General features: G+C 41.9%; 192 protein-coding genes, 1 tRNA gene, 1 pseudogene, 1 riboswitch and 4 other annotated features. Of the genes and pseudogenes, 43 read left to right on the top strand and 151 right to left on the bottom strand.

What is annotated here, in order from left to right; all coding sequences use genetic code 11:
* Positions 1-105: 105 nt before the first annotated feature.
* From hemL to hemA, 6 genes are read right to left on the bottom strand one after another with little or no spacing between them, the layout of a single operon-like run.
* Entirely contained in the window at positions 106-1398 is a 1293-nt protein-coding gene (hemL, locus tag AMR95_RS11570) for a glutamate-1-semialdehyde 2,1-aminomutase (RefSeq protein ID WP_058838326.1), read from the bottom strand.
* Positions 1399-1425: 27 nt separating this feature from the next.
* Entirely contained in the window at positions 1426-2394 is a 969-nt protein-coding gene (gene hemB / locus AMR95_RS11565) for a porphobilinogen synthase (RefSeq protein WP_029706177.1), read from the bottom strand.
* Positions 2394-3185, bottom strand: a complete 792-nt coding sequence (locus AMR95_RS11560; protein WP_039180408.1) for a uroporphyrinogen-III synthase — start codon at positions 3183-3185, stop codon at positions 2394-2396. Before AMR95_RS11560 ends, hemB begins: the two co-directional genes overlap by 1 nt.
* Positions 3182-4114, bottom strand: a complete 933-nt coding sequence (hemC, locus tag AMR95_RS11555; RefSeq protein WP_034279812.1) for a hydroxymethylbilane synthase — start codon at positions 4112-4114, stop codon at positions 3182-3184. The genes AMR95_RS11560 and hemC overlap by 4 nt, the downstream gene beginning before the upstream one ends.
* Before the next feature lie 37 nt (positions 4115-4151).
* Positions 4152-4982, bottom strand: a complete 831-nt coding sequence (locus AMR95_RS11550) for a cytochrome c biogenesis protein (RefSeq protein ID WP_039180413.1) — start codon at positions 4980-4982, stop codon at positions 4152-4154.
* 7 nt (positions 4983-4989) lie between these two features.
* Positions 4990-6357: a glutamyl-tRNA reductase gene (gene hemA / locus AMR95_RS11545; protein ID WP_039180415.1), complete on the bottom strand. Its 1368-nt coding sequence runs from the start codon at positions 6355-6357 to the stop codon at positions 4990-4992.
* Positions 6358-6599: 242 nt separating this feature from the next.
* On the opposite strand from hemA, the gene AMR95_RS11540 reads away from it, so the two are divergent.
* Positions 6600-7085: a hypothetical protein gene (locus tag AMR95_RS11540; RefSeq protein WP_034279808.1), complete on the top strand. Its 486-nt coding sequence runs from the start codon at positions 6600-6602 to the stop codon at positions 7083-7085.
* Positions 7086-7294: 209 nt separating this feature from the next.
* On the opposite strand, the gene yihA is transcribed toward AMR95_RS11540, so the two are convergent.
* From yihA to ilvE, 14 genes are all read right to left on the bottom strand, one after another.
* Positions 7295-7882, bottom strand: a complete 588-nt coding sequence (gene yihA, locus AMR95_RS11535) for a ribosome biogenesis GTP-binding protein YihA/YsxC (RefSeq protein WP_024423177.1) — start codon at positions 7880-7882, stop codon at positions 7295-7297.
* Positions 7879-10203: an endopeptidase La gene (gene lon, locus AMR95_RS11530; RefSeq protein WP_058838325.1), complete on the bottom strand. Its 2325-nt coding sequence runs from the start codon at positions 10201-10203 to the stop codon at positions 7879-7881. The genes yihA and lon overlap by 4 nt, the downstream gene beginning before the upstream one ends.
* A 171-nt stretch (positions 10204-10374) precedes the next feature.
* Complete coding sequence (gene lonB, locus AMR95_RS11525; RefSeq protein WP_041086484.1) at positions 10375-12036, bottom strand: ATP-dependent protease LonB; 1662 nt, start codon at positions 12034-12036, stop codon at positions 10375-10377.
* A gap of 137 nt (positions 12037-12173) precedes the next feature.
* Positions 12174-13439, bottom strand: coding sequence for an ATP-dependent protease ATP-binding subunit ClpX (gene clpX, locus AMR95_RS11520; RefSeq protein ID WP_024423180.1), 1266 nt, complete (start codon positions 13437-13439; stop codon positions 12174-12176).
* A gap of 251 nt (positions 13440-13690) precedes the next feature.
* Positions 13691-14965, bottom strand: coding sequence for a trigger factor (tig, locus tag AMR95_RS11515; RefSeq protein WP_058838324.1), 1275 nt, complete (start codon positions 14963-14965; stop codon positions 13691-13693).
* Positions 14966-15205: 240 nt separating this feature from the next.
* Positions 15206-16213 (bottom strand): DNA damage checkpoint antagonist DdcA, encoded by a 1008-nt coding sequence (gene ddcA, locus AMR95_RS11510; protein ID WP_058838323.1) that lies wholly within the window; start codon positions 16211-16213, stop codon positions 15206-15208.
* 125 nt (positions 16214-16338) lie between these two features.
* Positions 16339-16938 carry a 3-isopropylmalate dehydratase small subunit gene (leuD, locus tag AMR95_RS11505; RefSeq protein ID WP_047202464.1) on the bottom strand — a complete coding sequence of 200 codons (600 nt, stop codon included), beginning with the start codon at positions 16936-16938 and terminating at the stop codon, positions 16339-16341.
* Between the two features lie 13 nt (positions 16939-16951).
* Positions 16952-18367 carry a 3-isopropylmalate dehydratase large subunit gene (leuC, locus tag AMR95_RS11500; RefSeq protein WP_039180431.1) on the bottom strand — a complete coding sequence of 472 codons (1416 nt, stop codon included), beginning with the start codon at positions 18365-18367 and terminating at the stop codon, positions 16952-16954.
* 40 nt (positions 18368-18407) lie between these two features.
* Entirely contained in the window at positions 18408-19505 is a 1098-nt protein-coding gene (gene leuB, locus AMR95_RS11495; protein ID WP_058838322.1) for a 3-isopropylmalate dehydrogenase, read from the bottom strand.
* A gap of 18 nt (positions 19506-19523) precedes the next feature.
* A complete protein-coding gene (locus tag AMR95_RS11490) occupies positions 19524-21077 on the bottom strand; it encodes a 2-isopropylmalate synthase (protein WP_039180437.1) in 1554 nt (517 codons plus the stop codon).
* Complete coding sequence (gene ilvC / locus AMR95_RS11485) at positions 21064-22092, bottom strand: ketol-acid reductoisomerase (protein ID WP_024423187.1); 1029 nt, start codon at positions 22090-22092, stop codon at positions 21064-21066. The genes AMR95_RS11490 and ilvC overlap by 14 nt, the downstream gene beginning before the upstream one ends.
* Before the next feature lie 18 nt (positions 22093-22110).
* Complete coding sequence (ilvN, locus tag AMR95_RS11480) at positions 22111-22629, bottom strand: acetolactate synthase small subunit (RefSeq protein WP_007501584.1); 519 nt, start codon at positions 22627-22629, stop codon at positions 22111-22113.
* Positions 22626-24350: an acetolactate synthase large subunit gene (gene ilvB / locus AMR95_RS11475; RefSeq protein WP_025092480.1), complete on the bottom strand. Its 1725-nt coding sequence runs from the start codon at positions 24348-24350 to the stop codon at positions 22626-22628. Before ilvB ends, ilvN begins: the two co-directional genes overlap by 4 nt.
* A gap of 122 nt (positions 24351-24472) precedes the next feature.
* Positions 24473-24719, bottom strand: a binding site (T-box leader).
* 8 nt (positions 24720-24727) lie between these two features.
* Complete coding sequence (ilvE, locus tag AMR95_RS11470; RefSeq protein ID WP_039180440.1) at positions 24728-25642, bottom strand: branched-chain-amino-acid transaminase; 915 nt, start codon at positions 25640-25642, stop codon at positions 24728-24730.
* 433 nt (positions 25643-26075) lie between these two features.
* Between ilvE and AMR95_RS11465 the strand changes: the two genes are divergently transcribed.
* A complete protein-coding gene (locus AMR95_RS11465; protein WP_058838321.1) occupies positions 26076-27119 on the top strand; it encodes a lactonase family protein in 1044 nt (347 codons plus the stop codon).
* A 231-nt stretch (positions 27120-27350) separates the two neighbouring features.
* Here the strand turns inward: AMR95_RS11465 and AMR95_RS11460 are convergent, their stop codons facing one another.
* The 7 genes from AMR95_RS11460 to AMR95_RS11435 form a co-directional block, all read right to left on the bottom strand.
* Entirely contained in the window at positions 27351-27770 is a 420-nt protein-coding gene (locus tag AMR95_RS11460) for a YkvA family protein (RefSeq protein ID WP_058838320.1), read from the bottom strand.
* A 95-nt stretch (positions 27771-27865) separates the two neighbouring features.
* A complete protein-coding gene (gene dltD / locus AMR95_RS11455; protein WP_039180447.1) occupies positions 27866-29032 on the bottom strand; it encodes a D-alanyl-lipoteichoic acid biosynthesis protein DltD in 1167 nt (388 codons plus the stop codon).
* Positions 29032-29268, bottom strand: coding sequence for a D-alanine--poly(phosphoribitol) ligase subunit 2 (gene dltC, locus AMR95_RS11450; RefSeq protein ID WP_024423191.1), 237 nt, complete (start codon positions 29266-29268; stop codon positions 29032-29034). Before dltC ends, dltD begins: the two co-directional genes overlap by 1 nt.
* A 21-nt stretch (positions 29269-29289) precedes the next feature.
* Positions 29290-30474 carry a D-alanyl-lipoteichoic acid biosynthesis protein DltB gene (gene dltB, locus AMR95_RS11445; RefSeq protein WP_058838319.1) on the bottom strand — a complete coding sequence of 395 codons (1185 nt, stop codon included), beginning with the start codon at positions 30472-30474 and terminating at the stop codon, positions 29290-29292.
* Entirely contained in the window at positions 30471-31976 is a 1506-nt protein-coding gene (gene dltA, locus AMR95_RS11440; RefSeq protein ID WP_047203967.1) for a D-alanine--poly(phosphoribitol) ligase subunit DltA, read from the bottom strand. The genes dltB and dltA overlap by 4 nt, the downstream gene beginning before the upstream one ends.
* Before the next feature lie 14 nt (positions 31977-31990).
* Positions 31991-32140: a teichoic acid D-Ala incorporation-associated protein DltX gene (locus AMR95_RS18885; protein ID WP_024427820.1), complete on the bottom strand. Its 150-nt coding sequence runs from the start codon at positions 32138-32140 to the stop codon at positions 31991-31993.
* Between the two features lie 252 nt (positions 32141-32392).
* Positions 32393-33628, bottom strand: coding sequence for a Kelch repeat-containing protein (locus AMR95_RS11435; protein ID WP_231746883.1), 1236 nt, complete (start codon positions 33626-33628; stop codon positions 32393-32395).
* A 201-nt stretch (positions 33629-33829) separates the two neighbouring features.
* Between AMR95_RS11435 and AMR95_RS11430 the strand changes: the two genes are divergently transcribed.
* On the top strand, positions 33830-34342 hold the full coding sequence (locus tag AMR95_RS11430; RefSeq protein WP_058838317.1) for a hypothetical protein: 513 nt from the start codon (positions 33830-33832) through the stop codon (positions 34340-34342).
* Positions 34343-34506: 164 nt separating this feature from the next.
* Here AMR95_RS11430 and AMR95_RS11425 read toward each other — a convergent pair whose 3' ends face one another.
* Together AMR95_RS11425 and AMR95_RS11420 are read right to left on the bottom strand one after the other, a co-directional pair.
* Positions 34507-34776: a DUF4241 domain-containing protein gene (locus tag AMR95_RS11425; RefSeq protein WP_058838316.1), complete on the bottom strand. Its 270-nt coding sequence runs from the start codon at positions 34774-34776 to the stop codon at positions 34507-34509.
* Positions 34777-34860: 84 nt separating this feature from the next.
* Positions 34861-35076, bottom strand: coding sequence for a hypothetical protein (locus tag AMR95_RS11420; RefSeq protein ID WP_058838315.1), 216 nt, complete (start codon positions 35074-35076; stop codon positions 34861-34863).
* Between the two features lie 214 nt (positions 35077-35290).
* Between AMR95_RS11420 and AMR95_RS11415 the strand changes: the two genes are divergently transcribed.
* Complete coding sequence (locus AMR95_RS11415; RefSeq protein ID WP_058838314.1) at positions 35291-36271, top strand: SDR family oxidoreductase; 981 nt, start codon at positions 35291-35293, stop codon at positions 36269-36271.
* Between the two features lie 18 nt (positions 36272-36289).
* Complete coding sequence (locus AMR95_RS19245) at positions 36290-36454, top strand: hypothetical protein (protein WP_181950619.1); 165 nt, start codon at positions 36290-36292, stop codon at positions 36452-36454.
* A 257-nt stretch (positions 36455-36711) separates the two neighbouring features.
* Here the strand turns inward: AMR95_RS19245 and AMR95_RS11410 are convergent.
* From AMR95_RS11410 to AMR95_RS11365, 10 genes are all read right to left on the bottom strand, one after another.
* A tRNA-Arg gene (locus AMR95_RS11410) sits at positions 36712-36785 on the bottom strand.
* A gap of 120 nt (positions 36786-36905) precedes the next feature.
* Positions 36906-37430 (bottom strand): YfcE family phosphodiesterase, encoded by a 525-nt coding sequence (locus AMR95_RS11405; protein WP_058838313.1) that lies wholly within the window; start codon positions 37428-37430, stop codon positions 36906-36908.
* Positions 37431-37444: 14 nt separating this feature from the next.
* Positions 37445-38047, bottom strand: a complete 603-nt coding sequence (locus AMR95_RS11400; protein ID WP_095409231.1) for an XTP/dITP diphosphatase — start codon at positions 38045-38047, stop codon at positions 37445-37447.
* Positions 38048-38057: 10 nt separating this feature from the next.
* Positions 38058-38786: a ribonuclease PH gene (rph, locus tag AMR95_RS11395; RefSeq protein WP_024427165.1), complete on the bottom strand. Its 729-nt coding sequence runs from the start codon at positions 38784-38786 to the stop codon at positions 38058-38060.
* A gap of 151 nt (positions 38787-38937) precedes the next feature.
* Positions 38938-39999 carry a GerMN domain-containing protein gene (locus tag AMR95_RS11390; protein ID WP_058838312.1) on the bottom strand — a complete coding sequence of 354 codons (1062 nt, stop codon included), beginning with the start codon at positions 39997-39999 and terminating at the stop codon, positions 38938-38940.
* A gap of 100 nt (positions 40000-40099) precedes the next feature.
* Entirely contained in the window at positions 40100-40918 is an 819-nt protein-coding gene (gene racE, locus AMR95_RS11385; RefSeq protein ID WP_126681500.1) for a glutamate racemase, read from the bottom strand.
* A gap of 7 nt (positions 40919-40925) precedes the next feature.
* A complete protein-coding gene (locus tag AMR95_RS11380; RefSeq protein ID WP_024423206.1) occupies positions 40926-41366 on the bottom strand; it encodes a MarR family winged helix-turn-helix transcriptional regulator in 441 nt (146 codons plus the stop codon).
* A 149-nt stretch (positions 41367-41515) separates the two neighbouring features.
* Positions 41516-41740: a spore germination transcription factor GerE gene (gene gerE / locus AMR95_RS11375; protein WP_003184172.1), complete on the bottom strand. Its 225-nt coding sequence runs from the start codon at positions 41738-41740 to the stop codon at positions 41516-41518.
* A 206-nt stretch (positions 41741-41946) separates the two neighbouring features.
* Positions 41947-43263 carry a CitMHS family transporter gene (locus tag AMR95_RS11370; protein WP_039183245.1) on the bottom strand — a complete coding sequence of 439 codons (1317 nt, stop codon included), beginning with the start codon at positions 43261-43263 and terminating at the stop codon, positions 41947-41949.
* A 153-nt stretch (positions 43264-43416) separates the two neighbouring features.
* Entirely contained in the window at positions 43417-44277 is an 861-nt protein-coding gene (locus AMR95_RS11365) for a LysR family transcriptional regulator (protein ID WP_024423208.1), read from the bottom strand.
* A 135-nt stretch (positions 44278-44412) separates the two neighbouring features.
* On the opposite strand from AMR95_RS11365, the gene AMR95_RS11360 reads away from it, so the two are divergent.
* Positions 44413-45543, top strand: coding sequence for a 2-methylaconitate cis-trans isomerase PrpF family protein (locus tag AMR95_RS11360; protein ID WP_058838310.1), 1131 nt, complete (start codon positions 44413-44415; stop codon positions 45541-45543).
* A gap of 225 nt (positions 45544-45768) precedes the next feature.
* Here AMR95_RS11360 and AMR95_RS11355 read toward each other — a convergent pair whose 3' ends face one another.
* From AMR95_RS11355 to AMR95_RS11335, 5 genes are all read right to left on the bottom strand, one after another.
* On the bottom strand, positions 45769-46488 hold the full coding sequence (locus AMR95_RS11355) for a biotin--[acetyl-CoA-carboxylase] ligase (protein WP_058838309.1): 720 nt from the start codon (positions 46486-46488) through the stop codon (positions 45769-45771).
* Between the two features lie 78 nt (positions 46489-46566).
* Positions 46567-47028 (bottom strand): acyl-CoA thioesterase, encoded by a 462-nt coding sequence (locus AMR95_RS11350; protein ID WP_039180479.1) that lies wholly within the window; start codon positions 47026-47028, stop codon positions 46567-46569.
* A gap of 121 nt (positions 47029-47149) precedes the next feature.
* Complete coding sequence (gene sdhB, locus AMR95_RS11345; protein ID WP_034279749.1) at positions 47150-47914, bottom strand: succinate dehydrogenase iron-sulfur subunit; 765 nt, start codon at positions 47912-47914, stop codon at positions 47150-47152.
* 1 nt (position 47915) lies between these two features.
* Positions 47916-49676 (bottom strand): succinate dehydrogenase flavoprotein subunit, encoded by a 1761-nt coding sequence (gene sdhA, locus AMR95_RS11340; RefSeq protein ID WP_039180483.1) that lies wholly within the window; start codon positions 49674-49676, stop codon positions 47916-47918.
* Between the two features lie 37 nt (positions 49677-49713).
* A complete protein-coding gene (locus AMR95_RS11335) occupies positions 49714-50322 on the bottom strand; it encodes a succinate dehydrogenase cytochrome b558 subunit (RefSeq protein ID WP_058838308.1) in 609 nt (202 codons plus the stop codon).
* A 283-nt stretch (positions 50323-50605) separates the two neighbouring features.
* Here AMR95_RS11335 and AMR95_RS11330 point away from each other — a divergent pair, with 283 nt between their 5' ends.
* Positions 50606-51049 (top strand): YslB family protein, encoded by a 444-nt coding sequence (locus AMR95_RS11330; protein WP_024423214.1) that lies wholly within the window; start codon positions 50606-50608, stop codon positions 51047-51049.
* Between the two features lie 154 nt (positions 51050-51203).
* Here AMR95_RS11330 and AMR95_RS11325 read toward each other — a convergent pair whose 3' ends face one another.
* The 15 genes from AMR95_RS11325 to zapA form a co-directional block, all read right to left on the bottom strand.
* The gene (locus tag AMR95_RS11325) at positions 51204-52439 is read right to left on the bottom strand and encodes an aspartate kinase (RefSeq protein WP_058838307.1); all 1236 of its coding nucleotides are present in this window, start codon (positions 52437-52439) and stop codon (positions 51204-51206) included.
* Between the two features lie 133 nt (positions 52440-52572).
* A riboswitch (Lysine riboswitch) is annotated at positions 52573-52750 on the bottom strand.
* Between the two features lie 61 nt (positions 52751-52811).
* Positions 52812-54584 carry an excinuclease ABC subunit UvrC gene (gene uvrC / locus AMR95_RS11320; RefSeq protein WP_024423216.1) on the bottom strand — a complete coding sequence of 591 codons (1773 nt, stop codon included), beginning with the start codon at positions 54582-54584 and terminating at the stop codon, positions 52812-52814.
* A 139-nt stretch (positions 54585-54723) separates the two neighbouring features.
* Positions 54724-55038 (bottom strand): thioredoxin, encoded by a 315-nt coding sequence (trxA, locus tag AMR95_RS11315; RefSeq protein WP_007501629.1) that lies wholly within the window; start codon positions 55036-55038, stop codon positions 54724-54726.
* 246 nt (positions 55039-55284) lie between these two features.
* On the bottom strand, positions 55285-56763 hold the full coding sequence (locus tag AMR95_RS11310; protein WP_058838306.1) for an alpha-N-arabinofuranosidase: 1479 nt from the start codon (positions 56761-56763) through the stop codon (positions 55285-55287).
* Between the two features lie 75 nt (positions 56764-56838).
* Positions 56839-57816 carry an electron transfer flavoprotein subunit alpha/FixB family protein gene (locus tag AMR95_RS11305; protein WP_058838305.1) on the bottom strand — a complete coding sequence of 326 codons (978 nt, stop codon included), beginning with the start codon at positions 57814-57816 and terminating at the stop codon, positions 56839-56841.
* A gap of 43 nt (positions 57817-57859) precedes the next feature.
* The gene (locus AMR95_RS11300; protein WP_058838304.1) at positions 57860-58633 is read right to left on the bottom strand and encodes an electron transfer flavoprotein subunit beta/FixA family protein; all 774 of its coding nucleotides are present in this window, start codon (positions 58631-58633) and stop codon (positions 57860-57862) included.
* Positions 58634-58664: 31 nt separating this feature from the next.
* Positions 58665-59444: an enoyl-CoA hydratase gene (locus tag AMR95_RS11295; RefSeq protein ID WP_024423220.1), complete on the bottom strand. Its 780-nt coding sequence runs from the start codon at positions 59442-59444 to the stop codon at positions 58665-58667.
* Between the two features lie 26 nt (positions 59445-59470).
* Positions 59471-60055, bottom strand: a complete 585-nt coding sequence (locus tag AMR95_RS11290; RefSeq protein ID WP_024423221.1) for a TetR/AcrR family transcriptional regulator — start codon at positions 60053-60055, stop codon at positions 59471-59473.
* A gap of 168 nt (positions 60056-60223) precedes the next feature.
* Positions 60224-61939 carry an AMP-binding protein gene (locus tag AMR95_RS11285; protein WP_058838303.1) on the bottom strand — a complete coding sequence of 572 codons (1716 nt, stop codon included), beginning with the start codon at positions 61937-61939 and terminating at the stop codon, positions 60224-60226.
* Positions 61940-62038: 99 nt separating this feature from the next.
* Positions 62039-62494, bottom strand: a complete 456-nt coding sequence (locus tag AMR95_RS11280) for an immunity 63 family protein (protein ID WP_058838302.1) — start codon at positions 62492-62494, stop codon at positions 62039-62041.
* Positions 62495-62656: 162 nt separating this feature from the next.
* Complete coding sequence (locus tag AMR95_RS11275; RefSeq protein ID WP_008345990.1) at positions 62657-63061, bottom strand: DUF350 domain-containing protein; 405 nt, start codon at positions 63059-63061, stop codon at positions 62657-62659.
* Between the two features lie 14 nt (positions 63062-63075).
* A complete protein-coding gene (locus tag AMR95_RS11270) occupies positions 63076-65433 on the bottom strand; it encodes an endonuclease MutS2 (protein ID WP_058838331.1) in 2358 nt (785 codons plus the stop codon).
* Between the two features lie 21 nt (positions 65434-65454).
* Entirely contained in the window at positions 65455-67167 is a 1713-nt protein-coding gene (gene polX / locus AMR95_RS11265; RefSeq protein WP_058838301.1) for a DNA polymerase/3'-5' exonuclease PolX, read from the bottom strand.
* 114 nt (positions 67168-67281) lie between these two features.
* Positions 67282-67815, bottom strand: coding sequence for a CvpA family protein (locus tag AMR95_RS11260; RefSeq protein WP_024423226.1), 534 nt, complete (start codon positions 67813-67815; stop codon positions 67282-67284).
* Positions 67816-67822: 7 nt separating this feature from the next.
* Complete coding sequence (zapA, locus tag AMR95_RS11255; RefSeq protein WP_012010831.1) at positions 67823-68080, bottom strand: cell division protein ZapA; 258 nt, start codon at positions 68078-68080, stop codon at positions 67823-67825.
* Positions 68081-68214: 134 nt separating this feature from the next.
* On the opposite strand from zapA, the gene rnhC reads away from it, so the two are divergent.
* Entirely contained in the window at positions 68215-69138 is a 924-nt protein-coding gene (rnhC, locus tag AMR95_RS11250) for a ribonuclease HIII (protein ID WP_082672228.1), read from the top strand.
* Positions 69139-69174: 36 nt separating this feature from the next.
* Here rnhC and pheT read toward each other — a convergent pair whose 3' ends face one another.
* The 3 genes from pheT to AMR95_RS11235 form a co-directional block, all read right to left on the bottom strand.
* Complete coding sequence (pheT, locus tag AMR95_RS11245) at positions 69175-71589, bottom strand: phenylalanine--tRNA ligase subunit beta (RefSeq protein WP_058838300.1); 2415 nt, start codon at positions 71587-71589, stop codon at positions 69175-69177.
* A gap of 15 nt (positions 71590-71604) precedes the next feature.
* Positions 71605-72639 carry a phenylalanine--tRNA ligase subunit alpha gene (pheS, locus tag AMR95_RS11240; RefSeq protein ID WP_047202641.1) on the bottom strand — a complete coding sequence of 345 codons (1035 nt, stop codon included), beginning with the start codon at positions 72637-72639 and terminating at the stop codon, positions 71605-71607.
* Positions 72640-73020: 381 nt separating this feature from the next.
* Positions 73021-73764: a TrmH family RNA methyltransferase gene (locus AMR95_RS11235; protein ID WP_058838299.1), complete on the bottom strand. Its 744-nt coding sequence runs from the start codon at positions 73762-73764 to the stop codon at positions 73021-73023.
* 113 nt (positions 73765-73877) lie between these two features.
* On the opposite strand from AMR95_RS11235, the gene sspI reads away from it, so the two are divergent.
* The gene (gene sspI, locus AMR95_RS11230; RefSeq protein WP_024425725.1) at positions 73878-74099 is read left to right on the top strand and encodes a small acid-soluble spore protein SspI; all 222 of its coding nucleotides are present in this window, start codon (positions 73878-73880) and stop codon (positions 74097-74099) included.
* A gap of 42 nt (positions 74100-74141) precedes the next feature.
* Here sspI and cstA read toward each other — a convergent pair whose 3' ends face one another.
* Positions 74142-75938 (bottom strand): carbon starvation protein CstA, encoded by a 1797-nt coding sequence (gene cstA, locus AMR95_RS11225; RefSeq protein ID WP_039180524.1) that lies wholly within the window; start codon positions 75936-75938, stop codon positions 74142-74144.
* Positions 75939-76283: 345 nt separating this feature from the next.
* Positions 76284-77372, bottom strand: coding sequence for a M42 family metallopeptidase (locus tag AMR95_RS11220; RefSeq protein ID WP_039180527.1), 1089 nt, complete (start codon positions 77370-77372; stop codon positions 76284-76286).
* A 179-nt stretch (positions 77373-77551) separates the two neighbouring features.
* On the opposite strand from AMR95_RS11220, the gene AMR95_RS11215 reads away from it, so the two are divergent.
* On the top strand, positions 77552-77956 hold the full coding sequence (locus AMR95_RS11215; RefSeq protein ID WP_024426127.1) for a hypothetical protein: 405 nt from the start codon (positions 77552-77554) through the stop codon (positions 77954-77956).
* 17 nt (positions 77957-77973) lie between these two features.
* Here the strand turns inward: AMR95_RS11215 and AMR95_RS11210 are convergent, their stop codons facing one another.
* The 8 genes from AMR95_RS11210 to AMR95_RS11175 form a co-directional block, all read right to left on the bottom strand.
* Entirely contained in the window at positions 77974-78240 is a 267-nt protein-coding gene (locus tag AMR95_RS11210; RefSeq protein ID WP_039180532.1) for a DUF1294 domain-containing protein, read from the bottom strand.
* A 63-nt stretch (positions 78241-78303) separates the two neighbouring features.
* Positions 78304-78663 carry a 50S ribosomal protein L20 gene (gene rplT, locus AMR95_RS11205; RefSeq protein ID WP_007501659.1) on the bottom strand — a complete coding sequence of 120 codons (360 nt, stop codon included), beginning with the start codon at positions 78661-78663 and terminating at the stop codon, positions 78304-78306.
* Positions 78664-78694: 31 nt separating this feature from the next.
* Complete coding sequence (rpmI, locus tag AMR95_RS11200) at positions 78695-78895, bottom strand: 50S ribosomal protein L35 (protein WP_003216324.1); 201 nt, start codon at positions 78893-78895, stop codon at positions 78695-78697.
* Between the two features lie 24 nt (positions 78896-78919).
* Positions 78920-79435 carry a translation initiation factor IF-3 gene (gene infC / locus AMR95_RS11195; RefSeq protein WP_024425720.1) on the bottom strand — a complete coding sequence of 172 codons (516 nt, stop codon included), beginning with the start codon at positions 79433-79435 and terminating at the stop codon, positions 78920-78922.
* Positions 79436-79506: 71 nt separating this feature from the next.
* Positions 79507-79638, bottom strand: a sequence feature (ribosomal protein L20 leader region).
* 128 nt (positions 79639-79766) lie between these two features.
* Positions 79767-80462, bottom strand: coding sequence for an antiholin-like protein LrgB (lrgB, locus tag AMR95_RS11190; RefSeq protein WP_197412153.1), 696 nt, complete (start codon positions 80460-80462; stop codon positions 79767-79769).
* Between the two features lie 14 nt (positions 80463-80476).
* Positions 80477-80920 (bottom strand): antiholin-like murein hydrolase modulator LrgA, encoded by a 444-nt coding sequence (gene lrgA / locus AMR95_RS11185; RefSeq protein WP_058838298.1) that lies wholly within the window; start codon positions 80918-80920, stop codon positions 80477-80479.
* Positions 80921-81057: 137 nt separating this feature from the next.
* Positions 81058-81795 carry a LytR/AlgR family response regulator transcription factor gene (locus AMR95_RS11180; RefSeq protein WP_058838297.1) on the bottom strand — a complete coding sequence of 246 codons (738 nt, stop codon included), beginning with the start codon at positions 81793-81795 and terminating at the stop codon, positions 81058-81060.
* On the bottom strand, positions 81792-83549 hold the full coding sequence (locus AMR95_RS11175; protein ID WP_058838296.1) for a sensor histidine kinase: 1758 nt from the start codon (positions 83547-83549) through the stop codon (positions 81792-81794). Before AMR95_RS11175 ends, AMR95_RS11180 begins: the two co-directional genes overlap by 4 nt.
* Before the next feature lie 176 nt (positions 83550-83725).
* Here AMR95_RS11175 and AMR95_RS11170 point away from each other — a divergent pair, with 176 nt between their 5' ends.
* Positions 83726-84505, top strand: a complete 780-nt coding sequence (locus AMR95_RS11170) for an HAD family hydrolase (RefSeq protein ID WP_041086561.1) — start codon at positions 83726-83728, stop codon at positions 84503-84505.
* Between the two features lie 52 nt (positions 84506-84557).
* Here AMR95_RS11170 and AMR95_RS11165 read toward each other — a convergent pair whose 3' ends face one another.
* From AMR95_RS11165 to AMR95_RS11070, 20 genes are all read right to left on the bottom strand, one after another.
* Positions 84558-85478 (bottom strand): methyl-accepting chemotaxis protein, encoded by a 921-nt coding sequence (locus AMR95_RS11165; protein ID WP_058838295.1) that lies wholly within the window; start codon positions 85476-85478, stop codon positions 84558-84560.
* A 157-nt stretch (positions 85479-85635) separates the two neighbouring features.
* Positions 85636-87576 (bottom strand): threonine--tRNA ligase, encoded by a 1941-nt coding sequence (thrS, locus tag AMR95_RS11160; RefSeq protein WP_058838294.1) that lies wholly within the window; start codon positions 87574-87576, stop codon positions 85636-85638.
* Between the two features lie 45 nt (positions 87577-87621).
* Positions 87622-87868 (bottom strand) — a binding site (T-box leader).
* A gap of 43 nt (positions 87869-87911) precedes the next feature.
* Positions 87912-88781 carry a putative sporulation protein YtxC gene (gene ytxC, locus AMR95_RS11155; protein ID WP_058838293.1) on the bottom strand — a complete coding sequence of 290 codons (870 nt, stop codon included), beginning with the start codon at positions 88779-88781 and terminating at the stop codon, positions 87912-87914.
* A gap of 60 nt (positions 88782-88841) precedes the next feature.
* On the bottom strand, positions 88842-89480 hold the full coding sequence (locus AMR95_RS11150; RefSeq protein ID WP_039183253.1) for a TVP38/TMEM64 family protein: 639 nt from the start codon (positions 89478-89480) through the stop codon (positions 88842-88844).
* A 33-nt stretch (positions 89481-89513) separates the two neighbouring features.
* Positions 89514-90443, bottom strand: coding sequence for a primosomal protein DnaI (gene dnaI, locus AMR95_RS11145; protein WP_024425710.1), 930 nt, complete (start codon positions 90441-90443; stop codon positions 89514-89516).
* A gap of 16 nt (positions 90444-90459) precedes the next feature.
* The gene (locus tag AMR95_RS11140; protein WP_058838328.1) at positions 90460-91884 is read right to left on the bottom strand and encodes a replication initiation and membrane attachment family protein; all 1425 of its coding nucleotides are present in this window, start codon (positions 91882-91884) and stop codon (positions 90460-90462) included.
* Positions 91885-91985: 101 nt separating this feature from the next.
* Positions 91986-92444 (bottom strand): transcriptional regulator NrdR, encoded by a 459-nt coding sequence (gene nrdR / locus AMR95_RS11135; RefSeq protein WP_003216720.1) that lies wholly within the window; start codon positions 92442-92444, stop codon positions 91986-91988.
* Positions 92445-92448: 4 nt separating this feature from the next.
* Entirely contained in the window at positions 92449-92835 is a 387-nt protein-coding gene (locus AMR95_RS11130) for a hypothetical protein (protein ID WP_047202651.1), read from the bottom strand.
* A 183-nt stretch (positions 92836-93018) separates the two neighbouring features.
* The gene (speD, locus tag AMR95_RS11125; RefSeq protein WP_003216492.1) at positions 93019-93399 is read right to left on the bottom strand and encodes an adenosylmethionine decarboxylase; all 381 of its coding nucleotides are present in this window, start codon (positions 93397-93399) and stop codon (positions 93019-93021) included.
* A 235-nt stretch (positions 93400-93634) separates the two neighbouring features.
* Positions 93635-94657 carry a glyceraldehyde-3-phosphate dehydrogenase gene (locus AMR95_RS11120; protein WP_024425707.1) on the bottom strand — a complete coding sequence of 341 codons (1023 nt, stop codon included), beginning with the start codon at positions 94655-94657 and terminating at the stop codon, positions 93635-93637.
* Between the two features lie 172 nt (positions 94658-94829).
* Positions 94830-95435 (bottom strand): dephospho-CoA kinase, encoded by a 606-nt coding sequence (gene coaE, locus AMR95_RS11115; protein WP_047202652.1) that lies wholly within the window; start codon positions 95433-95435, stop codon positions 94830-94832.
* A gap of 13 nt (positions 95436-95448) precedes the next feature.
* Entirely contained in the window at positions 95449-96081 is a 633-nt protein-coding gene (gene ytaF, locus AMR95_RS11110; protein WP_058838292.1) for a sporulation membrane protein YtaF, read from the bottom strand.
* Positions 96082-96255: 174 nt separating this feature from the next.
* Positions 96256-97089 carry a DNA-formamidopyrimidine glycosylase gene (gene mutM, locus AMR95_RS11105; protein ID WP_024426140.1) on the bottom strand — a complete coding sequence of 278 codons (834 nt, stop codon included), beginning with the start codon at positions 97087-97089 and terminating at the stop codon, positions 96256-96258.
* A gap of 26 nt (positions 97090-97115) precedes the next feature.
* Positions 97116-99755, bottom strand: coding sequence for a DNA polymerase I (polA, locus tag AMR95_RS11100; RefSeq protein WP_041086577.1), 2640 nt, complete (start codon positions 99753-99755; stop codon positions 97116-97118).
* Between the two features lie 255 nt (positions 99756-100010).
* Entirely contained in the window at positions 100011-101753 is a 1743-nt protein-coding gene (pnpS, locus tag AMR95_RS11095; RefSeq protein ID WP_058838291.1) for a two-component system histidine kinase PnpS, read from the bottom strand.
* A complete protein-coding gene (locus AMR95_RS11090; RefSeq protein WP_058838290.1) occupies positions 101746-102474 on the bottom strand; it encodes a response regulator transcription factor in 729 nt (242 codons plus the stop codon). The genes pnpS and AMR95_RS11090 overlap by 8 nt, the downstream gene beginning before the upstream one ends.
* 185 nt (positions 102475-102659) lie before the next feature.
* Positions 102660-103598, bottom strand: coding sequence for a malate dehydrogenase (gene mdh / locus AMR95_RS11085; protein WP_008356047.1), 939 nt, complete (start codon positions 103596-103598; stop codon positions 102660-102662).
* Between the two features lie 34 nt (positions 103599-103632).
* Positions 103633-104904, bottom strand: a complete 1272-nt coding sequence (icd, locus tag AMR95_RS11080) for an NADP-dependent isocitrate dehydrogenase (protein ID WP_024424789.1) — start codon at positions 104902-104904, stop codon at positions 103633-103635.
* 153 nt (positions 104905-105057) lie between these two features.
* On the bottom strand, positions 105058-106176 hold the full coding sequence (citZ, locus tag AMR95_RS11075) for a citrate synthase (RefSeq protein WP_058838289.1): 1119 nt from the start codon (positions 106174-106176) through the stop codon (positions 105058-105060).
* Positions 106177-106552: 376 nt separating this feature from the next.
* Positions 106553-107017 carry a DUF441 domain-containing protein gene (locus tag AMR95_RS11070; RefSeq protein ID WP_007501699.1) on the bottom strand — a complete coding sequence of 155 codons (465 nt, stop codon included), beginning with the start codon at positions 107015-107017 and terminating at the stop codon, positions 106553-106555.
* Positions 107018-107117: 100 nt separating this feature from the next.
* On the opposite strand from AMR95_RS11070, the gene ytvI reads away from it, so the two are divergent.
* The gene (gene ytvI / locus AMR95_RS11065) at positions 107118-108236 is read left to right on the top strand and encodes a sporulation integral membrane protein YtvI (RefSeq protein WP_058838288.1); all 1119 of its coding nucleotides are present in this window, start codon (positions 107118-107120) and stop codon (positions 108234-108236) included.
* 24 nt (positions 108237-108260) lie between these two features.
* Here the strand turns inward: ytvI and AMR95_RS11060 are convergent, their stop codons facing one another.
* The 7 genes from AMR95_RS11060 to dnaE form a co-directional block, all read right to left on the bottom strand.
* Positions 108261-108650, bottom strand: coding sequence for an FxsA family protein (locus AMR95_RS11060; protein ID WP_039180564.1), 390 nt, complete (start codon positions 108648-108650; stop codon positions 108261-108263).
* Between the two features lie 99 nt (positions 108651-108749).
* Complete coding sequence (gene pyk, locus AMR95_RS11055) at positions 108750-110510, bottom strand: pyruvate kinase (protein WP_047202657.1); 1761 nt, start codon at positions 110508-110510, stop codon at positions 108750-108752.
* 27 nt (positions 110511-110537) lie between these two features.
* Complete coding sequence (gene pfkA / locus AMR95_RS11050; protein ID WP_024424794.1) at positions 110538-111497, bottom strand: 6-phosphofructokinase; 960 nt, start codon at positions 111495-111497, stop codon at positions 110538-110540.
* Positions 111498-111839: 342 nt separating this feature from the next.
* Positions 111840-112817 (bottom strand): acetyl-CoA carboxylase carboxyl transferase subunit alpha, encoded by a 978-nt coding sequence (accA, locus tag AMR95_RS11045; protein ID WP_039180569.1) that lies wholly within the window; start codon positions 112815-112817, stop codon positions 111840-111842.
* Positions 112802-113677 (bottom strand): acetyl-CoA carboxylase, carboxyltransferase subunit beta, encoded by an 876-nt coding sequence (gene accD / locus AMR95_RS11040; RefSeq protein WP_034279640.1) that lies wholly within the window; start codon positions 113675-113677, stop codon positions 112802-112804. The genes accA and accD overlap by 16 nt, the downstream gene beginning before the upstream one ends.
* 304 nt (positions 113678-113981) lie before the next feature.
* A complete protein-coding gene (locus AMR95_RS11035) occupies positions 113982-115214 on the bottom strand; it encodes an NAD(P)-dependent malic enzyme (protein WP_025092260.1) in 1233 nt (410 codons plus the stop codon).
* 141 nt (positions 115215-115355) lie between these two features.
* Entirely contained in the window at positions 115356-118691 is a 3336-nt protein-coding gene (dnaE, locus tag AMR95_RS11030) for a DNA polymerase III subunit alpha (protein ID WP_058838287.1), read from the bottom strand.
* A gap of 137 nt (positions 118692-118828) precedes the next feature.
* On the opposite strand from dnaE, the gene AMR95_RS11025 reads away from it, so the two are divergent.
* The 3 genes from AMR95_RS11025 (at position 118829) to AMR95_RS11015 (ending at position 119964) form a co-directional block, all read left to right on the top strand.
* Entirely contained in the window at positions 118829-119170 is a 342-nt protein-coding gene (locus tag AMR95_RS11025) for a YtrH family sporulation protein (RefSeq protein WP_024424798.1), read from the top strand.
* Complete coding sequence (ytrI, locus tag AMR95_RS11020; protein WP_003216226.1) at positions 119167-119670, top strand: sporulation membrane protein YtrI; 504 nt, start codon at positions 119167-119169, stop codon at positions 119668-119670. Before AMR95_RS11025 ends, ytrI begins: the two co-directional genes overlap by 4 nt.
* 108 nt (positions 119671-119778) lie before the next feature.
* Positions 119779-119964, top strand: coding sequence for a hypothetical protein (locus AMR95_RS11015; protein ID WP_003216400.1), 186 nt, complete (start codon positions 119779-119781; stop codon positions 119962-119964).
* A gap of 52 nt (positions 119965-120016) precedes the next feature.
* Here the strand turns inward: AMR95_RS11015 and AMR95_RS11010 are convergent, their stop codons facing one another.
* Positions 120017-120958 carry a DHH family phosphoesterase gene (locus tag AMR95_RS11010; RefSeq protein ID WP_024424800.1) on the bottom strand — a complete coding sequence of 314 codons (942 nt, stop codon included), beginning with the start codon at positions 120956-120958 and terminating at the stop codon, positions 120017-120019.
* Between the two features lie 147 nt (positions 120959-121105).
* Between AMR95_RS11010 and AMR95_RS11005 the strand changes: the two genes are divergently transcribed.
* Positions 121106-121408, top strand: coding sequence for a YtpI family protein (locus AMR95_RS11005; RefSeq protein WP_003216665.1), 303 nt, complete (start codon positions 121106-121108; stop codon positions 121406-121408).
* Between the two features lie 37 nt (positions 121409-121445).
* On the opposite strand, the gene AMR95_RS11000 is transcribed toward AMR95_RS11005, so the two are convergent.
* From AMR95_RS11000 to sppA, 14 genes are all read right to left on the bottom strand, one after another.
* Positions 121446-122768 (bottom strand): CBS domain-containing protein, encoded by a 1323-nt coding sequence (locus AMR95_RS11000; protein ID WP_039180580.1) that lies wholly within the window; start codon positions 122766-122768, stop codon positions 121446-121448.
* 147 nt (positions 122769-122915) lie between these two features.
* Positions 122916-123599 (bottom strand): metal-dependent hydrolase, encoded by a 684-nt coding sequence (locus tag AMR95_RS10995; protein ID WP_039180583.1) that lies wholly within the window; start codon positions 123597-123599, stop codon positions 122916-122918.
* A 65-nt stretch (positions 123600-123664) separates the two neighbouring features.
* Positions 123665-124420 (bottom strand): SDR family oxidoreductase, encoded by a 756-nt coding sequence (locus AMR95_RS10990; protein WP_047202659.1) that lies wholly within the window; start codon positions 124418-124420, stop codon positions 123665-123667.
* A gap of 99 nt (positions 124421-124519) precedes the next feature.
* Positions 124520-125422, bottom strand: a complete 903-nt coding sequence (locus AMR95_RS10985) for a phosphotransferase (protein ID WP_058838286.1) — start codon at positions 125420-125422, stop codon at positions 124520-124522.
* Between the two features lie 122 nt (positions 125423-125544).
* Positions 125545-126918 (bottom strand): argininosuccinate lyase, encoded by a 1374-nt coding sequence (gene argH, locus AMR95_RS10980; RefSeq protein ID WP_058838285.1) that lies wholly within the window; start codon positions 126916-126918, stop codon positions 125545-125547.
* On the bottom strand, positions 126915-128126 hold the full coding sequence (locus tag AMR95_RS10975; protein ID WP_048239076.1) for an argininosuccinate synthase: 1212 nt from the start codon (positions 128124-128126) through the stop codon (positions 126915-126917). The genes argH and AMR95_RS10975 overlap by 4 nt, the downstream gene beginning before the upstream one ends.
* Positions 128127-128300: 174 nt before the next feature.
* Entirely contained in the window at positions 128301-128816 is a 516-nt protein-coding gene (locus AMR95_RS10970) for a MogA/MoaB family molybdenum cofactor biosynthesis protein (protein WP_058838284.1), read from the bottom strand.
* Positions 128817-129100: 284 nt separating this feature from the next.
* On the bottom strand, positions 129101-130285 hold the full coding sequence (locus AMR95_RS10965; protein ID WP_039180594.1) for an acetate kinase: 1185 nt from the start codon (positions 130283-130285) through the stop codon (positions 129101-129103).
* A gap of 229 nt (positions 130286-130514) precedes the next feature.
* A complete protein-coding gene (locus AMR95_RS10960) occupies positions 130515-131489 on the bottom strand; it encodes a class I SAM-dependent methyltransferase (RefSeq protein WP_058838283.1) in 975 nt (324 codons plus the stop codon).
* A gap of 88 nt (positions 131490-131577) precedes the next feature.
* Positions 131578-132078, bottom strand: coding sequence for a thiol peroxidase (tpx, locus tag AMR95_RS10955; protein WP_024424810.1), 501 nt, complete (start codon positions 132076-132078; stop codon positions 131578-131580).
* A 111-nt stretch (positions 132079-132189) separates the two neighbouring features.
* The gene (ytfJ, locus tag AMR95_RS10950) at positions 132190-132642 is read right to left on the bottom strand and encodes a GerW family sporulation protein (RefSeq protein ID WP_024424811.1); all 453 of its coding nucleotides are present in this window, start codon (positions 132640-132642) and stop codon (positions 132190-132192) included.
* Between the two features lie 14 nt (positions 132643-132656).
* Positions 132657-133364 carry a DUF2953 domain-containing protein gene (locus tag AMR95_RS10945; protein ID WP_058838282.1) on the bottom strand — a complete coding sequence of 236 codons (708 nt, stop codon included), beginning with the start codon at positions 133362-133364 and terminating at the stop codon, positions 132657-132659.
* 99 nt (positions 133365-133463) lie between these two features.
* Positions 133464-133988, bottom strand: a complete 525-nt coding sequence (locus AMR95_RS10940) for an RDD family protein (protein ID WP_041086612.1) — start codon at positions 133986-133988, stop codon at positions 133464-133466.
* 14 nt (positions 133989-134002) lie between these two features.
* Positions 134003-135004: a signal peptide peptidase SppA gene (gene sppA, locus AMR95_RS10935; protein ID WP_047203771.1), complete on the bottom strand. Its 1002-nt coding sequence runs from the start codon at positions 135002-135004 to the stop codon at positions 134003-134005.
* 445 nt (positions 135005-135449) lie between these two features.
* Here sppA and AMR95_RS10930 point away from each other — a divergent pair, with 445 nt between their 5' ends.
* From AMR95_RS10930 to AMR95_RS10895, 8 genes are all read left to right on the top strand, one after another.
* Positions 135450-136253: an NAD kinase gene (locus AMR95_RS10930; RefSeq protein WP_058838281.1), complete on the top strand. Its 804-nt coding sequence runs from the start codon at positions 135450-135452 to the stop codon at positions 136251-136253.
* Positions 136254-136371: 118 nt separating this feature from the next.
* On the top strand, positions 136372-137814 hold the full coding sequence (locus AMR95_RS10925) for a DEAD/DEAH box helicase (protein ID WP_058838280.1): 1443 nt from the start codon (positions 136372-136374) through the stop codon (positions 137812-137814).
* A 189-nt stretch (positions 137815-138003) separates the two neighbouring features.
* Positions 138004-139059 carry a fatty acid desaturase gene (locus AMR95_RS10920; RefSeq protein WP_058838279.1) on the top strand — a complete coding sequence of 352 codons (1056 nt, stop codon included), beginning with the start codon at positions 138004-138006 and terminating at the stop codon, positions 139057-139059.
* Positions 139060-139177: 118 nt separating this feature from the next.
* Positions 139178-140314, top strand: coding sequence for a sensor histidine kinase (locus AMR95_RS10915; RefSeq protein ID WP_058838278.1), 1137 nt, complete (start codon positions 139178-139180; stop codon positions 140312-140314).
* A complete protein-coding gene (locus tag AMR95_RS10910) occupies positions 140311-140910 on the top strand; it encodes a response regulator transcription factor (protein WP_058838277.1) in 600 nt (199 codons plus the stop codon). Before AMR95_RS10915 ends, AMR95_RS10910 begins: the two co-directional genes overlap by 4 nt.
* Positions 140911-141109: 199 nt before the next feature.
* Positions 141110-142030: an iron-hydroxamate ABC transporter substrate-binding protein gene (locus tag AMR95_RS10905; protein WP_039180614.1), complete on the top strand. Its 921-nt coding sequence runs from the start codon at positions 141110-141112 to the stop codon at positions 142028-142030.
* 109 nt (positions 142031-142139) lie between these two features.
* A complete protein-coding gene (locus AMR95_RS10900; protein ID WP_047203767.1) occupies positions 142140-142829 on the top strand; it encodes a response regulator transcription factor in 690 nt (229 codons plus the stop codon).
* The gene (locus AMR95_RS10895; RefSeq protein ID WP_058838276.1) at positions 142829-143833 is read left to right on the top strand and encodes a sensor histidine kinase; all 1005 of its coding nucleotides are present in this window, start codon (positions 142829-142831) and stop codon (positions 143831-143833) included. Before AMR95_RS10900 ends, AMR95_RS10895 begins: the two co-directional genes overlap by 1 nt.
* Before the next feature lie 61 nt (positions 143834-143894).
* Here the strand turns inward: AMR95_RS10895 and AMR95_RS10890 are convergent, their stop codons facing one another.
* Positions 143895-145148, bottom strand: a complete 1254-nt coding sequence (locus AMR95_RS10890) for an FtsW/RodA/SpoVE family cell cycle protein (protein WP_058838275.1) — start codon at positions 145146-145148, stop codon at positions 143895-143897.
* Positions 145139-145483 (bottom strand): PadR family transcriptional regulator, encoded by a 345-nt coding sequence (locus tag AMR95_RS10885; RefSeq protein ID WP_047203764.1) that lies wholly within the window; start codon positions 145481-145483, stop codon positions 145139-145141. The genes AMR95_RS10890 and AMR95_RS10885 overlap by 10 nt, the downstream gene beginning before the upstream one ends.
* 327 nt (positions 145484-145810) lie before the next feature.
* Here AMR95_RS10885 and AMR95_RS10880 point away from each other — a divergent pair, with 327 nt between their 5' ends.
* Both AMR95_RS10880 and AMR95_RS10875 read left to right on the top strand, forming a co-directional pair.
* Positions 145811-146572, top strand: coding sequence for an ABC transporter ATP-binding protein (locus AMR95_RS10880; RefSeq protein WP_024426158.1), 762 nt, complete (start codon positions 145811-145813; stop codon positions 146570-146572).
* Entirely contained in the window at positions 146562-148499 is a 1938-nt protein-coding gene (locus AMR95_RS10875; RefSeq protein WP_058838274.1) for an ABC transporter permease, read from the top strand. The genes AMR95_RS10880 and AMR95_RS10875 overlap by 11 nt, the downstream gene beginning before the upstream one ends.
* A gap of 38 nt (positions 148500-148537) precedes the next feature.
* Here the strand turns inward: AMR95_RS10875 and AMR95_RS10870 are convergent, their stop codons facing one another.
* Together AMR95_RS10870 and AMR95_RS10865 are read right to left on the bottom strand one after the other, a co-directional pair.
* On the bottom strand, positions 148538-149890 hold the full coding sequence (locus tag AMR95_RS10870; protein ID WP_058838273.1) for an amidohydrolase family protein: 1353 nt from the start codon (positions 149888-149890) through the stop codon (positions 148538-148540).
* Between the two features lie 103 nt (positions 149891-149993).
* Complete coding sequence (locus tag AMR95_RS10865; RefSeq protein ID WP_058838272.1) at positions 149994-150581, bottom strand: NAD(P)H-dependent oxidoreductase; 588 nt, start codon at positions 150579-150581, stop codon at positions 149994-149996.
* Positions 150582-150697: 116 nt separating this feature from the next.
* Between AMR95_RS10865 and AMR95_RS10860 the strand changes: the two genes are divergently transcribed.
* Positions 150698-151129 carry a MarR family winged helix-turn-helix transcriptional regulator gene (locus AMR95_RS10860; RefSeq protein ID WP_058838271.1) on the top strand — a complete coding sequence of 144 codons (432 nt, stop codon included), beginning with the start codon at positions 150698-150700 and terminating at the stop codon, positions 151127-151129.
* Positions 151130-151230: 101 nt separating this feature from the next.
* On the opposite strand, the gene AMR95_RS10855 is transcribed toward AMR95_RS10860, so the two are convergent.
* The 5 genes from AMR95_RS10855 to AMR95_RS10835 all read right to left on the bottom strand — a co-directional run bounded on the left by AMR95_RS10855 (position 151231) and on the right by AMR95_RS10835 (position 156439).
* Positions 151231-151845, bottom strand: coding sequence for a LysE/ArgO family amino acid transporter (locus AMR95_RS10855; protein ID WP_058838270.1), 615 nt, complete (start codon positions 151843-151845; stop codon positions 151231-151233).
* A gap of 132 nt (positions 151846-151977) precedes the next feature.
* On the bottom strand, positions 151978-153558 hold the full coding sequence (mbcS, locus tag AMR95_RS10850; protein WP_058838269.1) for an acyl-CoA synthetase MbcS: 1581 nt from the start codon (positions 153556-153558) through the stop codon (positions 151978-151980).
* Positions 153559-153784: 226 nt separating this feature from the next.
* Complete coding sequence (locus AMR95_RS10845; RefSeq protein ID WP_024424829.1) at positions 153785-153997, bottom strand: alpha/beta-type small acid-soluble spore protein; 213 nt, start codon at positions 153995-153997, stop codon at positions 153785-153787.
* Between the two features lie 89 nt (positions 153998-154086).
* Entirely contained in the window at positions 154087-155292 is a 1206-nt protein-coding gene (thiI, locus tag AMR95_RS10840) for a tRNA uracil 4-sulfurtransferase ThiI (protein ID WP_039180639.1), read from the bottom strand.
* A 4-nt stretch (positions 155293-155296) separates the two neighbouring features.
* Positions 155297-156439: a cysteine desulfurase family protein gene (locus AMR95_RS10835; protein WP_039180642.1), complete on the bottom strand. Its 1143-nt coding sequence runs from the start codon at positions 156437-156439 to the stop codon at positions 155297-155299.
* Between the two features lie 186 nt (positions 156440-156625).
* Between AMR95_RS10835 and brnQ (AMR95_RS10830) the strand changes: the two genes are divergently transcribed.
* Entirely contained in the window at positions 156626-157966 is a 1341-nt protein-coding gene (brnQ, locus tag AMR95_RS10830) for a branched-chain amino acid transport system II carrier protein (protein ID WP_039180644.1), read from the top strand.
* Positions 157967-158181: 215 nt separating this feature from the next.
* Positions 158182-159525: a branched-chain amino acid transport system II carrier protein gene (gene brnQ, locus AMR95_RS10825; protein ID WP_039180646.1), complete on the top strand. Its 1344-nt coding sequence runs from the start codon at positions 158182-158184 to the stop codon at positions 159523-159525.
* Positions 159526-159566: 41 nt separating this feature from the next.
* On the opposite strand, the gene ezrA is transcribed toward brnQ (AMR95_RS10825), so the two are convergent.
* The gene (gene ezrA / locus AMR95_RS10820) at positions 159567-161270 is read right to left on the bottom strand and encodes a septation ring formation regulator EzrA (RefSeq protein WP_058838268.1); all 1704 of its coding nucleotides are present in this window, start codon (positions 161268-161270) and stop codon (positions 159567-159569) included.
* A 340-nt stretch (positions 161271-161610) separates the two neighbouring features.
* Between ezrA and hisJ the strand changes: the two genes are divergently transcribed.
* Positions 161611-162426 (top strand): histidinol-phosphatase HisJ, encoded by an 816-nt coding sequence (hisJ, locus tag AMR95_RS10815; RefSeq protein ID WP_039180650.1) that lies wholly within the window; start codon positions 161611-161613, stop codon positions 162424-162426.
* Here the strand turns inward: hisJ and refZ are convergent.
* Positions 162396-163061, bottom strand: coding sequence for a forespore capture DNA-binding protein RefZ (gene refZ, locus AMR95_RS10810; protein WP_039180652.1), 666 nt, complete (start codon positions 163059-163061; stop codon positions 162396-162398). The genes hisJ and refZ overlap by 31 nt on opposite strands.
* 126 nt (positions 163062-163187) lie before the next feature.
* Between refZ and AMR95_RS10805 the strand changes: the two genes are divergently transcribed.
* The 3 genes from AMR95_RS10805 (at position 163188) to AMR95_RS10795 (ending at position 165439) form a co-directional block, all read left to right on the top strand.
* Positions 163188-163685, top strand: a complete 498-nt coding sequence (locus AMR95_RS10805) for a GAF domain-containing protein (protein WP_025092283.1) — start codon at positions 163188-163190, stop codon at positions 163683-163685.
* Between the two features lie 300 nt (positions 163686-163985).
* On the top strand, positions 163986-164588 hold the full coding sequence (gene rpsD, locus AMR95_RS10800) for a 30S ribosomal protein S4 (protein ID WP_039180654.1): 603 nt from the start codon (positions 163986-163988) through the stop codon (positions 164586-164588).
* Between the two features lie 296 nt (positions 164589-164884).
* Complete coding sequence (locus AMR95_RS10795) at positions 164885-165439, top strand: hypothetical protein (protein WP_058838267.1); 555 nt, start codon at positions 164885-164887, stop codon at positions 165437-165439.
* A 44-nt stretch (positions 165440-165483) separates the two neighbouring features.
* Here the strand turns inward: AMR95_RS10795 and AMR95_RS10790 are convergent, their stop codons facing one another.
* A complete protein-coding gene (locus tag AMR95_RS10790; RefSeq protein ID WP_058838266.1) occupies positions 165484-166050 on the bottom strand; it encodes a cysteine hydrolase family protein in 567 nt (188 codons plus the stop codon).
* A 209-nt stretch (positions 166051-166259) separates the two neighbouring features.
* On the bottom strand, positions 166260-166838 hold the full coding sequence (locus tag AMR95_RS10785; RefSeq protein WP_371412188.1) for an esterase/lipase family protein: 579 nt from the start codon (positions 166836-166838) through the stop codon (positions 166260-166262).
* Between the two features lie 270 nt (positions 166839-167108).
* Here AMR95_RS10785 and AMR95_RS10780 point away from each other — a divergent pair, with 270 nt between their 5' ends.
* The gene (locus tag AMR95_RS10780) at positions 167109-167450 is read left to right on the top strand and encodes an antibiotic biosynthesis monooxygenase family protein (RefSeq protein ID WP_058838265.1); all 342 of its coding nucleotides are present in this window, start codon (positions 167109-167111) and stop codon (positions 167448-167450) included.
* An 82-nt stretch (positions 167451-167532) separates the two neighbouring features.
* Here AMR95_RS10780 and tyrS read toward each other — a convergent pair whose 3' ends face one another.
* A complete protein-coding gene (gene tyrS / locus AMR95_RS10775) occupies positions 167533-168801 on the bottom strand; it encodes a tyrosine--tRNA ligase (protein ID WP_039180668.1) in 1269 nt (422 codons plus the stop codon).
* Between the two features lie 53 nt (positions 168802-168854).
* Positions 168855-169086, bottom strand: a binding site (T-box leader).
* A gap of 58 nt (positions 169087-169144) precedes the next feature.
* A complete protein-coding gene (gene acsA, locus AMR95_RS10770) occupies positions 169145-170869 on the bottom strand; it encodes an acetate--CoA ligase (protein ID WP_058838264.1) in 1725 nt (574 codons plus the stop codon).
* A gap of 155 nt (positions 170870-171024) precedes the next feature.
* Here acsA and AMR95_RS10765 point away from each other — a divergent pair, with 155 nt between their 5' ends.
* From AMR95_RS10765 to AMR95_RS10755, 3 genes are read left to right on the top strand one after another with little or no spacing between them, the layout of a single operon-like run.
* Positions 171025-171657 (top strand): GNAT family N-acetyltransferase, encoded by a 633-nt coding sequence (locus AMR95_RS10765; RefSeq protein WP_039180674.1) that lies wholly within the window; start codon positions 171025-171027, stop codon positions 171655-171657.
* A gap of 39 nt (positions 171658-171696) precedes the next feature.
* Entirely contained in the window at positions 171697-172338 is a 642-nt protein-coding gene (locus AMR95_RS10760) for a CBS and ACT domain-containing protein (protein ID WP_039180676.1), read from the top strand.
* Complete coding sequence (locus tag AMR95_RS10755) at positions 172335-173495, top strand: acetoin utilization protein AcuC (RefSeq protein ID WP_039180680.1); 1161 nt, start codon at positions 172335-172337, stop codon at positions 173493-173495. Before AMR95_RS10760 ends, AMR95_RS10755 begins: the two co-directional genes overlap by 4 nt.
* A 44-nt stretch (positions 173496-173539) precedes the next feature.
* Here the strand turns inward: AMR95_RS10755 and ccpA are convergent, their stop codons facing one another.
* From ccpA to AMR95_RS10700, 11 genes are all read right to left on the bottom strand, one after another.
* Positions 173540-174541, bottom strand: a complete 1002-nt coding sequence (ccpA, locus tag AMR95_RS10750) for a catabolite control protein A (RefSeq protein WP_024424851.1) — start codon at positions 174539-174541, stop codon at positions 173540-173542.
* A gap of 451 nt (positions 174542-174992) precedes the next feature.
* Positions 174993-176069: a bifunctional 3-deoxy-7-phosphoheptulonate synthase/chorismate mutase gene (locus AMR95_RS10745; RefSeq protein ID WP_034279528.1), complete on the bottom strand. Its 1077-nt coding sequence runs from the start codon at positions 176067-176069 to the stop codon at positions 174993-174995.
* 222 nt (positions 176070-176291) lie between these two features.
* Positions 176292-176615, bottom strand: a complete 324-nt coding sequence (ytxJ, locus tag AMR95_RS10740; protein WP_039180682.1) for a bacillithiol system redox-active protein YtxJ — start codon at positions 176613-176615, stop codon at positions 176292-176294.
* Positions 176616-176648: 33 nt separating this feature from the next.
* Positions 176649-177119: a YtxH domain-containing protein gene (locus AMR95_RS10735; protein ID WP_039180684.1), complete on the bottom strand. Its 471-nt coding sequence runs from the start codon at positions 177117-177119 to the stop codon at positions 176649-176651.
* Positions 177120-177145: 26 nt separating this feature from the next.
* The gene (locus tag AMR95_RS10730) at positions 177146-177565 is read right to left on the bottom strand and encodes a DUF948 domain-containing protein (RefSeq protein ID WP_039180688.1); all 420 of its coding nucleotides are present in this window, start codon (positions 177563-177565) and stop codon (positions 177146-177148) included.
* Positions 177566-177787: 222 nt separating this feature from the next.
* Positions 177788-179086, bottom strand: a complete 1299-nt coding sequence (gene murC, locus AMR95_RS10725) for a UDP-N-acetylmuramate--L-alanine ligase (RefSeq protein ID WP_039180691.1) — start codon at positions 179084-179086, stop codon at positions 177788-177790.
* 303 nt (positions 179087-179389) lie between these two features.
* Positions 179390-182113, bottom strand: coding sequence for a DNA translocase FtsK (locus AMR95_RS10720; RefSeq protein ID WP_058838263.1), 2724 nt, complete (start codon positions 182111-182113; stop codon positions 179390-179392).
* A 196-nt stretch (positions 182114-182309) separates the two neighbouring features.
* Positions 182310-182915 carry a YtpR family tRNA-binding protein gene (gene ytpR, locus AMR95_RS10715; protein ID WP_024424858.1) on the bottom strand — a complete coding sequence of 202 codons (606 nt, stop codon included), beginning with the start codon at positions 182913-182915 and terminating at the stop codon, positions 182310-182312.
* A gap of 16 nt (positions 182916-182931) precedes the next feature.
* On the bottom strand, positions 182932-183744 hold the full coding sequence (locus AMR95_RS10710; RefSeq protein WP_058838262.1) for a DUF1444 domain-containing protein: 813 nt from the start codon (positions 183742-183744) through the stop codon (positions 182932-182934).
* Between the two features lie 20 nt (positions 183745-183764).
* Positions 183765-184085, bottom strand: a complete 321-nt coding sequence (locus AMR95_RS10705; protein WP_024424860.1) for a thioredoxin family protein — start codon at positions 184083-184085, stop codon at positions 183765-183767.
* Complete coding sequence (locus tag AMR95_RS10700; RefSeq protein WP_058838261.1) at positions 184072-185100, bottom strand: PTS transporter subunit IIC; 1029 nt, start codon at positions 185098-185100, stop codon at positions 184072-184074. Before AMR95_RS10700 ends, AMR95_RS10705 begins: the two co-directional genes overlap by 14 nt.
* A 200-nt stretch (positions 185101-185300) precedes the next feature.
* Between AMR95_RS10700 and AMR95_RS10695 the strand changes: the two genes are divergently transcribed.
* Positions 185301-185747, top strand: a complete 447-nt coding sequence (locus AMR95_RS10695; protein ID WP_058838260.1) for a YtoQ family protein — start codon at positions 185301-185303, stop codon at positions 185745-185747.
* Positions 185748-185996: 249 nt separating this feature from the next.
* Here AMR95_RS10695 and AMR95_RS10690 read toward each other — a convergent pair whose 3' ends face one another.
* A complete protein-coding gene (locus tag AMR95_RS10690; RefSeq protein ID WP_058838259.1) occupies positions 185997-187070 on the bottom strand; it encodes a M42 family metallopeptidase in 1074 nt (357 codons plus the stop codon).
* Positions 187071-187269: 199 nt separating this feature from the next.
* On the opposite strand from AMR95_RS10690, the gene AMR95_RS10685 reads away from it, so the two are divergent.
* Positions 187270-187584, top strand: a complete 315-nt coding sequence (locus AMR95_RS10685) for a PepSY domain-containing protein (protein WP_058838258.1) — start codon at positions 187270-187272, stop codon at positions 187582-187584.
* A gap of 41 nt (positions 187585-187625) precedes the next feature.
* Here the strand turns inward: AMR95_RS10685 and AMR95_RS10680 are convergent, their stop codons facing one another.
* From AMR95_RS10680 to trmB, 3 genes are all read right to left on the bottom strand, one after another.
* Positions 187626-189323: an NAD-dependent malic enzyme gene (locus AMR95_RS10680; RefSeq protein ID WP_081258405.1), complete on the bottom strand. Its 1698-nt coding sequence runs from the start codon at positions 189321-189323 to the stop codon at positions 187626-187628.
* A 74-nt stretch (positions 189324-189397) separates the two neighbouring features.
* Complete coding sequence (locus AMR95_RS10675) at positions 189398-190246, bottom strand: YtnP family quorum-quenching lactonase (RefSeq protein WP_058838257.1); 849 nt, start codon at positions 190244-190246, stop codon at positions 189398-189400.
* A 114-nt stretch (positions 190247-190360) separates the two neighbouring features.
* A complete protein-coding gene (trmB, locus tag AMR95_RS10670; RefSeq protein WP_024424866.1) occupies positions 190361-191002 on the bottom strand; it encodes a tRNA (guanosine(46)-N7)-methyltransferase TrmB in 642 nt (213 codons plus the stop codon).
* A gap of 188 nt (positions 191003-191190) precedes the next feature.
* Here trmB and AMR95_RS10665 point away from each other — a divergent pair, with 188 nt between their 5' ends.
* Positions 191191-191466 (top strand): YtzH-like family protein, encoded by a 276-nt coding sequence (locus tag AMR95_RS10665; RefSeq protein WP_025092409.1) that lies wholly within the window; start codon positions 191191-191193, stop codon positions 191464-191466.
* Here the strand turns inward: AMR95_RS10665 and AMR95_RS10660 are convergent.
* The 4 genes from AMR95_RS10660 to thpR form a co-directional block, all read right to left on the bottom strand.
* A complete protein-coding gene (locus AMR95_RS10660) occupies positions 191463-192263 on the bottom strand; it encodes a phosphotransferase family protein (protein ID WP_039183266.1) in 801 nt (266 codons plus the stop codon). The genes AMR95_RS10665 and AMR95_RS10660 overlap by 4 nt on opposite strands.
* A gap of 285 nt (positions 192264-192548) precedes the next feature.
* Complete coding sequence (locus AMR95_RS10655) at positions 192549-193478, bottom strand: YegS/Rv2252/BmrU family lipid kinase (protein ID WP_058838256.1); 930 nt, start codon at positions 193476-193478, stop codon at positions 192549-192551.
* Between the two features lie 48 nt (positions 193479-193526).
* Positions 193527-194462: a hypothetical protein gene (locus AMR95_RS10650; RefSeq protein WP_058838255.1), complete on the bottom strand. Its 936-nt coding sequence runs from the start codon at positions 194460-194462 to the stop codon at positions 193527-193529.
* A 25-nt stretch (positions 194463-194487) separates the two neighbouring features.
* Positions 194488-195039 carry an RNA 2',3'-cyclic phosphodiesterase gene (gene thpR, locus AMR95_RS10645; protein WP_058838254.1) on the bottom strand — a complete coding sequence of 184 codons (552 nt, stop codon included), beginning with the start codon at positions 195037-195039 and terminating at the stop codon, positions 194488-194490.
* Positions 195040-195133: 94 nt separating this feature from the next.
* Here thpR and cysK point away from each other — a divergent pair, with 94 nt between their 5' ends.
* Positions 195134-196063, top strand: a complete 930-nt coding sequence (gene cysK / locus AMR95_RS10640; protein WP_058838253.1) for a cysteine synthase A — start codon at positions 195134-195136, stop codon at positions 196061-196063.
* A 56-nt stretch (positions 196064-196119) separates the two neighbouring features.
* Here cysK and AMR95_RS10635 read toward each other — a convergent pair whose 3' ends face one another.
* Positions 196120-196737 (bottom strand): Type 1 glutamine amidotransferase-like domain-containing protein, encoded by a 618-nt coding sequence (locus AMR95_RS10635; protein ID WP_058838252.1) that lies wholly within the window; start codon positions 196735-196737, stop codon positions 196120-196122.
* Between the two features lie 29 nt (positions 196738-196766).
* A complete protein-coding gene (pepV, locus tag AMR95_RS10630) occupies positions 196767-198167 on the bottom strand; it encodes a dipeptidase PepV (protein WP_058838251.1) in 1401 nt (466 codons plus the stop codon).
* A 95-nt stretch (positions 198168-198262) separates the two neighbouring features.
* Between pepV and AMR95_RS10625 the strand changes: the two genes are divergently transcribed.
* Positions 198263-199561, top strand: a complete 1299-nt coding sequence (locus tag AMR95_RS10625) for an NCS2 family permease (RefSeq protein ID WP_039180738.1) — start codon at positions 198263-198265, stop codon at positions 199559-199561.
* 373 nt (positions 199562-199934) lie between these two features.
* Positions 199935-200156, top strand: a complete 222-nt coding sequence (locus AMR95_RS10620; RefSeq protein ID WP_008356419.1) for a DeoR family transcriptional regulator — start codon at positions 199935-199937, stop codon at positions 200154-200156.
* Here the strand turns inward: AMR95_RS10620 and AMR95_RS19390 are convergent.
* A pseudogene (locus tag AMR95_RS19390) lies at positions 200153-200341 on the bottom strand (hypothetical protein); the annotation flags it as partial. The gene AMR95_RS10620 and the pseudogene AMR95_RS19390 overlap by 4 nt on opposite strands.

Below are 200341 nucleotides of genomic sequence, written 5' to 3'. Positions count from 1 at the left end.
CAAAGGTTTTCTATCACGCTGAAAAAAGACAAAGGGCTAAAATCAAGATCATTTTAGCCTTTGTCAACAATCTAAAGCCGATATGTCTCCATATCGGCTTTTGTTTTATCGACGTAGTTTTTGAAAAACCTTTTCCACTGTCTCAATTGTATATTCGATGTCTTCATCTGTATGAGCTGTTGACAGGAATAGTCCTTCAAATTGAGAAGGCGGGAGGAAGATACCGTGATCGGCCATTTCCTTGTAAAATTCAGCGAATAAAGCAAGATCAGCTGTTTTCGCTTTGTCATAATTGATCACTTCTTCATTTGTAAAGAAGAATCCGATCATGGAACCTGCACGGTTAAACGTTAATGGAATTCCGTATGCTTTTGCTGCTTTCGAAATACCTTCTTCTAAACGGTCACCTTTTCGTTTAAACTCTTCATAAGACTCAGGTGTCAGCTGTTTTAGAGTTTCTAAGCCTGCTGTCATCGCAAGAGGGTTACCAGATAACGTTCCTGCTTGATAAATTGGACCACTTGGCGCAATTTGTCTCATAATATCCGCTCTTCCGCCATAAGCACCGACTGGAAGACCGCCTCCAATGACTTTACCAAGACACGTCAGATCAGGTGTGATGCCAAAATAGCCTTGCGCGCAGTGATAATCCACACGGAAGCCAGTCATGACCTCATCAAAAATGAGTAATGATCCGTATTGCTCCGTAATGTCTCTCAGTCCTTGCAAGAAACCTTCTTGCGGAGGGACAACCCCCATATTTCCTGCGACCGGCTCTACAATGACACCAGCGATATCGTCGCCAAATTCTTGAAAAGCAACTTGAATGCTTTCTAAATCATTGTACGGCACTGTGATCGTGTTGCTTGCAGTCCCTTCAGGAACACCAGGACTATCAGGCAGTCCAAGCGTTGCCACTCCAGAACCTGCTTTAATGAGCAAAGAATCACCGTGGCCATGATAGCAGCCTTCAAATTTCACAATTTTATTTCTGCCTGTAAAACCGCGAGCTAGACGAAGTGCACTCATCGTCGCCTCTGTACCAGAGCTGACCATGCGAATGACTTCGATGGAAGGAACACGCTCTGATACAAGTTTAGCTAATTCATTTTCAACTAACGTAGAAGCACCGAAGCTTGTCCCGTGTTCCGCTACTCGCTGAATGCTTTCAACGACACGATCATTCGTATGCCCTAAAATCAGCGGTCCCCATGATAAGACATAATCAATGTATTCATTTCCATCAATATCATAGATCTTGGCACCTTTGCCTCGTTCCATAAAAATCGGGTCTGTGTTGACTGATTTAAATGCACGCACAGGGCTGTTGACACCACCAGGCATTAAATGCTGTGCTTCTTCAAATGCTTGTTTTGATTTTTCATAGCTACGTCCCATTTCAATGTCCTCCTGTCTATCCGTTCTTTATTCTGAGAGCCATTTTGCTGCATCTTTTGCATGATACGTAATGATGAGTTCTGCTCCTGCACGTTTCATACTTGTCAGCATTTCCAGAACAAGCTCTTTTTCAGAAATCCACCCATTTTGAGCAGCGGCTTTCACCATTGCATACTCTCCGCTCACATTGTAAGCAACAACAGGGAGTGTAAATTCATTTTTCACATCACGCATAATGTCTAAGTAAGAAAGAGATGGTTTGACAATCAAGAAGTCAGCTCCCTCTTCTACATCAGATTGCGCTTCTCTTAGAGCCTCTAAACGGTTTGCAGGGTCCATTTGATATGTTTTACGATCTCCAAACTGCGGTGTACTATGTGCTGCATCACGGAACGGACCGTAAAAAGCACTTGCATATTTCACGGCATAAGACATGACTGGTACATGAATAAAGCCTGCTTCATCCAGTGCCTCACGAATGGCAACAACAAATCCGTCCATCATATTTGAAGGCGCGATGATATCTGCACCTGCACGCGCTTGGCTGACAGCCGTTTTCGCTAATAGCTGAAGAGATTCATCATTTAAAATTTCTCCATCTTCAACGATTCCGCAATGTCCGTGATCTGTATATTGGCATAAGCAAGTGTCTGCAATGACCACGAGCTCTGGGAAATGCTTTTTGATCTCAAGCGTTGCTCTTTGAACAATGCCGTGATCGTGATACGCCTCACTGCCTACATGATCTTTATGATCTGGCACACCAAATACAATGATCGATTTGATGCCAAGATCAACAAGCTCTTGGACTTCTTCTTTCACAAGATCTACAGAAATGTGATACACACCTGGCATTGAAGAGACTTCTTTTCGGACATTTTCTCCCTCTACAAAAAAGATCGGATAAATGAAATCAGATGGTCTTAAAAAGGTTTCTCTGACTAATTCTCTCATTCCTGCGCTTGTCCGCAATCTGCGGTGTCTGTTAAATTTCATCAATGGTTCAACTTCCTTTCAGATAAACGGCACATCAAATCAAGCATTCCGTCTATCGTATAAGTATCTGGGGTTTCAGAAGAAATCCCGTATTGAAGCAGTGCCTCTTTTGTCAGAGGACCGATCGTCACAAAACAGGTGTCAGATGCAGCAAGCATCGCTGCATCTGCTTCCATCACATGCATAAAAGAATGAACAGTAGATGAGCTCGTAAATGTAATAAAATCAAATGATTGCTTCGTCATTGCCGATTTAAGAGCAGCAATTCCATCCTCATCCTTGACTGTTTCATATAAAATCCATTCTTTTACCTCTATGCCGAGCGGAACGAGGGTCTCTTTCACCACATCTCGTGATAGATGCCCTTTTGCTACAAACACACGATCTCCTGGGCGTACATGGTCAAGTAATGCATCTGCCAGTTCTTCCGCTATAAATCGTTCTGGCACAACATCCACCTTCAAGCCGTGCTGCTCAAGATAGGCAGAGGTTTTCTCTCCTACAGCAGCCACTTTTAAATGGGATAAGCTCTTTTGGAAATGATGGTCTTTTATGTAGTTCAGAAAAAAAGACGCACCATTCACACTCGTGAAAACAAGCCATTGGCTATTTTCTAAGTCCTTTAAAAAGTCCTGCGCTTTTTCTTTTGTGAGCGTAGGCTCAAACCGAATAAGAGAGGTTAAAACCGCATGGCCGTTCAGCGCTTCAATCTTTTGCTGAAACACGCCCGCTTGACGTTCATTTCGAGTGACAAGCACCGTCTGTCCGTGAAGCGATTTGCCTATGCTCATTGAGACAGATCCTTTTTCACCTTGTCGATCAAATCCTTTGCTCCCTTATCGGCCATCTGCTTCGCACACGCTGTCCCAATTGCTTCAGGGTCAGTGCCTGTGACGGTTTCTCGAATAATTGTGTGCCCATCAGCAGATGCAACAAGACCTGTTAGTTCAATTTCATTATGCTCATTCATCGTTGCATAGCCAGCGATCGGCACCTGACAGCTTCCATCCATTTGTTTGAGGAAGGCTCTTTCTGCGAGGACCGTTTTCTTCGTATATTCATTCGTGAATTGGGCGAGAAGCTGCAACAGCTCTTCATCATCCCCGCGGCACTCAATCGACAGCGCGCCTTGTCCAACGGCTGGAAGGCACGTCTCAGGAGATAAAAATTCCGACACAACCTCTTTGCTCCATCCCATTCTGGACAGACCGGCAGCCGCTAGAATAATGGCATCATACTCTTCATTTTTCAGCTTTTCCAATCTCGTATCAATGTTTCCTCGAATCCATTTAATCTCAAGATCTGGTCTTTCCTGAAGAAGCTGTGCGCTGCGCCGTAAGCTACTCGTTCCCACAATTGCACCCTTAGGCAGTTCGCTGAGACTTAGATGATCCTTCGAAATAAGTGCATCCCGCACATCTTCACGCTCAGGAATACAGCCAATCACTAAACCTTCCGGAAGAGCTGCCGGCATATCCTTCATGCTGTGCACCGCCATATCAATATCATGATTCAACATCGCCTGCTCAATCTCTTTAACAAACAGTCCTTTTCCGCCAACCTTAGATAAAGTCACATCTAAAATCTGATCACCCTTTGTTACAATTTCTTTTATTTCAAAAGAATAAGAAGGGTTTAGTTCAGACAGCTTTTGAATGACCCATTTTGTTTGTGTAATTGCCAGCTTACTTCGTCTAGAACCTACTTTAATTGTACGCAATACGTCTTCCTCCCGACAATGCCTTTAAGACTCATCATTATTGAAACCAATGAAAGGTTGATAAGCTACCAAGCAGAAAATAATTGATCATCAGCACAAGGAATGAAGCGACATTCCAAAATGCCACGATTTTGCCCTGCATATTTCTCACCAATCTGATATATAAGTAAAAGCCATATAAAAACAGCATAATAAACGAACCAAGCACCTTTGCATCTGTCCAGTACAACGTATCATACGAGATATATGCCCAAATGATGCCAAGAATTAAACTAAGCAAAAGCATTGGCACACCAATAATGTTTAATACGTACGCCATATGATCCAGCTTTGATAAGTCTTCAATTCTCAAAAGCCATTTTCCCCATTTTTTCTTTTTCAGCAAACGATATTGAAAGAGATAAAGCAGTGAAAATGCAAAAGAAAGTGAAAAGGCACCGTAGGATAAAATCGCCATCGTAATATGAATCACGAGCAGTTCACTCGTCAGCTTCCCCGTTAGTTCTGCTGAATGGAGGTCAGATGGTGTAAAGGTGTGAATCGCCATCATGGAAAAACCGATCACATTTGTAAAAAAGACAATAAATTCAACGCGCAATATCTTTGTGAGCACAAGTGAAAGTGTCACAAGCACCCACGTATAAAAATATAACCCCTCTGCTACATTCAACACAGGGAATCGGTCTGTTTCCATCATAATATAGAACATGTAGACTGTTTGCAGCAGCCAGACAATAGAAAGCAACCAGAAAGCCATTTTTCCAGCCTTCCGGTTGTGTTGAAGAAAATCTATGAAATAGAACAAGACACTTAGTGCATAGATTAAGATCGTTGCTTCATTGAGTCTCGCTACAATGGATTCCATCATCGCTTAATCACTCACTGGCAACTGTAGCAAAGCCTTGTGCCATATTTGGTTTGAACAGCTGAAATGCCCCTTGCTCCACCTGTACAGGTTCGACCTTTTGCTCTTCATCTTCAACCTGTAAATCAAAGATTTCTTTAAAGAGTAAAAGTTTTTCCTCTGCATTTGGCTCCGCGGCAATTTCTTTTGCCTTTAAGATAGGATCTTTCAGCATTTGGTTGATGATGCTTTTCGTATGTTTATTTAACAGCTTCATTTCACGGTTTGTGAGGTTTGGAAGCTTTCGCTCAATACTCTGCATCGTATCGGCTTGAATTGTGAGTGCCTTTTCTCTAAGTGCAGAAATGACTGGAACAACACCTAACGTATTCAGCCATTGCTTAAATTCTACAATTTCTGCTTCAATCAGGAGCTCAACCTGCTCAGCCACTGCACGGCGCTCTTTTAAGTTAGCAGCCACGATGCCTTCAAGGTCATCAATGTCATACAAAAAAGCACCTTCTACTTCAGAAATGGCTGGATCTAAATCACGGGGCACAGCAATATCTACCATAAATAGAGGTCTGCCCTTCCGCTTTTTATTCGCACTTTCGACCATTTCTTTTGTAATGACAAATTGTTTCGCACCCGTTGAGCTGATTAAAATGTCCGCTTCGGATAATGTTTTTTCTAATTGGTTTAAGCTCTTAGGCTCTCCTGAAAAACGACCGGCCAATTCCTTTGCCTTCTCAAACGTTCGGTTGATGACCGTTACTTGGCCAATTCCTTGCCCTTGAAGGTTTTGAGCCGCCAGTTCGCCCATTTTGCCCGCGCCAAGAATCAGGACATGCTTATCAGAAAGACGTCCAAAGATTTTTTTGGCAAGCTCAACCGCTGCATAGCTGACAGATACGGCATTAGACGCAATATCCGTTTCCGCATGAGAGCGTTTTGCAACAGTGACCGCCTGTTTAAATAAATAATTGAAAACGGTACCAATGGTCTTCTCCTCTTGAGCTACTTTAAAGCTTGAGCGTACTTGACCGAGTATTTGCGTTTCACCAATCACCATGGAATCAAGTCCACAGGCCACACGGAATAAATGCTCAACCGCTCCATCGTTTTCATAGAACTTCAAATACGGAGAGACATCTTCTTTTTCTAAACCGAACCAATCGGCTAAAAATCTTTTTATATAAAACCGTCCAGTATGAAGCTGATCTACTACTGCGTAGATCTCTGTTCGATTACATGTTGAGATGACGATATTCTCTAGAATGCTTTTTTCTTCTTTAAGCTTGGACATCGCTGTTCCGAGCTCACTCGGTTCAAAGCTCAGCTGTTCCCGTATCTCAACAGGGGCTGTTTTATAATCTAAACCCACAACAAGAATATGCATAACTTCAGCTTGCACCCCCAACGCCCTGTCTAATTTATAATAATTACAATATAGAATTTATTATTTATAATGATTATAACATATATTCATTTTTAACTGGATAAAAATTGTGAACAGATTTCAAAAATGTTGTGATATAGTAGAAAAATGTTCGACACCGTTTATGCCATATCATCACTTCAAGCAATTTACCAGATTTGGCGCGTGCGGACAAATGATCTGCTTAAAAGAAGGTGACATCTTTGAAGAAGAAATCCATTTTGCTGCCGCTTACTTTACTGGCTGTAGCGCTATATGCCATTCTCTCAGGAGGTCAATTTGACATTTGGAAGGATCAAGAGAAATGGTATACACTTGTACTGCTTTTTGGACTCGCTTTTTTATATCAAGGAAAGAAGGAGCAAGAAAGCGCTCATGTGTTTATCGGTATGCTTATGACAGGCCTTTCGCTACACTTTATTCTTCAGCCTAAATTGGACCACTGGCCAGACACATTTACAATGATTGTATTCATCGTAGGACTTGCACTCTTTGTGAAATCATCTCAGAAAAAAGAATATCGTATTGAAAGTGTTGTGCTGATCGCACTCGGTCTGTTCCTTTATTTCTTTCAGCAAATTACAAAACAGCTAAGTTCCCTTTCGATTCCTACTTCTGGCTTTGAATTGTACTGGCCTTATGTACTGATTGCTGTCAGTCTCCTCTTATTATTTTTAAAAAGGAAATAACTTATACAATAAAAAAGCATCTGCTCATCGCAGATGCCTTCAGCGAGAAGACAAACCCTCGCATTCGGTGTCAGTCCTGCGTGCTGGTGCTCACGAATATCAAATTCGCTCCGCGCCAGTACTCGTCCTTTCTAGACTTCAAGGGTTTTCATCTCACGCTGAAAAGAAAACTAATGTAAAAAAGCATCTGCTCATCGCAGATGCTTTTTTTAGCCGTTTACTTTCGCAAGGATCGCATTCCAGGCTTCATCTTTCCCCTTTTTTGTTTCAGAAGAGAATAAGATGAGTTCATCTGATGGGTCAATGTCGAGCGTCTGTTTGACGACTTTCGCATGTTTTTCCCATTTGCCTTTTGGAATTTTATCCGCTTTTGTAGCGATGACGATCACGGGAACTCCGTAATATTTAAGGAATTCATACATGTTCACATCATCTACTGATGGCTTATGACGCAGGTCCACAATTTGGACAACTGCTTTTAATTCTTCACGCATTGTAATATACGTTTCGATCATTCTACCCCAGGCTTCGCGCTCTGTTTTTGATACTTTGGCAAAGCCGTAGCCCGGAACGTCCACAAAATGGAGCATATCATTAATAATGTAGAAATTAAGCGTCTGTGTCTTACCTGGTTTAGAAGACGTACGCGCTAAATTTTTACGATTAATCAATGAGTTGATGAACGAGGACTTTCCAACATTTGATCGTCCAGCAAGCGCGATTTCAGGCAGTCCGCCGCTCGGGTACTGCTCTGGTTTCACCGCACTAATGACGATATCTGATTTTGTTACTTTCATCTTCCCTCTCCTACCAACGCTTTCTCAAGCACCTCATCTAAATGTGAGACCGGAATAAAGGTTAGTCCTTCTCTCACACTTTCAGGAATATCATCAATATCCTTCTCATTGTCCTTTGGAAGAATAATGGTTTTCAATCCTGCACGATGTGCGCCTAATGCTTTTTCTTTTAGTCCGCCAATTGGAAGCACTCTTCCTCTTAACGTTATCTCTCCTGTCATACCAACCTCTTTTGATACAGGACGTCCTGTTAGTGCTGATACAAGAGCCGTCGCAATGGTGATACCAGCTGATGGCCCGTCCTTTGGAACCGCACCCTCTGGAACATGGATATGAATATCGTGCTTTTCATTAAAATTAGGATCAATGTTCAGTTCATCTGCTTTGGAACGAATATAACTGAATGCCGCCTGTGCAGATTCTCTCATGACATCACCAAGCTTACCTGTTAACAAGAGCTTGCCTTTACCAGGCGAGAGTGATACCTCAATTGATAGGGTGTCTCCGCCAACTGTCGTATACGCAAGTCCTGTAACAACCCCCACTTGGTCTGTTGTTTCAGCCTGACCATAACGGTAAAGTCTTTTTCCAAGGAATTCAGATAAGTTCTTTTCCGTCACTGTGATGCGTTTTCGGTCTTCAGCCACAATCGCTCTTGCCGCTTTTCGGCAAATGGCCGCAAGCTGACGCTCTAACCCGCGGACTCCTGCTTCTCTTGTGTAATAGCGGATCATATCATAAATCGCTGCTTCACGAAGCTGCAAGTTCCCTTTCTTTAATCCGTGCTCCTTTAGCTGCTTCGGCAGAAGGTGATCTTTCACAATCTCTGCTTTTTCAACCTCTGTATACCCTGCAATCGTGATAATCTCCATTCTATCACGAAGTGGGCCCGGAATGGTTGCTAAATTGTTGGCAGTGGCAATAAATAACACTTGTGATAAATCAAATGTCTCTTCAATATAGTGATCGCTAAAGTTGTGATTTTGCTCTGGATCCAGCACTTCAAGCATCGCAGAAGACGGATCACCTCTAAAATCAGAGGACATCTTATCAATTTCATCTAAAAGAAACACCGGATTCATTGTGCCTGCCTTGCTCATCCCGCGAATGATGCGGCCTGGCATCGCGCCTACATACGTTCTTCTATGTCCACGAATCTCAGATTCATCACGCACACCGCCAAGAGAGATACGGATAAACTTTCGGTCAAGTGATTTAGCAATCGATTTGGCAAGTGACGTTTTCCCTACCCCAGGAGGTCCTGCTAAGCAAAGAATCGGTCCTTTTAATGAATTGGTCAGCTTTTGTACAGCAAGGTATTCAAGCACACGTTCTTTGACCTTTTCCAGCCCATGATGCTCATCATCTAAAATCTCACTTGCCAGCTTTAAATCTAGACGATCTTCTGTATAGATGCCCCATGGAAGATTGATCAGCCAATCAATATAATTTCGAATGACAGAGCTCTCCGCAGAGCTTGAAGGAATTTTTTCATAACGGTTCAATTCTTTTAGTGCCGTTTCACGAACAGAATCCGGCATGCTGGACTCTTCGATTTTAGACATTAATGAACTGACTTCGCCCGTTTTTCCTTCTTTGTCACCTAGCTCCTTTTGAATGGCTTTCATTTGTTCACGCAAATAATATTCTTTTTGCGTTCGTTCCATTGAACGTTTGACGCGCTGACCAATTTTCTTTTCAATCTCCAGCACTTCTTTTTCATTGTGGATTAAGCTGATGACACGGTTCAGACGTTTTTTAACATCCACTGTTTCCAGTACTTCTTGTTTGTCCTTTAATTTAAGCGGCAGGTGAGAAGCGACGATATCTGCCATTCTCCCCGGTTCCTCAATATCCGTCACCGTTGCATATGTTTCAGCTGAGATTTTTTTTGAAATTTTTATGTACTGATCAAAGTGATCTAACAAAGTGCGCATGAGTGCTTCTGCTTCTGCGTCCTTTAAATCTTCTTCTGCCAATTCTTTAATATCGACGGACGTATAGTCCTCAAGCTCCACATATGATTCGATATGCGCTCGATTTAAGCCCTCTACGAGTACACGAATCGTTCCATTCGGCAGCTTCAGCATTTGTTTGATTTTTGTGTAGGTGCCGACTTTGAAAATTTCCTCTTCACCTGGTTCATCTATTGAAATTTCCCGCTGTGTTGCTAGAAAAATCATATGATCGTTCATCATCGCCTGTTCTAATGCTTGAACAGACTTCTCGCGTCCAACGTCCAAATGCAAGACCATTGTTGGATAAACAAGCAAGCCTCGCAATGGGAGGAGCGGAACATTCTTTTTGATTTCATCTGCCATGTTGATTGACACCTCCGTCACTAGTATGAATCATTATAATATACCTGTTTCAGTCTTGTACAATGTAAAAGACTTGAGAAATGATGATCTTACCGTAGTATACCCTTTCTTTTTATCTTGAAAAAGAAAAAAAGATCTATTTCACTAAAAAATCCCCATATGTGATGGGGATTAAACAGATTTTCTTTTCATTTCCTCTTCTAGTCCATCTTTCTTCTCGTCTGGCGGGTTGACCAAACACTGATCCAGCACCTCTTGGAAGTGCTTCACAGGCACAATGGTGACGCCTTCAATCTCTTTTAAGATCGACTGCTGGTTGTCATAAGGAATAATCACGGTTGTGGCACCAGCTTGTTTCGCCGCTTTAATCTTCGGTATCACACCGCCGATCGGCTTCACCTGACCCTGCAATCCGATTTCACCTGTCATTGCTGTCAGATGATCAATCGGGATTTGATGAATGGCAGAGAAAATCGCCGCCGCCATGGCAATCCCAGCAGACGGTCCATCAATCGGGGCACCGCCTGGGAAATTAATATGGATGTCATATTCATTTGTCCGTATGCCTAAGTTTCTCAGCACTGTTAATACGTTTTCAACAGATCCTTTGGCCATACTTTTTCGTCTAATGGATTTAGACTGACTGCCAATGCTTTCTTCTTCTGCAATGCCTGTAATGTTGATACTGCCTTTTTCAAGCGCCTTACATATATTCACTTCAATCTCAAGCAGGGCACCGCTGTTTGGTCCGTAGACAGCCAGACCATTCACTACCCCGACTTTTGGCTTTTCCGGTACTTTTTGTTCATATCTTGGTGTCAGCTGACTTGAATGAATGACCCACTCGACATCTTCGATCGTGATGTCTTTTCGGTTTTCTGTGACGGCCATTCCAGCGGCGATCTGCACCATATTGACTGCTTCACGACCATTTTTCACATAAGAGGTTAACAGGTTCAACCCTTCATCACTTAATTCCTTTTGGATTTTTTGGACAGCCTTAGCAGCAACAATTTTCAGTTCATGCTGGTCAAGATCCTTAAAGAAAATTTCCAAACACCTTGAGCGAATGGCTGGTGGAATTTCTTCAGGTGTTCTTGTCGTAGCACCAATCAACCGGAAATCAGCCGGAAGCCCATTCTGAAAAATATCGTGGATGTGATTCGGAATTTGGGTGTTTTCCTCACTGTAGTAGGCACTGTCTAAAAATACTTTCCGATCTTCAAGGACTTTCAGCATTTTGTTCATTTGGATCGGATGCAGTTCACCAATTTCATCAATAAACAGAACCCCGCCATGAGCATGCGTAACGGCTCCTTGTTTTGGCTGCGGAATGCCTGCCTGTCCCATCGCTCCCGCCCCTTGGTAAATCGGGTCATGCACGGAACCAATGAGTGGATCTGCGATGCCCCGTTCATCGAATCTTGCGGTTGTGGCATCGAGCTCCACAAATACCGCATCTTTCTTAAACGGTGAATCAGCATGACGTTTCGCTTCTTCCATGACAAGACGGGCAGCGGCTGTTTTTCCAACTCCCGGTGGGCCGTAGACAATAACATGCTGAGGATTCGGTCCGCAAAGCGCTGCTTTTAGAGCACGAATGCCGTCTTCCTGCCCTACAATATCTTGAAATCCCTTTGGCCGGACTCTCTCTGATAAAGGCTCACTCAGCTTGATTGAGCGCATCTTTCTGAGTGCTTCCATTTCTTTCTTTGATTCTTTGTCTATCGTCACCTTTTGTGTGCGCTGATTTCGCAGTAAGTTCCAAAAGTACAGCCCGATGACGATACCAAAGAACAGCTGTATAAATAATACGATTCCTGTCCAGCTCAATCGGTGCTCCCTCCTTCATCTATCGTATGTATTGGTTTCTGTCTGCTAGTATTTCCTAGAGCTGGACGGAATAAACACGTCTTCCACGATAAATAAAAAACTCCTGAATCAAAATGATTCAGGAGTGAGACTTCTCTTTATGCAGATGTTTTTGTATCTTTGTTGACGACTGTGCCATCTTTTAACACAAGACGCGGCGGCTCACCATCAGCAACCGTTGCACCAGTGATGACACATTTTTCAATATCATCACGAGATGGAAGGTCAAACATCACATCAAGCATGATGCCTTCAATGATCGAGCGAAGACCACGAGCTCCTGTTTTACGCTCAATTGCTTTTTTCGCAATTTCGCTAAGAGCATCTTCTTCAAATTCAAGCTCTACATCGTCAAGCTCAAGCATTTTTGTATATTGCTTAACGAGCGCATTTTTAGGCTTCGTCAAGATCTCTACAAGTGCTTTTTCATCTAACGGCTCTAGGCTTGCAATAACCGGTAGACGACCGATGAATTCTGGAATTAAACCGAAGCGAAGCAAGTCTTCTGGCAGTACTTTTGATAGAAGGACTTCTTTTTCAAGATCTTCGACTTTATTTTCCGCACCGAATCCAATTACTTTTTGACCTAAGCGGCGTTTGATGATTTGCTCAATGCCGTCAAAGGCTCCACCACAAATAAAGAGGATATTTGTTGTATCGATTTGAATGAATTCTTGATGAGGATGCTTACGTCCACCTTGAGGCGGTACACTAGCAACTGTTCCTTCAAGAATTTTCAAAAGGGCTTGCTGGACACCTTCCCCAGATACATCACGAGTGATAGAAGGGTTTTCTGATTTTCTTGCTACTTTATCGATCTCATCGATGTAGATAATGCCTTTTTCCGCTTTTTCTACATCATAATCCGCTGCCTGGATCAGCTTTAGTAAAATATTCTCTACGTCTTCACCAACATAACCTGCTTCAGTTAATGATGTTGCATCTGCGATCGCAAATGGAACATTTAAAATACGAGCAAGTGTTTGAGCAAGTAATGTTTTACCGCTTCCTGTTGGTCCAATCATAGAAATATTACTTTTCGAAAGCTCAACATCATCAATCTTGCTGTTGGAATTGATCCGTTTGTAATGGTTATAAACCGCTACAGCTAAGGATTTTTTCGCATTGTCTTGTCCGATGACATATTCATCAAGAATCTCCCGAATTTCATGAGGCTTCGGAACATCCTTGAATTCAACTTCTTCCTCTGTGCCGAGCTCTTCTTCAACTATTTCCGTGCAAAGCTCGATACATTCATCACATATATATACGCCAGGTCCTGCGACCAGTTTACGCACTTGATCTTGCGTTTTTCCGCAAAACGAGCATTTTAATTGACCTTTTTCCTCGTTGAATTTAAACATTCTTTCACCCCTTATTCTTCTTCACTTGCCTGTAGCTAACAGTCAGCTACCTTTCTGGGTCCAGTATGTATGCATTTTACCATACTTTCCTAAAAGACGGTAACGATGTGTTTCTAACACCGCACATTGAGATATGTATGACAGAAAGATGCGACTTACACTATCGTTTCCAAAAGAAGCGATGATAAGTCAAAAATTGTACAAAACAAGGCACGAGTCACTCGCGCCCTGTTTTATTATTATGCACCATATTAACGGTTTTCTACAAGAAAATCAATTGCTTTACGAACTTTTAGATCTTCTTTCATTGCTTCAGTAGATCCGATCGCTTGTTTAATATTTTCAATTGGCATGTTGTATGCTTCAGCCATTTTTGAAAGTTCTTCTTCCACTTCTTCGTCAGACACTTGTAAGTTTTCTGCAGCAGCAATTGCTTCAAGTGTTAGGTTAGATTTTACGCGTTTAGCAGCATCTTCTTTCATTTGCTCTTTAAGCGCATTTTCATCTTGTCCAGAGAATTGGAAGTAAAGCTCAAGGTTCATTCCTTGCATTTGAAGACGTTGTTCGAATTCTTTCATCATGCGGTCTAGCTCTGTGTCAACCATCGCTTGTGGGATGTCAACTTCCGCATTTTCAGAAGCTTTCGCAACTAGCTCTTCACGAAGTTTTCCTTCTGCTTCGTTTTCTTTTGCTTCTTCAAGACGTTTCTTCGTTTTTTCAGTTAACTCAGCAAGTGTTTCTACTTCTTCATCAACATCTTTAGCGAACTCATCGTCAAGTGCTGGAAGTTCTTTTGCTTTGATTTCATGAATTTTCACTTTGAATACAGCTGGTTTACCTGCAAGGTCTTCAGCATGGTATTCTTCTGGGAATGTAACTTCTACGTCTTTTTCAGCGCCAGCTTCAAGACCAACTAATTGCTCTTCGAAACCAGGGATGAATGAACCAGAACCTACTTCAAGAGAGTAGTTCTCAGCTTTTCCGCCTTCGAATGCTTCTCCATCAACGAATCCTTCGAAATCAAGAACAACTGTATCGCCGTTTTCGATTGCGCCTTCTTCTTTGACAACAAGCTCAGCTTGACGGTTTTGCATGCCTTTAAGCTCTTCTTGTACATCTTCATCAGTAACAGCTGTGTCGTCTTTTTCTACGTTAAGACCTTTGTAGTCACCAAGTTTCACTTCAGGTTTCACTGTTACTTTTGCAGTGAAGATTAAGCTTTCGCCTTTTTCGATTTTCTCAACATCGATTTCAGGGCGGTCAACTGGCTCGATACCAGCTTCGTCGATTGCTTTTGGATATTCAACTGGAAGAAGAATATCTAATGCATCTTGATAAAGAGATTCTACACCAAAACGCTGCTCGAAAAGACCACGTGGTACTTTCCCTTTACGGAATCCAGGGATTGATACTTGCTTAACCACTTTCTTAAATGCATCATCAAGTGCTTTGTTAAATGTTTCAGCGTCAACTTCTACAGTTAGAACGCCTTCGTTACCTTCTTGTTTTTCCCATTTTACTGACATGTGTGTTTCCCTCCAAAAATCTATTCAGATTGTGCGTTGCTCCATTCTAAAGCATCATAAAGACTTCGTCCAATCAAAAACCACGCACTCCGCTAAGAAGCTTGCATTATGTATACAACATTTGACTTGATTATACATATCGTCTTTCAACCGTTGGAATCTGACAACTGCACTATATATGCACAAATACAACCATTATATTATAACATAACAAGTCCGTCTTTCAACTAAATCGACAAATTACAAATAAGAAATTTCTTCAATATCTTTCAGCATTGTGCAAGCTTCTCTCAGCTCTCGTTCGTTAAATTCATACAATAGATGCAATTCTTCGAGTTCAATCTCGATCCCATGCATTTCATAGCCGACTTTATGAAGTGCCGCTGCCCAAAGACTCGGATCTGTGTACTTAGGAAGAAATGGATACAGCACAAATAAGTGCCGGCGCCATAGCTCTTCCACGCCTTGGTAAAGGGTTGGGTTCTCATTGCCGAGCGTGTCATCGAGCATACGAAGGACTTGCTGAAGAAGCGGCATCTGCTCTGGCTTTACAGCCTCAGAAGGAATAAGTGTTAAAGAATCACCGAATTTTGTCACATGAACCGGCTTTGCCACATCATGATCTGCCAGAAGCTGCAGGATCATTGATTTGACCAAAGGGTTCCCATCGGGATTTTGTAAGATTGTATTTAATAGACCCATGTGCGGTGTGATATTCCGGTCTTTCAATGAATGGATGAACTGGACCTGTTCTTCCGGCCGCTTCAGCATGTCATCTAGGTTGACCTCACTTCCGGCGTCCTCATCTTCATCTAAAATCTCTTCAGGTGATTCAATCATTTTTCTGCTAAATTCGAGCAGCTTGTAAAAATGCTCCGCGCTTTCTGCTGGAAGGTGGTTTTCCTCGAGCACAGCCTCAATCGTCTGTTTAACTTCTTCATATTCTTTCAGCTGAATTAAGATCGTCATATACACTTGGAGCACAGTGAAATAGTGGCCATATCCTTCATGCAGCATTTTTTCACAAACACGCTTTGCATCCTGCAGCTCCCCCAGCTCCAGAAAACAAATTGCCATTCCGAGGTGAATATCGGATTCTTCATCGTCATCATACGATTTTGCTTCTGAAAACAAGTGAAGCGCCTCTTGATACTGTTTATCTTTTAATGCTGCCATTCCTTTTTCAATCAGTCTTTCTTTCAGACCAGGAAACAAAATGACATTATCTTTCTTCTTGTCATGCTTCATGCTTACGTTCCTTTCGGGCGCATATTTTTTATCAGTTTACCAACGAAGATTAGTAAACACAAGTAACGAGAGGTTTTCATGCAAAAAAGAAGCCGTCACACCTCGGGCGGACAGCTTCTCGTTGCTTAAGCGCGCAGCCAGTTGCTGCGCTTTTCTTCAAATGCTTGAATGTCATCTTCTAGTAGTAATGTTAATGAAATCTCATCATAACCATTTAGGAGCATTTCTCTCCAGTGAGGGTCGACTTGAAAAGGGGTGATATTCCCTTCGTGATCTTCTATTTGCTGTTTTTCAAGATCAACCGTCATCTCATACCCTTTGTTCTCATATGACGCTGCGAAGGTTTTCCACACATCATAATCAAGGCGAATCGGAAGCATCCCATTTTTAAAGCAGTTTTGATGAAATATATCTGCGAATGATGGTGCGATGACAATTTTAAAGCCATAATCATCAAGCGCCCAAGGAGCATGTTCCCTAGATGATCCGCAGCCAAAGTTTTCTCCTGCGATCAAAATCGATGCTCCTTCATAGATCGGCTGATTCAGTTCGAAATCTGGATTTGGGCTGCCATCGGCTAAATAACGCCAGTCGAAAAAGGCAAAGCGGCCATATCCTGTTCGTTCGATTCTTTTTAAAAATTGCTTCGGAATAATTTGATCTGTATCTACATTGATACGGTTAAGCACAGCGGCTTTCCCTTTATGAGTGACTAAAGGCTCCATCTATGACAACTCCTTACACGACTGTTTTCTCTTGATTAAACTTCCTGACATCGACAAATCGGCCATGTATCGCAGCCATTGCAGCCATTGCCGGGCTGACAAGATGCGTTCTCGCACCCTTCCCTTGACGCCCTTCAAAGTTACGGTTTGATGTGGACGCACAGCGTTCGCCCTCCGGTACCACATCGTTATTCATACTAAGGCACATACTGCAGCCTGATTCTCTCCATTCAAATCCTGCTTCAAGGAAGATTTCATGAAGACCTTCTTTTTCTGCTTGCAATTTGACACTTTGAGAGCCAGGCACCACAATCGCTCTGACATGATCTGCTACTTTTTGTCCTTCAATCATAGAAGCGGCTTGGCGTAAATCAGTCATTCTTGAGTTCGTACATGAGCCGATAAAGACATGCTCAATCGTAATATCTTCTATACGCTGATGCGGATGGACTCCCATGTATTCGTAAGCACGAATCGCTTCTTTTTGATCATCTTCTTGTGCAAAGTCCTCAGGTCCTGGAATTGATGCATCCACAGGCAGTACCATTCCTGGGTTAATTCCCCACGTAACCATTGGTGAAATCTTATTTCCATCTAACACAATGGTTTTATCGTAGGTTGCACCTGGATCTGTTCTAAGTTCTTCCCATTCTTTAATAGCTGCTTCGAAATCTTCGCCCTGCGGTGCATATTTGCGGCCGCGGCAATATTCGAAGGTGACTTCATCAGGTGCAATCAATCCTGCTCTCGCGCCTGCTTCAATCGACATATTACAAACAGTCATCCGCTCATCCATCGTCATGTTTCTGAATACTTCCCCAGTGTATTCAATGACATAACCTGAACCGAACTTCACGCCGTGTGCACCAATGACGGCTAAAATGACATCTTTGGCGGTTACCCCTTTTTGAAGCTTTCCGTCTACTCTAATTTCTAGCGTTTTCGGACGCTGCTGCCAAAGTGTTTGTGTAGAAAGTACATGTTCAACCTCACTTGTACCGATCCCAAAGGCAAGTGCGCCAAACGCGCCGTGAGTTGATGTATGACTATCTCCACAAACGATTGTTTTCCCCGGAAGTGTCAATCCAAGCTCCGGTCCAACGACATGGACGATTCCCTGGTCAACACTGTGGAGATCAGCAAGACGAACGCCAAATTCCGCACAGTTGCGCTCTAAGGCACTCACTTGCTTTTTAGCAATCTCATCTTTAATCACAAATCGATTCACAGTTGGGATGTTGTGATCCATCGTCGCAAACGTATTTTGAGGTCTTCTCACCTTGCGCCCTTTTTGTCTTAATCCTTCAAATGCTTGAGGTGATGTCACTTCATGCACCAAGTGCAGATCAATATATAAAAGGTCTGGTTTCCCCTCGCCGCTTTTGACTATATGCTGATCCCATATTTTTTCGATGATTGTTCGAGGCATAACCCTTTTCCTCCCTCTATCTAATTCCACAAGATTCTATTTATACAATGGTTTGCACGCGCTGCTTGAGTGCGTCTACAACCGCATTAGTGATTTCTTCAGTCGTTTGATATGTTCCCTCTTTTGCTGCTAAATCTTTTGTTCGTTTGCCAGAGGCAAGAACAGCTTCCACAGCGTCTTCTATTGCAGCCGCTTCTTCTTCTAATGCAAAGGATGTTCTAAGCAAGCTTGCTGCTGATAAAATGGTTGCCAGAGGGTTTGCAACGTTTTGCCCCGCAATATCGGGTGCTGAACCATGAATTGGCTCATATAAATGAAGGCCTGTGCTTGATAAACTAGCAGATGGCAGCATGCCGAGTGATCCAGTAATCATCGAAGCTTCATCACTTAAAATGTCGCCGAACATATTCTCTGTCACAATGACATCAAATTGAGCGGGCTTGTAAATCAGCTGCATGGCGGCATTGTCAACGAGCATATGCTCAAATTCAACTTCTGGATATCGAGAAGCAACTTCCTCTACTGCTTCACGCCATAGTTTACTAGAAGCAAGAACATTCGCTTTATCCACAGACGTCACTTTTTTCCGTCTCGTTAAGGCCATATCGAACGCTTCTTTTAATACGCGGACAATTTCTTCCTTTGTATAAAGGAGCGTATCAACAGCAACTTCTTTTCCTTCATCATCTGTATAGCGTTCGCTTGGTTCACCAAAATAGAGGCCGCCTGTTAATTCACGAACGATGACGAAATCGACTCCGTTAATGTGATCCTGTTTTAATGGAGATGCCTCGCTTAAGCTATCGAACACCTTTACAGGGCGGATGTTAGCAAATAAGTCCAGCTGCTTACGAATGGCGAGCAAGCCTTTTTCTGGACGAAGCTCTGGCGGGTTTTGATCCCACTTTGGTCCGCCGACTGCTCCTAATAAAATCGCATCAGCGCTTTTGCATACATCTACTGTTTCCTTTGGAAGCGGGTTGTTTTTTTCATCTATTGCGATACCGCCAATGAGCGCAGTTTCAAATTCGAATTCGTGCTGAAATTGAGCCGCTGTCTCTTGAAGGACAGCGACTGCAGATGTCACGACTTCCGGTCCGATTCCATCGCCGGGCAAAAGTGCAATTTTCTTTTTCATGAGAACCTTCCTCCTTTCCTATGAGATCGCGTGATGTTTCTCAATTTCAATTAGATTTGATTTGAAGATTAAATGTCTGTTCACTGCATTGACGTAAGCTTTCGCCGATGCTTCAAGCACATCTTGCGCTACACCACGTCCTGCTGTTTCTTTTCCTTCTATTGAAACAGTGACATATACTTCTGCTAGTGCATCTCTGCCTTTTCCATTTGATTGAATGCGGTAGTCCAGCAAATGAATTCTTTCTTCCATACAGCGCTCAAGCGTGTTGTACACAGCTTCTACACTGCCTGCACCTGTAGCTGCTTCTTGAATGACTGCCTGTGTTTCTTGGTTTTTTAGAGAAACTGTTGCTGTTGGCATTTGTTCTGTTCCATAATGCACTTGCAGACTTTCAAATTCGTAGCCAATTTTTCGATCTGCTACTTTTTCTTCTAATATAATAGAGATCAAATCATCATCTGTAATTTCTTTCTTCTTCTCTGTCAAGTTCTTGAAAGTCTCAAAGAATTTATTGATTTCGTCTTCCGTTAGTTTAAAGCCTAGTGTTTTCATGCGGTCTTTAAACGCGTGTCTTCCGGAGTGTTTTCCAAGGACAAGCACATCTGTTGTCACACCGACAAGCTCTGGAGAAATAATTTCATAGGTTGTTTTTTCTTTGAGGAAACCATCTTGGTGAATACCTGATTCATGTGCAAAAGCGTTGTTTCCAACGACTGCTTTATTACGCGGCACAATCATTCCTGAGTATTTGCTCACTACATCACTTGTACGCTTAATTTCATTCAATTGAATCGTTGATTCGACCTGGTAAAAGTCTTTTCGAATATGAAGAGCTACTGCAATTTCTTCTAACGCGGCATTTCCAGCGCGCTCGCCAATTCCGTTGACAGCCGTTTCAATTTGATCTGCTCCATTTTCAATGGCAGCAAGTGAGTTTGCCACAGCCATTCCTAGATCATCGTGACAGTGCGCGGACAAGTTAACGCGGTCGATATTCGGAACGTGTTCCTTCATATATTTAAAGATATTCCCGTACTCTTTTGGCGCTAGGTATCCAACTGTATCTGGCAAGTTAATGACACTCGCCCCAGCGTCAATGACCTTTTCTACAATTTCTGCCAAGAAAGCAAGATCTGTACGGCACGCATCTTCTGCTGACCATTGGACAACTGGAAAACGTTCTTTCGCATATTTCACCATTGCGACAGCCTGTTCTACGACTTCTTCACGTGTTTTCTTTAGTTTATGCTTCAGGTGAATGTCAGAAGTAGCAATAAAGACATGAAGCCTTGGCTCCACTCCATCTTTTAATGCTTCCCATGCAGCATCAATGTCACCTTTCACACATCGTGCAAGACCAGCAACAGAACAGTTTTTAATCGTTCTTGCTATTTCTTGTACGCCTAAGAAATCCCCTCGGGATGAAGCGGGAAAACCCGCTTCAATGATATTAACCCCAAGGCGCTCAAGCTGCTTTGCAATAATTAGCTTTTCTTGTGCATTTAAGTTCACTCCTGGTGATTGCTCTCCATCTCGAAGTGTTGTGTCAAAAAAATTAATTTTCCGCACCGACGCTCACCGCTTCCTTTTTCTTTCCTTGTTTAACGAAAGGCATCATTTCACGAAGCTTTCTACCAACGATTTCAATTTGGTGCTCATTTTCATTTGCATTGATTGCATTGAAACGTGGACGATTCACTTGGTTTTCAACGATCCATTCTTTTGCAAAAGTTCCGTTTTGGATATCAGTCAAAACAGCTTTCATCGATTCTTTTACTTTTGCATCTACAACGCGTGGTCCTGATACGAAGTCACCCCATTGTGCTGTATCAGAGATTGAATATCTCATGCCTTCTAATCCTTCTTCATACATAAGGTCAACGATTAATTTAAGTTCATGCAGACACTCGAAGTATGCAAGCTCTGGCTGATAACCAGCTTCTGTTAACGTTTCGAAACCTGCTTTCACTAGTGAAGTAAGACCTCCACAAAGAACTGCCTGCTCACCGAAAAGATCCGTTTCTGTTTCTTCTTTAAATGTTGTTTCAAGAACGCCCGCTCTTGCTCCGCCGATCGCTTTCGCATAAGCAAGTGCTTTGTCTTTCGCTTGACCAGATACATCTTGATAGATAGCAAATAGGGCAGGTACACCAGCGCCTTGCTCATATGTTCTTCTCACAAGGTGTCCTGGACCTTTTGGAGCTACTAGATACACGTCTACGTCACTTGGAGGAACAATTTGATGGAAGTGAACGTTAAATCCGTGTGCGAATACAAGTGAGTTTCCAGCTTCTAATTGATCTTTGATTTCTTCATCATATACTTTCTTTTGCTGCTCATCTGGAAGTAGTACCATGACGACGTCTGCTTGTGCTGCTGCTTCTTTTACTGTGAATACTTGATGACCGTCTTCTTGTGCTTTTGTATAAGATCCGCCTTTTCTCACGCCAACGATGACATCTACGCCGCTTTCTTTTAAGTTCAATGCATGTGCATGACCTTGTGATCCGTAACCAATGATAGCTACCTTTTGACCATTTAATACGTTTTCTTGAATATCACCGTTATAATATACTTTTACCATTTGACTCTCTCCTTTTGTTTAGACAATTGAAATTGTTTTATTTGTTTGCGGCTTTTGCTGATTATCTCTCGCAAAGGCCGTGGTGCCAGTTCTGGCGACTTCTTTAATGCCGTATGGCTTAAGTAATTCAATGAGTGCTTCAATTTTTGAAGACTCACCTGTCACCTGAATGACGACACTCTCTCTGCTCACATCTACAATAGAAGCTCTAAAAGGTTCAATGACCCCCGTGATCTCCATTCTAGATGCTGGTGCAGATACGACTTTTATCAAAGCCAGCTCTCGCTGAACGATTGATTGGTTTGTAATGTCTGTTACTTTCAGAACATCGATTTGTTTGTTCAGCTGTTTTGTCAGCTGTTCGATGTCTTTCTCTTGGTCTACATGGACGACGAACGTGATGCGTGATACATCTTGAATCTCAGAATGGCCGACCGTAATGCTTTCAATGTTGTAGTGTCTTTTGGTAAAGAGGCCTGTGATTCTGTTCAGTACGCCTGATCGATTTAATACAGTCAACACAATAATTCTTTTCAAGGTTTCACCCCCACCATCTCATGAAGTCCTTTCCCTGGTGCTACCATCGGGAATACTTTTTCATCTCTCGCTACATTGACATCGATGAAAACAGGCTCTCTAGAGGTTAAGGCTTCTTCGAGCTTTTCTTTTGCCTCTTCGTCTGATGAGATTCTGATTCCTTTAATGCCATAAGCTTCAGATAATTTCACGAAGTCTGGCTGCTCTGAAAATTTAGAATGCGAGTAGCGTTCTTCGTAGAAAATTTCTTGCCATTGTCTTACCATTCCAAGGCTGTGATTATTGAGTACAATCACTTTGACTGGAAGGTTCAGCTCACGGATAACGGCAAGTTCTTGCAGGGTCATTTGGAAACCTCCGTCTCCTAAAATCGCTACAACGGTTGCCTCTTGATCAGCAAGCTGGGCGCCGATGGCTGCTGGTAATCCGAAGCCCATTGTGCCAAGTCCTCCAGATGTGACCCACTTATCTGCATTTTCAAAAGGATAGAACTGTGCCGCCCACATTTGATGCTGTCCGACATCAGTTGCGACAATGGCTTCACCTTTTGTGAATTGATGAATGTATTCAATCAGCTTTTGAGGTTTAAAACCTTCAGCTTCGTTTTCAACGTACCAGAGTGGATATTCTTCCTTCCACTGATCTAATTGATTTTTCCATTCGTCTGATTCCCCTTGCTTCCCGTCTTGCTTGATCAGCTCTTCAAGAACGAGCTTACTGTCTCCAACAACTGGGATATGGGTATGAATGTTCTTGCCAATTTCCGCTGGGTCGATGTCAATATGAGCGACCTTCGCATGTTTCGCAAAATGATTGAGGTTGCCTGTTACCCTGTCATCAAATCTTGCTCCGATTGAAATGAGCAGGTCACATTGATGAAGAGCCATGTTTGCTGCATATGTGCCATGCATACCAGCCATCCCTAGGAAAAGAGGATGCTTTGCCGGGAATCCGCCAAGTCCAAGCAATGTATGAGCGACTGGGATTTGCTGCTGCTCTACATACTGTCTTAATTCTTCAGATGCTTTGCCATGAAGAACGCCGGCTCCTGCTAGAATGACTGGTTTTTTCGCTCTGCTGACAGCTTCTACTAATTTGCGAATTTGCAAATAGTTCGGCTCTACTTTTGGCTGATAACCAGGTAAATCAATTGGCTGGTCATATTCAAACGTTCCTTCAATGCCTGCGACATCTTTTGGAATATCGATCAATACTGGACCAGGTCTGCCTGTTGTTGCAATATGGAATGCCTCTTTGATGACACCCGGTAATTCCTCTGGATTTCTCACCTGGTAGCTGTGCTTTGTAATTGGCATTGTGATGCCGAGTACATCTGCTTCTTGGAAAGCATCCGATCCAATGACTGACGTTGCCACCTGCCCTGTGAATACAACTAGGGGAAGTGAATCAATCATCGCATCTGCAATTCCTGTCACAAGGTTTGTCGCTCCAGGCCCTGATGTTGCAATGACAACACCTGGTTTACCAGATACTCTTGCGTATCCTTCTGCTGCGTGAATCGCTCCCTGCTCATGTCTTGGCAGAACATGAAATAAACCAGAATCGTAAATTTTATCGTAGATTGGTAAAACTGCTCCGCCTGGATAGCCGAAAATGACTTCTACTTTTTCTCTTTTGAGTGCTTCAATTAACATGAGTGCACCGTTCATCGTTTGTGGTGCTTTTGATTTTTCCGTCTCCATTTGTACATTTGTCCCCATTTGATTTCCTCCTCTTTGTCTTGCTTCAGTCAAGTCCTTTCACCCTTTTCCATTCAAGATAGAGATATGAGACCATATAAAAAAGCCTTCTCACCCCACAATGACACTACTTTTCACTAGGTCAAAGGGGCGAAAAAGCTTTGTTTTTCGCGGTACCACCCTTGTTCACGGCAAACCCTGTTGCCGTCTCATGGACATCTTTCGTCCATTTTGGTAACGAGTGAGCAATGTCACTCGGCCTGCCCTACTATCATTTCAAGCAGACACTCAGAGGTGAGTTCACTTTAGAAAGTAACACCGGTTTCCAGCTAGCACCGGCTCTCTGTAGATACTGACTCTAAAGCTACTAGTCCTCTTCAACGTTTATCGATATCTATTTAACTTGCATGAATGTTTTCATCTGTAAAAACAACTTTTTCTCCTTCTTCAACTACCCGCTTACGGAATTGTTCAAGAAGTTTGTTTGTGTGGAACCCAGGTTTCCCTTCACCGATTGTACGGCCGTCAACTTTTACAACGGCGATGACTTCGGCTGCGGTTCCTGTTAGAAATACTTCTTCTGCTGTATACACATCATGTCTTGTGAAAGGTTCTTCTTTCACTTCGTAGCCTAAGTCTTCTGCAATTTCCATGATGGCATTTCTTGTGATGCCTTCAAGTGCGCCGATATAACCTGGCGGTGTATAAAGCTTGCCTTTTTTATAAATAAACACGTTGTCTGCAGAACCTTCCGCCACGTACCCTTGATCGTTCAGCATCAGCGCTTCACTCACACCGGCCATATGGGCTTCGATTCGGACAAGAATGTTATTCAAATAGTTTAATGATTTCACTTTTGGGCTAAGAACATCTGGACGATTTCGTCTTGTTGGAACCGTCACAATGTCAATACCCGTTTCATATAGGTGCTTTGGAAAAATGGCCAGCGGCTCTACAATGATCACTGTGTTGGCTCTCCCGCAGTTGTTAGGATCTAATCCAAGATCACCCGCTCCTCTTGAGACAACAAGGCGGATATAGGCATCCTTTAGGCCGTTCCTTTCAACTGTATGAATCATTTTTTCCGTGAGTTCCTCAAGTGAATATGGAATGTTCAGCATAATGGATCTGGCGGAATCATACAGACGGTCTAAATGTTCTTTCATTCGAAAGATATTTCCGTTATACACGCGAATCCCTTCGAAAACACCGTCGCCATATAAAAAGCCATGATCGTAAACTGAAATTTTCGCATCCTCTTTTTTCACGAGTTCATCGTTTAAAAAGATCCACTGTTCCTTTTGGTCTTCCATTTTCAGTGAGCACCCTCTCTTTCAAACAAAAAGTAGTTGAATTTTCAGACACTTTATTTTGAAGTGTCAATCGCTTGCACTGCGTGTTTGTTTAGCTTTTGTTGAACCCATCTTACGCCGCTTTCCATACAGTGTCAACAGCATTTTTAAAATTATTAGACAATTTAGACTAATCAAAATTAAATGTATACGCTTACACCTTTGCTAGACAAGGAATGAAAAAACTTAAAATTTTTTGTATTTTTTCTTCAATTTATTTACTTTACATGAACGCTTTTCTTTTGAGAAAACTTTTGTGATATTTTTTCACATAATTTTTGATGAATATTGTGAGATTTCAATGACTTTGTCTTTTCTTTTGGCATGCCTTTCTAAAGCGTTTTCCTATGAATTTATGATAGAATGAGAGCATCTAATAGAAGGAGGGCAATACATGGCTAACATCAGAGGTTATATCGGTACGTATACAAAGGGAGACAGTAAAGGCGTTTATACGTTTACATTAAATACGGACAAGCAGCAGATTGAGCAAGTAGAAGTCGCTGCTGAGCTTGAAAATCCTACATATTTAACCGTGTCAGAGGATCAAAATTTTGTTTATGCTGTTGTGAAAAAAGGATCACAGGGCGGCCTTGCTGCGTATCAAATTGATTCAACAACAGGCAGACTTCACTTCATCAACCAAGAGCTTGCCGATGGAGCTTCTCCTTGTCACGTCAGCGTGGACAGTCAAACGAAAACAGCGTATACAGCAAACTATCATAAAGGGACAGCAGAGATGTATGAGATCGATGCTGAAAATGGCTCAGTGATCCGCACGCTCTCACAGGCGCAGCATGAAGGAACTGGCCCTAACGAAGATCGTCAGGAAAAGCCACACACCCACTTTATGGGTCTCACGCCAGATGAACAATTTGCTGTGGCTGTTGACCTTGGAACAGATGGAATTTATACGTATAAGAAAGAAGACGGCAAACTTCAGCTTGCTCATACATTTGAAACAAAGCCAGGCAGCGGACCTCGTCATATCACATTCCACCCAACGAAACCTGTGGCATATGTCATGACAGAGCTAAGCTCAGAGGTCATTGTGCTTCGTTACTTTGAAGATGGTCATTTTGAAGAGATTCAAACAATCGCGACCATTCCAAGCGATTTTACAGAGAACAATCAAGGAAGTGCCATTCATGTCTCTTCAGACGGCCAATTTGTTTATGCAGGAAATCGCGGTCATGACAGCATTGCGATTTTTAAAACAGACGCTGACGGCCGATTAAGCCTAGTCGAGATTGCTTCTTCTGAAGGAAACTGGCCTAGAGATTTTGTGCTTGATCCAACAGAAGAATTCCTCGTCGGTTCAAACCAAGAATCTAGCAATCTCGTGTTATACAAACGCGACAAAGAAACAGGACGACTCACTGTATTACAATCAGACATTACCGTCCCTCATCCAGTTTGCGTGAAATTTTTAGGATAAAAGAAAAAAGCCTCCAATAACGGAGGCTTCAGATTGTTGACAAAGGGCTAAAATGAAAATCATTTTAGCCCTTTGTCTTCTTTTCAGCGTGATAGAAAACCTTTGCAGTCTAGGAAGGACGAGCACCGGAGCGGAGCGAATTGAAACATTCGTGAGCACTGGAGCGCAGACCTGACAACGAATGCGAGGGTTTGTCTACACGCTAAAGCCTCCAATAACGGAGGCTTTTCTTTATGCAGACGGCATACCGCCATCCTCAAGCTTTTGATCAATCAAAGACGTATCGGTTTTTTCGCCGAACCATTTTGACAGCCTGTCTTTTGCTTTTCCTTTCACATCATCATCAATGTACATTGCTACTTGAAATAGAGCAAATGTAATGGCGCCTAAATCATCTGTATAGCCGACACCAATCAATGTATCAGGAATGAGGTCAAGCGGAAGGATAAAGTAGCCGAGTGCTCCAATAATCAAGGTCTTTGCTTTGACAGGCACTTCGGGTTTTTGCAATGTATAGTAAAGTAATAGCACAGCATAGACTAGAGAGACACCAGCTTTTTGTGCCGTCTTTTTTAGCTTTTCCCAAAAGGCATGATCATTAAAATGCTTCTTCGAACGCTTTAATAGTTCTTTTTTCTCAGAACGATTCATCATATCGCCTCCATCTACAGCATAGCCCTTTTCCCTCAGTTATACAAGATATCCGCTGATTCGACAAACAAACAGCAGCAGAAAGCTGCTGCATTCTACTGCTCTTTGTAAAACTTTTCAATTGCTTTATCGATGTACACCCATCCTTTATAAGACACATGAATCGTATCTTTAAAGAAATATGGATCGTACTCATGCTTAGTCAAATCCGCGACTTCATACCCATTATCTCGAATTTGACGATTGATTTTTTCATAATAACCTGTACGGCCTTCTTTCGGAAAACCAGTGTAATCATACCACTTTCCGTTGACAGGAATCGTTACAAACAAAGGCTTTGCCCCTGCCTGTTTTAAAATATCCAGCATGATTTGAAAATCTTTATATTCTGGTGATTCGGCATAAGAATGACCTTCACGGGAATCCTTCATCTTCTTCATGATCGGTTTCAGTTTGCGGTCAAACAATTTTTGATTAATATAAAACGGATTGTCCCCTGCTCTTTCCGCACCAAAAATGCTCGCTTCTTTTTCAAGCTCAGCCCATGTTTTTCCTTTGACTGAAGGAGACGGTTGAAGCTTGCGCTCATGCCCCGATCCAATCGTATAGTACATGTCTTTCTTTTGAAGCATGCCATAATACATTTTCGCAATAGGAGAAATCGCGCCATAAGCGAACTTGTTTCCAGATAGCTCTGCTTTAAAAAGCTCTGTAATCACCATGTCGTTTTTGACTGCTTTAAACTTCATGATTCTTTTAATCAGCTCTTTTTTCACAGTTGGATCAATTTCTTTATTATAGGCGAGATTCAGCGCTTGAAGCGCTGAATAGTTAGGGGCAAAGTGATTCTCGTCAGATCCCCATTTCACAAACCACTGCGGGGACACGATAAATACAAGCTTCTTCCCTTTTAATTCATCCATATGCGCTGCAAAGTTCATCGCATGAATTAATGATTGCGATCCACCTTTTCCAATAAGATAAGGTGTAAACCCTTGAGGATTCTCATGAAAGAAATTCGAAGGGTGATATGGATCAAAACGTGATAGTTCAGAAGATCCATAGATCGGCAAATAAGTTGGATCTTTTAGCATTTCATCTTGTAAATAAAGCCCTTGAAACATCCCTGGATCTAATTCTGTGGCTGACTTTTGTAATTTGTCTTTTGGGATCAGGTGTGAGAGCCATGCATTTGGTACAAGAAGAACACCAATGAATAGAACAGCCGCTAAAATAAGCGGCCCAAAAAAACGCTTTTTCATTACTTCATCTCTGCCAGCTGCTCAGCAATATGATTCGGCGTATCCCACACATCACGATCGAATTCTGTAATCGGAACAGTGATTCCGAGTTGACTTTCAATTGCCATAAGCAGTTCTACTGTACCAAATGAATCAAGAAGACCTTCTTCAAAAATCGCAATCTCTGGATTTTCTTTCACAACGTCGTCCTGACAAACCTCTGCAATAATACCGTATACTTGATTTTTAAATTCCATAATTTTCTACTCCCTTAATCATTAATGATGAAATGGTTTTCCTGAAAAAATATAAAATCCGAAACAAATCACATGGAATGTAATAATGATAGACACAACCATTGTGACCTTATTATCCGGCCACCACTTGTGCTTTTTATTCCATTTCTCAAATAAATTGTAACCGGACATGACAACTGCATGATATAGTCCGTAAATAATATATTGAAGGGCAAGACCATGCCAAGCACCCATCAATAGAAAGAGAACAAAATACCCGATATTTGATACAGCCATACGGTTCTTGATCCACTTCTTTTTGGTCATAAAGAACACAAATCTCATAAACACGTAGTCTCTGAACCAGAAGGACAGGGACATGTGCCAGCGATTCCAGAAGTCTTTAATATTGCGGCTGATAAACGGTTTATTAAAGTTCTCTGGCGACTTAATGCCCATAATATAACTCACACCTACAGCAAATGCTGTATATCCAGCAAAGTCAAAGAACAAATACATGCTGTAAGCATACATATACGTTAACTGCTGAACAAAGTGACTGCTGCTAATGTGATGAATATTCATCAGAATATATGTGTGAATCAGATAACCAATAATGAACTTATATAAGAAGCCAATGAAAATTTTATGAATGCCGGAATACAGAAGATCACTGTATGCTTCCTTTTCAGGCGGTGTATCCATATCTTTTTCAAATCGGCGGTAACGGTCAATCGGACCTGATGAAATCGTCGGGAAAAAGACAATGAAATAGACCAAACGATGAATCGGAATTTTCTTCTTAATCAAGCCGTCTCTTGTCTCGATAATTAACTGAACACCTTTAAATGTTAAGTACGAGATCCCCAAAAAGCTCAGCCAGTTTATTGGCGGCGGCTGGTGCGGCTGATGAGTTAAAAAGAACGGTAATACCTTTGACAGCACAAGCGGCAAAATTGATGCCACCACTGCTGCATAGAAAACGGATGCCTGATTCGCCTTTAGCCGGTATGCAAGGTACAGGCGAATGATTAAGACTTGCCACACCGTGAACAAGAAGAGCAGCAGTGCGCCATGTGCATCCTTTGAGAAAATAAGCGCGAGTGCCACAACCGTTGCAAACATGTTGTAGCCCTGCATTCTTTTGCCGCGAAGACCAAGAATGATTGTCGGCAAAAGAAGAATACCAATTAGAATGAAGAAAAAGAATGAACTAAACGGAATCATAGAAGAACCTCTTTCGCAATTCTCTTACGGTCAACCTTCCCGTTTGGTGTCATGTACAGCTGCTCCAGATAGACAAACTTTCTTGGAATCATGTACGCTGGCAGTGAATCCGCCATTTCTTTCTTAATCGCACTTGTCAGCTGATACTCTTTTTCAAATGAATGAGCTGCTGGAACAATCGCTGCAATCAAGTACTCGACATGACCGTTTGGCTGGAATGGCACAATCACACAAGCATTGACATAGGTTGTCTCGCTTACATGATATTCAATTTCTTCAAGCTCCATCCGGTATCCATGAAGCTTAATTTGATAGTCGAGACGACCGTGGCACGTAATTAATCCATCCTGCGCCACACCTGCGTCACCTGTGCGGTAAGCAGGGCGTCCTTCGTATTCAAAGAACACTTTATCCGTTAAGGCTTGTTCACCTAAGTAGCCTCTCGTGACGCTTGGCCCCACGATGACAATTTCGCCTTTCTCACCATCAGAAAGTGTCTTGCCTTCTTCATCTAAAATGACGATATCTGTATCAGGTTTGGCATAGCCGACTGGTAAAGAATCGTGCTGATCAAGAATCTCCTGCGTGACTTCAATCGATGTGATCGCAACAGTTGCTTCAGTTGGACCATACGTATTAAAGACCTGCGCCTTTGGAAAACGCTCCAGAAGTGCACTTGCTACAGCTACAGGAAGCGCCTCACCGCAGAACAAGAAAACTTTCAGCTCTGGTAAAAGCTCTCCTGTAAAGGAAGGGTCCATTAAGCACATTTGCACAAAGGATGGTGTTGATGTCCACACTTCAACGTCAGATTGACCAAGTGCTGCAAACATATCCTTTGGCTTATTGACAAGATCTTTTACTAAACAGTAAAGCGTGCCGCCTGATTGAAGCGCTGGATAGAGATCCATCACTGATAAGTCAAAAGAAAATGGTGCTTGATTTAAGAATGTGCGTCCCTCACCAATTGGGAAGTCGCGGCACATCCACTCTGTAAAGCTTTCTAAATTATTGGCTGTTACCTGAACGCCTTTCGGTTTTCCGGTACTGCCAGACGTATAAATAATGTAGAAAACATCATCTTGTTGAACCCACTGCGTGGATGGCGGTGCTTCTTTTTCAAGTGCTAAAAGCGATGCCGCACTTTTCACTTCAATGTGCTCTTCTACATCTAATACATTCTGCTCATTTGCACATATCAATAGACTGGCTTTTGAGCTTTCAATGATTGAGACGATGCGCTCGACAGGTATCGAGATGTCGACCGGAATATAAGGTCTGCCTGATTTCACACTGCCTAAGAAAGAAATCAGCATCTCTGGCTCCATATGACCGTAGACAATGACAGGTTCACTGCCAGCTGCGACTGAATCGATCGCACCAGCCATTTGGTCTGATAAATGCCAAAGCTCATCATATGTGATCGACGCCTGTTGAGAAACAAATGCTGGCTGTGTTGGTTTCGTTTGCTGGTATTCATGAATCGTGTGTAATAGTTTCATAGTTTAATCTCCAATTAAAAATCGTTGTAAATGAATGATCCCGTATTTGCTGTGTGGAATCCGTAAATAAAGAACAATAATAGCAAAATAAGTAAGTAAAAGCTTGTATATCCTATCCATTTTACAGACTTATTTTCTGATAGCTTTTTGAATAGCATATTGATAACCTCTTTTCTTTTGACACTTATAGAGACGCATGGATCATCAAAAGAGTTTCATATCAAACCATAAAATTTTTAAGAATTGCTAAAAAAATGTCGAACCTTGGAATGTCTCTTTTGAGCAAAGCTGTCTTATTGTAACAAAGATTTAATACATTTGAAATGAAATCCGAGCTTAAATTTGCCTTAAAATTGCTGAAAGCTGTCGAACTAACGCAAAAGCCACCTAGTCGGACTAGATGGCTTCGATTTCAATTACTTCTTATATTTATTGACTTCGAACATGAGAATGTTTTTAAACACTACATAATCCTTTTTACTTTCAAATGGACCTTTGTTATTGTCATGCTCGTCAATTTCATAAAATCCCGGGCCTTCTCCTGCATCACGCTTTTTGTACCATGATAGGAAAGCGTTGACTTCTTTCATTGAAAGGTCATACTCTTTCTGTAAGCCATTGACCATTGTGATGATGAGTAGTGCATCGCCGTCTTCATTTGTTGTATCGTCTTTAGGCGGTGTGGTTGGTTCTGGGTCTTTGTCACCAGGTGTTTCTGTGTTGTTTGGAAATTGCAGGTCTTTTAAAGATAAAGAGATGACTGATTTGTAGTTTTGATCTGCAATCTCTGTATAATTCTCATTATAATCTCTACCACCTATAAGGTATAATGTATCATCAATAACTACTGATGAAGCTCCTATTCGCATATTGTGGTAAGGCACATCTATTCTAACTAATTCTTCTTGTTCAGTATCATATGCAATTAAACTTCTTGTTGAACCACCGGGAAATATCATGTTATTTTTATAAGTTACACCATTCAAGTAACCACTGACAAACCCTTTTTTCTTTGCAGTCCAAACTTCTTTTTTAGCGTCAAATTCAAAAACTTCACGTTTATCGTTTTTGCCAAAGATGTAAAACTTCTCATCTAATACTAGACCGATTGCTCCTTCTATTTTTACATTTAGAGGAGCTTCTTCTTTCCATGTTTGCTCAGAAAGATCATAGCTAAAAAACTCTTTTCCACCAAATACATAAATTTTATTTCCAATAACACCCGCTTGAACGTTATATGAGCCTTTTGATTTGCTAACAAAGGGAATATCAGGTAACGTTTCCCATTCGTCATTTTTTGTATCATACACCTCGAACTTATTATAAGTAAAACCCGTATGTTTTCCAGCAAGGACATATATTTTTGAACCTACTACTACTGATGCTGCTCCTCCTCTTCCAGTAGGTATATCTGTCTTTTTAGTCCATTTGTTTACAGATGGATCATATTCTAACGTTTCTTTATCGGCATTAAACCCACCAATTACATAAATCTTCCCATCTACAGCATTAGCTACAGCTCCCACTCTTGCTGTTGGCAAATCAGCTAATTGATTCCATTCATCCTTAGCTGCATGTACCATTTGAACTGACTGCGTGAATGAAAGGATTACTAGTAACATCATGACGATCCATTTTTTCAAAAATAACACTCCCTTTTCATTATCTTACTTCTTCATTATCGGAGTGTTTTTTTATTTTTATAGAACAAAAGGAATTTATTCTATATCTCTTTTATCATGATTAGTAGAGATAATGTTACCATAAGAAGGTTTTAAATGATTTATATTCCATTTAAGGATAATAGAGTATATAATATATATGTGTTAAAAAAAATACTAGGAGGATTTAATATGTTTAAGAAATTAGCAGTTACTACATTACTGGCTTCAGCAGTCCTAAGCACAGGATCAATTGCAAGTGCAGCAGGTTCAAGTATTTCTAATAATTTTTCTCCAATAACACATACTCTTTCAACACTTTCAGCAAAGTCCAATGGTCAAATTTCAACGAAAGCATCTTCCGTGTACTACTTACAAGAAAGAACATTACAAGGAAATGGTTCAAACTTAGATTATTATAAAGGCACTAAATTCACTATTAGAAATAGTACTGGAACTATCTATAAAGGATGGCAGGAGTCTCAAAGAAATGATGCAAAAGCTCATGTTGAATATAAATTAGTAGATGCACAAACAGGTAAAAAAGTCTCTGCATTATCTTATTATGGTGATGTGAAGAAAGCTGATGGTCGTTTATGGTTAGAAATCAACTTTAATAATGTTTCGACTACCAAAGACTATTATTTGGAAGTAACAAACCTTGGTAAATATCCTGTTACTCTTGCAGGTAATGTATATAATTAATTTTAAAAGTAGTCTCTTTGGGACTACTTTTTTCTCTTGATCTATACTCCAGATGCATGTTTACTTAATTGTCCTCCGTTCCGTTTCTCTCCGTTACTACATCTTTAATATGCTAAACCTATATTAAAGAACAATAAAAAACCCATGATTTCATGAGTTTCTCATCAGTCCATTATTAGAAAATCCGTCACAAGACAAGTAGGTTCTCCGTTTTCATCTAGCCCCCAAAAGCTTGGATACATTCCGTTACCGAAGCTTGTTGTAAACATGGCAATGTCCACCTTGTCATGAAAACTGGTGACGAGCCAGTCCCATGTGTGCTTGTAGTTTTGCGCAAGAGCTTCTTCAAATTCCTCGTAAAGATAAAAATCATTGTCCTCTTTATACCGCTTATCCTCATACGCTTGAAGATATATAGCTGACTCCCCATCCATAAAGCAGCCCATAATTTAAAAAAGATTAGTGAAGAAGATGATCTTTTACAAAGTGATTCGATAAAATCAAAAATCACTGATTTCTTATAGTGCCAATAACCAAATGTCTTTCTCAAAGTAAAGGTCGGAAACTTCAAAAGTTTCTTTACCAATAAGAGAAAGGGAAACCAATTCTGCGGCAATTAGCTTTACATATTTAAAGAGTGGAGTCTGACTACCTACTTTGAAAATCTCATGAACAAAATTGAGATACCTAATAGGACCTGTAAAATACTCTTCTTCTCCTTCGCCTTTATACATTTCTCAACTTCCGATAAATTGGTCTGCAACTTTTATTACTTCCCAGCCTTGATTGCTGCCACGTGTTAAAACACCTGAATATTCCAACCTACTCATGAAAGTTTACTCAAACTCTTCAAATAACTCCTTCACAAGTTTATTCATTATTAATACTTGGATTAGCAGTCAACAACATAAACATTTAAAGGGAATAAGTACATTTGGAGGGAATTCAATGACACAAGAATCTGATGAGCGTAAGTTGCAACAAATCAAACAAATGCAACAGATGTTTCTAGAGAAAATGAAAACTCAACCTTATCCCATGTACCCTAATTACGGAAAAATCACACGCTATGAAGAAATCCCAATTAATTTACCTGAACAACGTCAACTTCGTCATCCTGGTGTAGAAGGTTTAATGGTACCACTTCCAATTATTGAAAATACAAATTACAAAGGGAGTGGTAAGTTAGCGGGAAAAGTTGCTCTTATTACAGGAGGGGATAGTGGTATTGGTGCAGCCGTAGCCATTGCCTTCGCAAAGGAAAGTGCTGACGTTGCAATTGCATACTTAGATGAACACGAAGATGCTAATAGAACAAAAGCAAGAATCGAAGAACTCGGGCAACGTTGTTTATTGATGCCAGGAGACTTGCGAGATAAAAGGCAATGTATCACCATTGTAGAGAAAACAGTAAAAACCTTCGGACGTCTAGATGTTCTATGTAACCACGTTGGTATCCAATTTCAACAACCAAGCCTTCTTGACATTACAGACGAACAATTCGATGACACCTTTAAAGTCAACATATACTCACATTTTTACACAACCAGGGCAGCGCTTCCTTACTTAAAACCAGGCAGTTCTATTATCGGTACTTCTTCAGTCGTAACGTATGTAGGTGAACAACAAATGATTGATTATACAGCCACAAAAGGTGCAATTGTTGGTTGGACACGTGCTTTGGCTAAAAATGTTGTAAAACAAGGAATTCGTGTAAACGCTGTTGCTCCAGGTCGAATCTGGACGCCGCTCATTGCAGCAAGCTTCTCGTCAGACCAAGTGGCTGTATATGGAGCATTTAACCCAATGGAACGAGTTGCCCATCCATTTGAACTCGCACCAACATTTGTTTATCTAGCTTCTGATGATTCACGTTTTGTTACAGGTCAAGTGCTGCATGTTGACGGTGGGGAATCCACACATTCCTAATATAAGGAGGTCATTGGATTGAGATATGAATTTAATCCAGAAGTAGAGTTATTACTTGTGAACCATTCAATGGAAAAAGTCACCATGGTTTATATGGAGCATTCATGGCTAATGTCTGAAATTGGACGTAGACCGCCTTATTATTGCTATCCAAATTATGAACTGAATTATCCAATCATTTAAATAAATCGCAGTTATTCAGGAACGTTTAGGGCATACAAAAATGGATACAACTATGTCAATTTACGCTCATGTCATTGAAGAAGCTGATCAGAAATCAGCCACTCATTTTGATAGCTTCTTTGATACAAAAACAGAGAACGGAAATCCTTAAAAATAAATCCGCTCCCTGTTTTGAAGCGAGTTACGAATTTATGTTTCAAAGAACAAAAAAGCCTGAAACCCTTGATAATAAAGGGTTTCAGGCTTTTAATTTAGTACGTCCCAGGAGAGATTCGAACTCCCGACCGACGGCTTAGAAGGCCGTTGCTCTATCCTGCTGAGCTACTGGGACATGTTGTTATGTAGTGTGCTGTGGTGTATTACCTCAGCGACAAGATTTATTATATTACTATTGTTCTTTAAAGTCAACGGTTTTTCGAAAGTTTTTTCATAAGGGGCAAATGCTGCACCCTTATGAAATACCTTCCAATGTGACAGTGTTTTCGAGGCCTTGTATGACCTGACCTTCGTCCGTGAAAAACTGTACGTTTGCTTCGCTTCCATCTAGTGTCAGTATAGCATAGCTGCGCTCTTTTCGCACTCTTGGCAGGTGTACGCTGCCTGGGTTAATGAGCAGTTTTCCTCTTAGCAGCTCACTGCCCGGAATGTGCGAGTGACCAAAGCAGATAATGTCTGCGCCTAGCTCTTCTGCACGGTAGTAGACTTGAAGTAAGGATTGTTTGATGCCATGCAGATGTCCGTGAGTGAGAAATAGTTTTCCGCCTCCATCGAGTGGGAGCAGGAGCTCTTCTTCAAAATCGCCCATAAAGTCACAATTTCCTTTGACGACTTTGTATCCTTCGAGTGCTGGGTGGTTCGTTTCGAGTTCTGAATCTCCGCAGTGGATCATCATGTCGACTTCAGCCTCATGCCGTTTGGCAATGGTTTGAAGTTCGTCTGTGAGTCCATGACTGTCACTAATAATGAGTATCTTCATGGCTTCATTCCCCCTTATTCATTTGCGTCTAGCAGTGATGAAAGCTTTTGAAGCGCGACCGCTCGATGGCTGATCTTGTTTTTCTCCTCTGGTGATAACTCGGCCATCGTCTGGTCTTTGTCTTTGACGATGAAAATTGGGTCGTATCCGAAGCCATTTTCGCCGATTGGTTCTTCTGCGATGAAGCCTTCTACTGATCCTTCTACCGTTTTTGTTTCTTTGCCCGGTATACTGACAGCAAGGGCACATCTGAATCTGGCTGTGCGGTCTTCTTTTTCAATGCCTTGAAGTTCGCTCAGCACTTTTTCCACATTCTCCGCATCATCTTTATGCTCACCTGCGTATCTCGCTGAATACACGCCAGGTTTCCCGCCTAGATAATCAATCGACAGACCGGAATCGTCTGCAATGACCATTTCACCTGCTTTGGCTTGAATCGCCTCGGCTTTGATGATGGCATTTTCTTCGAAGGTTTGTCCTGTTTCTTCAATCTCTTCAGTAAAGCCAATGTCTGCTAGTGTTTTGACCGTGAATCCTTTTGGCTCAAGAATGGCTTTGAATTCTTTCGCTTTGCCCGCATTGTGCGTTGCAATGATGGCTGTTTTCATCCTGATCAAACCCTTCTCTTTATTCGATGACTTCTCCTGTTACTGCTTTTTGCTTTTCGATTAATTCTTTGATGCCCTTTTCGGCTAAATCAAGCAGTCCGTTTAGCTGTTCTCTTGAGAATGTCGCTTCTTCACCTGTGCCTTGAAGTTCAACAAAGCGTCCAGCGCCTGTCATGATGACATTCATATCTACTTCAGCAGAAGAATCTTCTTCATAGTTTAAATCTAACAGAAGACCTTGCTGAGAATCAATTCCGACGGATATCGCCGCTAAATAATCAGTAATCGGGTTTTCTTTGATGACTCCTTCAGCTCGTAGCTTTTGAATCGCGAGTGTCATGGCAACAAAAGCACCTGTGATGGACGCTGTGCGTGTGCCGCCGTCTGCTTGAATGACATCACAATCAATCCAAATCGTGCGTTCGCCAAGCTTTTCTAAGTCAACGACTGCGCGGAGTGCTCGTCCAATTAAACGCTGGATCTCCATCGTACGTCCTGTGACTTTTCCTTTAGATGATTCTCTTATCGTTCTTTGTGCAGTTGCTCTTGGAAGCATGCTATATTCTGCTGTAATCCAGCCTTTTCCTTCTCCTCTTAAAAAAGGAGGTACGCGGTCTTCGATCGATGCGTTACAAATCACCTTCGTATTTCCCGCTGAGATTAAGACAGAGCCTTCTGGGTGCGTGATGTAGCCTGCCTCTATTTCAATTTTTCTCAATTCGTCATATTGTCTTTCATCTAATCTCATGTTTTACCTCCGTTACGATATACATTCCGCGCGTATGCCAGCGGGGTTCTCCTACTAACTTTGACAACCTCGGCTTGTTCTAACCGCTCGGAATAAAAAAGAGGCAGCGAATATGCATGCCTCTTTTTCTCCATTATATCAATGTGTGACGTTAAAAACTACCTGTATTCACTTGTTCTGGTCGTGAAACCGGCTTTGTGAGCTCTGCGCCTTTTTCGTTCACAAGCTCAGCCTTGCCGTTGACCTTAACAGATACGCTTTTGACGTCCGGCAGCTCTGTTAATGTGAGCACAATGCTATTAAGAACTTTTTGTGAAATGACCTTTTTCTTTTCATCCGCACTGCCAAAAATAGATTCGTTGAAATCAAGTGTCACATGTCCATCTTTTACTTTTGGTACATCATTCAGCTTCACATCTTGGTCAAAGTCTGTAAGCAGATGGCTTTTTTTGCTTGGTCCGGAAACGAGCTCATCAATTGCTGCTATAATCGGATCATCCTCGTCTTTTGGTGCTCTTGTGGTGACCGGAACGTAGTATGTCTGTTCATCAGATTCAGCTAAATAGTAGACAGTTACAGGCTTTGTTGAAGTCATATCAGCAGCAGCCTCGTGCTGGATATTAATCCCGTCTTCTCTGCTTAAATCATCTGAGATAGGTGTACCGTTCACAGGCATTTCTTTTAGTTCATGTCCATTCATCTTTAATTTGACTTTGGCTATGGAATCAAACTGTGTTAACGTCCAAGTAACAGATTGCAGGATTCGCTGTTCGTCTTCTTTTTTATAGTTTTTAAATTCATTTGAAAAATCCACAATTGCCGTTCCATCTTTAATATCGACAGATACGCTCGTGTCCGCAGGTAACACTGCTCTGAATCCATTCGGCATTAAGTTAGAAATAGGTCCCCCGTCCACGAGATATTCAAGGGTTTGTTTTGCACTTCCTTCATTTTTCGGCAGCGGAATGGATTGAGATACGACATACCCGTTTTTATCAATTAAATATAATTCTCTCATGACTGTATCTGCCTGCTTCTCTTCTTTTCCTTCTTTGGCTGTTTGTTTATCTTCTTTATTTTCTTTCACATATGTGACGTTTTGTGGTGGATCAATCTCTGTTTTCGCTTGGTCTGTTTGAAACAATCCGCATCCTGACAAAAGCATGGCTGACGCGATACACGTAACAGCTGCTGTAGATCCTTTTTTCAGCATACTTCACCCTCCTCTAGTAGTTTGTACTACTATGTATACGAGCTCCCTCGGAGGATTAGACCCTTTTCATAAAAAAATAACCCGCTTCAAGTAGAAGGGGTTATTGCTGGTAGATGTGTTCAAGTGACACGGTTTCGACCTTCCCTGGCAGATAGCCAAACCAGTCACGAGCGATGTTTTGGAAATTTTGCTGCTGTCCTGTTGTGTAAAATGTATGGACAGGTGCTTCTTTAGAGGTATTTAACAGCCCTTTATATGAAAGAATCGTACTCGCTTCTCTCGCTGTCTCATCCCCTGATGAAATGATGCTGACATCACTGCCCATAAAGCGCTGAATCGGCTCTTTTAAAATCGGATAGTGTGTGCAGCCAAGAATAAGTGTATCAATCCCTGTTTCTTTCATTGGTTCAAGGGAGTCTTTCACCACTGCCTCTGCTGTCTGATCTAAAAACGTTCCGCTTTCCACAAATGGGACAAGGAGCGGACACGCCAGGCTTTGAACCGTTAGACCTGCTTTTAGTGACAGCAGCGCTTCTTTGTATGCCTCGCTTTTGATCGTATTGACTGTGCCAATAACGCCAATGTGCTGATTGTTTGTCACCTTGATCGCTGTACGGGCGCCGGGCTGAATCACGCCAATGACCGGAATATCAAGCGTTGCTTTGATTTCGTCCAGTGCGATCGCCGTTGCTGTGTTGCACGCAATGACGAGCATTTTAATATGGTGGTGTTTTAATAAGTAGTGCGCCATTTCCCAAGTATATTGAAGAACTTCTTCTTCTTTACGAGGGCCATATGGACATCGTTTTGTATCGCCTACATAAATGATGTTTTCTTTTGGCAGTTGTCTCATGATTTCCTTTGCAACGGTTAAACCGCCGACGCCGGAATCAATGACGCCGATTGGTTGATCCAACAAAATCGCCTCATTTTCTTTTCATTTGCTGCTGTAGTTTCGTTAAGGATTGGTTGAAAACGATGGCTTCTTCTTCTGAGAAAGCCCCTAGAAGTTCACTGACGTATTCTTGGCGTTTAGCAATCACTTCTTGAATGATCCTCTCGCCTTCAGGCAATAAATGAATGCGAACCACGCGGCGATCAGATGGATCTTTCACCCGTTCGACAAGTTCACTTTTTTCCATTCTATCAATTAAATCAGTGGTTGTGCTGCAAGCCAAATACATCTTTTGTGACAGCTCACCTATTGTCATATCTCCAAATTCATAAAGCCACTGAAGCCCGATGAATTGTGGAGGTGTAATCGTATATTGATTCAGGATTTCTCTGCCTTTTTGCTTAATAATTGCAGCAATGTGGCGCAATGATTTTTCAATCTCTGCAACATGGCCAGACTCATTCGTTTCCATTTTATTGATACCTCACTATAGCATCTCACTTTGATTAAAACGTACATGTCTATTTTCCTCGTTTTTCAAAGAAAATGCAAGAAGAGACTCATGGAAACCATATAGAAATAACCGGTTCCTTCCCGATATGGAAGGAAAACCGGCTGACTTTAGAGCTCTAGCTCACCCATACGCAGAAGCTCGACTACGGCCTGTGAGCGGCCTTTAACTCCTAGCTTTTGCATGGCATTCGAAATATGATTTCGAACAGTCTTTTCGCTAATAAAAAGCTCGCTTGCAATTTCTTTTGTTGTTTTATCTTGGACGAGCAATTCGAATACTTCTCTTTCTCTTTTGGTTAATAGCGGCTTGGATTGAAACTCTTTCTCCTTCAAGTATTGTAACCCTCCTTGCTAAGGTGAGAGCTCTAGTCTCTATAGAATGGGATTCTGTATAGTCGAGATATCATATGCCGGGTGCCTGAGGTAGGTGACGTTAAAATCAAGAAATCCCGCATATCAGCGTCCAATTTACTGCGCTTTCAGCCACGCAAAAAAGGACGAGTCTCCTCACCGAGACATCGTCCTTTTTTACGTGGTATTTAAAAGATTGTAATGGCGCCTGTTAACAATGCAATAAGTGTTGTAAAAAGGGCAGTTAACACGGTCCATAGGAGTGCGTATTTTTGCAAATCACCAATATCTTTGTTCAGCATTCCAACAAGCAGCAGCGTTGAAGCCACAAGCGGGCTCAGTAAGTGGACAGGCTGTCCTATGATAGAAGCACGTGCAATCTCCACCGGATCAATCCCGTAAGCTGCGCCGGCTTCAGCCAAGATCGGCAGCACCCCGAAATAGTAAGCATCATTTGAAAGAATAAATGTAAATGGCATACTCGTCAGAGCAACAATCAGCGGGAAAAATGAGCTGTAGGAATCAGGAATCATGTAAATGACCAAATTGGCAATGGCCTCAACCATCTTTGTTCCTGAAAAGATCCCTGTGAAAATTCCTGCTGCAAATACAAGTGTGATAACCGTTAATGCATTTCCTGCATGCGATAAAATTCGCTCGCGCTGATCTTCAACCTTTGGATAGTTAATCATGAGAGCGATGACAAATCCAATTAAGAAGAGTACAGGAATTGGGATGATATCCAGGACTAGTGTGACCATGACAGCAATTGTAAGGAAGAAGTTAATCCAAATCAGATTCGGCCTTTTGATATCGGCTACTCCATCCTCAATTGACGCAGCCAATTCAGGAGAAATGGACGGCTCTTCTTTGTACTGAATCTCTGCAATCCCAATCCGTTTTCTTTCTTTTTTTCCAAGTACGTAAGCAGTAAAAAGTATAAAAAGACCGCCTCCAACCATCGTTGGGAGTAATGGAATGAAAAATTCGCCTGCATCTAATCCAAGCGCCGCGATAGCACGAGTAGCCGGACCGCCCCATGGCGTCATTCCGCTCATAATTCCTAATGATAATAATGAAATTGTTCCTAAAATTAATGGGTTCATCCCAATTCTTAAGAAAAGTGGCAGCATAGCTGATACGGTAATCATATACGTTGTTGTTCCGTCACCATCTAATGCAACTAGCATAGACAAAATCGCTACCCCAAAAGCAATTTTGACAGGATCACCTTTTACAATACGTAGAATGAGTTTAATCAGAGGATCAAACAATCCAGCATCCAGCATGACACCGAAGAATAAAATCGCAAATAACAATAAAGCAGCTGATGGTGCAACAGTTTTCAGTCCATCAAGCATCATGTCCCCTAATCCTTTGTTAAAGCCACCGATCAATGCAAATATGATAGGTACAACGGTTAGAGCCACCACCGGATGCATACGTTTTGTCATAATGAGAAATGTAAATGTCAAGACCATCAAGATCCCTAAAATAGCTAGCACTTTATATCCCTCCATCCTCTTCTTTACATGATCTGCAAGCGCCCCCTTGCACTTGCGATCTATATGTTAGCGCTTTCTATTTCAAGGATATAATAGCTTTTTTTATAATGAAAATATCGATTTTTTCGTCTATTCAATAAATTTCTTTTATAATCAACCTTGCTGATTTCTTAAAAACTCAATGAACGCTTTCACAACAGACAAATGAAGTGAGTCTGGCTGGTACATGAGCCATGTATCTCTTAAAACAGGCTGTCCATCTTTATACGAAAGACCTTTTACAAATAACTCATCACTAGGTCTGAGACAAATTTCTGGGACAATGGCATAGCCTAAACCATGCTTCACCATCTCTTTTGATGTATCCTGACGGTCTGTCTCCATCGTGACAAGCGGAGGCATTGTGAATGTTTCCTGCCACCATCTGTTAATCAGCCGTTTCAATGAACTGTCTGTATGATAGTCAATGAGCGGCAAATTCGGGAGATCCTTTAGCTGGATTTCTGATTTTGAAATGATACAAAGACGCTCTTTATCGAGCAAAAAACGCTCTCCATTCCAGTCATAATCGCCTCTTAAAATCCCTAAATGCACACTTGATGTTCCTAATAAATCCATTACCTTTGTACTCCAGCCTGTGTTGACCATAAATTGAACATGTGGATACTGCTTAGAAAATTCTTTTAATATTTCTGGCAGTTTATACTGGGCAAAGTTACTTGAGACCCCTAACCGGATCGTTCCTTTGACCTTTTTTTGCATATTGAGCATGCCATCTTTTGTTTGCTGCAGCTGTTTGAGCATGTCATTTGCATATTTAGCCAAGTATTCGCCCTCTGATGTAAATTCAATTCCTCGTTTTCTTTTAAAGAAAAGCTTCATATCAAACTCCTCTTCAAGCTGTTTCAAACGATAGCTTAAGGCAGGCTGAGAGACAAATAATTTTTCTGCCGCTTTTGTGATGTTCTTTTCTTCATAAAGTACCTTTAAAAACCGCCAATCTTTTTCATCCATTGTATGCCCTCCTTTTTTACTAATTATAAAATAATTTTATCGATTTCTCTTAAAATAATGTATTTAACTTATCTCTTATTATACTTTACCATTTTGGTTAGATAAACAGTTAATTAAAAATTGAGGGTGAGAGTAATGAGAAAAGTTCCAATCACAATCATGCGAGGCGGTACAAGCAAAGGAGTATTCATTCACGCAAACAATGCACCATATGAACACGATGAGCTCGAAGCATTTCTATTAGACATTATGGGCAGCCCTGACCGGCTGCAGGTCGATGGAATTGGCGGCGGTAATTCTTTAACAAGCAAAGTGGCCATTATCGATAAAGCCACACGCCCGGATGTGGATGTGAACTATACATTTGCACAAGTCAGCATTAATGAGAGATATGTAGACTTTAAAGGAAACTGCGGGAACATCTCATCAGCCGTTGGGCCGTATGCGATCATTAAAGGACTTGTTCAAGCGGTTGAGCCCATTACAACTGTACGTATCCTCAATACCAATACAAATAAAGTCATTACGGCAGAGGTCGAAGTTGAAAATGGAGAAGTAAAATTTGAAGGACAGGCAGAAATTCCAGGCGTAAAAGGAACTGGTTCTCCCATTTATTTATCCTTTGAGAAACCGGAAGGCGCTGTCACAGGTAAAACCTTTCCGACTGGAAACAAAATTGATACGATTCAAACGAAGTTTGGGGAAATTCCAATCTCGATCGTTGACATTGCAAATCCAATTGCCTTTATTCGTGCCAAAGATATTCAATTAAAAGGAACTGAATTGCCTGAAGAGTTTACAGACGAATTACTGGATGATTTAGAAGATATTCGTTCTCTCGCTGCTGAAATGTGTCATTTTGCACCAAAAGAAATGGCCACATTACAGTCTCCAGCTGTTCCAAAGCTTGCGCTCATTAGCGAGCCTGCTGATTATGTAGATACAAATGGAATCTTGAGACGAGCAGAAGATATGGACATCATCGTTCGTATGCTATCGATGCAAAGACCGCACCAAGCACTTGCCATTACCGGCTCTGTCTGCGTGACAGCCAGCTGTTTCTTAGATGAAACACTTCCTTCTCAGCTGTTTCAAGGAAAAGATGACACCCTTCGAATTGGGCATCCTGCTGGTATTATGCAAACTGAAATTGACATCTCTGAAAACAGAGTCAAAGTTATTCGAACCGCAAGAGAAATTCTAGACGGAGTTGTCTTCACAAAACAAGACTATGTGATTCAGCCTCAGATTAAAAGAGAAGCTTAAAGCAGACGAGAACATCGTCTGCTCAGATTGTTGACAAAGGGCTAAAATGATCTTGATTTTAGCCCTTTGTCTTCTTTTCAGCGTGATAGAAAACCTTTGCAGTCTAGGAAGGACGAGCACCGGAGCGGAGCGAATGTGACATTCGTGAGCACCGGAGCGCAGACCTGACACCGAATGCGAGGGTTTGTCTACACGCTGAGCAGACGAGAATATCGTCTGCTTTTTTTAATGCTGTAGTGGTGCATCTATATCTCCGGCAGAATGAGCTTTTATCTGCCCTTTCTCATCTTTTAGCTGGAGATGACCGTTGTGGTTGACCCCGCAGCAAATACCCTCTTCCCATGTTTGTTTTTCACGGTCTAACGAAATCCGCAGCGGTTTATGAAGACGATATAACCGTTTGTTGTAGAGGGCAGTGAGTGCTTCAAACCCTTCATTCTTCCAGCGTGTATGATATTTTTCAAAAGCGGCTGCAAGTTCCTTCACAAGCTGATCCGATTTCACCTCTGTAAGCTCTGATAGGCAAATGGTTTTGTACGGAACATGCTCTGGCTTTGTCTTCACATTAATGCCAACCCCGATATAAATACCGGTACGGTCCGCTTCAATCAATGTGCCTGATACCTTTGCTTCATTGATAAGAATATCATTTGGCCATTTAATCGCCAGCTGATCCTCAGCCCTTATGAGAGGTTTAAGTACATCGTAGATCGCTAGTGCCGTCAGCGGAGCAATCGTTGACTGGGTGGAGAGTTCTTCTGGCGGTAAAACTGTCATGGTCACAGCGACATTTCCTGCAGGCGTTTCCCACGGCCTGCCTAGCCTGCCTCTTCCTGCTGTCTGCTGATGTGCATAGACAGCAAATGAAGGTTTTTCTCCTTGCTGAATGAGCCTTTTCGCTTCATTATTTGTACTATCGATGGTGTCATATTGAAAAATCTTCATGTGTTCTCCTTTTGTTTCTTCTTGATATGGTCTTTTTATTATAACAAAATGAAGCTTACACGTTGACGAGGCTGCATACTACCCATTTCGCTGAGCTTGAAATGTCTCTTTTTCTTCCTCTGTAAATGGGACAGGAGCGCCTGTTTCTTTATTAATTTGGACCATGGTGACTGAGCCTGTAAAGCATGGTTCCTGCTGCTCGTTTTCTCCTAAGTAATGAAGGATAAGTGAGCTTGACCCGACTTTTTCCGGCTTTACATACACACGAAGCCGCTCCCCTATTTCAACCTGTTTGATGTAATCACATTGCAGGTTTGCCACGACTGTAATCGTCTCTTTCACACGTTTCATTCGTTTATCCACAATTCCTGTTTTTTGAAAAAAGGCAATCCGTGCTTCTTCAAAATACACAAATGGGGTGACATTGTTCATATGGCCAAACATATCCGTTTCTGAAAAACGGACAGTCGTTTCGACATAAAATCGAAAGGATGCCCTCCACTCTTCAAACGGTTCCTCAATATATGACGGAAGTCTCACTTTATCATCTCCTTATTCATCAATAAACGCCTCTCCCATATTGGAAGAGGCGTTTATTCTGTGTTCCACCCAGCCTCTTGTAAACACTCATCATGATTGGCAAAGAGGACTGAATGTGATGTTATTCTGCGTGATCGCTTCCGAAGAAGTTACGGAAAGCTTGTAATGTTGTATCTCGGTTAAGTGCTGCAATTGACGTTGTCAGCGGGATTCCTTTCGGACAAGCCTGCACACAGTTTTGAGAGTTCCCGCAGTTCGCAAGACCGCCGTCACCCATAATTTCTTCTAGACGGTCAGACTTATTCATCGCACCTGTCGGGTGTGCGTTAAATAGACGTACTTGTGAAAGCGGTGCAGGGCCCATAAAGGAAGACTTATCATTCACGTTTGGACAAGCTTCAAGGCAGACACCACATGTCATGCATTTTGAAAGCTCATACGCCCATTGACGTTTTTTCTCAGGCATTCTTGGTCCAGGTCCAAGATCATATGTGCCATCGATCGGCACCCATGCTTTTACTTTTTTCAAGGAGTTGAACATGCGGCTTCTATCAACCTGCAAGTCTCTCACGACAGGGAATGTCTTCATCGGTTGAAGACGGATCGGCTGATCTAACTTATCAATCAGGGCTGTACATGACTGGCGTGGTTTTCCATTAATGACCATAGAGCAAGCTCCGCACACCTCTTCAAGACAGTTCATATCCCAGTTGATCGCCGTTGTTTTTTCACCTTGTTTATTAACCGGGTTACGTCTAATTTCCATGAGTGCAGAAATGACGTTCATATTTGGGCGGTAAGGGATTTCGAATTCTTCATCATAAGGCTTTCCATCTGCTGTATCTTGACGCGTGATAATGAATTGAATTGTGTTTTTTTCACTCATCTTATTTCTCCACCTTTTTCTTCGAGTAATCTCGTTTACGAGGTGCAATTAACGATACATCGACGTCCTCATAGTGGAATGCAGGCTTTTGATTTTTCCCTTTGAACGTAGCCATCGTTGTTTTAAGGAATTCTTCATCGTTTCTTTCTGGGAATTCCGGTTTATAGTGTGCGCCTCGGCTTTCATTCCGGTTATATGCCCCGATCGTAATGACTCTTGCCAGCTGAAGCATGTTGTCAAGCTGACGTGTGAAGGCAGCGCCTTGGTTGCTCCATGATGCGGTATCGTTGATGTTGATCTTCTTGTAGCGCTCCATTAGTTCTTCGATCTTCTGATCTGTTTTTAAGAGTTTGTCATTGTAACGAACCACTGTAACGTTATCCGTCATCCATTCTCCAAGCTCTTTATGAAGCACGTACGCATTTTCTGTACCATCCATGCTGAGGATGTTGTCCCATTTCTCCTGCTCTTTCTTCACGGCGCTGTCAAATGTTGCAGAAGATAGGTCTTCCGCAGATTTCTCAAGACCGCTAATGTACTTCACTGCATTTGGTCCAGCGACCATTCCGCCGTAAATCGCAGAAAGAAGTGAGTTTGCACCAAGTCTGTTTCCGCCGTGCATCGAGTAATCACATTCTCCGGCAGCGAACAGACCTTTGATATTCGTCATTTGATCATAATCGACCCATAATCCGCCCATTGAGTAATGAACAGCAGGGAAGATTTTCATCGGAAGCTTACGCGGGTCATCACCCATGAATTTTTCATAAATTTCAATGATTCCACCAAGCTTAATATCAAGCTCTTTTGGATCTTTATGAGAAAGATCGAGATATACCATGTTCTCTCCGTTGATGCCAAGCTTTTGCTCGACACATACGTCAAAGATTTCACGCGTTGCGATGTCACGCGGTACAAGGTTCCCGTATGCTGGGTATTTTTCTTCAAGGAAGTACCAAGGCTTCCCGTCTTTATATGTCCAAACTCGTCCGCCCTCACCACGAGCTGATTCACTCATGAGACGAAGCTTGTCATCTCCTGGAATCGCTGTTGGGTGAATTTGAATGAATTCTCCATTTGCATAATGCGCACCTTGCTGATAAACGATAGATGCAGCAGACCCAGTGTTAATCATGGAGTTCGTTGATTTACCGAACACGATTCCAGGACCGCCTGTTGCCATGATGACTGCATCTGAACGGAAGGATTGAATTTCCATTGTCGTTAAGTTCTGCGCGACAATCCCGCGGCATACTTCCTCGTCATCTAAAACAGCGCCAAGGAATTCCCAGCCTTCATATTTTGTGACAAGCCCTGCTACTTCATAGCGGCGAACCTGCTCATCCAGTGCGTATAATAGCTGCTGGCCTGTTGTAGCTCCAGCAAACGCTGTACGGTGGTGCTGTGTTCCCCCGAAGCGGCGGAAGTCCAATAATCCCTCTGGTGTTCTATTAAACATAACACCCATACGATCAAGTAAGTGGATAATGGACGGCGCTGCTTCACACATTGCCTTTACTGGCGGCTGGTTGGCTAAGAAATCTCCGCCGTATACCGTGTCATCAAAATGCTCATAAGGTGAATCCCCTTCACCTTTTGTATTGACCGCTCCGTTGATTCCGCCCTGTGCACATACAGAATGCGAACGTTTCACAGGTACGATTGAAAATAGTTGAACAGCTGTTCCCGCTTCTGCTGCTTTAATAGTTGCCATGAGACCAGCTAAGCCGCCTCCGACAACGATGATGCTAGAATTACTCATTGTAGCCCCTCTCCCTCTTCTACTAATCTATTTCCTCTTAAACAAAAGCGAAAATTGCTCTTAGCCCTACATATGAAAGCGCTATAAATATACCTAATGTCACATATGTGGAGATTCGTTGTGAGCGTGGTGAAACGGTAATTCCCCAGCTGACAGCAAATGACCACAAGCCATTAGCAAAGTGGAAAATAGTAGATAAAACGCCGACAATATAGAAGCCTAGCATAAATGGAGAGCTTAAAATATTCGCCATCATGTCATAGTTAACTTCAGCTCCAAGCTGAGCTTGAATGCGCGTTTCCCATACGTGCCAAGTGACAAAAATCAATGTGATAATACCTGAAATCCTTTGCAGTCTGAACAGCCAGTTTCTTAAGTAACTGAAGCGAGACGTGTTGTTTTGTGCCGTAAAGGCTATGTACACCCCATAAACAGCATGATAGATCAGTGGTAAGAAAATCACGAACAGCTCAAGTGCATATCTGAAAGGAAGCTGTTCCATAAAGTGTGCAGCTTTGTTAAACGCCTCTGGTCCATCCGTCGCAAAGTGGTTAATCACTAAGTGCTGTACTAAAAATAGACCGACCGGAATGACGCCAAGCAAAGAATGCAATCTCCGATAAAAAAATTCTTTGTTCCCCGACATTACTTTACCCCCTAGTAAAAAAAGTGCAATTGCTTGAAAATTGTCTTACCCCCGCTTCTTTCAATTGTAAGCACTTTATTCAAATTTATTGACAATTTCATTTTACTCCTATGTCAAAAAAGCGTCAAGAAACCGCGTACATAAATTAAAATTTTCCGAAATTTAAAAGTTTTAAATCAAAATTCGTTTTACTACAATAAGAATTTCTTAGACTTCAGGGAAAACTCTGTCATCATATGCCCACATAAGCTATAATAAATTGTTGAAAGAGGGGAGCCGTACAATGAATAAATTCGAATCTAACTTAGAACAGCTAAAAGAAATTGAAGTCAATGGATTTGCCTACGAGCTGATACGCGAAGTTCTGCTGCCTGATATTCTTGGTCAGGACCATTCATCTATGATGTATTTTGCGGGTAAACTGCTTGCTCGTAAATTTCCTCAAGAGTCATGGGAAAAGATCCCCGAATTTTTCCATGATGCCGGATGGGGGACTCTCACAATGGTCCATTCGAAAAAACAGGAAATTGAGTTTGAGCTCGAAGGTCCACTAGTATCCAATCGACTCACCTATCAAAAGGAGCCATGCTTTCAGATGGAAGCGGGTTTTATTGCTGAACAAATTCAGCTTCTAAATGAGCACGTGGCTGAATCCTATGAACAAGTGAAAAAGCGTGCTGAGAAAGTCATTTTAACCGTTAAATGGGATTTAAGAGACCCTAGTTAATCCTCTTGATAAAAGGCGCGGACTTCAGGTCACGCCTTTTTTATATGTCTACATCTATCATAGCATACTTAATGAATGGGTTTACGTCCGTTTCAGCCGATTCCATATAGAAAAAAGAGGCGATCCTCTTTCATGAGGTCACCTCTTTACCTTTTTAAGAATGAGCAGCTGCGCTCACCTTTGATAAATCAAACGCATCATGCAGCGCTTCTACCGCTTTGACCATATCATCACGGCCGACCACCGTTGAGACTTTAATTTCAGACGTACTGACCATTTTCACTTGAATGTCTTTTTGCGCTAACACAGCGAACATTTCAGCGGCTACGCCTGGATTTGAGACCATTCCAGATCCCACAATGGATACTTTCGCTAATTTGCTTTCTGTCTCAATCTGCTCGTAGCCAAGCGCCCCTTTATATTCTTCTAATACTTCAACTGTTTTGGACAAATCATCCGTTTTCACAGAGAAAGAGATCGACGTCTGATTGGTGCTTGTGACAGACTGAATGATGATATCAACATTGATATTCTGTTTCGCAAGCGTCGTAAAAATGGTCGATAATGTTGTGAGACCGCTTGAAAGCCCGCACACTGTCACACGTGTAATCTGATCTTCAAACGCAATGCCTCTGACGACTAAATTTTGTTCCATGGATGATTCCTCCTCAATTAACGTACCCGATTCATTTTCAATACTAGAACGGACTTCTAGCGGGACTTGATAATTTTTCGCAAATTCAACAGCTCTTGGATGCAGGACCCCAGCTCCTAAATTAGCCAGCTCAAGCATCTCATCGTATGAAATACCTGCAAGTTTCCGCGCAGATGATACATAACGCGGATCTGTCGTAAACACTCCTGGTACATCTGTGTAAATATCACATTTATCAGCTTTTAGTGCGGCAGCCAGTGCCACAGCAGTCGTATCTGATCCTCCGCGTCCAAGTGTTGTGATATGTAAGTCATCTGCAATTCCTTGGAAGCCTGCCACAACAACGACTTTCCCCGCACTTAATTCCTCTTTTATTCTTGATTCATCAATGTCTACAATTCTTGCGTTTCCGTGTACATGCTCTGTTTTCATACCAGCCTGCCAGCCTGTAAAGGAAATGGCATCATAGCCTCTTGCTTGGAGCGCCATCGTTAATAATGAAATAGTCACCTGTTCACCAGTTGCGAGCAGCATATCCATTTCTCTTTTGCTTGGATCGTCTGTAAGTTCTTTCGCTAGGTCTACTAGAACATCTGTTGATTTACCCATCGCTGATACAACCACAACCACATCATGTCCTGCTTCGCGTTCAGCGATCACTCTCTCTGCGGCATTGCGAATTTTTTCTGTTGACCCAACGGAAGTTCCGCCAAATTTTTGTACAATTAGTCCCATGTCTACCACCCTTTTTCAAAAGTTCACGTGTGAGAGAAGAGGCTGCTTTGGAGACTGTCCGCTCACTGCAAATAAAAAAGCAATGAGAGAACAAATCCCCCATTGCTTTAAAATCATCATTAAACGATGCAAACAATGAGATAGCCCTCCAAGAAATGAATTCTTGACAGCCCTACATTTCTTCAATGTACAGCCAGCGAATAAAATGAGTGGATTTTATTCACTTCGGCGACGCTCCCCTTTCAGCCCTCTTCTTAGATCCCATCGATCTCCGAAGGCTTACTCTTGAAGTTCGCACCTCTATCTTCAACAAACAACACGTTCATTTATTAAATTAGTCACATCTTAACAGACTTTTGGAAAAAGTACAATCTATTTTTTTAATGCTTCCATTAAAAGTTCAGCCGTCTGTTTCGGAATGCCAGCCTCCTGAAAATCTTGGATAGAGGCCTCTTTCATCTTTTTCACAGAGCCAAAATGTTTGAGGAGCTGCTTTTTACGCTTCTCTCCGATACCTGGTACATCGTCTAAAATAGACTGGAATGCATTTTTTCCGCGCAGCTGCCGGTGAAAGCTAATGGCGAACCGGTGCACTTCATCTTGAATGCGCTGCAACAAGTAAAAAGCCTGGCTATTTCGCTCCAGCGCAACAATTTCAAGTGTATCTCCCATCATGAGATTTGAAGTCCGGTGTTTTTCATCTTTTACAAGACCTGCGACTGGGACAGACAGATTCAATTCATTTTCAAGCACATCGATGGCTGCGTTGATCTGTCCTTTTCCTCCGTCAATTAAAATTAAATCTGGCAGCGGCAGTTCATCCTTTAACACGCGGGTATATCGTCTTCTAATGACTTCACGCATGGATGCATAATCATCTGGTCCTGAGACGGTTTTAATTTTGTATTTTCGGTATTCCTTTTTATATGGCTTCCCGTCCTGAAAGACAACCATGGCAGAAACCGGGTCTGCTCCTTGAATATTGGAGTTATCAAACGCCTCAATTCTGTACGGCATATAAATATTAAGCGCATCCCCAAGCTGCTTCACCGCACCAATTGTCCGCTCTTCATCACGCTCAATGAGCGAAAACTTTTCTTTTAAGGCGATTTTGGCATTTTGATGCGCAAGTAAAAGCAGATCCTTTTTCTTTCCTTTTTTCGGCTGGTGAACGTTTGTCTCAAGTAATTGCTCAATCATCTCTTGATCGACACTGTCCGGTACCAAAATTTCCTTCGGCAGAAAATGGTTGTTCTTTTCATAAAATTGCCCCATAAACGTAAGGAACTCTTCCTCAGGGTCCTGATACATAGGAAACAGGCTGACATCACGTTCAATCAATTTCCCCTGTCTGATGAAGAAAACTTGGACACACATCCAACCTTTATCATAGGCATAGGCGAAGACATCTCGATCTGATAAATCACTCATCGTCATTTTCTGTTTTTCCATCGTTGAGTCGATATAAGCGATTTGGTCTCTCAGTTCTTTTGCCCGTTCAAACTCTAAATTTTCAGCAGCTTCCTGCATCTTTTCGGTCAGTTCTTTTTTGATTTGCTGATGTCCTCCGTTTAGAAACCTTGTGATTTCGTCCACGAGCTGCTTATTCGTTTCCTCGGAAATGTCATACACACATGGTGCAAGACATTGCCCAAGATGATAATAAAGGCAGACACGGTCAGGAAGAGTGGCGCATTTTCTCAGTGGATATAAGCGGTCGAGCAGCTTTTTCGTTTCTCGTGCTGCTTGTACGTTTGGGTATGGACCGAAATATTTCCCTTTGTCCTTTTTTACATTGCGGGTGACGATCAGCTTAGGGTGTCGTTCATTCGTAATTTTTATAAATGGATACGTCTTGTCATCCTTGAGCATGACATTGTATTTTGGGTCATATTTTTTGATTAAATTCAGCTCTAAAATGAGCGCCTCGATATTAGAAGAGGTGACAATATATTCAAAGTCTTCAATTTCACTGACAAGCCGCTGCGTTTTGGCGTCATGTGATCCAGTGAAATAAGAGCGCACCCTGTTTTTTAAAACCTTTGCCTTTCCCACGTAAATGATCGTATTTTGTCTATCTTTCATTAAGTAACAGCCTGGTTGATCCGGCAGGACTGACAGCTTTTCTTTGATTAGTTTGTTCATATTTTCATCCGTCCTTGTTTTCCTCTTTCACTCCTTCTAGTGTATCACGAACATTTGTTTTATACCATGTTGAAAGAAAAGCGGCTCTCGTCTTTACGAGAACCGCTTTAATGATTATGCCGCTTGGACATAGATCGGTTTATAGATGTTTGTTGACAAGTTCAGCAAGTGCTTCTTTTGGTTTGAAACCAACAGAAGTTTCTACAACTTCACCGTCTTTTAAAACAAGAAGTGTTGGGATACTCATAACGCCGTATTTACCAGCAGTTTCTTGGTTATCGTCTACATCAATTTTTACAATTTTCATTTTGTCGCCCATTTCTTGATCAAGTTCTTCAAGAACTGGAGCAATCATTTTACAAGGTCCACACCATGGTGCCCAAAAGTCTGCAAGAACAACACCTTCTGCAGTTTCTTGTGAAAATGTTGCGTCAGTAGCTTTTACGATTGCCATTATTCATTCCTCCAATGTAAATTATGCTTTTTAGTATAGCATCTACCAATGTGACTTGCGAATGAAATGCTTACGAATCATTTTTTAGGAAATGAATTAAAAAACAAACCGTATAATCGCACCAATAACAACAATCGCACCGATGATCATTAGAATGGTTCTAAGCATATGACATGACACCCTTTCCGCTTCATTTACAATGTATGATGCCCCAACATTCTTCTCATCAAACATTGAAATATGCAATCAAGCGAGGTCGACAGTTATCATGACTACTGACATTGGCGGCAGCTCTACCGTTAATTCCCCGGGATTTACAGTCATTTGCTGAAAGTCTTTCGGCTGAACAGAATGAGGATCATCAAATGTATTATGCGCATTCATGCGATCAGCCGTCAGCACACGTCCAGTGACTTTCGTTTGTGCATCAACCCCTTCAATGGCAAGGGATACCTCTTTTTGTTCATGCGGATTCAGGTGACAGTAGCTAATATGCATCTTACCTGATGAACGCGAGGCTGACACACTAACCTGAGGAATTTTTTCACCTCTTCGTTCATACGGCGGTGAAACGAACTCCACTTCAAGCGCTTCTTCCTCTTGATGCACTTGAAACATGTGAAACACATGATACGTAGGCGTCAGAAGCATCTTTTCGTCCTTTGTTAATACCATCGCTTGCAACACATTAACCGTCTGAGCGATATTTGCCATATGAATCCGCTCGCAATGGCGATGAAAAATATGAAAATGGAGGGCGGACACAAGGGCATCTCTTAGTGTGTTTTGCTGATATAAAAACCCAGGATTTGTCCCTGGCTCTGGGTCATACCATGTCCCCCATTCATCAATAATCATCCCAATTCGCTTGTCTGGGTCATAACGATCCATGATTTCTCCATGGTCCTCGACAAGCCGTTCCATCTCATAGGCTTTTTTCAGCGTGATAAACCATTCATCCTCATCAAATTCAGTCGCTGACCCTTTCTTCTCCCATGTACCAGGTACAGTGTAATAATGTAAACTGAGCCCATCCATCCACGGTGCAGCCCGCTCCATCAATACTTTCGTCCAATTCACGTCATTAGAGTTCGCGCCGCAGGCGATTTTATAAATACGCTGCCCGGCAAATTCTCTTACGTACGTTTGATAGCGTTTATATAAATCTGCATAGTATTCAGGCGTCATATTCCCGCCGCAGCCCCAGCTTTCATTGCCTACACCAACATAGGTCAGCTGCCAAGGGTCTTGTTTTCCATTTTGAATGCGCCAGTCGGACATAGGTGTCCCTTTTGGAAATGTCATGTATTCGACCCAATCGGCTAATTCTTGAACAGACCCGCTTCCCACATTGCCGCAAATGTATGGCTCACATTCAAGCAGCTCACACAATGCCATAAATTCATGTGTACCAAATGCATTGGATTCAACCGTACCACCCCAATGGGTATTTACCATTGGCTTTCGTTCACTGAGATCACCTACACCATTTGCCCAGTGATACTCGTCTGCGAAACAGCCTCCCGGCCACCTCAGCACCGGAATATGTAATGCTTGAAGCGCCTTCAGCACATCAGTACGAATCCCGTCAATATGGTCAATCTCTGAGTCTTTTCCTACCCAAATCCCGTCATAAATCCCTCTTCCTAAATGCTCCTGAAAGTGCCCATAAATGTGTTTAGAAATGCGTCCGATCACGTCATTGACTTTTACTGTCCCCTTCACTTGTCAACCGCTCCTTTTCTTCTTGATTACATACAAAAAAACCCAGAATACCTAGGCATTCTGAGTGTATGAGCGTTACGAGTGGATATTCATCTTTTTTAACTCTTCATTCAAAAGCGGTACCACTTCAAACAAGTCACCGACGATTCCGTAATCGGCGATTTTGAAGATTTCTGCTTCTGGGTCTTTGTTGATCGCCACAATGACTTTACTGTTAGACATTCCCGCTAAATGCTGAATCGCTCCTGATATCCCGCATGCAATATAAAGATCAGGTGTGACGACTTTTCCCGTTTGACCAATTTGCAGGGCATAATCACAGTAATCGGCGTCACAGGCGCCACGCGAGGCTCCGACTGCTGCCCCGAGCGTCTCAGCGAGTTCATTCAGCGGTTCAAAGCCTTCCTTGCTCTTAACCCCGCGTCCTCCAGCAACAATGACCTTTGCTTCCGATAAATCTACACCTTCTGACGTTTTTTTAATGACTTCCTTCACGATCGTCCGAAGGTTCTGAATATCGACAGAAACTGGTGTGACTTCTCCGCCTCGTGACGTATCCCGCTCAAATGGCGTCACGTTGTTTGGCCGGATGGTCGCTAGAAGCAGGCGGTCTGTTGAAATGACTTTTTCGAAGGCTTTTCCAGAGTAAATCGGTCTAGTGAAAACAAGATGTTCGCCGGTAACGCTTACATCGATCGCATCTGAAATCAAGCCAGTCTGGAGACGTGCGGCTATTTTCGGCGACAAGTCTTTTCCGATAGACGTATGGCCAAAAAGCACAGCATCTGGATCGACCTGATCTAATATGGCTTGAAGCGCCTGCGCAAAACCATCTGACGTATAATATGAAAGGTGCGGATGCTCCACAATCATGACATGATCCGCTCCATAGTAAAGCAGTTCATCCGCTAGGCCTTTGACGTCATCCCCTATTAACACGCCAATGACCTCACCGCCATCTGCCACTTTGTGAGCGACAGCAATGGCTTCAAATGTCACATTTCTTAATTTACCGTCACGACTTTCTCCAAGTACAACAACTTTTTTACTCATCTTCAAGCTCCCCCTTGTTCTCGTGATATCGTAAAGTGGATGTTTAGATGACTTTTGCTTCATTTCTGAGTAGATCTGTCAGTTCTTTGACTTGATCCTGAAGCTCGCCGCTCAGCACCTTGCCACCCTCTTTTTTCTCCGGTAAGTAACGTTCAATTGTTTTAATTTTATATGGTACATCATCTTCGTCCAGATCTAAATCATCAAGTTCCAATTCTTCTAAAGGCTTTTTCTTTGCCTTCATAATGCCTGGTAATGATGGATAGCGAGGCTCATTGAGTCCTTGCTGAGCTGTGACGACAAGCGGGAGTTCGGCAGAAATGACTTCCACATCACCCTCTGCATCTCGTTCAATCGACGCAGAGCCGCCGTCAATTTGAATACTTGTTATCGTTGTCACATATGAAAAGCCGAGTAATTCAGCAAGACGCGGAGCTACCTGTCCAGAGCCGCCGTCAATTGCTACATTCCCTGCTAAGATCAAGGAAGCTTCTTTGTCTTTTAAATAGTGATAAAGAATGGTAGAAGCTGAATATTGGTCCCACTCTTCTAGGTCATCTTCGACGTTTAATAAGACGGCCCTGTCACAGCCCATTGCAAGCGCTGTTCTCAGCTGTTTCTCCGCATCTTCACCGCCAACTGTCACAACGGTCACTTCTCCCCCGTGCTCATCACGAAGCTGAATGGCTTCTTCAATGGCATACTCGTCATAAGGATTAATAATGAACTCTGCTCCATCTTCTTGAATTGCACCAGACTGAATAGAAATTTTCTCTTCCGTGTCAAACGTACGCTTCATCAAAACAAATATATTCATTTATTTCTCCCCCTTGTGTCGTACTTATCCCTTATTCCCCTTTAAAGTTCGGTTTGCGCTTTTCGATAAAGGCCTGGATGCCTTCTTTGGCGTCATTTGATTGGAAAACCTCACCAAACTTTTTGGCTTCCAGCTTCATTCCGCCGTCATATGAATACAATTTTGTTGCGTTCAATAAATCAAGCACATATTCAAGTGATTTTGGGCTTTTCGCTGCAAATTTCCCCGCAAGTGTTTTAGCCGCTGTGAGCGCTTCTTCCTCTGTTTCTGCCAGCTTTGTAACAAGTCCGCAGGCAAATGCTTCTTCACCTGTAATCGGTTCAGCTGTTCCCATCATTTCAAGCGCTTTAGCAGAGCCAACGTAGCGCGGGAGGCGCTGCGTGCCGCCGAATCCTGGAATAATGCCGAGGTTTAGTTCTGGAAGTCCAAGCTTCGCATCTTTTGTTGCGATTCGGATATCACAAGACATGGCAAGCTCAAGGCCTCCGCCTAATGCTGCCCCGTGAATCGAGGCAATGACTGGTTTTGGACATTGTTCAATCCGTTCAAAAACTTGCTGTCCTCTATCTGCGAGGCTTGCATAATCAGACTCTTCCTGTAAAGTGGTAAATTCTTTAATATCAGCACCTGCTGAGAAGAATCTGCCTTCTCCGTGAATCACAATCGCTCTTACTTCTTCATTCTGTTCTAGCTCATCGAACATGTCATTAAGCTCTGTGAGCAACTGAGAGGATAAGGCATTTGCAGGTGGGTTCTGAATCGTGATGAGCGCTGTCTGTCCTTCATGATGTAAGCTGAGTATCTTTTCCATGTCAATCATCCTTTTTCACATTGTCTTTAGGATTGATGTATTCCGTTTAACAGCAGATCATGTACATTTTCTGCGAGTGCAGGCAGATCATACTTTTGATCATTCATGACCCATGTTGTTGCGGTTTCATCAATCGTCCCAAATACCATTTGTCTCGCTAAGCGGACATCTAAATTTTGTCTGAATTCTCCTGTTTTCTTTCCTTCTGTTAAAATTGACTCGAGCATATTTAAATACCCTTTTAGCACTTCATTGATTTTTTGCCGCAGCTCAAGGTTTGACTGCCTGAGTTCAAGCTGTGTCACAAGAGCCAAATGATGATTTTGCGCCAGCATGCGAAAATGCTCCTCAATCAACAGTAGAAGCTTTTCTTTGGCAGACGGCTTCTTTTGAATATCCGTTTCCATCCGTTCGATGAATTGTCCCATTTTTTCTTTGAACAATGAGATGAGAATATCCTCTTTGTTTTTGAAATAAAGATAAATGGTTCCGTCTGCGACCCCTGCTTGTTTCGCAATCTTTGAAACTTGTGATTGATGATAGCCATTCTCTGCAATCACCACAACTGCTGCATCAATAATTTGCATGTACTTCGGTCTTTTCTGCTTCAATGTGCTTCGTCCCTTTCTAAATTGAATGAGCATTCATTCATAACTTTATGTTAAAAAGAAACGGGTGATTTGTCAAGAGATCTTCTTCTTTCTTTTCAACCTTTATCATACCAGAGCAGACTGTCATCATTCAAATCATCCGGCCGCTCGACCGGATGATAAAGGTCGTTATTTCTTTAATTGATCAATAGGTGTTTCAGATGAAACATGCTTTCTTTTTTCTTCTTCAATTAAAACCCTGCGCAAAATTTTTCCGACAGCCGTTTTAGGCAGTGACTCTTTAAATTCATACACGCGCGGTACTTTAAATGAAGCAATTCTCGTTCTCACAAAGCGATCGAGTTCATCCTCTGTTAAATAAGCATCCTTTTTCGGCACAACAAATGCTTTTACTGTTTCTCCTCTATAAGGGTCTGGTATACCTGCGACAACAACTTCTTGGACAAGCTCATGCTCATAAAGGGCTTCTTCGACCTCTCTTGGGTAAATATTATAACCGCTCGCAATAATGACATCCTTTTTCCGGTCAACGATATAGAAAAAACCGTCTTCATCCATATACCCAATATCTCCGGTGAAAAGCCATCCATCTCTTAATACAGCTGCTGTCTCCTCTGGCTGATTCCAATATCCTTTCATAATCTGCGGTCCTTTGACGATAATTTCTCCGTGCTCATATGGCTCTTTGAGGCCACCCGTTTCCTCGCAATAAATACCTGCGTCTGTACCAGGCCACGGACAGCCAATACTGCCTGTTTTGTTCGCTCCCCATAAAAAGTTAGAATGGGTCACTGGTGAGGTTTCGGAAAGACCATACCCCTCCACTAAACGCCCTCCTGTTAATTTCTCAAAGTTCTGTTTGACTTCAACAGGAAGAGCCGCCGAGCCGCTTAAACATGCAGTGATGGACGACAGGTCATACTTTTCAATGTTCGGATGATGCAGCAAGGCGATATACATGGTTGGTGCACCTGGAAAGAGTGTCGGTTTCTGTTTTTCAATCGTTTTGAGGGTATCAGCTGCGTCAAATCGAGGAAGGAGAATCATTGAATGTCCTTCTTTGACAGCAAGATTTAATACGGTCGTCATTCCGTATACATGAAAAAACGGAATAATGCCGAGGATTCGTTCTTTTCCTCTTGTCGTTTTATACATCCAAGAAGCGCACATTTCAGTATTCGCTAAAATGTTTTCATGCGTCAGCATGACCCCTTTTGGTAAACCGGTCGTTCCACCTGTATATTGCAAAACAGCGACATCCTCTTTCGGTTCAAAGGCAAGCTGCGGGATTTGTTCTCCTGATGATTCTTTCATGATTTGTGAGAAGTGATGAATGGTATCACTTTTCTCGACTTGGATGACCATTTTATTTTTTCTTTTTTGAACGATAGGAAACAGAATGTTTTTTGGAAATGGTAAATAATCCTGTAGTTTGGTGATGATCAAGTGTTCCTTGCTTGTCAGCGCTTTCATTTTATAGGCCTTTGGATACAATAAATCCAATGTAATCAGCACTTTGGAGCCGCTGTCCTCCATTTGATATGCCAATTCTTTCTCCGTATAAAGCGGGTTCGTTTGAACGACGATGCCGCCTGCAATTAAAACAGCATAATAAGAAATGACCGATTGAGGACAGTTTGGCAGCATGATCGCTACTCTGTCGCCTTTTTTCACGCCAATCTCCATCAGGTGACCAGCTAGTTTCAATGCGTCTTCTTGGAGCTGCTCATAGGTGATGTTTTTTCCTAGAAAATGAATGGCTGTATGCTCAGGTGCAGCCTCTGCGGAGCTGAATAAGTAAGATTGTAACGTCTCATTTGGGATGGTGAGTTCGTGGGGAATTTCATTCGGGTAATGCAGAAGCCAACGTTTATCTGACTGCATAAAAACCCTCCTTCCTGAACTTTCGTACTATTTTATTATAGCAAACTTTTCCTTAAGGCAGTTTGCTTTTTTCAAATAGAGCTTGGTTCCATGACCTCTTTATTTCTTCGCTGGTGTTTCGATCGATGCTCTTTTTCCTTCATGATGCCACTGTTCATATAATCCACCGATTGCACGGAATGACTCATTTACTCTCTCCACGATCTGTTGATGGATACTCGGATCATTAGGTAAATGTGTCTGGATGTTGTCGACTTGATACTGCCTCATCATGTCGATGTAGACTGTGAGAAAAATCGTGTCTTCTAAAATCCAGTAAATGACTTCATCCGCCTCTTTTGTTCTTTTGTGCAGCATTTGGATTCCTCGTTCATATTGAATGAGAATATAGCCGCTCGGATCAATTTGAACATAAGGGCTCAAATCATCAAAAAATCCAGTCGTTTGAAATGGACGTGCAATATACGGTTCATATATGTCTCTTGGCAGGGATGTTCTTTGGAGACATGTATCAATGCGCTTTATGATTTCGTCTTTTTGCAGAATTTGCTTCATATGATTCGCCGCCTTCGGGTGAGATAAAAGCTGCCAAGGGACCCCTGACAGCTTTCTCACTTTGTCTTTTTCATTTCACAGGAACATGTAAACGGCACCAATGACCGCAAAAGTGCAGGCAACTACGATTAAAACTTTTGCTAGCTTTTCCATGTCGTCTCCTTAAATGCCGGCTGCTACTACGTAAGACAGCCCAACTGAAATAATGAGTGAAATAAACCCGACCGCTCTATTATCATTCTCAATCTCTTTGTCTACTTTAAATCGTGGTGTTAAAAATTCAAAAATGAAATAGCTGACAAGCAGCATCACAAAGCCGTATACGCCCCATCCAATCATTTGCAGAAGGGAATTGTGCTGTGCAATAGAATGCTGAAACACATTCGCAATCCCAAAGATCTTTCCACCTGTTGCCATGGCAACAGCTAAGTTCCCACGCTGAATCTCTTCCCAGTTTTTATAGGAGGTGACGAGTTCAAAAATGGTTAGAAATAAGACAAGACATAGAACGGCCACGCTGTAATAGGCGGCAATTTCCACAAGTTCATTTTCCCAAAAGGCTTTCATGCGTTTTCTCCTTTTTACTTTAATTCGACGATGGTAACGCCTGATCCTCCCTCGCCTTGTTCCCCAAAACGAGCATTTTTCACACTTCGGTGCTGTTTCAGTAATTCCTGAACCCCTTTTCTAAGGGCGCCAGTTCCTTTTCCGTGAATGATCGACACACGAGGATAACCAGCTAAGACAGCATCATCTAAATATTTCTCGACTCTGCTTAAGGCATTTTCATAACGCTCTCCCCTTAAGTCGAGCTCAAGCGATACATGATAATCTTTTCCTTTGACTGCCGTAATGGCCTTCTCCTGCTTAAATTCAGGTGCCGATTTGATAAATTCCATGTCTTTTTCTTTTACTTTCATTTTCAGAATGCCCATTTGGACACTCCATTCTTTGTCACCTGTTTGTTCAAGCAGCGTTCCTTTTTGCCCGAAGGTGAGCACCTTCACTTCGTCGCCTGATTTTAGCTGTCTTGCTGCTTTTTTCACCGGCGCTGGCTTTTTCTTTCGGTCAAACTCAGGCACTGCATCTTCAAGACGCTTTCTCGCATCGATGAGTTCATGCTCTTTGAATGAGCGATGCTCATTTTTTATCGACCGAAGCTCTTGAATGATGTCTTCTGCTTCTTTTGAGGCTTGTTCAATTTTTTTTGCCGCTTTTTGTTCAGCTTCTTCAAGCAGTTTGTCCTTTTGCTCATTCCATTCAAGAATTTGTCTCTGTAATTCTTTATGAAGCTTTTCAGCTTCTTTTCTATAGACTTCTGTCTCATGCAGCTCTTCTTCTGCTTGTTTCTTGCTGTCTTCTAATGAAGCAATCATTTGGTCTACTTCATTATGCTCGGCATGCATATCCGCTTTTGCCCGGTCAATGAGGTGATCTGGCAAACCAAGACGTTTAGAAATTTCAAATGCATTACTTCGTCCTGGCACACCGATGAGCAAGCGGTACGTTGGTGATAAGGTTTCAATGTCAAACTCCACGCTCGCATTTGTGACACCTTCTCGGTTATATCCGTATGCCTTCAGCTCAGGATAGTGAGTCGTTGCGATGACGCGTGCATTTGTTTGATGCACCTCATCTAAGATACTCATGGCTAGTGCAGCACCTTCAGCAGGGTCTGTTCCTGCCCCTAATTCATCGAATAACACGAGTGAGTTAGATGTCAAATTCTTTAAGATATCCACAATATTGACCATATGAGATGAGAACGTACTCAAGCTTTGCTCAATCGACTGTTCATCTCCAATATCAGCAAAGACTTGGTCGAATACAGCCACTTCCGAGCCTTCTTCAACTGGAATATGAAGCCCTGCCTGCGTCATAAGCGTCAGAAGACCAAGCGTTTTCAAGGTAACGGTCTTACCCCCTGTATTTGGTCCAGTAATGACGATGGTTGAAAAAACTTTGCCGAGTTCAATGTCATTTGCCACAACCTGATCCCTAGGCAATAGAGGATGTCTTGCCCGCTTTAAATAAATCTCCCCTTGATTGTTCACAGCAGGCTTTGTCGCTTTTTCTGCCTTTGCATATTTAGCTTTCGCAAAAATAAAATCTAACGTCTGGAGCTCCTTTACGTTGTGAAGCAGTTCCTCAATATGTTCTGACACCCTCGCTGTCAGCATTTGAAGGATCTTTTCGACCTCTTGTTTTTCTTTTAAACGGGTTTGCTGCAAGGTGTTATTTAAATCCACGACCACTTGCGGCTCGATAAAAAGAGTTGCCCCAGATGATGACTGATCGTGAACAATTCCGCCGTAATTCGAGCGGTACTCCTGCTTTACTGGAATCACGAACCGATCATTACGAATAGTGACAATCGTGTCTGACAGCATTTTTGAAGCAGATTGTGAGCGAATCATGGATTCTAATTTATCTCGAACTTTTGATTCAAGTGAGCGTAATTGAATCCGCAATGAACGAAGTGCCGAAGTGGCATGATCGAGAACTTCTCCATTATCTCCGATACAGCTTTCGATTTCTTTTCTGACTTCTGGCAGTAAAATCAGTGTCTCTGCATATGTATGAAGGCGCGGTATGTCTACACCATCTTCATACATAGACATGAGAAAATGTTTCATATTCTTCACAGCATATAATAGTCCTGCAATTTCCATGAGCTCAGATGGGCTTAATGTACTTCCGATTTCTGCCCGTTTGACCCCGCGTCTAATATCCGTTAGCCCGCCAAATGGCGCAGATCCCTTTAAACGGATGACATCCTGTGCTTCTGCTACCTCTTCCAGCAAATGCTGAATGGTTTCTATATCCGTCAGCGGCGTTAAATCCTGCGCTCTTTCTTTTCCTAATGAGGATGCGGTATAGGACATGACTTTTTCTTTTACTTTATGAAATTCTAATGATGCTAACACTTTTTGTTGCAGCATGGTCCAGCCTCCTAACGACTACCTGTCACGCGTTAAAAACTTTTTGATCTCGTTTAGAGAAAAAGTATTCACGACATTTGCTTTTGGTGTCCAGCCTTTTCTTGCAGCTGTTACACCAACTTCCATATGATCCAGCATGGCGATATTGTGTGCATCTGTATTGATCATGATGTTCACACCTGCTTCGTTTGCTTTCATTAAATGCTCTGTTTTCAAATCAAGTCTTGACGGGTTGCTGTTGAGCTCTAGTGCAGTTCCCGTTTTCTTCGCAAGCTCTATGAGCTGATCTATATTTAAGGCATAGCCGTCTCGTCTGCCGATCAAACGGCCTGTTGGATGTGCAATTAAATCTACATGCTGATTCCGCAGGGCATTTTCAAGGCGCTCCATGATGACTTCCTCCGGCTGAGAAAAGCTAGAATGGATAGACGCAATCACAAAATCCATGTCTGCTAAAAAGTCATCATCATAATCTAATGATCCATCCGGGAGAATATCCATTTCGACCCCTTTGAAAATGTGAAAATGCTCGAATTCTTGATTGAGCTTGTCAATTTCTTTTGCTTGCAGACGTAAACGTTCTTTTGTTAAACCGTTTGCTACTTTTAAATATTGCGAGTGATCTGTAATCGCCATGTATTCATAGCCTTTTGCGATACATGCCTCTGCCATTTCACGAATAGAAAATGCGCCATCACTCCAAGTCGAGTGCATATGAAGGTCGCCTTTAATATCTTTTAGCTCGACAAATTGCATACTTTCTTTATACGTATCAATCTCCGCTCCGGTTTCACGAATTTCTGGCGGAATGAGCGGAAGTTGAAAATGCGCATAAAAAGCGGCCTCGTCTTCGAACGTTTTTACTTCTCCAGTTTCAATTGTTTCCACACCATATTCACTAATACGCTCTCCGCGTTCCTTCGCCAGCTGACGCATTCGAATATTGTGGTCTTTTGAGCCAGTGAAATGATGCAGCGTTGTTGCAAATTGGTCTGTTGTCACAAGCCGGAAATCTACACTGATCTCAAAATCAAGGGCAAGAATGACAGATACCTTCGTATCACCGCTTGCGATGACGTCTTTGACATCTTGAAGTGCAACGAGCTGCTCTCTGACTTGTTCAGGATTGTCAGTCGCGATGATATAATCTAAATCTTTGACTGTTTCCCGTGCACGTCTTAAACTGCCAGCTCTTGAAAAACGAAGAATCCCCTTCAACTGTTCAAGCGCATGATCAATCCGCTCTGCCACATCTAATGCAAAGCCAATTGGCAGTCGTTCTGGCTGTTTTCCAGCCTCCTCAAGAGCGGCGAGTATCTTTTCTTCGGTTTTTTTACCGAAGCCTGCAAGCGCTTGTACTTTTTCCGCTTCGCATGCTTCTTTTAATGATTGTGCATCATGGACACCAAGCTCTTGGTAAAGCTTAGCAATCTTCTTCCCGCCAAGTCCTTGCAATTTTAAGAGCGGGACAAGTCCTTCAGGCACTTCCTTTTTTAATTGTTCAAGTGTTTCTGATTGTCCTTTTTCGATATACTCTGTGATCACAGCAAAGGTTCCTTTTCCAATGCCGGGTAATGCTAATAGATCATCTATTTGCGAAAGGCTGCGGTCGTCTTGTTCCAGTGCCGCCGCTGCTTTACGAAAGGCAGAAATTTTAAAAGGATTATCTCCTTTTAGCTCCATATATACTGCAATTGTTTCAAGAAGTTTGATAATATCTTTTTTATTCATCTCTCATCCTCCAGCCGCTTTGGCATCTTCCTATATAAATATACAAACTTTCCCTTCATCCTACAACTTTCTGTCATGGAATGAGAAAAAACTTCTCCAGGAAAGGAGAAGTTTTTAAACTCCATACGTCGACCATAGGTCTTTGACAAGACCGGACAGGTAAGGGGTGTTGTTTACGATCACATCTGCTAACATTGATTTGCTCATCATTGTCTGCAGTGCATCTACTGGTAGTAATGCAGCGACAAACAATAGAATAAAAACAAATAGATAGGTTTCAAGAAATCCTAATACACCGCCAAGCAGTTTGTTCACCTGCTTAATCACAGGTATACTTGCAATGGTTGTGAGCAATCCGCCAATGATGGCGAGCAGGATTTTGGTCAAGATAAACAGAATGATAAACGCAATGGTATTATAATAAGCTGTTTCTAGATTTCCACTAAAGAAAGCGAGCTGCGGTTGACCGCCGCTAAAATTAGGTGCTGGAATCCACGTAAGCTGTGGTGCAAGTGACTGATAAAACATGGAAGCCACTAAGATAGAAACAACAAAGCTGATCAATTTAATAAATTGAAGAATAAACCCGCGTTTTAGACCGACAAGCGTTCCCATAAGAAGCAAAAACAAAATGATGATATCGATCACGGTAATTTCATTCCTTTTCTTTTAGCTGAATCTCTAATTTTTCGTATTGCTCTTTTAATTTCAAGTAGTCGTGGACGACATTGACTGCTGTCAGTACAGCTAATTTGTTTATATCAAGGTATGGATTTTTTTCATTTATTTCTCTCATTTTATCATCAACAATTGACGCAACATGTCGCATATGCATCTTCGTTTCTTGTCCGATGATCGTATAGGACTGTCCGTAAATCTCAACTGTTGTTTTCGTTTTACCGCCGTCAGACAACGTTTCTCCTCCATTCCACGAGAATCCTAGTCTCTATCATAACATGTTTAGACATTGAATGGAAAGACGAGCCCTTCCCTGTTATGGTACACTTTAGAAATCAATGATATCAAGGTAAAAAGGAGTTATCCACTGTGCCCCAATCCGTTTTAAAAGCAACATCAGAAGACCTCAAAAAGATGAAGAGCGCGTATGCGCACCATTTAACAGACACTTTGCCGCCAGGTGCCCTCTTTCAAGCAAAAGTCCCTGGCTGTACGATTACAGCCTATCGATCTGGGAAAGTGCTCTTTCAAGGACAAAGGGCAGAAGCTGAAGCCAGTCAATTCAGCCATTTACAAGCAGCTGATACGAAAAGTCAAAAAGCACCTGCTGTCACAAAATACAGTCCGCCGCCCGACATTGCTTCCATGTCGGTCATCGGTTCAGATGAAGTAGGTACAGGAGATTATTTCGGACCGATCACAGTCTGTGCGGCCTATGTTGATGCCAGCCAGCTTGCTTTAATGAAAGAGCTTGGCGTAAAAGACTCAAAAGGATTAAAGGACCCGCAAATTATCAACATTGCCAAGGATCTCATCAAAACCATTCCGTTCAGCCTTCTCGTCCTCCGAAATGAAAAGTACAATACGATGCAGGAAAAGGGCATGAGTCAAGGAAAAATGAAGGCACTGCTTCATAATCAAGTCATCACCTCTGTGCTAGAAAAACTGGGCGGACAGCAGCCTGAGGCTATTTTGATTGACCAGTTTGCAGAACCAGGCATTTATTTCAGGCATCTGGCTGGGAAAAAAATCATTCGGGAGCGGACGTATTTTAGTACAAAAGCAGAAGGCATCCATTTGTCAGTCGCTGCGGCTTCCATTATCGCAAGGTACGCCTTTTTAATTGAAATGGACAAATTATCAAAGGCTGCAGGCTTTGACATCCCAAAAGGAGCCGGCCCTCATGTAGACAAGGCCGCCGCCAAGCTCATCAAGCTGCATGGTGAAGATGCTTTACGTCAATTTACAAAGCTGCATTTTGCCAACACACAAAAAGCGAAAAAAATGCTATAAAAAAAGCTAGGGCCATGAGGCCTTAGCTTTTTTTCTTTAACCGCGTAAGACGGCTTGATACGTATCTTCTAGTGCTTTCAAAACTTTTGTATGAACAGCTGTGACTTCTTCCTCGGTCAACGTTTGTTCAGGGTTTAAATATTGAAGAGAGAATGCAACAGATTTTTTGCCTTCTTCCATATGTTCCCCTTCGTACACATCAAATACAGAGAGGTCTGTGAGTAGATGACCACCTGCTTCATAGATAACTCGCTCCAGCTGTCCGCTTGAGATATGCTGATCGACAACAAGTGCGATATCTCTTGTTACAGCAGGGAATCTCGGAATCGCTGTATATTTCATATCCTTCGTTTCAGATGTCATCACATCTGTTAAATCAAACTCGAACACATACGTTTCTTTTAAATCCAATTCTTTTTCAACAACTGGATGCAGTGCGGCAACAAAGCCAATGACTTTACCATTTAAGTGAACATCTGCTGTTCGACCTGGGTGAAGACCCTCACGCTCTGCTTGAACATATGTGATTTGGTCTGACACACCAAGCTTTTCGAACAATCCTTCAGCAATTCCTTTCGCTACATAAAAATCGACGGCTTTTTTCTCACCCTGCCAAAGATTTTTATGCCATAAGCCTGTCAGCGCACCAGCGACATGTTCTTTTTCCACTGGTTTTGCTCCTTCAGCTTCTGCTAAGAAAACAGATCCCGTTTCATAAAATCCAAATGAATCGGCTTGTCTTGCCAAGTTATATGCAACAGAATCAAGTAAGTTTGGCAAAAGACTTTGTCTCAGCACACTGCGTTCCTCACTCATTGGCAGAGAAAGCCTCGTTTCATAAGCTGGATGCAGGGCAAAAGCTGTGGACTTATGCTGATTCGTCAATGAATACGTAATCGCTTGAGAAAGTCCTGCGCCCTCTAAGAAACGTCTTACCTTTCTGCGCTTCACTTGGTATGACGTGAGACCGCCAACCGTGCCAGCTGTCGCAGGCAGTGTAGATGGAATATTATCGTAGCCGTATAATCTTGCGACTTCTTCAATGAGGTCTTCTTCAATCGTAATATCCATTCTGCGGGAAGGAACTGTTACGACAAGAACATCATTTGATTCGCCCACCGTGAAGCCTAGTTTGTTGAAAATCTGAACCATATCTTCTTTTGAAATGCTCATTCCAAGCACCTTGTTCACACGCTCAGTTGATACGTGGATGACATTCATACTTGCTTCAAGGTGATTTTCCTCAACTGTACCGCTTAGCACTTCGCCGCCTGCATACATGCTGATCAATTGAGCTGCTCTTTCTGCTGCCGACTTCGTACGCTGCGGATCGAGTCCTTTTTCAAATCGTGTGCTTGATTCACTGCGAAGTCCTAAGTCTCTAGATGCTTGACGGACTGTTTGACCGTTGAAATATGCCGCTTCTAAAAGAATCGTCGTCGTCTCATCACGCACCTCTGATTCAAAGCCGCCCATGACGCCTGCTACCGCGTGCGCTTTCGTTCCATTCGTAATGACAAGATGCTTTGATGACAATGTACGCTCTTGTTCATCGAGTGTTTGAATGATTTCGCTATCAGTTGCTTTACGAACGACCACCTGTTTTGAACCAAAGCGGTCATAATCAAAGGCATGAAGCGGCTGGCCGTATTCAAGCAGTACAAAATTTGTAATATCCACGACGTTGTTAATTGGACGAATGCCTGCATTCATCAATCTTGTTTGCATCCAAAGCGGTGCTGATCCAACCTTTACATTTTTAATGATCTTTGCTGCATAAAGTGGATTCGCTTCTTGATCCTCAATTTTTACAGAAATATAGTCTGCTGCTTTTTCAGAAGAAGTGTCATGTGCTGTTTCAGGAAGCTTGATGTCTCTTCCTAAAATGGCCGCAACCTCATAAGCGACACCTAGCATATTCAGGGCATCGGCACGGTTTGGTGTTAAGCCAAGCTCAAGTACCGCATCATCTAATTGAAGTGCTTGAAGGGCATCATCCCCTGGTTTCACGTCATTCGGGAAAACAAAGATGCCTTCTGCATATTCTTTTGGTACGAGCTTGCTCTCTACGCCTAATTCTTGCAGAGAACAAATCATGCCATGAGACTCTTCACCGCGCAGTTTTGCTTTTTTAATTTTAAAGTTGCCAGGAAGGACTGCACCTACTGTTGCGACGGCCACATGCTGTCCTTTCTCCACATTCGGAGCCCCGCAAATAATTTGCACCGGTGCGTCTTCGCCGATATCAACAAGACATTTGTTTAATTTATCTGCATTCGGATGCTGTTCACGTTCAATGACGTGTCCAACGACAACCCCTTTGATGCCTTCACCTTTATATTCAACGGCTTCCACTTCAATTCCGCTTCTTGTGATTTTTTCTGCTAGTTCATCTGGCTTGATGCCTTCTAAATCGACATAGTCTTCTAACCATTTATATGAAACAAACATGTTGATTTCCTCCTCTTAGTCCTGCTTGAATTGCTTTGTGAATCTAATGTCATTTGTGTAGAAATGGCGAATATCATCAATGCCGTATTTCAGCATCGCAATCCGTTCCACACCCATTCCAAAAGCAAAGCCTTGGTAAGTTTCTGGATCAAATCCGCTCATTTTCAGGACATTCGGATGAACCATTCCTGCACCTAAAATCTCGATCCAGCCTGTTCCCTTACATACAGAGCAGCCCTTCCCGCCGCATTTAAAGCAAGACACATCGACTTCAACAGACGGTTCTGTGAATGGGAAAAAGCTTGGACGCAGTCTAATTTCACGATCTTCTCCAAACATTTTTCTTGCGACTGTCTCCAGCGTTCCTTTTAGATCACTCATGCTAATATTGTGATCGACGACAAGCCCTTCAATTTGCATAAATTGATGTGAATGAGTCGCGTCATCACTGTCACGTCTATATACTTTCCCAGGACAGATGATCTTCACAGGACCTTGTCCTTTATATTTCTCAAGTGTACGTGCTTGCACTGGTGATGTTTGTGTTCTCATCAGTGTATCTTCCGTAATATAGAAGCTGTCCTGCATATCACGTGCTGGATGCTCCTTTGGAAGATTCAATGCTTCAAAGTTATAGTAATCCGTTTCCACTTCAGGACCTTCTTCAACGGTATAGCCCATTCCGATAAATAAATCTTCAATGTCTTCGACAACTATCGTTAATGGATGTCTTGCCCCTATTTTGATTGGACTTGCCGGCAAAGTAACATCGATCGTTTGAGAAGCAAGTTTTTTCTTTACTTCTTCTGCTTCCAGCTGTTCATTTTTTTCAGCAATGGCACCAGCAATCTGCTCTCTTACTTCGTTTGCGAGTGCACCCATTTTTGGTCTTTCTTCCGCGGAGAGCTTGCCCATTCCGCGAAGTACTTCTGTAATCGGTCCTTTTTTCCCTAAATATTGAACCCGAATGTCATTGACCTCTTTGAGCGAGCTAGCTGCTTCAACCTTCGCTATCGCCTCTGTTTCAAGCTGTTTTAACGTTTCTTGCATGAGTGTAATCCTCCTTTTGATATACAAAACCGCTCGGATAAACGGCTGTTTGATCGTTTGAAGACAATAAAAAAACCCGTCCCTCCATAAAAGAAGGGACGAGTTGTGGTCGCGGTACCACCCTTGTTAAGCACAAATGCATGTGCGAATAAGCTTCATTGACATAACGGAATCAAACGAATCCGGTTCACCTTTACGCAAAGCAACGCCTGCGGTCCCGGTGACAACTCCAGAGGTGAATTCCTGTTTCAGCATTCCTTAAATGCACTTTCAGTCTACGATGCATTCTCCCTATAAGGCCGCTTCTTGAAACAATCTTCCTCTATCATGGTTTTTAAAATATTAGTTTTATTATAGTGAAAATGAACGCATGTTGCAACATTATCCACGCAAATGATAGACAAGAACAGCTGCTGCAACAGCTACATTTAATGATTCTGCCTGCCCATACATTGGTACATATAAATTTTGGTCTGTCATTTGCAGAATCTCTGGATCAATACCAGCTCCTTCATTTCCAACAATTAATGCAAATGGGCCTTCTGCCGTTACGCTTTTATACTCTTTCGCATCTTTTAAGGCACTGCCGTATACAGGTAAGCCTCGTTCTTTCAGTTTCATGATTGCCTGTTGAAGGGATTGCTTTAAGATAGGCAGGTGGAAATGAGACCCTTGTGCGGAACGGAGCGTTTTTCCGTTAAACGCATCAACTGTTCCTTCTCCTAAGATCACAGCATCAAGACCAGCGGCATCTGCTGTTCGAATGAGTGTGCCTAAATTCCCCGGATCCTGCACTGCGTCTAATAAAAGAAGCCGTTCAACCTTCTTTTCTTCAAAAACAGGAACTGTACAGACAGCGGCAATGTGCTGAGGCGTTTCTGTTTCTGTCATGGCAGAAAAGGCCTCTTCGCTCAGTTCATAAAGCTCAATGTCAGGCTGGATATGAGGAGGAAGCCTATCGGGCGAAGTGACCATTAATTCCTTCACGATCCCGCTCTTTAATGCTTCTTCGACTAAGTGTATTCCCTCAACGAGAAACAGCCCCGTTTTCGTTCTTTCTTTTTTCGTATGGAGCTTTTTCCACTGTTTAATGTTTGTGTTTTTAGCTGATTCTATATATTTCAAGCGACGTTAACTCCTTTAATTATCATGAATTTATTATATCTCATGCACACTACATAATAAACCTGTCTTTGAGACAGAATAGGGCTATTACCATCAAAAAAGGAGTGTGGGCAATGGATTTTAATTTAAGAGGCGCAGTCATTCAAAACATTACTGGCCATAATCAAGAACAGCTTGAACATACGATTTTAGATGCTATTCAAAGCGGCGAGGAAAAAATGCTGCCAGGTCTTGGCGTGTTGTTTGAGGTGCTATGGCAAGAAGCATCAGAAAACGAAAAAAATGAGATCCTTGAAACACTAGAGCAAGGCTTAAAGCCTCAGCAGCAGCAATAAAAGAAGCCGGTTTGCTTATAAAAGCAAGCCGGCCTTTTTCATTTAGCCAGTGATAGGCGTTTCCATTCGAAGCGCTGGATCACGCCAGATTTCAACCCATTTTTTAATCGCAAACACAATAATCACAAACCCTAAGATCAGCATGATGATCGAAAGCACCGCATTCAGCACACTATAGCCGGATGCTTCAGGATTGAGATATACATTCGCTACCATCCAATAGCCTGCATAATTTACCGTCACATATAAGTAAGCAAGCGGAATTAAACAAGTCAGCATATAACGTCTTTTATCTGCAATTTTTAATACAACCGTTGCCCCGATGATCAACCCAACCGAAGCCATTAACTGGTTTGAAACCCCAAACAGCGCCCAAATAGACCCGATGTCACCTGAGTAAAGTAAGTATCCCCACATAAAACAAGCAAGAGCACTTGCAAACACCGAACCTGGTACCCAGTCAGTTCGTTTAAGCGGTTTATATGCTTCACCTAAGAAGTCTTGAATCAAATAGCGTGCCACACGTGTCCCCGCATCAATAGCCGTTAAAATAAAAACAGCCTCAAACATAATGACAAACTGGAAGAAGTAAGAAGCCAAATGACTAAAGAACGGAATTCCCGTAAAGATATACGCCATCCCTACCGCTAATGTTACGGCACCACCCGTTCTTCCTTCTAAATCAAGGCCGATTTCCTTACTCAGCTGCGGAAGGTTTTCAACGCTCATACCGAGTGTCCGGAACACTTCTGGCGTACTGTTTATCGCAAAATAATCTCCTGGATGCAGGGCCGTAGCCGCAATTAAAGCCATAATCCCAACTAAGCATTCGACCAGCATTGCACCAAACGCAACAGGCTTCATATCACTCCAGCGGTCCAGCATCTTAGGTGTTGTCCCTGAACCAACAAATGCGTGGAAACCAGAAATGGCACCGCAAGCAATGGTAATCGAAATAAATGGCCAGACAGGACCAGCTAATACAGGTCCTCCTCCGTTCACAAACTCTGTAAACGCCGGGAATTGAATGGACGGATTCACCACAAAAATGCCGGCAATCAGCGCAATGAATACACCAATTTTCATAAAACTACTTAAATAGTCCCTCGGTGCAAGCAGCAGCCAAACTGGCAGAGCCGCAGCAAAAAAGGCATAGATCGGCAGGGCAAGAGCAAGCGTTTTTGTATCAAGTGTTAAAAAATCACCTAGTGCCGTTCCTTGAATATTTGGACCAAGGAATACACCAAACATCAGCAAAATAAATCCCGCAGATGTCGCCAGCTTTAAATTGCCTGTTTTTTTATAATACAGTCCAACCCCCATCGCAATCGGAATCGTGATTCCAACTGCAAATGTCCCCCAAGGGTTTCGTTCTAAAGCATGAAGCACAACCATAGACAAACCTGCCATTGTGATTGTAATAATAAACAGCATCGCAAGCCCTGTACAAAACCCTGCAACAGGCCCCAGCTCTTCCTTCGCTACCTCTGATAATGATTTCCCCTTTTTACGCATCGACGCAAATAAGACGACTAGATCATGTACAGCTCCGCCTATGACTGCACCAATTAAAAGCCAAAGGAGACCAGGTAAATACCCAAATTGAGCGGCTAAAATCGGACCCACTAACGGACCAGCAGCTGCAATCGCAGCAAAGTGATGCCCAAATGTGACCCATTTATTTGTCGGCACATAATCTTTCCCGTCCTCTAGTAGGTGAGCCGGTGTAGGATGATCATCTGTCACCTTTAATACCTTGACCATCATAAATGTGCCATAAAGACGATAGGCAATCGCTAAAATACACATAGATCCTATTACAATTGTAACCGCATTCATTTAACCATCCCCTTTGTATAAACAATTTGTTACAAATATAACATAAATTGATTGATTTTTCTTTCTTTTAAAACCAAGTTGACAAATAAGAATAATATGTTTATTCTTAAGGTAGCTTCACCTACTTCCATAAACTCTCTTTTGGCAGGGCATTCTATGGCTCTGTCCTTTTTATTGCTTTCATCTTACAAAAATAAACGCTTGATCACATGTGCCTTATTCACTAGGAAATATTCTCTTCTTTTGCCAAAAACAGTTCTTTTGGCGCATCTTAAAAAACACCGTTCATTTCCTGGGAAATTCAATAAAAAAAGCCTTTCCCCTGCTGAGGAAAGGCTTCCTTACTTATGAACCGTACGTAATTTGTTCGACAGTTTTTTGATCAAGTCTTTTGATCACTTCTGTTAAAAGCTTCACTGCATTTTCATAATCATCTCGGTGAATCATTGCAGCATGGGTATGAATATATCTGCTCGGAATCCCGATAGATAGTGATGGAACACCATGACCCGTTAAATGAATACCGCCAGCATCTGTCCCGCCGCCAGGCATTGAGTCATATTGATAAGGAATGTTCAGCTCATCCGCTGTTTGGACAACAAAATCACGAAGTCCTTTATGAGAGACCATTGAAGCATCAAATACAACAATCGTTGGGCCTTTGCCAAGTTTGCTTGTTGCTTCTTTCTCAGTGATGCCTGGTGTATCTCCTGCCACACCTACATCAATGGCAAATCCAATATCAGGCTGAATTGTAGCCGCTGCTGTTTTAGCTCCGCGCAGGCCTACTTCCTCTTGGACAGTTGCGACGCTGTAAGCAATATTCTCATGCTGAGCGTTGTGTAAGTTTTTCATGACATCAATTGCCGCGGCACATCCAATGCGGTTGTCCCACGCTTTTGCAAGGAGCATTTTTTCATCATTCATGACTGTAAACTCAAAGTAAGGAACGATTTGATCTCCAGGCAGCACACCCCACTCCATTGCCTGTTCTTTGCTTGAGGCCCCAATATCAATAAACATATCCGTAATCTCAATTGACTTTTTGCGAGCTTCAGGTGACAAGACGTGTGGTGGTTTAGAACCAATGACCCCTGTAATCTCTCCCTTTTTCGTTACAATGGTGACACGCTGAGCGAGCATGACCTGTGACCACCAGCCGCCGACTGTTTGAAAACGAATGTAGCCTTTGTCATCAATTTTTGTCACCATGAATCCTACTTCATCTAAGTGACCTGCGAGCATAATTTTAGGCCCGTTTGCGTTTCCTTCCTTTTTAGCGATCAAGCTGCCAAGGCGGTCTGTAGAGACTTCATCTGCATATGATTCTATGTATGTCTGCATGACTTTTTTGACATCACGTTCGTTTCCTGGGATCCCTTTTGCATCCGTTAGGTCTTTCAGCATAGTTAATGTTTGATCCAGCTTTGTCATTCCATTTATCCTCCTTTATCTTCATGGTGCATTCTTATTATACAAAACCTCTTTCGTTCAATACGATCTTTTTATGAATATTTTTTCGTTTTACGAAATATTTTTTTAAAAAAAGTTGAAACCTTTTGGCGTTTTCATTCGTAGTACATCAGATAACGGTATTGGAGGTGCATCCTGTCATGTTTGTAATCCTCATGAGACTAGCTCTTGTTGCACTGCTTGTCTACATCTTCTACATGGCGGTAAAATTCTTCTCAAATCCGAGAAGAAAGCTGAAACAAGCACAATTAAAAGAAGGCTTTTATTTTATGGACGAACAGCAAAATGCGCGCAAAAACTTTAATTTCGTCTATAAAGGTGTCTTGTTTGAAGGGGAGAAGCATGTTCCTTCTAAGGATCATCCTCTGTTTGTCCACTCCATTTACGTTTGGACGGAGTCACCTGAGAAGCTGAGTGAATTTACATTAGAAGACTTTGAAAAACTAGAGGAAAACATTATCGAGCGTTATCCTCAAACCAAAATTGATTGGGATCAGCCCATTAAAAAAATCAAACAAAAAAAAGGAGCAGACACGCCGTCCTGATGGCGTCTGCTCCTTTTTCAAGTAACTTGGATATATCCCAATAGAATCAACTGCAAAATCATTAATACAGGCATGCCGATTTGAAAGGCAGGATGCTTTGTTTTATGCCGGAAATACTGCATCCCCAGATACGATCCAGCGGCGCCAAAAAGCACCGCAGCACTCCATAAATGCGCCTCTGAAATTCTCCATTTATGTGCTTTGGCTCGGCGTTTGTCCTCACCCATGAGAAAAAAGCCGTAGCCATTCACTAAAATAAGCAGCAGGATCAAAGCCATATTCATTCATTTCACCTCACATGATGAGAAAAAAAGATCACCCCTCGAAGGAATGATCTTTTATAAAACTTACTTGTCTAGTTGTGCTTTTGCAGCATCAGCAAGCTGATTGAATGCATTTAGGTCATTCACAGCAAGGTCAGCAAGCATTTTGCGGTTTACTTCGATACCAGAAAGCTTTAAGCCATGCATTAAACGGCTGTAAGAAAGACCGTTCATACGAGCTGCAGCGTTGATACGAGTGATCCATAGTTTACGGAAGTCACGTTTTTTCTGACGACGGTCACGGAAAGCGTAGTTTCCAGATTTCATCACCTGTTGGTTTGCTACTTTGTATAATCTATGTTTTGAACCGAAATAACCTTTTGCTAATTTAAGAACCTTTTTACGACGCTGACGCGACACAGTTCCGCCTTTTACTCTTGGCATTGTAATTCCCTCCTATGATTCCTATTCCAAATTACTTGATGTTTGCAAGTTGTTGTTTGATACGTTTGAAATCTCCAGCACTTACGATTGCGCTCTTACGCAATTTACGTTTTTGCTTTGTAGATTTGTTAGCGAACAAGTGACTTGTATACGCATGAGAACGTTTAAGTTTACCAGAACCTGTTTTTTTGAAACGTTTAGCAGATCCGCGGTGAGTTTTCATTTTTGGCATTGGATGTTTCCTCCCTCTGTTACTTTACTTTTCGACTTTTGGTGCAAGCATGAGGAACATGCTGCGTCCGTCCATCTTAGGTTTTGTTTCTACTGTTGCTACTTCAGCGCAAGCTTCAGAGAAACGGTCTAACACGCGCTGTCCGATTTCTTTATGCGTAATCGCACGGCCTTTAAAGCGGATAGAAGCTTTCACTTTATCTCCCTTTTCAAGGAATTTGATTGCATTACGGAGCTTCGTGTTAAAATCATGTTCATCGATTGTCGGGCTCAACCGAACTTCTTTTAAGCTAATGATTTTTTGATTCTTACGTGCCTCTTTTTCCTTCTTCTGCTGTTCGAATCGGAACTTACCATAGTCCATGATTCGGCAAACAGGTGGTTTTGCATTTGCAGCAACTAACACAAGGTCAAGATTAGCTTTAGCAGCAATTTCCAGAGCTTCCTGGCGGGTTTTAATCCCAAGCTGATCGCCATTTTGTCCGATCAAACGAACTTCACGCGCACGAATACCTTCATTAACTAATTGATCTTTGCTAATAGTGAGCCACCTCCATGAGATTTTGAATTGAGTTCACAATTCATTTTGACCATTTCGTTGTATGTTTTACAGGCAAACAAAAAGTGTGGGCATATAAAACACCCACACTGCGAACATTTGCATGAAAAAATAAATGTACGGTCAACCTGTCAACTACAAACATGTGTCAATCAGGTGAGAAGCGGGTGCTTCTGCTTGTGATATCTATTCAATTCGTTAACTATTCTACACAATTTTCATTTGTCCGTCAAGTAACCGAACTCTTGAAACAACTTTTTCAGTGTAACATGATGAGACGAATTGGGCAAGACTTTTTCACACAATGACGCCATCAAAGAATCAAATGCATAAAGATTGGGATGACGATAACGGTCACAACTCCTACGACCACAACGGCGATACTTGCCATAGCTGCTTCTACTTCTCCCATCTCAATTCCAACAGAAACCCCAAGCGCATGGCCTGATGTACCAAGTGCAAGACCTTTTGCCACTGGGTTTTTAATGCGGAACAATTTTAAGAAGAAGGCACCTAGTGCATAGACAATGACGGCATTAAATATGACCGCAAAGGCTGTGATATCTGCAATTCCGCCAATATCCTTTGCAATCGGGAGAGCAATCGCTGTTGTCGCTGCTTGTGGAAGCATGCTTTTCATCACAGCCGCATCTAAATGAATTCCTTTTGCGACGAGATATACGATCGTAATGGAACAAAGTGAACCTACAAAAATAGCGGATAAAATTTGCCACCAATATTTTTTAAGCAAGGCTCTTTGCTTATAAAGCGGGATAGCGAAAGCAATCGTGGCAGGCTCTAAGAAAAATTTGATAATCTTGCCGCCCTCATTATAATCTGCGTAGGAAAAACCGCCAACTTTCAAAAATAAAATGCCCAGTACCATCGCCACAAGCAGCGGGGTGAACAAGAAGAAACCTTTTGATTTTTTAAATAAGAATGTCCCTATTCCAAAAGCGACTAATGAGACGACAATGCCAAAATAAGGACTCATTGTACTTGTACCCATTTTGCATCTCTCCTTTAATGCGTACTTGAAGCTGGTTTATTTGAATGAGAAGGAGCAGATTTACTCTCCTTTGTCTCTTTACGTTTCTGTGGTCTTTCTGATAATTTCATGAGAAGCTGCGAAAACAGCCCTGTCGCTGCAAGTAGCATAATGGTTGCAATGATAATGACACCGACTACTTGCACACCTACTTCTTGCATGACACCTAGTGATTGAATAACTGAGATCCCAGAGGGAACAAATAGAAAGCTAATGAGTCCTGTCAATGATGTACCTAATTGCTCCACCTGCTCCAGTTTGACAATTTTCGTTGTTAACAAAACAAATAATAGAACCAAACCAATCACCGATGCGGGCATCGGAATCGGTAAATACATTGAAATGAGATTAGAAACGAACATTACGGTTGCAAAAATAAATGCTTGAGATAGAAATCCATATACTTTCGTGGCACTCATGCCCCTTCACCTCTTTCTTCGACTGCCCTCAGTATACGGCATGAAATAAACGAATAAAGCGTTTACAATAAAACTCACCAGATTCAATGACTGAAATGCAAAAAACGAGTATTGAAATACAAACAAAAAAAGCCCTCCTACTCTAGCAGGAGTGACTTCTTTAATTCTTTGGCATATGTGCGGCTGACAGGAATGATGGACCCGTCTGTCATATGCAGATTGTACGTCGAATTAAACCACGGCTGTACTTCTTTCATATGAGAGGTATTCACGATATAGCTGCGATGGACCCTCATAAAATAAGCCTCAGGAAGTTTCTTTTCAATGACCACCAGCGGTTCTGTGACCTCATACATGTGATCCTTTGTTTTCACAACCTTTTTCCCCTCGCTTAGTCCTACATACATGATCTCTTCAACTTGCAGGATCACAATTGAGTCATCAACTGAGATCGCTAATTTTTGCTGATGGGGTATTTTCTCATCTAACAGCTGGTGCTCTTGCGTTTCAACAGATTTCCATTTTTTAAACTTTTGAATGGTCTGGAGCAAACGCTCTTCATCGAATGGTTTTGTTAAGTAATCAAGCGCACTTACCTCAAACGCCTTCAGCGCATATTGATCAAAGGCTGTCGCAAATACAACCGCTGGCGGATCAGACATCCGGTTGAGCCTTTTGGCAATATCAAATCCATTCTCACCAGATAAATCAATGTCTAAAAAGAGCAGATCCGGCTTCTGATCGACCATCCGATCAAAAGCAGATTCTATATTTTCTGCTTCCTCTATTTGAACTTCCTCTTTCGTTCTTCGTAATAAGTATTTTAATTCATCTCTTGCTAACACTTCATCATCTACAATTAATACCTTTATCAACGAGAATCATCCTTTTTTACATAATCCATTGGAATGCGAAATGAGATGTCAGTGCCTTGGTCACTATGAATCGATAAAGCAGCTTGTCTACCAAAAATCCCTTTTAACCGCTGATCTAAATTAAAAAGGGCTGTCCCTGTTCCTTCTAGTGATTCGACAGGCGCTTTTAATAGTTGAGCCATCTTATCATCTTCAATTCCCTGCCCATTATCTGTTACTTTCATATAAACATGCCCATCTTTCATCAAAGCGGATACGATGACTTCACAATTTGTTTGATGTTTAGGAAAAGCATGTCTCACAGCGTTTTCAACAAGCACCTGAATCACAAAGGGCGGAATCATCACCTGCTCCAGCTCCTTTTCAATTTGAAAGGTCACATGGTACTTATTTGGAAATCTTGCTTGTTCAAGTGACAAATATGCCTCCACATGCTGAATCTCTTTATGCATCGGAATCAGCAGCTGGCGGGCACCTTGCATATTTGAGCGAAAATAAATACTTAGCTGCAACAGCAGCTTCCTTGCCATCTCCACATTGGTTCTGCACAAAACAGAGATGGTATTAATGGCGTTAAATAAAAAGTGCGGGTTCACTTGTGCTTGAAGGGCTTTGATCTCTGCATCTTTTAGCAGGCGGCTTTGAGTTTCCGCCTCTCCAAGCTCAAGCTGTGTGGAAAACAGCATCGCCAAACCTTCTGCAAGCTCCTCTTCCACCCTGCTTAATCCGACCGGAGAATTGAAATACATTTTTAACGTCCCGATCGTTTGACCGTTAGAAGTGAGCGGCAGCACGATTGCGGCTTCAAGAGGGCAATGAGCGACGGAACAATTGATTTCGCCCTTCGAATGTGCCTTCATAATCTTGCCGCTCATCAAGACTTGTTTCGACAGCCCCGTAATCAGGCTTTTAGATGGAATATGATGATCTGTTCCATCTCCGACATGCGCTAAAATCTTTTCTGTATCTGTTAAAGAGACCGCATCTGTTTCAGTCAACCGATGAATGATCTCCGCCACACTTTTACACGACTGTTCATTTAACCCTTGGCGGAAAAAAGGCAGTGTTTGATCGGCGATCAAAAATACACGATGCGTCTGCATCGCCTTTGCCTGCTCTTCTTGCCGAATGACTGACTGTAAAATAGATAAAAAGATAAAGCTACCGATTCCATTCACAAAAATCATCGGCAGGGCAATGATACTGACTAGCCCCCATGCATCGGCGAATGGCCTTGCAAACAGAAGGATAATGATCATCTGTAATGATTCCATCGCCACACCAAAAAAAGCTGCTTGGCGAGGTGTCACCATTCGATTCCTCCGCTTAAACCTGCTGCCGACATAACCTGCAATGACACCGGCTAAAATGGAAGAAATCGCACAGCTGAGCGCGGTGCTTCCTCCAAGGGAATAGCGATGAATTCCAGCTAAAAGCCCTGCACCAATCCCTACAAACGGCCCCCCGATCAAACCGCCCATTTCGATCCCCATAATTCTCGTATTGGCGATAGAGCTTGACGAGCCGAGATGATAAGAAAACTCATGATTCATGACAATTTGCTGCTGGATTTCAATTCCTGTGTAATTGCTGATAATGCTAAAAGAAGCAAAAATGAAGACAAGGATTGCCTTTTTCCGAAATCCTTGATTATGTAGCAATAGATTGCGAAAGCCCTTCACATGAGCAAGCACAAATCCTAGAATAACGATGATCCCTACACGCTCGATCATCATGATAATTAAATGAAGCAAACCGGCCACCTCAATTGATGTATGTCTTCTCTACTGTCTTTCTATTCTATCATGTGCGGTCAATGATCAAAGATCTCTCAAATCTTTTCTTTATTGGCCTCTTCTTCTATTGTAAAATGAACATGAGCCTGTCACTTGCAATTGAAGGTAACACATACATAACAAGGGAGAAGATCATGAAAGCCGTATTTTTCGATTTAGATGATACTTTGCTTTGGGACGAAAAAAGCATTCACACAACTTTTCAGGAAACTTGCCGGGAAGCGGAAAAAAAATATGGACTCGATCCAGAATCGTTTGAACAGATTGTACGTGAAGAAGCAAGAAAGCTGTACTCTTCCTATGAAACATATGATTATACTGTCATGATCGGCATTAATCCTTTCGAAGGACTGTGGTCCAATTTTAGTGAACCGATTAGCGAAGGCTTTCAAAAGCTGAACGCCATTGCACCAGAATATCGCAAAAACGCTTGGACCAATGGCTTAAGGGCAGCGGGAATTGACGATGAGGCATTTGGACAATATTTGGCTGATTTCTTTGCAGCAGAGCGTAGGAAACGCCCATATGTCTATGAAGAAACATACCCTGTTTTAAACCGCCTGAAAGGCAGCTACGAATTGCTCCTTTTAACAAACGGAGATCCTAGCCTTCAAAAGGAAAAACTTGCGGGTGTTCCTGAGCTTGCTCCTTATTTTAACGAGATTGTGATTTCAGGGGATTATGGGAAAGGCAAGCCTGATCCAGGTATCTTTGAGCACTGCCTTCAGCTGTTAAACTTAACAAAAGACGAAGTGATTATGGTTGGGGATAATCCAAAAACAGATATTCTCGGCGCATCTCGCGTTGGCATCCAAACCGTTTGGATCAATCGCCATGGCAAGAAAAATGAAACAGATGTGACACCTGATTACGAAATCAAAGACTTACATGAATTGTTTGATATATTAAAATAAAACAAAAAAACACCCTTCTCCTGACGAGATTGGGTGTTTTTTATTCACAGAGCTAAATGATTGATGCTAGACTTTGCGCTTGCCGGTCTAAGCCGCGTGCTGCTTCTCCTACAATGATGAATTCTTCGCTTGCCAGCTTTACAAGATCCCGGTTTGTAAACACGGTTGTCTTTGCCCTGCTTGTTCCGCTGCTGACCTTCTCTACTTCTGCATGGATCGCCTTCACATATTGATCTACCTTGACGATCGCTTCTTTTGAATTTGTCGCAAGCTTTCGAATTTCTGCTGCCACTACACTAAAGCCATTTCCATAGGAACCCGCATGTGCCGCTTCTATTGCCGCATTTAAGGCGAGTAGCTGGGTTTGCGAGGATATGCTGTTAATGGTTGACGCAATGGAGCTGATGGACTCTACCTGCTCTGTTAATCCTTTTAGCAAGCTCATATTTTGATCGGTTTCGTTTGCTATATGATTAAAGGAGGCATTGACACTTTGACTATGCTGAATGCCAACTTCTGCTCGTTCCATTAATTTCGCAGACATCTCCTTTAAGTCTTCTACAACCTGTTTCATCGAGAGTTCTCTCTCCGTAATATCTGTCGCCACTTTCACAACACCCACTACAGTTCCTTCTTCATCTCGAACAGGTGAATATGTCGCTTCAAGCCATAAGCTGCTGCCGTCTTTTGTGACCCGCTGCACTTTTTCCTGAAAGACTTGACCTTCTCTCAAACGCTTCCAAAACATGTGATAGCTTGTGTGTTCTGTAATATGTGGAGGACAAAACTGTCTATGTTTAAGACCGATCATCTCTTCTTTAGAATATCCCATGGCTTTTGCAAAAATATCGTTCACCCATAGAACTTCACCTGCCACATTAAATTCAATCATTGCCAGCGAGTGCTCTAAAGCACGAAGAACAGCTGATTGCTCCAATACTTGTGACAATAAAGTGTTTGTTGTTTGCTTCATCGATTTCATTCCCCCAATTTGTCTCAAACCAATAGTACATACTTACCCTTACTTTTGTACTATCTAAACGTCTCTTTTTAGGAATTGGATCACTATTGGAGAAAGTTTTCCAAAAAGAAAAAAGCCAGTGATCTAAAAAGAATCACTGGCTGCTTCATTATTTTTTCGCTTCTGCTACTGCATGTTTCACAAAGGCTTCAAGATCCATTGTTTCTGAATCTTGTTCCCCATATTTTCTAACATTGACAGCGCCATTTTCTGCTTCTTGATCTCCGACAACAAGCATGTACGGAATCTTTTGCATTTGCGCTTCTCTAATTTTGTATCCGATCTTTTCATCACGGCTGTCAAGCTCTACACGAAGACCTTCAAGCTGTAAACGTTCTTGCACTTTTTTCGCATAGTCTAAATGAACAGACGGTGAAACCGGGATGACTTGGAATTGTACAGGTGCCAGCCATGTTGGCAGCGCTCCTTTGTATTCTTCAATTAAGAAGGCAACGAAGCGTTCCATTGTAGAAACAACGCCTCTATGAATGACGACTGGACGATGGTGCTTTCCATCTTCTCCGATATATGTGAGATCGAAGCGTTCTGGAAGTAAGAAATCAAGCTGTACAGTGGATAATGTCTCTTCTTTTCCAAGAGCTGTCTTCACTTGTACATCAAGCTTCGGACCATAAAATGCTGCTTCGCCTTCTGCTTCATAATAATCGTGGCCAAGCTCGTCCATTGCATCCTTCAGCATCGATTGTGCTTTATTCCACATCGCATCGTCATCGAAATACTTCTCAGTATCTTCTGGATCACGGTAAGATAAGCGGAATGTGTAGTCATTCAAGCCAAAGTCTTGATACACTTCTTCAATTAAGCGAACTGTACGGATGAACTCGTCTTTGATTTGATCTGGACGAACAAAGATGTGTGCATCGTTTAATGTCATACCGCGGACACGCTGAAGGCCGGATAAGGCACCTGACATTTCATAGCGGTGCATTGTACCAAGCTCTGCAATACGAATTGGCAATTCGCGATAGCTGTGCGGCTCGTTTTTGTAAATCATCATATGGTGCGGACAGTTCATCGGACGAAGAACAAGATCTTCGTTGTCCATTTCCATCACGGGGAACATGTCTTCTTGATAATGCGCCCAGTGTCCTGATGTTTTATACAACTCAACATTCGCAAGAACTGGTGTGTACACATGCTCATAGCCAAGACGCACTTCTTTATCGACAATGTAACGCTCGATGACGCGGCGGATCGTTGCGCCTTTTGGCAGCCAAAGCGGAAGTCCTTGACCAACTTTTTGGGAATTTGCAAACAGCTTCAGCTCTTTTCCAAGCTTACGGTGATCGCGTTCTTTCGCTTCTTCAAGCAGACGTAAATGCTCATTTAAATCTTCTTTGCTGAAGAAAGCTGTTCCGTAAATACGCTGAAGCATTTGGTTGTTACTGTCACCTCTCCAGTATGCACCTGCAAGGCTTAACAGTTTAAACTCTTTGATTTTCCCTGTAGACGGCAAGTGAATCCCGCGGCAGAGGTCAAAGAATTCACCCTGCTCATAAATCGTCACAGCTTCACCTTCTGGAATCGCCTCTAACAGCTCAAGCTTCAACTCATCACCAATCGCTTCAAAGCGCTTTTTCGCTTCTTCTCTTGATACTTCAATTCGCTCAATTGGCAGATTGCTGTTAATGATTTTCTTCATTTCTTTTTCAATCTTTGGTAAGTCTTCAGGTGTGATGGCTACATCGATGTCCACATCATAGTAGAAGCCATTTTCGATGACAGGACCTACGCCAAACTGAACGTGATGTCCTTTTCCATACAGGCGTTTGATCGCCTGCGCTAGCAAATGGGCTGTGCTGTGGCGCATAATGTCGAGTGCTTCTTCACTTTTATCTGTGATGATCTCGATTGTTCCACTTTCTAATAGCGGCGTACGCAGATCTATTTCTTTACCGTTCAATTTACCGGCAAGTGCTTTTTTCTTTAGGCCCGGGCTAATTGATGCCGCGATGTCTTCTGTTGTCGCTGTTTTGTCAAACTCCTTGACTGCTCCATCTGGAAATGTAAGTTGAATTTGTTCTGACATCTCTGGTCACTCCTTTTTTTGGCAATATAAAAACCCCGCCCCCTGGAAAGGGACGAGGTTGAATAAACGGAATCGTGGTTCCACCCTTTTTCCCGTACTTGCAGCTTGCTTTTCATAAGCAAATACGGCTTGCGGTTCGATAACGGGAATTCCCGTCAGCCATTACTAAAAAGTTCACAGCTGATGTTCAAAGGTGGTAAAGCAAATGGTCCTCTGCTAGGAAGCTTTCAGCCGCGGCTTCCCTCTCTTTAAGCGGGTGTTCATTTGTTCATGTCCTTATCAATACGGTCTCTGTATGAAGTTACACCGTATTATAAAACGTTTTTTCGTGAAAATCAAGAAAGCTTTTCACTTTTCTTGTCAAAATGGTCATGTACAAATTGAACATTGTGCTCTTGGAATGAATGAGATGGGAACACCTCGACCCTTTCTTGAAAAATATTTTGAATCGTTTGCACCATCGAGTGACCTGTATCATTTGTAAATAGGTCAATTTTTTGCGGTGCAATGGAGACAAGCGGTGCAATCAGCTGCGAATCAATATACATTGGATGCTCTCTTACAAACTGTCTGTCTATGTATTGTTTTTGATCACGCTCAGAAGCGTAGCGAAATTCCCAAATCACCAGGCGGTCCTGATGCACAACATGTACTTTTTCGAGCCTAGGCTCTCTTGCCATCACATAGTCTCGAAGCGATTGAATGAAGTTTTGATACTCTTGCTCCATTTTGTATTCTTCAATGGACACTTCAACATAGTTCTTCAGCCTTCGATCATACTCTGACAGCCTAAATGTCATAAATGAACCAATTGAAAAAACACCTTGCTGTAAAGAAATTGCCTCAAGCTCCTTTTTTAAAAGGGCTTCTCTTGACGGCTCTTGCTGAATGCCGGGAATATCATCTAAGTCCCCGTTCATGATACTGTGAGCGATGGAAAGAATTTGGTGCTGCTCTTCGGGATCTTTAAATAAATAGGTGTTTTCAAGGATGCTGCGCATGCGCTCATTTTCTTTGCATTCCAAAAAAAAGTGAACCAATAATGGCCGCACAATGTGCTCAAGTGCTTCTTCTGATTCCTTCGCCTCTATGAGAAGCCGCTCTTTCCCTTGTTGAATTGACATGTGATGCCGACTGTCCAAGTGTTCAGCAAGATGTAAAAAAGCGGCGGTATCATATTCATCTTCAAAGATTATTTCAAGCATGTTTGTCCCCCCTAACGACATCTGTTACATATATATGGGGGAAACATAAAAAATAGACGCCTAAAATAAATCAGGCATCTTTCTTTTTAAAATGAGTGGAACGGAGATAAAGATCAAATAAATCAAACAAACAACCACTAAGGCGGCATAATTGCCGCTGACAAAGCTTGAGCCGAGAACATTTAACGCAATTGTACCCGGTATTAAGCCTAAAAAGGTGGCTGCCACAAATGCACGATAATTTGCACGTGAAGCAGCTGCCGCATAGCTGACGAAATCAAAATGAATCGGTGCAATACGCAATAACAAAATATAAAGAAATCCATGCTCCTGAATGCGGGACGTCACCGCTTTCAGCTTTCGGCTGTTTGATTCCGTTTCCTTCTTTTTTGCACGAAAGGTTGAAGCAATCATGAAGGAGCCTGTTGCCCCGGCTGTAGCCCCAATGAGGGCATAAATCGTCCCAAGGACACTGCCGAATGCCAAACCTGCCGCCAAAGAAAAGACTGTAATCGGGACGAGAACAAACGGGCGGAAAAGAGATAAGAAAAGAAAAACAAAGGGAGCCAGTATCCCAAATTGAAGCACCCAATTCTTCACATCTTTCGGCGCGAGCTGAAGATGCTGTTTATTCAGCCACCACAACGCAGCAGCAAGAATGCCAATCACAAGAAAAAGCAGCCATTTTCTTTTGTTCATTTCATTTGCTCCTCCTTCAGGTGACATACGTTTTTATAAATGACGGCGATTTTCTCCTTCGAGCAAGACCGGCTCTGCTAAATAGAGAATCCGTTCCATTAAACGAGCGGCTTTGACCTCTTCTTTTTCCCCGCGCTGTGAGTACGTAAAGTGATGCTTCAGCTCATTTGGTGAGAAATTAGAAGAGAAAAACGTCGGCAGCTGCTCTGCCATACGGTATTGTAAGATCGTACCGAGCAGCTCATCCCGCACCCAGCTTGTCATCGATTCTGCTCCAATATCATCAAGCATTAAAATCGGGGTGGATTTAACCATATTCAGCTTTTCTTCTAGCGTATGATCAGCTAACGAATTTTTTAACTCTCTCACAAATTCAGGCACGTAAACAAGGAGAGATGGGTATTCTTTCTCCGCTAGCTGCTGCGCAATGGCTGCCAGAATATACGTTTTTCCTACTCCAAATTTTCCGTGTAAATACAAGCCTTTTCCTTTTCCAGTCTCATCATAGCTTTGGAGGAATTGACCTACTTTTTGGATGACCTCTTGTCTTCCCACAACGTTCAGATCAGCGAACGTCGCTTGAAGGACATTTTGCGGAATATACATGCTTTTCATCAGCTCTTGCTGTTTTTTCTGTCTATCGAGCCGCAGCTTGACTGGACAAGGGGAATATTCAATATCAATACTCTGACCTTTGATTACAAGCTTCGGGTGATACCCATCTAAAATGGCATTGACGTTTTCGTCATCTAAGCAGTAAGAGCAACCCTTCGACTGCTGCACATATTCAAAGAGCCGGTTCAAGCTGCGATTGATCATATCTTCATGTATTTCTTCTTGATGCTTCTGTAAAAAGGCCTTCACATCTTCATCAGATAACACACTTTCTTTAATCTGATTGTATCTCACGCGAAAATCTACTCGTCCTTTTAGCTGTTCAAATGAACGACCGATCGGTTTCATCCCATCTCACCTCACCTTAATGTGCATTGTACTTTTTCATATTTTTAAACTGATCTAACAGTTTTTCTTTTTCTCGTTCGAGGTCTTCTGTAGACAGATTGTCCGTTTGCTCTTTTGCCGGCTGTTCTTTCGTTTCGGTTTCTTTCATCCAGTCAGGCAGTTTCTCTTCCCTGACGACTTTTCCTGAACCATATGTGCTGCGCTGCTTTTTCTGCTGCGCCCACTCTGTCATTTGTCTGTTCTCTTCTTTGGCAATTTTCATCGCCGCAGCAACGGTTTTGATTTTCTTTCTTACCCAATGAGCGGCGATTTTTTGCATGTATGTTTTCGACAGCTTCATATCTGTTTTGAGTAAGGTATAGTAGATGAGAACATTCATGACACCTGGCTCTAGCTGCTGCTCGAGCATGATATCTTCGACAATTCTTAGGTCGGCATACGTCGGCTCAATGCCATCTGCCATGTCTTTTAGCAGCTCTCTAGGCGAAATATGATCCAGCTTTTCAATCAATTTTGCATCTGGAGTATCCGCTGCCGGCGTCTTTGAAGCATCTTGCCGCAAGTGTCTTGGCTGTTTTTGATCAATCAGCTTTGGCTGTTCGCCTCTGTATTCAATTTGGTACCAGTCTCTTGCTGCTTTTCTCAGCTCTTCTGTTGAGATCATTTGATCCGAACCGCATGCACCTGCTACAATATTTTGCATTTGAAGCGGGGTGATGCCGTATACAACAGCTAACTTCTTAATTGTTTCTTTTACCTGCTTTGTCAAAGCCTTTCTTGGAATCATCATGTCAGACATACCCGCTAACAATAGATCGAAATCGAAGGATTCGTCTGAGAGCGGTGCCGGCTGACTCGATCCAACAGTCACATATTCATAGCCTTGATCAAGCGATGTCGCCTGATGAATCTCTTCTGTCATCTTGCGTTCGCCTGGCTGCAATACGTGAAAGACTTCTTCAAACGACCGTGAAATGTTCTTTGCTTCTGCAGGAACACCTGGGTAAGAGAAATAATCACGAAGCTGCATATATTTTGCTTTCTCTACACGATGGTACAGCAGGACATTCAGCATACCATCTTGGAAAAATTCATCCGGTCTTAGCGGCGGTACAAGCTCATATGTAAACAGTCTGCCTTCTTCCGTTTCCTGTTCATATGTGCGGAGTAAGCCGATTGCTTCAAGCTTTAAACGTTCCTCAAAAATATCATTTAAATTCGTCTGCAGCATGACCATGAGCTGCCGGTGAGGTGCAGGTTTTCCCCACATACGATTTTGTTCCAGCTCTCCCCACAGCGTCATGTATAAGCTGAAAGCGGACATGCCAATAAGCGGCTGATATAAAAGAGTGATGAGCTGTCTATCGATGTCACCGAGCAATGAAGCGCTTTTGACGACATACGGATCGACGGCTAGCACTTCCTTCCAATGCTCTGTCATTTGCTGATCCTCCCCATGAATTGCGATTGTTTCCATTGTACACTCTTTTTGCGTTTTACGCTTTACGCAGGAAAAAGAGCATGAAGAATCTCCAGCTCTTTTTAGCGTTCTTTCTTTAATAGATCTTTTAATTCATCAATAAAGACATTGATGTCTTTAAACTGCCGGTAAACCGAGGCAAACCTGACGTAAGACACTTCATCAATTTTCGCCAGCTCGTCCATCACCATTTCACCTACAAGCTCGCTTTTCACTTCTGACATGCCTTGATTGCGCAGTTCTTTTTCGATATTAAAGCAGACATCCTCCAGCTGCTTTAAAGCGACAGGACGCTTTTCACACGCTTTGATGAGTCCTCTTAGCATTTTTTCCCGGCTGAATTCTTCTCGAATCCCTTCTTTTTTCACCACAATCAGCGGTAATTCTTCTAATTTCTCAAACGTCGTAAAGCGATATTGACAGCTTTCACACTCTCTTCTACGACGGATGGATTTCCCTTCATCTACTGGTCTTGAATCAAGCACCCTTGTGCCAAGGTGCTGACATGTGGGACATTTCATATCATCAGCTCCGATCTATTCTTGGAAGTTGTTTGTCTAGTTCATCATAAAGGGACAGAACGGTCTTCTGACTATAGCCGAAATCTGTTGGCAGGGCCGTTTCTGTTGTTACATTAAAATCGACAGCTGTTTCAAAAGGACGAATTGAAATGACAGTCGCTACGAGAAAGGCTTTTTTCGGCAATCGTATGTTTGCGCTGATTTCACCTCGTTCTGCTGAAACAGATGTCACTTGATAGGAATCGTTTCGGGAAAGAATGGCTTCCACCGCTTGAAAAACTTGTGCATTCGTCGATTTGTAGTAATGGCTTTTCAGTTCTGACACTGGATGCTCGTCAGATGTTTCTGTATGGTTTGACATGAACCGTTTAAAATTTTGTCTTAAAATCATACACGTATCCCCTTTGCCATAATGCCTCTTTCTTTATTTTATAAAAAAAACCTTTGTTTTCCTAGAACAAAAGTATAGACAAGCTGGGGAATGTTGGATTTTTTATTAAATAAATATAAAAAGGAGCATAACACAAAGGCATTTAATGCTTTTGGCCAGCTCCCATTGCAATCTTTTTTATGTTTACAGTGCTTTGGCTTGTGCCTGTTTTACTTGTACAGGTCCCATGCCTCGAGGAATTTCGATGTTTTCTCTTGTTTCAGCACCTAATTCATCTCCGATATGATCTGCTGCAATATTCGGATCTAGGTCGCCGCAAGTATAAACATCTATGCTCGCATAACCATGTTCAGGAAAGCTGTGAATTGTCAGATGAGATTCAGAAATAATGACAACTCCACTTACTCCTTGAGGTGCAAATTTGTGAAAAGCAACCTCTCTTACCTCAGCTCCTGATTTCAAAGCTGCATTTACAAACGTTTTTTCAATAAAATCCATGTCGTTCAGTTTATCACAGTCGCATCCCCATAGCTCGGAGATAACGTGACGTCCGATTGTTTCCATCATGGACCCCCCTTTAAACAAGAATGAAAGAGTGAAGTTCTAAGCAGCCGGACCGGACATATACCACGGGGGAAAGTTAGTCCTAAGAGGTCCTAACCCTTTAAGTATACCCGAATGAGTCTGCGAACAAGAAGTTCACGAAAAATAGTATACTTTGTTTAGACCCATTTTGCAAGCTGTGTTTTTAGTGGGATTTTCTCTCATTTCTTGAAAAGGGACGATCGTCTTCTTCATTTCAAACAGCAGAAAGCTCTTTCATCTGTGCGCCGACAAATTTCACAAGGTCAACCACTCGGCATGAATAACCCCATTCATTGTCATACCATGCAAGAACTTTTACTTTTCTCCCTTCCATTACCATCGTTGTCAATCCATCAACGACTGCTGAGTAAGGGTTCGTGTTAAAGTCCGTAGAGACAAGCGGCTCATCTGTGTAATCTAAAATACCAGCAAGAGATGTTTTAGATGCATTTGAGAAGGCTGCATTGACTTCTTCTGCTGTGACATCTTTTTTTAAGTCTACAACAAGGTCAACCATCGACACATTGGAAACTGGCACGCGGAGTGCAAGCCCATGCAATTTCCCTTTCATGTGCGGAAGCACTAAAGAAAGCGCTTTAGCGGCACCTGTCGTAGTTGGAATAATGGACTGAGCACATGCTCTTGCCCGGCGCAGATCCTTATGCGGGTTATCGATATTTTTTTGATCATTTGTATAAGCATGAACCGTTGTCATTAACCCGTTGTCGATGCCAAATTCATCATCTAACAGTTTCACAACTGGTGCTAAACAGTTTGTTGTACAAGATGCGTTTGAAATAATGACGTGCTTTTCAGGATCAAGATCATCCTCATTGACACCCATCACAATCGTAATGTCTTCATTTTTACCTGGAGCTGTTAGAACGACTTTTTTCGCTCCAGCATCTATATGGCCCATCGCTTGATCTTTTGAATTAAATTTACCTGTTGCTTCAATGACGATATCAATCCCAAGCTCTCCCCATGGAAGCTGCTTTGGGTCTCTATTATTAAGCAAAAGCACTCTTTTGCCATTTACAATCAAGGCGTCATCTTCTGCTGTCACATCACATTCGTAACGTCCATGATTTGTGTCATATTTAATTAAATGTGCTAGCGTTTCGGCAGGATAGCTTGCGTTCACCGCTACAATTTGAATTTGATCATCAAGCATTGCTTTTCTGAAGACCATGCGTCCAATTCTGCCAAACCCATTGATCGCTGCTTTTACCTTCATGAACAGGTCACTCCTCTATTATGTGTTATACTCAATAAATTTATTTATGAAATTAGTATATCACATTAGAATGTAATTGCCAGTATATAAACGTATATTTTCTAAAAAGGGCTGTTCTTTTCAAAGGAAATAAGAATAAAGCATAAAAAAAGAAGAGTACGTGTATGTACTCTTACTTATCTGTATGTTCCCATTCATTTAATATGTTCTGCAATTGCTTTCTGATAAACGCGAGATCTTGTGTGTTCTCTATCACACGGTCTGCTTTTTTACATTTCTCCTCAAGAGACTGCTGAGAGTGAATACGATTCAGCGCTTCTTCCTCGCTGAGGTCATTTCGATTCATGAGCCGCGACAGCTGCAATTCAGGCGTTGTATACACCACAATGATGCGGTCGACAAGGCTTTCCAGCTGACTTTCAAATAAAAGCGGGATATCGAGGACAACGAAGGTTTCTTGCTGACTAACCCCTTCATCTCGCTGTTTGAGCATTTCCTTTCTCACTTCAGGATGAACAATCGCATTCAGCTGCTTTCTTTTCTCTTCATCAGAAAAAATGATGGCTCCAAGCTGCTGCCGGTTCAGCTCCCCATTTGGCAGGAGAACATCCTCGCCAAAGGTTTGAACGATTTGTTGAAGAGCTGGTGTACCTTTGGCAACCGCTTCTTTTGCAATGACATCTGCGTCCACGACCCGGATGCCCTGCTCTTTTATCATTTGCGAGACGGTGCTTTTTCCACTAGCAATCCCGCCTGTTAATCCAATGACAAGCGTCAATTGATTTCCTCCTTTACAGCTTCCACACCCCAATTAAAATGAGCAGAAGCCCTGGTAAGCATGCAAGCTTATCGATCCAGCGCCATTTTGCCAAGTAATGACCAGAACGAAGCCCGATACATACAAAGAGTGAGCTCATCACGGCCACAGTGATACTCATGACAATTGGTGAAAAGCCTAGAATCGCAGCGCCAATCCCTGCGCCAAATGCATCAATGGATAAAGCAATCCCAAGAAGCACCGCTTCTATTCCATTAATCGTCCCAGAACGGTCAATATCTGCACTTGTCGGTTTGCGCAAAATTTGAATGACAAGACCAAGTGATTGCACTTCCACATTAAGCAATGTCTTTTCATGAAGTAGCAAGTCACGCTCTTTCGCTGGTTTGTAAAATTGATAAAGGACCCAAAGTCCAATGGCGATCAAAATGCCTCCACCAAGTTTATCTGTCACTGAGACAGGGAGGAATGTCGTCAGCAGGCTGCCAATCAGCATAGAAATGAGCAGCACAATCCCTGAACAGCATGCAATAATGACAATCGCTTTAAATGGAATCTTCATTTTACGAAGTCCATACGTAAAGCCTACAGAAAAGCTGTCAATGCTGACTGCAATAGCTAAAAACAGGAGCGAAATCGAAATCATACCTGAACTCTTCCTTTCTGTTCATGCAACGATGATCAAGAGTCTCTAGGCGTCCTTAGACTCTTCTTCACTATATGAAGAGCAGGTGGGCTGTGTGTCAGTCTACACCTTGCTGAAAAATGAATGTTTTTTATCGTATGCACAGCAAAAAGGAAGCATGCTGATGGCTGATTTTTATTGAGGACGTTTTTGGCAGGTTACACAAAAATGTGTGCCGCGCCCTCCGACTACTGTTTTCTCAATGATGCTTCCGCATGTTTGACAAGGCTCTCCCCGCCGGTCATACACAAGAAGCTGCAGCTGAAATGTTCCAATATCACCTTGTGAATTGATATATGAGCGAATCGTGCTTCCTCCTGCATCTACCGCTACTTGAAGTGTATCGATAATATGCCTGTGAAGCACTTTACACGATTCAAGGCTGAGCTGATTCGCTTTTGTTTCTGGATGAATGCCTGCTTTAAACAAAACCTCATCTACATAAATATTACCTAGTCCCACGACAATCTTTTGATCAAGCAGCGCTGTTTTGACCACACGAGATGTTTTTTTCAATTGCTCCCATAAATATTCCGGAGTGAATTGATCATCAAAAGGCTCATACCCCAGCTGTGAGAGCGGGAGTTCCTTTTCCTCTTCCCCCGGCTGAAATAAATGCATTGTGCCAAATTTACGCACATCATGATACCGAAGCTCAGTACCATCTGTAAAAGTAAAGACGACGTGTACATGTTTATCGTATGGCTCATGCGCTTCATGTACACGGTATTTCCCTTCCATCCTTAAATGGGAGACCATTACGTAGTGGTCTAAATGAAAGAGCAGGAACTTTCCTCTTCTTTCAATGGTTTGTATCGTTTCTCCTACCATCCTTCTTGCGAACTCTTCCGGCTCCCCAGGACGTTTGATGATATTTGGCCATTTGATATCGACCGTTTCAATCGTTTTTCCTTCGACTAACCGCTTGAGTGTGCGCCGGACGGTTTCAACTTCTGGTAATTCCGGCATGCTCCTCGCTCCTTTTTCTCTCTCTATTATTTTGCGTCGTACCAAGATGGGCCTGAAGCAAAATCAACTTTTAGCGGCACATCTAGCTGAAGTGCATTTTCCATGACTTCAGGGACAATTTTTTCGAGTATGGCAATTTCTTCTTTCGGCGCTTCGAAGATCAATTCATCGTGCACCTGTAATAAAAGATTTGCCTGCAAGTTTTCTTCTTTTAACTTACGCGCCATATCAATCATGGCTTTTTTAATAATATCAGCTGCACTTCCTTGGATCGGTGTGTTCATGGCTGTTCTTTCCGCAAAGCTTTTGATATTAAAATTACGGCTGGTGATATCCGGGATATACCGTCTGCGTTTGAGAAGTGTCGTGACATATCCTTTTTGTTTCGCTTCCTGCACAATCTCTTCCATATAGGTTTTCACGCCTTTAAAGCTTGTTAAATAGCGTTCGATAAAGGCAGCCGCTTCTTTTCTTGTGATCCCAAGATTTTGAGATAATCCATAGTCACTGATTCCATATACAATTCCGAAGTTGACAGCCTTGGCTTGTCTTCTCATAGAGGAAGTCACTTCTTCTTCTGAGACATGGAACACGTCCATCGCTGTTTTCGTGTGAATATCCATATCTTGCGTAAACGCTTCGATCAAATTCTCATCCTGAGAAATATGAGCGAGTACACGCAGCTCAATTTGTGAATAGTCAGCAGCAAACATAAGCCAGCCTTCTTTTGATGGAACGAATGCTTGACGAATCTTCCGTCCTTCCTCTAAACGAATTGGGATGTTTTGCAAGTTGGGATCTGTTGAGCTTAGTCTTCCTGTTTGCGTGAGCGCTTGATTAAATCGTGTATGCACTTTATGTGTATCCTTGCGCGTTACCTTCATTAAGCCTTCCACATAGGTCGATTGGAGCTTTCCAATTTGGCGGTAATGCAGAATAGACCGAATGATTTCGTGCTTATCTTCAAGCTTTTCAAGAACATCCGCAGATGTCGAGTAGCCTGTTTTTGTCTTTTTAATAATCGGCAGACCTAATTTTTCAAAAAGAATCACGCCAAGCTGTTTAGGAGAATTGATGTTAAACGTTTCACCTGCTAAGCGGTGAATGGTTTCCTCATATTCTTTCAGCTTTTTCGCTAACTCTTCACCCATCTTCTCTAGGCGCTCAATATCTACCTTTACGCCAAGTGATTCCATTTCACCTAAGATGAGGGCAAGCGGCAGCTCTAAGTCTTCATACAGTTCATGTTGATCATTTTTTTCTAGTGCTTCAAGTGTTAAATCATGCAGAGCAGAGATCGCCGCTGCTTTTCGTCCAAGATGTTCCTTCAGTTCATCTTCAGGTGGGATCGCCTGCTTTGCTCCTTTTCCGTACACTTTTTCATCAGAAAATGCGATGTTAAGACCGTATTCCTTCGCTACACTTGCGACGTCCTCATAGGATTTCTGAGGATTGACGACATAGGAAGCGAGCAGGACATCGTTATCGACACCTTTTAGATCGACATCGTGCCATCTGAGGGCGACAACTGCTCTTTTTGAATCGAAGACCCATTTCTTCTTCGTTTCATCCTGTACCCATTGTTTAAATGCATCTGATTGAAGTGCATCTTCTTTCGTGATAAAAAACGCACCGTTTTCATTATGAATCGCAAAACCGATCAAATCCGCTTCATGATAATTATCTCCAAGCTGTTCTACCACAAGGGCGGCGTGATCTGTCAGCATTTCATCCGTTACATCAGTCATTTTTTTCACTTCTAATGCTTCAACTTCGACCTGTTCACCTGTTTCTGGTGCTTCTCCTAGACGCTCTAGCAGCGTTTGAAAGCCTAGTTCTTTATAAAGAGAGATCACTTGATCCATATGAGGACCTTCATATGCGAGATCCTTGCTTGATACATCAATTGGCGCTTCTACAAGAATCGTTGCGAGTTGTTTACTCATCACCGCTTGCTCTTTATATTCTTCAAGCTTTTCTTTGAGTTTTTTACCACTGACTTCGTCAATATGTTCAAGCAGGTTTTCTACCGTTTCAAACTGCTTTAACAATTTTATCGCTGTTTTTTCCCCTACACCGGGCACCCCTGGGATATTATCTGAGGAATCTCCCATCAAGCCTTTCATGTCGATGATTTGATCTGGGCGCAGACCATATTTTTCTTCAATATGAGCCGGTGTGTAATATTCTACTTCTGTAATGCCTTTTTTCGTAATTGCTACCGTCGTATGGTCTGTTGAGAGCTGCGTTAAGTCCTTATCTCCTGAGAAAATTTTCACTTCAAAGCCGTCTTTTTCTGCCTCCACAGCCAATGTCCCGATAATATCGTCAGCCTCGTATTGAGGAAGCTCGTACCTTTTCACCTGATAGGCATCTAATAGTTCACGGATAAACGGCATTTGTTCTGATAGCTCTGGCGGCGTTTTTTGTCTTCCGCCTTTATATTCTTTAAATGTCTCGTGGCGGAACGTTGTTTTCCCCGCATCAAATGCGACGAGCATATGGGTTGGCTTCTCGTCCTCGAGCATCTTCATTAAGATCATTGCAAAGCCATAAATGGCATTTGTATGGACGCCTTTATCATTTGATAATAGCGGCAAAGCAAAAAAAGCTCGATAAGCGAGACTGTTTCCATCCACTAGTACTAATTTCTTTTTGTCTGTCATGTTTTAATCCTCCATCGGCTGAGCCATTTCAGCCGTCTCTTTCACACATTGTATCATCATTTTATCAAAGTTTATTTTGAAAAGAAAATAGTCGAACCTGCATAAAAAAAGGGACGAAAACAACAAGTGTTTTCGTCCTTACAAAATTGGCTCCTTGGATGAAGGGGTTCCTATTCATCCTACCAATGATTGTTTAACTAAACATGAATCCATTGTAAAGATCATGTAAATTTTAACGTGACATTCCTTTTTTCCCTATTTTGATTTCAGGCTCACTGTAAAAGTCGTTCCTTTGCCTTGTTTGCTATGGACTGAAATCGTCCCTTCATGCGCCTCCACAAGGTGTTTGACAATCGCAAGACCAAGTCCTGTTCCGCCTGAATTTCTACTTCTATCTTTATCAATTCGATAAAATCTCTCAAATATTCTTGGAATCTCTCTTTTCTTCATGCCGATTCCTGTATCTGCTACATCAAATTCATAGGCGCCTTTCCGCGGTCTTGCCGAAATGGTGACACTCCCTCCCTCTGGTGTATAGGTAAGAGCATTGTTGACGAGATTGAGGAAGATTTGCTTTAATCTCAGCGGATCTGCCATCACATAGACAGGCTCTTTCGGGATACGCACTTGTAATTGAATACCTTTTTCCGCAGCCTTTTGTTTTAAAAGGACTTCAATCTCTTGAATGATTTCTGACGCATTGGCGTCTTGAATATTTAATTTGAAATGCTGCTGCTCGATTTTGGAAAGATCGAGTAAATCTTGAATGAGAGTTTCGAGTCGGACACTCTCTTTTAAAATGATGGAAAGGAATTGTGTCAGCGCTTCTTTGTCATCAATCGCTCCATCAAGAAGGGTTTCGGAGAATCCTTTAATCGACGTAATCGGCGTCTTTAATTCGTGAGACACATTGGCGACAAAATCTTTTCGCATCTGCTCGAGCTGCTTTGTTTCTGTCACGTCATGAAACACAAGGACAATTCCTTTCCATTCATCGTCTGTACTTAAAATCGGGACACCATCCACTTGGAAGTAGCGCCGTTCAATGTCAACGGCTAGGCGTAAAAACTTTCGCACCTTCGTTTCTGTCATAAAAATTTCATCAATCAGCTCAATAATTTCGTCATGTGTAAATGCTTCATGATACAGCTTGTGCATGTAAATGTGCTTTTGCACCTTAAACTGCTTGCGGAAGGTTCGATTGACTAGGTTGATATACCCCATCTTATCAATCAAAATAATTCCTGCACCGATGTTTTCAATGACTGTTTGCAGACGGTCCCGCTGCATTTCCCCAGTGCTTGTCATTTCTTGAAGGCTTTCTGCCAGACGCTTCATTGATGTATTAAGCTCACTAGTTTCAATGATGAGCTCTTCATAATGATTGGTATCATAGTTCCCGCGTTCCAGCTGTTTGGCTACCTTTGTGGCATAATCTATCGGTTTTACATATTTCATCGACATGCGGTATCCAAAGAAAACGATAATAATAATCGCCGAGCCAAGACAAACGGCTAATGCGAGCCAAAGCTGGCCATCAATTTCGTTTAAAGGCTGGAATGACGCATGGAGAAATAAATAGCCTGCCGGTTCGTTTTGTTTCAGAATAGGGACTGCGTAATGAAACAGCGCATCCTTCTCATCCTCAATGACGACGCCTTTTGTTTGAAGCCGTTCATTGTTCAGTGTGTTTTGAATGATGCCCCTTTGCTCCGCTTGACCCGTTGTATGTATGATATTCCCCTTCAGATCCACAATTGACGCATTCATGTCGAGATGCTGCTTTGCCTGATTGAGGATCTCCTTGTTTTGCTTCGCCTGCAGATCATCACCATCCATGGAAGAAAGAAGAAAGCTCGATTCATTTTCCATTCGTTCCGTTAATTTTGTTTCATAAAAAACATGGAACATGTGATCCAGAAAAAGGCCAAGTGCGACAAACACAATAAAAAGGAGAAAAATAAGTCCCGAAAACAGGCGGGTTCTTATTTTACTCATTTGGCTTTGGCTCCTCCAATTTGTAGCCTAAGCCGCGAATGGTTTTAATGTATGTTGGTTTTTTCGTATTCTTTTCAATTTTGTCCCGCAAGTGGCTGATGTGTACATCCACAATACGAGTGTCACCTGCAAAGTCATAATTCCAAACGGCACTTAGCAGCAGATCACGTGTGAGGACACGTCCTTTATGCTTGGCCAAATAAAGCAGCAGTTCAAATTCCTTCGGCGTAAGCTCTAGGCGTTCTTCTTGGAAGTACACTTCGTAGTGTTCTGGTAAAATGCGCAGTTCACCAATTTTGATTTGGTCTGCAATGACCTCTTCCTTGTCCTCTTGCGTGGGGACAGGCTGAGATTGCTGCGCTCTTCTTAAGATGGCTTTTACCCGAGCACCCACTTCTCTAAGACTGAATGGCTTTGTCATGTAATCATCGGCTCCAAGTTCAAGGCCGAGCACCTTATCAAATTCATCGTCCTTTGCTGTCAGCATTAAAATAGGGAACATCATTTTTTGAATTCTCAGTTGTTTGCACACTTCAATGCCGTCCATCTTCGGAAGCATTAAATCTAATACAATGAGATCAGGCTGTTCACTTGCTGCTTTTTCAAGCGCTTCTTCCCCATCTCTTGCTGTGACGACATCATAGCCCGCCCTTTCTAGGTTATAGCTTAGAAGTGTTACAATCGATTCTTCATCATCCACAACTAATATTTTTTTATTCATGTTGTGCCTCCAATTAGTGATTTCCCCTGCATCCGTTTTTTTGTATCTTATGTGAAAAGCGAGAAGTCATGCTTTCTCTTTCATTTTAACGAAAGCTTAACAAGAGGACAATTTAAAATTTCGACAAGATTTGTTTTGTAAACAAAAAGAAGGCCCCTCATAAGAGAAGCCTTCTTTTTTTCATATTAAGACAATACTTTCATGACGTTCTTAACAGATTCAACAGAACGGTCTAGCTGACTTCTTTCTTCTTCTGTCAGCTCAAGCTCAATGATCTGCTCAAGGCCGTTTCCACCTACGATTGTTGGTACACCAAGGTAAATGCCTTCGTAGCCATATTCACCTTCAAGGTAAGCAATCGTTGGGATTACGCGGCGCTGATCTTTTAGAATCGCCTCAACCATTTCTACAAGTGAAGCAGCAGGTGCATAATAGGCACTACCGTTACCTAATAGGTTCACGATTTCGCCGCCGCCTTTTCTTGTTCTTTCAACAATCGCATCAATTCGATCTTTTGGAATCAATGTTTCAAGCGGGATACCGCCTGCATAAGAGTAACGAACAAGCGGAACCATGTCATCACCATGTCCACCAAGGACAAAGCCCGTCACATCTTTGACAGATAGGTTTAATTCTTGAGCAACAAACGTACGGAAACGTGCTGTATCAAGAATACCCGATTGTCCAATGACTTTTTCTTTTGGTAATCCTGATTCTTTATAAACTGCATATGTCATTGCATCAACAGGGTTTGTTAACACAACAATAATGGCTTCTGGAGAATATTTAACGATTTCGCGTGTCACGCTGCGCATGATTTTTTCATTTGTTGACACGAGATCGTCACGGCTCATTCCCGGCTTTCTTGCAATTCCTGCCGTAATGACCACGACATCAGAACCGGCTGTATCTTCGTAGTTAGAAGTGCCTGTAATGTTCGCATCGAAGCCTTGAACAGGGCTTGCTTCCAGCATATCAAGAGCTTTCCCTTTTGTTGGGTTCTCAAGCTGCGGGATATCAACTAAGACGACATCCGCTAATTCTTTTTGAGCTGTTAAAAATGCTGTAGTTGCTCCAGTAAAACCTGCTCCGATGACAGATACTTTTTTACGCTTGTTTGCCATTTCCTTTTTCCCCTTTAACTTTAAAGTTTAAGAATCAAGACAAGTTTTTGATGAGCTCGTCAGCAAACTCAGAACATTTTACTTCTGTTGCGCCATCCATTAATCTAGCAAAATCGTAAGTGACGACTTTAGATGCAATTGTTTTTTCAACAGATTGAATCACTAGATCAGCTGCTTCCTGCCAGCCAAGGTGCTCAAGTAACAGCACGCCTGATAGAAGAACAGAAGATGGATTCACTTTATCAAGACCAGCATATTTTGGTGCTGTTCCGTGAGTCGCTTCAAAAATAGCGTGTCCTGTTTCGTAGTTGATGTTCGCTCCTGGTGCGATACCAATTCCACCAACTTGTGCTGCAAGTGCATCAGAGATGTAATCTCCATTTAAGTTCATTGTAGCCACAACATCGAACTCAGCTGGACGAGTTAGGATTTGTTGAAGGAAAATATCTGCAATGCTGTCTTTGACAATGATTTTGCCAGCAGCTTCTGCTTCACTTTGCGCTTTGTTTGCCGCATCTTTTCCATCTTGTTCTACAATACGATCATATTGTGCCCATGTAAAGACTTTGTCGCCAAACTCTTTTTCAGCCACTTCGTAGCCCCAGTTTTTGAAGGCACCTTCTGTAAATTTCATGATGTTTCCTTTGTGAACAAGCGTCACAGATTTACGGCCTTGGTCAATTGCATATTGGATAGCCGCTCTGACAAGACGGGATGTTCCCTCTTCAGAAACTGGCTTGATTCCGATACCAGACGTTTCTGGGAAACGGATTTTGTTCACACCTAATTCGTTTTTCAAGAAGTCAATTAACTTCTTCACTTCGTCTGAACCTTTTGCATACTCGATACCAGCATAAATATCTTCTGTGTTCTCACGGAAGATCACCATGTCTGTGTCTTCTGGACGTTTAACAGGAGAAGGTACGCCTTTGAACCAGCGAACTGGACGTAAGCATGTGAATAAATCAAGCTCTTGTCTAAGTGCCACGTTTAATGAACGGATTCCTCCGCCAATTGGTGTTGTTAGTGGTCCTTTAATCGCAATTAAGTATTCACGAATGTCTTCAAGCGTTTGCTCAGGAAGCCACTCTCCAGTTTTATTGTAAGCTTTCTCACCTGCATATACTTCTTTCCAAGTGATTTGCTTTTCACCTTTATATGCTTTTTCTACAGCTGCTTCAAGTACTCTTGATGCTGCTTTCCAAATGTCAGGACCGATTCCGTCCCCTTCGATAAACGGGATGATTGGATTATTTGGTACATTCAATACGCCGCCAGTAACTGTAATTTTTTCGCCTTGTGACAATGATATTACCTCCCAGGTTATGTAGTGAATATTTGAAACTTCTTGGCTTGATGTCTGCAAGCAAAAAAGTTTTTCACGTGATTCGTTTTTTGTTGATGTTGATATGGAGGCTGATTGGCCTTTTGAAATCAGCCCCCGCTTATTCTATAAACATTAGTCTCTTTCACTGATCGGAACAAAGGTTTGAAGATCAGGTCCAATGTAATCAGCTCTTGGACGGATGAGTCGGTTGTTGTCATATTGCTCTAGAATATGAGCAATCCATCCAGAGAATCGGCTGATCACGAAAATTGGTGTAAACAAGTCATGATCAATGCCAAGACTGTGATATACAGATGCAGAATAAAAATCAACATTTGGTGGAAGATTTTTCTCTGATGTCACGATTTCCTCTGCGCGAACAGACATTTCATACCATTTCGGCTCGCCAGTGAGGTTTGTTAAACGTTGGCTCATTTCTTTTAGATGCTTTGCACGCGGGTCACCTTGACGGTATACACGGTGGTCAAAGCCCATAATTTTTTCTTTCTTCTCTAGCTTACCATGAATATAGGAATCTACGTTTTCAACTTCGCCAATTTCTGAAAGCATCTTCATCACGCCTTCATTAGCGCCGCCATGAAGCGGTCCTTTCAGCGCACCGATAGCCGCTGTCACACCAGAGTAGATATCTGATAGTGTAGCAACACATACACGTGCTGTAAATGTCGATGCGTTTAATTCATGATCCGCATGTAGAATAAGCGCCTTATCAATGGCTTCAATTTCTACTGGTGATGGCTCTTCGCCATTTAGCATATACAAGAAGTTTGCAGCATAGCTGTATTCTTCTTTTGGCTGTACAGGCTCAAGTCCTTTGCGAATGCGAGAAAACGCAGCGACTAGTCCAGAAATTTTCGCCTGTAAGCGAATTGCCTTTCTGTAATTCGCTTCTTTGTCCATAATCTCTGATTCGTCATCTAGTAAACCTAGTAAGGATACTGCTGTACGAATCGCAGACATTGGATGAACCCCATCGAGCGAATAAGATTTAAAATGCTCAATGATTTCTTGCGGAATCTGAGCATTTTCATTGAGCTGCTGTTTTAATTCACTCAGCTCCTGCTCATTCGGCAGCTTTAAGTGCCATAACAGGTAGACAATTTCTTCGAATGTAGCTTTTTCAGTTAAATCATCGATATTGTACCCTACATAAGTAAGAGTATCATCAATAATTGAGCTTACGGATGAAGTTGTTGCCACGATACCTTCAAGACCTCTTGTTGCTGTCATGTTCAATCTCCCCTTTTTAAAAAGATTCCCCTTCGTTGCAGAATTCTCACTTTTTGAAAGCGCTATCCAATCCGAATAAGATGGCAGTTTCTGAAAAGAAAATGCTTACATTTACCTATACGGTTAGAGCGCTTTTAGCCTCATATCTCTTGTATGATCAATGAGTTCAAAATTAAGCCTATTCCCATTATAAACAATAATCAGACATTTGTTAAATGTTTAACTATAATTTTTTTTGATATTTTTTTTTCCAGTCTCCCATATCAGGCATGGAATAAAGGGAATTTGCTTCTTTTAATATATTTAATTATGTTTTTTTGCAAAAGCTCACGCAAGAAAAAATTTAAAAAAGAAAGTGGCAGGAACCACTCTCTTTTCATCCGCTGAAAAATTTCACAGCCTGCATCGCCAAATAAGCAATTCCTGCCCCGATGAGCGGGCCAACAGCCACCCCTTTAAATAAGCTGACTGCCAAAATGGTACCGAACACAAGCGCTGCCGTAATATGCGGATCATTTTCGAGTAGCACAATCCCGTTTTTTGCAATTAATGCTACTAATATACCCGCTCCAAGAGCTATCCAAGCATAGGAAGATTTCATCGCTTCTCCAAGCTGCTTAAATCCAATGTCACCTGTTGCAATCGGGACCAGCACAGCAATGGTAATGACGGTCACTCCCCAATTAATACCTTTAGATTGGAGAACCGGGAAAATTTTTTGATCCAGGCCAATCAGCTTAATTGCGATCAGTACAGAGACCGCTAAAATTAACGAATTGTTTTTTGCAATAAGTGCAATAACGAGTAAAAGTACCAAAAATAAATTTGCTTGAGTAAACATACGCCGCTCCTTTCTTTCTTTTTATTGCGACCTTTTCATATTACTAATCTTTTTGAATAAAATGAAGTATCGGACATGCTTGTTTTTTGGAGGGGATTGTGTGAATCACACCTATGTGGCCATTTTTCTGCGAAGTTTGATGATGATCAGCATTGCTGTTTTTGCTGTTGTCTTTTTATATCAGTCTTTTCCGTTTTTATATCCTTTTTGGATCGCCCTTATTGTGTCTTGTTTGATTCACCCTGCCGTCTGCAAAATCGAAGAGATCACCGGGATGCCAAGAGGACTTGTTGTAGTCATTGTACTGTTGCTCTTTTTAGTCGCAGCCGCCGGCTTCATGACGCTTTTAGTGGCTGAAATCATTTCAGGAAGTGCTTATTTGGCAAAGGTGCTGCCTGGCCATCTTGATCAATTGATTGGTATTGTAGAGCAATTTTTTACAGATAAAATTCTGCCTTTATATCATGATGTCACAGCCCAATTTAATACGCTTCAAGCAGGTCAAAAGGAATCCATTTTGGGACAAATTCAAGCACTCGGTGATGAAGCTGCCGCAAAAATCGGGACTTTTCTTTCAAAAACACTCGAGCTTATTCCGGGTTTTTTAGGTCTTTTGCCTGATGCAGCAGCAACATTGTTATTTTCTGCTCTGGCAACTTTTTTTATCACGAAAGATTGGTTTACATTAAAAACATATGGCTCACGTATCTTTCCCGCAAAATGGATGCAGCATACACGCGCCATTTTATCTGAAATCAAAAAAGCCATTACCGGCTTTATGAAGGCTCAGCTTCTGCTTGTGGCCATGACGATTGGCATTGTATTGATTGGACTCATCATTTTAAAAGTCGAGCATGCCCTTGTGATTGCTTTATGTATTGGGTTTGTCGATTTACTTCCATATATCGGGAGCGGCACTGTTTTTCTACCGTGGATCATTTATTCTGCTATGACAGGAAATCTCTCACTCGCCATTGGACTGGGCATTTTGTATATTGTTGTCCTCATTCAAAGACAAATATCAGAGCCAAAAGTCTTAAGCAAATCCATCGGACTTAATCCTTTAGCAACGCTTGTGGCGCTATTTGTCGGGTTGAAATGGTTTGGTTTTCTTGGACTTGTGATTGGTCCTGCTTCCCTTGTCGTGTGGCAGGCGTTTCGTAATGCAGGAGTTTTCAGAGATATTTTTGAGTACATTCGGTATGGCATGCAAAAATAAAAGAGACCTAGGCTGAAGGTCTCTTTAGCGAATGATTGTATAGCGGTTGCGATTAGACAAGTTTCTAAGCCAGCGTTCAAAGAGCGGCTTGATTCCCTTTCTCGTCACCGGAATGAGCAGCAAAGCCCCAATGAGATCCGATAAGAAGCCTGGAATGAGCAGCAGCAGACCGCCAATCAGAATACAAAAACCATCGACAATCGCTCCCCCTGGCATCTTGCCATATTGCAAATCTCGCTGTACTTTTTGGAAGGCTTCTATTCCTTGTTTTCTTGCGAAATAAGCACCTAATGCACTTGTCAGCACGATGAGCAGCATCGTTGGCAAAATGCCAATGATTTTACTTGAGATTAAAAATAAACTAATTTCCACCGCAGGGAACAGAATTAATAATAGTAGAAAATATTTCTTCAACCATATCACCTCATGGGGTATCTTTCATCGAAAGCTGTTTACTTTTTTTAGTGTAACATAAAAAAAGAGAGGAGTCAGACAACTCCCCTCTTGGATGATTTAAAGGACGCTTGCACGGCCTTTGTAGATCGCTCCGCGTGCTGGATCTACTGTAATCTCTTCGCCTTCTTTTAATAGTGTTGTTGCGCCGTCAAGACCAACAATTACTGGAATGCCAAGGCTTAATCCAACAACAGCTGCATGGCTTGTTAAACCGCCTTCTTCTGTGATAAGGGCAGATGCTTTTTCTAAAGCTCCCATCATATCACGATCTGTGCAGTTTGCCACTAGGATCGCACCGTCGTACATTTTTTCTTCTGCTTCTTTTCCGCTTTGTGCAATGACAACCGGTCCAAATGCAGATTTACGGCCAATACCTTGACCTTTCGCAATGATGTCACCGACAACATATACTTTCATTAAGTTCGTCGTACCTGTTTCACCAACTGGCACACCTGCTGTAATGACGATTAAATCACCGTGTCTTACATAGCCTGTTTCAATAGACTTTTCTACTGCATTCTCAAGCATTTCATCAGTAGACGTCGTTTTTGATCCGCTCTTTGCAAATACACCGAATACGAGTGAAAGCTTTCTTGCCACTGATTCGTTTGCTGTAACTGCTACGATTGGTGCTTTTGGTCTATATTTTGAAATCATTCTTGCTGTATGTCCGCTTTCCGTAGGCGTCACAATGGCTGCCACATCAAGCTTCATTGCTGTATGTGCAACAGATTGACCAATCGCATCTGTAATGCTGACTTCTACTTCTTCGCTTCTGCGGGAAAGAATTGCTTTATAGTTTAGTGCTTCTTCTGAACGTGATGCAATGTTATGCATCGTTTGTACAGCTTCTACTGGATATGTTCCGGCTGCTGTTTCACCAGAAAGCATAATCGCATCTGTACCGTCAAAAATAGCATTTGCCACGTCACTTGCTTCCGCGCGGGTTGGACGAGGGTTACGCTGCATGCTGTCGAGCATTTGAGTCGCTGTGATGACAGGTTTACCTAAACGATTGCATTTTTTGATCAGCATTTTTTGAACAAGCGGTACTTCTTCTGCCGGGATCTCTACACCAAGATCTCCACGCGCAACCATTAAACCGTCAGATACCTCAAGGATTTCGTCGATGTTATCAACACCCTCTTGGTTTTCAATCTTAGGAATGATTTGAATATCAGTCGCATTGTTCTTTTCAAGAAGCTCACGAATTTCAAGAACATCAGAAGCTCGTCTCACAAAAGAAGCTGCGATGAAATCGACGCCTTGTTCAATTCCAAACAGAATATCATTGGCATCCTTTTCTGTAATACCTGGCAGGTTCACACTGACGCCAGGTATGTTGACACCTTTTTTGTTTTTGAGTGTGCCTGTATTCATGACTTTAGTGACGATTTCTTTGCGGTCCATATTAATTTCTTTTACTTCTAAACCAATCAGACCATCATCTAATAGAATCGTTGAGCCCACTTCTACATCATGAATTAAATCTTCGTATGTCACACTAATTTTTTCCGTATTTCCAACAATGTCTTCCATACTCACGATAAGATCAGCACCAGCGACTAGCTCAATTGAGCCGTTTTCAACTGTACGTGTACGGATCTCTGGACCTTTTGTATCTAGAAGGATCGCAATGTCCTTGCCTAATGTTTTACCTGCTTTACGTATGTTTTCAATGCGTGCACCATGCTCTTCAAAATCTCCGTGGGAGAAGTTTAGTCTGGCTACATTCATTCCTGCTTCAATCAATTCAGTCAGCTTTTCAATGCTTTCACTTGCTGGACCGATTGTACAAACGATTTTTGTCTTTCTCATTACTGTTCCTCCTAAGGTCTTCTCGTTTTATATAGAGAGCTCTTGTGAAAGTCGGTACATATTTTTATCGACTGTATGTTTTTTATCTAAGATTTCTAAAATATCATGATGGACAAGTTCATTGCTTTGAATGCCTACACAGCGTCCGCCTTGTCCTTCAAGGAGAAGCTCGACTGCGTATGCTCCTAAACGGCTTGCCAGTACACGGTCAAATGCACTCGGAGAACCTCCGCGCTGAATATGTCCTAAGACAGATACACGTGTTTCAAGGCTTGTCTCCTCTTCAATCCGCTTACCAAATTCAACACCGCTGCCTACGCCTTCTGCAACGATAATAATACTATGCTTCTTGCCGCGCTCGTGACCTCTTCTTAACCTAGCAATAATTTCGTCCATGTCATAGTCTGCTTCAGGAATCAAAATAGATTCGGCTCCGCCCGCAAGACCTGACCAAAGGGCAATATCACCAGCATGTCTTCCCATTACTTCGACTACGTATGTACGTTCATGAGATGTGGCTGTATCACGAATTTTATCAATGGCATCAATGACAGTATTCAGTGCTGTATCAAAGCCAATAGTGAAATCAGTACCTGGAATATCGTTGTCAATCGTGCCAGGGACACCTACACATGGAAAACCGAGCTCTGTTAATTTCTTCGCTCCCATAAATGACCCGTCTCCACCAATGACTACAAGTCCTTCAATACCGAATTTTTTTAAGTTTTCAATTCCCTTTTCACGACCTTCAACTGTCTTGAATTCAGGACATCTTGCCGTGTAAAGTTTTGTTCCTCCACGATGAATGATATCGCCTACTGAACCTATTTCGAGTTTCTCAATTTTACCGTTAATTAGACCTGAGTATCCATTATAAATACCGTAAACTTCAACATTATGGTAAATTGCTTTCCTTACAACTGCGCGCACAGCTGCATTCATTCCTGGGGAATCCCCACCGCTTGTTAAAACTCCTATACGCTTCATCTTTTTCACCTCAGAGACCATATATGAATTAAACATACCATTTCCACTGCTTGAAAACAATCATGAGCAAATTTGGATGTTTTCAATACGAATTTCTAAAACCGTACTTATTATACAATTAAATAAACCGTTTTTAAACAAAAGTTAAGAACGTCCTGAAAGCAAATCTCTCTGAAATCTGTAAAGGCAGGTGCTATAAACCTTGTCATATCAAGGTTTTCAGACGTTTCAATTTTTATGAAAACAAAAGAAAATTATTTTCAAATAGCGCTTACATGAGGTCGGTTTTCATGAAAAAAGATGAAAAAAAATAAACGCCAGCCAAAAAGGCTGTACGTTTATTTAGTTTACCCCAATATATTGATTTTCAATCGATACTTTCCCGATTGCTTTGTATTTTTCATATCTTTGTTCGACTAGTTCTTCAGGTGTTAGTTTGAGCAAAGATGTAAGTGATTGTTTTAATACATTTTCCATGTAGGCTGCTTGTTGTTTCACGTCTCGATGTGCTCCACCTTGCACTTCTTTAATAACATCATCTATAATATCTAATTCTTTTAGGTCTGGAGCGGTAATTTTCATTGATTCTGCAGCTTTTTTCGCAAGTGATGAGTCCTTCCAGAGCAGTGCTGCTGCACCTTCAGGTGAAATCACTGAATACGTTGAGTTTTCTAGCATGAATAGGTGGTTTCCTACGCCTAGGCCTAGTGCGCCGCCGCTTCCGCCTTCTCCAATGACAATACAGACAACCGGTACACGAAGTCCTGCCATTTCGAATAGGTTTTTCGCAATTGCTTCACTTTGTCCGCGCTCTTCAGCTGCTTTACCAGGATAAGCTCCTTTTGTATCAATAAAGCAAATGATCGGGCGATTAAATTTATCTGCTTGTTTCATCAAACGCAGCGCTTTACGGTAGCCTTCTGGATGAGGCATTCCGAAATTACGGCGCAAGTTTTCTTTTGTATCTTTACCGCGCTGATGGCCAATAACAGTGACAGGAAGCCCTTTAAACGTGGCAATTCCTCCAACGATCGCTTCATCATCACCATAAAAACGGTCACCGTGACATTCGAAAAAGTTGTCAAACAGCTCTTGAATGTAATCGAGAGTTGTTGGGCGCATCGCATGCCGAGCAATCTGCACTCTGTCCCACGGCTTTAAATTTGTATAAATGTCTGCTTCAAGCTTGCTCAGACGTGTTTCAAGGCGCTCAATTTCTGCACTTAAATCCATTTCTGAGTTTTGTGTGAACTTTTTCAGTTCATCAATTTTCGCTCGAAGTTCAATGACAGGTTTTTCAAATTCTAGTTCTCCAGCCACTCTCGTTCACCTCCTGTGCTGTGTAGCGCTAAGATTCGGCCTAGTGTTTCTTTCATTTCTGCACGATGGATGACAGCATCAAGCTGTCCATGCTTCATTAAAAATTCAGCCGTTTGGAAGTCCTCTGGCAGGTCTTCACGAATCGTTTGTTCAATGATTCTGCGGCCTGCAAAACCAATTAAAGCACCCGGTTCTGCAAAGTTGTAATCACCGAGAGACGCAAAACTAGCTGATACACCGCCAGTTGTTGGGTTCGTCATCACAGAGATAATCAACCCTTGATCTTCGCTGAACAGTTTTAATGCTGAACTTGTTTTTGCCATCTGCATCAGACTGAGAATTCCCTCTTGCATTCTCGCTCCACCAGATGCAGTAAAGATAATAAACGGCACCTTGTCCGCTTTTGCTTTCTCGATCGCCAGTGTGATCTTTTCACCAACAACCGATCCCATGCTGCCCATACGGAACGTGGCATCCATGACAGCAATGACAGCACTTTGGCCTTCAATCTCACCTTTACCTGTGACAATGGCTTCATTCAAAGATGTTTTTTCTCTGTCTTTCTCAAGCTTTTCTTCGTAGCCTGGGAAACCGAGCGGGTTTGCTGAAATGAGGTGCCCGTTAAATTCTTCAAATGTGCCTTCATCTACAAGGCTTTCGATACGCTGTTTTGCATTCATTTGCAAATGTCTGCCGCAATTCATGCAAACACGTAAATTTTTATCTAGTTCTTTGGTGAGCATTATTTTTTTACATTGCGGACATTTGGTCATGATGCCTTCAGGCACATCTTGGCTTGCCTGTTCAGAGGGTACAGATGCATATTTTTTCTTTTTACTGAAAATATTCTTGATTGACAAATGACTACCTCCCTTTTTGAAGGGTTTTTTCTTTACACGCACATCCACTATTATAGGACATGTCATAACTGTACCGAAACTATTGTACTTTTTTTGTCAAACGCTGTCATCCTTCATTCAATTTTTTCAGTGGGGAATTGATGAGAAATGAGTAGGTGTTTGGGGCGCTGAGCAGTTGATATGTTTGAATTGTGAACGTCTACAAAAAAATCTCATTCCGGATGAAAAATTTTTCGCGTAAGAGAGGAAATGGTGCACGTTTTTCCTCCAATTTCAGAAAAAACGTGCACACTTTTCCAGTTGATTATTCGCCGATAATCGTTAATTTTCTTGTTTTTTCAGCGACCGCTTCTGGGTCGACTTTGATTCTTGCAACGCCAGTTTCCATTGCTGCTTTTGCCACAGCTTTTGCTACCGCTGGTGCCACGCGTGCATCAAATGGTGCAGGGATGACATATTCAGCTGACAATTCCTCATCTGAAACAAGAGACGCTATCGCTTCAACAGCTGCGATTTTCATTTCTTCGTTAATGTGAGTTGCACGTACATCTAATGCTCCGCGGAAAATTCCTGGGAATGCCAGTACGTTGTTCACTTGGTTCGGGAAGTCAGAACGGCCAGTTCCTACAACACTTGCACCTGCTGCATGTGCATCTTCTGGCATAATCTCTGGATTTGGATTAGCCATAGCAAAGATGACAGGATCTTTTGCCATTTTTCCAACCATTTCTTTTGTTAAAGCGCCTGCTACAGAAACCCCGATAAAGACGTCTGCGCCTTCAATGACTTCTTCTAATGAACCTTCTTTGCGGTCTTGGTTCGTGAATTTAGCTACTTCGTTTTTCACTGCATTCATACCATTCGGGCGGCCTTCGTAAATGGCACCTTTCGTATCACACATAATGATATCACGTACACCGAAATGATAAAGAAGTTTGATAATCGCAATTCCTGCTGCCCCGGCGCCGTTTGCCACTACTTTAATTGAAGACATAGATTTTCCAGAAAGCTTCAGTGCATTCACAAGTCCTGCTACTGTCACAATGGCTGTTCCGTGCTGATCATCGTGGAAAACTGGAATGTTTGTCTCTTTTTTCAAGCGCTCTTCAATGATAAAGCAGTTAGGAGCTGCAATGTCTTCAAGATTCACACCGCCAAAAGTCGGCTCAAGAAGCTTCACTGTTTCAACGATTTTGTCTACATCGTTCGTTGCAAGCGCGATTGGGAAGGCATCTACGCCTGCAAAGCTTTTGAATAATACGGCTTTCCCTTCCATTACTGGAAGAGATGCTTCTGCACCAATATTTCCAAGCCCTAAAACAGCGCTTCCGTCTGTGACAACAGCGACCATATTGCCTTTCATTGTATAATCATACACTTTGCTTGTGTCGTCATAAATATCTTTACATGGTTCTGCAACACCAGGTGAATAAGCCAAGCTCAAGTCTTTCGCATTTTTCACTTGTACTTTTGATTTTGATTCGAGTTTGCCTTGATTCTCTTTGTGCATATGTAATGCTTCTTCTCTTAATGACATGTGATGAACACTCCTTCAAGTGGAAAATGATTTAATGATTTGCTAAATTGATAAGCACATACTGGCAGTTTTAAATACACAGAATCTTTAAAATGATAACACAATAGGTGAATTTGTAAAACATATTCAGGCGATTTGTCATCATTTAATCACAACGTTTTGTTCACCGAGCAGCTCTTTTAACTGGAAAATCACAGCATGATCTGCATGAACTTTGTATGCATCTGGAAGTCTCATCGTCTTTTTTTGCTTCTCATAATACAAATAGACATCTGCTTCTCCGCTGTGCATCGAAAGGACTCGTTTTACTTGCTCTAGCAGCTCCTGCGTATGATTCTCTTCTTTCACCCGAATGTAGACAGACTCTTTTCTTTTTACGTCCATCTCTTCAAGCAAAGCAGCTTCTTGCACGATGATTTGACTGCTGTCATTTCTGATCTCTACTCTGCCTTCCACATAAAGCATGGTGCCCTCCTCAAGTAAGGGGGACAGCTTCCTAAATTGCTCTGGAAAGACGACACCTTCCATTTCTCCCGTTTCATCCCCAAATGTAACAAATGCCATCGATTGTCCATTTTTTGTCCGAATCGATTTCACTTTTGTCAAAAGACCACCCATTGAAATCTTCCGCTTAATATAGGAAGAAAGTCTGATTATTTCCACTGCACCATTCTCTCTTAAGCGGTCTCGGTATGCTTGTACTGGGTGATTTGATAAGTATAGCCCGAGTGCCTCTTTTTCAAATTGCAGGAGATCAACAAGCGGCATTTCTTCTATCTCCGCATATTTTGGCTTAATGGAGAAGGTTGTATCCCCAAGAAAGTCCAGCTGATCCTCTGGATTTAAAAATGACACGTGGTCTAACGCAATATCTATCGATGCTAATAACGAAGCACGATTGGGATAAAACTCATCCATCGCTCCTGAAAAAATGAGCGCTTCAATCGTTTTTCGGTTGACACTCTTTGGTGATACTCTTGCGCAAAAATCAAATAAATCTTCAAACGGCTTTTCCTGTCTTGCTCTGTATATATCCTTTACAGCTGACACTCCGACATTTTTAATCGCTCTTAAGCTGTAGCGGATCTCCCCTTTTTCAACCGTAAATGGAAACTCACTCTTATTTATAGAAGGCTTCAACACAGATATCCCTTTTTCCTTCGCCTCATAGAAATATTGAGCAATTTTGGCTTCATTTCCAATTACACTCGTTAAAAGACCGCACATAAAATATAACGGATAATGCGCTTTTAAATAAGCAAGCTGAAAGCCAATCATGCTATATGCAACAGCATGGCTTCTATTAAAACCATAGTTTGCAAATTTGACGATTAAGTCATAAACGTCATTTGCAATGTTAACAGGATACTCCTTTTTTAGGCATCCTTCAACAAAATGGCTTCGCTCTTCATCAAGGACCTTTTTATCCTTCTTCGAAACAGCTCTTCTTAATAGATCAGCCTCGCCCAGCTGAAAACCAGCCATCTTCGCTGCAATCAGCATGATTTGCTCCTGATAGACGATGACCCCATATGTATCCTTTAATATGTCATACAAATCAGGATGAGGGTAGGAGACCTTGACTCTGCCATGCTTTCGGTCGATAAAAAGCGGGATATTTTCCATTGGACCTGGACGATAGAGGGCATTGACCGCTACGATATCTTCTAAACTAGACGGCTTCAGGCGTCTCAGCACCTGACGCATTCCCTGTGATTCAAGCTGGAATATTCCAGTTGTATCGCCCGCAGATAACAATTCAAACGTTTTCTGATCCTCATATGATATGTCACTAAAGTTAATGTGGACGTTTTCCTGTCTTTCAATCTGGTTTTTAATGGATTCAATTAATGTTAAGTTTCTGAGCCCTAAGAAATCCATCTTTAAAAGTCCGAGATCTTCTAAATAATTCATGGCATACTGCGTTAAATACACACCTTCATGGCCGTCTTGAATCGGAACGACCTCTGTCAGCGGCTCTTCGCTCAGCACAACGCCTGCTGCATGTGTCGAGGTGTGTCTCGGTAAGCCTTCTACCTTTAAAGCAGTTTGGAAGACCTTTCGAAGCTCTTCAGATTGCTGAAGCATCGTTTTTAATTCAGAAGATGCAGTCACCGCTTCTTTCAGCGTCGTTCCTGGCTTTGATGGAATCAGCTTGGCAAGACGATCCGCTGCCTTTGAATCGATTCCCATCACACGTCCAACATCCCTTAAAGCAGCCTTTGCTGCAAGTGTTCCAAACGTGACAATTTGCGCCACATGCATGTCTCCGTACTTGTCTTTTACATAAGAAATGATTTCGTCTCTTCTCGTGTCGGGGAAATCAATATCAATATCTGGCATGCTGATTCTCTCTGGATTTAAGAAGCGCTCAAATAAAAGACCGTGACGGATCGGATCGACATCCGTAATAAACAGAACATATGCAACAAGTGAACCCGCTGCTGATCCTCGTCCAGGGCCTGTGACAATCCCTCTGTCATGCGCATACTTCATAAAATCCCACACAATGAGAAAATAATCACTGAAATTCATTTTTTGGATAATGCTCAGTTCATATTCAAGTCTTTTGACATACATGTCATGTGAAGCAATCTTTCTTTGCTTCATCCCTTCTGCGCACACTCTGCGTAAAAACTGATCAGCTGTTGATTGATCAGGAGTTGGATAGGATGGAAGTTTTGTCTGCCCAAGATTTAAATCGACCTCGCAGCGGTCTGCAATTTCCACCGTTCTTGTCAGCAGCTCTCGATCATCTCTATACCATTCCAACATTTCTTCAAAGGATCTGAAATGCTTTTCTCCTCGGTCTTCCTCTATCTCTGAAAGCTGCTCCCCTGCTTTAATAGCCTTTAAACACGTATAAGCCATTTTATCCTCTCGATTGATGTAGTGAACATCCCCCGTCGCAACAAGAGGTATGTCCACACTTTGTGAGACGTCCCGCAGTTTGCTGGTGAGCGATTCGTCCTGCTGAAATGGCTGAAGTGCGATGTACACGTGGCCCTCGCCGAATATATGCTTTAATTGTTTTGCGGCTTCACGCGCTTCTTCTATCTGATCATGCTGCAAAAGCGTTTCAATATACCCAGATGCGCCTGGTGTGATCGCAATGAGCCCGCAATGATAGCTTTTGAGCCATTTTTCTTTCAGTCCGGCTTTTGATTTTGATTTCAGCACACTGCTGATTTTAATCAGGTTTTGATAGCCTTCGTTGTTTTTTGCAAGGAGTACCAAGGGATAAGCCTCTGTCTCTTGTTCATCTATGAAGACAGAAGCTGTTAAACCGATAACCGGCTTGATGCCATGTTTTTTACATTCCTTATAAAATTCAACCGTTCCATACATCACATGGTCATCGGTAAGAGCGAGCGCCTTGCAGCCAAGTTCTTTTGCTTTCAGTACAAGCTCCTTTACTTTAGCTGCACTGCTTAACAAGCTGTATCCACTGTGGACCTGAAGATGAACATAAGACATGCTAAATCCACTCCTTTCGTCTAAAGTCATTCTTTCATTATAAAACGCGATGCGATGAGAAACAAATGTTCTTTCTTTTCTGTCCGTTCATACTTGTCCAGCACACACCATATATTGAATAGAGTGAGGTGGACAAAATGGATGTGAAGGAAGCTTTTATTCCGAATTTTATCAGCTGTTATTTTATCGCCCTTGGGGTCATTTTGGGTGGTGCTATCATAGGCGGTGTTGGTGCGTATTTATCTGGTCAGCCGCCTTTATCCATTATTACTAGTCTTGCCAACCGTTTAAAGATTTGGGCGCTTGTCGCCGCTATCGGCGGAACATTTGATGCTGTTTATAGCTTTGAACGAGGCATTTTCGAAGGAAACACGCGTGATATTTTCAAGCAGATTTTATTAATTATCTCTGCCATGGGCGGCGCACAAACGGGGTATCTCATTATTACGTGGCTCACCCAGGAGCATGTGTCATCATGAGGGTGCCGGAGCTGTATAAACGCCCAGGCTGGCAGCGTTTTTTTGCAGGAATGATGTTTGGTGCAATTGTAAGCTGGCTCATTTTTCTCTTTACATACGGAACCTTTCAGGAAAAGCAAGTAACACTGCTGAGAAGCCAGCAGCATCATATGGACAGTTTGAAGGAACAAATCACACTCTATCGGGAAGATTTGCATAAGTTAAATGAGGATAATAAGAAGCGGCTGCTGATCCAAAGCGTAGATGTTCATCTCGTGAATCGTGAGCAATATAAAATCCCAGAGCCAGATACGCTAAAGTTTGAAGACCAGGTCAAGGAGGATATCTCAGAAGTCATTACAAAGGATATTGAAAGTGTCTATAAAACAAAGGAATTACTAAAACGGACAGTGGAAAATAAAGAATATACGATTCGGGAAAAGGCATACCGAGCGAAAGTGACAGAGCTGACAATTTATACGAAGCTTTCACTTGAAGTACGTATTTCATTTGCTGAATAAAGAGGTTGTGGAATTTTTATGAATTTCTGCCCTCAATGATCGCTTTTCACGCTTCATTTTTATACACTAAAAGTAGAACGAGATCTTAAATAGAAAGAGGTGAGGACAATGGAGGTTTACAGCTATCGTCAAATGGCACGAGACAAAGCAAGCCGGATCAAAGACGGCATGTGTGCTTATGCTGAGACAGAAATGATGGCTCATTTAATTAAAAAAGAATTAAAGCATCAAAATCTCCAAGCCTATGAAGATTCAACAGACATCGGCTGCTGGTTTATCCCTGTATGCAAGTAACCCTTTTCTCCATGACAAAAAAAGAGAGAAGGGACTTCATATCCCTCCTCTCTTATGATGATGATTTACATACTTCTTCTAAATCTCGCAAAATCTCATCTGCTACGGCCCAATCATAAATGGACGCACCGGCTGCAAGCGGGTGGCCGCCGCCATGATATTTTTTCGCAATGGTGTTAATGACGACACCTTTAGAGCGGAATCTGACACGAATCTGATCGTTTTCTTCCACAAAAAAGACCCATGCCTTAATGCCTGCAATATTTCCTAGTGTCCCAACAAGCTGTGAGGCCTGCTGCGCTGTTGTTTGGAACGATTCCAAAATTTCACGCTTAATGAACACAGATGCAACCCCGTTCTCTGACAAAGAAATATGTTGAAAAATATAACCATTTAATTTCACGACATTCAAATCTGTCTCATACAATTGATTGAAAAGATCTGAAGATGAAAACGGATATTCGATGAGTTCCCCTGCATATTTGAGTGTCTTTTTCGTTGTGTTTGGGAAAAGGAAGCGGCCAGTGTCTCCTACAATGCCGGCATAGATCAATTCAGCCGCCTTTGTATTCAGCTGATATCCTTCTTCTTTCCCCTCTAAGTACAATTCATAAATCATCTCGCTCACAGAGCTTGCCTCTGTATCCACCCAAAGCAAATCACCATAAGGATCTTCATTCGGGTGATGGTCGATTTTCATCAGCTTATCGCCCATTAAATAGCGCTGATCATCAATTCTTGCTTGATTGGCCGTATCACAGACAATGACAAGGGCCCCTTTATACACGTCGTCTGGTACCTCATCGAGTTCATATAAAAATGAAAGGGATGGCTCAGGGGTTCCTGTTGCATAAATATTTTTTTCTGGATAGGTGGCACGCAAGATTTCCGTAAGGCCGCACTGCGATCCATACGCATCAGGATCTGGTCTTACATGTCTATGAATGATGATGGTGTCATATAATGATATGGTTCTAATCAGTTCTTTTTTCATAAAAACTCCTTCTCATGCGATACTCTTTTTATTATTAAATCATAATCTATCGTGACGGAAAAGTGAGGAATAGACAATTTATTCTAGTAAGCAAGCCTATTTACGTTTAAAATAGGGTTGTAACCACTTACAATGGAGGCTTGGCACATGCTTGTTTTGATTGTGTTTATTATTTGTTCTGCCATGTTTTATTTATACTACAAAGCGAAAAATGTCCGTACGAACCGGCCAGTTGAGAAAAAATTCTGGTCGGCGAAATCCAGTATGGCCCTTGGCTGCTTTGTCCTGCTTTTCGGTGTGAATCAATTATTTTTAAACCGCTCGTCACTCGCATTTGTCATCGGATTTATTTTTGTTGCTGTCGGTATCGGCAGTACGTGGGCTGGGTATAAAGCCTACAAGCATTACCTTCCGCTCTTTTTAAAGGAAGGCGAAAAAGATCACGCGTAATAAGGAAAGGGGCGACATGGGTTCGCCCTTTTTATCATTATCCCCTCTCCATCAGCTGCACCATCAGCATCGCTTTACCTACGATATTCGATTGGTGATAAACCTCGACTTCCAGCTTTCCAAACTTGCGCCCTACTTCTAAAATATTCGGCTTGATCTGGATTGTGGATTCCATTTGAACTGGTTTTAAGAAGTAGACAGAAAGACTCTCGACGATCAGCTCGCCCTTTTTATGAGATTTTAAGAAGCGATTGGCTGATTCAATTAAAATTTGTGTGAACACCCCATATGAAATGTTTCCAAGCTGGTTCGTCATTTGCGGGGTGACCTCATATTGATAAACCGCATCTGCTTTTGGTTTTTCTGTATCAGTTTCTTTAAACCCTCTTGAGACAACATCATCCAGCTTTTCTCCGACCTGCGGCTGCTTTTGAATCATTTGGAGCGCCTTGAGCACATCCTGACGGCTGATCATCCCGATCAGCTTCGCATGATCATCCACAACTGGCAGCACCTCAATGCCTTCCCACACCATCATTTGGGCAGCTGAGGCGACAGATGTTTTGCCAATGACCGTCAGCGGATTTTTCGTCATCACCTTTTCAATCGGTGTGGAGCGGTCATGCCCCGCAATATCCTTTGAGGTGAGGATGCCGTGAATCTTCATTTGATCATCTGCGACCGGGAAACGGCCGTGGCCAGTTTCATAATTCTTTTCATACCATTTTTCAAGCTTATCCTCTGGTGATAAATACACAGTGCGTTCAATCGGCGTTAAAATATCTTCTACAAGCACAATCTCTTTTTTAATTAATTGGTCATAAATGGCTCTGTTAATGAGAGCCGCTACGGTAAATGTATCGTAGCTTGTTGATAAAATTGGCAGCTCTAGCTCATCTGCGAGCTGAATAATTTCATCATCTGTTGAGAATCCGCCAGTGACCAGCACAGCCGCCCCTGCCTCTAATGCCTGCTTATGGGCATTGATCCGGTTTCCGACGATCAGCAGGTTGCCAGCTGCCGTATAGCGCATCATCGCATCCAGCTCCATCGCTCCGATGACAAATTTATTTAACGTTTTATGTAAGCCTGCTCGTCCTCCAAGCACCTGTCCATCAATGACATTAACCACTTCTGCATATGTCAGTTTTTCAATATTTTCTTTTTTCTTCTGTTCAATTCGAATGGTGCCGACTCGTTCAATGGTACTGACGAACCCTTTATTTTCAGCATCTTTGATGGCCCGGTAAGCGGTGCCTTCACTCACTTTCATTTCTTTTGCTATGCGCCGGACAGAAATTTTCTCCCCGACATCTAATGAATCAATATACGATAAAATTTGCTCATGCTTTGTCGCCAATCCCGTTCACCCTTTTTGTTTTCAGCGTTTTCATCTATGTTTCATTATAAGGGCAGGAGGCTTTTAATAGCAATTTGTCTTTTCTTTCAGCAGATAAAGGCAAACAAAAAAGCCGGCATTTGTGTGCCAGCTTTTTTCGAATGGGGATTAAATCTCGATTGATTCCCCGCTATTTAACACATGACCGACGCCGCCATGCAGGCTGTCTGCAAATGCATGCGGATCCTGTTCAATTGGCGGGAATGTGCTGTAGTGAATCGGAACGACCTGTTTTGCCCGCAGCCATTCTGCTGCAATTCTTGCATCCTCCGGCCCCATCGTGAAGTTATCACCAATTGGAAGGAATGCGAGCTCAATATGATTCAGCTCACCAATCAGTTTCATATCTGAAAAGAGTGCAGTGTCTCCAGCATGATAAATTGTTTTGCCCTCTGCGGTAAATAAAATACCTGATGGCATCCCTGTATACGTAATTGTCTGTGCCTCTTCATCAATGACAGCAGAACCATGGAACGCTTGCGTGAGCTTCACTTTACCAAATTCAAACTCACGGCTGCCTCCAATAGAAAGCGGGTGCGTTTTCACCCCTTGCCAGCTTAAATACGTGGCAAGTTCGAAAGGCGCGACAACAAGTGCATCATTGTTTTTAGCGATTTCAATGGTGTCACCGATGTGATCTCCATGTCCATGTGTCAGTAAAATGACATCTGCTTTCACATCTTGCGGATTGATATCTGTGTGCTTATTTCCATTTAAAAATGGGTCAATCCAAATATGATATCCGTTTGTTTCAATGTGTACAACTGAATGTCCATGATATGTAGCTTTCATGTAGTATATCCACCTTTCAATTTTGATCTCATATCATTTATTCCCTCTATAAAAAGCTGAAAAACTTAATGCCTGTGAATGACGTTAAGACCACCTGTTGCTTCAATGACGGTGCCTGTAATGAGGTCTGAACGGTCATCACATAGAAATGAGATGATACGTCCTATATCCTCTCCAGTACCAGACCTGCCTATTGGCGTTTCTTCGTCTTTAATTTGGCGGGCTTCCTCTATTGTCGATTCTTTCATGTCTCCAACGATTTTGCCTGGACAAACCATATTGGCGGTGATGCCGTTTTCGGCTTCTTCAATCGCAATGGTTTTCGTCAATGACGCAAGGCCCACTTTTGCCGCTCCAAAGGCTGATCTGTGCATCCAGCCTGGCGCATGGTCTGCACCTTGGAATCCATAAGTGATAATGCGGCCAAAGCTTTGTTTTCTCATCATTGGGATGACCATTCGGAATAAGTGGAATACTGCTGATAAGTTGCCTTCCATCATTTGATACCATTCATCTTCAGAGTAATCCGCCAGTTTTTTTCGTTCAAAAATATAAGGACCAGCATTGTTAATCAAGGCATCAATCCGCCCAAATCGCTCTATTGCCAGCTCTACCATGTTTTTTAGATCTTCTTTTTTTGTCACATCACCTTGGACAAATTGAAGCTTATCTTCGTACTGCTGTAATTCTTCTCTCATCTGCCGGACAGCTTCATCATCACTTCGATAATTCACTGTCACAGAATACCCCATATTCAGTAAAGACTCGGTGACTTTCCGGCCAAGTCCTTTAGAACCCGCTGTTATTAATGCGTGTCGCACACAATCTCCTCCTAAAGCAAAGGTTGCAAGTTCACGTGTTTCTTATCTTATCTTTTACTTTACTATAAACCGGCATCTGGCGCACTTATGAACCCTTTATCAATAGGAGTAAAACAGTATAGGGTGATTCATCCACTTTTTCAGATCCCATGAGCCATGGATATCGAGAAGCAGCGAAACAAAACGATAGCATTCTCTCACCTCATGAAGCTCGCGAGGAAGCGGACAAATCTCTTCATACCCCATTTGGACATCGCGGGCAGCTTCTTTCGTCAAAAGGTATTCCAATGCAATAAAATCAAACGCAGCTGGTCCATATACGACATATTCTGTATCAACTAAACTCGTTACTTGATCGTCTTTTTCAATATATTGAGACGGATCTAAATCAATTAAAATGAGACTGGCTGAATCAGGAGGCTTCAGCTTTTCAATCTTTTGCAGCACAATTTCTGCATAACAGTGAAAATTAGTCTGATCAGCATAATAACGCTCTATGAGTTTGGGTACAACCTTTTTTAACACCGCATGAAATTCTCTCAAATGTTTCTTTTCAGCTCCGTATACTGCCCCAAAAAAGTCAGTTCGATATGAATGAAGATGTGCTAGTTTCCTCCCATAATCCTTATAAAAGTTTGATGAACGTCCATCGAAAGATGTGAAAGGTGTTCCTTCTACTTTCTCCATTACATAAAAATGTCTCCCTGCCTTCTTCACTTTACGAACAACTTCTGGAATCTGAAAGGAATTCGTATGAGACAGTTTTTGATTAATTTGATCGATATACTTTTGTGTAGTATGAGCATCTACTCCATAGATCATATTGATCCCAGTCACAAATTCACTTTCTTCTCTTGCAGTTTTAGGAGATTTGATCACATAATCCGTTTTATCTTGTAAGGAGATCAGCCACACATCATTGGCTCGTCCGTCATATTGTTCTCCTAACGTTTTCACTGATACGATCGGTTGATGAAACAAAGCCTCAAGCGTTTTCTTCATGATCTGCTGTCACTCCCTCTTCTGCTTGACGCTAGTATGCTTTCATTTTCTCCAATGGTCATCAATCTCCTTTTTTCCATGACAAAAAAACCACCCGTATCATACGAATGGTTTTTTGCGTGTTATGCCAGACAGGCTTTTGCTTTTTCTAAAGCGAGCTGGATTTGTTTGAATCCAGTTCCGCCTGCACTTGTTCTTTTTTCAACCGCAACATACGGATCAAGAACAGTGTAAATGTCTTGTTCAAAAAGCTCGCTTGCTTCTGTAAAAGTTTCAAAAGGAAGATCACTTAAGTAGATGCCTTTTTGAATACATGTATACACAAGCTTGCCAACGATTTCGTGTGCTTCACGGAATGGCATGCCTTTTTTCGCAAGGTAGTCTGCCACTTCTGTCGCATTTGAGAAATCTTCTTTTGTTGCCTTTTTCATGACATCTTCGTTGACTGTCATCGTTTGAATCATACCTGTGAAGATTTGCAGGCTGCCAGCGATGGTTTTCACTGTATCAAACATGCCTTCTTTATCTTCTTGCAGATCTTTGTTATACGTAAGCGGCAAGCCTTTCATAATCGTGAGAAGCCCCATCAGGTTGCCATACACACGGCCTGTTTTCCCGCGGATTAATTCAGCCATGTCCGGGTTTTTCTTCTGCGGCATCATGCTGCTGCCTGTTGCATACGTATCATCGAGTTCAATGAATTTGAATTCTTGCGAGCACCATAAAATGATTTCTTCACAAAAACGTGAGAGGTGCATCATCACAAGACTGCTATTAGACAAAAACTCTAAAATGAAGTCCCGATCACTCACACCATCAAGGCTGTTTTCGTAAATGTGATCAAAGCCAAGCTGCTCTGCAGTATATTCACGATCAATCGGGAATGTCGTTCCTGCTAACGCTCCGCATCCAAGCGGAGACACGTTAATTCGCTTCAATGAATCTTGAAAGCGCGCTTTGTCACGCTCAAGCATCCAAAAATAGGCGAGCATATGATGGGCAAAGGAAATAGGCTGTGCACGCTGCAAGTGCGTATATCCTGGAAAAATTGTTTCAACGTGCTGTTCTGCCTTTTCTACAAGCACCGTTTGAAAGGAAGAGATCAGTTCAATGATATGCTCGACTTGGTTATTCAAATATAAGTGCATATCAGTTGCGACCTGATCATTCCGGCTTCTCGCTGTGTGCAATTTGCCGCCAAGCGGACCAATCTCATCAATGAGCATTTTTTCAAGGTTTAAATGAATGTCCTCATAGTCTACTGAGAATTCCAGTTCATCCGCCTCTGCCTTTTTCATGAGCGTATTTAGTCCGTCTTTGATGACAGCGGCCTCCTCATCACCGAGGATACCGCATTTATTCAGCATACTTGCATGAGCAAGGGAGCCGGTCAGATCTTCTTTCACTAATTGTTTGTCGAAATGAATGGACGCACCAAACTCATCGACCCATTTTTCTGGTGTTTTTTGAAATCGGCCTCCCCAAAGCTTTTTCATGCTTTAACCTGCTCCTTTTTATTCACGATGCTGTTTACTTTTGTCGGTAAGCCCCAAAGGTTAATAAATCCTACAGCTGCATCATGATCAAATTCATCTGCTTTAGTATAAGTTGCGAGATTTTCATCATAAAGTGAATATGGTGATTTACGTCCTTCTACAATGGCATGGCCTTTAAATAGTTTCACACGTACAACACCCGTTACGTTTTGCTGTGTTTCTTGTAAGAATGCATCTAGTGCTTCTTTAAGCGGTGAGAACCATAAGCCGTTGTATATTAATTCAGCCATTTTTTGTTCCACGATTGGCTTAAAGTGTGCGACTTCTTTAACAAGCGTTAAGTCTTCAAGCTCTTTATGTGCTTTAAGAAGTGTGACTGCACCTGGGCACTCGTACACTTCACGAGATTTGATTCCAACAAGACGGTTTTCAACGTGATCGATTCTGCCAACACCATGCTGACCAGCGACTTCATTTAAATGAAGGATAAGATCAGATAATGAATACTGGATACCGTCAATCGCTGTCGGTTTTCCTTTTTCAAACGTGATTTCAATGATTTCTGGTGTGTCAGGTGTTTTTTCAAGTGGATTTGTCAGATCATATGCACCTTCTGGCGGCGCAGCCCAAGGATCTTCTAAAATGCCACATTCGTTACTTCTGCCCCAAAGGTTTTGGTCGATTGAATATGGGCTGTCTAAGTTAATCGGAATTGGAATACCGTGTTTTTGTGCATATTCGATTTCCTCATCACGAGACCATTTCCATTCACGCACTGGCGCAAGAACTTCTAGATCTGGATTCAATGCTTTAATGGATACTTCAAAACGAACTTGGTCGTTCCCTTTTCCAGTACATCCATGAGCAACAGCTACTGCATTTTCTTTTTCTGCTACTTCCACTAATTTTTTTGCAATAAGCGGACGGGATAGTGCAGATACTAGTGGATATTTTCCTTCATACATTGTGTGTGCTTGTAATGCAGTGAGTGCAAACTCTTCAGCAAATTCTTCTTTTGCGTCAATCATGTATGATTGAACCGCTCCGACTTGAAGCGCTTTTTGTTGAACGAATGCCAAGTCTTTTCCTTCGCCTACGTCAAGGCAGCAAGCAACGACTTCGTATCCTTGCTCTTGTAACCATTTAACTGCAACAGAGGTATCAAGACCTCCGGAATATGCTAATACAACTTTTTTATTTTGTGACATGATTGAAAAGCTCCTCTCGCTTGTTTTGATTCTGTGAATGTTTTTTTGCATAAAAATAAGTTTTAATTTATAAACATGCATTTAGTATGTATACACTGTAACAAGGAAAAATTGTTTTTTCAACCCCTTTATGAAAAAAACTCTGCCAAATTTTCTTGGCAGAGTCATTTTGGGCTATTTTTGATCCTTTTCAAGCTCTCGTAAGACGTGAGGAAGCTCTGGTATCACGAGTTTTGTCATGGCTAAACGAACGGCTCCGGTAGATCCCGGCGTGGCAAAGACAGCCTTTTGATTGACGACCCCTGCCGTTGCCCGGGACAAGATAGCAGCTGAACCTATGTCTTCTGTATAGCTGAGCATGCGGAAGATTTCACCAAAGCCAGGCAGCTCCTTGGAAAAAAGAGGGGTAATCGCTTCAATGGTCACATCCCTTGCAGCAATTCCTGTTCCGCCATTTAACAAGACGGCGTCTATTTTCGGTTCGCTTGTTCCTTCCAGCACAGCGTCTTGAATCGATCCAATATCATCTTTTACAATATCGTATGCAAGAACAAGATGTCCCTGTTCTTTGAGCAAATCAATCATCAGGCGCCCGCTTTTATCTGTTTCCTTCGTTCTTGTATCACTGACCGTGATGACCTTCACATAAAGCCTTTCTTTCGCCTCTCGTTTATGTTCTGCCACGCTCATTTTCCGCACCGCTCCCTTTTATTTCATATTGGACAACATTATAGCATGCTGCTTTTAACAGAAAAAAGCTCTTTTCCTTATTGGAAAAGAGCTCAGATTGTTGACAAAGGGCTAAAATGATTTTGATTTTAGCCCTTTGTCTTCTTTTCAGCGTGATAGAAAACCTTTGCAGTCTAGGAAGGACGAGCACCGGAGCGGAGCGAATTTGACATTCGTGAGCACCGAAGCGCAGACCTGCGGGCGAATGCGAGGGTTTGTCTACACGCTGAGCTTTTCAAACTTGATTACGCTAAACGCATAACGTCTCTTGCAATCATTACTTCTTCGTTTGTTGGGATGACGATCACTTTTACAGGAGAGTGCGGGTAGCTGATGAATGCTTCTTCGCCTCTCATGTTGTTTAGGGAAGGATCCCAGTAAACGCCCATGAATTCTAGACCACGAAGTACACGTGCTCTTACTTCTGAACTGTTTTCACCGATTCCAGCTGTGAAGATGATCGCATCTACACCGTTCATTCTTGCTGCATAAGAACCGATGTATTTATGAATACGGCTTGCAAAAATATCAAGAGCAACTTCTGCACGGTCGTTTCCTTCTTCTGTTGCTTCTTCAATATCACGAAGGTCACTTGACAGACCAGACACACCTAAAAGACCACTCTTCTTATTCAAAGTAGAAAGCACTTCTTCAGCAGTATGTCCTGTTTTTTCCATAATGAATGGAATAAGAGCAGGGTCAATGTTACCTGAACGTGTCCCCATTGCAACACCAGCAAGTGGTGTAAAGCCCATAGATGTATCGATTGATTTTCCACCTTCAACTGCTGCGATACTCGCACCATTTCCAAGGTGGCAAGAAATCAAACGAAGCTCTTCTAGTGGACGGCCTAATAGCTCTGCTGCACGCTCTGTAACGAACTTGTGGCTTGTCCCGTGGAATCCGTATTTACGAATACCAAAGTTTTTGTAGTAGTCGTACGGAAGGCTGTATAGGTAAGACTGCTCTGGCATAGTTTGGTGGAACGCTGTATCGAACACAGCAATCGCTGGTACGTCAGGCAGAATTTGTTTGAATGCTTTGATTCCTACAACGTTTGCAGGGTTGTGAAGTGGTGCAAGCTCTGAAAGCTGATCAATGTCGTTAATCACTTCATCAGTTAAAAGTACAGAATCGCTGAATTTCTCTCCGCCGTGAACAACACGGTGTCCTACGCCATCAATTTCATTAAAGTCTTTGATGATGTGAAATTCAGTTAGTTTTTCAAGCAGCATTTTGACCGCTACTGCGTGATCTGGAATATCTGTCACTTCTGTTTTCTTTTCTCCATCTACAGAAATCGTGAAGATACTGTTGTCCATTCCGATTCTTTCAACAAGCCCTTTTGTTAAAACGGTTTCTTCTGGCATGTCGAACAATTGGAATTTAAGAGATGAGCTTCCTGCGTTGATTGCAATAATTTTGGACATTACTGTCGCTCCTTTTACTCAGTTGTTATATAAGGTTTCACGTTTTTTCCGGTGCTATATTCAACCTGTTTGACGGGTCTTTTATAGTTTAACGATAAGTCCGAAAAATATCTGACTTTTTCATTTAAACATTGAAAACTTTGCATTTCAAGTGCACCTTCAAACTGTTATCGCTTACATCAATAAGTCATTATTTTCTGAATAGTAAAATAGCCAGAAATAAATCTGGCTATTCTTTCGTTTCTTTTTCTTCTATAAACCACTGGTCTAGTTTTCGCATCACACCGACCATTGCTTCCTTTTGTGAGAAAGATGGAAGATTGGCAAACAGCATTCGTTTTGGTGCTTCCAGCCCTTCTTTTTTCTTTTGCATCACAAATAAGCTTTTGGCGTGTTTTTTATCCTTAAACATGGACACTGGCAGCTGAATTAACGCATTCATATACGCATGGTCTTTAATGAAATCCTTTAATTGTACGCTCTCTTTTCCTTCAAACAAGTCGTTTGGAATGATGAAGAATAAGAAGCCGCCTTCTTTTGTGTAGCGGAGGCTTTGTTCAATGAATAAATAATGGGCAAAGGCATGTCCTTCTTTTGCCTTTAATTCAAAGTCTGCTGCACGTTCATCATTTGGATAATAGCCGACTGGCAGGCTGCATACAGTGACATCTGCCGGTGAGATCAGAAGCGGTTCAAGACTGTCCTGATGGAAAAGTTCGACTTCTTTCTCCTCTAAATTCGCCTGGGCCCAAGCAATTTTAATGAGCACATCATCAATTTCAGACGCAAAGCCGCGCTTAGTTTCTGCCGTAAGATTGTTTAAGACCGCGAGCAGTAAGTTTCCTGTTCCCGCTGCTGGATCAAAGACAACAAGCTCTTTTTGACCTTCTAAAAATTTATTCACCAAATAGCTGACAAACAGTCCAATCGTATCTGGCGTCATCTGGCGATTTGGATGAGAAATATCCTTTTGACCTTTCAATACGGCGAGCTGAAACGCTTTACGAATCTGCTCATGATCATAAGAAGCAAAATCTGCTTTCTCTATTAAATCCTTTAATAAACCGTTTCGATCATTTGCTTGGAAAAAGGCTTCTCCTGCTTCCGCCAATGCCTCAATATAGGAAATGCTCTGTTCCTTTTTCAATCGAATAGAAGCTGTATCGAGCAGTTCAAAAATAGTACTTACTTGATCTTTCTGCAATGCTTTTCTCTCCTCGCTTTGTTAAAAGCTATATGTTCTCATTGAAAAGAGCCCCAGGTTGAAGCCGGAGCTCTTGTCGATGCTGCTTTTATAACAGTGATTTTGCAGCTTCAATGGCTTTTTCATAATTTGGGTGATTCGTTGCTTCACTTACGTATTCAGTGTAAACCACTTTTCCGTTAGGGTCTAATACAAAGACTGCGCGCGCCAATAAACGCAATTCTTTCATATACACTCCGAATGCTTCACCAAATGACATATCTCTGTGATCAGATAATGTTTCGACATTTTCAATTCCGTTTGCTCCGCACCAGCGTGCTTGTGCAAATGGAAGGTCTGCACTAATCGTATAAATATTGACCGGACCTAAACCGGCTGCCTCTTCATTGAAACGTCTTGTTTGTGCGTCACACACACCTGTATCAATAGAAGGAATCACTGAGATGATCGTCACTTTTCCTGCTAAATCAGAAAGTGAAACTTCTCCAAGTGAGTTCGTTAAAACCGTAAAATCAGGAGCCTGCTCGCCTACTTTTACTTCATTTCCTACAAGCGTGACAGGACTTCCTTTAAATGTGATCGATGCCAAAACAATTCCTCCCTTTTCAAATGTATGGTTCTATCATAGTAGAGAAAGCAAAAAACTGCAAAGCCTAATCGTCCATTTTGAAAAAAAGTTAACTGCAGCGCAGCTAACTTTTTAAAGGTCTATGTCATCTAGTTTTCGTTCTTTGTGACGGTGCTCCCGCTCATCCTTCTTAAACATGTGCTGAAGACGTTCAATTGCTTGAGGAGCAGAATCCAATATTTTATCGAGCAGATGTGTGTGTTCATCCAAATGAAGCATTCGAACTCCGTTTGTTCCTACAATTAAGAAGGCAATTGGTGTAATTGACACCCCGCCGCCGCTTCCGCCGCCAAATGGGAGTCTCGGTTCTTTTCGTTCTTGATCATCAGAACGCTTTTCCTTCTTTTGGTTCCCGTTAAATTCACTGCCGCCGGCTGCAAATCCAAAACCAACTTTTGACACAGTGAGAATGACACTGCCGTCAGGGGTTTCGACTGGATCGCCGATGATTGTATTCACATCTATCATTTCTTTTAAGTTTTCCATCGCTGTCTTCATGAGACCTTGGATTGGATGATCTGCCATTTTCGGGTTCCTCCTTAAACAGATGATTCATTCTTCGTTGCTTGAAGAGAGGCACTTTTTCTCGCCTTTCTCCCTTTTAACCAATGGACAAGTAAACGAATGGCTGCAAGCATAGCATGTCCAATACGAAAATAAGCTATACATGTAAACTGAGTCTGTGACACGTTGTGCTGAAAGGCCGGAATGACTTCATATACTGGTTTATGCTTAAAGGTGAGATGCTCCTGCATAAAGGCAAGCAGTACTCCTTTAACTGACCACACACCGCCAGCTGCTACACCTGTTAAAGCGGCGTCATGAAAGCCGATCCATGTCGACCAGTGAAATGAGACAACCCTTATGTGAATGAAGAACTTGCGCATGATCCGATTTAAATCGACAATCTCTTTTGTGATGCGCTCCATTTGATGAAGGATTTGCTTCATATCACGTTTTCCTACTTTTTTATGCATCGATTCTTTTTCGTGATCAGGGGTTTTGGCGCTTTCCATTTTCTTTTCACGAATATCAATCGTTTGGTCTTCTGGATTGACCCTCACCATCGGAATCTCTTTTTTGAGTCTGACCAATCCATATAAGGTGATGACCTTCAGTGCAATATGGTCATTGTCGTTTGTATGCGAATAGTCCAGCGAAATGGTTACTTTCATGAAAATCAACAAGATCACAAGAAACAACAACGCTGCGATCCAAACGTAAAGCACTGTGCTCACTTCCTCCATAACAAATGATGCTTCCCCTACGATTATGGCTCTCATTCTGGATTTTATACCCAATCAACAAAAAAAGAGTTTGACCAGTACGCGGCCAAACTCCTCTGATTATACGTTTGATTCTGTTTTTTCATATAAATGTTCATGGACGACCACCGTATCAGCAAAGTAATCATGAACCCCTTGCTTTTTCGGCGAGAACCCAACGATTGCATAGAGAACAAAGATCGTATTAATGTAACGTCCCACAATCTCTCTAAAGAAAATAACATCCCATGCCAGCTTCTTCTCAGGCTGAAGTGAGACCACTTTAATCCCAAACACCATCTTGCCGAGTGTTTGCTGAAAGATTTTCGTCATGATGGCGAAATAAAGGAGGAATACAATTGTCGTTGTGACGGAAAATGGAGAAAACCATCCCCCTCCTTTGGACCAGCCAAACAGACTAAAGATTGGAGAAACCGTCAAATGGTTGACACCCCAGACGACGAGCCAATCAAGAATAAATGCCCAAAATCTAATCCAAAAACCTGCAAACGCCTGTGCTTCAATTGAAGCGCGCTTCACAAAGGCCGGCTTCGATTCTTCCTCTTGGCTGCGGCTTTCGCTTACTTCATCGAATGTAGAATCCATCTATGATCCCTCCTTTATTTTGAATAGAGATACATCGGTTTAGAACCATTTGAGCCAGCCAGTGTTTCTTTTAAATTCAGAAAATCGATTTCGCTTTTAAAGAGCTTGCTTGCACTCATGTTAAAGAGTGAGTTCCAGCCAAAGCTTTGAGAATAGCTGACCACTGTTGCTCCTTTTAAGCCTTTTTCATTTTTCTTCATCGCTTTTAATGCATCTTCATAATACCCAAGCTCATCGACTAATCCGTTCGATTTTGCCTGTGTCCCGTCATATACTCGGCCGTCAGCAATTTTCTTGACTTCCTGTTTTGACATGCCTCGTCCTTCAGAGATCACTTTGACAAATCCTTCGTAAGAGTTATCGACCATGCTTTGCATGATATTACGCTCATCTTTTGTCATATCACGGTTAGGAGACATGATGTCTTTGAACTTCCCGCTCTTAATTGTTTCATATTTAATCCCCAAATTATCTGCCAGCTTTGAATAATTCAAGCTCTGCATAATAACACCTAGTGATCCTGTTAATGTTTCAGGTGAAGCAAAGATTTTCTTCGCTGGAGTTGACACGTAGTAGCCGCCAGAAGCTGCCATTGAGCCCATAGATACGTAAATCGGCTTCTTCGCTTTTTTCACTTCTTCTAATTTTTTATGTATTTCAGCACTTTCATAGACACCGCCGCCAGGAGAGTTAACGCGCAGCAGTACGCCTTTTACCGAAGCATCCTCTTTCGCTTTATCTAGTTCCTTGAGGAATGCACGATGATCATACCCTTCTCCGCCTAATAGGCTCGAGGCGCCGCCATTATCTTGAATGGTTCCATTAATCTCAAGAACAGCAATCTTGCCTGCACCGCTGCCATTCTCTAGTACATTCTCTTCTATTTCATCCCCGAATTGATAGCTCATTTTATTGTCATTGAAGCTATCGAACAAGGCCATCGTGACACTAATCACAATTGAAAATCCGAAAACACCAAGTGCAATAATTAGCGCTACCCATCTTTTCGCATTCATCTTTTTCTCCTCCTTTTGATCTCACTTCATTCATACGAATGCCCACATGAAATGTTTCACAGGAATTGTGGTTTTTTTACATTTCATGTAGGCATATGATAGCACCTCTCTTAAATAACGATCAACTTTACATCGTCTACGTAGACAAGCGCATGACGAAAAATTGGCTTTTTTATCCTCTCCCTGCACCTAATAGGCTAGATCTTCACCGCAACGAAACACCTAAACCATTCTTCCATGAGAAAACGGCTATTCAATTATGCTCAGGATTCAGCCATTTCGAATCACTCACATCGACTCATTTCTCATCATGCAAATCTGATCATTAGATGTTCTCTCTAATGTTTTTACTTTCATATGAAAAAAGTGTAAAATGTGAGCAAGGGTTTTCATGTAAGCCCTTTATTATTGGAAATTATTTTTGACAGCAAAGGGGAGAACGTCAATGACAGACAATCGACGCAATGTATTTTTCTTTTACAAAAAAGATCATGAATTGGATGGACACATTTCTTCTCTCGAGAAGCTCGCTACCGATCAAGGCTTTCACGTCGTCAAGCGTGCAGAGGATGCCCATATTATTGCTTCAATTGGTGGGGATGGCACATTTCTTCAAGCAGTCCGCAAAACGAACTTCCGGGATGACTGCTTGTATGTAGGGGTATCAAAATCAGAGAATACGCATCTATACTGTGATTTCTCGTTAGAGCATTTTGATAAAATGATTGATGCCATGAACACTGAACAGCTTGAAGTGAGAAAATATCCGATTATCGATGTAAGCGTTGACAGTACAAATCAGTTCCATTGCTTAAATGAACTGTCGATCCGCTCCAGCATTATTAAAACATTTGTGATCGATGTGTATATAGATGATTTCCACTTTGAAACTTTTAGAGGCGACGGCATGATTATTTCCACTCCGACTGGTTCAACGGCTTACAATAAATCCGTGAGTGGCGCAGTGGTTGATCCGATGCTTCCTTGTATGCAAGTCACAGAGCTTGCATCGCTGAATAACAACTCGTACCGTACATTAGGCGCTCCTTTCATCTTAAGCAGTGACCGCAAGCTGACGCTGAAAGTGGTGCAGGATGGAAACGATCATCCAATTATTGGGCTTGATAACGAAGCACTCGGTACAAAACACGTCAAACAAATTGACATTGGCCTTTCAGGAAAAGTGATTAAAACGGTGAAATTAAAAGACAACTCTTACTGGCAAAAAGTAAAACGCAGATTCCTTTAATCTTTCAGATTATTGAGGGTTTAAAGCTCCTTTATGGGGCTTTTTTTTATGTCTTTTCATTCACGGTCATGGTTATGGTATGATGTCACAAGTATGAATGTACGAAAAGGAGAACACGATGACATTACAACATTTTGATCAATATCCATTAAGTGATGAATTGAAACAAGCGTTAGAAGCGCTTCACTTCCATACACCTACACCCGTTCAGCACGAAACATTATCCGTTGCTTTTTCAAAGCAGGATTTAATCGTCAAATCTCAGACTGGCAGCGGCAAGACTGCAGCATATGGTCTTCCGATTTGTGAAATGGTTGATTGGGCTGAAAATAAACCTCAAGCCCTTATCCTCGTTCCGACACGAGAACTCGCCATGCAGGTCAAACAAGACCTCACAAGCCTTGGACGATTCAAACGAATCAAAGCCGCAGCCATTTTTGGAAAAGCCTCTTTTCAAGCGCAGAAAGTAGAACTTTCACAGAAAAATCATATTGTGTGCGGGACACCAGGCCGCATTTTGGATCACCTTGAGAAAGGCACCCTTTCTTTAGAAAATCTCAAATTTTTCGTGTTAGATGAAGCGGATGAAATGCTGAACATGGGATTTATCGATCAGGTCTCTTCTATTATTCAGTATCTGCCGCCAAAGCGCATGTCGATGCTATTTTCAGCGACAATGTCTGATGATATGAAGAAATTGAGTGAACAGTTTTTACAATCACCGAAAATCATTGAGATCGCACGTGAAGAAACGTCTGTACAGCAAATTACCCACACCGTGATTGAAACAGAAGAGGAATCGAAATTCTCCCTTCTTCAGCGTACGATCGTCATTGAAAATCCAGATAGCTGCATTATTTTCTGTAATACACAAGACCGGGTGAATGAACTCACGATGAAGCTGGATGAATGGGATGTACCCTGTGACAAAATTCACGGCGGCATGAGACAGGAAGACCGCTTTGATGTGATGGATGAATTTAAAAAAGGTGAATTCCGTTACCTGATCGCAACAGATATAGCAGCCCGGGGAATTGATGTCAGTGATATGACACATGTCATTCATTATGATCTTCCTTATGAAAAAGAGCGCTATATTCACCGAACTGGTAGAACAGGCAGAGCAGGAAAAAGCGGAAAAACGATTGCGTTTATGACAAAGAATGCTAAGCCGCTTATTGATGAATTAAAGCAGGATGCCGGCATAGATTTTCAAACTCAGCCTTATCCAACGAAGGAAGAAGCAGAAAAGCATGTAGAAAGCTTTGAAGAAAAGATTGAAACGCCTATTCAAAAGGAAAATAAACAGGCCGGCGTTGAGAAGGATATTATGAAACTTTATTTTAACGGCGGAAAGAAAAAGAAGCTGCGAGCTGTTGATTTCGTTGGGACCATTGCCAAAATAGATGGCGTTGCGTTCGATGACATTGGGATTATTACAATTCAAGACACGAAAACATATGTAGATATTTTAAACGGCAAAGGTCCTCTTGTGCTGAATGCCATGCGCCACACAACCATTAAAGGCAAGCAGTTAAAAGTACATGAAGCACGTTCATAAAAAGTAAAGGCCCAGCGCCTTTACTTTTTTATTGATGACGTAATAAGCGCACAAACGTTGATCCCATTAGCCTTTTTGATGACAAACATGACAAATGTCATATTGAATACATGATGGGTGCTACTATGAGCATGACACCTTTCCTTCTATACTTTGAAGTAGAAAGAAACGGAAAGGACTTGAACGTTCATGACGACTTCAACAAACACACAGCAGCAAGCTACTTTAAGAAAACAAGTGGGTCAATTCTCTGGTGCTGATTCGAAAAAAAGTATCATTCAACTCTTTAATACATTCATTCCATTTTTAGGGCTTTGGTTTCTTGCCTATTATAGCCTGAATATCTCCTACCTTTTAACCCTCTTCTTTGCGGTTATTGCAGCTGGGTTTTTAGTACGTGTCTTTATTATTTTTCACGACTGCTGCCATCAATCCTTTTTTAAACAGAAGCCGCTAAATCACCTGTTCGGTTTTTTAACGGGCGTACTCACCCTTTTCCCTTATCTTCAATGGCAACGAGATCATTCAATTCACCATGCCACAAGCAGTAATTTAGACAAACGAGGTACTGGTGACATTTGGCTCCTAACAGTCAAAGAATATCAAGAAGCATCAGCATGGACGAAATTTCGCTACAGATTTTATCGTAACCCTTTTGTGATGTTTATTTTAGGACCGATCTTTGTCTTTCTCTTAAAAAACCGTTTCAACGTCAAAAATGCTCGTAAAAAAGAGCGTTGGAACACGTATTTCACAAACGTGAGCATCATTGCGTTAGCAGCCGCAACATGTCTTCTTTTTGGCTGGCAGGAATTCCTGCTTGTCCAAGGTCCGATCTTCCTAATCTCAGGATCTATCGGTGTATGGTTGTTTTATGTACAGCATACGTTTGAGGATTCTTACTTTGAAGCAGATGAACATTGGAACTATGTGCAGGCAGCTGTTGAAGGAAGCTCTTTTTACAAATTACCAAAGCTTCTTCAATGGTTAACAGGTAATATCGGTTACCATCATGTTCATCATTTAAGCCCAAGAGTACCGAATTATCATTTAGAGCATGCTCATGAGCAAAGTGAACCGTTGCAAAATGTCCCAACCATTACATTAAAAACAAGTATTGAATCCATGAAATTTAGATTGTGGGATGAAGAAACGAAAGCATTCGTTACCTTCAAAGAGGCAAGGCAATCTAAGAAGATGAACGTCCCTGTTATCAAAGGAGACATTCTGAAGAAAAATGCATAATCGGCGCAGGCTCTTTCTTACACGAGAAGGAGCTTGTTGTCATTTACAGGATGCACCAATAGGCTTAATTTGATAAAGTAAGGAAAAAGAATGAAAAACGAAAAAAGGTGGCACACGGATGAAAAAACAGTTTAAAATTCAAAAATTGCATGGGATTTCCCCTTATATATGGGCCATTTTTTTCATCCTGCCCTTCTATTTTATCTTTAAGACACCTTCGACTTTAGGTATTGTCATCGGCATTATTTTGAACGTCGTCTTTTTCGCTGTGTATCGTTTTGCGTTTGTCGCAAAAGGCTGGTCTTTATATGTCTTCGGTCTTTTATTGATCGGTATTTCAACTGGTTATGTGATGCTCTACAGCTATATTTATTTCGCTTTTTGCATCGCCTATTTTAACGGACATATCAAACGAAAAGTCCCCTTTTATATCTTGTACTATATCCATCTGGCGAGCGCCGCCGTGGCAGTGAACTTTAGTTTGATCTTAAAAAAGGGCTGGTTCCTCACACAAATTCCTTTTGTCGTCATTACCCTGATTAGTGCCATTCTTCTTCCTCTCAGCATTCGAAGCAGGAAGGAACGTGAACGGCTTGAGGAGAAATTAGAATATGCCAATGAACGGATTGCTGATCTTGTGAAACTTGAAGAAAGGCAGCGCATTGCACGCGACCTGCATGACACCCTTGGACAAAAGCTTTCTTTGATCGGTTTAAAAAGTGATCTTGCCCGTAAACTCGTGTATAAAGACCCTGAACAGGCTCGTGCCGAACTCAAAAGCGTCCAGCAGACAGCCAGAACGTCTCTCAATGAGGTGCGAAAGATTGTTTCCTCTATGAAAGGCATCCGAATTAAAGATGAAATGTCGAACATCGAGCAAATTCTCGAAGCAGCTGGAATTGAATTGATCTATGATGAAAAGGAAGCACCGAAACACATCTCACTCCTGAACGAAAACATTGTGAGTATGTGCATCAAAGAGGCGGTGACGAATGTCGTCAAACATAGTGACGCGACGGTTTGTAAAATCACCATTCACCAAAAATCAAAGGAAGCGATCATCACCGTTGAGGACGACGGAACATTTAAAGGCGACTATCCTTCCTCTCAAACGAAGGGTCACGGTCTTTTAGGAATTAGAGAAAGATTGGAATTTGCAAATGGCCGCCTGCGTATTGAGACAAAGGATGGGACAAAGCTCATTATGATCATTCCAAATGATTCAGCTGCAAAAGAAAAGGAGGGGATGAAATGATCAACATCTTTATCGCAGAAGATCAGCAAATGCTGCTTGGTGCACTCGGTTCACTTCTCGATTTAGAAGATGATATGACGGTTGTTGGAAAGGGTACGAATGGTCAAGATGCCATCGATTTTGCCAAAAAACACGCTGTTGATATTTGCTTAATGGATATTGAAATGCCGGGAAAATCCGGACTTGATGCAGCGGAAGAGCTCAAAGGATCAGATGTGAAAATCATCATTTTGACGACCTTTGCCCGCTCTGGTTATTTCCAAAGAGCGTTAAAAGCTGGCGTCAGCGGCTATATGCTGAAAGACAGTCCAAGCGAGGAGCTGGCAAGTGCGATTCGCAGTGTGATGAAAGGGAAAAAGGTGTATGCCCCTGAATTGATGGAAGACTTATATAGTGATGAAAATCCTTTAACGGAGCGAGAGAAATCGGTCCTTGAACTCGTCGCAGACGGTAAAAACACAAAAGAAATTGCAAAAGAACTCAGCATTAAAAGTGGCACTGTCCGGAACTACATTTCCATTATTTTAGATAAGTTAGAAGTGAAGAACCGCATCGAGGCCATTACCCGCTCAAAAGAAAAAGGCTGGTTTAAATAAGAAAAAAGATCAGGACACACGCTGCCTTGATCTTTTTTTTGATAAAAAATCTCTTCTTTATTTTTTATCACCAGCTATCAAAATGTCATTGACAACAGCCCACAGTCCTATGATATGATATCCGAGTGATAATAATTATCATTATCACTAATTCAACCAAATATACGGCTATGTGCCGATTTCAAAGGAGTCTACATTCATGAAGAAAATATTGTTCCCTCTGATGCTCATCTTTGTACTTGCATTGAGCGCATGTGGCAATAGCAGCAGCTCTTCCTCAAATAAAGGAAATCAATCAACATCATCAGACAAAATTACATATCAATCTGAAAATGGCCCTGTGAAGCTGCCAGCGCATCCAAAACGTGTTGTTGTTCTAGGTTCTTACGCAGGTAGTGTCATGTCACTTGGTGTGAACATCGTTGGCGTTGACTCTTGGTCAAAAAAGAATCCGCGCTTCCAAAAGGAATTAAAAAATGTGGAAGAAGTATCGGATGCCAATGTAGAGAAAATTATGAAGCTAAAGCCTGATGTCATCATTGGCTTAAGCAATACTAAAAATGTAGAAAAACTCAAAAAAATCGCACCAACCGTTTTGTTTACGTATAACAAAGTCGATTACCTTCAGCAGCACATTGAAATTGGAAAAGTATTAAACAAAGAAAAAGAAGCCAAAGCTTGGGTAAAAGATTTCAAAAAACGTGCAGATGAAGCTGGAAAAGAAATTAAAGCAAAAATCGGTAAAGATGCAACAGTTTCTGTCTTTGAAAGTGGCACAAAAGAGCTCTACGTCTTTGGAGATGCATGGGGCCGCGGAACAGAAATCCTCTACCAGGAAATGAAACTGAAAATGCCTGAGAAAGTGAAAGAAAAAGCATTAAAAGCCGGCTACTATGCAGTTTCACAGGAGGTCATTCCTGAATTTGCTGGAGATTATATGATCATTAGTAAAAACAGCGAAATGGACAATTCCTATCAAAACAGTAAAATTTACAAGTCCATCCCAGCTGTCAAAAAACATCGTGTGTATGAGGCCAATGCAGAAGAATTCTATTTTAATGACCCGATCACACTTGAATACCAACTCTCATTCTTTAAAAAGCACTTTTTAGGTAAATAAGCTGAAGCAAGGGATCTCTTCCCTTGCTTTTTTCTTGTCTACTTCTAGCGGCATGGTCCTTTTTCCGCTACAATGACAACAAGCGAATACAAAAAGTGTGGTGCTGATTTTGTTTAAGATTTTACTAATTGAAGATGATACAACCCTCTTCCAAGAAATCAAAGAACGTCTAGTCAACTGGTCCTATGATGTTTATGGGATTCAAGATTTTCATCAGGTGCTGCAGGAATTCACATCTGTCCAGCCTGATCTCGTCATTATTGATATACAGCTGCCAAAATACGATGGCTTTCACTGGTGCCGGATGATTCGGCATCATTCAAATGTTCCAATCATCTTCCTCTCCTCAAGAGACCACCCTGCTGATATGGTCATGTCGATGCAGCTCGGAGCCGATGATTTTGTGCAAAAGCCCTTCCACTTTGACGTGCTCATTGCCAAAATTAATGCTGTTCTTCGCCGCGTGCATGATTATAATGCAGAACCGGCCAGCCTAAAGGTGTGGTGCGGCGCTGCCATTGACCTAGAAAAAAACACCGTAACAAATGATCACGGTGAGGTTGAATTAACAAAAAATGAGTTATTTATTCTCAAGGAATTGATTCAGCATAAAAATCATATCGTCAGCCGGGAATCACTCATTCAAGCATTGTGGGAGGATGAACGATTTGTCAGTGACAATACACTGACTGTAAACGTCAACCGGCTCAGAAAAAAACTAGACGAGATCTCCCTTGGCGCCTTCATTGAGACAAAAGTGGGTCAAGGCTATCTTGCAAAAGAAAAGGATGATCAATGATGCTGCAAGCATTTTTAAAAGAACGAAGAAGCTGGATTCTTTTCTTTCTTAGTTTGCAGCTCCTCATTCTATTTGTTGCTTATTTGGATACGACCATTCCCATCGCTTCTCTTTTCTATATTGTGCTATTATCTACGTTTCTCATGATTGTCTTTCTCTTTTTTGGATACCGAAAAGAAACGGCTTATTATGAGAGGTTGAAAGAATGGGATGATGACATTGAACATCAAATGCGGCTAACCCCCTCTTCCCCATTTGAGCAGCTCATACATGATGCGACGTCAGAGCAAATTGCACGCTACCGGCGGATGGCAGCAGAGCAGAAAATCGCTCTTGAAGAAGAAAAAGATGAATTGCTCTCTTGGATACATGAGGTCAAAACACCGCTTACAGCGATGCGCTTAATGATTGACCGCTTAACAGATCAGCAGCTGAAATCAAATATGACGTACGAGTGGCTCAGAATACATTTATTACTTGATGCCCAGCTGCACCAAAGCAGAGTTCGTCATATCGAAAATGATTTATTCATTGAAAAGCTGGACCTGCAAAGCATCATCGCAAAGGAAATCAAAGCACTCCAATCATGGTGCATGCAAAAAGGAATCGGCTTTGAGCTGGCGCTGGAGGAACGTACCGTATTAAGTGATATAAAATGGCTATCCTTTATGCTCAGACAGGTACTCACAAATGCAGTCAAATACAGCCATTCTTCCGATATTGTCATTGAAAGCAAGCAAATAAATGACCAAGTCATGCTGACAATCACAGATCAAGGCAGAGGAATTGATCCAAGAGACATCTCTCGTATTTTTGAAAAAGGCTTTACCTCGACAAGACATCACAATGACACCGCCTCAACAGGAATGGGGCTCTATTTAACGAAAAAAGGAGCTGACGCTCTTCATATCACGATCGAGGTCAACTCCACGATAGATCAAGGTACAACCTTCACCTTCACCTTTCCGAAAAAGAATGATTTTGTTCATATTGCGAGCATGTAAAAAGCAATCGCAATCTCTTCGCGGCTGTCAAAACTTGCGCGAAGAGATTGAGGTGGCTTACTTAGGAAATACTTCCCGCTTCTTGGTGAAAAACATCTCCCATCTGTCTCCGTCTATAAATACTTAATATCAGCCCAACAGCCATCATTTCTAGAAGAATATGTGAACCTCCATAGCTCATGAAAGGCATAGACACTCCAGATAATGGCAACAAGCCAAAGTTTGTGAAAATGCTTAACAGATATTTTGCTGCAAACACAGCCGCTAAACCTGTCATGACCATTTTGCCATAAGCCATTTTCACTCGTTTTGCTGTACGAAATACTCTGTGAATAAAGATGACAAACAACAGGAGCGCAATGAGCCCTGCCAACCAGCCAAATGAATAAATGATATATGTAAACATCCAATCCGTGTGAACCTCAGACATAGCATAAGGTGTGATCTGAAGCCCGTTTGAGCTGAATTCATGAACTTTGAAAAAGGAACGGTGTCTATCTGCTTGAAAAAGAGAAAACACTTCAAACATTAGATATAACACGCCTGTTGCCGTCAGCAGAATGATTTGCTTATAACTTGCGCTAGACACATACATCACGGTTAAGCACATGACCAGACAGATAACGGTCGCAGGAAGAAAACCAATCGTACTGATTAAAATAATCGGTAAAGCCATCATCCCTACTCCAAGCCAAGTTTTGTACGCATTTTCCCAATTCCAATTGTGAAAGATCCCTGCTAAAGAAATAGCTAGAAGAAAAGGCATAATCTCAGTCAAATTTATTGATACATCACGTATTCTTAAAAAAAGAATACCGTTCACTCTTGACCCGAACATCATCGAAAAAATCAGCATTCCGAGTGTCCCAATGTATAAATACCAAGAGTATTTCAATAAGCGCCGATAATCGAAGGAAAACAAACCAAACATAAGCGCTAAACCTACCAGATAAAAGGCAAGGCTTTTATAAAAAATGTTCATGTTTTGAAGATTTGTAAAATCTGAATGAAACTGTAAAAAGTACATCACAAGCAGCCCGCAAGAACAAGTGGCTAGCACTAGAAGAATCATCTTAAAATCGATTTGGACTTTATGTGTTTCGTGAAGCTGCGTTCCGAGAATTTCCGCATCACCAATTTGGTCCAACGCTTGCTCTACCGCCTCTTCTTCAGACATCCCAGCATTCATTGCTTCCTCTTTTAGCGTGTATAGATGATCCATCAGCTCAAGCTTTATATTCGAATGAACATCTTTATTTTTAATTCGTTTACATACACTTTTGACATACTTCTCGAACTTTTTATCTAATCCCATGCGATTTTCTCTCCGTTCAAAACGCCATCAACTGCTTGTTTGAATACGTTCCATTCTTCTTTCTTTTCCTGTATCAATGCTTTCCCTTGTTCATTTATTTTGTAATACTTTCTTTTCCGGTTGCCATTCCCTTCGCCCCAATAAGAGATAATGAACTCTTTCCCCTCCAAATTGTGCAAAATAGGATAGATTGTTCCTTCTTTAAAGCTGAAAATCCCTTCCGATTTCGTCTCTAATTCTTTAATCATTTCATATCCATACATCGGTCTTTCATTTAATAAGCTTAAAATAAGGGTAGCTGTACTTCCCTTTAGAAGCTCTTTACTCACTTTCATTCTTAGTTACCTCCAATACATAGATTTACTATGCATTTATTTAATATGCATATCATACATGAATAAAATGGCCATGTAAAGCTTCAAAACAGCATCCTGACATGAAAAATCTGAGAAGATTGATACATAAGAGTGAAAAACAGATAAAATAAATGGGGAAAGAAAACTCACCCTAATAAGAAACTGGTTTACATACAATTTGTTTAAAAAACAAGCATGTGACAACAATGTCACATGCTCGTCTGTTTTGTTCGCCAAATCGAAGGACGTCTGGCAGGCTTCTTTTTATACTAGAGTTATCAATTAAAAGAAAAAGGGGTTCAGCAAATGAACATTTTAGAAGCTCGCAAAATTTATAAAAGCTATGGAAATAAATTCAACAAACAAGAGGTGCTGAGTGGTATTGATTTAACCATTGAAGCCGGGGAATTTGTCAGTATCATGGGGCCATCAGGCTCGGGGAAAACAACCCTTCTGAACGTATTGTCGTCTATCGATCATGTGTCCAGCGGATCCATTCGTATTGCAGATGCTGAGATGACGCAAATGAAGGATCAGCAGCTTGCGGAATTTAGAAAAAAGCAGCTTGGCTTTGTTTTTCAAGATTATAATTTACTTGATACACTCACAGTCAAAGAAAACATCCTTTTGCCTTTATCCATCTCCAAAACGCCAAAAAAAGAAGCTTTTGAACGTTTTCAACAGCTTGCAGAAGACATGGGGATTTATGAACTAAGAGACAAATACCCGAACGAACTCTCTGGCGGACAAAAGCAGCGGACATCGGCGGTTCGTGCCTTCATTCATGAACCAAGTCTTATTTTCGCTGATGAACCTACAGGGGCACTTGATTCCAAATCGGCATCTGACCTGCTCAACAAACTGCAAGATTTCAATCGCAAACGAAAAGCGACCATTGTGATGGTGACACATGATCCTGTCGCAGCCAGCTATTCAAGCCGCGTCATTTTTATCAAGGATGGACAGATTTATACACAGTTGAATAAAGGCGCTTTAGAAAGAAAAATGTTTTTCGAGGATATTATGAAAACGCAAGGTGTCTTAGGCGGTGTGAAGCATGAACATTAATCAGCTCATCTTTCGTAACCTGAAGAAAAATTTGAAGAATTACTATTTATATGTGTTTGCTCTCGTGTTTAGTGTGGCGCTCTATTTTTCCTTTGTCACCTTGCAATACTCACCAGCACTTGATGATGTAAAAGGCTCCATTAAAGGCGGTGCTTCGATTAAAGCCGCTTCGGTTCTGCTTATAGCCATCGTCGGTATTTTCCTGCTATATGCGAATAGCATTTTTATTAAGCGCAGAGGAAAAGAAATAGGTCTCCTGCAGCTCATTGGTATGACGAAACAAAAAATTTCCAGACTGCTCAATGCAGAGAACTTTATTCTATACGTGACAGCCATGACTATCGGCATCATTGCAGGCTTTATCGGTTCAAAGCTGATGCTGATGGTGTTATTTAAAGTGACTGGTGTTAATGCCATCGCCAATCTGCATTTTTCGGGCATGGCCCTTCTGCAAACACTCATTGTCTTTTTTATTATCTATGGATTGATTATGCTGAGAAATAGACGTTTTATTAATAAACAAACGATTTTATCTTTGTTTAGAACAACGTCTTCGACAGAACAGCGTGTGAAAAAGATCTCTGTGTTTGAAATCATCATTGGAGTGTTCGGTATTGTCTTGATCAGCTCAGGCTATTATATTTCTTCTAAGCTTTTTACCGGCTCATATACGTCCATGTTTGAGTTACTTTTAGCCATGATTTATATTCTAGCCTCTGTTATCATCGGTACCTTTCTTTTTTACAAAGGCTCTGTTTCTTTCATTGCCAATATTGTACGTAAAAGAAAAAATGGCTATCTCGCCATTCATGAAGTATTATCTCTGTCATCCATTATGTTCCGGCTAAAATCAAATGCACTGCTTTTAACGATTATTACAACCGTATCTGCACTTGCCATCGGTTTGCTGGCTCTTAGCTACATTTCCTATTACTCAGCAGAAAAAACCGCTGAGCAGATGATTCCAGCTCATTTCGCCATGGGCTCAGAAAAAGAAGCAGCAACCTTCACTCGTGCACTTTCTGACAAACATATTGCTTATGATCAAAGGCAGTTCAAAGTGATTCAAGCGAAATTTGATGCGAAAAAAATAGTGGATTCAGAGGTGAAAAATATGAAGAATGATCCAGGCGTATTGACACTGCCTGTGATCAGTGAGAAAAATGCACCAAATTTTCATGTGGAGAACAACGAAGTTATTTTAAGCGGCTACAGTGATCTATTAAAGAAAGTCATGCCGATTCAAAGCTCAGGCGATGTGAAGCTTCTCATTAAGAAACCGCTTGATTTGAAAGTCATAGATATGAAGAAAGATTATCTCATTTCTTACAACTTCACTTTTGGCGGTCTACCTGTTGCCGTCGTGAGTCAAGATGTTTTTGAGCAGCTCGATCAACAAAAAGATCCAAAGCTACAGCTTGAAAATAGCCAATATATCTCAGTCAATATAAAAGATGATAAAAATCTTGAACAAGCAAATAGCGTGTTTACATCTTTAAAACTAAGTGACAACAGCATGTCTCAATTAGCTTCAGCTCAGCAGCAAAAACAAACAATAGGACTGATGATGTTTGTGGTCGGGTTTTTAGGCCTTAGCTTCCTTGTCACATCTGGCTGTATTTTATACTTTAAACAAATGAATGAAAGTGAAGAGGAACAAAGCTCCTATACGATCTTGCGTAAGCTTGGTTTTACTGAGAAGGACCTATTAAAAGGCATCCGGCTTAAACAGCTGTTTAACTTTGGGATTCCGCTCATCGTCGGATTGCTGCACAGCTACTTTGCTGTACAATCAGGCTGGTTTTTATTCGGCGGAGAATTGTGGACTCCAATGCTCATCGTTATGTCGATTTACACTGTCCTCTATTCTATCTTCGGATTCCTATCTGTCCAATATTATAAAAAGGTCATTAAGGATTCCTTGTAATCAATTCCCCATAGGCAACGCCTATGGGGTTATTTTATTTATGAAGGTGTTGATTCAAACTTGTGTGATAAAATATGGTCTCTTGCCGCATAAGCTTTTCGTTTGACCTCTTCTAGGTTCACACCGACTAGCTTTCCGTTTTGTTTCACTGCTTTTCCAGCAACATAAACAGAATCAACATTTGAAGGATGTGCCGTTTGGACAACCGCTCCAGCCGGATCTGTCATCGGAAGAAGATTCATGCTTGTCCGATCGATCAAAATAAAATCCGCTTCTTTCCCAGGTGTAAGCGACCCAATTTTATGATCAAGCTGTAATGCACGAGCGCCATTGATCGTCGCAGCCTCAAGCATTTGATGAGCTGACAGCCCAAGTTCAGGTCCCGGCATGATCCCATCCATTAACAACGATTGATTTTGGATCGCGCGCTCTGCCTGAAGCCCGAATTTCATTTGAGCAAACAAATCTCCTCCTGTCGCTGTCACTACGTCTACACCGAGCGTTGGAAGAACGCCTTGTTCAATCGCAAGTCCTGTAACAGGATAACCGTGACCCATCATCATTTCAATTTCAGGGGTAATGGATATGGAGCTTCCGCTGTCTGCCAGCATCTTCATTTGATCCGCATCGATTGCGTTAATATGCACCATGTTCAAATCAGGTCCGAGCAGCCCTGCTTTGTGAAGCCGCTCAATCGATCGATCCTCCGCTCCCCAATTTCCAAAGCCGATGTGCATACTACATAGAGCATCTAGAGACCGAGCTGTTTCAATTTCAAATACCGACGTCTCCCATGAAGAAAACTCTGGACCACGAATCGCAAGTCCCATTGTTAAAAGCTGATCTGATGATTGAAAATGCGCTTTTTTCACACGTGCTGCGTCCTCCATATTGGTGAGCGTACTCTCTCTATCCCAATATTCAGCATCTCCAGAGGAACCAAAAGCAAAAACAGCTCGTATACCCGCATCTTTTAATCCTCCAATGAGCTCTTCTGTATGATCCATTGAATTGATCATCGTCCAATCTAAAAACGTGGTCACACCTGCATCTAAAGCCTCTAATGCCCCTAAATAATTGGCGATTCGATCGTCGGATGGGCGTCTCATTGCTCCATAGTTGCCATAATAGATTTTGCTTAAATATGTCTGCAAAGACCAATCTGTCCCTATGCCCCGGATGACAGACTGCCACACATGCCGATGTGTATCTACAAGACCTGGCATAATGACCATATCAGATGCATCAACAATGTCTGCATCACTTACTTCAATTGAAGGTCCAACTTCTAAAATGTGTTTCCCTTCAATTAATAAATCTCCCTTTTCAAGAAAACCTAAAGATGGATCAAGTGTTAAGAGTGCTGCATCTTTAAACAATGTTTTCTTCATCCATATCCCCCTTTTCAAATGACGAGGATAAGTGACCCCGCCTCAATGTCATTTTAAAACAGAACAGGATCAAATTAGAAGAAAAGTGGCTTATCAAAATATATTAAGAGCTGATGTTTCTGAAATAGTTGTATGTGCGTTTTAATTTGATGTCATGCTTCCCTTTTGGACTTTCCATCATCCCAAACTCAAAGAACTTCACAGGTTTGATTCCGACATATTGCAAGAGAGCTCGTTTCATTAACATCTTGTGCGCATTTTGTAAAAAGAACAAAGGGTAGTTGGTTGGTCCTTGCATTGTCGATACACAAACGGCACTTTTCCCTTTTAATAATCCTTCTGGCAGCAGACCGCCTGTTTGACGATAAGCGAAATTCGCAGCAAACATGCGGTCAATAAAGCCAAGCAGCATAGCTGGCGGCCGCCCCCACCAAATGGGATAAACGAACACGATTTTATCCGCCCACATGATCTTATCCTGATACTCGCGAATGTCAGGATCTTTATGCATATCACGTCTCTTTTTCTCTTCATTAAAAACAAGTACAGGATCAAATTTTTCTTGATATAAATCGATGATTTTCACTTCTTGAACGATTGGATTTTCTTCGCTGCCTCTAACAATTTCTTTAAAAAAAGCACCATTTAAACTATTGTGATGAGGGTGAGTATAAATAATGAGTACATTCATCTTTTTCTCCTTTAGTTATCATTTGATAATAAAAGGATATACCCCAATCGATTAGTTGTCAAATGATAATTGTTTTTTGATAATAAATTTGATATGTTACATAGGAGGTGATCATCATGCAACATCCACATTTCTTCAAGGAATTCGTCGCATTTGCTTCTACTTTTTCAGAGCTAAAACATGATCTGATGAGCAAAGTCAAACCACCAGAATTAACAGCCTTACAATATTTAATTTTAGAGCAGCTAGCGGTCAGCGAACCGCTTACCCCTAGTGACATCGCAGACTGCCAGCATATGTCTCTTCCAAATGTCAGCAGAGAACTGAAAAAGCTGCAAGAAAAACAATTCATTGCTAGAGAAGAAGACCGTAATGACAAACGAAAGCATGTCATTATACTTTCTGACAAAGGCCGAGCCTGTATGAACGAAGCCTTCCAGCATATCGAAAGGATGCTAATAGATAGCCTATCTTCCTCAGATATAGAACAAATGGATGATATCGTACAAGCTCTCCGTCTATTAAATCAAACGATTTTTAAAAAATGACCCAAAAAAGCATGAGCACTATGCTCATGCAGGATTGGGTTATTGTACTTCCAACACACAAAAAAGCGCTGGATCATTTCGTCCAAACGCTTCTTGTACCTTTACACAATCAATTGATATGCAATGTATAACGCAACCAACCAGATCATGACCGCCGAAGCCTTATTGATACGGTTCATCCATTTGCCGTTTGTATCTAACTTCCCTAACATCTTCCCTAAAAGGGCGAGACCAATAAACCATAACCAGGACACGATGATACAGGCAAGTGTGAATGCCAGCTTTTCTGCGCCGCTATATTGCAGCGAATTTGTCCCAATGACACCAATCGTATCGAGAATCGCGTGGGGATTTAAAAGAGAAACGGAACAAGCAAATAGAATTTGTTTTCTTGCAGGCATTAATTTCTGCTTCTCTTGATTACCTGATGATGAGCTTGTGTTCCATACGGACCATCCCATATAAACTAAAAAACAAAAACCAATGATATAAAGACCAATTTGCAGTACTGGAATGGTAAACACCACAACAGAAACACCTATGACAGCTAAAGCAATTAAAAGTGTGTCACAAAGAGCAGCCGTGATGACGACAGGCATTGCTCGATATAATCGAGGCTGCAGCGCTCCTTGTTGAAATACAAATACATTTTGTGCGCCCAAAGGTAAAATGAGACCAAAGGCAAGTACAATTCCATGAATGATCGCAATCGACATCTACTAACATTCTCCTTTTTCAGAAATTCCTACATATTTTAACATAAAGCACCTTGCCTGCTTTCAACGAATTTCATTTTCCGTACAAAAAAAGCGCTGGATGCTTCCATTCAAACGCTTTTCATTTTTTCATTATTTACTTTTTCGTGCAAGCTCTCTTTCTCTCAGCTCTACACGGCGAATTTTCGCTGACGGTGTTTTTGGCAGTTCGTCAATGAATTCGATTTCTCTTGGGTATTTGTATGGTGCTGTTGTGTTTTTCACATGTGTTTGCAGCTCTTTGATCAGTTCATCACTTTGCGCAGTTCCATCACGAAGGACGACGTATGCTTTCACGATTGATCCTCTGATTTCATCTGGGCTCGCCACAACTGCACATTCCTTCACTGCTGGATGCTTGATCAGCGCATCCTCTACTTCAAACGGTCCAATCGTATAGCCTGAGCTGACAATGATGTCATCTCTGCGGCTTTCAAACCAGAAGTACCCATCTTCGTCTTTTTTCGCGCGGTCACCCGTAATAAAGTAATTTCCTCGGCGCTGCGCCTTTGTACGCTCTTCGTCTTTATAGTATTCCTTAAATAGAGCCGGTGTTTCGAGATGGACCGCAATGTCACCAATTTCTCCAGGTGCGCAGACGTTTCCGTCCTCATCAATGATATCTACTTCATTGCCAGGGGTTGGTTTTCCCATACTGCCTGGCTTGATGTCCATTCCTTTTAGCACCCCTACGAGCAGTGTGCTTTCAGTTTGGCCATAGCCGTCTCGTACTTCTATATCGAAATGCTTTTTGAATGTATCAATGACTTCACGGTTCAGCGGTTCTCCCGCAGAAACAGCACTATGCAGCTTCGGCAGCGCGTACTGACTCAAATCATCTACTTTTGCCATAAAGCGATATTCTGTCGGTGTACAACATAGGACATTGATTTCATTTTTTTGAAGCAGCTCTAAGTATGTATTCGGATTGAATTTTCCTCCATACACAAAGCCTTCTGCTCCACTTCCTAATACAGATAAGAGGGGACTCCACACCCATTTTTGCCAGCCTGGTCCTGCTGTCGCCCATACTTTATCTCCTTCATTAATGGAGAGCCATGCTTTGGCAGCTGTGCGTAAATGTGCATACGCCCATCCGTGTGTATGAACAACCCCTTTTGGGTTCCCTGTTGTACCTGATGTATAGGATAAAAACGCCATGTCTGTGCGTTTTGTATCTGCCAATTCAAGTTCGTTTGATTGCTCTTCCTTTTGCGCTAGAATGTTTGTCCAGCCATGATCGTTTTCACCGATTGAGAATGTTTTAAAATCGTTCGGCTTTTTAGTTCCGTCGAACGATTGAATGAATGAAGAGTAAACGATCGCTCCCTTTGCTTCTGCGTGTTCAATTCGGTAATCTAAATCTTTCGCACGCAGCATTTCAGAACAAGGAATCACGACCATTCCTGTTTTCAAAATCGCTAAATAAATGCTGTATGCCTCGAGCATGCGCGGCACCATCACAATGATTTTATCGCCTTTTTTGAAGCCTGCATTTAATAAAACATGTCCAATTTTATTTGCCTCTTCTACTAATGCTGCATATGTTACATGCGCTTCGTGCCCATTACCGTCCTGCCAGTGCAGGGCCATTTTCTCCTTGTCATGACTGAACGCTTCAATCTCACTGACTAAGTTATATTGTTCTGGTGCAATTAAGTCTTCTCTTTTCATGGTACAGCTCCTTTTAGCCTCTTTCTTATGAAACGAAACATGTTTCAATTTACCTATTCTAACACTCATAACTGAAAAATGCTTGAATTAGGACCTACTCCTAGTATTATGCCATAATTTTTTAAATCCGTCTTCTTTTTTAAAAATATTCTAACTATTTATATGTACAAAAAGAAAAGAGCGGGAATCATCCCGCTCATAAGCCATAGCTTTTAAATTGTGTGTCTTAGAAAGATCCGCCACCCATATGTTGTTGAGCGTAAGATACAAGACGCTTAGTGATTTCTCCACCAACTGATCCGTTAGCGCGAGATGTAGTTTCTGCACCAAGGTTTACACCAAATTCAGAAGCGATTTCGTACTTCATTTGGTCGATAGCTTGTGCAGCGCCTGGTACTAGTAATTGGTTAGAACTGCTTTGTCTGTTTTGTTGAGCCATGTGTTCTCACCTCCTTGTGAATATAGAATGTGTAGAAACACATGACTTCATGCGATTGATTTTATGGTAATTATTATGAAATTTTCGTTTTAGAATAAATCAGCGAATTCATCTGCCGTTTTCTTTTCATTTGTCACAATAATCGTTTCAATTTGCTCTACTGCCTCGTCCAGCATCGGCTCGAAATCAGCAAAGCTTTCGTAGCGTTCTACCTTCTCAAGCTTTGGTTTTGTTTTAGGGGACGGCGGCGTAAAGATCGTACAGCAATCCTCGAAAGGCTGAATGCTTGTATCGTATGTGCCAATTCTTCTTGCTTCATCAATAATGTCATTTTTATCGACAGCTATGAGCGGGCGGATGATTGGTGTATTAGTCACATGATTAATGGCATACATGCTTTCAAGTGTCTGACTTGCCACTTGCCCAAGGCTTTCACCAGTAATAATCGCAAGGGCATCACGCTTTTCTCTTATTTTGTCAGCTATTTTCAGCATCATTCTTCTTGTTGATGTCATCGTATAGTTTTCAGGTACTTGTTTGTGGATCAGCTCTTGAATTTTTGTAAAAGGTACGATATGAAGCTTCACTTCGCCTCCATATGCTGCTAGGCATTCTGCAAGATCAATCACCTTTTGTTTCGCACGTTCACTTGTATACGGAGGGCTAAAGAAATGCACAGCTTCAATTTGAATTCCGCGTTTCATTGCTTGATAGCCGGCAACTGGGCTGTCAAAGCCGCCTGAAAGCATGAGCATCGCTCTTCCGCTAGAACCAACCGGCAGGCCGCCTGCACCTTTGACATCTTTAAATGTAATGTACGTGGCTTGCTCTCTGATTTCGATGCGTAAATGCACATCTGGCTGTTTCACATTGACTGTTAAGTTTTCCGTATTTCTTAGAACATGTCCGCCAATTTCGCGATTCATTTCATTTGAATCAAGTTCAAATTGTTTATAAGAACGTTTCGTTGACACTTTAAATGTATTCCCTTGTTCATACACTTCCTGTACCGCTGTTAGTGCCGCATCTTTAATCGCATCTAGATTTGTCTCACATTTAACCGCAAGACTAAAGCTCTGAATGCCAAATACACTTTTGAGCTGTTCTGAAATCGGTTCAGGGTCTTCTCCGTTCAGCATAATCGTGATACGGTCTCTATCAGAAGCATACTTCAATGCTTCAAAATCCTTTAAGACGAACCGAATGTGCTGTCTTAGTTTTTCAATGAATTTCTTTCTATTCTTCCCTTTTGTTGAGATCTCACCAAAACGGACTAAAATATGATCATATTTCATGCTGTTATCTCATTCCTTTTAATTTTTTCACACTTTGTGTGATCGATGTGATGATTTGCGATGCAAGCTCTGGTCCTTGTCCATACGTCAAGCTGATTCTCATACTGCTTTTGGCCACTTCCTCTGATTTTCCCATCGCCAGCAGTACACGGCTTGGCTCTTTTTTCTTGGCTGAGCAGGCAGAGGTTGTAGAAACATATATGCCTTCTTTTTCAAGCATATGGAGGAGGACTTCAATTTGAATACCCGGCACTGAAAAATTCACAATGTGCGGCGCACTTTGCGCCCTCGGTGTGTTCATCACAATACCTTCTATGTCTCCAAGCTGTTTTTGCAGCTGCGTTTTTAAGTTCAGCATCTCATCGTGATGCTTGTCAAGCTGTTCATATGATTGTTTCATGGCTTTTGCCAAGCTGACAGCTCCAGCAGGGTTTTCAGTACCTGAACGAAGCCCTAATTCCTGCTCTCCGCCTGTAATGAAAGGGGCGAGAATGACATCTTTCTTTAAAAAGAGTGCGCCTGTGCCTTTTAAGCCATGAATTTTATGACCTGACATCGTCAAAAGATCTACATCCAGCTGTTTATTAAGTGCTACTTTGCACATTCCCTGCACCCCGTCGACATGAAAAAGCGCGTTTTCGGTATGCTCACGAATGATGCCAGCAGCTTCTTCAATCGGCTGGATGGCACCCGTTTCGTTATTGACGTGCATCATGCTGACAAGCACTGTATCAGGGCGAAGCACTTCTTTTAAATGCGTCATATCTGCATGGCCTTGCTCATTTACTTGAATATAGGAGATGTCAAAGCCAAATAACGCCTTTAGCTGTTCAAACGATTCAATGACAGAAGGATGCTCAATTGCTGTCGTCACAATGTGCTTGCCCCGATTCATTTTGGCAAGTGCTGCTCCTTTAATGGCAATGTTATTCGCTTCTGTAGCACCAGAAGTAAAAATAATCTCATATTGTTTTAAGCCCGTGTAGTGAAGCATTTGTTTTCTCGTTTCATTTAACAGCCGGCTTGCATCTATTCCGAGCTGATGAAGCGAAGATGGATTTCCAAAATAACGCTCACTCACTTGCTGATATACTTGTAAAACCTCAGGGTACGGTTTTGTGGTTGCACTATTATCAAGATACATCATTGCGAAACTCCTTATCCTCTTGCGTTTAACTAATATGATCTGAATTCCTTTTATTTCAATATAAAGCGGTATATTGACAACCTCATCAATTCACTATATCATGCATAGTGCCATTGTCATATTTTTTCCTAAATTAACAGAATATTTAAACATGGCGGAAAAATAAAATAATAGGGGGATAACCTTATGAAAAATAAGTTAAGTCAAACAGACACATTAGCCATCGGCTTAATGTTGTTTGCACTCTTTTTTGGCGCAGGCAATATGATATTCCCTCCTGTACTTGGACAGTACGCAGGTGAAAACGTATGGCTTGCGATCGGTGGATTTTTACTGACAGGCGTGGGACTTCCGCTGCTAGGCATCATTGCCGTTGCCTTGACAGGAACAGGTGCAAAAGGGCTTGCTGATAAAGCTCATCCTACATTCGGTACCATTTTCACCGTCATTTTATATTTATCCATTGGACCTTTCTTTGCAATCCCTCGTACTGGGACGGTTTCTTATGAGATTGGGCTGGCGCCGTTTCTGTCTGAAGCGCAGTCTGAATCATGGATTCCATTATTCTTGTTTTCAATTGCTTTTTTCGGCATTACCTATGCTCTTGCTTTAAATCCATCGAAGCTTGTTGACCGAATCGGTAAAATTTTAACACCAATTTTACTCGCTGTCATTGCTTTAATTGTGATCAAAGCAATCGCAACACCAATGGGTGGAATTGGCAGTCCACATCCAACCTATGAAGGAAGCCCGCTGTTTACCGGCTTTTTAGAAGGCTACAAAACGATGGATGCTCTTGCTTCAATCGTTTTCGGAATTGTCGTTGTCACGGCTGTGAAAGAGCGTGGTATTACAGAACGTAAATCGATTGCAGCAGCCTGTATTAAAGCGGGGCTTGTCGCAGCTGCTGGACTAGCTCTTGTGTACATATCACTCGCTTATGTCGGAGCATCAAGTCCTGAGGCTACAGGTATGGTCGGAGCAAATGATGGCGGAAAACTCCTTTCGCTTGCGGCAAACTTTTTATTTGGTTCTGCTGGAAATATTGTGTTAGGGGCTGCGATTTTATTTGCTTGTTTGACCACAAGTATTGGACTTGTTTCATCCTGCGGGGAATATTTTTCTACGCTATTTCCACGCTTTTCTTATCGTACAGTTGTTTTAGTTGTATCTTTATTCAGTACATTTGTAGCAAACCTGGGACTGGCACAAATTATTTCGCTCTCTGTTCCAGTGCTTGTTGCGATTTATCCGTTAGCCATCGTGATCATTCTCTTATCTTTTATTGATCGATGGATCAATGGAAGACGAATCATTTATATCGCTTCACTCCTTTTCACAGGTGTCTTTGCTGTGATTGATGGGCTCGTGGCAGCGAAAATCCCTCTTGGCGGATTACCTGAATTTTTAGAAGCTGTTGTTCCTTTATATAAACTTGGGATCGGCTGGGCAATCCCTGCCGTTCTTGGAGCTATTATTGGACTTCTTATTTCTTTATTCACGAGTCCACCTAAACAGCTTGCTTAATCAAGCATCAAAACAAAAAACATCCCTTTCCATAGGAGAAGGGGATGTTTTTTTATGTTCTTCATATACTAAAATAGAAAAATTCATGACTTTTGTATGAAAACACATGTTGACATCAGGCGTACATCCTTTATAATTAGTGAATGTTAATGAAGAACGGTTTTAACAACTAATTAACAGAATATTTCAACATAATATTGGAGGCTTTATATTCAATGAAGGCAACATTGTCGACGAAAGATACGGTTATTATAGGTTTTATGTTATTTGCTTTATTCTTCGGCGCCGGAAATATGATTTATCCACCAGAGCTTGGGCAATATGCTGGAACAAATGTATGGAGAGCAATGGGCGGATTTTTATTAACAGGTGTCGGTTTACCTCTACTAGGTATTATTGCGATCGCTTTAACAGGACGTGATGCAAAAGGACTTGCGGATAAGGCTCATCCAGTGTTTGGAACAGCATTCACCGTCATTTTATATTTATCCATTGGGCCGCTTTTCGCTATTCCGCGTACAGGAACAGTTTCGTATGAGATTGGCGCATTACCATTTTTATCAAGTGTACCAGCTTGGCTGTCCCTTCTTTTATTTACACTCGTCTTTTTCGGTATTACGTATTACCTTGCTTTAAATCCAACGAAAATCGTGGATCGTGTAGGGAAAATATTAACACCGATTAAATTTACGATCATTTTTATTATCATTGTCAAAGCCATTTTGACGCCAATGGGCGTGATTGGTACACCAGATGTATCTTATAGCAACGGATCGTTTTTCAAAGGATTTTTAGAGGGCTATAAAACGATGGATGCTCTTGCTTCTATTGTATTTGGAATTGTTGTCATCAACGCGATTAAAGGACGCGGTGTGACAAGTAAAAAGGCACTGGCTTCTGCTTGTATCAAAGCAGGTTTGATTGCAGCTGCTGGATTAACCTTCGTTTACCTGTCACTTGCGTATCTAGGTGCTTCTAGTACACATGCCATTGGATTCGTGGGAGATGGAAGCAAAATCTTAGCTCAGTCTTCTCAGTTCCTTTTCGGAAGTCTTGGAAATATTGTATTAGGTGCTGCCATTACAGTCGCTTGTTTAACAACAAGTATCGGTCTTGTCACATCATGCGGAGAGTATTTCTCAAAGTTACTTCCTAAACTTTCTTATAAAATGGTCGTGACACTTGTTACATTATTTAGTTTCATCATTTCTAACTTTGGACTTGCTCATATCGTTGCTTTCTCTGTTCCAGTCTTAACAGCGATTTATCCTCTGGCAATTGTGATCATAGTTCTATCACTTGCTGATAAATGGCTTGGACATAGAAGACCAGTATATGTCCTCTCGTTAATTTTAACAGGGTGCGTCAGCTTATTTGACGGATTAGCAGCAGCAAAGCTTCCAATCGGTCCAGTAAAAGACATCTTCCAAACAGTGTTGCCTTTTTATGACCTTGGCATTGGCTGGCTTGTCCCTGCGATACTTGGAGTCGCCATTGGATTCCTGATCTCACTTTTCACTTCTTCTGCTTCAGAAGAACGCCAAAAACAGGCGTCATAATACAAAAAAGCTGAAGTCCTATCAATGGACTTCAGCTTTTTTTATTGATGCTGATATTCTTTTTCCTGCTGAGCTAATAGCTTCTGAACGGCTCCAGGTGATGCTTTTTCAACAGCAGCTGCTGCTACATCAAATGAACCGTTATAATCGTATGCATAAAATCTTCGCTCTGCCTCTTTTAATTGTTCAGAAAGAATATGATTTTGGCTTCTAAAACGATTACCGTATTGAATGATTCGTTCAATTTGATCCACTTTAGTGAGCATTTCTTCCGTCTCATCCACAACATGTCTCACTGTGTCAGAGGCTTCTTTTAATTGCTCATTCACGGCTGGCATGTTGAGCGGCAGGTTCTCAAGCTGCTCGTGCACTTGCTGAATCATCTCCTGCGCTTTTTCAGCCTGCTCTTTCATGTCAGCAGGTACACCTGGAATATTGCTTTTTTGCAGCTGACGCACTGTATCTGTCAGCATCGTTTTGAGCTCAGCCAGTGTTTCTCTCGCTTGCAGCTCTTCTTTTCTTAATGATTGAAGGTGATCTTTAAACGTATCATGCAATGCTTTTGCATCATCGATAAAGGTTTCGAGCTGATTGATTTCATCCATTAATAATGAATATGCGACATGATCACGATCAAGCTTCTCTCGAATTTGTTTCATGAGCTTTTCAATTTCTTCTAAGCGTTTTTCGAACGCCTTCTGTTGATCAAGCTCTCCGACTGTCAGTTTGTAGCTTTCTTTTACAAGAGCTGTTTCTGCCTTTGTTTGCGTGTGATCCTGCTCGAGTTTTTCAAATGCTTCCGTCAGCTCAGGCATTTTGCTTTTGATTTCCTGCCCTGCTTCTACTTCCGCTTCAAGCTGATCATACAGCGTCTGAATTGCATCATCAATCATTTGGAGAATGCTTGATGCTTCATCCAGATTGAGTTCATCAATCAGCAGTTTTTCCGCACGGTTCAGCTGTTTGTTTAAGTTCTCAAGCTCTTTAGTGATCTGGATGTGCTCGAGCTTGTAGCCTTTGTCTGTCATTTCTTTATATCCGTCTTTCAGCTTCGTCAGCTGGCCTGGTACGGTTTGTTTGCAGTCTGCAATGAGCTTCGGTACATCATTGATATACAGCTGAAGCTGATCGAGTCTGCGGTCTTGCTCAAGCAAAATCTTTCTTGCTTTCATATAGTTTCCGTTTTCTGTCTCTTCCTCGTACTGCTTGATCCCTTCCCAGGCCTCATCTAAGTCCTGCTCCATTTTGTCATAAAGGGTGCCGTATAAATGGCTGTACGCAAGCAGATTTTTTCGAACTGTTTGATATTGTTCTTTGACCTTTTCAATGTCCTTGCGATTTTGCTCCTCGCTTGTGACAAGGTCTGCAATCTCTTTTAAAATGTCTTCAATGTTCGAATCAGCAGCACTCAGCAAGTCCTCAATGTGCGTAAGAACCTGCTTGGCTTTGGAGAATCGATATTTATCAGAATACTCTTCTGCATCATATAATAGCTCCTCAACCTTTGGAAGATGGGCTGTGACGATATCGTCCCACTCTGCACGCCATCTTTCAAAAAATTGCTCTGTTTCTCCGGTCATTTTTAAATGTTTGATTTTTGAAATTTCTTCTACAATTGATCTGTTTAAAATTTCAATTTTCCATGCTTCCAATCGGTCAATCTCTTTATATATATTTTTTCGCAGGAAATAACCGACTGAAAACAAAGCAAGCAAAATGACAATTAAACCGATGATAAACTCCATAATGAGCCCCCTTGTTGTGATCTAAGTGATGTCAGGGTAAAAGTGTCCCGAGTAGACCTGAGAACCCTTTCGTGTCCGCTTTGCATTTGTTTTTTATAAGCAGGATCGTATGTTTTCCAATACCATCCATTCACGGTTTTATGTATGTTTTTTCAAGAAAGTATTTGTGCGCTTTCTATCATTTGATCACACGTATCAATGTGACCTGCTTTTATGTATGCGGAAGCTGTCGTTTTCATTGTTATTATGATACCATGTAACCAGCATTTTTGGTCATGATTTTTCATTATTTTCGCTGATAAACATCACGTTTTTCAAAATATCGACAAGAGGTGACGACATGCTGAAACAAGATGCACATCTACATACACCGTTTTGCCCGCACGGTTCGCTTGATTCTTTTCATTCTTATATTGAAAAAGCCATCAAAAAGGGATTTGATTCCATAACCTTTACCGAGCATGCCCCGCTGCCTCCATCGTTTCAAGATCCAACACCTGAGCAGGATAGTGCCATGAAGCTCCAAGACCTTGAAGCATATATCACGAAACTGGCTCAGCTGAAACAAGAATACAAAGGACAATTAATAGTAAAAACTGGGCTTGAGGTTGACTTTATCAAAGAGTATGAAGAGGAAACTAGAACCTTTTTAGACTGCTACGGTCCAGAGCTAGACGACGCCATTTTATCTGTTCACTTTCTTCCTGCTGGCGATGATTATATTTGCCTTGATTTTGACGAGCATGCCTTCCAGCAGCTAATAAGCTTCTATGGCAGCATCGAACAGGTCTACCAAAGCTACTATGACCAAATTCATTCTTCTATTCTATCATCTTTAGGCCAATATAAGCCAAAGAGAATCGGTCATATCACCCTTGTCCAGAAATTCAAACAGCTTTTTCCATATGAAATGTCACCTGAACTTTGTCAAAAGGTCACCCTTTGCCTTGAAGAAACGGCAAAAAAAGGCATGTCCTTAGATTTTAATACATCAGGTCTTCGTAAAACATATGCCAGAAGTATCTATTTAGATCCATGGATGATTGACCTTGCCAAAAAGAAAAAAATTCCGCTCATATTCGGCTCTGATGCCCATCAAGCGGAAGATCTCGGATATGCGTATGATCAATTCGAGGACATCATGAGGTTCAGCTGAGAATCTAATGCCGGCTCTTTAGGTTCTAACAGATGATGAAGCGAGCGGCTCAGCTCCTTAAAGTACATTTGATAGAAATACGGCTCACTTGGGTTCAAATAAAGCACCTCTGTTAAATATTGCGGCTGTAAATATGGCATCATGAGAAGTGATTTCAGCTGAATCATAAAGGATGCGAGTGAAAGCTGCTCACAAATAACATGGGTGCTTTTTCCTTTTTCAATGATGAGCTGAAACAAATACTTTTCTTTTGTTAAATATGTCGACATGATTTCTCTGATGAGTGTCGAATCAATCGTCACCTCCCGATAAACGAAACGGGTTAATTGACGGTGCTTGTGCTGATAAGATAAAATATCAAAAACCACATGTAGTAAGCATTCTTTTGCGTGACGGGTTTCCATGTGATGAAGATGTGATTCAATCATGTGAATGTAACCTTCATAAAAATCGGATACGAGCTGCTCAAGCAGCCCTCCTTTTCCTTGAAAGTAATAAGAAATGTGGGCAACGTTGACATTCGCTTCCTTCGCAATCTCACGGACAGAGGTTCCAGAAAATCCTTTTTGGTTAAAAAGTCTGATGGCAGCATCCATAATACGATCTTTTGTTTGCACGGTTGTTGATGTTTTCATCCGCTCACCCCTCTTCATGTGTACATACTTCAAGATGAAGGCGGAAGTTCCTTTTACAATTGCTCGACAAATCCCACATGCGAAACGCAAGTTATGTATTTTTAAGATAGAAAGTAGGAGATTTTCATGTTTCATGTCGAAAAACAGTCTGGCGATCCTTCAAAAGACTATCAATTGCTTGTCAAACAGGTAGAAGCCATTACAGATGGTGAACCTGATCTGATTGCCAACTTGGCAAATGCAGCTGCGCTACTCTATCACTCACTTCCTGAAGTTAATTGGGCAGGGTTTTATTTAGCAAAGGACGGCGAGCTTGTGCTTGGTCCATTTAACGGACTGCCTGCATGTGTGCGCATCCCTTCTGGAAAAGGCGTTTGCGGTACAGCGTTTGCGACAGGTGAAGTGCAGCGTATCGCTGATGTCCATGCTTTCCCTGGACATATTGCGTGTGATGCCGCATCGCAATCTGAAATAGTCATTCCGCTCAAGGTCAATGGACAGATCATTGGGGTACTCGACATTGACAGTCCTGTGAAAGACCGCTTCAGTGAAGTAGATGAGACCTACCTTATTCAATTTACAGAGATTCTTCAACAGGCGTTATCCGTCTCTACGGATGCGTAATCATGCAGAAAAAGCAGGCACATTGTCTGCTTTTTTATGTTTCTTTATATAATGGGGAACGTCACCTTTGCCTCTAAATAGGTTGACTTCTCCTATCCAGCGTCATATAATAGAGTTTGTGTGAAATATGGCAGCCTTTTTGTTCGGCTTTTTTGTATCATTTTGTTCCTTCTATATGAAGGTGCATCTTGTAACTCCCTGCTGCTGGAGCGAGGATGCATGAAAACATAATGACGAAGAAGAGGAAGAACAGACGGTTTTTATTTTTCACAAATAAAAACAATAAGGAGGAGTCACATTATGGCTCGCTATACAGGTCCAAGTTGGAAGATTTCCCGCCGTTTAGGCATTTCATTAAGCGGAACAGGTAAGGAACTTGAAAAACGCCCTTACGCTCCAGGCCCACATGGTCCAGGACAACGCAAAAAACTATCTGAATACGGTTTACAATTACAAGAGAAGCAAAAGCTTCGTCACATGTACGGTGTCAACGAACGTCAATTCCGTACACTATATGACAGAGCTGCTAAACTTCCTGGTAAACAAGGTGAAAACTTCATGATCCTTCTTGAAACTCGCCTTGACAACCTAGTATACCGTCTTGGCCTTGCTCGTACTCGCCGCCAAGCTCGTCAGCTAGTAAACCATGGTCACATCCTTGTTGATGGAAGCCGTGTAGACATCCCATCTTTCTCTGTGAAACCAGGTCAAACGATTGCTCTTCGTGAGAAATCTCAAAACCTTGCAGTAGTGAAAGAATCAGTTGAAGTAAACAACTTCGTTCCTGAATACCTTTCTTTCGATGCTGAAAAGCTTGAAGGAACTTTCACTCGTCTTCCAGAGCGTTCTGAATTAGCGCCTGAAATCAGCGAACAACTTATCGTTGAGTTCTACTCTCGTTAATTTCATTACTTCTCTAAGAGAGAGCAAACAAACCCTAGATCCCTTGATTGTTCAAGGTTTTCTAGGGTTTTTTGTATGTTCTGAATTATACATGAAATCATTTGAAGTCATCTTCCATTTTCAACACTTATTTTCCCCGGTTGCCTGCTCCATTCTTACTTCAATCAAACCTGTCTCTATTTTTATATACAAATATAGGAAATATCTCATTGAAATGCCTTTTTTCTATTGGTACAATAATGATAGATGACGTATCAGTCGTATGGTCTTCTATAGTACTTAGATGGAGGAGTTCCATGTTTAGTATCACAATCATTCTATTCTTACTTTTAATCTTATCAGTGATCGCCTATTCTCTTTTAAGAAAAAAACAAATCATAGATGAACCGCCCAATAGATTTGCTGCAAGTCTGTTTATCTTCCTGCTCTTTTTTTCTATCTGCTTTGTGATCGCGATTCCTAGTGTATTGCTATACATCACCGTTTTAGGCGTGAATTTTCTTTTTGGAGAAACCATCACGTATGATTCATTTTTTTCTTTAATCTCTTTCTCTTTGTTCGTGAGTGTTATCGTCGTTTTTTGGTCACCTGTCCTTCTATTCATAGGAAAAGGACTGACTTATCTTCTTAAACTTCCGGTATGGCTCACTTATACTTTAGAATGGGTGAGTTCTTGGATCGTTTTACATCTCTCTATCAAGTATGTCCTTTACTTAAATTTAATGAATGTATCGATAGGGGATTCCGGCGTATTAATTTTATCATTCTTTGTCAGTTTTTTATTTATTGAGATTGATCTCTTTTACTCACGTAAGAAACAACGAAAACAATCGCTGGACACATATCATTAGCATGAAAAAAGCTCCTAGATTTCTTTCTAGGAGCTTTCAATCGTTCATTCTTGACTTGTCCATTTTGCGATGAGCTGCTCTGTTGTCATAACAGTCGCAAATTCATCATGCAAGGTTGCAAGTGAGAGCCGGTGGATCGTTTCTGGGTCAAAATATGTACCATTTTGATCTGTTAATCCAAAGGCAGCTGTTGCATCTGAGATCAGGTACGTATCAAAACCAAGATTTCCGCTCATTCTTGTGGTTGTTGATACGCAATGAGGGGTTGTTAATCCTGCGATGACGACCGTGTCAATCTGGTTTGATCTTAGTTGTTCTTCTAGGCTTGTACCTATAAAGCTGCTGTTGACTTTCTTTTGTATCACCGTTTCTTCCTCTAGCGGTTTAGCAATATCTTTAAAAAGGTGCCCTTCATTTGACGGATGAAAGACAGATTCCGGATTGTCAGCCGTATGCTGAATATGAATCACTTTCCAGCCTTTCTCTCTCCAAAACGTCAATAGCCGGCTAATATTTCCCTCTGCCTCTAGGTTATTGCGTTCTCCCCATTTTTCATGCTCAAACGCTTTTTGTACATCTACAATGACGAAAGCCTTTTGATTCGTTTTCACAAACGCCCACCTCCGAAGATTCTTATTCACTACATGTAGTGTACGGAATGGCGAACGTTTTGTACATGTTTTTATTCGGTTATATACGATGCTTTATCTGTTTTGTGTCATCGTTATACTTCCCTTTTCAAGATCTCTTTCATCTAACAGCTGCCATATGCCAATTGACATTAAAAAAGACAGCATATACCGCTGTCTTTTTTCGTTTTTTAATTCGTATTCTGTCCTCCGCCGTTCAGTCCTTCTTTAATATAGCCTTTGACTTGGCTTGAGGTTAATAGACCGATATGTCCAACGCCGTGAATCAGGACGTTTTTTGCGCCAATTAAACGAGAGAGGCTGTTGACGACGATGAGATCGGCTGAACTATAGACAGATGTGTAAAGAATTTTTTGATTTGGATCTGTGCCAGGTAATGCTCTGTTTGAAACGAGTCCATTTGCTCCACCAATCGTGACAACGTTTTCAATTTTATCTCCGCCATCAAGATTCTTAATATAGTATAATGTGTTCGCCCCGCCCATACTATGAGCCACAATATCTACTTTTTTGGCACCCGTTTTGTCTAACACATCTTGGACGAATCTGGATAGACGCGGACCATTGTTGCGGTTATTTCCTGTTTTGTCTATGAAATCGATAGCATATAATTGATTTCGATCCCAGCCTTGTCCAACCAAGTAACTTTTAATAGAATAAAAGTTATAAGAGGCACCACCAATACCATGTACCATCACAACCGGATTATGCTCAGCCGCCTTCACCTCTTTCGGCTGGATAAAAGCCATTGAACCAATCACCAATGCAAGTGCAACGAGAATTTGCAAACTCCTTTTCTTAACAAAAATCACTTTCATTCCCCCTTATTCATCTTATACGACTCTATTTTATAAAAGAAAAATATGTCAGAAAAGTGAACAAGGTAATGTTTATGAGATGATTTTACAGAAATATAAATAATCAAAAAGCACCTTGGACTTTTTTAAATTCAAACAAAAAGACTACGAGACCTTCTTTCTTTCATATATAATATCAATAGAAAAAGGAGGTTCTACTAGATGCTATTTACGCAAACCCCTGCTCCACCCTACTATGCCGTGATTTTCACATCAAAACGAACAAAAGTTGAGCAGAAAGAATACGCTGCGGCTGCTCAAAGAATGGAAGAATTAGCGAAAGATCTAGATGGGTTTCTTGGAATTGAAAGTGTACGAGATGAACATGGTGTTGGGATCACTGTCTCTTACTGGGATTCATTAGCAGCCATCAAAGATTGGAAAGCACATACAGCACATCAGCGTGTTCAAAAAAAGGGGAAAGCAGATTGGTATGAATCTTGTAAGGTAGAACATGCTTATACAAACAAAGATTCACTCCTTGAACAAGAAGCAGACCAATGAGCTACTTCTACATAAAAAAAGCACCTCAATGTACACGAACATTTGAGGTGCTTTTCTATGATGTTTACTGTTTCATAAAGATTTATTTATACGTCACAAGGAAGTATTTCTTTTTCCCTCTTCTTAAAACGGTAAATTGGTTTTCAATTCGGTCGTCAGCTGAGAGTACATAGTCTTTATCTGTTTGTCTCTCTCCGTTGATGGAGACAGCACCATTTGTGATATCTTCACGTGCTTGACGCTTTGATGGAGACAGCTTTGATTCCACAAGAATATCAACTAGTGTTAATTCTTCTGTGCTGCTTTTCTCCATTGATGGCACATCCTTAAAGCCTACTTTCACTTCTTCAGCTGTAAGAGATTTGATCTCGCCTTTAAATAGTGCATTTGAGATGTTGACTGCCTGTTCTAGTGACTCACGGCCATGTACAAGTGTTGTCACTTCCTCTGCTAGACGGCGCTGCGCTTCACGCTTTTCAGGTGCTGTTTGCACTTTTTCTTCATACGATGCGATCTCTTCTTTTGATAAGAACGTAAAGTATTTTAAGTATTTCACAACATCACGGTCATCTGTGTTAATCCAGAATTGGTAGAACTCATATGGAGACGTTTTTTCTTTATCTAACCAGATAGCGCCGCCTTCTGTTTTACCAAACTTTGTGCCGTCTGCTTTTGTGACAAGCGGCATCGTCAGACCGAATGCTTTTGCCCCTTCTGCTTCAGACTTACGGATCAACTCAAGTCCAGATGTGATATTTCCCCACTGGTCACTTCCGCCGATTTGCAGCTTACAATTTTCATTTCTGTAAAGGTTTAAGAAGTCTAAAGACTGCAGGATGACGTAGCTGAATTCTGTGTAAGAAATCCCTGTTTCGATACGTGAGCTCACGATATCTTTTGCCAGCATAAAGTTTACACCGAAATTCTTTCCAATATCACGAAGGAACGTGATGACATTCATCTGGCTGATCCAGTCGTAGTTATTCACGATGACGGCTGGGTTCTCGCCTGCTTCAAAATCAAGAAATTGAGACAGCTGTCCTTTGATTTTATCTGACCACTGTTCGACGATTTCTGCTGGGTTGAGTGAACGTTCTGCTTTTTTGAAACTAGGATCGCCAATGAGTCCAGTCGCACCGCCAACAAGAGCAATCGGGTGATGACCTGCTTCTTGGAATCTGCGTAATGTTAAAATTGGCAATAGATGACCAATGTGTAAGCTGTCAGCTGTCGGATCAAAGCCGGAGTATAGCTTGATTTTCTCTTCTGCTAATAATTTTGTTAAACCTTCTTCATCTGTTTGCTGCTGAATTAATCCTCTAAACGATAGCTCTTCCATCAATTGACTCATATCCAAATCTCCTTTGTTTAAAATGAAACATAAAAAACGCCCCTTCGAATGAACGAAGGGACGATATATATCGCGGTACCACCCTGCTTAAAAGACAAAAAATCTTGTCTTTTCACTTACACTGATAACGGACAGATCCGTTCTTTCACTAATCAGGGCATGCTCCTTTTCGTAAAAGCGGTTCGTGAGGGTAATTCGAATATCTCTTTGTACTGACTTGCACCAGCCGTCAGCTCTCTTAAACAGGGAAAGATCATTCTACTGAATCTCAGTCAAAACCTTTTCATATTCAACTAATGTCATTTTTAACACACTTTTGATATCAAGTCAACTGATGAAAAAATTAATCTTCCATTGTCGAAAGGTCGCCAGCAGGTAAATTCAGCTCCCACGCCTTTAGCACACGTCTCATAATTTTTCCGCTTCTCGTTTTTGGCAGTTTGTCTTTAAACTCAATTTCTCGCGGTGCCGCATGTGCTGCGAGCCCTTTTTTCACAAACGTACGAATCTCTTCTTTCAGCTCATCTGTCGGCTCATATCCGCTTCTGAGCGCAATAAATGCTTTAATAATCTCACCGCGGACCGGATCTGGCTTTCCAATGACACCAGCCTCTGCAATGGCTGGATGTTCGACCAGTTTACTTTCTACCTCAAATGGACCGACCCGCTCTCCTGACGTCATGATGACGTCATCGACACGTCCCTGGAACCAAAAGTATCCGTCTTCGTCCATATAAGCTGAATCTCCTGAAACATACCAATCTCCCGGCATAAAGTAAGATTCATATTTTTCAGGATTGTTCCAGATCGTATGCATCATAGAAGGCCAGCCTTTTTTAATCGCAAGGTTGCCCATCCGGTATGGCGGAAGTTCATTTCCTGCATTATCAACAATCGCCGCTTCTACGCCTGGAATTGGTTTTCCCATCGAGCCCGGCTTGATGTCCATGCATGGATAATTACAAATCAGCTGTGCACCCGTTTCTGTCATCCACCAAGTGTCGTGAATTCGCTTGCCAAAAACAGCATCTCCCCAGCGGATGACTTCTGGATTAAGAGGCTCTCCCACACTTAGCACATGACGGAGCGAGCTGAGGTCATATTTTTGAATGAGGTCATCCCCTGCCCCCATGAGCATTCTAAAGGCTGTCGGGGCACTGTACCAAACGGTTACACCGAGTGATTCAATGGTTTCATACCACGTATCAGGATTAAACCGGCCGCCTAAAATCACATTCGTCGCCCCATTAAACCACGGTGAAAAAATACCGTACACTGTGCCTGTAACCCAGCCTGGATCAGCTGTACACCAGTAAACGTCATCTTCTTTCAAGTCAAGCACCCATTTACCAGTCTGGCCTTGCTGCACCATTGCACCATGGACATGAAGCACACCCTTTGGCGTACCGGTAGATCCTGATGTGTAATGAAGCAGGAAGCCGTCTTTTTCATCCATCCATTCAATTTCAAGCTCCTTTGCTGCCTCCTCAAACGCCTCTTCATAGTGAATTGTCCGAACGCCATCGACGTCTTCATTTTCACCGCCGACAATGATGACAGATTCAAGCTTTGGAAGCTCTGCAAATGGAATTCGTTCAAGTAGATCGGGTGTTGTCACGATCACCTTTGCTTCACTATTTTCTAAACGGTCTTTGACGGCACCTTCCATAAATGCCTCAAATAACGGGCCAACGATCGCCCCAATTTTCACTGCGCCTAGCAGAAGAAAATAGAGCTCAGGTGATCTTGGCATAAAGATAAACACGCGATCCCCTTTTTCCACATGTGCCTTTTCTTTGAATAGATTTCCCGCTTTGTTTGTGTTGATTTTCATATCCCTGAACGTATACTTTTCATCCCGCTCTGAATCTTTGTAGTGAAGCGCCACCTTGTTCTGACGAAACGAGTCCGCATGTCTGTCAATCGCTTCATAGGCTGCATTTATTTTTCCTGTTTCATACCAGGAGAAGTTTTTTCTAGCTTCCTCCCATGAAAAATCTTTGTATGCCTGCTCATAATCATTTAAATGATAATCCCCTTTTACTGATGGTAGCGTTTCCAATTTCATCAAACAGTCCCCCTTTGCATACGTTTACAATGACCATTATAGTATAGATGACTTTTTTTCTCAATTTTTAAAAAACTTCTGATGAAACCGTTTTAATTCTTACAAGATTTAAGATAGAATAGAGACGACTCACTAGAATTAGGGGCGGTGGATACGTGGAGCATCCTAAAACTTATTATTCAAAAACCATTGAGCGAGAAACAGGTTCCATCCTGATTGAAGGACCGGTACCTGCATCAGCGCTTGCGAACTATACGTTTCATGAAGGACTAACGGCATTTCGCACGCCTGAGGAACAGAAACAAGCACTTGTTGAAATAGCAGATCTTCCAGAAGGACGTATTATCATTGCAAGAGTGAATGAGCTTGTCGTAGGCTATGTCACGTATTTGTATCCTGATCCACTTGAGCGCTGGTCAGAGGGCAAAATGGACAATTTAATTGAGCTTGGCGCAATTGAGGTCGCTCCTCCATTTAGAGGATGCTCACTTGGCAAGCATTTGCTTGATGTGAGCATGATGGATGAGCAAATGGAGAATTACATCATCATTACAACTGAATATTACTGGCATTGGGATTTAAAGGGGACAAAGAAAAACGTTTGGGAGTACCGCAAAATGATGGAGAAAATGATGAACGCAGGCGGTCTTGTCTGGTTTGCAACAGACGAGCCAGAGATTAGCTCACATCCAGCCAATTGTTTAATGGCCAGAATTGGGAAACATGTGAGTCCTGATTCGATCGAGCGTTTCGATCGTCTTCGCTTCCATCAGCGCTTTATGTATTAACGTTCAATTCGTTTTTTTGGCAAAGGGGATTGGTAAACAATGATGATTGAACAAATTATGGAGCGTGATGTGATCACGCTGCGAAAAACCGATACGATTGAAGAAGCCATTCAAAAAATGAGTGCACACCACATCCGGCATATTCCGATCGTATCTGATCAAGGATCTGTCATTGGGATGGTGACAGATCGGGATATTAAAAATGCCAGTCCAAGTATTTTTGAGACAGAGAAAAGAAAGCTCTTTATTCAGCGGCCAGTCGAAGAGATCATGGTATTAGAGACGATCACTGCTCACCCGCTTGATTTCGTTGAGGAGATATCAAGTGTCTTTTTTGAGCACGGAATTGGCTGTCTTCCGGTGGTGAGACGTGGCAAACTTGTAGGCATTATCACAAAAACAGATCTGCTTCGTACGTTTGTAAGACTGACAGGTGCAGATCAGCCTGGATCGCACTTAGAGGTTGAAGTGGAGCAGATGACTGAAGGCCTCGCAGACATTACAGCCATTTTAAAGGAGCAGCATATTCAATTGCTGAGTGTGCTTGTGTATCCTCATGCCAATGAGGCTTCTAAAGTGCTCGTATTCCGCCTTCAAACCATTCATGCAGATCATGTGATGAAGCTGATTCGCGCAAAAGGCTATAAGGTGCTCTGGCCTATGGAGCAGACGATCAAATGAAGGAAGCGACCTTTGTTTTTTCACCATCTTTTCAAACGTACCAATTTAACCAAGATCATCCCTTCAATCAGCTTCGTGTCTACTTAACTTATGATCTTCTTCAAAAAATGAAGGCGTTAACAGAGGATGAAATTGTCGCACCGCGTATGGCTACTCTGGAGGAATTAAAGCTCGTCCATACAGCAGATTATATCCAGGCCGTGCAGCGGGCAAGTGAAGGAAAGCTGTCTACAGCAGAGGGGGAACGCTACGGTCTTGGCACAGAGGATACACCGATGTTCGCAGGCATGCATGAGGCGGCATCTCTCCTTGTTGGCGGAACGTTAACAGCAGTTGATCAAGTGATGCTCGGTCATTCCCAGCATGCACTCAATCTTGGCGGCGGGCTTCACCACGGGTTCAAAGGGCGTGCATCTGGCTTTTGTATTTATAATGACAGCTCTGTGGCGATTCAATATATTCAAAAGACATATGGCGCTAGAATTTTATATATTGATACGGATGCTCATCACGGCGATGGTGTCCAGTTCAGCTTCTATGACGACCCAGAGGTATGTACAGTCTCCATTCATGAAACAGGACGCTACTTGTTCCCTGGAACGGGACAAGTACAGGAAAGAGGCCACGATAAAGGCTATGGCTACGCCTATAATATTCCGCTAGATGCATTTACGGAAGATGAGTCGTTCCTCGAAGCATACCGAACAGCAGTGACTGAGATTGCTGCTTTTTTTAAACCAGATGTGATTTTGACGCAAAACGGAGCTGATGCACACTACTATGATCCGTTAACTCATTTATCTGCCACTATGAAAATATATGAGGAAATTCCTAGACTTGCCCATGAACTTGCGCATCAATATTGTGACGGCAAATGGATCGCTGTTGGCGGAGGGGGATATGATATTTGGCGCGTCGTCCCAAGAGCGTGGAGCCGTATTTGGCTTGAGATGAAAGGCATTACACCGCCAGATGAACTCCCTCGGGATTGGATTCAAGCCTGGAATAAGCAATCGCCTGTTACCCTTCCACCTACGTGGAGAGACCCTGACGATTTATATCCACCGATCCCAAGAAAAGCTGAAATCACAGAAAAGAATGCTCAAACAGTAGAAAAAGCACTCATGCCTGTTAGAAGAGAAAAGAAAAAGGCATAAGAAAAGCAGGCTTTCCCTCATAAGGTAAGCCTGCTTTTTTTGTTTTATTTCGTTGATTGTCTTTCTTCAATTCTGTGCGGAAGCTCAACAATTTGATCGTCCACTTGTTCTTTGTTCATCAGCTTTGTGAGCAGTCTCATGGCAACAGCACCAATATCATATGTCGGCTGAACGACTGTTGTCAGCTGAGGACGCACCATGAGAGAAAGTCTTGTGTTATCGAAGCCAATCACTTCTAAATCTTCAGGAATGGATACCCCTCTGTCTTGTGCTCCGTGAATGACACCTAGCGCCATTTCATCTGTAGCTGCGATAACAGCTGTCGGCTTGTCAGACTGCTCGAGCAGATGAGCGAGTGCTTCAATTCCAGAATCATAAGAGTAATCGCCTTCAGCGACGAGTGCATCGTCAAACGCGATGCCCGCTTCTTCAAGCGCACGCTTATAACCTGCAAGTTTTCTCACGGAATTAATTGGTTCTGACATTGGACCAGAAACAAACGCAATTCGTTTATGTCCTTTTTCAACTAACAGCTGAACGGAATCATAAATGGCCTGCTCATAGTTGATATTGACAGATGGTGTTTGAGCTTGCTCTTCAACAGATGCTGCAAGAACAATCGGTACAGGAGAGCGCTTAAATTCTTCCACATGCACGTCTGTGATGTTTCCGCCCATAAAGACAATTCCGTCTACTTGTTTACCGAGCATCGTATTTAACAAATGAAGCTCTTTATCAGTATTTTGATCTGAGTTGCTCAAAATGATGTTGTATTTATACATCGTGGCGATATCTTCAATACCGCGTGCTAATTCCGAATAGAAGATACTAGAAATATCAGGGATGATGACCCCAACTGTCGTTGTTTTTTTACTTGCTAGGCCTCGTGCCACTGCATTCGGACGATAGCCAAGGCGATCAATCGCTTCAAGCACCTTTTTTCTTGTTGTTGGTTTTACGTTTGGATTACCATTTACTACGCGTGATACCGTTGCCATACTTACATTTGCTTCTCTTGCTACATCATATATTGTAACATTATTCACATAAATCACTCCTTCAAATACACTTCATATCTATAGCATTCACCAATTGGATAGAGACATGTCAGATACGAGGAAAATAATATCCTATTTGTCATTAAAACGATGAAAAGAGACACATAATTTTTCAATCTACATCAAAATGACATTCTTTTATGAAATTATACACGTTTTTTTGTCATATGAAAACGTTCCCTTTCTTTTTATAACTAAATTAAACAAACTTTAAACAGCTTGTTACCTGTAATTTGAATCATATTTCATAAAAAACCATCGAGAACGCCAGCTATGACAATGATCTTAACAGATTCTATCGATTTTTAAAAATGAAAACATTGTGAACAAGCTCTTTTTGAACTTGCAATGTGCTTTCTTCCTTTCATTCCCAAACTTCATCGTATTTATTCCATAAAAAAACCGCCGGGCAGTTTCCGGCGGCTATTTCTATCTATGATTATGCGTGAATGTTGACAAGTGGTCTTAACGCATCTAACCATTTTTCGAATTGTGGAATGTCCATTTGCTGCGCTGAATCAGATAGAGCAACAGATGGATCTGGATGTACTTCTGCCATAACACCGTCTGCTCCAATCGCAAGAGCTGCTTTTGCTGTTGGAAGGAGAAGATCTCTACGTCCAGTTGAATGCGTCACATCAACGAAGACTGGTAAATGTGTCTCTTGTTTCAAGATTGGCACTGCTGAGATATCTAGCGTATTTCTTGTTGCTGTTTCGTATGTGCGGATACCGCGCTCGCAAAGGATGATTTGATCATTTCCTTGGGCGATGATGTATTCAGCTGCATTGATGAATTCTGAAATAGTCGCTGCAAGACCGCGTTTTAAAAGAACTGGTTTCTTCACGGAACCGGCTTCTTTTAACAGTTCGAAGTTTTGCATGTTACGTGCCCCAATTTGGATGACATCAATATGCTCAATCGCTTCTTCAATATGAGCAGGATTAACAATTTCACTAATGACAGCAAGACCGTATTCATCCGCTACACGCTTTAGAATCTTAAGACCATCTACACCAAGTCCTTGGAAATCGTATGGACTTGTACGAGGTTTAAATGCGCCTCCGCGTAGTAGTTTTAACCCTTGTTGTTTCGCTGCTGCAGCTACTTCTGCAACTTGCTCGTAGCTTTCAACAGCACATGGTCCAACGATGAAGCGCTGCTTTCCATCACCGATCGCTTCCCCATTGATGTTCACGATTGTGTTTTCTGGTTTTTTCTTACGAGAAACAAGAAGTGCTTTGCTATGGTCATCTTCTTGAAGCTCTAGACCTGCTTTGAAAATCTCTTTGAAAATATGCTGAATGGTTGAGTTTTCAAATGGTCCATCATTTTCTTCAAGAATTTGGTTCAGCATTGTGCGCTCTCTGACAGGATCATAACGGTTGACACCTTGCGCTTCTTTCGCTTTTCCAATTTCTTTTACAATGTTTCCTCTTTCATTGATCAGTTTTAAGATTTGAAGATTTAGTTCATCTGCTTGCTGCCTCAATTTTTCTAGTTCATTGTTGCTCATTTTTGTCATCCTTTCCTCTGCCTGTTCTCGCTTTTTATTTTTTCATTCTTGCATGATAGGGTTTATTATAAACAAAGATTTCGGAATTGTCACGAAAATTTTCTTTATTACCCAAACGCTTTTAAGCGGTAAAGTATTGTATGTAAGATTATAGCATACTTTTCGTTCAAGTAAACCTTTTTTTATAAAAAAAACGTCAGCCGCTGCTGACGTTTCTTTCTTTTACAGATTATGTTCAAGCGCTTCTTTTGTAATGCTTGAGTGGGATGCATGCCACTTCACTTTTCCACCACTAAAGACGAGTGCTTGAGGACTTTCGTGCTTTACACCCGATTTTTCAGCCACGTAGGATGAAAGCTCTCTCGTATTTTGAATTTGCAAGAAATACGTTGGCACGTCTTCGTGTGCAGACGCAAATGCTTCAAACTCATGAAAAGCCGCTTGGCTGATCGGACATGTCAAACTGTGTTTAAAAAAGACAAACGTCCCATCTTGATTCGTTAGTTGATCAAACTGTTCTTCTGTTTCAATGAGTTGTTTTGACATGATGTTCTCCTTCTTCACTTCGAGCTGTGAGGGTTAGCCTTTAGTAGATTGTTCTACTTTTTCTTTGATATCTTTGATGCCGTCTTCAATTTCTGATTTTGCTTCTTGTGCTCGTACTTTTGCTTCATCAGCTACATCTGATGCTTCGCTTGCTAAATCAGCTGCCGCATCTTCTGCTTCACTTTTCACATGATTAGCTTTACCAGCTGCACGGTCTTTTATGTCTTTCACTTTGTCTAAAATCTGATTTGACTGCTCTGCTACAAGCTGAGACAATTCAGACGTTTTATCTTTCGCAATCGTCACATATTCAGTGCCTCTTTCTTTTGCATCTGTTGCGAGTCGATCTGTTTTTTCTTTTAAAACATTCGCTTGGGTGTTCAAATCATCGCGAAGCTCTTTCCCTGACTTCGGTGCTAAAAATAATGCTGTTGTTGCACCAACAATTCCACCAATAAGTGTTCCGATCAAAAAGTCTTTGCTATTGATTCCGTCTTTGCTCATGATTATTCCTCCTATGCGAATATGGTTTATTTTTGGTGTTTACGCTGTTTCCATTTTTTATAAATTTCAAGTGCTGCGTTACTCCAGCTAACCACATCCGTCACTTTTTCTTGATTTCTTTCAACGGATGAAGAAACCGCACCAGCTGCCTGCTTTATGCTTGTATTAAATTGGTTGATCGAGCCACCAATTCCCTGCACCGCATCCACAACTGTGTTAAGTTTTGCCGATTTGTCTTGAATATCTTCAGCAAGCTTGTTTGTCTTATGTAGCAACTGTGCTGTCTCTGTGGTGATACCTTGCATCTGACCTTCAAGACCTTCTAAAGTTGATGCAACATTCTTTAATGTCAGCTGTAAGGATTTTAATGTTTTGGACAAATAGATGACAAGAATGAGGAAAGCAATTGCGATCAGTGCAACGCTTAGATATAGAATAATAATCATCTGATACCTCCTTTGCTGCGGGCATATTCAATTCATTACCCTCTCGTTGTATCATTCAAACATCGCCTAGAATGACCGATTGAATAATAATTCTACACTTATTCGCTAATTCCTGTCCACAGCGAACGAAAAAAAGCGGCACATGTTGACACATTTAGCTCTTTTGTCACATTTTATTCAAAATAAAAAAAGTGCCGCGTGAAACGGCACTTTTTTAAGCATTTATACAGCGACTTTTTCATAAGCGCGCAAATATTTTTGAATGTCTCCTGCTCCCATAAAGATCAGAATCGCATCTTCGTGCGCTTTCAGCACAGATGTATCTTCTTCCTCAATCAATTGGGCCTGCGGGATTTTTTCTCTTAAATCTTCAATGCTCAGCTTCCCAATGTTTTCGCGGGCTGAACCGAAAATATCACAAAGGTAGACATAGTCGGCTTTCTTTAGACTATCAGCAAATTCACTTAAGAATTGCTGTGTACGTGTGAAGGTATGCGGCTGAAAGACAGCCACAATATCACGGTCCGGATATTTTTGGCGAGCTGCTTCAATTGTGACTTCAATTTCAGTTGGATGATGTGCATAATCATCAATTAAGACCTGCTCACCGACCACTTTTTCATTAAAGCGTCGTTTCACACCGCCAAATGTCTTTAATGCGCCTTTGATAAGCTCTACATCAATGGACTCATAGTGACATAATGCGATAACAGCTAACGAGTTGAGGACATTATGATTTCCGTAGGCAGGAATGTAGAAGGTATCATAAAACGTATTGCGTACAAATACATCAAATGTAGTGCCTTCCGTATTTTTCACAACATTACGAGCTTGGAAATCATTTTCTTCGTTGAAACCGTAGTACACAACGGGTACCTTCGCTTGAATTTTTGGCAAGTGCTCATCATCACCGCAAGCAATAATCGCTTTTTTCACTTGAAGCGCCATGTTTTGAAACGCGTCAAACACGTCATCAATATCTGAGAAATAATCAGGGTGATCAAAATCAATATTGGTCATGATCGCATAATCTGGATGATAGCTGAGGAAGTGTCTGCGGTATTCGCATGCTTCAAAGACAAAATACTCGCTGTTTTCTTTCCCCATTCCAGATCCATCACCGATTAAGTACGAAGTAGGTTTTGCTGCCTGCATGACGTGAGCAAGCAGTCCTGTTGTCGATGTTTTGCCATGAGCACCAGTAATCGCAACGTTTGTGAATGAATCCATGTATTCTCCAAGAAATTTATGGTAACGAATGACAGGAATCCCTTCAGAAAGGGCACGTTCAATCTCAGGGTGTGTATCGGGGAATGCATTTCCTGCGATGACCGTCATCCCTGGCTGAATATTATCTGGGTCAAATGGTAGAATTTTAATATTTCGTTCTTCTAATGCTTTTTGTGTAAAGATATGTTTTTCGATATCCGATCCTTGGACAGTATACCCAGTATCATGAAGAATTTGGGCCAGTGGACTCATACCTGTCCCTTTTATTCCAACAAAATGATAAACAGTCATAATTGTACCTCCAACAAACGTCTATCTGACTTACAGTATATGACGCTCATTTCAATTTGCAACTTGTGATTTTTGCCTCTAGCTGATCACAGATCGCAGCTCCAAATAAAGATTTTTTTCCGATCTTCCTATTCTAATCAATATTAACTATGATTAGTATCCGACAACTTTCCCATTTCTAACACCTGTTTCCGCTTATTTTACATAAAAAAGCGTTTTGGCAGACATGCGAAAAGCGTCCAATTTCAAAATTGCACCTATGTGCTATCATACCATGTTTATAAAAAAAATGAAGTGGTTTGTTTAGATCAACTGTTCTAAGTCACTCAGCGTCATGAGTACTTCTCTTGGCTTACTGCCTTTCGCACCAGAAATCATGCCCTCGCGCTCCATCATGTCAATCAGTCTAGCTGCACGATTGTAGCCAATTCTAAATCTTCGCTGCAAACTTGATGTACTAGCGCTATTCTGCTCGATGGCAAAACGGCAGGCATCCATAAACAATTCATCTTCGTCTGTAATCGCAGAGCCTTGAAGCATTAGTTCCTCCTGTTCAAAAAGGAACACTGGCTTGCGCTGCTTTCTCACATGTGCCACCACTTGATCAATCTCACGGTCTGATACAAAGTTCCCTTGCAGCCTTGTCGGCTTGCCGGAGCCATTTTCTAAGAAGAGCATGTCTCCTTTTCCAAGAAGCTTTTCAGCACCGGCCATGTCAATGATCGTTCTTGAATCAACCTGACTTGAAACAGAAAACGCAATTCTTGTTGGGATATTGGCTTTAATGAGACCTGTGATGACATCAACAGAAGGTCTTTGTGTCGCAATCAATAAGTGAATGCCACATGCTCTTGCTTTTTGAGCAATTCGGCAGATGCTTTCTTCGACTTCATTTGGTGCGACCATCATTAAATCAGCCAGCTCATCGATCACCACGACGAGATAAGGCAGTTTTTCACCCATTTGTTTTTCTTTTACAAGCTCATTGAATCGTTTAATTTCTCTCACGCCAGAGTGTGCAAATAGTTCATAGCGTCTTTCCATTTCATCCACTACCCATTTCAGAGCAGCTGTTGCTGTCTTGGCATCGGTAATGACAGGACTCACAAGGTGCGGAATGTGGTTATACGGCGCTAATTCAACCATTTTAGGGTCAATTAAGAGCATTTTCACTTCATCTGGTGATGCTTTAAACATTAAGCTCACTAAAATCGTATTAATGCAGACACTTTTTCCTGAACCAGTTGCTCCAGCAATTAAGCCGTGCGGCATTTTTTGCAGATCAACCACGACAGGCTGGCCTGAGATATCTAATCCAAGTGCTGCTGTTAAAGGAGATGGATTATCTCTAAAAGCACTGCTTCTGATCATTTCTCTTAAGAACACCATTTTACTGTGCAGGTTTGGCACTTCGATCCCGATCGTGTTCTTTCCTGGAATCGGTGCTTCAATTCGAATATCCTTTGCGGACAAACTAAGTTTAATATCATCTGACAGGTTCGTAATTTTGTTCACTTTGACACCTGGTTCTGGATGTACTTCAAACCTTGTCACAGAAGGGCCCTGTGTGACATGAACAACACTTGCTCTTACATTGAAATTTTTAAGCGTCGCATTAAGCAGCTCTGCCCGCTCTTTCACCCATGTCCCGTCCTCTTCTTTTTGAGCTGGCGGTACATCTAATAGGGCGAGACTTGGAAAAACATACCCTTGTGTGTCGGCTGCTTTCTTTTGCCCTTGCACGCGCTGATCGCTTTTTAACATCATGACATTAAACGGAACCGTAGAGGTTTGACCGCTTGTGCGTGGTGGCTGCGGAGATGTCTGTTTTGGTTCTTCTTTCTTTTCTTCGTGCGTTTGTTCTTGCTGCTCTGTCTGTTCTATGACCGTTTCTACCGGTTCAGATGCAGTTTGTTCCTCTGTTACTTGTTCTACTGGCATCACTTGTTCTTCTTCAATTTCAGCTTCTTGAACCAGCTGATCTTCCTGCAGGTCATGTTGGACTGGCTCAGCTTCTTCATATATTGCCGCGGGCGCTTCTTCTTGTTTGTCTTTTATTGGATCAGCTTCTACTTCTTCCACTGGTTCTGCTGACATATTTTCTGTTAACGCCGCTTCTTCTTCTGCTAGAATGTCTGCTTCCATTTCAATCGCTGGCTGCGAAGGTTCCGGTGTTTCGAAGGTCAACATGTCTATTTCCTCAGTATGATCTTCAAACTGCTCGTCTTTTATTTCTTCTTCATCGCTGGTGGCAGCCTGTTCCGGCTCGGACTGTACCGGTTGCTCCTGATAGACTTCGGCTTGCTGCTTATGTAAATCAGCTTCATGATGATCTTCTGGCTCGTTTTCTTCTAACTGGAAAGGCTCGTCTGTTAAACGTTCCATCGTCGATTGAACATGATCTTGATAAGCGAGTTCCTCTTCCAATGTATGCGGGATTACTTCTGGCTCCTTATCCGCTCTCTCTTTTGCTGATGCTGAAACCATTTCCTCAATACGTTTTTCTTTCTGAATAGATGGAATGTTCATTTGCTGCCTGACATTCCGTTCACGCTCTGCCTCTTCTGATAACAGTGTGACACGCTGCGCCGTTTCTTCTGCTGCTTTCCTTTGAACTGATCCTGCTTCTTCTTTTGCTTCTGCCTTTTTTGGACGCATATCCTGATGGTAGCCATAAATCGGTGATGGAATTTGCTCTGGCTTGAATGGCTTTTTATTCATATCAGGCTGAAGCGTTTGTTTAGGCTGATAGGTTGTCTGTCTGGTCTTTGACTGTCTTGGTTTGGCGTGTTTTCTCTCCGGCTTCACTCCGTCACGCAGAGGTTCATCTGGAACGAGCGGAAACCGAAAGTTGCCTTTTGGATATTCATAATACACTTTCGTATCTTCGATTTTTTTATATTCTTTATGCTGTTCAAAAGCTGGCTGCTTTGGTGCAGCTAGATCTTCTTCAGGTCTTACAGCTTTTTCTTCTTTCTTTTCTTCTCCTAAAAATACACTAAAAAATTTATCTAACCAACTCATCATTTATCACTCACTTTAACTCCCCTTACGTTTTCTTGGGCGATTTTTAGTATACCATTGCTTTTTCATGCAGAAAAGCGAGAAAAGTGCCGGTTTATGCTGTTCATGCTGTCTGTAGATGAAAAAAAGTCACTAAGTACGTACTTAGTGACTTTTGGTATAACACATTCTTCGCTCCTATGTGCCCGTTTATGGGAGGTTATGCTTTAAAGGGTTCGCCAGCTTGATGGCTTCCATCTAAAACAAGAATCCCTTTTTCAGCAGGTGCGTCTGGAAGATCTAACTCTTTTGCTGAACAAATCATGCCGCTTGATGGAACCCCTCTTAGCTCAGCATCTTTGATGACCATACCGCTTGGCATCACTGCGCCGACTTTCGCCACCACGACATATTGGCCTTGGTCAACGTTTGGTGCACCGCACACGATTTGTAAGGTTTCATCGCCCACATCAACTTGGCAAATGTTTAATTTATCTGCATTCGGATGCTTTTCTTTTTCCTTTACATAGCCGACAACAAATTTTGGTGATAGATCCACAGTCAACGTTTCACTGACACCGTTGCGGTTTAAAATTTCATTGATATCTTGAACAATGGTTTCAGAAAGCGGGACAGATCCGTTTTCTTCAATTTTCATGTAAGTAGATGCATTGAAGATATTAAAGCCTGTTGTTTCTTTTGTTTCTTGATTGAAGATTCGTACAACATCTCCAAACGTCTCATGTCCTACTTCTTCTCTCGTCACATCTTTCAATGAAATAAGGAGTGTGTCGCCTACACCTTCTGCATTATAAAAAACATTCATTCTTCAAAATTCCCTTCTACTGCTGTTTTGGTCTGCTTTTTGCAAGTATAAAGATCGGTTCAAGCTTACCCTCATCATATAAAAATGACAATGCGGTAATCGGAACCGTACCGCTGGCGAAGAAGCTCATCGACATCTGTCCTAAAATATCATAGCCTGAATCATTGCGAACATCTGCAATGATGAATACATCTTGATGAGGAACAGAAATCGCCATTTGTCCTTCTATTTTTTGCGCGTATTCTTGTAATAACGACTCATTTAAAAGTCTGCTGGCGTCATATCCGTCATTTGCACGGAAGAAATAAAACAGGTTGCCTGCCACTTCATCCATTTTCACTACAGTTTCTAGTGAACGAACGTTGAAGCTTGCAGTTTCTCTGATTCGCTCTTTTGTCCAGTTTTCCTTTTGAAGCATCTTTTCATCAATTAATCGGTAGGTGCTTCCAAGGTCAAGTGCATAGTAGATTCTCGTTTCAGCTGTATGCTCATCAAATACGAGCGGAATTCCATCACTTGATGCCTCAGGAAAGGAAGTGGAACGAATGACCGGATAGATATGCTTTTCTTTTCCTGAAATGTGCTGCGCTTCGCCTTTCATGGCTCTCAGCGCTTCTTTCACATAATAAACAATCTCATCAATTGTTTCATCAGGCTTTACTTCCCACTTTGCAATAATTGGCGGGAGCTCTAGTGTGATGCCTTTGCCTGTTTGTTTATCTTCAATACGAAGCGTATCTTTTTCCCGATCAAACTGGTGTGACCAGCTGTCGTTCGTCAGACGGCTTTTGAGTTCATTCGCAAGCTGTCTTGATGTCATTTTTGCCATCGTTTTAGACTCTCCTTTCGTTATTTAGAAAGAGAATCTGTTAAAAATGCTTCTATCTCTTCCTTTGTCTTACGATCTTTGCTAACAAAGCGGTTAATCTCTTGTCCGTTTTTAAAGACTAAAAAGCTTGGAATGCCGTAAATTTCCCACTCTGCACAAGTGTCAATGAACTTGTCTCTATCGACATAGAAGTACTCAAATTCTGGGTAGTTTGCTTCAAGCTCTGGCAAGAATGGCTCAATAAATGTGCAGTCCGGGCACCAGTCAGCTGAAAATAGCAATACCGTTAAGTCTTCTTGAATCACTTTTTGTAATTCTTCGTTAGATTCAATTTTTTTCATGTTTCATTCCTCCAGTTTGTATGGTTAAATCTCCGAATTGTATATAGCCTTTCTTTCTCATCCATTCTGATACTACCAAACTAATCACTGCCGGGCCAACGATATGCAAGAGAGCTATCGCCAGAAATACAGATGGATGAAACCCCATGACAGTGAGGGTCATGAGCTGTCCAACAAGCCCGCTCGTTCCCATTCCCGCTCCTGCCGCATTATTGACCATCCCAAAGCCAATAATACCAATTGGCGCGAGAATCAGACCAGCAATCGTCGGCGGAATCAGGATGAGGGGGTTTTTCACAATGTTCGAAAGCTGCAACTTTGACGTCCCAATGCCGACAGCCGCAAGCCCGCCAAAGCGATTTTCTCTAAAACCTGCAGCAGCAAAGCCAACCATTTGGGCACAGCAGCCAATCGTTGCAGCACCAGCAGCTGTTCCGCTTAAGTCAAGCATGAGCGCAAGTGCAGCACTTGAAATCGGAGAACTTAGAGCAAGTCCAACAATGGTCGCTACTAGCATGCCCATGATCAGCGGGCTTTGGTCTGTCCCCCACATGATAAGTCTGCCAAGCCCTGTCATCATCGCCTGAATGCCAGGACCGATGAAAGCAGCAGTGAAAAAGCCAGTAATAATGGTGACAAGCGGCGTTAAAATAATATCAATTCTTGTCTCACCACTGACCAGTTTGCCGAGTTCCACCCCAATTAGAGCAGCCACGAAGCTTCCGGCTGGTCCCCCAAGCTCTGCTCCAGCGGCACCTGAGACAACACTTGCAAAAATGATTAATGGAGAAGCATTTAAGCGATAAGCAACTGCTACGCCAATTGCCGGTCCCATCAGACCCATAGCAAGCGTACCCATTTTCACAATGAGAGAAAGTGATAACAGACCTCCTGCTGTTTTTAAAATCAGACCTACCACTAATGTAGCAAATAGACCTAAAGCCATATAAGAAAGTGCATCAATGAAATACACCTTTGGCGAAAGGGAGATCCCCTTTCTTTTCAAATAAGTCATCAACGTCGTCTTCCTGCTTTCTCATAGGAAAGACGAAGAGGCCTGTCCTTCCCATTATATGTAGTATTCTTACGATGAAAAATTGTCTCTACCATGAATATCATAATCATATTTTTTTTGCTTTATCAAGCACTTCTTGTGTAACATGAAAAGAAACAGGACAAACCTTTACTAAGTTTGTACAAAAGGAGGAGTTCGTTATGCAATTAACTGTTTATTTAGCTGGAGAAATTCATAGCCAGTGGCGTGATGAAATCAAGGAAAAAAGCCAATCTTTGAAGCTGCCGGTGACATTTGTCGGTCCAATGGAAAATCATAACCGCTCAGATAACATCGGTGAGGATATTTTAGGTGAGCAGCCGAATGCCATTTTCAAAGATGATGCAGCTTCTGATTTGAACAATTTTCGTACTGAAATTTTATTAAACAAAGCAGATGTCGTCATTGCGCGCTTTGGTGAGAAATATAAACAGTGGAACACAGCCATGGATGCGTCTGCTGCAATTGCAAAAGGGAAACCTCTGATTTTAATCCGTCCAAAAGAACTGCACCATCCGTTAAAAGAACTCTCAAACAAAGCAAATATCACTGTGGAAACTGTAAACCAAGCGATCAAGGCGTTATCTTACGTGTTTGAACAGCAATAAGAAAAAAGGCTGCTCTCATTGAAAAAGCAGCCTCAGATTGTTGACAAAGGGCTAAAATGATCTTTATTTTAGCCCTTTGTCTTCTTTTCAGCGTGATAGAAAACCTTTGCAGCCCTAGGAAGGACGAGTACCGGAGCGGAGCGAATGTGACATTCGTGAGCACCGGCACGCAGGACTGACAAAGAATGCGAGGGTTTGTCTACACGCTGAAGCTGCTCTCATTGAAGAAGCAGCCTTTTTCTCTTCTATTTATACTTGTTGATAAATAGAATCCACTGTACTTTGATCACAATTTTTCACTAGGCGGACAATTAACTCTTTTGCCGCTGCGTAATCGTCCACATGTAACACAGAATGACTTGTATGAATGTAGCGTGCGCATACCCCAATGACAGCAGAAGGCACACCTTGGTTTGAAATATGAACACGTCCAGCGTCCGTACCACCCGGTGATACGAAATATTGATATGGAATGTTGTTTGTCTCAGCAGTATCGAGTACAAAGTCTCTCATTCCGCGGTGCGTAATCATTGTGCGGTCAAAAATACGCAGAAGTGTACCTTTTCCAAGCTGGCCGAACTGTGTTTTATCACCTGTCACATCGTTTGCAGGACTTGCATCTAAAGCGAAGAAAAGATCTGGCTGAATCATGTTTGCAGCTACCTCAGCTCCTCTAAGCCCTACTTCCTCTTGAACAGTTGCTCCTGAATACAACTGGCATGAAAGTGATTCATCTTTTAATTCTTTTAATAATTCAATTGCAAGGCCGCAGCCATAACGGTTATCCCAAGCCTTTGCCAAAATCTTTTTTGGATTCGCCATTGGGGTAAATACCGTTGCAGGAACGATTTGCTGCCCTGGGCGAACGCCAAGCTCTTTTGCCTCTTCTTCACTGTCTGCACCAATATCAATAAGCATATCTGACGGCTTCACAGGTTTGCTTTTTTGTTCTGGCGTCAGAAGATGAGGAGGTGTACTCGAGACGACACCAGGAATTGGCCCGTGATCGGTATGAACGTCCACACGCTGCGCCAGCATGACTTGACTCCACCAGCCGCCAAGTGTTTGAAAACGAATCATTCCGTTTTTCGTGATCGATGAGACCATGAATCCGACTTCATCCATATGACCAGCTACCATAATTTTCGGTGCGTTTTCCGGCCCTTTGCGTACGCCAAACACTCCGCCAAGACGGTCTTGAATGAGTTCATCAGAATATTTCTCAAGTTCCTTTTTCATAAAAGCACGCACATGGTGCTCATTTCCTGGTGTTCCCTGTAATTCTGTTAAATTTCGGAAAATCGACAATGTTTCTTCGTTCATTCTACAGTTTACCTCGTTTCTATGTAATGACCATATATATTCCTATAAAAATAACACTCACTTTATACTATAAGAATTCTTTCGGTTTTCCAAGTATCTCTCTAGAAATTTTGAATATGCTTTCAATTATTCGGATTCCTTAACATCAATGGACAAGTTTTGTATAATGGAAAAAACAGCAATACGGAGGTGCAGCACGTTGAAGTTAAAACATATTTTGATTGGTGCGAGTATTGGAGTAGCCGCTGCAATTGTTGCAAAGAAAGTATTTTTCCCTACGTATATCTCATCTGAAAAAGCATTAAAAATTGTGAAATCTGCTTTTAAACAGCGCGGCCCGATTGATGGCTCTTGGATTTATACTGTACCAGAACCGTATACCGTAAATGGTGAAACGATTGATGTGTACAAATCTGGCATTACCCGCTCTGCCTTTGGCGAGCTTGAACAGTATGAAGTGATGATTGATGCCAAAACAGGCATGATCGTTGATGTAATTGATTCTGTTGCTTGATCAAGAAAGCTTCGCAAAGATATGTCCTTGCGAAGCTTTTTTTATATGGCTTTGATTTTTTTGTACACAGGATGCCACATCGCGTCCTGCACAGCCTGAATGAGGTCATCAGGCGTTTCTTCTGCTATTCCTTCATCAATTGCTGCCTGCGCCACACGGACGGCCACTGTTGCTGAAACGGTTCGAAGCTGATCGACACTTGGCAGCATCGCTGCACCCGGCTTCCCCACATTGACCATGCTTGCAATGGCTTCAGCACTCGCAACAAACATACTGTCTGTCATCAACCTGGCTTTTGACACAATCGTGCCTAGACCAAGACCTGGGAAGACAAGGGCATTATTCGCTTGTCCAATTTCATATGTGACGCCTCCATATTCAACAGGATCAAATGGGCTTCCCGTTGTCACAAGTGCGCGTCCTTCAGTCCATTCAATCAGATCTTGCGGCTTTGCTTCTGAAAGAGGTGTCGGATTCGACATCGGTAAAATCGCAGGGCGCTCCACGTGTGACGCCATTTCTTTTACAATTTCCTCTGTAAATGCTCCTCCGACCGTCGAGGTGCCAATTAAGATTGTAGGTTTCGCCTGTTTGACGACCTCTAATAGATCAATCGAATGCTTTGGACCATTACGGGCATAATCCTTTACTTCGTCAGAACGTCTTGCATACGGCTTTTGAAATGGCTGAATGTCAGGTGAATCATCTGTGAGCAGCCCCGTTTTATCAATACACCAGAAATGATCATAGGACTCCTCTTCTTTGACTCCGTCTCTGACGATCGCATCACGGATTTGCTCGGCTATGCCAATACCTGCCGTACCCGCTCCAAAAATGACGATACGGTGATCTTTCAGCGGGACCTTCGAAGCTTTTGCACATGCCATAACTGCAGCAAGTGAAACGGCGCCAGTTCCTTGAATGTCATCGTTAAATGTACAAATGCGGTCCTTATATTTTTCCAATATCGCACGGGCATTCTTTGTACCAAAATCTTCCCAGTGAAGAAGTGCATTTGGGAAAGTAGCACGGGCAAGCTCGACATATTGATCAATGAACTGATCATAGCGCTCTCCTCGAACGCGGGAGTGCTGATTTCCAACATAAAGCGGATCATTTAAGAGACTTTCCTGGTTCGTCCCGGCATCAAGCACTACCGCCAGCACGCGGCTAGGATCAATGCCTGCTGCAGCTGTATAAACAGCAAGTTTCCCGACTGAAATGGCAATCCCGCCAACGCCCCAGTCTCCGATGCCTAAAATACCTTCTGCATCAGTTGCAACGATTAAATCAATTGATTCATCGACACCATAAGAAGCAAAAATCTCTTCCATGCCTTCCAGATCATCAATCGATAAATAAAGCCCTCTCGGCTTCCGATACTCATGGCTATAACGCTGAATAGCCGTTCCTACAGTCGGCGTGTAGACAATCGGAAGCATTTCCGCCAAGTGCTCATTAAGTAATTTGTAAAAAAGCACTTCGTTTCTATCATGAAGTGATGTTAAATACACATTTTTCCCTAGCTCATCCGGCTGTGCCTTGAACTGCTCATATGCACGCTTTGCTTGATCCTCTAAAGTTAAAACCTTAGGCGGAAGAAATCCCTTTAACCCGAGCTCCTTCCGCTCTTCCTTTGTAAATGCAACCCCTTTGTTTAAATAAGGGACTGACATGACTTCCATCCCTCTTAATGGTGTTTCGATCACATCACCATGTACACGATAAAATTGGTTCACCTGCACTCTTCCTTTCACAAGTTCATTTTGTCGTTATTTTGTGTGAAAGGCGAAAAAAACATACAGATGATCTTTTATCTTCCTGTTTCTCTTTTGATTTCGTGTGTAATCTGCCCGTCTTCGTCCCATTTTACAGCACGATAAATGGCATCATGATAAAACAAATACCACGCATTTTTTTCTTCTGCAAAAGCCTGCCACTTTTGCTTGGCTGGAATCGACGTCATTGGGTAATCATCATATGCCAAAACCCAGAGTGGATTTTTATGAGCGTGTGTTGGCATGATATCAGCTAAATGAATCGCTGTTTCGCCCTCACTTGTGAGCGTTAAAATACTATGACCATTGCTGTGGCCGCCTGTATGGTGCAGCTCGATGCCTTCTGTCACTTCGATACTTTCTTCAAATGTGACCACTTGATCTGCAACAGGCTCCCAGTTTTCTTTCCAATATGTATTTCTTGAGCGAATGTTCGGCGCTCTCATTTCATCCCATTCGATTTTCGATGTGATGATTTTTGCCTGCTGAAAAACAGACACAAGCTTATCGCCTTCACGTTTTGTTAATCCGCTGGCATGATCAAAGTGCAGGTGTGTCATTAATACGTAATCTATATCTGATGGGCGCAGGCCAAGGGCCGCTAGAGATTCTTCCAATTTGGTTTCCTCTGTCACGCCGTAATTGCGTTTTTGTTTATCTGTCAGCTTCCCTGATCCGATGCCCGAATCCACTAACAGATGCAGTCCCTTCCACCGAATGAGAATTGGATCACATCGTAATTCAATTTGATTGCGTTCATTAACCGGGTATTTTTTTGACCATAAAGGCTTTGGCACGACACCGAACATTGCACCGCCGTCCATGTGCGTATCTCCCCCGTTTAACCAAAACAGTTCCATTTCACCTATTTTCATTGTCTCCATTGCTGTCATCCCTCCTTTTTCTATCGTAGCAAATACAGCCAAAAATCGCATGCACCAATCTTTTCATAAAAAAAGCTGACTGCAATTTTTTTGCAGCCAGCTTGATGTCACTTGTTATTCTGGGAATTTGACTTCTGATCGATAGATGGGTTGTCCCATAGATGAGAATTTCTCTTCATATTCAGTCATCACGTTTCCTTCTAAGCCGTCCTCATGTAAATCTAGGCTGACATACGTTAAAAGAAGGCCATAGGCAGAAAAACTTTTTAAGGAATATTCAAATAACCCGCGGTTATCAGTTTTGAAATGTAATTCACCGCCTGGACGAAGAATATGTTCATATCGCTCTAAAAAGGTTTTAAACGTCAATCTGCGCTTTTCGTGTCTTGCTTTTGGCCACGGATCAGAGAAATTCAAATACACCCGGTCAATCTCATTTTCCGCAAACACATCTGTCAGCGTCTCAGCATTAATGTTCAAAAGCTTTACATTTTCAACATCTGTCTCTTTGATTTTATCTACTGCCGTCACAATGACACTTTTAAATAATTCAATGCCAATATAGTTGATATCAGGATGAAGCTTGCCCATTCCAGCAATAAAGCTCCCTTTTCCTGTCCCAACTTCGATATGGATTGGATGATCATTTCCAAACAGCTCATGCCATTTCCCTTTATATTGCTCGGGACTTGCTAAAGCAATATGAGCATTCTCAGCTAAGTAATCATCAGCCCATGGTTTATGTCGCATTCTCAATTTGATACACCTCTATTTTCTTTACATTTTATCAAGATACCATGAAACATAAAGACCCGCAAGACAGCATCTTCTATGTCCATATAAAAAGACCAGCCCTTCGCTTGAGCTGGTCTGCCGCATGTATAAATTGGGCGCTGATTGCACAGTTTAACCTCATAAATGACACGCAGGAAAGGAGCATTTGTATGGGTTTAAACCGTCAACATCAGCTTCAATTAATCAAAGATATTTTAACCGATCACCAGCTGGATTGCTGCGGGACTGTTGCAGAATATGAACAGGTGGGACGCGTAATTCAATTAATGCTGGCAAAAGAAGATCTGGATCCCGACATTCGTCAGCTGTTAACAGATATTTATGATTACAGCCAAAAGGGCACCTCTGTCAGTTCAATTGATGCACATATCGAGGAGCATCAATCACATCTGTCTGAGTGGGTCGAAAACATTCCACTGTCTTAATGGATGTTTAACCTTTTTAAGAGTGCATTTAGCTCCGCTTGCACTTCTTTTTGGGCCTTTTCATTCCCTTTTCGTTTATGCCAAACGACAAACGATACGGTTTCAGCGAGCACGTACCACGCCATGCGCTTTCGCAAATTATCCGTCAGCGGGGCGCCGTACATAGAGAGCCAGCTTTCCCAGTTCTCTTCCTCAACATAATGGTATAAAAGCGGTCCAAGATCAATCGCTGGGTCTGCAATCATCGCCCCATCCCAATCGATCAAATAGAGCTGGTTTTCATCTGTCAGCAGCCAATTATTATGATTGAGATCACAATGACAGACGACCTTGTCCTCAAAATGGACAGCCTCCACATGCTTCTCTAAATACTGAATGGCAAGCGTGATGTCTTGTGAAACAATTTGCTCGTTTAAAATGGACTGTTTTAGATGCATCAGAATGGATTCTGGATCTAGAGAGTGCTTCTCTAATCGTTTCAGCATATCGAGCAATTCTTTTGATGTATGAATTTTTCTTAGCTGCTCTGCTACAGGACGATCATTCATGTCCTTTGGCTTCAGCTCTCTACCGCTCAGCCAGTGCTGTGCAGTAATTACATCTCCATTTTCCATCCGTTTTGTCCAGACAAGCTTCGGCACAATGCCTTCAGCTGACAAAACCGCAAGAAACGGTGACGTATTGCGTTTTAAAAATAGCTTTTGGTCATTGTGTGTTGCGAAGTACGCATCTCCCGTAGCGCCTCCAGCCGGAGAGATGTGCCATTCGCTACCTAATATTTGTCCCAACCAGTTCATATCAATTTTCAACCCATCATTTCTTAAAATATTTTAAATCTTGCTTTTTTAGTCGACAAAATTCAGCCGATTGAGGATCAATTGGCTGTTTCTTTTTTTTATTTATATGATCATAAAAACAAAAAGGACAGCTATTGAGAATGAGATGCTAAACAATAGCCGTCCTATAGATTTTATCGTTACCTTCTTATACTCGTCAAGCAAAACTAAAAAATCAGGACAAGAACCTTACGAAAAAGAAGCCTTTTTTCATGGTTCTTTGACTGCGGACATAACGCAAGTTATTTAAGCACGTAATTTTAAGGATCGTTCACTTGCCTTCACAAAGACAGGCGTTGCACCGATCACTTCTCCATCTGCGTGAAATAAGATTTTTTCATCTGCTTCTAAGTACGCTTCCTCATGCTGAAACAGGGTAACCCCCTTCATCCCAAGGTGCTTTCGAAACACCATTGCACTTAGAAACAAGAGGACTTTGAATGGATTCAAATCTGTGACAACCATCGTTTGAAAACCTGGCTGCCTTGCACTCACTTCCGGTGCTGCTTCCAGCCCTCCCCCGTAATACGGGTGATTGCATACGATCACAAACCACACTTGTCGAAAGACTTTCTTCTCATTTTCAATAAATAACGCAAGATCAAATGGCTTAAACGACCATAGAGAATGGAGAAATGACAGCGGGTAGATGATAAAGCCAAGCCCCAGCCGTTTCAGCCACTTTTTTCCTCTAAAATGCACCGTTTTCCTCAGCACATGTGCATCAAAACCCACACCGATATGATTGAGAAAAAGAACAGATTGCGAACTTTCGGCATGATCTTGAAAGGAGCCGAGAGAAAATGTTTTGGTGAGCATTCTCTTTTGCTTTTTCACTTCTTTTAGGACATCATGACGATGGATACCGAGACCCTTCGCAGCATCATTCCAATGACCAGCAGGGACAAAACTAAGCTGCACATGATCGATTTCCTTTAAGCCATTCAGCACTTCATGAATCGTTCCGTCACCGCCAATAACAATCAATCGCTTCAGCCTGTCATCCTGCATGGCACTGATTTGTCTTGCCAAAACTTCTGCATGGCCTTCATGCTGGGTGAGAAACGATCGATAAGAGACCTCCACCTTTTGTAATTCTTTCTCTATGCTCCTCCATGTGCGGAGTCCTTTTCCATGTCCTGCTTCTGGATTAACGATAAAGTACCATTCATTCATATATTAGCTCCACTCGGGTCTCATTTTTCGTGACCTTCCATCATGCCTTTAATCGAGCCATTCCTGCCTTCTTTTGCTGTCTGTTTCACCATAAGCAAGCAACACCTTTGTCGCCTTAAATTGCTGATGCTTTGTCGGCGCCGTATTTTTCCGCTGCTTTTCAAACCACTCTTCTGCCTTCTTCTTATCGATAACCTCCATCCCATATGGAACTTCAGGTAAATCAATATAAGAGGTTCGGCTGATGAGAATTTTTTTCACAGGAAGGTCTACACCACTTTGCTGTAAGATCTTTGACACAACGGTGCCAGAACGCAGAAGGCTTGCACAAGGATTTAAGACGGACTGAACAGCTTTCCCAGTCGCCCGTTTTTCCCAAAAACGTTCCTTCGTTCCGATATAGACGCTGTCTGGCTCGGCCTCTAAGAAGGATAAACAGATTACTTCGAGCGGCGTGATGAGTATCGGACATAATTCCATCTCAGCTTTTTGAATGAGCAGCACCGGCTTGTACATCACAAAATAAGAATCTGGAAGCTGCCTCGCCAGCATTCGCAGCTTTTCATCATATCGAATATGATGGGAGACGGTTGAAATATGTGAAATCGTTGAGCTCGCCCATTTTAATTGCACTTCAAAGAGATGATCCTTAAAAAAGTGAGTCAGCTTCGTTTCATCGGTAGGGACGTTTCTGAAAACCCCTTGCTCTATATCTGTCGGCTCGTTAAAAAGACTTAGGTCCCGTTCCTTTTTCATATCGGCTTCTTTTTGCTTTCTCTTTAAGGAGAATTTCTTTCTCTTTTCTTCCTCCTGTTCAGGCGCTTGTTGAGGAATTTGGTCAAATGGTTGCTGCGCCTCCTCTTTTGAAGCCTTTTTCAACTCGTCCCATCTTTGTTTTTTCAACCGATTGAATTGATTGATGTAGTGATGCGGGTCTTGTTCATATCGTGATATATAATCTTGAATTTTGATAATTTGCGCCATCTGCTGCTCACTCCAACTTCTAGAATCATTTATGTAATGTAAATTGTTTGATTGCGTGATAACGAGGGGTTTCCTTCGGACGTATTTCAAATAAAGTGATACGCGAAACCTCCATCACATATGGCTCTTTGCGTAAAGGCGCTTGTTCTTCATAAAGGTCATCCGCATTCCATTTGCGTGCAATCGTCATATGCGGATGAAACGGTCTCTTTTCAACAGGGTGTCCTGCTGACAAGACAGCCTCCTTTACCTTTTCTCTTAAATGCATGAGCGGCTCACTTTCATGAGGCTTTGCAAAAAAGACTCTCGGGCGTTCCTTCGCACCAAACTGCCCTACCTCATTCAGCTCTAGTGGAAATGCAGATGCTTCATTTGAAAGGAGGTCAAGCAGCTGGATGATCTTTTTTAAACGCTCTTCTGGAATGGCGCCTAAAAAGACAAGGGTTACATGATAATCATGTGGTGCTGTCCATTTTTGAAAGAACAGTCCGCTCCTTTGATCAATGTCTTGTTTGATTTGATGCGCAAGTTGTTCAGGGATGTGAATCCCTATAAAATAATGACGGTTTTCTGACACAATATCACCTGTCCTTTTTTAACAAACTTTACGAATCCCCATTGATGATAGTATAACTAAAGAAATGCGGAATGAGAAGAAAGGGTGTCATCTGATGAAAGTTGCACAAAATATAGCTGAGCTGATTGGCGATACACCGCTTGTCAAATTACAGCGGCTCCAGCCAGAGAATGCGGCGGCTGTTTACTTAAAGCTGGAATCATTTAATCCTAGCGGAAGTGTCAAAGACCGCGCGGCTTACAATATGATCGTTGAGGCAGAAAAACAAGGGAAACTCACAAAAGGAGCAACTATTATTGAACCTACGAGCGGGAATACAGGGATTGGTTTAGCCATGAATGCTGCCGCAAGAGGCTACAAAGCTATCCTTGTCATGCCTGATACGATGACAAAGGAAAGAATCAATATTTTGAAGGCATACGGGGCGCAGGTCTTCTTAACCCCAGGAGAAGAAAAAATGCCAGGCTGCATCCGCAAGGCGGAAGAACTGGCTGCTCAAATTCCTCACAGCTTTATTCCGATGCAATTTGACAATAGAGCAAACCCAGATGCACATAGAGGAACAACAGCGGTCGAAATCATGGAAGCTGTGAAACAACTTGGACAGCCCCTTGGCGCCTTTGTCGCAACAGCTGGAACTGGCGGTACTATTACAGGAACTGGAGAGGAATTAAAAAAGGCATTCCCTCATTTAACCATCCGTGTAGCAGAACCTAAGGGATCTCCAGTCTTATCTGGCGGGGAACCTGGCAAACATAAGCTCGTTGGCACAAGCCCAGGATTTATCCCCCAAATCTTAAACGAGGATGTCTATGATGAGATCGTGCAAGTAAGCGACGAAGATGCGTACCACATCACACGGGAGCTCGCTATGCTTGAAGGCATTTTAGTAGGCCCATCCTCTGGGGCGGCTTGCTATGCAGCCATTGAAACAGCGAAGCAATTGCCGGCAGATCAAATCGTGATCTGTATGACAGCAGATACGGGTGAACGATACTTATCAAGTGATGTTTTTCAAGATTAAAAAAGGAACAGGGCGATGAATCCCTGTTCCTTTTTCTTCTTTCACGGTTAAGATGCTTAGACAGATTTCACCTCAGCCTGCTCCCCTGTGACGAGTAAAGCCTGTTCATCAGTTAGAGGACATAAATCAAGCGTCTGCTGATGCTTCTCCATAATTAGCTGTGCAGCCTCGCCTAAATAGGCATTGTGCATATGCGGTACTGGATAGCGGCTTATTTCATTGCAACCTTGGAATGATGAAAGCTCCGGCGCCTTCTCCTGATCATCCATCATGGAGATATATTCAATGCTTGGCGCCATAATGATACTCCCCGCAGACTCTCCGATGTACAGCTTACCTTTGTTGATTTCTTCTTTCAACACGTCATCGAGACGCTGCTTTCTTAACTCCTGCAATAAATAAAAAGTGTTGCCTCCTGAAACATAGATCACATCATTTTGTTTGATCATCTGTGTGATCTCTTCTACGGATTGTTCATCTACCTGCACAGTCTCAAGCTGCATGCCTAATTTCTGAAAGGCTTCCTTCGCTGCCTCCACATAGTGCGTGACTTCTTCTACAGCACTTGCCGTTGGAAAGAAAGTCACACGCTTACCTTTTAATGATTCACCTGCAAAGTCAGACAAGAGAGAATAGCTGTCTTTGAATGAAGAGCATAAGAACATTTTTTTCACTATGAATCCCCTCTTCTCTTTTCCAATTTCTATTTTGCTAATTCATACATAGCTTGTGCATAAAGAGCTGCTGCTCTTAGTAAGTCATCAATTTCAATATATTCATCCTTTTGATGGGCGCAGTCTGGTCTGCCAGGAAATAGAGGTCCGAACGCAACGCCAGCTTCTAAAGATCTCGCATACGTTCCTCCCCCAATGGCAATAAGGGTTGCAGGATCTCCCGTTTGCTCCTCATATACCCGCTGCAAGGTTTTCACAAGCGGATGATCTTTTGAGACGTGATGCGGAGGGCTGTCTTCGAATTTTAGAAGGGACGCCCCTTTGATGCTTTCAATTCCTTTTTTGACGTCCTTGCCGTCTACAGTTACTGGATAGCGGACATTTAACCCTAGCTTTGCTTCCTCATTCTGTTTATAGCGGATTGTCCCAACGTTCAATGTCAAATCTCCACTAATATCATCTTTGCAAGCAATTCCCAGCTTTTTCCCTCTTGTATCCTGATCAAATAAAGCGTTGATTTGGGAAGTAAAGGCAAGTCCCTGCTCATCTAATTCATGTCCGCATAAGAAATTCGCCATATGAATGCCCGCATTTGTCCCATGCGCCGGCTCCATGGCATGAACGGATACCCCTTTTAATGTAAAATGCAGTCCATCCGCTGTGCTTTTTACCTCACCAGATAATTGATGATCAGCAAGATAGGCTTCGAAGGCCGTTTTTAATGATTCAGCATCATGTGCCTGTGCAGCAGTCACAGTAGCAGCTGCCTCATCTGGCACCATATTGAGCCTCATACCCGAAGTAAATTGCTTCAGCGTATAGCGCTGTTGATTCGATGGTTGTTGATATGTAAATGACAGGATGGCATCAATAATTCCTTTTTCCGCATGAATAATCGGAAAATCGGCGTCTGGTGCAAATCCGATTTGCGGCATCGCCTCATGCTTGAAATAATGGTCCACACAGCGCCAATCACTTTCTTCATCTGTCCCAATGATCATTCTGATTTTTTTCGACAGCTGCAGACCAGAATCTTTTAAGATCTTCAGCGCATAGAACGCTGCCATGGTTGGGCCTTTGTCATCAATAGCTCCGCGTGCAAAGATTTTATTTTCTCTGATATCCGCTGAAAATGGCGGGGTTGTCCAGCCGTCGCCAGCAGGCACCACGTCCACATGGCACAGCACACCTACGATGGCTTCGCCTTCCCCGTATTCAATATGACCTGCATAGCCGTCGACATTCTTGACTGTGAAGCCTTCGTCTTCCCCTTTTTTCAGCATATACTTGAGGGCATCATCGACTTTTTCACCAAATGGCTTTCCTTCTTTGCCGCCTTCTTCATCAAGGACACTTTCAATTTGTAAGAAAGATTGTGTGTCCTTGATCAAGTCATCTTTTTTTCGTATTACTTCAGCTTCCCAATTCATTTTTTCCATTCCTCCTTGAAAAAAGGTTGCAATCCACCCTTAAAACGAATATTATATTAATTGTTTTGTAATAATGTTCGTAAATGGAGGATTTTATGTTTCAGTTAAAAGAAAATCAAACCAACATAAAGAAAGAAATCATCGCTGGTATGACGACATTCTTTACCATGGTCTATATTGTTGCCGTCAACCCAGGAATTCTTTCAAAAGCAGGTATTCCTTTTGACCAAGTCTTTACTGCAACAATCATCGCTGCTGTCGTCGGTACGCTCTGGATGGCACTATTTGCAAATTATCCGATCGCCATTGCACCAGGCATGGGGCTGAATGTCTATTTCACCTTTACCGTTGTCGGCGGTGGCGGCATTAGCTATCAAACAGCGTTTAGTGCGGTATTTGTTGCTGGTATACTCTTTATTATTTTATCGTTAACATCCCTTAGAAAACAACTGATTCAAGCCATTCCAGATAATTTAAAGTACGGCATTACAGCAGGAATCGGGCTTTTCATTGCGTTCATCGGCCTCCGTCAGTCTGGAATCATTGCTGCTGATCCAGAAAACCTTGTGAAGCTTGGCAATTTAAGCTCGCCTGTTGTCGTTTTAACGCTTGTCGGCTTAATGATTTCGGTTATATTAATGGTTCTGCAAATAAATGGTGCACTGTTTATCGGCATGTTAGCGACCACATTGATTGCACTCGCAACAGGCCAGCTTCATTTCCCTAAAATGCTGATGGACGTCCCTGCACTGCCTGAAGGCATGCTGATTACCAATCCAATCGCTGCTTTTGGTGATGTGTTCTCTCATCATTTATATGCTGTCGTCTTCTCCTTCTTACTGGTGACGATTTTTGATACAACAGGCACTATGATCGGCGTTGCCGAACAAGCCGGATTAATGAAAAACGGCCAGCTGCCAAAAGTGCGCAGAGCCCTGCTCGCTGACTCTGCTGCAACGACGGTTGGTTCTATGTTTGGTACAAGCCCAACCACTGCTTATATTGAGTCATCATCAGGCGTTGCTGCTGGCGGAAGAACTGGGCTGACTTCTTTAACGGTCGCTGCACTGTTTATTGTGGCATTATTTTTTGGCCCGCTCGTTCAAGCGATTTCGTCTTTACCATCCATCACATCACCTGTTTTAATCATTGTTGGCTGCTTGATGATGAACTCGGTGTCACGCATTCGCTGGAACGAACTAGACGAGGCATTCCCTGCTTTTCTTGTCATTCTTTCGATGCCGCTGACTTCTAGTATCTCTACAGGAATTTCACTTGGATTTATTTCATATCCGCTTGTGAAATTGGCGAAAGGGAAATGGAGAGAAGTACATGTGCTTGTTCTCATCTTTGCGGTGTTATTTTTCATTCAGCTCTTTTTCTTAGAAGGATAACAGAAACAGAAAAGGCACATCCTTACATGGAATGTGCCTTTTTTGGCCTTCACTGAATTTTTTATTTTGTAAATTTTCTGAGTTTATTTTTCGAACGTTTGAACGTGGCAGCTTCTATCGTATCCCTTATCATTATTGGGTTGTAACCGGATTCAAATCATGATATATACCATATTTCATTTCATGAAGACAAGTTTAAAAACACGTAAAGTTGACTTTTTGGTGGAACTAGATGCATAATAACGTGTATAATAGAATAAAACATTAAGAAACACGAACATTTACCATTGTTGCATGTCCTTATTTCGCAGTTTTAGTGTAGTAAGTTGTGGTTAGTCAAGTCCATCCGATCTTATTGATAGGGAGTGGTTTTTTGAAACCTTCAACAAACCGTATGATGACTCGAATTAAATCAGTTTATATGTTCATTCAAGAGAAAGGTCTTGTGACGACACAAGAGCTGGTTGATGAATTCGGGATCACACCTAGAACCATTCAAAGAGACTTAAACGTGCTTGCCTATAACGATCTTGTTCATAGTCCAAGCAGAGGCAAATGGGAAACAACGAGAAAAAAAGTAAAAATATCATCTTAAGCGTATAATGAATTGTCCATATAACAAAAAGAACCGGCGATATGCCGGTTCTTTTCTTTTGCAGATTGTTGACAAAGGGCTAAAATGATTTTTATTTTAGCCCTTTGTTTTCTTTTCAGCGTGATAGAAAACCTTTGAAGTCTAGGAAGAACGAGCACTGGCGCGGAGCGAATCGAACATTCGTG

Origin of the sequence: Bacillus sp. G1(2015b), from assembly GCF_001482475.1 — a bacterium.
Lineage (GTDB): Bacteria > Bacillota > Bacilli > Bacillales > Bacillaceae > Bacillus > Bacillus safensis.
This window is presented reverse-complemented; position numbering and strand designations above follow the sequence as displayed.

What these genes read in the sequence shown, in the direction of transcription:
- AMR95_RS11550 (WP_039180413.1), bottom strand. Translation starts at nt 4,982, where the DNA reads ATGATGGAATCCATTGTAGCGAGACTCAATGAAGCAACGATCTTAATC.
- AMR95_RS10690 (WP_058838259.1), bottom strand. Translation starts at nt 187,070, where the DNA reads ATGAACGAAGAAACATTGTCGATTTTCCGAAATTTAACAGAATTACAG.
- lon (WP_058838325.1), bottom strand. Translation starts at nt 10,203, where the DNA reads ATGGCAGATGAAATCAAAAAGAATGTTCCGCTCCTCCCATTGCGAGGC.
- AMR95_RS11150 (WP_039183253.1), bottom strand. Translation starts at nt 89,480, where the DNA reads ATGAACAAAAGAAAATGGCTGCTTTTTCTTGTGATTGGCATTCTTGCT.
- AMR95_RS11305 (WP_058838305.1), bottom strand. Translation starts at nt 57,816, where the DNA reads ATGAGTAAAAAAGTTGTTGTACTTGGAGAAAGTCGTGACGGTAAATTA.
- pfkA (WP_024424794.1), bottom strand. Translation starts at nt 111,497, where the DNA reads ATGAAGCGTATAGGAGTTTTAACAAGCGGTGGGGATTCCCCAGGAATG.
- dnaE (WP_058838287.1), bottom strand. Translation starts at nt 118,691, where the DNA reads ATGTCTTATGTTCATCTTCAGGTCCACAGTGGATACAGCTTGTTAAGC.
- polX (WP_058838301.1), bottom strand. Translation starts at nt 67,167, where the DNA reads ATGAATAAAAAAGATATTATCAAACTTCTTGAAACAATTGCAGTATAT.
- AMR95_RS11465 (WP_058838321.1), top strand. Translation starts at nt 26,076, where the DNA reads ATGGCTAACATCAGAGGTTATATCGGTACGTATACAAAGGGAGACAGT.
- mutM (WP_024426140.1), bottom strand. Translation starts at nt 97,089, where the DNA reads ATGCCGGAATTACCAGAAGTTGAAACCGTCCGGCGCACACTCAAGCGG.
- ytxC (WP_058838293.1), bottom strand. Translation starts at nt 88,781, where the DNA reads ATGCTTGAAATAATCTTTGAAGATGAATATGATACCGCCGCTTTTTTA.
- AMR95_RS10945 (WP_058838282.1), bottom strand. Translation starts at nt 133,364, where the DNA reads ATGGAGGAAGTGAGCACAGTGCTTTACGTTTGGATCGCAGCGTTGTTG.
- AMR95_RS11460 (WP_058838320.1), bottom strand. Translation starts at nt 27,770, where the DNA reads ATGAATCGTTCTGAGAAAAAAGAACTATTAAAGCGTTCGAAGAAGCAT.
- AMR95_RS11010 (WP_024424800.1), bottom strand. Translation starts at nt 120,958, where the DNA reads ATGAAAAAAGAACTGATTAGAACCATATCATTATATGACACCATCATC.
- rph (WP_024427165.1), bottom strand. Translation starts at nt 38,786, where the DNA reads ATGAGATTAGATGAAAGACAATATGACGAATTGAGAAAAATTGAAATA.
- AMR95_RS11430 (WP_058838317.1), top strand. Translation starts at nt 33,830, where the DNA reads ATGTTTAAGAAATTAGCAGTTACTACATTACTGGCTTCAGCAGTCCTA.
- AMR95_RS11420 (WP_058838315.1), bottom strand. Translation starts at nt 35,076, where the DNA reads ATGTATAAAGGCGAAGGAGAAGAAGAGTATTTTACAGGTCCTATTAGG.
- AMR95_RS10855 (WP_058838270.1), bottom strand. Translation starts at nt 151,845, where the DNA reads ATGTCGATTGCGATCATTCATGGAATTGTACTTGCCTTTGGTCTCATT.
- AMR95_RS10975 (WP_048239076.1), bottom strand. Translation starts at nt 128,126, where the DNA reads ATGTCACAAAATAAAAAAGTTGTATTAGCATATTCCGGAGGTCTTGAT.
- AMR95_RS11005 (WP_003216665.1), top strand. Translation starts at nt 121,106, where the DNA reads ATGCTTGTTTTGATTGTGTTTATTATTTGTTCTGCCATGTTTTATTTA.
- AMR95_RS11560 (WP_039180408.1), bottom strand. Translation starts at nt 3,185, where the DNA reads ATGAGCATAGGCAAATCGCTTCACGGACAGACGGTGCTTGTCACTCGA.
- cysK (WP_058838253.1), top strand. Translation starts at nt 195,134, where the DNA reads ATGAAAGTTGCACAAAATATAGCTGAGCTGATTGGCGATACACCGCTT.
- pheS (WP_047202641.1), bottom strand. Translation starts at nt 72,639, where the DNA reads ATGCAAGAAACGTTAAAACAGCTTGAAACAGAGGCGATAGCGAAGGTT.
- AMR95_RS10915 (WP_058838278.1), top strand. Translation starts at nt 139,178, where the DNA reads ATGAAAAAACAGTTTAAAATTCAAAAATTGCATGGGATTTCCCCTTAT.
- tig (WP_058838324.1), bottom strand. Translation starts at nt 14,965, where the DNA reads ATGTCAGTAAAATGGGAAAAACAAGAAGGTAACGAAGGCGTTCTAACT.
- AMR95_RS10700 (WP_058838261.1), bottom strand. Translation starts at nt 185,100, where the DNA reads ATGACTTATTTGAAAAGAAAGGGGATCTCCCTTTCGCCAAAGGTGTAT.
- AMR95_RS11215 (WP_024426127.1), top strand. Translation starts at nt 77,552, where the DNA reads ATGTTTGTAATCCTCATGAGACTAGCTCTTGTTGCACTGCTTGTCTAC.
- dltB (WP_058838319.1), bottom strand. Translation starts at nt 30,474, where the DNA reads ATGATTCCGTTTAGTTCATTCTTTTTCTTCATTCTAATTGGTATTCTT.
- AMR95_RS10805 (WP_025092283.1), top strand. Translation starts at nt 163,188, where the DNA reads ATGTTTCATGTCGAAAAACAGTCTGGCGATCCTTCAAAAGACTATCAA.
- AMR95_RS10965 (WP_039180594.1), bottom strand. Translation starts at nt 130,285, where the DNA reads ATGTCCAAAATTATTGCAATCAACGCAGGAAGCTCATCTCTTAAATTC.
- AMR95_RS11330 (WP_024423214.1), top strand. Translation starts at nt 50,606, where the DNA reads ATGAATAAATTCGAATCTAACTTAGAACAGCTAAAAGAAATTGAAGTC.
- speD (WP_003216492.1), bottom strand. Translation starts at nt 93,399, where the DNA reads ATGGAAACAATCGGACGTCACGTTATCTCCGAGCTATGGGGATGCGAC.
- AMR95_RS10720 (WP_058838263.1), bottom strand. Translation starts at nt 182,113, where the DNA reads ATGATGAGTTGGTTAGATAAATTTTTTAGTGTATTTTTAGGAGAAGAA.
- ddcA (WP_058838323.1), bottom strand. Translation starts at nt 16,213, where the DNA reads ATGAAGCATGACAAGAAGAAAGATAATGTCATTTTGTTTCCTGGTCTG.
- AMR95_RS11220 (WP_039180527.1), bottom strand. Translation starts at nt 77,372, where the DNA reads ATGACAAAGCTGGATCAAACATTAACTATGCTGAAAGACCTAACGGAT.
- AMR95_RS10880 (WP_024426158.1), top strand. Translation starts at nt 145,811, where the DNA reads ATGAACATTTTAGAAGCTCGCAAAATTTATAAAAGCTATGGAAATAAA.
- murC (WP_039180691.1), bottom strand. Translation starts at nt 179,086, where the DNA reads ATGACTGTTTATCATTTTGTTGGAATAAAAGGGACAGGTATGAGTCCA.
- AMR95_RS11380 (WP_024423206.1), bottom strand. Translation starts at nt 41,366, where the DNA reads ATGGAAACGAATGAGTCTGGCCATGTTGCAGAGATTGAAAAATCATTG.
- citZ (WP_058838289.1), bottom strand. Translation starts at nt 106,176, where the DNA reads ATGACAGCAACAAGAGGTCTTGAAGGTATCGTGGCAACAACTTCATCC.
- pheT (WP_058838300.1), bottom strand. Translation starts at nt 71,589, where the DNA reads ATGTTTGTTTCATATAAATGGTTAGAAGACTATGTCGATTTAGAAGGC.
- ytaF (WP_058838292.1), bottom strand. Translation starts at nt 96,081, where the DNA reads ATGATTTCGATTTCGCTCCTGTTTTTAGCTATTGCAGTCAGCATTGAC.
- sppA (WP_047203771.1), bottom strand. Translation starts at nt 135,004, where the DNA reads ATGAATGCGAAAAGATGGGTAGCGCTAATTATTGCACTTGGTGTTTTC.
- clpX (WP_024423180.1), bottom strand. Translation starts at nt 13,439, where the DNA reads ATGTTTAAATTCAACGAGGAAAAAGGTCAATTAAAATGCTCGTTTTGC.
- argH (WP_058838285.1), bottom strand. Translation starts at nt 126,918, where the DNA reads ATGAAAAAGCTTTGGGGAGGCCGATTTCAAAAAACACCAGAAAAATGG.
- ytxJ (WP_039180682.1), bottom strand. Translation starts at nt 176,615, where the DNA reads ATGTCAAAACAACTCATTGAAACAGAAGAACAGTTTGATCAACTAACG.
- AMR95_RS10970 (WP_058838284.1), bottom strand. Translation starts at nt 128,816, where the DNA reads ATGAGCGTGGCAGAACATAAACGAGAGGCGAAAGAAAGGCTTTATGTG.
- hemB (WP_029706177.1), bottom strand. Translation starts at nt 2,394, where the DNA reads ATGAAATTTAACAGACACCGCAGATTGCGGACAAGCGCAGGAATGAGA.
- AMR95_RS11120 (WP_024425707.1), bottom strand. Translation starts at nt 94,657, where the DNA reads ATGAAGGTAAAAGCAGCGATCAATGGGTTTGGCAGAATTGGACGCATG.
- AMR95_RS10885 (WP_047203764.1), bottom strand. Translation starts at nt 145,483, where the DNA reads ATGAAAGTGAGTAAAGAGCTTCTAAAGGGAAGTACAGCTACCCTTATT.
- AMR95_RS10890 (WP_058838275.1), bottom strand. Translation starts at nt 145,148, where the DNA reads ATGGGATTAGATAAAAAGTTCGAGAAGTATGTCAAAAGTGTATGTAAA.
- AMR95_RS11035 (WP_025092260.1), bottom strand. Translation starts at nt 115,214, where the DNA reads ATGTCATTAAGAGAAGAAGCATTACATATGCACAAAGAGAATCAAGGC.
- AMR95_RS10785 (WP_371412188.1), bottom strand. Translation starts at nt 166,838, where the DNA reads ATGGCTTTTATCCAGCCGAAAGAGGTGAAGGCGGCTGAGCATAATCCG.
- leuC (WP_039180431.1), bottom strand. Translation starts at nt 18,367, where the DNA reads ATGCCTCGAACAATCATCGAAAAAATATGGGATCAGCATATAGTCAAA.
- ytrI (WP_003216226.1), top strand. Translation starts at nt 119,167, where the DNA reads ATGAGGGTGCCGGAGCTGTATAAACGCCCAGGCTGGCAGCGTTTTTTT.
- AMR95_RS10995 (WP_039180583.1), bottom strand. Translation starts at nt 123,599, where the DNA reads ATGAAAGCTACATATCATGGACATTCAGTTGTACACATTGAAACAAAC.
- AMR95_RS10865 (WP_058838272.1), bottom strand. Translation starts at nt 150,581, where the DNA reads ATGAATGTACTCATTATTTATACTCACCCTCATCACAATAGTTTAAAT.
- nrdR (WP_003216720.1), bottom strand. Translation starts at nt 92,444, where the DNA reads ATGAAATGTCCCACATGTCAGCACCTTGGCACAAGGGTGCTTGATTCA.
- AMR95_RS10755 (WP_039180680.1), top strand. Translation starts at nt 172,335, where the DNA reads ATGAAGGAAGCGACCTTTGTTTTTTCACCATCTTTTCAAACGTACCAA.
- yihA (WP_024423177.1), bottom strand. Translation starts at nt 7,882, where the DNA reads ATGAAAGTAACAAAATCAGATATCGTCATTAGTGCGGTGAAACCAGAG.
- AMR95_RS10655 (WP_058838256.1), bottom strand. Translation starts at nt 193,478, where the DNA reads ATGAATGAATGGTACTTTATCGTTAATCCAGAAGCAGGACATGGAAAA.
- AMR95_RS11365 (WP_024423208.1), bottom strand. Translation starts at nt 44,277, where the DNA reads ATGGATGAAAAAGATTGGCGGTTTTTAAAGGTACTTTATGAAGAAAAG.
- AMR95_RS11355 (WP_058838309.1), bottom strand. Translation starts at nt 46,488, where the DNA reads ATGAAGATTTTTCAATATGACACCATCGATAGTACAAATAATGAAGCG.
- AMR95_RS10895 (WP_058838276.1), top strand. Translation starts at nt 142,829, where the DNA reads ATGCTGCAAGCATTTTTAAAAGAACGAAGAAGCTGGATTCTTTTCTTT.
- dltC (WP_024423191.1), bottom strand. Translation starts at nt 29,268, where the DNA reads ATGGAATTTAAAAATCAAGTATACGGTATTATTGCAGAGGTTTGTCAG.
- hemA (WP_039180415.1), bottom strand. Translation starts at nt 6,357, where the DNA reads ATGCATATTCTTGTTGTGGGTTTAGATTATAAAACAGCCCCTGTTGAG.
- AMR95_RS10920 (WP_058838279.1), top strand. Translation starts at nt 138,004, where the DNA reads ATGACGACTTCAACAAACACACAGCAGCAAGCTACTTTAAGAAAACAA.
- AMR95_RS10710 (WP_058838262.1), bottom strand. Translation starts at nt 183,744, where the DNA reads ATGGCAAAAATGACATCAAGACAGCTTGCGAATGAACTCAAAAGCCGT.
- AMR95_RS10665 (WP_025092409.1), top strand. Translation starts at nt 191,191, where the DNA reads ATGGGTTTAAACCGTCAACATCAGCTTCAATTAATCAAAGATATTTTA.
- AMR95_RS10705 (WP_024424860.1), bottom strand. Translation starts at nt 184,085, where the DNA reads ATGAAAAAAATTGAATCTAACGAAGAATTACAAAAAGTGATTCAAGAA.
- hemL (WP_058838326.1), bottom strand. Translation starts at nt 1,398, where the DNA reads ATGGGACGTAGCTATGAAAAATCAAAACAAGCATTTGAAGAAGCACAG.
- AMR95_RS11165 (WP_058838295.1), bottom strand. Translation starts at nt 85,478, where the DNA reads ATGAAGCAAACAACAAACACTTTATTGTCACAAGTATTGGAGCAATCA.
- AMR95_RS10940 (WP_041086612.1), bottom strand. Translation starts at nt 133,988, where the DNA reads ATGGATTCTACATTCGATGAAGTAAGCGAAAGCCGCAGCCAAGAGGAA.
- rpmI (WP_003216324.1), bottom strand. Translation starts at nt 78,895, where the DNA reads ATGCCAAAAATGAAAACTCACCGCGGATCTGCTAAACGTTTCAAAAAA.
- AMR95_RS11335 (WP_058838308.1), bottom strand. Translation starts at nt 50,322, where the DNA reads ATGTCGGGGAACAAAGAATTTTTTTATCGGAGATTGCATTCTTTGCTT.
- AMR95_RS11275 (WP_008345990.1), bottom strand. Translation starts at nt 63,061, where the DNA reads ATGAAAGCCTTTTGGGAAAATGAACTTGTGGAAATTGCCGCCTATTAC.
- brnQ (WP_039180646.1), top strand. Translation starts at nt 158,182, where the DNA reads ATGAAGGCAACATTGTCGACGAAAGATACGGTTATTATAGGTTTTATG.
- AMR95_RS10930 (WP_058838281.1), top strand. Translation starts at nt 135,450, where the DNA reads ATGACAGACAATCGACGCAATGTATTTTTCTTTTACAAAAAAGATCAT.
- AMR95_RS11415 (WP_058838314.1), top strand. Translation starts at nt 35,291, where the DNA reads ATGACACAAGAATCTGATGAGCGTAAGTTGCAACAAATCAAACAAATG.
- uvrC (WP_024423216.1), bottom strand. Translation starts at nt 54,584, where the DNA reads ATGAACAAACTAATCAAAGAAAAGCTGTCAGTCCTGCCGGATCAACCA.
- ytpR (WP_024424858.1), bottom strand. Translation starts at nt 182,915, where the DNA reads ATGAATGTTTTTTATAATGCAGAAGGTGTAGGCGACACACTCCTTATT.
- AMR95_RS10905 (WP_039180614.1), top strand. Translation starts at nt 141,110, where the DNA reads ATGAAGAAAATATTGTTCCCTCTGATGCTCATCTTTGTACTTGCATTG.
- rplT (WP_007501659.1), bottom strand. Translation starts at nt 78,663, where the DNA reads ATGCCAAGAGTAAAAGGCGGAACTGTGTCGCGTCAGCGTCGTAAAAAG.
- lrgB (WP_197412153.1), bottom strand. Translation starts at nt 80,462, where the DNA reads ATGGGTACAAGTACAATGAGTCCTTATTTTGGCATTGTCGTCTCATTA.
- leuB (WP_058838322.1), bottom strand. Translation starts at nt 19,505, where the DNA reads ATGAAAAAGAAAATTGCACTTTTGCCCGGCGATGGAATCGGACCGGAA.
- AMR95_RS11070 (WP_007501699.1), bottom strand. Translation starts at nt 107,017, where the DNA reads ATGTTTACTCAAGCAAATTTATTTTTGGTACTTTTACTCGTTATTGCA.
- AMR95_RS11170 (WP_041086561.1), top strand. Translation starts at nt 83,726, where the DNA reads ATGAAAGCCGTATTTTTCGATTTAGATGATACTTTGCTTTGGGACGAA.
- AMR95_RS11390 (WP_058838312.1), bottom strand. Translation starts at nt 39,999, where the DNA reads ATGCTGAAAAAAGGATCTACAGCAGCTGTTACGTGTATCGCGTCAGCC.
- AMR95_RS11285 (WP_058838303.1), bottom strand. Translation starts at nt 61,939, where the DNA reads ATGCAGTCAGATAAACGTTGGCTTCTGCATTACCCGAATGAAATTCCC.
- AMR95_RS10835 (WP_039180642.1), bottom strand. Translation starts at nt 156,439, where the DNA reads ATGATGTATCTTGATAATAGTGCAACCACAAAACCGTACCCTGAGGTT.
- dltA (WP_047203967.1), bottom strand. Translation starts at nt 31,976, where the DNA reads ATGAAACTATTACACACGATTCATGAATACCAGCAAACGAAACCAACA.
- AMR95_RS10650 (WP_058838255.1), bottom strand. Translation starts at nt 194,462, where the DNA reads ATGGCGCAAATTATCAAAATTCAAGATTATATATCACGATATGAACAA.
- AMR95_RS10675 (WP_058838257.1), bottom strand. Translation starts at nt 190,246, where the DNA reads ATGGAGACAATGAAAATAGGTGAAATGGAACTGTTTTGGTTAAACGGG.
- AMR95_RS11405 (WP_058838313.1), bottom strand. Translation starts at nt 37,430, where the DNA reads ATGAAGATACTCATTATTAGTGACAGTCATGGACTCACAGACGAACTT.
- refZ (WP_039180652.1), bottom strand. Translation starts at nt 163,061, where the DNA reads ATGAAAACATCAACAACCGTGCAAACAAAAGATCGTATTATGGATGCT.
- AMR95_RS11360 (WP_058838310.1), top strand. Translation starts at nt 44,413, where the DNA reads ATGAGAAAAGTTCCAATCACAATCATGCGAGGCGGTACAAGCAAAGGA.
- AMR95_RS11280 (WP_058838302.1), bottom strand. Translation starts at nt 62,494, where the DNA reads ATGAAGCAAATTCTGCAAAAAGACGAAATCATAAAGCGCATTGATACA.
- AMR95_RS10660 (WP_039183266.1), bottom strand. Translation starts at nt 192,263, where the DNA reads ATGAACTGGTTGGGACAAATATTAGGTAGCGAATGGCACATCTCTCCG.
- thiI (WP_039180639.1), bottom strand. Translation starts at nt 155,292, where the DNA reads ATGAAATATGATCATATTTTAGTCCGTTTTGGTGAGATCTCAACAAAA.
- AMR95_RS11210 (WP_039180532.1), bottom strand. Translation starts at nt 78,240, where the DNA reads ATGAATATGGCTTTGATCCTGCTGCTTATTTTAGTGAATGGCTACGGC.
- thrS (WP_058838294.1), bottom strand. Translation starts at nt 87,576, where the DNA reads ATGTCAGAACAAATTCAACTTACATTTCCAGATGGAGCAGTCAAGGAG.
- sspI (WP_024425725.1), top strand. Translation starts at nt 73,878, where the DNA reads ATGGATTTTAATTTAAGAGGCGCAGTCATTCAAAACATTACTGGCCAT.
- AMR95_RS11090 (WP_058838290.1), bottom strand. Translation starts at nt 102,474, where the DNA reads ATGAATAAAAAAATATTAGTTGTGGATGATGAAGAATCGATTGTAACA.
- tyrS (WP_039180668.1), bottom strand. Translation starts at nt 168,801, where the DNA reads ATGAGTCAATTGATGGAAGAGCTATCGTTTAGAGGATTAATTCAGCAG.
- AMR95_RS11140 (WP_058838328.1), bottom strand. Translation starts at nt 91,884, where the DNA reads ATGACAGAGCATTGGAAGGAAGTGCTAGCCGTCGATCCGTATGTCGTC.
- AMR95_RS10795 (WP_058838267.1), top strand. Translation starts at nt 164,885, where the DNA reads ATGTTTAGTATCACAATCATTCTATTCTTACTTTTAATCTTATCAGTG.
- AMR95_RS10760 (WP_039180676.1), top strand. Translation starts at nt 171,697, where the DNA reads ATGATGATTGAACAAATTATGGAGCGTGATGTGATCACGCTGCGAAAA.
- ilvC (WP_024423187.1), bottom strand. Translation starts at nt 22,092, where the DNA reads ATGGTAAAAGTATATTATAACGGTGATATTCAAGAAAACGTATTAAAT.
- AMR95_RS10625 (WP_039180738.1), top strand. Translation starts at nt 198,263, where the DNA reads ATGTTTCAGTTAAAAGAAAATCAAACCAACATAAAGAAAGAAATCATC.
- AMR95_RS10745 (WP_034279528.1), bottom strand. Translation starts at nt 176,069, where the DNA reads ATGAGCAACAATGAACTAGAAAAATTGAGGCAGCAAGCAGATGAACTA.
- AMR95_RS10730 (WP_039180688.1), bottom strand. Translation starts at nt 177,565, where the DNA reads ATGATTATTATTCTATATCTAAGCGTTGCACTGATCGCAATTGCTTTC.
- AMR95_RS10910 (WP_058838277.1), top strand. Translation starts at nt 140,311, where the DNA reads ATGATCAACATCTTTATCGCAGAAGATCAGCAAATGCTGCTTGGTGCA.
- lrgA (WP_058838298.1), bottom strand. Translation starts at nt 80,920, where the DNA reads ATGAGTGCCACGAAAGTATATGGATTTCTATCTCAAGCATTTATTTTT.
- dnaI (WP_024425710.1), bottom strand. Translation starts at nt 90,443, where the DNA reads ATGAAACCGATCGGTCGTTCATTTGAACAGCTAAAAGGACGAGTAGAT.
- AMR95_RS11130 (WP_047202651.1), bottom strand. Translation starts at nt 92,835, where the DNA reads ATGATTTTAAGACAAAATTTTAAACGGTTCATGTCAAACCATACAGAA.
- ilvE (WP_039180440.1), bottom strand. Translation starts at nt 25,642, where the DNA reads ATGGAAGACCAAAAGGAACAGTGGATCTTTTTAAACGATGAACTCGTG.
- dltD (WP_039180447.1), bottom strand. Translation starts at nt 29,032, where the DNA reads ATGAAAAAGCGTTTTTTTGGGCCGCTTATTTTAGCGGCTGTTCTATTC.
- pnpS (WP_058838291.1), bottom strand. Translation starts at nt 101,753, where the DNA reads ATGAGTAAAATAAGAACCCGCCTGTTTTCGGGACTTATTTTTCTCCTT.
- ilvB (WP_025092480.1), bottom strand. Translation starts at nt 24,350, where the DNA reads ATGGGGACAAATGTACAAATGGAGACGGAAAAATCAAAAGCACCACAA.
- cstA (WP_039180524.1), bottom strand. Translation starts at nt 75,938, where the DNA reads ATGAATGCGGTTACAATTGTAATAGGATCTATGTGTATTTTAGCGATT.
- AMR95_RS10860 (WP_058838271.1), top strand. Translation starts at nt 150,698, where the DNA reads ATGCAACATCCACATTTCTTCAAGGAATTCGTCGCATTTGCTTCTACT.
- AMR95_RS10875 (WP_058838274.1), top strand. Translation starts at nt 146,562, where the DNA reads ATGAACATTAATCAGCTCATCTTTCGTAACCTGAAGAAAAATTTGAAG.
- AMR95_RS11295 (WP_024423220.1), bottom strand. Translation starts at nt 59,444, where the DNA reads ATGGAAAAGATACTCAGCTTACATCATGAAGGACAGACAGCGCTCATC.
- hisJ (WP_039180650.1), top strand. Translation starts at nt 161,611, where the DNA reads ATGCTGAAACAAGATGCACATCTACATACACCGTTTTGCCCGCACGGT.
- trxA (WP_007501629.1), bottom strand. Translation starts at nt 55,038, where the DNA reads ATGGCAATCGTAAAAGCTACTGACGCAACATTTTCACAAGAAACTGCA.
- brnQ (WP_039180644.1), top strand. Translation starts at nt 156,626, where the DNA reads ATGAAAAATAAGTTAAGTCAAACAGACACATTAGCCATCGGCTTAATG.
- polA (WP_041086577.1), bottom strand. Translation starts at nt 99,755, where the DNA reads ATGACAGACAAAAAGAAATTAGTACTAGTGGATGGAAACAGTCTCGCT.
- sdhB (WP_034279749.1), bottom strand. Translation starts at nt 47,914, where the DNA reads ATGAGTGAAAAAAACACAATTCAATTCATTATCACGCGTCAAGATACA.
- AMR95_RS10735 (WP_039180684.1), bottom strand. Translation starts at nt 177,119, where the DNA reads ATGAGCAAAGACGGAATCAATAGCAAAGACTTTTTGATCGGAACACTT.
- AMR95_RS11425 (WP_058838316.1), bottom strand. Translation starts at nt 34,776, where the DNA reads ATGGATGGGGAGTCAGCTATATATCTTCAAGCGTATGAGGATAAGCGG.
- ytfJ (WP_024424811.1), bottom strand. Translation starts at nt 132,642, where the DNA reads ATGGCAGATCATCCAATCCAAGGTCTCATGAAGACAGCGATGGAAAAC.
- AMR95_RS10695 (WP_058838260.1), top strand. Translation starts at nt 185,301, where the DNA reads ATGCAATTAACTGTTTATTTAGCTGGAGAAATTCATAGCCAGTGGCGT.
- pyk (WP_047202657.1), bottom strand. Translation starts at nt 110,510, where the DNA reads ATGAGAAAGACAAAAATCGTTTGTACAATCGGTCCAGCAAGTGAAAGC.
- leuD (WP_047202464.1), bottom strand. Translation starts at nt 16,938, where the DNA reads ATGGAGCCTTTAGTCACTCATAAAGGGAAAGCCGCTGTGCTTAACCGT.
- acsA (WP_058838264.1), bottom strand. Translation starts at nt 170,869, where the DNA reads ATGAAATTGGAAACGCTACCATCAGTAAAAGGGGATTATCATTTAAAT.
- AMR95_RS10845 (WP_024424829.1), bottom strand. Translation starts at nt 153,997, where the DNA reads ATGGCTCAACAAAACAGACAAAGCAGTTCTAACCAATTACTAGTACCA.
- mbcS (WP_058838269.1), bottom strand. Translation starts at nt 153,558, where the DNA reads ATGAAAAGAGAAGACTTAATTGCACCAGAACAATATAACTTAGTCAGT.
- ezrA (WP_058838268.1), bottom strand. Translation starts at nt 161,270, where the DNA reads ATGGAGTTTATCATCGGTTTAATTGTCATTTTGCTTGCTTTGTTTTCA.
- pepV (WP_058838251.1), bottom strand. Translation starts at nt 198,167, where the DNA reads ATGAATTGGGAAGCTGAAGTAATACGAAAAAAAGATGACTTGATCAAG.
- mdh (WP_008356047.1), bottom strand. Translation starts at nt 103,598, where the DNA reads ATGGCAAACAAGCGTAAAAAAGTATCTGTCATCGGAGCAGGTTTTACT.
- AMR95_RS11325 (WP_058838307.1), bottom strand. Translation starts at nt 52,439, where the DNA reads ATGGGACTAATTGTACAAAAATTTGGCGGAACTTCCGTTGGGTCAACA.
- AMR95_RS11025 (WP_024424798.1), top strand. Translation starts at nt 118,829, where the DNA reads ATGGATGTGAAGGAAGCTTTTATTCCGAATTTTATCAGCTGTTATTTT.
- AMR95_RS10925 (WP_058838280.1), top strand. Translation starts at nt 136,372, where the DNA reads ATGACATTACAACATTTTGATCAATATCCATTAAGTGATGAATTGAAA.
- rpsD (WP_039180654.1), top strand. Translation starts at nt 163,986, where the DNA reads ATGGCTCGCTATACAGGTCCAAGTTGGAAGATTTCCCGCCGTTTAGGC.
- sdhA (WP_039180483.1), bottom strand. Translation starts at nt 49,676, where the DNA reads ATGAGTAATTCTAGCATCATCGTTGTCGGAGGCGGCTTAGCTGGTCTC.
- AMR95_RS10780 (WP_058838265.1), top strand. Translation starts at nt 167,109, where the DNA reads ATGCTATTTACGCAAACCCCTGCTCCACCCTACTATGCCGTGATTTTC.
- AMR95_RS10870 (WP_058838273.1), bottom strand. Translation starts at nt 149,890, where the DNA reads ATGAAGAAAACATTGTTTAAAGATGCAGCACTCTTAACACTTGATCCA.
- AMR95_RS11300 (WP_058838304.1), bottom strand. Translation starts at nt 58,633, where the DNA reads ATGAATATATTTGTTTTGATGAAGCGTACGTTTGACACGGAAGAGAAA.
- AMR95_RS11015 (WP_003216400.1), top strand. Translation starts at nt 119,779, where the DNA reads ATGGAGGTTTACAGCTATCGTCAAATGGCACGAGACAAAGCAAGCCGG.
- AMR95_RS10985 (WP_058838286.1), bottom strand. Translation starts at nt 125,422, where the DNA reads ATGAAGAAAACGCTTGAGGCTTTGTTTCATCAACCGATCGTATCAGTG.